Origin of the sequence: Ferruginivarius sediminum, assembly GCF_003344765.1 — a bacterium.
Taxonomy (GTDB): domain Bacteria; phylum Pseudomonadota; class Alphaproteobacteria; order Kiloniellales; family Rhodovibrionaceae; genus Ferruginivarius; species Ferruginivarius sediminum.
In genome coordinates this window covers 224,882-405,662 of the sequence record NZ_QPMH01000001.1, presented here as the reverse complement: position 1 = coordinate 405,662, position 180,781 = coordinate 224,882, and the positions used below count along the sequence as shown (strand labels likewise).

The window sequence follows — 180,781 nt, the reverse complement described above, 5'->3', positions numbered from 1 at the left end:
CCTTCTCCCGAGCCTCCTTCGACAGCTTCGCCCTGGCAATCCGATCCTCAAGCTCCTGAAGCTCGTCCTGGCCCTCCTCGCCCTCGCCAAGCTCCTTCCGGATCGCCTTCAACTGCTCGTTCAGGTAGTACTCGCGCTGCGTCTTCTCCATCTGCTTCTTGACGCGGTTGCGGATCCGCTTCTCGACCTGGAGTACGCCAATCTCGCTTTCCATTACGGCGTAAATCTTCTCAAGCCGGCGGCCAATGGCGGCGGTTTCGAGGATGTCCTGACGCTCAGCGATCCCCAGGGATAGATGCGAGGCAATCGTGTCGGCAAGCTTGCCGGGCTCCTCGATCTGGTTCAGGGAAACCACGACCTCGGAAGGCGTGTTCTTGTCCAGCTTGATATACCGCTCGAACTGGCGGAGCGTCGTGCGGGCCAGCGCATCGACATCCGAGTCCGCCTCCCGGATTTCCTCGATGCGGCTGGCACTGGCCTGAAAGCATGGGCCACCATCGACGAACTCCTCCAGAGCCATGCGCTCGCCGCCCTCCACCAGCACTTTCACTGTCCGATCAGGAAGGTTCAGCACTTGCAGCACCGTGCCAAGAACGCCGACCCGATATATATCCTCGGGTGTTGGATCGTCCTGCGACGCATTCTTCTGGGTGACGAGCAGGATCTGCTTTTCGTAATGCATCGCCTCGTCGAGGGCCTTCACCGAGCGCTCGCGGCCCACGAACAGCGGCACGATCATGTGGGGAAAGACCACGATGTCGCGCAGCGGCAATACCGGGTACTGCTTGGCGGCCTGAGTATCCTGCATCTGACCTCGGCGGGTTACGGAGTGACCAGACCGACATGGGTAAGCGCGGGCCGCCCCGCCCGACCACGCGGTGTCGCCACCACTGCTTGACGATGGAAGCCGGTCCGGGGAGGCCGCCCGTCGCCGGTCACGCGCTGCTACCCAGGTCCTCGCGCCGATCGGCGTAGATGTAGAGCGGGCGCGAACGGCCTTCGACCACCTCGCGGTTGATCACCATCTCCTCGACGGAGTCGAGACCGGGGAGGTCGAACATCGGCTCCAGCAGGATGCTTTCCATGATGGAGCGGAGGCCACGGGCCCCTGTTTTCCGCGCGATGGCCTTCTCCGCGATGGCCTTCAGCGCGTCCTCCGTGAACTCCAGGTTCACGTTCTCCATCTCGAACAGCCGCTGATACTGCTTGACCAACGCATTGCGCGGCTTTGTCAGGATATCGATCAGCGCGTCCTCGTCCAGGTCGTTCAGCGTGGCGATCACGGGCACGCGGCCGACGAACTCGGGGATCAGGCCGAACTTGAGCAGGTCCTCCGGCTCGACGTCCTTGAAGATCTCGCCGGTTGCCCGCTCCTCGGGCGCGCGCACATCCGCGCCGAAACCGATGGACGACCCCTGATGGCGCTGCGAGATGATCTTCTCCAGCCCGGCAAAGGCACCGCCGCAGATGAACAGGATGTTCGTCGTATCGACCTGCAGGAATTCCTGCTGCGGATGCTTGCGCCCGCCCTGCGGGGGAACCGAGGCAACCGTGCCCTCCATGATCTTGAGGAGCGCCTGCTGCACACCCTCGCCCGACACATCGCGGGTGATGGAGGGGTTGTCCGACTTGCGGGAAACCTTGTCGATCTCGTCGATGTAGACGATGCCGCGCTGGGCCCTTTCAACGTTGTAGTCGGCCGCCTGCAGCAGCTTCAGGATAATGTTCTCGACATCCTCGCCGACATAGCCGGCCTCGGTCAGGGTCGTGGCGTCAGCCATCGTAAAGGGCACGTCGAGAATCCGCGCCAGCGTCTGCGCAAGCAGCGTCTTGCCACAGCCAGTGGGGCCGATCAGCAGGATATTGGACTTGGAAAGCTCGACGTCGTTGTTCTTCGACGCATGCGCAAGACGCTTGTAGTGGTTGTGCACCGCGACCGAGAGAACCCGCTTCGCATGTCCCTGGCCGATCACGTAGTCCTGCAGGATCTTGGAGATGTCCTGGGGTGTCGGCACGCCGTCGCGGGACTTCACCAGCGTGGTCTTGTGCTCTTCCTTGATGATGTCCATGCACAGTTCAACGCATTCATCGCAGATGAACACCGTCGGTCCGGCAATGAGTTTCCGGACTTCGTGCTGGCTTTTCCCGCAGAAGGAGCAGTAGAGGGTATTTTTCGAGTCGCTGCCGGTGGACTTGCTCATAGCGCCGTCGTCAAACCTGCTCTGTTGCGATTATGTTAGCCACGGCAAGCCCCGCGGCACAACGCAAAATTCCGGCGGCAGCGAAACGCAAGGGCTTCCGCGCCTCCGCGCAGTTCGCCGCCCCGTTTCCCTGCCGCCGGAAATTGTCGCCGTACTCGGTTGAATAGTATCTTAAAGTCCTCGCCAAACGGCTGTGTCGGGCTCAGTCCTTATCGCTCGCCGTCGTCGGCCGCTGCTGAACCACCGCGTCGATAAGACCGAATTCCTTGCTGTCCTCGGCGGACATGAACTTGTCGCGCTCCATCGCCTCCTCGACCGTCTTCAACGGCTGGCCGGTGTGATGGGCGTAGATCTCGTTCAGCCGCTGACGGGTAGCCAGGATCTCGCGGGCATGGATCTCGATATCCGTCGCCTGACCCTGGAAGCCGCCGGAGGGCTGATGGATCATGATCTTGGAATTCGGCAGGGAATAGCGTTTGCCCTTCGCGCCCGCCATCAGCAACAGTGAGCCCGCCGAAGCCGCCTGCCCGACGCAGACCGTCGAGACGTCGGGTCGGATATACTGCATGGTATCGTACATCGCGAGGCCGGCGGACACCACGCCACCCGGCGAGTTGATGTAGAAGGAGATGTCCTTGTTCGGATTCTCCGACTCCAGATAGAGGAGCTGCGCGCAAATCAGGCTGGCGACCCCATCATGGATCGGGCCGGTCAGGAAGACGATGCGCTCCTTCAACAGCCTGGAATAGATGTCGTAGGCGCGCTCTCCACGGTTGGTCTGCTCGACCACCATGGGGACAAGCGTGTTCATGTAAGTTTCGGTCGGATCGCTCATCGTCGATTCGGTCCCATGCCGTCCCGGGTTCGCGGCTTCGTCTTCCTTCAGGATTCGCCGCTGGTATCGCTGTCGGCGCCCTTGTCGGAAGCCCCGTCAGACTCCGCCTTCGCGGTTTTCGCCTTGGCCTTCGAGCCGCCGCCGCTCTTCTTCGCGGTGGACTTGCCGGACGCCTTCTTCGCGCCGGACTTCTTCTTCGCGGCCTTATTCTCGCCCGCACCCTCGGCCTCGTCGCCGTCACCGCTTGCGCCGGCTTCCTCTTCGATCATCTTGCGAAGCTCGTCGGTCGTCACCTCGCGCTCGGTGACATTGGCGAGTTCGAGGATGTAGTCGACGGCCTTGTCCTCGTAGAGCGGGGCACGAAGCTGGCTCAGCGCCTCGGGATTGTTCTGGTAGAACTCGAAGACCTCACGCTCGTGACCCGGATGGCGCTGTACCTCCTGGATCAGCGCCTGGTTCATCTCCTCCTGCGAGATCTCGAGGTTGGCGCGGCGGCCGATCTCCGAGAGCAGCAGGCCGAGGCGCACCCGGCGCACCGCGATGTCGCGGTAATCCTGCTTGAGCTGCTCCTCGTCCTTGTCCGCGTCCTCGGCATCGAGCTGGCCCTGCTCGCGGTCGTGCTGGATCTGGTGCCAGATCTGCTGGAACTCCTGCTCCACCATCGACGGCGGCACGTCGAAGTCGTGACTCTCAGACAACTTGTCGAGTAGTTCGCGCTTCACCCGCTGACGGGCGAGGCCGGCGTAATCGTTCTCGATCTGCTCGCGCACGCGCTGCTTGAGCGCCTCCAGATCCTCCTCGCCGAACTTCTTGGCGAACTCGTCGTCGATGGTTACCGGCTGGGTTTCCCGGATCTCCTTCACGGTGACCTCGAAGTCCGCGTCCTTCCCGGCAAGCTTCTCGTTCTGATAGGTACCGGGGAAGGTGACACGGATATGCCGGGTCTCACCCTGCTCGGCACCGACGAGCTGCTCCTCGAAGCCCTCGACGAAGCGGTTCGAGCCAAGCTCCAGATGGTGGTCCTCGCCGGACATGCCCGGCAGTTCCTCGCCATCGACGGACCCCTTGAAGTCGACGACCAGAACGTCGCCCTTCTCGGCCGGGCGCGCTTCCTCCAGAGGCTGCGTGTCCTTGTGATGGGAGGCCAGACGCTCCAGCGCCTCGTCGACCTCCGAATCGGGGACCTGAACCTTCAGGCGCTCCAGCGAAAGCTCGGAGAATTCCACCGGCTCGATGTCGGGCAGGATCTCCATCGACATCTTGTATTCGAGGTCCTGGTCCTCATCGAAGGATTCCACCTCGATCTGCGGCTGCTGGATCGGCCGGAGCCCGCGCTCCTCCATTGCCTGCTGCGAGCTGTCGTTGACCGCCCGCTCGAGAACCTCTCCCAGCACGGCCTTGCCGAAGCGCTGGCGCAGGATACTCATCGGCGCCTTGCCCGGGCGAAACCCGGGAATGCGTGCCTGCTGCCCAACCTCTTTCAGCCGGTCCTGGACCTTCTGATCGATCTCGTCCTTCTCGACGCGGACCTTGTACTCGCGCTTCAGGCCCTCGGCGTTTGTTTCAGTCACCTGCATGGACCGCTCGGCCCCTTCTCTTCGCGTCTAGTTTTCCGGATCGGCGGCGTCCGCGCGAAACGTCTTTGCAGCGCCGCGCCCGCGTTGGTGCGGGCGGAGGGACTTGAACCCCCACGGGTTACCCCACTGGTACCTAAAACCAGCGCGTCTACCAATTCCGCCACGCCCGCAGACGCCGGTGCGGAGGCCTCGTGTATCCCATCGCACAGGGCAACGCAACAGCCGGGCGGCGAGATAAGTGATCCAATCGCGTCCTCATGGCTCACTCAGCGCGCCAACCCACACCGTCGGGCCACCAGGGCAGCGGCACAGGCATCGAGGATCGCCTCCTCGTCAATGCGATAGTGACGATGAAGATCGCTCAGAGCCCCGGACTGGCCGAAATGCTCCACGCCAAGCCCCTCCACGCGGTGCCCGCGCACCGAGCCGAGCCACGACAGCGTCGCCGGGTGGCCGTCCAACACGGTCACGAGCGAGGCGTCGGCCGCGAGCGGTGCCAGCAGTTCCTCGACGGCCGAGGGCGCCGTCCCCGCCCCGGTCTGGCGCGCCTTCTCCGCGGCGCCCCATCCCGCGTTCAGCCGGTCAGCCGAGGTGATGGCCAGCAAGCCCGCGCCCGGCACTTCCTCCAGCAGCGATTCGTAGGCCGCGATGGCCTGCGGCGCCACCGCGCCGGTATAGACGATGGCCAGTTCCGCCCCAGGCGCCGGCTCGCGCAGCCAGTAGCCACCGGAAATTACGGCGGATTTCAACTCGGCCGTCATCTCGCGACGGGGCTGCTCGACCGGCCGGGTCGACAGTCGTAGATAGACTGAGCCGCCCTCGACGTCACGCAGCCAGTCGCTGCCTGGGTCGCCGGAGCCGTCGCGCTGCAGGTAGTCGAAGCCCCATCCCATGATGGCCGCGAGTTCGTCGACGAACGCCGGCTCGAAGGCGGCGAGGCCGTCCTGACTCATGCCGATGAGCGGCGTGCCGACGGACTGGTGCGCCCCGCCCTCCGGCGCCAGCGAGATACCGGACGGCGTCGCCACCAGCATGAAGCGGGCGTTCTGGTAACAGGCGTAGTTCAAGGCATCCAGCCCGCGGAGGATGAAGGGATCGTAGAGCGTCGCCACCGGCAGCAGACGCTCGCCGAACAGTTCGTGCGACAGCCCCGCCGCGGCCAGCAGGGTGAAGAGGTTGTTCTCGGCGATGCCAAGCTCCAGATGCTGGCCGTCGGGCGACATCCCCCACTGATGGGCGGAGACGACTTTCTCGTCCCGGAACGTATCGGCCCGGCGATGCCGGCTCCAGATTCCCCGCCGGTTCACCCAGCCCGCCAGATTGGTGGACACGGTGACATCGGGGGAGGTCGTGACGATGCGCCGGGCCAGATCGTCGTCCGCCCGCGCCAGTTCCGCCAGGATTTTGCCGAAGCCTTCCTGCGTCGACATCCGCTCGCCCGAGGGACAGGGCAGACTCTGCGGCACCGCCACACGCTCGGCCTTGAAGCGGCGGCGGCCACGCGCGGCGAATGGAACGTCGGACAGCAGCGCCTGAATATCCTCCGCCGGCGCCTCCAGCCCCGCAAATCGGTCCCACTCCGCGCCCTCGGGCACCCGGTGACGGCGCCGGAACTCGGCCATCTGCTCGTCATTCATGATGCCGGCGTGATTGTCCTTGTGGCCGGCGAACGGCAGACCGTGACCCTTGATGGTATAGGCGATGATGCACTTCGGCCGGTCGCCTTCAAGACCGTGCAACGTCTCCAGCACCACCTCCATGTCGTGCCCGGCCAGGTTCGTCATCAAATCGTGAAGCTGGGCATCGTCATACCGGGCCAGCAGATCGCGCACGCCCGGGACGTCGAGAAGATCGGCTTCCAGGTGCGAGCGCCATGCCGCGCCGCCCTTGAACACCAGGGCGGAATAGAGCGAGTTCGGGCAGGCGTCGATCCACTCGCGCAGCGCTTCGCCGCCGGGCTTCTCGAAGGCAGCCTGCAGCTTCTTGCCGTACTTTAGCGTGACGACGTCCCAGCCCATCGTGTCGAACAGGCGATCGATCTGGCCGAACAGACGGTCCGTCACCACGCTGTCCAGGCTCTGGCGGTTGTAGTCGATGATCCACCAGACATTGCGGACGTCGTGCTTCCAGCCCTCCAGCAAGCACTCGTAGATGTTGCCTTCGTCCAGTTCGGCGTCGCCCACCAGCGCCACCATCCGGCCCGCCGGACGCTCGCCCAGCCAGCCCTTGAGCTGCACGTAGTCCTGCACGAGGCTGGCAAACGAGGTCACCGCCACGCCAAGGCCCACCGAGCCGGTGGAGAAGTCGACGTCGTCGGTGTCCTTGGTCCGGGACGGATAGGACTGCGCGCCGCCGTAACCGCGGAAAGCCTTCAGCTTCTCCACGTCCTGCTGGCCCAGCAGGTACTGAATCGCATGGAATACCGGGCTTGCGTGAGGCTTGACGGCAACTCGGTCCTCGGGCCGAAGCACATCGAAATAAAGCGCGGTCATCAGGGTATTGAGCGAGGCGCAGGAAGCCTGGTGCCCGCCAACCTTGATGCCGTCCGGGTTCTCGCGGATGTTGTTTGCGTTGTGGACTGTCCAGGACGAGAGCCAGAGAACCTTCTTCTCAAGCTCCCGAAGGAGGCCTATCCGATCCGCCACCCGCGCAGGCGCCCCACCCGCCGCGCTTTCCTGCCGCTTCGCACCGTCTGCCATGCCCGCACGCCGCTCCTAGTCCGGTCCGCTTCGTGAACCGCCATACCTTCCTCACCCGGCAGCGGCTTTGCAAGGGGTGTCGGCATGGTAACAGAAGCGATTAAACCGCATTCGACGCGAATACGGTGCGATGCATGGTGCATGTGGATGCGGACAAGAGTGTTGTTCACCCGCGTGGCTGGGCGGCCCGGCAAATCGCCGGCCTGCGCGAAGAATTCAGCCGTCGACCCGCTCGCGGTAACGCTCGGCAAAGCATTCCTGGCTGAGAATGCGCTCCTCGTCGACGTAGGCGATCTCCGCGCGGCGGATACTGACGCGGAAGCGCACGTGTGGAATACCCTGGATGTCTTCTCCGATGGACAGGACACGGGCGGTCTCAACGGTGTTGTCCGCGCCCAACCGGCGATAGACGGCCCCTGCGGCGACCGGCTGGCGTCGATAGCGGCGGCCGAAAATATCGAGCCTTTCTGCCAACATGACGCGTTTGCCTCTCTCGCTACATGAAGACGTGAGCCCAGTGACTTCACGCCAAGTTCACACAAAGAATGAAGGCAGCGTATTAAAGGCGGGTTAAAACTGCATGCAGGGCGGTTACGACTGTACCTCAATTTGGCGAAGCGCCGTGGGCAGGCGATCCGGCAAGTCCTCGGCAATCAAGCCCGGCCCGAAACCCTGCGCCGACTGGCCGTGAAGCCATGCCGCCGCGCAGGCCGCGTCGAACGGCGCCATTCCCTGCGCCAGACAACCCAGCAGGATACCGGCCAGCACGTCGCCCGCCCCGGCTGTCGCAAGCTCCGCCGGCGCGTTGGTGTTGATGGCGGCGCGGCCGTCGGGCGCGGCGATGACCGTATCGTATCCCTTCAGAAGCACGACGGCCCCGGTCGCGTAAGCGGCCTTGCGCGCACGAGTCAGCTTGTCGCCCCGCAGGTCGGGGAAAATCCGGCGGAACTCCCCTTCGTGGGGAGTAAGAACCGTCGGCCCCCGGATCGCCGCCGCAAGGGCCGCCGGCTCGTCACGAAATACGGTGAGCGCGTCAGCGTCGAGCACCACGGCGCGCCCCGTATCCAACAGCGATTCGGCCCGCCAGCGGGTCGTCGCGGTGACCCCGGCTCCTGGTCCGATCAGGAAGGCGTTCTTGCGGGTGTCGGAGATCAACTCGCCGAACGCTTCCTCGCCGTCCAGCGCCATCGTGATCAAGCTCGGCATGCCCGTCGCGTAGACAGGCAACACCGCGGACGGCACCGCGACACTCACCAAGCCGGCGCCGCCACGCAGGGCGGCCCGGCAGGCCAGCCGGCCGGCCCCGGTCGCTTCCACACCGCCGAACACCACGGCATGGCCGTAGTCGTACTTGTGCGTGTCTGGCCGCCGCCAGGGCCAGCGTGCCCGCCACAATGCCGCGACGTTCTCAAAGGTGGCGGGGACGATGTCGTGCAGGACATTCTGCGGGATGCCGATGTCGGCCAGGATGACCTCGCCACAAAGCTTCCGGCCCGGCATCAGAAGGTGACCGGGCTTCTTGCGAAAGAAAGTGACGGTCGCGCGCGCCTCCACGGCGACATCGCCCAGGGTCTGCCCGTCGTCGCCCTTGACGCCGCTGGGGACATCGACGGCGAAGACCGGAACACGCCGCCTCCTGACGGCCTGCACGACATCTCGAACGGCACCGTGCAGCCCACGGCTGAGGCCAGCGCCGAACAGCGCATCGATTACCGCGTCGGCGCCGTCGAGCGCGGCAGGCGAGAGTTCCTCCACCGTTCCATGCCACTGCCGGGCATGGTGCGCCGCGTCGCCCTTCAGTTTCTCCCGATCCACCATGGACGCGAGCCGGACCTGCCAGCCCTTCCGCTGCAGGTGCCGTGCCGCGACCCAGCCGTCGCCGCCGTTGTTGCCCGGCCCACAGAGCACCGCGACGCAGCCGCGTTCCATGCGTTTGTCGAGTGCCTCCGCGACCGCGCGGCCGGCATTCTCCATAAGCTGGAAGCCCTGCACACCCGCCTGTATCGCTGCCTGATCGGCGCGGTATGTTTCCTCGACGGTCAGGACCTCCACGGGACCGGACATCCCCGCGCCTCAGTCGCCGTGCCCATGGCCGCCGGTCAGGCGGCGAAATGCAGCGGTTCTCTCCTCGGCGGCCGTACGCAGGAGGGCGACATCGGAGTCTGGAATCACGAGATCGTAGCCGGCCTTGACCAGCGCCGCCACGTCACGGCCAGGCGTGCTGATTCCGCCAAGCAGCTTACCAGCCCCCTTCGCGGCGCGTTCGGCCCGCTCGATTGCGGCGGCGACCGCCGGATGGTCGGGCTGCCCCAGGTAGCCGAGATTAGCCGAGAGATCGAATGGGCCGACGAACAGCATATCGACACCCTCGACCGCGGCGATGGCCTCCACGGCCTCCAGCCCCCGTGGCGTCTCAATCTGGCAGATGCGCAGCAGGCGAGCGTCGATTTCGGCGACATAGCTCTGCCAGTGCGCGCCATAGCCGGTCGCACGCGCCACGGACGCCGCCATCCCGCGCACGCCAGCGGGCGGGTAGCGACATGCCGCGACAGCGGCCTCGGCCTCCTCGACCGATGAAACCTGAGGGATCATCACGCCCGTAATGCCGGTATCGAGCGCACGCTTCAGGTAGACGGGATCATTGGCTGGAACGCGCATGAAAGCGTCCGCACCCTGCCCCGTGACGGCGCGGACGAGTTCCGTTGCCTCGGAAAAGCCAGCGGGCCCATGCTCCAGATCGATCATCACGGCGTCGTAGCCGGCGGCGGCCAGGATCTCCGCCGCTCCCTGCGAGGGCAGCATGGCCCAGGCCGAAATCGCCGGGCGTCCCGCCAGCAAGCGTTCCTTCAGGTGTTCCAATCCGTCGTGCCTCCCTGCCCATAACCGTCCGCGCTTACGATAGCGGCGGCAAATCTACATGACGAGAGGGTCAGTAGCGGAATCCGTGGTAACGCCGCCGCGGCGTGTGGCTGACCTCGTCATAGTCGTCCGGCAGGAAGTCGTCCGGCAGGTCCGGTCCCTCGTCGCGCGGTACGGCCATCTCCTGCAGCTTGCGCACACGCTCCTCGGTCTTGGGATGGGTGCGCAGGATCGACGGCTGGTTCAGTACGCCCTGGCGGCCGAACACGTTTTCCCAATAGCGCTGCTGCTGCGCATCCATTTTTTGCAGCGCGGTCGCGATCCCCTCGGGGTCGCCGGTGAGCAGCGCCGCTCCGGCATCGGCGTCGTATTCGCGCGAGCGCGACAGGCCGAGCTGCAGCAACAGACTGAGAATTGGCGCGAATGCAAGAAGCGCAATCGGCGGCCAGGGGATGGCAACCTCGCCTTCCGCGATGTAGGGCAGATTGATGAGAATGAGCAGCATGGCGATGAAAGCCAGCGTGCGCGTCACCTTGGTGATGAAATCGGCCAGCGCCATCAGCTTCAGGTCGCCGTGCGCCACATGGCTCAATTCGTGCGCCATCACACCGGCGATCTCGCGGCCGGTCAGGCGGCGCAGCAACCCGTCGCTCAACGCCAGGCTGACCTCGTTGCGCCCGCCCACGGTGAAGGCCAGCATCAAGCGGCTTGGGATGTAAAACAAGCTGACCTTCGCGGTGATGCCGGAGCGTTCGCACAGGTCGTTGACGACGTCATAGAGCATCGGCACCTGACGCCGGTCCAGGGGCGTGGCGGAATAGATCTGCAGCATCAGCCGCTGCGAAACCTGCGGACCGAAATAAAGGACCAATACGGCGAAGGTCGCGATCCAGACCAGGCCGACGACGCCGGCGATAAACCACCCCACCGCGGCAAGCAACGCGGCGAGCGCACCGATCAGGATGCCGGCATGGACAAGGTTTCGGCGGCGGTTGGCGGCGATGCGGTCGGGATCGACGGTGTAGCGCAGCATCATGCCACTTCAATTGGGGCCGGCGGACGCCGACGCAAGACGCTAGAATATCGGCCGGAAGGTCAGTTGCCCCCAGCCATGACTTTGCAGAAGGCCGACGGCTCCCTGGCACGCAGGGTCTGGCAGGCTCGCCCTGCCGCCTCGGGGTGCGGGTATCCAACCGCCAGCACACGGTAGAAGGTGCCGTTGTCGCCCAGGTCGACCTCGGAGTAGCTGGGCGAGGCGCCGCGCAAGGCTTCCGGGAAACGCCGCAGCATGTCGCGCCAGTGCTGTCGCGCCTTGGCCCTGGTCCTGAGGGAGCCGAGCCAAATGCGAGCGGCGTCGGCGCGGACGCCCTGGCCGCTGCCTGTCGTTCCGGATCCCGCCGGACTGCTTCGTTCCGCCGAGCGCACGGAGCCGTCAGGCGAGGCGCGGCCGACGGCCTGCTGCTTCGGAACGACGGGCGATGCCTCCACCTTCGCATCACCGGTGGCCGGCACATCCAGCTTTGCAGCCTCCCATCCGTCGTCTGCAAGGGCTTGCGCCAAGCTTTCGGCCTTCCCGTGCCCCTGCGCGGCAGCCCGGCGATACCACGCCAAAGCCTTCGCATTGTCCTGCGCGACCACGACGCCGAGGCGATACATCTGTCCCATTGCATACTGGCCGTCCGGCAGGCCACTCCGGGCGGCCCGGCGGAACCAGCGCAGCGCCGTTTTGTTGTCGCGCTCAAGTCCCTCGCCCCGATAGTACGCGAGACCGAGGTTGTATTGCGCCATAAGATGCCCGGCCTCGGCCGCCGACTGCCACAGTTTGGTCGCTCGTACCGGGGCTCGCTGCACCCCGCGGCCCTGCGCGAACATCAGACCGAGGTTGTTCTGTGCAGAGGGATGACCCTGGCCCACGGCACGCGCGTACCAATGCGCCGCCCGACCCAGGTCGGCGGCGATGGCGCCGGCCCCGCGTTCGTACATTACACCCAGGCCGTATTGCGCCTGTGCATCGCCGGCATCGGCAAGCGGCCGCCAAATACCCCTGGCCTGCGCATAATTGCCGGCCTGAAACGCCTTGAAGCCAGCTTCGTAGTCCTGCGCTGACGCCCCGCCAAGGCACGCGAGCAACACCCATACCGCAGGCAGAATCCGAAAGACACATTGCATGACGGCAGTCAGCATCGCCGGTTCTCCCGCCTCGTGCAAGCGTTGAGACGTGCACACGTAATAAGGGATTTATCAGTACAATCAGTTTCTTAAGGGTTGGACTGTCCTTTGGACTCCCTTGAATGCGCTCCCGCCCCCAACCATGTCCTTCCAGGGCGCAGGGAAAGACTGCCGGGTGTCATCGAATACCATTCAGGAGGGGAGATCGCATCATGGCCGATCAGGACTACGAGACCCTGCGCAGCGAGGTGCAGCAGCTCCGCGCCGACATTGGCAACATCACCGAGACGTTGAAGGGCCTGGCCTCCAGCCAGGGTGAACAGGCCTATGAGCGGCTGCGCGCAGGCGTCGGCTCCGCCCGGCAGCGGGCGACCCAAGCCGGCCACGCAGTCGAGCATCAGGTGGAGGAGCACCCCTTGGCCAGCCTCCTCGTCGTGTTCGTTGGCGGGCTTCTGACCGGCTTGTTGCTGCAGTCCCGCCGCCGCTGACCCCAGGCAACGGGCACGCGACATGCGAGAGCGTCTTGCGCAAGTCCTAACCGGGCTTGCCGTGGTCTGCCTGGCGTTGACGGTGTTCCTGGGTGGCCTCGGCTTTCTCATCGCGGCCGGCTACTTGGCCCTGGCCGAGGTCCTGCCGCCCGCCGCCGCCGCCGCGTTGACCGGACTGGGCGCGCTTCTACTCGCTGTCCTGCTACTCGTCGTCGCCCGCGCCGTGATGCTGCCACGCCGACACCGCGCATCTCCGACAGAGGCGGAGACGGGCGAAGCAAAAACCGGGCGCGCAAGCAGCGGCCTTGGCGCCGCACTTGTCCCGCTGCTGCGCGAGAACCTAGCCCTCACTATCGGGAGCGTTTTCGCCGCCGGTGTCATTCTGGGTGTCAGTCCCCGCGCCCGCCGGACGCTCTGGAACATCATTGAACGACAGCTATAACGCACGGGCTTACCGCGCCCTCAAGTGATCGTGACTTAACCCTGGTATCCTGCCGGCCTAGCTCTCCGGATATTCACACCATTCGGAGTCGACCCTTGGAGATGATCGCGAATCCGCTGGCACTGGCCGATTGGCGGCGCCAGGTGGCCGAGCTTTACGGCGAGGTCCGGCGTTACGAGGATCCGGCGGCCGGCTGGCAGCATTGGCGAGCGGCACGCGACCGGCTGATCCGACACCATCCACAGTCGCCGCTATCCACCGCGCAGAGGCCGCGTTTCAAGGGCCTCCCGTTCTTCGAGTACGATCCGCGCTATCGCTTCCAGGTTTCCCTGGACCAGCCAGAGACGGCGGAAACGCAGGCCTGGCACCTCGGCGCCGACGGCACCATCATGCTCCAGCCCATCGCCCGCACATTTGGACTTGCCGAGGTGCTGGGCGGCGAGCTGACAGTATTCTGGATCGGCGGATACGGTGGCGGCGTATTCCTGCCCTTCGCCGACGCGCACGAAGCGACCTACGCCGGCGGACGCTACCTTCTGGATGGTATCAAGGGCGCCGATCTCGGCTCGGCGGGCGGCGGCAAGCTGATCTGCGATTTCAACTTCGCCTACAACCCGTCCTGCGCCTACGCGGACACCTGGACCTGCCCCCTGGCGCCGCCGGAGAACCGCTTACCCGGCCCCGTTCCGGCCGGCGAGCGGGCGGAGCCGATCCTGGCCTCGGCCTGAGCGGACCGACGAAACCCGGTCACGAAATTGTTGCTCGTCACCTATGTGCTTTCCCGGCAGAGTAGGTCGCCATGAAACGGATACTCATCGCGACTGCCGCGACTCTCGCTCTGGCCGCCGGCACCGCGGCGGCGGGCGAAGCCGATGTCCTCGACGTGAAGGCCGAGAAGACGGGTGAGCGGACCTGGCGGTTCGAGGTGACGGTCGAGCACGCCGACGAGGGCTGGGAGCACTACGCCGACCAGTGGCAGGTGCTGGCCCCGGACGGCGGCGTCCTCGGCACGCGGACGCTATATCATCCGCACGTCAACGAGCAGCCCTTCACCCGTTCGCTCGGCGGCGTCCGCGTTCCCGCGGACGTGACTTCGGTAACGGTCCGCGCCCGCGACAAGGTTCACGGCCACGGCGGCAAGGCCGTGACCGTGGAATTGCCGCGATAGCCTAGTCGCTGGTTGCAGCCAAGGCCTTCATATAGGCGATGATGTCGCAGTCCTTGGCCGCATCGGTAAGGCCATGCGTTTCGAGGAAGGTGCACAGGTTCGCCTCGGGCGCCGCATCCTCCCCGTAGACGGTCGTTACGAGGTCGCTCGCCTTGTGGCAGCCCGCGCAATGCCGGGCGAAGAGGTCACGGCCCTGCCGGGGGCTGCCGTAGCGTCCGCCGCCGATGGACAGCTTTTCCGGCAGTTTCGGAGCGGCCTCGCGGCCCTCGTCCTTGGCGGCGCGGCGAAGCTGAGCCGGCTCGTACTTCTTGTACAGGGAGAAGGCGCCGCGCAGGTCGCCGGTCTGAAAGCCTGTCGCCCGGTCATTGGGATAGTGCTTCTCGATCGCCGCCTCGACGTCCTGCGGGATGTCCTCCCCATGGCAAACAAGGCATGGCTCGAAGGTCGGAATGGCGCGCATGTAATGAACGTAGCGCCTACCGTCGCGCTCGATCAGGCGAACGCTGTCCATCGCCTCCATGCTCTGCCCCGCCATCGCGCGGGTTTCGAAGCTTAGAAGAACGCCGCGCTCGGCCTCGGTGGGCGCGTTTTCCGGATTGCGCACGCGAAGTGCGGTGCGGCGGATCTCCCACCCGGTGTCGGCTTCGATACGGTTGGAGATTTCCGGCGCCAGATGCCGACAGACGCGCGTCGCCTCGGCCGGTCCCTTGTCCTTCATCTCGGTTTGCAGATGCTGCATCATCTCGCCGCGCAGCTCGCGGATCGCTTCCTGTGCGTCCCGCTCGTACGCGTCCAGCGGTTGGGCGGATGCGCCAAATGCGGTGAACACACCGGCGCATATCAGGCTCAAGAGTCCAATTTGTCTGACCATGGCGTTCGCTCCTGCCTGTAGTCCGGCAAGCCGTCCGACTGGAGAGCCGACCTATTCCTCGTCCTCGCCGTATTCACCTTCGCTGTGTGCCGGTGGCCAGGTGACGAGCTGGCTATAGGCGACGAACTCATAAGCCAGCACGGCGACCACCAGCGCCACGGCCACGGCCCGCCAGGGCCGCACCGGCGGCGTTTCCCGGCTTGCCTCGGCGTCCGGTAGCTCCTTCCATCCCGTGACCATGGCCCGCGTGAGGTTTTCCCCAGTCAGTAGCCAGTCCGCCAGGACGCCTGCTACATGAATGGCGGCCAGAATGATGACAAGGTTCCCAAGCGTTTCGTGCAGATCGCTCTCGCCTCCGCCACTGGCAAGACCGGTCCATACGGTCCCGATCAGGACAGCCAGAAGCGCGAAGATCATGATCGCGCCAAGCGGGTTGTGACCGACATGATGCGGCGGATCGAGTCGCAGCAAGCCGCGAACATAGTCCCGCACCATCGACCAGCCATAGATGAAATCCGCAAAGCGCGCGTGGCGGCTGCCGACGAATCCCCACAGGACGCGGAACGCCAGGAGCAGGGCGACGCCATAGCCGCAGAGCACGTGAACCTGATAAGCCAGCCCATCGTCCTCGGCCGTCACATAGGCCAGTGCCACCAACGCGACGAGCGCCCAGTGGAAGACACGTGTCGGCAGATCCCAAACGACGACGCGGCGCATTCCAAGCCTCCAACGGTTATTCCCGCCAGAGGCGATAGCGCACGAAGCACTATCCGGCCTTGATCCAGCGCATGGCTACATGGAAGAAGGGCCGCACTCACTGGGCGCGGCCCCTCCACTCAGGCCGAAAGCTATGTTTTCAGCCAGTCCCAGCCCCTAGACCGAGTAGTACATGTGGAACTCGATCGGGTGCGGCGCGGTCTCGAAAGTCATGACCTCGTCCCACTTGAGTTCCAGGTAGCTTTCGATCTGGTCCTTGGTGAAGACATCGCCGGCCTGCAGGAACTCGTTGTCCTCGGACAGCGCCGTCAGCGCTTGACGCAGCGAGCCGGACACGGTCGGCACGCCCTCCAGTTCTTCCGGCGGCAGGTCGTAAAGGTTCTTGTCCATCGCCTCGCCCGGATGGATCTTGTTGCGGATGCCGTCCAAGCCCGCCATCAGCAGCGCGGAGAACGCCAGGTAAGGGTTCGCTGCCGGATCGGGGAACCGCACCTCCACGCGCTTCGACTTCGGGCTGGTGCCGTGGGGGATGCGGCACGACGCCGAGCGGTTGCGCGAGGAATAGGCCAGCAGCACCGGCGCCTCGAAGCCCGGAACCAGCCGCTTGTAGCTGTTCGTGCTGGGATTCGTGAAAGCGTTCAGGGCACGGGCGTGCTTGATGACACCGCCGATGTAGTAGAGCGCCGTCTCGCTGAGACCGGCATAGCCGTCGCCGGCGAAGGTGGGCTTGCCCTCCTTCCAGATCGACTGATGGACATGCATGCCCGAGCCGTTGTCGCCGAACACGGGCTTCGGCATGAATGTCGCCGTCTTGCCGTAGGCGTGCGCGACGTTGTGGACCACGTACTTGTAGGTCTGCATCTCATCGGCGGACTTGACCAGCGTGTTGAAGGCGACGCCAAGCTCGTGCTGCGAGGGGGCGACCTCGTGGTGATGCTTCTCCACGCGGACGCCCATCTCCTCCATGACGGTGACCATCTCCGCGCGCATGTCGGTACCGCTGTCCACCGGCGGGACCGGGAAGTAGCCGCCCTTGATGCGCGGGCGGTGGCCCAGGTTGCCGCCCTCGAAGTCGGCGCCCGACATGTACGGGCCTTCCTCGGATTCGAACTTGTAGAAACAGTGGTTCATCTCCGTGCCGAAGCGGATGTCGTCGAACACGAAGAACTCCGCCTCGGGGCCGAAGTAGGCGGTGTCGCCAATCCCCGACTGCTCCATGAAGGCCTGCGCGCGCTTCGCGGTGGAGCGCGGGTCGCGGTCATACGGCTGGCCGGTCGAGGGCTCGACCACGTCGCAGCACAGGATCATCTGCGGCTGCGCGGCGAAGGGATCCATCACGGCGGTGGAGAGGTCCGGCAGCAGGGTCATATCCGACTCCTGGATGCCCTTCCACCCCTCGATGGACGAGCCGTCGAACATGATGCCCTCTTCCAGAAGGTCCTCGTCCACGGTGCTGGTGTGCTGGGCCAGGTGCTGCCACTTGCCCTTCGGGTCGGTGAAGCGGAAGTCCACGTACTTCACCTCGTTGTCCTTGATCATCTGCAGGACTTTGTCGGAATCGCTCATAGCTCCAATCCCCGTGTTCATCGCTTCGAGGGTGTCTCTTGCGGGCGCGTTCCGCGCATGCGGGCTTCGTCAGACTTGACGCCGGGCGATGCGAAACGGTTCCCGGCGCGGAGGTCTATACGGCGTCCGCGCCGCGCTCGCCGGTGCGAATGCGGATCGCTTCGTCGATGCTGGAGACGAAGATCTTGCCGTCGCCGATGCGTCCGGTGTGCGCGGCTTGCTGGATGGCTTCAACCGCCCGCTCGACCAGGTTGTCGTCCAGCACGACCTCGACCTTCACCTTCGGCAGGAAGTCGACGACGTACTCGGCCCCGCGGTAAAGCTCGGTATGGCCCTTCTGCCGGCCGAAGCCCTTGGCCTCGGTCACGGTGATGCCCTTGATCCCGACTTCGTGCAGCGCTTCCTTCACCTCGTCGAGTTTGAAGGGTTTGATAATCGCCTCGATCTTCTTCATGGCCTCTGGTTCGCTGTTCGCATTCGTTGTCACGCCGGACGATCGCGGGCGGGCCGACGCGCCCCAACCTCTTCCCAAGCATATCCCGTGCCAAGACGCCCGAGGTGCTGAAGCAACCGATATTCCGCTGCCTCGGAGCCCTTATGTCCGCTGCGCAAGCGGTAGACCTGCTCAATTATTAGGCAACCTGCCGCCATTAAAGGCAACCGGCTGCCTCGTCCAGCCTCACGCGGCCTGCTGCGCGGCCAGCCAGTCGCGGATCCGTGCCGCCGCATCCAGGCAGTTCTCCTTGGAGTTGGCGTAGGAAAGGCGCAGGTAGCCCTCGCCCTCCCTGCCAAACGACGTGCCCGCAACGGTGGCAACGCCCGCTTCCTCCAGCAGTCGGCCCTCCAGTTCCTTCGCCGAAAACCCGGTGCCGGTGATGTTCGGGAACACATAGAAGGCGCCCCCTGGCTCCACGCAGGAGATGCCGGGGATGGCATTCAACGCGTCGACCAGTGCGCGGCGGCGGTCGTCGAATGCGCGCACCATCTCCTCCACCGAATCCTGCGGCCCCTGCAGAGCGGCGATGCCCGCCCACTGGGTGGCGGCGTTGACGCAGCTATGGTCGTTGATGGCAAGCCGCGTGGCATGCTCGACAAGCTGCCGCGGCCAGACGGCATACCCCAGGCGCCAGCCGGTCATGGCGTAGGTCTTGCTCCACCCGTCCAGCATGATGACCCGGTCGCGAAGCTCGGGGTAGGCCAGCATGGTGGCGTGCTCGCGGCCGTCATAGATGATTCGGCTGTAAATCTCGTCGGAGAGCAGGGCCACATTCGGATAGTTCGCAAGCCCGGCCGCAAGCTTGTCCATCTCTGCCTTCGAGGTCACACCCCCGGTGGGATTCGCCGGCGAATTCAGGATGATCAGCCGCGTCCGATCAGTGATACGCGAAAGCAGGTCGTCCGCCGAGAAGGCGAAGCCGTTCTCCTCGCGAAGCGGCAGGGATACCGGCGTGGCGCCCGAGAATCGGATGACGGACTCGTAGATCGGGAAACCGGGATTGGGATAAATGATCTCAGCCCCCGGCTCGCCGAACATCAGCACGGCGAAGAACATCGTCACCTTGCCGCCGGGGACCACGACCACGCAATCCGGATCGACGTCCACGCCGTGGCGCGCGTTCAGATCGTCGGCGACGGCGCGGCGCAGCTCCGGAATGCCGTTGGCGGGCGTATAGCCGTGGTGCCCGTCGCGCAGCGCCTTCACGCCCGCCTCGACGACATGGTCGGGGGTCTTAAAGTCGGGCTGCCCGATCCCCAGGTTGATGATCGAGTGTCCGGAGGCCTCCAGCGCCTTGGCGCGGGCAAGAACCTCGAATGCACTTTCGGTGCCAAGGCGATCCATTCCGGCGGCGAGGGTAAGCATGGCGGCGGTTCCCGTCAGACGTGTTGAAGCAGTGCTGCGGCGGAGCGTAGACGCAGCGCTGCCAGGCGGGCAAGAGCGCACATGCACCGCGCTTGACGGGGGCCGGACGGCGGGTTAATTACGGCACCACCGGCAGCGAACGATGCTTGGCCGGATCCGCCTTGTGGTGGGCATAGCTCAGTTGGTTAGAGCGCATGGTTGTGGTCCATGAGGTCGCCGGTTCAAATCCGGCTGTCCACCCCACTTTCCTCCATACTTATCTACCGTAAGTTATCCGGCCGGGCGTCCAAGCTCTCGCACCGGAAACGCGTCATCAGCCCGAGCGCAGAAACCGCACCGCCTGATCGCGCTCGAAAAGATACAGAAGGACGCGCAGCGCCCGCCCCCGCTCGCCCTGTAATTCGGGGTCGCGCTCAAGCACCAGCTTTGCGTCGTCCCGCGCGGCGGCCAGCAGCTCGCCGTGAACGGCAAGATCGGCCAGGCGGAATTCCGGAAAACCGCTCTGGCGCGTCCCCAGCAGCTCGCCAGCGCCGCGCAGGCGCATGTCTTCCTCGGCAATGCGGAAACCGTCGTCGGTCTCGCGCATGATGCGCAGGCGCGCCCGTGCGGTCTCGCCCAGCGGTCCCTGGTAGAGCAGCAGGCAGGACGAGCGCTCGCTGCCGCGCCCGATACGGCCGCGAAGCTGATGGAGCTGGGCCAAGCCGAAGCGTTCGGCATGCTCGATCACCATAACCGTGGCCGACGGGACATCGACGCCGACCTCGATGACCGTCGTGGCGACCAGTAGATCAATGTCGCCCTCCTTGAAATCGGCCATCGCCCGGTCCTTCTCGGCGGCCTTCATGCGGCCGTGAACCAGGCCGACCCGCGCGCCGAAGCGGGTCTTGAGCGCGGCAAAGCGCTCCTCCGCGGCGGCGAGGTCGCTCTTGTCGGATTCCTCGACCAGGGGACAGACCCAATAGACCTTCCGCCCCTGCTCGATCGCCCGTGCGACGCCGTCCACCACGTCGCCCAACCGGTCCAGCGAGATCGAGCGCGTATCCACCGGCTGCCGCCCCGCCGGCTTCTCGGTCAGACGCGAGGCTTCCATGTCACCGTAGGACGTCAGCATCAGCGTGCGCGGGATCGGTGTCGCCGTCATCACCAGGACATCCACGCCCCTGCCCTTCGACTGCAGCGACATTCGCTGATGCACGCCGAAGCGATGCTGCTCGTCGATGACGGCGAGGCCGAGATCCTGGAACTCCACATCCTGTTGGAACAGCGCATGCGTGCCAATGGCCAGCTTGACCTCGCCGGCCTTCAGCCGTTCCAGCGCCCGCGCGCGGCCCTTGCCCTTGTCGCGCCCGGTCAGCAGCAGCACCTCCACCCCGGCGGCCTCGGCCAGCGGGCGGATGGTGGCGTCATGCTGGCGCGCCAGGATCTCCGTCGGCGCCATCAGCGCGGCCTGACAGCCGGCCTCCACCGCCGCCAGCATGGACAGGAGCGCCACCACGGTCTTGCCGCTGCCGACATCGCCCTGCAACAACCGCAGCATGCGGTGGGGCGCGGCCATGTCGTCCAGGATCTCCGACAGCGCCTTGCGCTGAGAGCCGGTGAGCGCGAATGGCAGCGCGGCAATCGCCTGGTCGCGAAGGTGCCCGTCACCCTCGACGGCGCGGCCCTTCATTCGAGTCTGCGAGCGGCGGACCAGCGCCAGAGCAAGCTGGTTCGCCAGAAGTTCGTCATAGGCCAGTCGCTGGCGTGGTGTGGCCAGGGCCGAGAGATCGTCCTCTCCCTGCGGCGCGTGCGCGGCCAGCAAAGCCTCCCGCCACGCCGTCCAGCCCTGTTGCCGCCAAAAACCGAAATCCTGCCACTCCGGCAGTTCCGGCGCCTGCGCCAGGGCCGCCCGCACGGCCTTGCCGACGACCTTGAGGGTCAATCCGGCCGTCAGGGGGTAAACCGGCTCCACGCCCTGGATCGTGTCCTGCTCCTCGACGGAGGCAATATGGTCGGGATGGCTGATCTGCGGCCAGCCGTGGAAGTATTCGATCTTGCCGCTGACGACGCGGGTCTCGCCGATGGGCAGGATGCGGTGCAGGTAGTCCGGCCGGGCATGAAAGAACACGAGGTCGAGCGTCCCCGAATCGTCATGGCAGCGCACGCGGTAAGGTTGGCGCCGGCTGCGCGGCTGCTGATGCTCGCCCACCGTGACCGTTAGCGTGGCGACGCGGCCCGGCTGCGCCTCCATCACCTTCGGGGCATAGCTGCGGTCGATGATGCCGCTTGGCAGGTGCCAGCACAGGTCGACCACATGCGGGCCGGCCAGCGTCTGGAACGCCTTCACCGTTCGCGGCCCGATGCCGGGCAGCGATTCCACCGGCGCGAACAGGGAATAGAGGACTTCCGGTCGCAGGGCTGCCAAACCTCCGGTCGATACGCGGCGAAAGCCGCTGGCCGCTCAATAGCAGGGTGCGGCGCGCGCGGCCAGAGTCCAGCCCTCGACACGGAAAAAGCAGAAGCCGCCCGCACGGATGCGGACGGCTTCCGGGCTTCCGTCAGTAAGTAGGCTTACTTGGCGGCGTCCATAAAGCCGACGACCGACCACAGGAAGTCGAGCTGCAGGTTGCCGTCGAAGACCGAGTCATCCCGCGCCAGATAGAAGTCCGATGCATAGGGAGCTTCGCGCGGTCCGCCGCCATCGGAATAATCGGCGGTCGGATCGTACATCGCCAGGCTGTGACAGGTCATGCAGTTGGACTGCACGCCATAGCGCGTCGCGACGGGACCGGCGTTGGTCTGCACCGTGCGCTTCTCCTGGAACACCGCCGGGTCGAAGCCGGCCTCCAGGTAGGGATTGAAGACGGTCACAAGCTCGCCGACGTTGACGCCGCCGTTGACCGGCTGCGCCGGGCTCAGCATCTGGTAGCCGATGGACATGGCGTAGTGCGCGGGCGCGCCCGATAGCGCGTCCGGCATGTCGGATGCCACCGCATTGGAACTGGGCAGCGGCGGGTTCGACGGGTCGGGCGTCCACCAGAAGGTCTGCCAGGTCCAGCGCTCGATCTCCCGGCTGGTGACGTGCATGCCGACCAGGATGATATAGTCGCCCTTGTGAAGCTGCTGCTCGCCGGTGACGTCCTTCAGGACCGCCAGGTCCGGCTGCGTCACCTTGATATTGATGAAATCATCGACGTTGTAGGTCGTATCCGACGTCGCGCCCGAACAGTCCGCGTCCACGCTGCCGTCGCCTTTGCCGGCATTGTTGACGTCGACATAAACGCAGTTGCCCCACTCGGGTCCCTCGGGAAACACCTTCGCCGGATGCGGGGTACCGGGCCAGGTGTACATCGCGTAGGGTTTGTCATTCTGCGGTCGGATGACCTTGTAGACTGGCTTCACGACCACCGAGTAGGTCGGGAACGTCGGGATCTGGTCGTAGCCGAAGTTGGCATAGGCGCGCAGGGTGCTCTGCAGGAACAGCTTGTTGCCATAGGCGTGCTCCGCAGCGCCGGGGCTGTAGCTGACCGCCACCTTGATGCACTCGTTCGGCGAGGTCGTGAAGTCGCACCCCTGCGCTGCTTTCGCGGCCTTCGCCCCCAATGCATGGAACTGGCCCGGCGTCTGCAGGACCAGCGCCCGCCGCGCGCTCTTCAACATCGCCGATTCGGGGGCCTCGATGGCCTGGACGATGCTGTCCGGCGTCAGCCAGGTCTGGTAGACACGCGCATCCGCGATGCCGCCCACCGTCTGGCCGGTCGGCTGCGTCAGCGCGGCCCACAGGCCCCAGCCGTGCCGGTTGATAAGCGTCTCGTCGGCATCCGTCGCGCCGCGGATCCACTTGTTGAGAGTCGTTTCCGGCTCGGGAAAATGGTAGCCCTCGATACCGGGATCGGGCATCTCGGCCCCGAAGTCCACGGCCCCGGCGGGACCGGCAGTCAAGCCGGCACTCAGCACGCCGGCCATGAACGCGAGTCCCGCGCGGACACGGATCAGTGGTCGATTCATGCAATTCCCCTCTACACAAAGTTGCATCTTCGAGTGGAAATAACTTATTAGTTGCTTCAATTGCAAGATGTGCCACCGCTACATGTTGAAGCCGAGCAGTATCGGGCCGCGGGCGAGCTGTCGAGACCCGGAATTTGTACAAAATAACAATGACTTCCATCCATTGCCGACGATCTCGCCTGACAGCGCGGCCAATACGCCCTATATCCGCTGGGCACACCGCCGGGAGACACAGATGGCCGAAGCCGACCTTCAGACCCGCCGCAAACGCGCCTACTTCATGAGCTGGCATCGCGGCACGCGCGAGATGGACCTTCTGATCGGCGGCTTCGCCGACAAGCACCTTGCCGGCTTGACCGAGGCGCAGTTGGAGCGCTACGAGACGCTGCTTCAGGTGAGCGACACCGACCTGTACAACTGGATAACCGGCCGCGCGGTGCCGCCGGACGAACTCGACAGCGATATACTAAGGCTGCTGTGCAACTTCCGAATAGACCCAGTCAACGGCTAGGCGCGCTGGAGCGCGCATTCGCCCAAGCGGGGCGCAGCCTCGTCTCGCGCGCGCCCGAAGGTTACGACGCCTGGCTGCTGGCCGAGGCCGCCGCCGCGCGCGCGGGTGCGCCGATCCTTCATGTGGCGCGCGACGACGCGCGGATGACGCGGACGGCGGAGGCGCTGGCCTTCTTCGCGCCCGAGTGCCGCGTCCTCACCTTCCCCGCCTGGGACTGCCTGCCTTACGACCGGGTCAGTCCACACCGCGACATCGTGGCGGAGCGCGTGGATACGCTGACCCGCCTGATGACGGAGCCGGCACACCCCGGCGGGCTTGTCGTGCTGACCACGGTGAACGCGCTGCTGCAGCGGCTGCCGCCGGCGGAAGCACTGCGCCCGCGCATGCTGACCGCAAAGGCCGGGGAGCAAATCGCGCCGGAGAAGCTGACCGCCTTCTTCGCCGAGAACGGCTATGTGCGCAGCGACACCGTGGGCGAGGCCGGCGAATACGCCATTCGCGGCGGCATCGTCGACGTGTTCCCGCCGGGCGAGCCGGAGCCGTTGCGCCTGGACTTCTTCGGCGACGAATTGGAGACGGTGCGCACCTTCGACCCGCTGTCCCAGCGCACCACCGGGAAGCACGAAGGCCTGACGCTGAAGCCGGTGAACGAGGTGATCCTGCAAGAGGACACCATCCACCGCTTCCGCACGCGCTATCGCGAGACCTTCGGCACGCCGCCCAAGGACGATCCGCTCTACGCGGCCGTCAGCGAGGGCCGGCCACACCCCGGCATGGAGCACTGGCTGCCGCTGTTCTACGAGCGGCTGGAGACGCTGCTCGACTATCTGCCCGCCGACGCGCCGGTGACGCTGGACCGCCAGGCGGAAGAAGCGCGCGACCAGCGCCTGGAAACCATCCGCGACTTCTTTGAGGCGCGGCAGACCGTGCAGCACGGCAACGAGTTGGACACCTGGTCGTACAAACCGCTGCAGCCTGAACTCCTCTATCAGACCGCCGCCGATTGGGATGCAGCGCTCGATCCGCGCCCCGTCGCGTCCTTCTCGCCCTTCGCCGCGCCGGGCGATGCCGGCTATGTCGTGGACGCGGGGGGACGGCCCGGGCACGACTTCGCCGCCGCCCGCAAGAAAGGCGACGAGGGCGAGCCCTACATGTCGCTGCGCACCACCATCCGCGAGGAGCAGGAGGCCGGGCGGCGCGTCGCCATCGCGGGCTACACCCAGGGCTCGCGGGAACGGCTGAAGTCCGTGCTCGCCGACCACGGCCTCGAACGCCTTGCCCTGGCCGATAGCTGGGCCGAGGCGCAGGCACTGGAACCGAAATCGGTCGCGCTGGTGACGCTGGCGCTGGAGCACGGCTTCACCTCGGAATCCGCGGCGATCATCTCCGAGCAGGACATCCTGGGTGAGCGCATCGCCCGGCCGGCCCGCCGCAAGCGCCGGGCCGAGAACTTCCTGACCGAGGTGTCCAGCCTCTACGAGGGCGACTTGGTCGTCCACGTTGAACACGGCGTTGGGCGCTACGAGGGGCTGGAGACGCTGGATGTCGGCGGCGCCGCCCACGACATGCTGCGCGTCACCTATGCCGGCAACGACCGGCTGTTCGTACCCGTCGAGAACCTGGAAGTGCTATCCCGCTTCGGTTCCGAGGAAGCGGGCGTACATCTGGACCGCCTGGGGCAGGGCAATTGGCAGGCACGCAAGGCCAAGGTCAAGGAACGGGTCAAGGAGATTGCCGACCGGCTTATCCGCGTCGCCGCCCAGCGGCAGGTGAAGACGCTGGACCCAATGGAGGTGCCCGCCGGTTCCTTCGAGGAATTCTGCGCCCGCTTTCCTTATCCCGAGACCGACGACCAGCTTCGCGCCATCGAGGATACACTGGCCGACATGGCGTCGGGCAAGCCGATGGACCGGCTGATCTGCGGCGACGTCGGCTTCGGCAAGACGGAGGTGGCGCTGCGCGCGGCCTTCGTCGCGGCGATGAGCGGCAAACAGGTCGCCGTGATCGTCCCCACGACCCTGTTGGCGCGCCAGCACTACCAGACGCTCGTGCAGCGCTTTTCCGGCTATCCCGTGGTGATCCGGCAGCTTTCGCGGCTTGTTGGCACGAAGGACACGGCGGACATCAAGCGCGACCTGAAGGACGGCAAGGTCGACATCGTCGTCGGCACCCATACGCTGCTGGGCCAGAACGTCGAGTTCCGCGAGCTTGGCCTCATCATCGTGGACGAGGAGCAGCACTTCGGCGTCAAACAGAAGGAAAAGCTGAAGGCGCTGCGCGGTGATCTGCACGTCCTCACGCTGACGGCGACACCGATTCCGCGCACGCTGCAACTTGCCCTGTCCGGCGTGCGGGAGATGAGCATCATCTCCACGCCACCGGTGGACCGGCTGGCGGTGCGCACCTTTGTCCTGCCCTTCGATCCCGTCGTCGTGCGCGAGGCCGTGCTGCGCGAACACTGGCGCGGCGGGCAGACCTTCTACGTCTGCCCACGCATCGAGGACCTGAACGAGGTCGAGGAACGGCTGACGAAGCTGGTGCCCGAAGTGAAGCTGGCGGTCGCGCACGGACGCGTCGGCGCGCGCGAGCTTGAAAACGTCATGACCGATTTCTACGAGGGCAAGTACGACGTACTGCTCTCGACCCATATCGTCGAAAGCGGTCTCGACATTCCCACCGCCAACACGCTCATTATCCACCGCGCCGACATGTTCGGGCTGGCCCAGCTCTATCAGCTTCGCGGCCGCATTGGCCGGTCGAAGGTACGCGGCTATGCCTATCTGACCCTGCGCGCGGGACAGCGCCTGACCGACGCGGCGGAGAAGCGCCTGCACGTGATGCAGACGCTGGACCACCTGGGCGCGGGATTCAGCCTGGCCAGCCACGACCTCGACATCCGCGGCGCCGGCAACCTGGTCGGCGAGGAGCAGTCCGGCCACATCCGCGAGGTCGGTATCGAGCTTTATCAGCAGATGCTGGAGGAAGCCGTGGCCGAGGCGCGCGGCGGCGGCCCGGAAGAGAAGGAGGCAGCCGAGGCGTTCACCCCGCAGATCAACATCGGCACCTCCGTCCTGATCCCGGAGCGCTATGTCGCCGACCTGAACGTCCGCCTGGGCCTGTACCGCCGCATCGCGCATCTGGTGGACCGGCAGGAGATCGAGGGCTTCGCCGCCGAGCTGATCGACCGCTTCGGCCCCCTGCCGCAGGAAGTCGAGAACCTGTTGCAGACGGTCGCCATCAAACAGCTTTGCCGCGATGCCAACGTGGAAAAGGTGGAGGCCGGCCCGAAGGGTGCCGTGCTGCAGTTCCACAACGACACCTTCCCGGATCCGCAGGGCCTTGTCCGCTTTATCGGTCAGCAGGTCGGGAAAGTGCAGCTTCGCCCGGACCACAAGCTCGTCTACCGTCGCCGCTGGGACGAGCCGCAAGACCGTGTGCAGGGCATCCGCGGTCTGCTAGACAAGCTCTCAAAGGTAGCGCGGGGTGCCGAGGCTGCTTAGGCCTCGGCGCTCGCCCGCACGTCCCGCAGGAAACTGTCGACCTCGGCTCGAAGAAGCTCGGCGTCCTGGGACAGCGAGCCGGAGGATGTCTGCACCTGCTGTGCCGCCGAACTGGTCTCGGCCGCGCCAGCATTCAGTTGCTCGATGGTGCGAGCCACCTCGTTACTGCGGCCGGCCGAATCCTGGACATTGCCGGAGATATCGCCGGCTGTCGCTTCCTGCTGCTGAACGGCGGAGGCGATGGTGCCGGCGACCGAGTTCACGTCGTCGATGGTCGCGATGATGGCGTCGATGGCCGACACGGCCGTCCGGGTTTCGCCCTGAATCGAGGACACCTGACCCTGGATCTCCTCGATGGCGCTGGAGGTCTGGTTGGCCAGGCTTTTGACCTCATTCGCCACGACCGCGAAACCCTTGCCCGCCTCGCCCGCACGCGCCGCCTCGATAGTCGCGTTGAGCGCCAGCAGGTTGGTCTGCTCGGCGATGTTCGTGACAAGCGTTATCACCTCGCCGATCCGCTCGGCCGACTGCGACAGCTTGCGCATCGCCTCGCCCGTGTCCCTGGCGCTGCTCGCGGCCTTCCGGGTGATATCGTTCGAGTGCTCGGCCTGGCTGGCGATCTCGCGCATGGACGAGGTCAACTCCTCGGTCGCGCCGGCGATTGTCTGCACGTTGCTGGACACGTCCGACGATGCGACGGACACCGTCCGTGAATGATCGTTCGTCTGCGCGGCCGTGGCGGTGAGGCTTTCCGCGCTTGAATGCAACTCCGTCGCGGCCGAGCCAAGGCGCGAGACCACGCCGTCGCATGTGTTCTGGAAGCCCTTGACCGCCGCCTCCAGGGCCGCCAGCCGCCGCTCACCACGCTCGCGCTCGCGTTCCTGCTGCTCTTCGAGGGCAAAGCGCTGGATGGCATTGTCCTTGAACACCTGAACCGCGCCGGCCATATCGCCAAGCTCGTCCTTGCGCCCCTTGGCGGGAACATCGATCTCGACATCGTTGTCGGCGAGGCGGCGCATCGCTGTCGTCATCGATGCCAGCGGCCGCACGATCGACCGGCCGATCAGCCAGGCAATCATTCCCCCCAGCGCGACGGCGGCAAGTGCGCCGAGGATAAGGATCAGGCTGGCGGTGCTGCGGGTCTCCTCGGCCCAGGCGATAACAGTATCGGCAGCCTCGCTCAGGGCTGCATCCGCCTCGGACCGGGCAGCCGCCATGCTGCGGACGGCCTGCTTCTCGCCAGCCACGGCCGCCACAAGGCCGTCGAGTTCCTCACTAAAAGCAGCGAAGGCCGGTTCCAGCTTGTCGCCGATTTCTCCGGCCGCGGCCGGATCCTCCTGTTTCAGCGCTGCCAGGAAACCGTCCTTTGCCCGGATCGCGCCCGCCAGCGCTGCATCGGCGCTTTCGCGTGCCCCACTGTCGCGACGTTGGACAAATTCGGCTATTTCCGCATTCAGGCTGGCAACGCCACGGGACAGGGTGTTCGCTGCCAGGACCGTGTCCTCGGCCCTAATCACAGAATCGTCGACCTCGCGTTCCACCTCCAGGGAAGCCTCGAATGCTTGCGCCGCCGTCCCGCGGGAATCGCCGGCAAGCGCGATGAGCTTCGCCGATGCTTTGGCGAGCTTGCGGTCCGCCTCGTCTACCGCTGCGAGCGCCGCCCGCTGGCGTGCTTCCAACTCGATTACGCGCTCGAACGACTTGCGATAGGTCTGGACGGCTTTCAACAATCGTCTCGTCATCGCCTGACTGGCGCCGTCGTCGAAGGATCGCCGCAGACTCAGCACCTGCCGGAACACAGCCTTGACGTGCTTGGCGACAGCCTGGGCGTCCTTCGGATCGGAAAGGCGCAGGTATCTCTGCTCGGCGACGCGTGCTTTCGCCTGGCGCCCCGCGATGTCCGTCAGTGCCACGATGGTACCGGCCCGCTCGGCAACGGCCTCCGCCCCGGCGTCATTGGCCTTGGCAGCCTTCAAACGGGCTTGCTGGAAACCGTTCAGGCGTCCGCCCGCTTCCTGCAGTGTCGTGGATGCGGCATCCATCCGGGCAAGCGTGTCCCGCCGTTCCGCAGCCACTGCCGCGATCTCGTCCTGGGACTCCGTCAGATTGGCGAAAGCAGCGCGGAACGACTGCATCGTCTTCGCAAGCCCGGTGGCATCGATCCCACTATCCTCGTCGGCCACCTTGCGCAGCTTGATCACCGAGATGAACAGACGCTTCAAGGCGCTTTCGGCTTCTTCCCGCTCGGCGGCCGCGGCGCTGCGCTGGTAGCGGGCAATCCGGGCGAGCGCTGCCTTCGAGTCGGACTCGATGGCATTCGCGCGGTCCGCGATAAGCCGCGCCTGCGCCCTGGCCTTCGACAGATGGTCAAGCTCCTCACGCGCGTCCTCCAGGGCCGCCGCCCGCGAGGCCAGCACATTGTCGACCAGCGCGCGTGTTTCCGCACCCGCCGTTTCCATCGCTTCGAGTGAGCGCCGAAGCGCTTGCCGGCGATCCTGCTCAAGCGCAAGACCGTAGCGGTAGGCCTCGATTGCCGACCGCGTCCGCCCGACGTGGTCGGCGTCCTCGCCGCCTCGCGCGGACCGGGAGGCGCTTTCGACGACACTCGTCAGATGTTCGCGCGCGTCGGAAAGCAGGGCCGCATCGCCCTCGATGCGGAACGCCAGTTCCTTTCGTGCGGCAATCGCCATATCGGCCATTGCACCGCGCATCAGGCGCTCGCGCTCGGTGCTTTCGCGCGTCCGGTCGAGGGCGAACCACCCCACCGCGCTGACAGCCATTGTCAGAACGAGAACGACTGAAAAGCCGAGAACGAGCCGAAGCGATGTCCTCACGACGGTCCCCTGTCAGATCCTGGAAAATCAGTCAGTTATGCGGAATATCGATGACGCGTTCAGAACAGTTCCTCGACGTTGACGCCGAGTGTGATCGCGCCGATCGCCTCGCCGGACGAAGGATCCTCGATCGGCAGGCTGACCTGCGACAGGAACGCCTCCGCACTATCGTCGAACTCGACCTCGCCGATGTGCATGCGCCCGGTCCCGTACGATTCCTGCCATTTCGCTTCGTCGCCCTGATAATAGTCGGAGGTTAGATTCGAGGCGCCGACATTGAGGCCTTTATTGTCCATCACGAAGACTTCCGACACGCGCCCGCCGAGTTCCGATTTTTTCGTGGAGAGAAAATCGGACAGGGCATTGTCCATCACCTTGTCGACCAGCGGCCCCTCCCCCTCATCAACCTCGGCCCCCCACTGCTCGTCCAGCTCCTCGATCTGCTCTGGATCAAGGGACGCATGCCGCTTGTTCTGCGCCGCAATGGCATCCACCACAGCCGCGTCATTCAACCATGGACGGACTTCGTCCTCGATCAGGGACCTGATCTGCGGCTCGAATTCATTGGCGGTTGCCGTGAACGGAAGAACCAGGGTTGCCGCCGCGAGAAGAACAGGCAGAAAGCGCGCCATCGTGCTGCACCATTTGATTGCATTTAAGAGTTCTAATGCGCGCTTGCTAACATCGAGATATAAGCATTCGCCAGTCACAATCTTGTGAACAAAAATCTTTAGGTTAATATTTTATTTATTAAACCTTCAGAATAGTAATACTGTTAGTATTTCGACTTATTATGCGCTTCGCGCCAAACATACAAAGACCAACGATATGTCATCCTTTTGTTCGCATCGGAGATATACATTAGCCTTATTTCCATATATCCCCAGAATTTATTTAGAAATTACGGCGTAAAATCACTGCCGACATTCGGTCAATATGCTATCACAGGTTGTGTATCGGCACCCAGGGAGGCGCCGGGCAAATAATCTGCGGAATGACGGACCACGCGCTCAGCCGGCCAGCCTATCCAGCGCGTGGGCCAACTTGTCGCGCGCCGCCGCCGCGTCGGCCCGGCGCTGACGCTGTTCCTCGACGACCTCGGCCGGTGCCTTGTTCAGGAACTGCTCGTTGGACAGCTTCTTGTCGTATTTCGACAGATCGCTTTCCAGCTTCTCGATTTCCTTCTGAAGGCGCTGCTGCTCCTGGTCGATGTCGATAATTCCCTGCAGCGGCAGGATTGCCGTGGCTTCGTCGAGCAGGAACTGCGCGGCGCCATGCGGCACTGCCGCGTCGGTCAGATCAACGGACTCCAGCCGCGCCAGACGCTTGATAAGCGGCGCATGGGCGTCCAGACGGCGCCGCGTCTCGGCGTTTGCGCCTTTCAGCAGCAGTGGCGCCTCGGCGTTGCTGGGGACGTTCATTTCGCCCCGGACGGTGCGTATCTCGCCGACAACGCGGGAAACCCAGTCGATCTCCGCCTCCGCTGCCTCATCCAGAAGGTCGTCGCCAAAAGCAGGCCAGGTACCGGTGATGAGGCGATCCCCCTCGCCGCCGCCGAACTGCTCCCAGAGTTCCTCCGTCACGAACGGCATGAAGGGATGCAGCAGATGCAACAGGCGCTGCATGACCCAGGCGATGGTGGCCCGCGTCTCGGCGCGCGATTCGTCGTCGCCGCTTTGCAGGATCGGCTTGGCGAACTCGACGTACCAATCGCAGAATTGATGCCAAGTGAACTGATAAAGCGCGCCCGCCGCATCGTTGAAACGATAGGCCTCCAGCGCGGCATCGACGGCCAGCCCGGCGCGCACGGTCTTCGCGATAGCCCAGCGGTTGAGCGTCTGCTTCACGGCGCGCGGATCGAAGGCCGGATCCGGCGCGACCTCGTTCATCAGGCAGAAGCGCGCGGCGTTCCACAGCTTCGTCGCAAAGTTGCGGTAACCCTCCACCCGCTGCTCCGACATCTTGATGTCGCGGCCCTGGGCCGACAGCGCGACCAGGGTGAAGCGAAGCGCATCGGCGCCGAACCGTTCGATCAGGTCGAGCGGATCGATCACGTTGCCCTTCGACTTCGACATCTTCTGGCCCTTGGCGTCACGGACCAACGCATGGATGTAGACGGTATGGAACGGCACTTCGTCCATGAAGTGCAGGCCCATCATCATCATCCGGGCAACCCAGAAAAAGATGATGTCGAAGCCTGTTACCAGGACATCCGTGGGATAGTACCGCCGCAGTTCCGGCGTTTCGTCGGGCCATCCAAGCGTCGAGAACGGCCACAGGCCGGATGAGAACCAGGTGTCCAGCACGTCCTCGTCGCGGCGCAGCAGGACCAGCTTCCCCTCGGCGACGCGGGCGGCCTGATCCGCGCTGGCTTCCTCCTCGGCTCCCAGCGTCTCGACCGCCACGCCGTAGTGCGCCTCGGCCTCGGTGCGCGCCGCCTCTTCCGTCGTCTCGACGAAGATATCGCCATCGCGGCCGTACCAGGCCGGGATCTGATGTCCCCACCAGATCTGGCGCGAAATGCACCACGGCTGGATGTTGCGCATCCACTCGAAGTAGACGTTTTCCCACTGCTGCGGGACAAAGCGGGTGCGGCCCTGCTCCACCGCCTCGATGGCGGGCTTCGCCAGGGTCTTGGCATCGACGTACCACTGGTCCGTCAGCCACGGCTCGATCGCCACGCCGGAGCGGTCGCCGTGCGGGACCATGTGGACGTGGTCCTCGATCTCGGCCACAAGGCCCTGCGCTTCGAGATCGGCGACAACCCGCTTGCGGGCCTCGTAACGGTCGAGACCGCGGTAGGCTTCCGGCACGTTGTCGTTCAGGCGGGCGTTGCGGTCCAGGATGTTGACTGTCTCCAGGCCCCGCCGCCGGCCCACCTCGAAATCGTTGAAGTCATGCGCGGGCGTGATCTTCACGGCGCCGCTGCCGGTTTCGGGATCGGCCCACTCGTCCGCCACGATGGGAATGCGCCGGCCCACCAGCGGCAGAATGACGTGCTTGCCGACCAGATGCGTGTAGCGTTCGTCCTCGGGGTGCACGGCCACGCCGGTATCGCCCAGCATGGTTTCCGGCCGCGTCGTGGCGACGGTGATGAAGACACCGTTCTCACCCTCGACGGGGTACTTGAAGTGCCAAAGCTTGCCGTTCACCTCGACCTGCTCGACCTCCAGGTCGGAGATCGCGGTGTGCAGCTTCGGATCCCAGTTCACCAAACGCTGGTCGCGGTAGATCAGCCCCTGCCGGTAAAGGTCCACGAAGGTCTTGCGCACCGCCTTGGACAGGCCGTCGTCCATGGTGAAGCGCTCGCGCGCCCAATCCGGCGAAGCGCCCAGATTGGTGAGCTGACGCGAGATCGCACCGCCGGATTCCGCCTTCCACTGCCAGACCTTCTCCAGGAAACCCGGTCGCCCCAGGTCGTAACGGCTGATTCCCTCGGCGGCGAGGTTGCGTTCCACGACCATCTGGGTGGCAATGCCCGCGTGGTCCATGCCCGGCTGCCACAGCGCATCGCGTCCCTGCATGCGCTTGTAGCGAATCAGCACGTCCTGCAGCGTGAACGTCAGCGCGTGGCCCATGTGCAGGCTGCCGGTCACGTTCGGTGGCGGCATCATGATGGTATAGGGCCGGGCCGCGCTGTCGGGATGGCAGGCGAACGCGCCGTCTTGACGCCATATATCGTAGAATTTCGCTTCGACCTCGGCCGGGCGATAGGTCTTGTCCAGCATGGACGGTCGCACCCTCTTTACGTCCTTCGCGAGGGCGCAAACTAGCCAATTCACCGGATGAAGCAAGGGGCGAGCCGGTGCATGGCCGTCATGCGCGGCGCGGCCGCTTACGCGGAACGGCACATACGACGTGGGATCCGCCAGCGCGGCGGATCCCACGATCGGGTTCAATCGGGTTTAAAGGTAGATGAGCTGCCGCCTGGCCGTGTCGTCCGGCGTAGGCGCAAAGGCCCGATACCTAGTCGTCGCTCTCACTTTCCGCCGTGGCCTCGGCCCGCTGGCTGATCCGGCGGATCTCCTGGCGCACCACCTTCTCGACGAGTCCCGGCAGGTTCTCGTCCAGCCAGGCCTTGAGCTGCGGGCGAAGCGCCTCGCGGACAAGCTGCTCAAGAATTCGGTCCGCGTCGGATTTCGGCTTGTCGTCGCCGTAGTCGCGGGCGTTCGCGGCACGCGCAAGCTCGGTGAGCGCCGCGGTGGCCGTCGTGGAAGTCTCTTCGGAGATCACGGAGTCGCGCGTCCCAGCATCGATGCCGCCGGTGTCAGGCGTCATGGCTGACGTTTCCTTCTGTTCGGGTGGCTCGACCGCAGCGGCCCCCGCCTCCGCTGCGCTGGCGTCCTCGGCGTCCGGCCTGTCGGCCGGTCCCGGCAGGGTTTCCTCCCCACCGGCGTCCGTTTCGCCCGTGTGCGCGATCGGTTCAGCTTCTTGCGACGCCGTCTCGGCCCGCGCCGGCACAGCCTCATCGTCCACAGTCTCTTCTTCCGCGGGCGCGGCCTCTTCCGCCGGCATGGCCTCGTCCTCCACCTCGACCTCTTCGGTCAGGTCCAGGACCTCTTCCTCGGCTTCCGACTCATCGGCTGTGTCGGCGGCGGTGTGCTCTTCCGTAGCGGAGTCGCCCTCCGACGCCTTGCTATCCGCCGACGATTCGGACGGCCGCGAAGATTGTGACGGCTGCGGCGACTCGTCGCCTTCCTCGGAAATAATCTTCCGGATGGAGGCGAGTATCTCCTCCATCGACGGATCGCCGCCGTCGCGATGCTGCTGATCACTCATGGTTCACCCGGTCCCGCACCGTCGCGAAACGCAGCCTGCACTCTGCACCCCGAAGGTAAAGAAACAGAAAACGCGCAACTCAGGTGCAATTATTCATTTCCGTCGTCGCCCTCGCTCGGAATTCCCCACCCCCATATCTTATCCCGAACAGCGTTGTACCCTCTTTCGACGTCATAGTACTCGACCGGAAGGCCAAGGGCACGAGCACGGAGCTTGCCAATAGCGGAAAGAAGTTGGTGACTGGCGAAAATCTCGTCGCGTTGGGCGCGAACGAGACTGACCTGGCCGTCGAGCAACTCCTGTTCCGCGTCTAGGACGTCGAGCACTGTACGTGCACCGACCTGGTTCTCCTGGCGCACGCCCTCCAGGGCGATATCGGCTGCGCGCACCTGCTCGCGGAACGACTCGATCTGGGCGCGGGCGGCCTGCAGGTCCTCCCAGGCGCTGACCGCCTGCTGCTCGGCGGTGCGCTCGGCGCTGCGCACCTCCAGCCGGCGCTGGTTGGCGGTCTGCTTCGCCTCGCGCACCCGGCTGAAGACAGCGCCCTGCTGATACAGCGGGATCGTCACCTGCGCCAGGATCTCGGCGGACTGCGTGGAGGAGTCCTCGGTCGTGGTGTTTTCCCGCTGGCTCAGCCGTCCGACCAACTCGGCCTCGGGCAGGAGCTCGCCGGCAACCTCCCGCACCTGACGGCGGGCCGCACCCTCGTTGAAGCGGTTGGCGACGACGTCGGGATTGTTGCCGATCGCCAGTTCCTTTGCGCCTTCAATTGTACCAGGCAGAATGTCCGGCACCGGCGGCTGCTCCAGATCCTCCGGCGGATGCCCGATGACCTCTACATAGTTGGCGCGGCTCGATTCAAGCTGGCCGCGCGCCGCCTCCCTGTCGGCGATCGCCCGAGACAGGCGCGATTCCGCCTGGGCAACGTCGGTTCGCGTGACCTCGCCGACCGTAAAACGATCCTGCGTTGCCTCGAGCTGGCGGCGCAGCACCTTCACGTTGTTGTCGTTCAATCCCAGTACCGCTTGGTCCCGCCAAACGTCGACGTAGGCCTGAACGCCGCGCAGCAGCACGTCCTGCTCGGTCCCGGCCAGACGCGCGCGCTCCGCCCGCACCTCGTTCTCGGCCCGCTCCGTGCCGGCGACCGTGCGGCCGCCGCGATAGAGCGGCTGACTTACCTCGAACTGGGCGGTGAGCGGCGACGTCGTGGTATCGGTGTTGGTGAACTCGCCTTCCTGGTCCAGCTTCTGCCGGCCGGCGGAACCACTTATGCTGACCTCCGGCCGCCAGTTCGACAGCGCCTGCGGCACCCGTTCGTTGGTAGCGCCCAACTGCCGGCGGGCGGCTTTCAAGTTCGGATTGGTGGCGTAGGCGTCGGCCAGGGCCTCTTTCAGCGTTTCGGCATCAGCGGCCGACGGCAGCGCGACGGCGAGCGAAAGCCCGGCAAGAGCAGTAGCGGCGAGTAGTCGCGGTCGCAGGCGGCGCTTGCAATTCATCATGACGCAGTAAGCCTCGCTTTCGATGGCGCGCAGGTCAATCGCCCCGTTGCGTTTGTATGATGGAAGGATACGGCCTGACTAGAACACGAACCCTTTCTCGCGAGTAAAGCCCGGAAGGACGGGTGTCGCCGCATCGAATAGCGTGCGCCGGCCGACGGCGTCGCCGATGCGCTCCATCAGCACCGCCTTGCCCATGCCCGGGCCGTTCTTGACGACCGTCAGCAGCCGCCCCCCGTCGGCGAGCTGATCGGTGATCCGCTCGGGAACGTCCTCGACCGCGCCGTTGATTAGAATCACGTTGTAGGGCGCTTGCTTGGGATAACCCTTGGCGAGGTCGCCTTTGACGATGACGGCGTTGTCGGTGACCTGATCGCTCAGCATCGCCTCCGCCTGCTTCGCCAGGTCCTTGTCGCTTTCCAGCCCGACGACGGTGGCGGCAATCCGCGCCGTCAGCGCGCAGGCATAGCCCGTGGCCGCGCCCACGATCAGAACCACGTCCGAAGCATCGATCCGCGCGGCGTCCAGCAGTCGCGCCAGGACCATCGGCTCCATCAGATAGCGCCCATCCGCGATCTTCAGGTCTTCGTCGACATAGGCGATGGAGCGTAGATGCTCCGGCACGAAGCGCTCGCGCGGCACGGTCTCGAACGCGCCGAGAACGCGCGGGTCGGTCACGCGATTCGTGCGCAACTGGCTATCGACCATGTTCATGCGGGCGGCGGTGAAATCGACCATCAATCCCCCCAGGACGGTACCTCGGCGCGCACAAGCAGCGCGGCCACGGCACGGGCAACGCGGCATTTCCCGCTTTATATGCGGGATGCCCGCGCGAGACAACGCCGCAACATGGCAACAAAAGGGTGCGCCAACAAGAGAACGTGGTAACAAGCCGAGCCGCTTGACCACCCCCGCATGGCTCTTTATATCTCGCGCGCCGTCGCTTACCTATCCCGTCCAGGCGGCCGGCGGCCCGGTGGCAGAGTGGTCATGCAGGGGACTGCAAATCCCCGTACGTCGGTTCGATTCCGGCCCGGGCCTCCAAGGACTTGGCTGGCGCGCCTCTCCCCTTTTCCCGTGACAATACCGGGCCCGCGTTGCCGGTCGCGGACGCCGATGGTATGTTTTCTTGCAGACAGTCTATTGCAGGCGAGGCGCGGTATGTCCGCGGAAGTTGCGTTTCAGCGCCTTTATGACCGGATCGAGTTGATCACCGGCGTTGGGGACGCCCGGCTTGGCAAACTCTGCATCATGTCCTTCGTTTCGCTGCTGGCCGGCGAAAACTTTGGCGACCGACCAAAATCGGCCTCGCAGGTGATTCGCAAGTTCGCGATTCCGGTGAACGACCGCATGGGTTCGCCGGAGCGGCAGCGGCTGAAGCCGTTCGCACCGCGCATTGTCGGCACCAACGACGGCCGCGACCGGGAGCGGGCCGTACTCCTCTACCGCGCCATTGTGGAGGAGGTGTTGCCGGTGCTGCCGCTTACGGGGGTCAACCTCAACGACCAGGCGGCCGTGGAGGCGGCGATCGGCTATCGCGCGGGACAGAACCTCAAGTATATCCGCCATGCCTGGGAAGAAGCGCGATACGACGTCCTCGCCAAGGAATGCGGCCACCTGATCGCCGCGCTTTCCGAACGCGCGGGCGATTCCCGGCGGCAGGCGTGGTTCTGGGACAAGGCAATCGACCTGCTGGATCGCCTTTGCGACATCGGGGCGGAGGAGCGTCGCCGCGCCAGCAATCGCTGCGCCAGTACCCGCTCCGCCTGACTGCAACATTCCCCAAGCCGGCCGCGGCGAGCCGGCAGCATTGAAGCGCGCGGTCGAAACTTGTAGGCTTTCGCGTCATAAGTCTGGCGAGGCTGAAACGTTGCTGGGAGACGGCGAGAATCGCGGCCCGCCGGGCGATAACCGGGAGGGCGCATGACGCCTGATCTGACGATCTGTTTACCGGACCGCCTGCATCCGGTCAGTCGAATGTTTCTTGAGGCGTGGCTTGCGGGCGATATGTCCACGTCCTCGTTCCTGCGGTGGTTTCATATGCCGAATTCCGACTACCTGGAGGTTGGGCAATGTCTTCTGACCGTGGTCGCGGGCGGTTGACGCCGGCCAGTGTGACGACGACATCAAAATCCGGTTGTAAAGGGGTTTGCAGCGGGCAAATGGCTTTGCTATAACCTCGCTCGCCGACGGCGACGCAGGGTTGCGGCGCCGTTTCTGATCCCCGGTAGCTCAGTTGGTAGAGCAAGCGGCTGTTAACCGCTGGGTCGCTGGTTCGAGTCCGGCCCGGGGAGCCAACAAAGACAGGGGCTTGGGTCCAGGGGACTCAAGCCCCTTTCCTTTTCATGCGCACGGCGGTCGCAAGTTCATGCGCACGTTGGTCGCAAGCCCAACCCGGCAAGGCGGCTGGACTACTGGATCCCGGCGCGCGCGAGGCCGGCGAGATACAGGTCGCGTTGCTCGCGCTTCTTCACATAGAACAGTCGTTCCTCAACAAATGCCCGACTGAAATCCGGCCGCGCGTGTAGCAACTCGGCACGTTCCCGGCGCGCCTGTTCCTTATCGCCCAGATGGCCCAGAGCTGCGACCAGATGGGCTCGCGCCCAGTAATGCGCGTTCGGCACCTCCGTCGCGCGTCGCGCCCAATGCGCCGCAGCGGCGAAATCGGTCGCGAAGAGATGCGCCAGCGACCGGTAGGCGTAGAACGCCCAGCGGAAGGGGTCGTGCGGACTCAGTTCCACCGCGGCGTCGAAATGCCTGATCGCCTCGTCGATCCGGTCCTCGCAGGCGAAGCTCTCGCCCAGCCCGCAGTGCGTGAGCGCGAGACAGGGGTTCAGCTCCAGACCATGTTCGAGTGCAGCGATCGCCCGATCGTATTCGCATCGGGCCAGATGCACGCGGCCAAGAACGAAATACGAGTTGGCGTCCTGATCATCGAGGGCGACAGCGTGGCGCGCCACACGGAGGGCTTCATCGAAGCGGCTCTGATCCAGTCCGCCATCGAAATAGACCATCTCAAGGATAATCGCATAGGCGAGGCGCGAATGTGCGGCGGCGAAGTCGGGGTCCTGCGCAATCGCCTCGCGAAGCAGTGCTTGGCAGCGCCGGTTGCCATCGTCCGTGAAACGGTAGAATTCCGCTGAACCGAGTTGGTAGCGTTCCCACGCCCCGACATCTTCGCCGGATTGCGCCTGGGCGCGGCGCTGCTCGGCGACGCCGAGCTCCGTCGCCAAGCGCCCCGAGATCAAGGAAGAGACCTTTTCCTCGAGCGCGAAAATATCGGCAAGCTCGCGGGTCAGCCGCTCCGACCAAAGGCAGTGACCGCTTTGCGCGTCAGCAAGCTGAACGGCGATGCGCACGTGGCAATCGGCGCGACGCACGCTGCCAGTGACCAGATAGCGCGCGCCGAGCTGCTCGCCGATTTCGGTAAACCCGAGATCCGCGTCGCGGAAGCTGAAGGCCGGATTTCGTGCTATCACCGCCAGCCAGCGGGTCTTGGCGAGCGATGTGATGATGTCCTCGCTCAAGCAATCGGCAAAGAAATCCCTGTCTTCCGACTGGCCAAGATCCGCGAAGGGAAGGACCGCGACGACCGGGCGGCCGCGCGCGAGGCGTTCGGGCCCCGATCGGAAGTGCGCGGGCGGCGCCGCGGCGCCGCGGCACGTAACCTCTCGAACGAAGCGAAAGCCGCGCGCATGTACCGTGGCGATTGTATGCTGCGCCGCGCCATGGTCGCCGACCGCGCGCCGGGCCGCCTTGACCTGGCTGCTAAGGGCGGCGTCCGAGACGATTCGCTCACCCCAGAGCGCCGTGAAAACCTCGTGGCGGCTGACGGTGCGATAGGCGTTGCGCGCAAGCAGCGCAAGCAGGTCGAACGTCATCGGCTCGACCGGCACCCGGCTCCCCTCATGGCGCAGCTCGAAGAGCTGGGTATCCAGCTCGTAAGCGCCGAAGCACAGGATCTCACCGCCGCCGTCGAGGCGATTCGGCTCGTCGGCTCGGAAAACCTCCACCGGCCGTGCGCCAACCCGAGGGGTGAGCGTGCCCACAGGCCGCATGATCCGGGACAGCGCCCCCGCCATAGCGGCAAGGGCTGTACCCGAAGCCACGATGCCACCACCATGCGCGAAATTTGCCAGTCGCCTGGCGATACTCGCAGCCTCGTCCACGCTGCCGAAATCCCGTCCGGTGGCGGGCTTGACGTCATGCAGGCCGATGGCGGGGGCCGGCCCGTTTGGCATTTGCTCCAGGACGTGGCTGGCGATATCCGAGGCGAAGCCGAAAGCAGTATCAGGCGCATCAAACCCGCAGACCCATGCTTCTCTGTCCTCGGCGTACGCCCGTCCGCCATATCGCGTCACCGCGTCGCGCGCGAACGTGTCCGGCATCTCCAGCCAGTCCTGCACTCCGCCGGGTGCCGAGCGCAGCACCGCCACCATTACCGCGTTCTGGGCCGCAACACCGCGATCCCCATCCAAGGGCCTCTCCGAAACCTGGACCCGGGACATGGGGCCTGAAATTGCCCGCTCCCCTTCCAAAGATCCGGAAGGGAGCCTGAACTACCGTGCCCGGGCCGTTCTTTGGCAGCTGACAACGCCGGGCCTCTCCAGTCGAAGATAAGATGTGCTGCGCGGCGTATCAGCGCCGTCATGCGACAAAATGTAGCACAGCCGTCAGTGGTGGAAAATATGGCACCGGTTCTTGCCCGAGTCGCCGACGGTCCTCCGCCCGATCAGCCCGCCGGATTGCGTGCGCTGATAACCCACGAGGAGCTGTCCATGACGATGCCGTCTGTCTGCGTTGTCTGACGCCGAATGGCCTCGGCAAGCGCGCCCTCGATTTCGCCTCGCTTCTTCTCCGCTTCCTCGCCGGCCTCCCTGTAGACCTCGCCGGCGGGGCCGAGGGCGAGCTGGAACTCGATCGCGTCCTGGACATCATGGCCGATCAGCACGGGCGCATCGACGCGGCGAAACTCGATCTGCTCGTAGCCCGCAATTTCCATCATCTTGCGTACCGTCGGCTCGTCGGCCATCGAGAACGGGCCGGGACCGCATGTGCGCGCGTCCTCGCCAGGCGCCGGCAGAAACTGCAGGACGATGTCCTTGGCCATCGACAGCCAAGGGTTGTCTTTGGGATCGCGCCAGACGATGTGGGCCATTCGCCCGCCGGGGCGCAGCGCGCGCCGCATATTCCGCAGGCCCGCCGTCGGATTGGCGAAGAACATCGTGCCGAAGCGAGCGAAGACGAAATCGAACTCCCCTTCAGGCAGCGCAACCTCCGCGTCGCCCCGCATGAAGCGCACGTTCTTCAGCCCGGTTTCGGCGATCTCGGCTTGGGCGATGTCGAGAAAGGCATCGCAGCAGTCGATGCCGACGACCTCACCCTCCGGTCCAACCATCTCGGCGAACCTTGCGGCCGTATCGCCGAAGCCGCAGCCGACATCGAGTACCCGGTCACCGTGATAGACAGGCAATTGGGGGAAGACGGCCTCGCTGTGATGAGTCAGCCCGCCGACCAGGATGTGCCGGAACCGGATGAACTTCGGCGCCAGAACCTCGTTCCAGAACTGCACGAACTCGGTGTCCTGGTTCTCTGACCGGGTCGTTTCGTCAGCCTGTGCCATGCTCGAATCTCCAAAATTGGCGCCCGCGGCGCATCGAAGTGCATAAACCAGTCTAACGAAATCCGGGCGCCGCACTTGGATAGATCGCAGAGAGAATCTGAGGATTTCATGATGTCGGGTGCCCGCAGGTGAACACAATTGACCGTCTGCGTGACCTTGGTCGTCAGAAAATCTCCAGATGCGGGCGGGGATATCCTCAAGCAGTAGGGAACGACCCAGTCTAATCTATTGCTATCCGCGTAGTCGAGACATCCCACCGGCGCAATACGAACGATCGCCATCACATCGACTGCCACTGCAAGAGGAGCTTCGCATGGCCGAAACACAAGAACTCGTTGTCGTAATGACACATGGGCCTGAAGACGAGCAAACCTCGGTCGCCTTCACCGTCGCCAACGGCGCCATGACAGCCGACCTGTCCGTCTCCGTCTTCCTGACTGGTTCGGCCGTCGACATCGTTCGCCGCGGCGCCGCAGACCATGCACACTTTCAGCCGCTTGAGCCCTTGAACTCGCTGGTCAACGATTTCCTCGCACGCGGTGGCACGCTTTGGGCATGCACTCCCTGCGTCAAAGCCCGCGGCTATGGCGAGAGCGACTTGCTCGCAGGCGTGATTGTCACGGGGGCGAGCGCGATGCACGAGCGCATCAAGGCCGGTGCCGCGACGCTGAGCTTCTGACCCGGGGCACCGACAACCTCTGCCGGTGTCGAACCTGCGAACCGCAGCACGCGCGGTCAGCACTCGCTGCCGTCGAGAAGGCCACGCGCGATGCCACGCTTCCAGAGATTCGGGCGGATAGCCGTCGTAACTGCCACCGCCCGCCGGCCTTCGGCCGATCGAACAGTAGCAGCGCTGATATGCCACCGGCGCGCGTGGCATCACCCGGCGGCCGGCGCTCACACCCGCCAGCCAAGCACCTGATAGCCAAACACAGCCAGCACAATGGCGATGCCGGCAACGACGAGACCCACGCCCTGCCGGCGCCGTGTGGTCTTCGCGGCGGCGTAGCGGGAATCGAATTCAGCATCGTGAAACTCCGGATCCTGGCGGAAGCTCTCGACCGCGCCGAGTCGGTCCGCCTTCTGCATGATCCAGGGCAGTGCCTCCCAGCGCTGCGGATGAGTCCGGCGCAGCCAGAAAGCCAGATCGCGGATCCTGCGGTCTTCGTTGAACTTGAGCACGGTGACATAGCCGGCCGCGAATACCGCGATCAGCACCAAGCCTTGCAGCATCACGCCGCCATTCACACCCGGTCCTCCCCTATCGTTACGCGACACCGTCGCTATACTGCGCAGCATGTCCAAGGTCCTCGCGGTCGGCAACCTGAAGGGTGGAACCGGCAAGACCACGCTGGCCGTCAATCTTGCCTGCGCCTACGCGCGCCGGCGGCGCGTGGCGCTCGTCGACTCCGACAGCCAGGGCGCGGCGGCCGCTTGGACCGGTACGGGCAAGTCGCCGCTGGCCGCGCGGCACCTTCCGCTTGACGCCAAGCACGGCGGCGTCACGGATACGGAGGACCGCCGCCGCGACTGGGTGGCGGAGATGCTGTCCCTGCGGACGGGCCACGATCTCGTCGTCCTCGACCTGCCGCCGCAGTTCGAGGACAGTGTCGCAGGCGCCCTTGCGCTGGCCGACCTGCTGGTTGTGCCGGTGACGCCCGGCGGGGCCGAACTGGCGGCCACGCGGCGGGCAAGGCAAGTCCTGGAACGCGCCCGCGCCGCGCGGCCGTCACGCGCGCTCGACTGCGTTCTCGTGCCGAATCGGGTCGACCGGCGCACCGCCATCGGCCGGGCCCTGACCCACACCCTCGGCGACCTTGGCGAAAGCGTCGGCCCGGCCCTGCGCCAGCGCGCTGATCAGATGAGCGCCTATACCTCGGGCACCTGGGTGGGCGGACATGCGCCCGATTCGGAGGCTCACAAGGAGATCGAGGCGCTGGCGAGGTTCCTCGCCGAACGCCTCTGGTCTCCGTCGTCCTCGTAAGTGGCTCACCCTGGCAAGTCGCGACAAGTTACTCCGCGGCCGGCGAGCCTTCCGCCTCTTTCTTCGCGCCGGCCTTTTCCGCCGCCTGCTTGTTGGCGTCGGTCATGACGATAACCGGCTCCATCTGCTTCAACTCGTCGAGCGGGATATGACAGGCGACCTGATGGCCCGGCGTCGGCTCCACCACCGGCGGCGCTTCGGTTTCGCACACCCTGCCGATCTTGCGCGGGCAGCGCGTGTGGAACACGCAACCCTTCGGCGGGTTCATCACGCTGGGCAGATTCCCTTCCAGGATGATCCGCTTCTTTTCGATCGAGGTGTCCGCAATCGGCACGGCGGATAGCAGCGCCTCGGTATACGGGTGGTACGGCGGCGCGAAGACCTCGTCCGTCGTACCCTGCTCCACGATATGGCCCAGGTACATCACCACCACGCGGTCCGCCAGATAACGCACCAGGCTGAGGTCATGGCTGATAAACAGGAGTGTCGTGCGGTAGGTGCGCTGGATCTCCATCAAGAGCCCGGTCACCGCCGCCGCCACCGAGACGTCGAGAGCCGACACCGGCTCGTCCGCAACGACCATCGAGGGGCGCCCTGCGAACGCGCGGGCGATGCCGATGCGCTGCTTCTGACCGCCGGAGAGCTGACGCGGCCGACGGTGGGCAAAATCACGTGGCAGCTTCACCAGGTCCAGAAGCTCCAGCACCCGCTGCTCGACCTTCGACTTGTCCTTCTCCACGCCGAACTTGCGGATCACGCGGGCGATCTGACCACCCACGGAGTGGCTGGGGTTCAGCGTGTCGAAGGGGTTCTGGAAAATCATCTGCAGCGAGCCGAGCTGCTTCGGGCTGCGGTCGTGTACTGACTTCTCGGCCAGTTCGTCGCCGTTGAAGTTGACCGTGCCGTCGGTCGCGGTCTCCAGGCCCATCAGCACCTTGGCGAAGGTCGACTTGCCGCAGCCCGACTCCCCGACGATGGCGACGGTCTGGGCCTCGCGCGCATCCATGTTGATGCGCTCGTTCGCCTTCACGTACTTGACGCGATTGCCCTTGATCATGGCGGCGATGGAGTTGTCGGTGAGTTCGTAGTACTTCCGCATTCCATCGACGTGCAGGACCCTGTCGCCGAACTCGCTCTGTTCGGTGGAGACACCTTCCGGACGATACGACGCCCAGTCGATCTCGTTCCAGCGAAGGCAGCGCACCTTGTGGCCCTGCTCGCCCGCCACGTTGTGCATGGCGATGGTGTCGGCATCGCAGCGTCCGGCCTGGAAGAAGTCGCAACGCGGCCCGAAGTTGCAGCCCCTGGGTCGCTCGTGCGGCAGCGGCAATTGCCCGCGGATCGGCACCAGCGGCCGCTCGTTCTTGTCGGCGCCGGGCAGCGGGATGCACCCGAACAACCCCTTCGTGTAGGGGTGACGCATCCGGTCGAACACCTCCTTCACCGTGCCGGTCTCCACGGCCTCGCCCGAGTACATCACGTTCACCCGGTCGCAGGTTTCGAGGATCAGGCCCAGGTTGTGGGAGATGTAGACCATCGAGGTGTCGTACTTCTCGGCAATCTGGCCGATCAGTTCGACGATGCCGGCCTCCACCGTGACGTCCAGCGCCGTCGTCGGCTCGTCCAGCAGCAGCAGGGTGGGATTGGACAACAGCGCCATCGCGATGACCACGCGCTGCTGCTGGCCGCCGGAGATCTGATGCGGATAGGAGGCCATGACGCGTTCCGGGTCGGGCAGATTGACGTCCGCCAGGATCTGTACCGCCCGGTCGTAGGCCTCTTTCTCACTGATCCGCTCGTGGCAGATCGGTACTTCCACAAGCTGCCGGCCCAGCGTCAGGCTCGGGTTCAGCGAGGCCATCGGCTCCTGATAGACCATCGCGATCTCGGAGCCGCGGAGCTGCCGGAGCTCTTCCTCCGACATCTCCGCCATGTCCCGGCCCTTGTAGAGGATCTGACCACCGACAATGGCCCCGTTGGAGCCGAGGTAACGCATGATCGCCATCGCCACCGTCGACTTGCCGCAGCCGGATTCCCCCACGAGACCGATGCTGCCCCCGCGGTGGAGCGTCATGTTGAAGTCCACCACCGCGGGAATCTCGCCGGCCCGCGTGAAGTAGGAGAGGCAAAGGTCCTTGCACTCCAAGATGGGCGTTTCGCCGCCCGAACCATTGGTCGTCATCGCGACCTCCTAGTCACGCAGGGATATCTCGCGCAGTCCATCCGCTACCAAGTTGAACCCAAGCACCAGCGAGGAGATCGCAATGCAGGGGAACACCGCCATGTGCGGGAAGGTCATGGCAAGCTGACGGGTCTCGTTGATCATCCCGCCCCAGTCCGGGTCCGGGGGCGGCAGTCCCAGGCCAAGGAAGCCGAGAACGCCGATGGTGATGATCACGTAACCCAACCTGAGGCAGGCGTCGACGATGATCGGCCCGCGCGCGTTCGGCAGAATCTCGATGAACATGATGTAGAGCCCGCTTTCCCCGCGCGTCTGCGCGGCGGCCACGTACTCACGGTTACGCAGGTCCAGCACCAGCCCCCGGACGATACGCATGATGCCCGGCGCGCTGGCGAAGGTGATGGCGATCAGGATGTTCACCGCCGAGGCGCCGATCGTGGCGATGATGATCACGTAAAGCACCAGCACCGGGAAGCTTAGGATGACGTTGGCGATGAACGACAGCACGTCGTCCCAGCGACCGCGCAGGTAACCGGCGGCCAGCCCCATGGGAATGCCGACGATGTAGGCGCAGAGCGTGGCCAGCGGCGCCAGGATCAACACCCGCCGTGAGCCGTGGATGATCCGCGAGAGGATGTCCCGGCCCAGGTGATCCGTCCCCAGCAGGAACATATTGCCGCTTGCGTCCGTGTCGCCCGGGAACATCATGGGCGAGATCGTCGCGTTCGGCGGGTACGGGGCAAGCACGTCCGCGAAAAGTGCCAGCACCGCCCAGAACACGATGATCGCAACCCCCACGATCCCGACCGGGCTTTCGCGCAACAATCCGATGGATCGGAACATGCGCCACGCCTTCGAGGGCGGCTTCGGCATGCTGACTGTTTGTTCTGCCATGACGAATGCCCTCTAGCTGAAGCGGATCCGCGGGTTCAGGTAGGTGTAGCCGACGTCGGCCGCGAACTGCGTGCCGACGGCCACGAACACGGCAACCATGGCGCATGCCTCGATCAGGAAGATGTCCTGGTTCAGCGAAGCCTCCAGCAGCAGTGCCCCGAAGCCCTTGTATGCAAAGAAGAACTCCACAACGATCACGCCCGAGAGCAGCCAGTTGATCTGCAGCATGATCACTGTGAACGGCGCGATGAGCGCGTTACGCAGCGCATGCTTCAGGATCACCGAACGATACGGCAAGCCCTTTAAAACGGCCGTGCGGATATAATTGGTGAGCATCACCTCGGCCATTGAGGCGCGTGTCATTCGCGCCACGTAGCCGAAGTCGTAAAGCACCAACACCATGACCGGCAGCACGAGTTGCGCGAGGTCGAAGCCACTCGCCATCCCGCTCGTGCCCGGCAACAGACCCAGGTAGAAGACGAAGATCGCCGACAACAGCACGGCGCTGGCGAACTCGGGAATCGAGGTGAAGACGATGGAGCCAACCGAGATCGAGCGGTCCAGCTTCGAGCCTTCCTTCATTCCCGCCAGCACACCCAGCGTCAACGACAGCGGCACTACGACGACCATAACGGCAAACCCCAGGATTGCCGTGTTCCACAGCCGCGGCCACAGAACGTCGCCGACCGGCACCTTGAAGCGGGTCGATTCCCCGAAATTGCCGATGATGAAATCGCCAAGCCACCGGAAATAGCGGATGTGGATGGGATCGAAGTAGCCGTGCGCCTCAAGCCAGAGGCGGCGCTGCTCTTCCGAGGAATAGGGCCCCAGCACCTTGGTCGCGACGTTGCCGGGTGTGAGTTCCAAAAGGATGAACAGTAGGATCGAAACCACGATCATGGTCAGCGCCATGGTCCCGACCCGTCGCGTTACGAATAAAAGCATGACCTAGCGTATCTCCCATCCCGCCCAGGGACTGGCTAGCGGGCCGGCCGCGGGGCGATGAAAATACCCCGCGGCCGCCGTCGGCATTACTTGTCCAGCCAGACGTTCTGGAACTGATGGTACTGGGTTGGGTGGGTAGCGAAACCCTTCACGTAATCGCGGGTCGCGACGTACTGGCTGCGCCAGAACGGCTGCGAGATCACGTGATCGCCCTGCAGGATGGCCTCGACTTCTTCCATCTTCTTGCGGCGCTCGTTCGGATCGAGGATGCCGTTTGCTTCGTCCAGGGCCTTGTCGAACTCCGGATTGGCATAGTTGCTCTCATTCCACGCCTGGCCAGAGCGATAGGCTAGGTTCAGCACCATCACGCCCAGCGGCCTGTGCGTCCAGGACGTCAGGCCGAACGGCGTGGTCGTCCAAATCTCCCAGTATTGTGCGGCCGGCATGGTGTTGATCTTCAGGTTGATGCCCGACGGCGCGAGCTGCTCCTTCATGGCCTGCACGGTGGCAAGCTCCCACGGACCCTGGGTCTGGCCAACGTCGATCTGGATGTCGATGCCGTCGGGATAGCCAGCCTCCTTGAGAAGCTGCTTCGCCTTCTCGTGGTCCTGTTTGCGCCAGGGAATCTCGGCGTATTCAGGATGCATCGGGCCGACGTGATGGTTCTCTGCGGTGACGCCGCGGCCGCGATAGCCGAGTTCCAGCAGCTTCTGGTGGTCGAGCGATACCGTCACCGCCTCGCGAACACGCGGATCGTCGAACGGCTTCTTGTCCACCTGCATGCGGCAGATGCCCGTGCGCGCGGTATTCACGGAATGGATAGTAACACCCGGCATCCGCTCGACCACATCGAGTTGTGTGACATCGACCTCGAAGATGCCATCCACCTGATCAGAGGCGATAGCCGCCATCATCGCCGAGCGGTCCGAGCCGGTATCGATGTAGTGGATACCATCCAGGTAGGGTTCGTCACCCCAGTAGCCGTGCGGATCGGTACGGCGCACCAGCTTCGCTTCCTCGCCGACAGAGAAGGCCGCAAGCTCATACGGTCCGGTGCCGATCGGGTTCTTGGACAGGTCGCCGCCCATCTCGTCAAACTTCCGATGCACGATTCCGGTCGGGTAGTTGTACAGGTTCTCCGGAATCGACAAATTCGGTGTGCTGAGGTGGAGACGCACCGTATGGCTGTCCACCTTCTCGACCGCGCCCTCGCGCATGCGCTGCTGCTTGACGGTCTCGCCCGCGTCGTTCGTCGTCTCAACCGTCTCCGTCAGGCCGGAGAACAGGCTGAGGTTGGACGAGCCGATCTTCGGGTCCAGCCAGCGCTTGAAGTTGTAGACGACATCGTCGGCGTTGAAGTCATCGCCGTTCGACCACTTCACGCCCTTGCGCAGCTTGAACGTCCAGGTCTTGAGATCATCGGACGCCTCCCAGCTTTCCGCCAGATAGGGCACGGTGACGTTGTCGGGCTTGGTGCGGGTCAGGTACTCGACCATCCAGCGCGAGACATTGGACTTCTGCGTCCAGTCATAGGTCGCCGGGTCGGTGATCTCCTGCACCTCCATCGCGAAGCGCAGGATACCGCCCTTCTTTGGCGTCTCCGCCGCGGCTTCCGGGATCAGGCTCTGGCCCGTCGCCCGGCCGGCGAAGGCGTAGGCCGCCGACGCCGAGACGCCCAGAAGCGTCGCGGTGCGCAGGAATTCGCGGCGATCCACTTCGCCCTTGACGAACTTGTCGGCAAGTTCCGGCACATAGCTGTGCGCGTGCTTTCCATCCGGTTTCTTGAGGATGGCCTCGAGATCTTTTTTCATTCTACGGCTCCCTGACACAATTCGGACCGGTGAAGCGGCCTTTTGGCCGTTATTTGGAGAAAACGACGAGACACGGACTGTCGTCGTCACAGCCGCCGAATAGGCGACAGCACCGAAGTTCGCACATTACGACCGAATTCGCCGATGCCACGCGCAGACGCCAGAAGCTGCCTGTCCTGTCGCCAGTCGTCTAGGTATTGCACGGCATTTCCGATGGACGTCTTGTCCGACGCCTCGCACTCTCCCGCTTTCCCCGTGACCCCGCTTCAGCGGGGATATTGATGCCTGCCCTGTTGCAGTTCGTTGATAGCAACTTTGCTTTATTTTTGATGTTATCAGACTTTGACTCGGAGCGTCACCAGCAAGTTTCCCGCGTCCGACCGCCACTGTCCCACGTGCGACGCGCACTTGCATGAAACCCACGTATACAGTCCATTGAAATTCGCGTCAGTGGCTATCGGGTTCGGTGTGAATCCGAACCTCGCTGGTCAAGGTGCGGTGAACGGGGCATTTGTCGGCGATCTCGAGAAGGCGTTTGCGTTGCGTCTCGTCGAGTGCGCCATCGAAGGCGATTCGGCGATGGATGACGTCGACCTTGCCCTCCCGCGTCTCGCAATCGGCGCAATCGTCGGCATGGATCTTGTCGTGGGTCAGGCGCACGGTGACGCGCTCGACCGGCCAACCCTTCCGCTCGGCGTAAAGACGCACGGTCATCGCGCTGCACGCGCCCAGCCCCGCAAGTAGATAGTCATAGGGCGACGGGCCCGTATCGGTGCCGCCGACCTCCACCGGCTCGTCGGCGCGCAGGCGGTGCCGGCCGGCGACAACGGCATTGGTGAAGCGCCCCTCCCCGGTTTCCTGCACGACGACGCCGCCTTCCATCGCCGGCGGCACCTCCGTCCGGCGTTCCGCCGGCGGCACCTCGATGTAGCGTGCGGCCCAGGCACCCAGCACCTGCGCGACATAGCTCGCATCGGCCTTGCGGCTCAACAGGTGGTCGGCATCGTCCAGGGACACAAAGCTCTTCGGGTGCTTCGCCGCCGTGAAGATGTGCGTGGCGTTGTCGATGCCGACGATAGCGTCGCGCGGCCCGTGGAACACCATCAGCGCCTTGCGAAGGCCGCCCAGGGCATCGTCGAGCGACTGCACCTGGATATCGTCGAGGAACTGTTTGCGTATCCTGAACTTGCGGCCGGCCAGATCGACCTCGGCCTCCCCCTCGCTCTCGATCGCGGCACGCTCGGCGGTGAACAGCTTGCCCACGTGCTCGGGGTCAGCCGGAGCCGCGATGGTCGCCACGGCCCTGGCTTCCGGCATCTTGGGCGCCGCTGCAATCACGGCCGCGCCGCCCAGGCTGTGGCCGATCAGAAGCTGCGGCGCCGCATATTCCCGGCGCAGATGGTCCGCCGCCGCGACAAGATCGGCCACGTTGGAGGAGAAGTTCGTGTTCGCGAACTCACCGTCACTGTGGCCCAGGCCGGTGAAATCGAACCGCAGGACGGCGATGCCTCGCTCGGCAAGGGTTGTGGCGATGCGCTGGGCGGCGAAGACGTCCTTGCCGCAGGTGAAGCAATGCGCGAACAGGGCATAGGCTGCCGGCTCCACCTCGGGGCGATCGAGACGCGCGGCCAGGCCATGGCCCTGGCTCCCTGGAAAAGTCAGCTTCTCGGATTTGACGGTCATGGCGGCGGTTCTCCTTGGCGCGGCCCGTCGAGGCGACGATGGCAGTGAAACGCTCCAACATCGTATGTACAACAACGCGCGTGCCAATGATGTTGTTCAGCCCCGCCCCGCCCTGCGGCGGGGCGGTATCAGGCCCGGAGGCCCAAAATGCCGAGAAGCGGTCCGCTGAAAAACCAAGACGTACCTGAAGACGTGGAGATCATCGAATCCGATACCCCTTTCCAGGGTTATTTCCGCATCGACCGCTATCGCCTTCGCCATCGCCGGCATGACGGCGGCTGGACGGGCGAGATAGGCCGCGAGATCTTCGAGCGCGGCGACGCGGTGGCGGTCGTCCCCTACGACCCGGTTCGCGACGAGGTCGTGCTGCTGGAGCAGTTCCGTATCGGCGCCCTGGCCGCCGGTAAGGCGCCGTGGCAGATCGAAATCGTTGCCGGCATCGTCGAGGCCGGCGAGGCGCCGGAAGATGTGGCAACGCGGGAGACGCACGAAGAATCGGGCCACGAGTTGCAAGAGCTGATCGAGCTTTATCACTATCTCGTGAGTCCCGGCGGGACGAGCGAAACGGTGCGCGTCTATTGCGGGATCGTCGACAGCTCCGAGGCAGGCGGCACCCACGGCCTCGACGAAGAGGAAGAGGACATCCGCGTTTTCGCGGTTTCCTTCGATGAAGCATGGCAGATGGTCGAGGATGGCCGTATCGACAACGCCCCCAGCCTGATCGGATTGCAGTGGCTGGCGCTCAATCGAGAGCGTTTGCGCGCGCGTTTCGCCACGGTCTGAACGCGGGGGAAACGCTGCACGCGAGACTGACCGCCGGATGCTTGTGTGGCGCGCAGCGGGCGTCTAGTCTCACGGCCAACCTGTCTGTGATAACCAGTATAACCAGCGAAGAATCCCATGGAGTTCCGCGACGGCTTTGTCGGTACGATCGGTCGTACCCCCCTTATCCGCCTGAACCGCGCCTCGGAGGAGACCGGGTGCGAGATCTACGGCAAGGCGGAGTTTCTCAACCCCGGTGGCTCGGTGAAAGACCGCGCGGCCTGGGCCATCGTGAAGGATGCCGAGGAGCGCGGCGCGCTTCGCAAGGACGGTGTCATCGTCGAGGGAACGGCCGGTAACACCGGTATCGGCCTCGCCCTCGTCGGCAATGCGCGCGGGTATCGCACGGTCATCGTGATCCCCGAGACGCAGAGCCAGGAAAAGAAGGATATGCTGCGGATCTGCGGCGCCGAGCTGCGCGAGGTACCGGCGGTGCCGTATAAGGATCCGAACAACTATGTCCACGTTTCCGGACGGCTGGCCGAAGAACTCGCCGCAAGCGACCCGAACGGCGCCATCTGGGCCCAGCAATTCGATAATCAGGCCAACCGCCGGGGCCACTTCGAAACCACCGGTCCGGAGATCTGGGAGCAGACCGACGGCAAGGTCGATGGCTTCATCTGCGCGGTTGGTACCGGCGGAACGCTGGCTGGCGTGGCAATGGCCCTTCGCGAGCGCAATCCCGGCATCAAGATCGGCCTCGCAGATCCACCGGGCGCCGGACTCTACAACTACTACAAGTACGGTGAGCTGAAGGGCGAAGGCAGCTCGATCACCGAGGGCATCGGACAGAACCGGATCACGGGCAATCTGGAAGGCCTTTCGGTCGATTTCCCGTATCAGGTCCGCGACGAGGAGAGCCTGCCCGTCGTCTTCGACATGCTACAGCATGAAGGCCTGCTTCTGGGCGCGTCGAGCGGTGTCAACGTCGCCGGAGCGATCCGTATGGCCAGGGACCTGGGCCCCGGGCACACCATCGTTACCATCTTGTGCGACTGGGGTACGCGCTATACAAGTCGGCTTTACAATCCTGCATTCCTGCACGAGAAAGGCCTGCCTGCCCCGCAGTGGCTGGAAGCGGCCGAGTAGACGAGCAAGGGGGGTCCGGCCAATGGAGCTGGTGTTTCGCGACGATCCCTACGCCGAGAGCTGCGAGGCGGAGGTCGTCGATGCAAGTCCCGACGGCATCCGCCTGACGCGCACAGTGTTCTATCCGATGGGCGGCGGGCAGCCGGGTGACACCGGCCGGCTGATCTGGGACGGCGGCAGCGTCGAGATCGGCGATGCCCGCAAGGGCGACAGCCATGACGAGGTATTGCACATCCCGGCGGAGGGTGTGGATCTTCCCGCCCCCGGCACCCGGGTGACCGCGCGGATCGACTGGGAACGCAGGCACCGCTTGATGCGCATGCACACGACGATGCACTTGCTGTGCAGCCTGCTTGAAGGCGACGTGACCGGCGGGCAGGTCGGCGAAAGCAAAAGCCGGCTGGATTTCAACGTCGCCGGCGATCAGATCGACAAGGAAGTCCTGACGCAGCGTCTGAACGAGCTTGTTCGGCAGGATCGCGCCGTCCGCAGCCGATGGGTGGACGACGCCGAGTTGGACACCAATCCGGGCCTTGTGCGGACGATGTCGGTGAAGCCGCCGAGGGGAAGCGGCAAGGTCCGCCTGATCGAGATCGACGGCGTGGACCTGCAACCCTGCGGCGGCACGCACGTCCGCTCGACCGGCGAGATCGGCCCCGTGCGCATTGGCAAGGTCGAGAACAAGGGGCGGCAGAACCGCCGCATCAACATCCATCTGTCCGAATAGTTTCAACGGTAACCGGTCCGCTCAGATGCCTCGATACAACACGGATGCCCTCGTCAGCACCGAATGGCTTGCCGACCACCTGCGCTCGCCCGACGTGCGGATCGTGGATGCAACCTACTACCTGCCCCACGAGGGTAAGAACGGCCGCGAGGAGTTCGAGCGCGCGCACATTCCGGGTGCGGTATTCTTCGACATCGACGATATCGCGGACACCGGCAGCGAGCTGCCGCACATGGTGCCCTCGGCGGAGAAATTCTCGTCCAAGGTCCGGAAGCTGGGCCTGGGCGACGGCAGCCGCATCGTGGTGTACGACCAGAAGGGGATCGCTTCGTCACCGCGGGCATGGTGGATGTTCCGCCTGTTCGGGCACCAGGACGTGACGGTGCTTGACGGCGGCCTGCCCAAATGGCTTGCCGAAAACCGCCCGACCGAGGAGGGTCCCGTGCAGGTCAGGGACGAACGCCACTTCACTGCACGCTTCAACCACACCATGCTGCGCGACGTCGATCAGATGCGGCGCAACCTTTCCAGTGGCCGCGATCAGGTGCTGGACGCCCGTTCGCCCAGCCGTTTCGAGGGATCCGAGGAACTCTGGCCCGGTCGTCGACTGGGCCATATTCCCGGAAGCCTCAACCTTCCCTTCAATGCACTTATCGATCCCGACACGCAGACGCTGAAGGCGCCGGAAGAGCTGGAGCGGCTATTCGATGAGGCCGGGGTACAGCCACGCAAGCCCGTCGTGACCACTTGCGGTTCCGGCTTGACGGCTGCGATCCTCGCGCTTGGCCTGCATGTGACCGGGCATCGCGATGTCGCGGTCTATGACGGCTCCTGGGCCGAATGGGGGCTGCCGGGCGATACGCCCGTCGAGACCGGGTCGCCAGGACGGTCGAGCGACTGACGTCAGGATGGGAGAGCGGCTTTGACAGCATCCGAGCCCACCGTGGATCTGACGATCCGCCCGGCCCGTGCCGAAGACGCCGAAACCCTGATCGACCTCTGGAACATCTGCGCGCTGACGCGGTGGTGGAACGACCCGCGCCAGGATTTCCAAAGGTTCACTGACTCCGCGAATGCCGATATCCTTGTCGGAGAAGACGACGGTCAGGTGGTCGCCGGCGTCTGCGTCGGCCATGATGGTCATCGCGGCTGGTACTACTACTTGGCAGTCCACCCAGGGTGCCGGAATCGTGGCTATGGCCGCCAGATCGTGCGCGCCGCCGAGTTGTGGCTGTCGGAGCGGGAGATTCCGAAAGCCCAGGCGATGATCCGCCAACAGAATCAGGAAGCCGCCGGCTTCTACGAAGCACTGGGTTACGGGCATGACGCGGTCGGCGTTGTCAGCCGCTGGCTCCGCGATCCGGGTCTGCCCCCGGACAGCAGCGTCTCCCCGGATTCCGAAGGCAACCTCGACGTCACGATCACCTATCTCGAGATGACCTCGCCGCCGCAGGACGCCCCGCCGCACCCGCCGGCGGGGCAGCGTGTCGCCTTGATGCGGGCGGAACGGCCACCAGTGTCGTTCTATCGGTTCCTTTACAACACTATCGGTGCGGCCTGGCTGTGGTGGGAGCGCCGGGCGCTCGATGACGAGGCGCTGGCCCGGGTGATCCAGGACGATCGGGTGGAGATCTACGTTCTCTATGTCGATGGCGTGCCGGCGGGCTACGCGGAACTTGATCGGCGCGCCGAGCCCGAGATCGATCTCGCCTACTTCGGTGTCATGCCCGAGTACATCGGACGCGGGTTCGGACGCTATCTGCTGGGCTCGGCGATCCACATGGCGTGGTCCTATGCACCGGAAAGGTTGACCGTCAACACCAATACGCTGGACCACCCCCGCGCCCTATCCCTTTACCAGAAGGCCGGCTTCACGCCTGTCGGACAGGAAAGCCGCACGATCATCGACCCCAGACTGACCGGGCTGATCCCGACGCGTTGATGGGCTGGCCCGGTGCGGACAGCCGCAGACCCTGCCGCGCCGCCTAGTGCTTCAGGATCTGGCTGAGGAACATCTTCGTGCGCTCGGACTGCGGGTTGTGGAAGAACTCTTCGGGCTCGTTCTGCTCGATGATCTCGCCGCCATCCATGAAGATAACCCGGTCCGCCACGGTTCGCGCGAAGCCCATCTCGTGAGTGACGACAAGCATCGTCATGCCGGTTTCAGCAAGCTCGATCATCACGTCGAGAACTTCCTTGATCATTTCAGGATCGAGGGCCGAGGTTGGCTCATCGAACAGCATGACCTTGGGGTTCATGCACAACGACCGGGCGATGGCTACGCGCTGCTGCTGGCCGCCGGAAAGCTGGCCGGGATACTTGTCCGCCTGCTCCGGAATCTTCACGCGCTCCAAGTAGTTCATGGCCGTCTCCTCGGCCTCCGCCTTGGGCGTCTTTTTTACCCAGATCGGACCGAGAGTCAGGTTCTCCAGCACGGTGAGGTGCGGGAACAGATTGAAGTGCTGGAAGACCATGCCGACTTCGCGGCGGATCGTTTCGATCTTCTTGATGTCGTTCGTGAGTTCGACGCCATCGACGATAATCTGCCCGCGCTGGTGTTCCTCCAGGCGGTTGATGCAACGGATCAAGGTGGACTTGCCGGAGCCCGAAGGACCGCAAATGACGATTCGTTCCTTCTGGTTCACCGAGAGATTGATGTCGCGCAGCACATGGAACTGGCCGAACCACTTGTGGACATCGATCATTTCGATGATCGCATTGGCATCCGGTGCAGGCATCCGCCGGGCCGCTTCCCTCGACTTGGATTCGGCGCTGACACCTTCGGTTTGGCTCATCCGATTGGCTCCTTCTCGCGGCGGCCTAGCGTTTGTGGCCCGTATCCAGGACGCGTTCGAGGTGCTGGCTGTACTTCGACATGAAGAAGCAGAAGCACCAGTAGATGATGGCGATGAAGACGTAGCCCTCCACGAAGAAGGACCGCCATTCCGGATCGGCGAATGCCTGCCGGGTCGCCAGCAACAGGTCGGTGAGGCTGACGATGGCGACCAGCGAGGTGTCCTTGAACATGCCGAGGTAGGTATTGACGATCGGCGGAATGGATATCTTCAAGGCCTGCGGCAGGATGATCTTGCGCTGCGTCTGCCAGTAGGTCAGCCCCAGCGATTCAGCGCCCTCGTACTGCCCTTTCGGCAGCGCCTGCAGGCCGCCGCGGATCACCTCGGCCAAGTAAGACGACACAAAGATGATGATCGCGACCTGCGCGCGTAGCAGGGCGTCGATACTTACTCCTGTCGGCATGAAGAGCGGGAGCATGAACGACGCCATGAACAGCAACGTAATCAGCGGCACGCCGCGCACCAGCTCGATATACCCGATGCAGATCGACTTCACGATCGGCATATTCGAGCGTCGGCCGAGCGCCAACAGAATCGATAGCGGGAAAGCGACGACGATGCCGACGACCGCCAGCAGCAGGGTCAGCGGCAGGCCGCCCCACAGTTCCGTGCGAACCGGCGTCAGGCCAAGCACTCCGCCGCCCAGCAACATCAGATAGATCAGCAGCGTGGCCAGCCAGACCGCGCCCAGCCAGGGATGCCAGAAACGCCGGTTGCAGCTGAAGCCCACCACCGTCAGCAGAAGCAGCACGCCGACAAGCGGCCGCCATTGCTCGTTGAAGGGGTAGGTCCCGAACAGGATCAGGCGGTACTTCTCCCGGATGAATGTCCAGCAGGCGCCTTCCGCCTGTTTGCACACCTCGGGATCGACCATCCCCCAGACGGCGTCGAGGAACAGCCAGTCAATCAGGGGCGGCACGGTCGAGATCAGGATGTAGCCAGCGATCAGCGTCAACAGTGTATTGAACCAACCGTTGAACAGGTTCGCGCGGAGCCAGCCAATCACGCCGACCTGGGTCTTCGGCGGGGGCAGCTCGGTCTTTTCGCCGCTGTTTGGTACCGACACGTCCCTAGCGCTCCACCAACGCGATGTGCTTGTTGTACCAGTTCATGAAGAAGCTGATCGAAAGGCTGATGGTCAGGTAGCAGGCCATCATGATGGAGATGCACTCGATCGCCTGTCCGGTCTGGTTCAACGTGGTATTGCCGACGGACACGAGGTCCGGGTAGCCGATCGCCACGGCAAGCGAAGAGTTCTTCGTCAGGTTCAGGTACTGGCTCGTCGTCGGCGGCACAATGATGCGCAACGCTTGCGGCAGAAGGACGAGGCGCAGCACCAGCGTGCGCGACAGGCCGATGGCCGACGCGGCTTCCGTCTGCCCCCAGGCCACCGCGACGATGCCGCTTCGCACAATCTCCGCGATAAAGCCGGCCGTATAGAATGTCAGACCCAGCAACAGCGCCAGGAACTCCGGCGTCACACTGGTGCCGCCGACATAGCGGAAGGTCGCCAGTTCGGGCACGTCCATCTGGGTCGGGGCACCGCCCGCGAGCCAAACGAGCGCCGGCAGACCGATCAGCATCCCCAAACTGGGCAGCAGCAGGTTGGGCTCGCGACCCGTCTCCGCCTGATGGCGCTTGGCCCATTTATAATAGACGACGCACGCGGCGATAGCGGCCAGGAAGGCCAGCCCCATCCACGGATGGATCGGATGGCTGACCGGCACGGCGTATTGCAGCCCACTCTTGCTGAGGAACACCCCCGGTATGACCGTTATGGCATCGCGCACGGAAGGCAGCAGGAAGCTGATGGCGCCGTACCAGAAGAAAAGTTGCAGTAACAACGGGATGTTCCGCATGACCTCGACATACACCGAAGCCAGCTTGGCGATCAGCCAGTTGCTGGACAGCCGCGCGATGCCGACGATCGCTCCGATGATGGTCGACAGCACGATACCCAGCAACGCAACGCGCAAAGTGTTCAGCAGGCCGACGACGAATGCCTGGCCATAGCTGTCCGACGCCTCGTAGGCGACGAAGGTGGTTTCGCCAATGTAGAAGCCAGCTTCGTTGCTGAGGAATCCGAAGCCCGTGCGGATCGACCGTTCCTCCAGATTGTCCATCGTGTTCGACACGAGATAGGCAACAAGAAGGATGACGCCGCCAAGCACCAGGATCTGATACAGAACTGCCCGGACGCGAGGATCGCGGAGGAAGGCGCCTGCCTCCCGACGCGGCGGTGCCGCGGAATCCCCGGCCTTTCGCGCGACTTGCTCTGCCATCGCACGTGCCCTTGCTTTAGAGATAGGACCGCTGCCGCCCCGCTCTCGTGCATGAGAGCGGGGCGGCAGGTTCAGGCAAGGTCCGTTATTAGCGGATCGGCGGGGCGTACATCAGGCCGCCGTCGGTCCACTGGGCGTTGAGGCCACGGTCCAGCCCCAGCGGCGATTCCATGCCGACATTACGATCGTACATCTCGCCGTAGTTGCCCATCTGCTTGATGGCGCGATAGGCCCACTCGGGATCGAGGCCGAGCTTCTCGCCCATGTCGCCGGAGGCGCCGAGCACCCGCTTGACCATCGGGTTGTCGGAATTCGCCTTCATGTCGTCGATGTTATCCGACGTGATGCCCGACTCCTCGGCCTGGACCAGCGCGATCAGGACCCACTTCGCAATGGCGAACCACGCGTCGTCGCCACGGCGCACCGACGGGCCCAGCGGCTCTTTCGAAATGGTTTCGGGCAGGATCTTGTAGTCGTCCGGGTTCGGGGCATCGACGGACTTGATCGCCGCAAGGCCGGACTTGTCCGTCGTATAGACCTGGCAGCGGCCTGCGAAGAACGCACTCAGCGATTCCTCGAAGCCCTCGAACACCACCGGCTTGAACGACATGTTCTGTGCCCGGAAATAGTCGGCGAGGTTCAACTCGGTTGTGGTGCCGGTCTGCACGCATACTTCTGCGCCGTCGAGCTGCTTGGCGCTGTCAACGCCAAGATCGGCGGGGACCATGAAACCCTGGCCGTCGTAGAAGTTGATGCCGGCAAAATGGATGCCGAGCGACACGTCGCGTGTCAGGGTCCAGGTGGTATTACGCGACAGCACGTCGACCTCGCCCGACTGAAGCGCGGTGAAACGCTGCTGCGCGGAGAGCGGAACGAACTCCACCTTGTCCGAGTCGCCGACCACGGCCGCCGCAACCGCGCGGCAGTAATCGACGTCGAGGCCGGTCCAGTTGCCCTGGTCGTCGGCAATGGAGAAGCCAGCCAAGCCAGTGTTCACGCCACAGCGAACGGTTCCCCGTTCCATGACGGAATCGAACGTGTCACCCGCCTGGGCTACACCGGCTGCACCGACAAACGCCGCCACCGTCGCGGCGGCAAACCATTTCGTTCGCCTCATGGAAGCCTTCCCTGTCTTCTGTTCAGTTCGAATCTGCGTTCTTATGTCGCTTCGCTCGGTTCCGCAGCAGGTTTTGGAGCAGCCAGGGAGTTGCCTGGCCCTCGGCCACCTTCGTGCGAACCGATAGGCGAACGATGTCGCATTAGAGGGACAAACGCAACAATTCCGACATGCGAACACCAACTATCGCACCGCGTCATAACATGGACATGCGCGCTGAAGTGGCGGAATCAAGCAAATTTGCCCGGGTATAGCGCGAAGGATATAACGCGTTGCCACATGCGTTGTCGCGCACCAGAACCGAGATGAATCGGGGCAAGAGAGGGGACGGATGGCAAGGGATCGACGCAAACCAACCACGCGGCTCACCCACCTGGGGCGCGATCCGAAGCGATTCGCCGGGGCGGTTAACCCACCAGTCTTCCACGCATCGACCATCCTGTCACCGGACCTCGCCGGCTATCAGGCGGGAGGGCAGCGCCGATTCGAGAAGGGCGCCACGGTCTACGGACGCTTCGGCACGCCGACGCAGCACGCCTTGCAGGACGCCCTGACGGATCTTGAAGGCGGCGCGGATACGCTGCTCTTTCCATCCGGGCTGGCCGCCATCACGACGGCATTGATGACCGTGCTCGCAAGCGGCGATCACGTTCTGGTGGCGGATAGCGCTTATCGTCCGACGCGCTCCCTGTGCGACGGGCTGCTGCGCCGGTTCGGCGTCGAGACCACCTATTTCGATCCGACCCTGGATGGGGACGCCCTCATGGGCCTGATCCGGCCGGAGACGAAAGCGATCCTGCTGGAATCGCCAGGGTCCATGACATTCGAGGTCCAGGATGTCCCGGCCCTCGCCGCCGCGGCGAAAAGCAAGGGGCTCGCGGTGCTGATGGACAACACCTGGGCCACGCCGTTGTTCTTCCGCCCCCTGGAGCATGGTGTCGACCTCTCGATCCAGGCGGCGACGAAGTACATCGTCGGCCACGCCGACGCCATGCTGGGCGCCGTGACGGCCAACGACGAGTGGGCGAGTGCCCTGCGCAAGACCACGTTCGAACTGGGCATGGCCGCGGCGCCCGACGACGCTTACCTCGGCATGCGTGGCCTGCGGACGCTCGACGTGCGTTTACGGCGTCATTGGCAAAACGCGCTGGAACTGGCGGCGTGGCTGCAGGCACGGGACGAGGTCGCCAGCGTGCTCTACCCGCCGCTTGAACAGCATCCGCAGCACGGTTTGTGGAAGCGCGACTTCGATGGTGCCAGCGGACTTTTCGGCGTCGTCCTTTCACACCCCTATTCCGACGCCGCCGTTGCCTCGATGTGCGACGGCTACGAGCTGTTCGGAATCGGCGCAAGCTGGGGCGGCTTCGAAAGCCTCGTCATCGCCGGCCGGCCCCACCGCACCGCCACGGCATGGAAGGCCGCCGCCCCTGTTCTGAGGTTCCACGCCGGGCTGGAGGACGCCGGCGACCTGATCGCGGACCTGGAGGCGGGCTTCCAGCGGCTCAATGCCGCCACGGACGAGTAGGAGCCTCACCATGGCTGCCCCGCGACTGCGTGTCCTGCTTGGAGAGGCCGTGGCGATCGGGCCGGGCAAGGCCGATCTGCTGGAGGCGATCGGGCGCGAAGGCTCGATCTCGGCGGCGGCGCGCAGCATGGGGATGTCGTACCGCCGCGCCTGGCTTCTGGTGGATACGATGAATCGCAGCTTCAAGGCCCCGCTGGTGGAGTCGGCGGCCGGCGGGCGGGGCGGCGGCGGCGCGGCGTTGAGCGCGATGGGCCAGCAGGTGTTGTCCCGCTATCGCGCCATGGAGGCCAAGGCTGAGCGCTTGCTGGCCGACGACCTTGCCTGCTTCCACGACCTTATGTCGGGCGTTGACGGTGGCGAGTCCCCATCCGGTTGACCCAGAACACCCGTCACTGTCTCTCCCTCTTGCAAGTAGCGCTATATTTCGCCAAACATAACGCATGCTGACCGAGTGGGAGTCCACGCAATGTTCCGGCACGCCGTTGCAGCCGCTTTCGCGCTATTGTGCGTTCAAGCCGACGTAGCCGAGGCGGAGGAGCCTGTGACGGTATTCGCCGCCGCCAGCACGACGGACGCCATGTCCGCGGTTATCGAGGCGTACGAGGCCGAGGGAATCGGCCCGGTCCGCGCATCGTTCGCGGCATCCTCCACCCTGGCGAAGCAACTGGCCGCCGGCGCGCCGGGGGAGATTTACCTTTCCGCCAACACGGCCTGGATGGATTGGCTGGAGGACCGCGGCGGAATCGCCGCCGAAAGCCGGATGATACTTTTGAGTAACGAATTGGTTCTGGTGATTCCTTCGGATGCTCCGGCGCCGAAATCGCTGACCGACCTGCCGGCCTATCTGGGGGACCGGCGGCTTGCGATGGGAGATCCCACGCATGTCCCGGCCGGTCGCTATGCCAAGGCGGCGCTGGAACATCTTGGGTTATGGAGCGATCTTCGGGACAAGACGGCGTTCGGCAGCGATGTTCGCGTGGCGCTGGCCCTTGTCGCGCGTGGGGAAGCGGCCGCCGGCGTCGTCTACTCGACTGACGCCCGAGTGAGCGACGCCGTGCGTATCGCCGAGCGGTTCCCGAGCGACAGCCATCCACCCATAAGCTACCCGCTGGCCCTCGTCGACGGTCGGGACAGGTCGGCGGCTCGCGCTTTCTACAAGTTCCTGCGGAGCCCTAAAGCGGCCGAGATATTCCGTTCGCACGGCTTCCGCACGGATCGGCCCGAACCCGCATCCTGAAGCCGGCATGTTCGCACTCTCCGACCTCGAAGCCGAAGCCCTGACCCTCAGCCTCCAGGTTTCGATCTGGGCGGTCGGGATCGGATTGCCGGCGGCGCTCTTCGTCGCGTGGCTTCTGGCGCGGCGCGAGTTTCCCGGCAAGACCCTGCTGAACGGCTTGGTCCACCTTCCGCTGGTGTTGCCGCCGGTCGTGGTCGGCTATGCACTGCTGCTGCTTTTCGGGCGCAACGGCCCAATCGGCGCTTGGCTCGACAGCGCGTTCGGCCTGACGGTCGCCTTCACCTGGCAAGGCGCGGCGCTTGCGGCGGCGGTGATGGCTTTCCCGCTCATGGTCCGCGCCATACGGCTGTCCATCGAAGCTGTCGACACGCGACTGGAATCGGCGGCCCGGACGCTCGGTGCCGGGCGGGCGGAAGTATTCTTCACGGTGACCCTTCCGCTCACGGCCCCGGGCATCCTCGTTGGTGCGATTCTCGGATTCGCCCGCAGCCTGGGCGAGTTCGGCGCCACCATCACCTTCGTTTCCAACATTCCTGGCGAGACTCGCACCCTGCCGCTCGCGCTCTACAGCCTTGTGCAGACACCCGAGGGGGAGGCCGGCGCGTTGAGGCTTGCGGCGATTTCCGTAATCCTGGCGCTCGCCGCCCTGGCCGGCTCGGAACTACTGGCCCGGCAGCTCAAGGCCAGGGTCGGCGGCTGAGACCATGCTTGAAGTCTCGATCGTAAAACGCCTCGGCGACTTCGACCTGGACGCCGAGTTCGCCTGCGAGACGCATGGTGTCGTCGCCCTTTTCGGCCGCTCGGGCGTGGGCAAGACCACGGTGGTCAATGCGCTGGCGGGCCTCGTGCGACCGGACAGCGGACGGATCGCCATCAACGGTACGACGCTGTTCGATTCCAGCCAGGGCATCGATGTCCCGCCGGAGCGGCGACGCATCGGCTACGTCTTTCAGGAAGCGCGCCTGTTTCCGCATTACTCCGTGCGGGGCAACCTGCGTTATGGCCTGCGCAGGGCGCCGCGTGGCGAGGGGGCCATCGACTTCAGTCATGTGGTCGAGCTGCTGGGACTGGAGGGTCTGCTCCATCGCCGTCCGCGCGACCTTTCCGGGGGCGAGCGGCAGCGGGTCGCTCTTGGCCGCGCCCTGCTGGCCAATCCCCGCGTGCTGCTTATGGACGAGCCGCTGGCCTCGCTGGATCAGCCACGCAAGGACGAGATCCTGCCGTTTATCGAGCGGCTACGTGACGACCTGCAAGTTCCCATCGTCTACGTCAGCCACGCGATGGACGAGATCATCCGCCTCGCCGACACGCTCGTGCTGATGAACGCGGGGCACGTGGCCGCCGCTGGCCCGGTGGAGGACTTGACCGGCCGGCTGGACCTGCGCCCACTTACCGGCCGCTACGAAGCCGGCGCCGCATTGCCCGCCGCGGTGGTCGGTCACGAGCGCGAATACGGTCTGACGCAACTTGGTTTTGCCGGGGGCGTGCTTCGGGTACCCGCCCTCGACCTTCCGATCGGCGCGCAACTGCGGGTGCGGATCCGTGCCCGCGACGTTGCCCTTGCTCTTCGGCCGCCCGAAGAATGCAGTATTCTCAATGTATTCCAGGGCACGGTTGCGGAGGTCGGCGAGGACGGCGGCGCGCTGGTCGACCTGCGGCTGGATGTGGGAGACGCACCACTGTGGGCACGGATCACCGCCAAGTCGCTGGCGGAACTCGGGCTGTGTCCGGGCCGAAAGGTTTTTGCGATGGTGAAGGCCGTCGCTGTCGACCGGCACAGCCTTGGCAGGCGCGCGGCCAATGCCCGCTTCGTGCCCGCCGGGGCCTCGCTGCCACCCGATGCGGGGTCGGGGGACTGACATCGCCGCCAACGCCACGCCCTACCATTCCAGCGCGTAGGAAAGGCGAAGCCGCGTTTCCTCTTCGCTGACGTGCCGGCCGTTGGCCAGCACGCGGCCCACCGGCAGCGGCAGGCTGTAAGAACCGGACAACGTCGGCGCAAAATCTCCGGTCTCGGCGACGTCCTGATCAAGCCCGAAGGAGAATTTATCGCCCGCAAACATCGGTTCCCGGATGCTTGCGGCAAGGCCGAGGGATCGGCTGGGCAACGGCCCTGCCCTCTCGACCCGAGTTCGACCCTCGTGCCAACCCATCGACACATCTAGGCGCCGGATGGGCGCGACACCGATCATCATGCCCGCGAAGGCGGTTTTCGCGGTCCCTTCCGCGCGACCGTCGAGTGCGCTGTCGTCCTCGCGAAGAACGCCGCCTTGCATGACAATTCGCAGACGATCGACATCGACCGCCGCCTCGCCGGCCGCGATTCCGCCGTCCCTGCCCTGAAGGAACGTTGCAGCCAGTGCCGCGCTCCCGAAATCGTGGCGCAGGAAGAACCCGTCGCCACGCCCGGCAAGGCCAATGTAGGGAGAGCGCCGAAGGCTGCCCCGCCCTACCCCGCCGAATCGGCCTGAAGCTTGGTCGCCGGCAAAACCCACCGCATCCAATGGGCCCAGACGAACCACCAATCGTGCCCTTTCGGGGCTTGGCAGTGAAAGCTCCGTCGGTTGAAAGCCAAGCTCGGCCTCGACGCTTGCTGTCTGGAAACGCACACCGTCGCCAGTCGGCCGCAAGTTCTCAACCAATGCCTCGGCCATCCCGCCAATCGCCGGACCAGTCACCGCCAGCAGCAGCACCACAGCCGCCATCAGGGAGCGCACCTCGCCCCTCCGCTCGCCAAAACCCCGGAGCGGAAACTACTGACTGAAGGTAAATAAAGGCTTTCGGCGCAGGGAAGAAGCCGCAAGCATAGCCAGATACAAAATGGGGTGTTCGCGTTTTAATCGATATCCTTAGCCCGTTTTGCGAGCATTCTATTGGGATATTACAACTTTTTGGCGCGCACGTCCGTGTTGGAATTTCAATCTAACTTTTAACTAAAATTGATTTTATTGATTCTCGTATTTCTTGAAATAGCCTGCCTTGCAATGAGCCACAGATAGAAATCAAAAAACCAGGGCAAGGGTGAGATGCGCCGGATACTTCTTGTAGAAGACAACCACACCATACGGCATCTGCTAAGCGAAGCTTTGAGAGAAGGTGGCTGCGATGTCGTGACCGTTGCGGGCGGGCTTGAGGGTCTGCGCGCCCTGCAAGCAAAGAGGTTCGATGCACTGGTTAGCGACATTGTGATGCCGGACATGGACGGCCTCGAACTCATTCGATTTGCCCGTCGCAGCTTTCCGCGTCTTCATATCGTCGCAATCACGGCTGGCACGTACACGCTCAATTCCGACCTGCTCCTTCGTGCGGCAGCGGCCGCTGGCGCCGATGCTACCTTACGGAAGCCCTTCGAGATGGAAGAACTGATCGCTGCTGTTGCCGGCGAGAGCGCGACCATTGCCAGCGAAAACGACGAATCGAGTGGGTCCTGAAACCGGGAAAAGCGTGGCGCGCCCGGCAGGGCTTGAACCTGCAACCACCGGCTTAGAAGGCCGGTGCTCTATCCAATTGAGCTACGGGCGCCCACAGGCGCCGCGGCGTCCTAGTGGGTCCAGATGCCGAGGCGCTTGTACTTGAAGTTGTCGGCGTAGGATTTCGGCCTGACATTGCGGGTGCGCGGATCCTCGACCGTGTACATATAGCCCTCGCGCTCGCAGTGGCGGATGGCGTCTTCCTTGCTGTCGAACCAGATCCGAACCTGCGTCTGGGTGTCCGAGCTGGACGTCCAGCCCATCAGCGGCTCGACCTCGCGCTTGTTGGCCGCCTCGAACTCCAGCACCCACCGGCCGGTGTTCGCCCGGCCCGACTGCATGGCCGTCTTCGGCATCTGGTAGATCCGCGCTTGCATCGAGTCCTCGCCGGTTTCCCTTTATCCGTCGCACCTGGTCGGGGCGGCAGGATTCGAACCTGCGGCCTCCTGCTCCCAAAGCAGGCGCTCTGCCAGGCTGAGCTACGCCCCGACACGGCCAATGGTGCAGACGGGTGGAATATACGAACATCCACGCAGACCGCAACCATAGGCGCTTGAGCAGGCTTTCCCGCAGGGCCTATCATGCGCTGCCCGCCAAGCGCGCGGAACCCCGCCCGCACCGGAAGGAGCCAAGCCGCGATGACGCGCCGCACCCTGAATCTCGACGAGCGCCTGCATCGGTACCTGCAGGAGATGTCGCTGCGCGAGCCCCAGGTTCTCGCCCGGCTGCGCCAGGAAACCGCGCGACTCGACGACCCGGACATGCAGATCGGCCCCGAACAGGGGCAGTTCATGCACCTTCTGGTCCAGCTAACAGGTGCGCGGCGGCTGATCGAGATCGGCACCTTCACCGGCTATTCCAGCACCTGGATGGCCCTTGCAATGCCCGAAGGCGGCCGCATCGTCACCTGCGACGTCAGCGAGGACTACACCCGAATCGCCCGCCGCTATTGGGCCGAGGCGGGCGTGACGAACAAGATCGACCTGCGGCTCGCACCAGCCCTGCAGACGCTTGACGGCCTGATCGCTGAAGGCGGGCGCGAACGCTACGACTTCGCCTTCATAGACGCCGACAAGGAGAACTACGACGGCTATTACGAGCGCTGCCTGACGCTCATTCGCCCGGGCGGCCTCGTCGCCGTGGACAACGTCCTGTGGGGCGGCTCGGTGGTCGACCCGGACCGGCACGAGGAGTCTGTCGAGGCCATCCGCGCCTTCAACGCCAAGCTGCGCGACGACGAGCGCATCACGCTGTCCATGCTCCCCATCGGCGACGGCCTTACGCTGGCTCGGAAGCGGTAGGCAGCCGGCTACTCAGCGTTCTCGAATACGCGGTGACGCACCTCGTCGCCGTCGGAGAGTCCGAGTCGGTCGGCGCTGCCGCCGCGCAGCTCCAGTACGGCCAGCACCGGCTTACCGGAAGAGATAGTCTGAAGCGATTCGGGTACGGTGCGCTCTGCTATCCGCACCACACGGCCGTCTTCGTCGATGAACAGCATGTCGAGCGGGATGAAGGTGTTCTTCATCCACATGGAGACATCCCTGGGTCGGCGATAGACGAACAGCATGCCACGATCCGCCGCCAGGTCCCGGCGGTACATCAATCCCTGCGCCCGCTGCCGGGGCGTCGTCGCCAGCTCGACGGTGAAGCCGTGCCGGGCGCCGTCCGCGGTAACGATCGTCAGGCTGTCCGTCTCGAACTTCTGCATGATCTGCGCGGCCCCGGAAAACGGCGCCGCCACGGCCATCAGAACCAACAGAGCCGTACCCAGGACCAGCTTGAACGCCATGCGCACACCGAACTCCCTCTCCGGTTTCAAGGCGCCAGGACGGAGGCGACGGCATTGCGGACCTCCGACCGGACGGGGCCGTGCCGCGGTGCGTCCGCCAGCGTCGTGAACCAATGCTCCGGCGGGTTTCGCCCCCGGCTATGCCGCCAGGACAGACCGCGCAATACCCGTTCCGCGGCGTCAGGCAGCCGGTCCGGAACCGTCAGGCCGTTCAGCGTCGCCCAGACTCCGGCCCAGCAACGTCCCACGGACCAGGGATTATACCCGCCGCCACCCAGGCACAACACCCGCGGCGCCAACCTCGCCGTATTGGCGACAACGTGCCAGAGGGCGCCATTGGACAGCTCCAACCGGCTCAGCGGGTCCTCGCTCAGGGCATCGCTGCCACACTGGATCACTATCGCGTCCGGCTCAAAAGCCTCGCCCAGCGGCAGCAAGGCCGCCTCCAGCACGTAATCCATCTCACTGTCGTTGAAGCCGGGAGGCACCGGGATATTCCGGGCCATGCCACCGGCGCGGTCGCTGGCGGCCCCCCTCCCGCCACCCGTCATCGGCCAACGGCCGGATTCGTGCACCGACATGGTGAGGACGCGCGAATCGTCGTGAAAGGCGTCCTGCACGCCGTCGCCATGGTGCGCATCGACGTCGACGTAAAGTACGCGGCCAATTCCGCCGTCCAGCAGCGTCAGGATGGCAAGAACGGGATCGTTGAAGTAGCAGAAGCCGCTGGCCCGGTCCGGGCGCCCGTGATGCGTTCCGCCCGCCGGATTGTAGACCGTTCCGGCACCGCCGAGCAGCAGCCGTGCCGCCAGGATGGAGCCGCCCGACGCGGTGGCCGGCCGGCGGAAGACTTCCGGGAACACCGGATTCCCGTTCGCGCCAAGGCCGTGGCGCGCTCTCACCTCGTCTGATACCGCCTGTTCGCGCTCGGCCGCCTGCACCGCCGCGACATAAGCGGAGTCATGGAAGTGGGCAAGTTGCGCCGGCGTGGCGCGCGGGCTGTCTTGATAAACTTCGTCCGGCAGCCAGCCCATGGCCCGGCACAGGTCGATGCAGGTGGAGACGCGGGGAATCGCCAGCGGATGCTTCCGGCCATAGCTGGAATGCCGGTAGATCTCGCTGCCGATGAACCGCGGCCGCATCGCCGCATCCGGAAAGGCGGCTTGCGTCGTCTCGGGCATCGCGGCTCGGTCGGGGTCACAAAGCGTCATGCCAGGGATGGTAACGCCCCCGCACTGCCCGGCAAGGGCAGGAACGGCGGTCGCCCCTTGGCGCGGTGGGCGAAGCGTGCCATCGTCCCGGCCACTCACCGGGGGAGCCGAACTGACGGCTGAGAGGTCTCGGACTTGTGGGACGACCCCTTGAACCTGCACCGGCTGATACCGGCGAAGGAAGCGTGACGAAGTGGAACATTACGGCAAAGCCCCGGCAGTGCGCATCCAGGGCGCGCGTCTGGCGTACGGCGGGCATCTTCTCTTCGACAAGCTGAACCTCGAAATTCCGGCCGCCAGGACGACCTGCCTTCTCGGCCCCAGCGGAGTGGGCAAGACGAGCCTGCTGCGCCTCGTGGCGGGACTCGCCGCAGACTCTGAGGGCACGGTTGCCGATGCCGCCGGCAGACCGCTCGACGGGCGGATCGCCTACATGGCGCAGCAGGACCTCTTGCTGCCGTGGCTGAGCGCGCTCGACAACGTCCTGATCGGATCGCGCCTGCGCGGCGAGACGGTGGGAGAGGCGGAGCGGCGGCGCGCTCATGATCTGCTGGTCCGTGTCGGGCTTGGGGGCCGGACAGACGCACGGCCCGCCGCACTTTCCGGCGGCATGCGCCAGCGCGTGGCCTTGGCACGAACGTTGATGGAGGATCGGCCGGTTGTGCTGATGGACGAGCCCTTCTCCGGCCTCGACGCCATCACCCGTTACGAGTTGCAGGCGCTGGCGGCCGAGGTGCTAACCGGGCGCACGGTCCTCGTGGTGACGCACGATCCGCTGGAGGCGTTGCGCCTGGGCCACCGGCTCCTCGTTCTCGCCGGGCGGCCCGCCGTGCTCGACGACAGCGTGCAGCCGCCGGACGACGCACCGCCGCGCGATGCGGCGCGGCAGGATGTGCTGGCGCTCCAGGCGCGGCTGCTCGACCGCCTCTCCCTCGCGCTGGAGGCGACACGATGAGTGCGCTGCGCCCCCTCGTCATCCTGGCCGGCCTGCTGGCACTCTGGCAGGCAGTCGTCTGGTCCAGCGGCGTCGCACCCTACATCCTGCCGGGACCCGCAAGCGTGGCCGAGGTGCTGGCGCAGCGTTGGACATCCCTGCTGCGCCATGCCGGCGTGACGGTTGCCGAAGTCGTGCTGGGCCTTGGTTTCGGAACCATCCTGGGCGTAGCCAGCGCGACCCTGATCGCCTCGTTCCGGCCGATGCGGCGCTGGCTGCTGCCGGTGCTGGTGGTGAGCCAGGCGATCCCGGTGTTCGCACTGGCGCCGATCCTGACGCTCTGGCTTGGCTACGGCATCGCTTCAAAAGTCGCGATGGCGACGTTGATCATCTATTTCCCCGTGACCTCGGCGTTCTTCGACGGCCTGCGCCGGACCGAGCCCGGCTGGATCGACCTTGCGCGGACGATGAATGGCGGACGGCTGCGAACGCTGCTTCGTCTGCGGGTTCCCGCAGCCTTGCCGGCCCTGGCGTCCGGCCTGCGGGTCGCGACGGCGGTGGCCCCCATCGGGGCCGTAGTCGGCGAATGGGTCGGGGCCAGCGCGGGGCTGGGTTATCTGATGCTGCACGCCAACGCCCGCATGCAGGTGGACGTGATGTTCGCGGCCCTGTTTGTCCTCGGCCTATTCGCCGTCGGCCTCTACTTCGCCGTGGATCGCACGCTGCGCTGGGCAATTCCCTGGCAGCCGGAGGAGCACGCTTGAAAGTTACATGAGCTCACGTGCTTATTGTTTTGTTTTTGAACGATTTTCGCCACCATTGACGGGCTCGTTACCTGCCGACAGGTAATGCGTTTCCGGGTCGTAGTGCCCCTTAAGTTCGTCGATCCAGGTGCCACGCCACGGCGGCACCCCGCAGATATAAGCCGCGCGGCCCAGCAGGTGCGCGGCCACCGGCGTGGTCGCGATCAGGAAGACGACCGCCGCCAGCGCCCGCATGATGATATCCACCTCGCCCGACTGGATCGCCACACCGATCAGCATCAGTCCCGAGCCAAGGGTTCCCGATTTCGTTGCCGCGTGCATGCGCACATAGACGTCGGGCATCCGCACCACGCCAACCGCGGCGACCAGGACGAAGAACGCGCCAATCAGAACGGCGACGCCGGCGAGGATGTCGAAGAATGTCGCGACCATCTAGCGCTTCTCCCTGCCGCCCGGCGCGGCGCCGTCGTCGTCCGGCACGTCATAGCCGTGATCCAGTTCCCCCGCCCGGGTTTCGATCAGCCGGGCGAAGAAGACCGTGGCAAGAAACGAGACAAGCCCAAGGGCTATCGCGATTTCCAGGAACAAGGCCTGGCCTGTCGCGATGACGCGCAGCGCGATGAAGCCCATGGCCAGCACCGTCAGCATGTCCAGCGCGACCACCCGGTCGGCCAGGCTGGGCCCGCGCAGCAAACGAATGAACGTCATAAGCAGCGCAATTCCCAGCATAACGAAGGCAATCGTCACCGCTACGCCCAGAAATCCGCCGACCTCGAACATTGGGGTCATTCCAGCGCCTCCGCGATGTTCTCCTCGAAGGCTTCCTTCATGCTCTTCTTATCGGCTTCGGGATCTTCCGTCGCCATCGCGTGCACATAGAGGGTTCTGCGATCCGCCGACACATCGATGCTCAGCGTGCCGGGCGTCAGCGAAATCAGGTTGGCGAACAGCGTGATCTCAAAATCGTTCCGGGCGTCGAGGGGGATGGCGATAATGCCCGAGCGAAAATTCAGGCCCGGTGTCATAACCATCCTGGCGACCGTGAAACCGGATATGGCCAGTTCATAAAAGAAGATGCCAATGAGGCGCAGAATCAGCCACAGCCGGCGGAAGTACTTAACGTCGCCCCACAGCCGGCTCGGCAGCCACAGCGCGATGTAAGCCAGGACGAAGCCCGCCAGAAGATTGACGAATGCGAAACTGCCGGTGACAAAGCCCCAGGCTATCGTCAACAGGACATGGAAGACGAAGAGGTTGATCCAATTGGCCTCGGCCTGCCGCGTTTCCGCGGCGCACGGGTTTCCGCCCTGCTGCTGATCCTTTGCCTGGCGCGCCATCGCCTAGCCCTCCTCATCCAGGACCGTGGTGATGTAGGCATCCGGAGCCATCAGGGCGACGGCAGCGCGCTCTGATATCGAGAGCAGCGGCTGGGCGAACAACCCGATCGCCAGGGTGAGCACCGCCAGCAAGGCCACCGGCGTCAATAGCACCGCCTTGCGACCGGCGCCCAATGGGCCGGGGTCCAGAATGCCGGGCGCGGCCTGCGGCGCGACCTCCGGCTTGGCGCGCCAGAACGCCAGCGACCAGATCTTCGACATCGAGTAGAGGGTCAGCAACCCGGTCACCAACGCCGCCGCGGCCACGATGTAAGCCTCCGCCTCAAGGCTGGCCTGCACCAGGATGACCTTCGGCCAGAAGCCGGAGAGCGGTGGGACGCCGGCGAGCGACATCGCCACGATGAAGAACAGCACGGCGACCAGCGGTTGCGAGCGGTAAAGGCCGCCCAGTGCGTCCAGGCCCTGCGCGTGCGCCACCCGCTGCGCCACGCCCGCCACCAGGAACAACCCGGACATCACGACGATATGATGCACCGTGTAGTAGATCGCCCCGGCCAACCCCAGGACAGTGCCGAGGCCCAGCCCGATCAGGATGAAGCCGATCCCGCTGACGAGGTTGAACGACAGCACGCGCCGGACATCGTTCTGCGCGATCGCGCCCAGCACACCAATCAGCATCGTCAGAACGCCGACGGCGAGGATGGCGCTGTAGGTGTAGGCCTGCCCCACGGTGAAGATCAGCGTGAAGGTGCGGATCATGGCGTAGACGCCCACCTTGGTGAGCAAGGCGGCAAAGATGGCGGAGACCGCCGCAGGCGGCGTGTGATAGCTGGCCGGCAGCCAGAAATAGAGCGGGAACACGGCCGCCTTCATGCCGAAGGCAAGCAGGAACAGCGCGGCGATCACGATCAGCCGCCCCTGCTCGGCGTGCTGCGGCACCACCTGGGCCAGATCGGCCATGTTCAGTGTGCCGGTGACGCCGTAGAGCAGGCCGATGGCCACCAGTAACACCGTCGTGGCGATCAGGTTCAAGATGACGTACTTCACGCCGCCGTCGATCTGCGCGCGCTCGCAACCCAGCGCCATCAGTCCGAACGAGGCGATCACCATCACCTCGAACCAGACATAGAGATTGAAGATGTCGCCGGTCATGAAGGCGCCGCCAACGCCGGTGAGAAGCGCGTGGAACAGCGGGTGGAAGCCGGTCGTCTCCCGCTCCACCCCGATATCGCCGAGGGCGAACACCGCCACGCCCAGGCCGATCAACGCGGTGAGGACGACAAGCGTCGCGCTCAACGTATCGGCGACGATGGTGATGCCGTAGGGCGCCGGCCACTCGCCCATCTGGACGGACTGGACGCCGCCTTCCCAGACGCCGGCGAAGAGGTAAAGGTCGCCGATCAGCAGGACGAACGTGCCGAGGAACGACAGCGTGCGCTGCAACCCTGGCGCGTTCCAGGCGAGCAGGCAAAGGGCGGCCGTGAGAACGGGTATCAGGATAGGCCAGACGAGCAACCAGTTCACTGCGCCGCCTCCCGCGTCGGGGTGCCGGCAGCGCCGCGGCGCCGGAGGGGGGTCTGTCGGCCGTCCTCTCCCGTGGGCGGCGATTGGTCCGGGTATGGCGGTTCGGCCTCGCGCATCGCATCGACGTCGACGGTCCGCATCGCGACGTAGGCGCGATAGGACAGCACCAGCGCAAATGCCAGCAGCCCGAAGCCGATGACGATGGCCGTGAGGATCAGCGCCTGCGGCAGCGGATTCGCATACGCGCCGGCGGGCACCTCCAGATCGCCGGGCACCAATGGCGGCGCGTCTCGTGTCACTCGGCCCGCCGTGAAGATCAATAGGTTCGCGGCGTTCGACAGGATGGCGATTCCCAGCAAGATCCGGATCAGATCGCGGCTGAGGATCAGGAAGGTCGCGCAGGCGACGAGAATGCCGACGACGATGGCGAGGACGTTCTCCATCTCAGTCCTCCGCCTCTTCCATTTCCAGGGCGATGGTGACGATGGCCCCGATCACCACGAGGTAGACGCCAATATCGAACAGCAGCGGCGTCGACAGCGCCAGATGAACCTCGATATTCAGATGCGGGATCCACCACAGACCCGTGAGGAACGGCGAACCGGCAAACGCCGAGAACACCCCGGAGATCGCTGCAAAGAACAGGCCACAGCCCGCAATCGACATGCTGGGCACCCTGAGAGCCTGCCGTGCCCAAGTGGCGCCGAAGGCCGCCGAGTAAAGCACGATGGCGCTGGCCGCGATCAGCCCGCCGATGAAGCCGCCGCCCGGTTCGTTGTGGCCCCGGAACATGATGTAGACGGAGAACATCAGGATCAGGCTCATCAACAGCCGCGTGGCGGTGTGCAGAATGACGGAGTTCATGCGCCGCCTCCCTCGCCGGCCCCGCCCTTGCGCTTGAAAAGCGCGAGACGTACCAGCGCGAAAGTGGACAGGCCGGCCACCGTGACGACAAAAATCTCGCCAAGCGTATCCAGCGCCCGGAAGTCAACCAGGATGACGTTCACGATGTTATGGCCGTGCGCGACTGGCACCGACGTCTCGGCGAAATACTCGCTCAGCCTCAGGTCCAGGTCGCCCTGCACGACGCCCATGAGGACAAGCGTGAACACGACCCCGACCGCAATCGAGATCACGGCGTCCCGGATACGTGCCCCCAAACCGCGAAAGGCCCGCACTTCCAGCGGCACGCGCATCAGGACGAGCACCAGGATGACGACCGTCAGCGTCTCCACCATGAACTGCGTGAAGGCGAGATCGGGCGCCGAGAACATCACGAAGATCAACGCGACGGCGTAGCCGACGACACCGATTGCGGCGATTGCGGCAATGCGGCTGTAGACGAGCGTCGCCGCGCCGGCGCCCATGACCATCAGGCCTAGCGCCACCCACTCCGTAAGACGCACCGCCGGCATCTCGAAGGCCGAGGGTCCGCCGCCGACCGTCATCAGAGTCCACACGACGAAGGCCGCGAAGACGGTGAAGGTGACGATGAGATAGTGCCGCAGATAGCCGGTCTGCTGAACCCGTACCTGCCGGAACGACAGCCATTCCACACCCGCAATGACCTGGTCGTAACCAAGGTCCGGCCCCCAGCCGATAGCCCGGAGGGTCGCTGCCAGCGATTCGCGGATGCGGTCCCAATAAACATAACCGGCAATCCCAAGCCCCAATGTCAGCAGGCTGAGGAACAGCGGCAGCTTCAGCCCGTGCCAGAGGTAGAGTTCGGCGGCGCGATGGTCGGGCATCGTACCGGCCATGCTGCCCATCATCGGCGCCGTCAGCGAGTCCTGAGTCAGCGGATACGCGATGCCCGCGAGCAGACCGAGGCCGGCCAGCACGCAGGGCCCCAGATACAGCTCGACCGGCGCTTCGTGCGGATGCTTGGGCGTCTTCCGGCGCTCACCGAAGAAAGGCCGCAGGACGACGACACCGGCGGCCACGATTGTCAGCGCATTGCCGGCGATGGTGGCAATCGTCAGGACCACACCGCCCACGGGGCCGAGGTGCAGCGTGGCCTCATACATGACTTCCTTGCCGATGAAGCCGATGAAGGGAACGATGCCCGACATCGACAGTCCGGCCAGCGCCGCCGCGGCGAAGGTGATGGGCATTGCCCCACGCAACCCGCCAAGCTCCAACGGATTGCGCGTCCCGGTCTCGTGATCCACCGCGCCCGCGCTCATGAACAGGCAGCCCTTATAAAGCGCGTGAGTGATCAGGAAAACGGCCGCCGCCTTGTAGCCCAGCGGAGCGCTTAGCCCGATCAGCATCACCAGCGTGCCCAGCCCCGCCACCGTCGTATAGGCCAGAACCAGCTTCAGGTCGGTCTGCCGCAGCGCCAGGAGCGCGCCGGTGAGCATGGTAACCGCGCCGAAGATGACGAGCGCATAGAACCACAACTCGCTGCCGCCGAGGCCCGGCGACATCCGGGCCACCAGATAGACGCCCGCCTTCACCATCGTGGAACTGTGCAGATAGGCGCTCACCGGGGTGGGCGCCTCCATCGCGTTCGGCAGCCAGAAGTGCAGCGGGAACTGCGCCGACTTCGAGAAAGCGCCCGCCAGCACCAGGATGACCATCGCCGTGTAGAGCGGGCTGCCGTGCAGCACCTCGGGCTGGGTCATCAGCTCCGAGATCTCCAGGGTGCCGCCGACCGCGCCCATCAGGAGCAGGCCCGCAAGGAGCGCCAGGCCACCGCCGCCCGTCACGATCAACGCCTGCACCGCCGCGCGGCGCGAGCGGCTCTCTTCGTGGTTGAAGCCGATCAGCAGGAAGGAGGTGAGCGATGTCAGCTCCCAGAACACGAACAGCGTGATCGCGTTGTCGGCCAGCACAACGCCAAGCATCGAGGCCATGAAGCTGAGCAGATAGACGTAGAACCGGCCGATCTGCTCATGCCCGTGCAGGTAGCCGCCCGTATAGATCACGATGAAGGTGCCGATGCCGCTGATCAGCAGCGCGAACAGCAAAGCCAGGCCGTCGACGTAGAACGACAGCGTGACGCCGAGGCCCGGCACCCATTCGGTCGCGAATCGATAGACCTGCCCCTCCGCGACGCCCGGAAGAAAGCCGGCGAAGTAGACGAACAACACGGCCGGTAGCACCGCCAGCAGCCAGTGGGCGCGCGCGCCGACGGCGCGTACGACCCACGGCGCCACAGCACCCAGCGCGAATCCCGAAATGACGGCCGGTAACATCATGGTTGGCGACACGCGGCCCTGTTCGTTGGTGTAACCCCCTGCTCACCGCGAGCACCGCAGCCTAATGAGCGCTGAACGCCCGACGCAAGCAATTCCGCTTCCCGCAGCACGGCGAATCCCGATTTCCCTCCGCAATACCACGCAACCGCACGGCATGTGGATCGGTTTACCAACTCTCATCGTTTAAAATCTGTCAAAGCGCATCATCGACTCGCGCATTACACTGACGTTTACGCCTTGGAGGTCCGGAAGCCATCGCCGCCGAACCCCGTGGCGCGATCGCAGCGACCTTTCATTGGAGACGGCACGTGGCGACAACGACAAAGCAGCGGAACTTGCACGTCGTCGTGACATCGGAACTGCCCTGGTACACTTCGGGCGCCAAACGCTTCTTCGAGGCCGTCGCCCCTGGCCACCAGATCCGCGCCGCCAGCGAGCCGGACGAGCTGGGCCGCCAGATCCAGGACGGCTGGGCCGATGTGGTCGTTGTTGCCGCGCCCACCACGAACCCCCGGCACGAGCGGCTTCTCGCCCGGATCCGGCGGCGCTGGCCGAAGACACCCCTGATCCTCATGACCTCGGAGCGCCATCCCGACATGGCCCAGCGCGCCCAGGCAATCGGGGCCAATGGGTACCTACATTCAGAGAGTACGCCCGGCGAGGTGGATCAGGCATTGCGCGCCGCGGTGGAGGGCGAATCCCACTTCCCACCCGACCTGATGGCCCCGGAGCTGAGCGACACCGGCGCCCGTCCCTTCCCGCCGGATATCCAGCAGCGGCTGTCGCGGCTGACCCGCCGGGAGCGGCAGGTCATGGAGATGCTGGGGCGTGGACACTCCAATCGCGAGATCGCCGATGCGCTGGGGCTGCGCGAGGGCACCGTGCGAATCTACGTTCACCGCGTGATTCGCCAACTCGGACTGCGCAATCGCGTCGATGTCGCCCTTTGCGCCAGCCGTCTGGCCAGCCAGAGCGGCCAGGGTTGAGCCGCACGTCACTGTCGCACTTGTTTCCCCGCGCTACTGCCGATAACGTTCTCACAATCAAGAAGGGCCGGTCCGGATGGCGGAACCGGTTCCCAGGACCCGCCGCCGGCCAGTGGCGGCAGGCTCACAAAAGACGGGGAGGCGACTGACCCATGAAATCCATCAAAAATCTTGGCTTGTGCCTGACCAGTGCCGCGGCACTCGGTATGGCCGCCTCGGCAGCCTCGGCCGCCGAGTTCGACGGCACCATCACCCTTGGCGCGGCGGTTTCACTGACCGGTAAGTACTCGACGAACGGCGGGCACACGAAGAATGGCTACGACCTCGCTGTCGAGCGGGTGAACTCGATGGGCGGCGTCGAGGTCGGCGACAAGACCTACCGCATCGAGGTCAAGTACTACGACGACGAATCGACCCCGGCGCGTGGCGCCCAGCTTGCCGAACGCCTGATCAAGCAGGACGGCGTGAAGTACGTCCTCGGCCCCTACTCCTCGGGCATGACCAAGGCGATGGCGCCGGTCACCGAGAAGTACGAGGTGCCGATGGTCGAGGCGAACGGCGCATCGCGTTCGTTGTTCACCCAGGGCTATGAGTACCTCTTCGCCGTGCTATCGACCTCCGAGCAGTATCTCGCCAGTGCCGTCGACCTGCGCGCCGAGCTGGCCGAGAAGGAAGGCGAGAAGCCGAGCGACATGACGGTCGGCGGTGCCTTCGAGAACGATCCCTTCAGCCAGGATATCCGTGCCGGCGTGCTGGCCGACGCCGAGGGTTACGGCATGGAGATGGTGATCGACGACAAGCTGCCGCCCGAGATCAACGACATGTCGTCGACCCTCATCAAGGCGAAGGCGAAGAATCCGGACCTGTTCGTGGTTTCCGGCCACTCCAAGGGTGCGGCACTGGCGATTCGGCAGATGGCCGATATGCAGGTGAACGTGCCGATGCTGGCGATGACGCACTGCGATGCGGCGCAGATTATCCAGAAGTTCGGGTCGGACGCCGAATACACGCTGTGCGCCTCGCAGTGGGCACCGAGCCTCAGCTATTCGGACGACTACCTGGGCAAGGCGAGTGAGTTCGCCGCCGACTTCGAGGCCGAGTACGACTACGCCCCGCCCTATCAGGCCGCCGAGTCGGCCGCGGCGGTACTGGTCTATGTCGACGCCTTCGAGCGCGCCGGCAGCCTGGAGCCGAAGGCGGTGCGCGACGCTCTGGCGGAAACCGACCTGATGACCTTCTATGGTCCGGTACGCTTCGACGAGACCGGCAAGAACGTCGCCAAGCCGATGGTTCTCTATCAGGTGCAGGACGGCGAGTACGTCGTGGTCGCGCCGACCAAGTGGGCGGCAGCGGACGTGCGCTATCCGATCCCGCCGTGGTCGGAGCGTAAGTAAGCTCTAAGAGCCGGCAATGCCCGCTTCCAGCTACGTCTGTCGGCTGGAAGCGGGTGCCTTTTTGCCTTGCGTCGGAACGCGCGAGGCGACACGTCAACCGCACGGCAAGCGGTCGCGTTCATGGAAAACCTACTGTTAATCTTCGAAGCGCCCGCGCTCGGCGTGCAGCTCGTGGTCGAGGGCATCCTGCTCGGCGCGATCTTCGCCCTGGCAGCCTACGGCATGGCTCTCGTGTGGGGCGTGATGAACATCATCAACATCGTCCAGGGCGAATGGGTCATCCTGGGCGGCTTCGTGGCACTGGGCGTCTCTCAAGCGGGCGCGCCCGAGCTGCTCGGCATTCCCGCCGCGGCCGTGGTGCTATTTGCGATCGGCTGGCTGTGCTACCGGCTGGTGATATTCCGCATCGTCGATCGCGACCTCTTCACCTCGATCCTGGCGACCTTCGGGTTGTCCATCCTGCTGCAGCAGTTGATGAACGAACTGTTCGGCTCCGACGTGCGCACCCTGGATCCGGGGCTTGGCACCTGGTTCATGATGGGCGGCATGGTATCGATCTCGCAGGTCAAGGTGCTGGGGTTCGTGCTCGCCGGTGTGATCGCGGTGGCACTGACGCTGTTCATGCGTAACTCCCGCATGGGTCAGGCGATCCGGGCGACCGCGCAGGACGCGCGGGCGGCGCGTATCCTCGGCATCGACACCGATCGTGTGTATGCCTTCACCTACGGTTTGAACGCGGCGATCTGCGGGGCGGCCGGTGCGCTGGTGGTGATGGCGTTTACCATCCATCCCTACCAGGGTCTGATCTATACCGTGCGGTCATTCACGATCGTCGTGGTGGCGGGCCTGGGCAACCTGCCGGGGGTCATCGCCTCGGCCTTTGGCCTGGGCGTGGCCGAGCAGTTCGCCGGCTTCACGCTGGGGGCGGAATATCAGAACGCCTTCGTGTTCCTGCTTCTGGTCGCCATCCTGATCAGCCGCAACATGCTCCTGCAGCGCCAGCGGAAGTACCTGAAATGAGCGAGGCGACGCAAACGACCGGCGCGGCCGTAAAGACCCGGAAATCAATGGGCTACCTAGCGATCCTGATTGTCTCGGTGATCGCGCCGCTGCTGTTCCCGGCCTATCAAACCCAGATGGCCTTCCTCTGGATCATGGTCGTGCTGGCGCTAACCTGGGACATCCTGGGTGGCCAGATGGGCTACAATTCCTTCGGCAACATCCTGTTCTTCGGCGTCGGCATGTATGTGACGGCCGTGCTGCAGGTTGGGCTGTTCACCGATGTTACAGCCTACAATGCCGCGAAGGGCGGCGAGGTTCTGGACCCAACGCTGGGCGAATACCTGCTGGGCCTGGGCGTCGGCCTGGGTATCGCGGCAATCGCGGCAACCGCCTGCGCGGCGGTGTTCGGTTTCGGCATGTTGGGCTTGCGCGGGCACTATTTCGCCATTGGAACACTGGGCCTCGGGATCGCGGCGGGCGAGATCGCCGCCGGCTGGGACTACATCGGCGCCGGCAGCGGCATGGTGCCACCGCGCTTCCCGGGGGAGACGGGCGCGCGGGAGGAGTTCTTCTATTACCTCAGCTTCGCCCTGGCCATCGTCACCTTCTTCGCCCTTAAGCGCATCTACGCCGGACGCTTCGGGCTTGCGATCAACGCGATCCGCGACGACGAGGACAAGGCGGAGGCGATGGGCATCCACACGACGCGCTACAAGGCGGTCGGCTGGTGCATCGCCGCGTTCTTCCTGGGTATCGCGGGGGGCATCGTCGGCAATATCGTCGGCTTCATCGCCCCGCGCGACGTCGCGTTCGCCGGCGTCACCTACGGTGTCTGGATGGTCCTGATGGCCATTCTCGGCGGCAAGGGAACGCTCTGGGGGCCAGTGATCGGCGCGGCCGTGTTCCACATCACGCAGGAGCTGTTCTGGACTTATCTGCTCGGCTGGCAGCGCGTGGCGCTGGGTCTCTTGATCGTGGTGATCGTCGTGTTCTTCCCGCAAGGCATCCTCGGCTTCCTGCGCGAGAAGTTTCCCGAGCGCTTCGGCTACAAGGTACAGCCCAAGGAGGCCGGCGGCAGTGCCGACCCGGCGGAGGGAGGTGCGCGATGACCCCGATCCTCCAGGTTGAGAAGGTTTCCAAGAGCTTTGGCGGCATCGTCGCCAACTCCGACATCTCGCTGCGCGTGAACGAAGGCGAGATCGTCGGCGTCATCGGGCCAAACGGCTCGGGCAAGACGACGCTGTTCAACTCCATCGTCGGCAGCCATCCGGTCGATTCCGGCTCGGTACGCTTCGAGGGTGCGGAAATCTCCAGGCTGCGGGTGCCGCAGATCGCCCGGCTGGGCATGCTGCGTACGTTCCAGCAGACCCGGATCTATGGCGAGATGACCTGCATGGACAACATGCTGATCTCGGTGCCACATCGCCATGAAAGCCTGTTCAGCATACTGGCCGGCTTCCCGCGCGAAACCCACGACGAAGCGGAGGAACTACTCGACTTCGTCGGCCTCTACGCCAAGCGCCACCTGCGGGCCGGCGAGTTGTCGTTCGGCCAGCAGAAGCTGCTGGAGTTCGCCATGGCGCTGATGAACCGGCCGAAGATGCTGCTCCTCGACGAGCCGACGGCGGGTATCAACCCCACGCTCATCAACGGACTCCTGGACCGCCTGAACCGTGCCAACAAGCAGCTAGGCATCACCCTCCTCGTGATCGAGCACAACATGCGCGTCATCATGAACCTCGCGGAACGGATATACTGCCTCGCCCACGGCCAGCTCCTGGCGGAAGGCGATCCGGAGGCCGTGCGCAACGACCAACGCGTCATCGACGCTTACCTGGGAGGCCAGTAATGGCCGAGGACCGCCGCAAGGGCCGGGCGACCAGCGGCTATGGATTCGGCGACGTCGACACGGTGCTCTCCGTCGACGATGTCGCCCGCCAAGCCCAGGAAATCGCCGCCGAGGGACCGGGCCGGGAGACACTGGAGGAACTCTGCAACGGCGACCCGCTGTTGCGGATCGACGGGCTGCGCGCCGGCTATGGCAAGATGGAGATCCTGCACGAGATCGACCTGCTGTGCGGCGCGGGACAATCGATCTGCCTGATCGGCCCGAACGGCGCGGGCAAGTCGACCGTGCTGCATTCGGTGTTCGGCTTCACCAACATCTTCGACGGCCGGATCTCGGTGAACGGCACCGAGGTCACGCACCTCTCGCCGAAAGATAAGCTTAAGCGCGCCGGCATCGCCTACATTCTGCAGGACAACTCGGTTTTCCCGGACCTGACGGTGGAGGAGAACCTGCTGATGGGCGGCTACCTCCTCGACAGCCGCAAGGACGCCAGGGACGCCGCCCAGCGCGTGTTCGACAAGTACAGCCGCCTGGCCGAACGCCGGCATCAGCGCGCCGGCGTCCTCTCCGGCGGCGAGCGGCGGCTGCTGGAAATCTCCCGCGCGCTGGTGATGGACCCGAAAATCCTGCTGGTCGACGAGCCCTCCATCGGACTGGAGCCCCGCTTCATCGACATGGTGTTCGAGATCCTCGACGACCTGCAGCACGCCGAGCGCAAGACCATCCTGATGGTGGAGCAGAACGCCAAGAAGGGACTGGAGTTCGCCGACATCGGCTATGTCCTGGTCTCCGGCCAGATCGCGATGGCTGGCCGCGGCGACGATCTCTTGCGGGACGAGAACGTCGGGCGTCTGTTCCTGGGCGGCTGATGCGGTCATACGTGCGTACGCGACGGTTGCGCGCACGGCGGGAATGGCGTTTTAAGGAACGCGGACGTCGACGTCAGCCAACTTAAAGGAGACATTCGCCATGGAAATGTCCGGCGAACAGCAGATCGCCGCGCCCCGCCAGACGGTGTGGGAGGCGCTGAATGATCCGGAAATCCTCAAGCAGTGCATTCCCGGCTGCCAGCATATCGAGAAGTCGGGCGACAATGCTTTCAATGCCAAGGTGAAGGCGAAGGTCGGACCGGTTAACGCCACCTTCTCGGGACGGGTGACGCTTTCCGACCTGAACCCGCCCGAGAGCTACACGATCTCTGGCGAGGGCACGGGCGGGGCCGCCGGCTTTGCCAAGGGCGGCGCCCACGTCAAGCTGGAGGACCAGGGCGACTCGACGCTGCTGAAGTACGACGTGGATGCGCAGGTGGGCGGCAAGCTGGCGCAGCTCGGCCAGCGGCTGATCAAATCCACGGCCAACAAGTACGCCAGACAGTTCTTCGAGAAGTTCACCGAGGTGGTCGGCAAGCCGGAGGCGGCAAAAGCGCCTGCGGAGGCCGAGGCGAAACCAGAGGCGGCCGAAGCCACGCCGGAGCCGGCAGTCGCCGAATCGGCCACGCCCCCGAACGAGGCCGCGGCACCGGCCGAGCCGTCGAGGCCGGCGGAGAAGCCCGCCGAGCCGGCCGAGGCGTCCAGGCCCGCACCGGCGGAAGCTGAGAGCCGCGGATTAAGCCCGGCCGTCTGGGTCGGCGGCCTGATCGTGGTTGTCCTTGTCCTGCTTGCCATCTTCGCTTTTTGATTGCGCTTACGAAATGACACCCAGGCGGCCCGCATACCGGCCTGTGCGGCGGAAAATGGCGGCCGGCGCGCTTGACCAAACCGGGGCCGCCCCACACACTCGCATTTGACCGACAACCCGTTTCGTATTCGGGTCCAACATGCTTGGCGTACGTCCGGACGGACCGGACGGCCATGCCGGCCAACGGGGAGGAGAGAGATGCCCACCGTGACGATGACGGTGAACGGGCAGCAAGTGTCGCGGGACGTCGAGCCGCGCACCCTGCTCGTTCAGTTTCTGCGCGAAGAGTTGGGACTGACCGGCACGCATGTCGGCTGCGACACCAGCCAGTGCGGTGCCTGTGTGGTGCACGTCGACGGCACTTCTGTGAAGGCCTGCACGGCACTGGCGATGCAGGCGGACGGTTCCGAGGTGACGACCATCGAGGGGCTGGCCAATAATGGCGAGCTGCACCCGATGCAGGCCGCTTTCAAGGAGCATCACGGCCTGCAGTGCGGCTTCTGCACGCCCGGCATGGTGATGAGCGCCGTCGATCTGCTGAAGCGCAACCCTGATCCGGACGAGGACACGATCCGCCACTGGCTGGAAGGCAACATCTGCCGTTGCACCGGCTACCACAACATCGTCAAGGCGATTCAACACGCCGCCAAGGAGATGAGGGGGTGAGGCTATGCCGGACTCTGGCGTATCGCGCGTTCTGCGCAAGGAAGATCAGCGCTTCCTGACCGGTCGCGGTCACTACACCGACGACCTCAACCGGCCCGGACAGCTTCATGCCGTCTTCGTCCGTTCAGAGATGGCGCATGCCACCGTCAAGTCGGTGAGCACCGACGCGGCGAAGCAGGCGCCCGGCGTTGTCGCCGTCTTTACCGGCCAGGACATGGCCGATGACGGCGTTGGCTCCCTGCCCTGCGGCTGGGTCGTCACCGACAAGCACGGCGAGGCGCACAAGGCGCCGCCGCATTTCCCGCTGGTTCGCGACAAGGTGCGCTATGTCGGCGACCACGTCGCGGTGGTTATCGCCGAGACTCGCGCCCAGGCGGCCGATGCGGCAGAACTGGTTGAGGTCGACTACGAGGGGCTGGACGCCAATGCCGACCCCGCGAAGGCCCTCGAAGGCGCGCCGCAGATCCACGACGAGGCTCCGGGCAACCTGTGCTTCGACTGGGAACTGGGCGACAAGGCTGCAGTCGACGAGGCGTTCTCCAAGGCCCACCATGTCTCCAGGCTGGAGCTGCGGAACAACCGCCTGATCCCGAACGCGCTGGAGCCACGCGCGGCGATCGGCGAGTACGATCCCGGGACTGACGAGTACACGCTGTATTCGACCAGCCAGAACCCGCACCTGCTGCGGCTGATCCTGTGCGCCTTCGTGCTCAACCTGCCGGAGCACAAGGTCCGCATCGTCGCGCCGGACGTGGGTGGCGGCTTCGGCTCCAAGATCTACTGCTATGCCGAGGAGACCGTCTGCACCTGGGCGTCGAAGAAGCTGAACGGCAAGCCGGTGAAGTGGACTGCGGAGCGCAGCGAAAGCTTCTCCTCAGACGCCCACGGCCGCGACCACGTCACCCATGCCGAGCTGGCGCTGGACGAGAACGGCAAGTTCCTGGCGTTGAAGGTGGACACGATTGCCAACCTCGGCGCCTATCTGTCCAGCTTCGCGACGGCCGTGCCGACCTATCTCTACGGCACGTTGCTGGCCGGGCAGTACAAGACGCCGGCGGTCCATTGCAACGTCCGCGCCGTGTTCACCAATACCGCACCCGTCGACGCCTATCGCGGCGCCGGCCGGCCGGAAGCGACCTACGTTGTCGAGCGCATGGTGGAGCGCGCCGCGCGCGATATGAACATGGACCCGGCGGAGATCCGGCGGCGCAACTTCGTCCAGCCCGACGAGTTCCCGTACCAGACGCCGGTCGCACTGACCTACGACAGCGGCCAGTACGAGAAGGCGCTGGACGAGGCGCTGGCGATGATCGACTACAAGAACTTCGGCCAGCGCCGTCAGGAATCGGAGCGTAACGGCAAGCTGCGCGGCATCGGCCTGTCGGCCTATATCGAGGCCTGCGGCATCGCACCCTCGCAGGTGGTCGGCGCACTGGGGGCCGGCGTCGGCCTGTGGGAATCCGCCCAGGTCCGCTTCAACGCCACCGGCAGCATCTCGGTCTTCACCGGCTCGCACAGCCACGGCCAGGGGCACGAGACCACCTTCGCCCAGCTCGTGGCCGACCGCTTTGGCGTGCCGGTCGAGAACGTGGACGTGGTGCACGGCGATACCGGCCGCATCCCGATGGGCATGGGCACCTACGGCTCGCGCTCGCTAGCTGTCGGCGGCTCGGCCATCGTCCGCGCCTGCGACAAGGTGATCGAGAAGGGAAAGAAAATCGCCGCCCATCTGCTGGAGGCCTCGGTCGACGACATCGAGTTCGACAGCGGCAATTTCCGCGTCGCAGGCACCGACAAGCAGAAGTCGATCGGTGAGATCGCCTTCACCGCCTATGTCCCGCACAATTACCCGGAGGGCGTGGAGCCTGGCCTGGACGAGACGGCATTCTACGACCCGGCGAACTTCACCTATCCCGCCGGCGTACATATCGCGGAAGTCGAGATCGATCCGGAGACCGGCACGACCCGCATCGCCGACTGGGTCGCGGTGGACGACTTCGGCAAGGTCATCAACCCGATGATCGTCGAGGGCCAGGTGCATGGCGGCATCGCCCAGGGCATCGGCCAGGCGCTACTGGAGGAAGGTGTCTACGACGAGGCCGGTCAGCTCGTCACGGGCTCGTACCAGGACTACTGCATGCCGCGGGCGGACGACCTGCCATCCTACCGCGTCGGTATGATCGAGACGCCCTGCCCGCACAATCCGGTCGGTGCGAAGGGTTGCGGCGAGGCTGGCGCGATTGCCGCCCCGCCCGCGTTGATGAACGCGATCACCGACGCGCTGGGTACGGAGGAGATCTCCATGCCCGCGACCCGCGAGAAGGTCTGGCGAATCGCCCGGGGCCGACTGGCCCAGGCCGCCGAATAACGGAGGCGATCCGATGTACGGATTCGAATACCACAAGCCAAGCAGTCTGGACGAAGCGGCGAAGCTGCTGGCCGACAACGAGGAGGCGTCGCTGATCGCCGGCGGCCACACCCTGCTGCCGACCATGAAGCAGCGCCTCGCCGCGCCGTCCGCCATTGTCGACCTCGGCGGCATCGCCGACCTGAAGGGCATCCGCGAGGAGGGCGGCAACATCGTCGTGGGCGCCATCACCACGCACGATGCGGTTGCCGGCAGCGATGTCGTGCAGGCCAAGATCCCCGCCATGGCAAGGCTGGCCGGCGGCATCGGCGACCCGCAGGTGCGCAACCGGGGCACCATCGGCGGCTCGATCGCCAACAACGACCCGGCGGCCGACTATCCGGCGGGCCTCGTCGGTTTGGGCGCCATCGTGCGCACCAACAAGCGGGAAATCCCGGCCGACGACTTCTTCGTGGCGCTGTTCGAGACGGCGCTGGAGGAAGGCGAGATCGTCAAGGAGGTAAGCTTCCCCGTCCCCGAGAAGGCGGGATACGCGAAGTTCCACAACCCGGCCTCGCGCTATGCCATCGTCGGCGTCTTCGTCAGCCGGGGACCGCAGGGTGTCCGTGTGGCCGTGACCGGGGCCGGGCCCTGCGTCTTCCGGGTGAAGGAGATGGAGGACGCACTGTCCGGCAACTGGTCGGCGGACGCGCTGAAGGGCATCACCGTGCCGGAGGACGAACTGAACGCAGACCTGCACGCAAGTGCGGAGTATCGTGCCCACCTCGTCGGTGTCATGGCGAGGCGGGCCGTCCAGGCCGCAACCGCCTAGCGGCCGGGATCGGCGCTGTTCCGCAGTGCCCAACAAGACCAATAACGAGAGCGTCCAAACAAGCCAGCGGTCGGGTCGCCCATGCGGCCCGGCCGTTTGCGTTCGAGAAGCGGCGACGCCAAGCTACTCAGGTGATGAGAACGCCCGAAGGTTCCGGATAACCGGCCATGCGCGTGCTGCTGTGGAGCTTGCTGATCGCTGTCGTCCTCGTCGCCGCGCTCGCGACTGGCGGCATCCTCTGGCGCACCGAGCTTGCCGAGGCGGCCGCGCGCCGCTGGCTGGCACACCAGGGGTTCGGGCAAGCGCGCCTGGAAGTGACGGCCCTGACGCTGGAACGCGTGGAGGTGCGTGGCCTCGATCTCGGCGACGATGGTCCCTCGGCCAGATCCCTCACGGTCATGTACCAGCCGAGTCAGGTTCTGGCTGGGCGAGTCGAACGCATCGACCTTGACGGCCTTCGCCTCAAACTCGACCTCGGTTCGGACAGGCCGCTCGGGCGGCTTCAAGACCTGCTTGCCGGGGACACCGGGCAGGCAGAAGCAGCAGCCTCGCCGAGCCTTCCCGAGGTCTACCTGCAGGACGCCGTCGTCACGGCGGCAAGTCCGCATGGCACGGTGGACGTTGCATTCGACGGGCGTCTGCACGAAGCCGAGGATGGCCTGCGCGCAACGCTTCGCGGCAAGGCCGACACGCCATATACCGCCATCGAGATTAGCCTGGAAGCAACAGGCCTTCCGCAAGACCCGACGATACGACTGGACGCGCGGGGCTGGAGCGACGTTGCCAAAGTGCCCTGGCCCGCGTCCTGGCCAGCAACACCGAAATCAGGGCGCGCCGAGTTCCACCTGACCTACGACGGCACGCTGCCGACAACGCTGCCCGAAGGCCCGCAAGCCGCCTTGCGCCAATCGGCGGCGGCCGAGATTTCCCTGTCATTACAGGGCGCCGATGTGACGCCTTACGCCCGCGGCGTCGATGCGGGGATCGAGGCCACTCTCGATGTGCGGCAAGGCGAGATCCTGCTGCGCCTGCGCGAGCCCGCCACGGCGGCGGCAACCGAGGTCAACGCGGAGGCCCTTTCGGAATTCGGCCTCGGCCAGGACTTTGCCTCCATGCTCGCCCGCCTCGAGCAGGTCACCCTGTCTCCCTGGACCGAAGCGGGTGAGCTTCTGCAAGCAGCCTATCGGGACGGCGAATGGCGTTGGGATGGCCGTGCCAGCCTGCGCGCAACGCTCGGCAAGGGTTACGCCAGCGCGCAGTTCGCCGCCGACGGCACGCACGCGGCCGATTTCGCCATGTCCGGAATCACGCTCGCACCGCTGAAGCTTGAGGCAGAGAAACTGCGCTATGGCGATGTCGAATTGGGCCGCCTCGCCTTCGATGGGAACGCCAGCTTGGATCCCGGCGCCATGACGGCGGAGGGGCAGCTTGAGGTGCAACTGGCGCGGCTGCGCGCGGGCCCCCAAGTGCTGGAAAATGTCGGATTCGACGGCCCGGTCGTCATTGAGCGTGAAGGAACGGAAACCGCGGTTCGCCTATCGAAGGCGGGACGCCTGCGCCTGCCGGAGCCTCCCAGGACGGGCGTGGTCGACGTTGAAGGTCCGATCGAAGTGACGATCCGTTCCGGCATGGCAATAATGCAGGATGGAACCCTCTCGGCCGAGCTAGTAGCCGATCCCGGCACGCTTAGCGGTACCATACGCCGGGTGGATGCACCGGACGTCACCGCGAGTACCGCGCCAGGGCCGATAGACCTCAAGATCCGCCAGGACGATTCGCTCGTTGCCGCCGCAGCAATGAAAGGTGCTCGAATCCGCGTGCCCGACATGAAGCTGAGCGCCAGCGAACTCGACGCGGACATCACCTACGGCACGCCAGACGCGCCACTAGCGAGGCTCTCTCTGGGAAATCTGGTGCATGAAGCGCAGCCGGCCGCTTTCGCCCCGCTGTCCGTCGACCTCACTGTTCGACGGGACGGACAGCGCCTGACGGCGACAGGCGCCGCCGGCGTGCGTGGCACCGACATCTCAGTCCCCCTCGACCTACACCACAACCTGGCAACCCAAAGTGGGGACATGATGTTCGGCCCTTCTACGGCCCGGTTCAGTCCCGGCGGCTTGCAGCCGCGAGCGCTCAGTCCGTTGCTGCGCGACATCGAGAGCGCCGAGGGCAGCGTTGAAGTCGGCGGCGATCTCACCTGGCAGCCCGGCGGCTTCAACAGCGGGGGCGTCGCCCGCATCGATGCCTTGAGCTTCGAGACACCGCAAGCGCGCGTCGAGGAGTTATCTGGCACTGTGACCGCCTCGCGCCTGATCCCGACCACGACACCGCCCGGTCAGGAACTGACGGCCAAAAGCGTTGTGGCGGGCGTGCCATTGACGGACGTCCGCCTTCGGTTCCAGCTTGTTCCGGACGACGAGGCCAGGCCGGTCCTTCGTGTCGCGCGCATCGAGGGCACGCTTTCCGACGGCCTTCTGTATGCAGAGGATCTGGCCCTAAAAGGGCTCGACACGGAAACCGACGCCACAGTCCACGTGCGCGGCCTGTCCTTGCGAAAGCTGTTCGAGGAACTGGACGTCGAGGGGTTGAGCGCGGAAGGCGTCCTTTCGGGACAGATTCCCCTGCGCTTCGGCGGTAACGGCTTCGTCGTCGACCAGGGGCAGATCTCGGCCGAATCAGACGGCGTGATCCGGGTCCAGATCCAAAGCGCCAAACAGGCCCTGGCCGGCAGGGGCGAACAGGTGCAATTGATGATGCGTGCACTGGAGAACTTCCAGTACAAGGAGCTGAAAGCGACCCTGAATCGCCCGTCAGATGGCGATTTGGAACTTGGTATCGTCATGGAAGGACGGAACCCGGACGTGCTGGATGGCTATCCGTTCCGCTTCAACATCAACCTTACCGGCGATATCGAGCCGTTGCTGGCTGCGCTGCAGGAAGGGCGCCGCCTGACGACCGAATTGCTGGAACGCGCGGTCGAGCTGGAATAGGCCGCCGGCCCATGTCCGCCGCACGAAGGCCTTGTTCTCGCCGCACGCATGACGCAGCATGCGCTTCGATCAGGAGGTCACCGTGCGCCTGCAGATTCGTTTTCCCGCCGCCGCCGTCCTCGTACTTGGGGTCGTTGCCTGCCAGCCCACCGTCAAGGTCGAGGCGCCGGACAAGCCGATCACCATCAACCTTAACGTCAAGCTGGATGCGGAAGTCCGCGTGAAGCTGGAAAAGCAGGCCGAGGAAGACATCCAGCAAAACCCCGACATCTTCTAGCGCGGAGCGCGAGCCATGCCGATACTGCGTCGATTCCTGTTCCCGATATTGGCCGCCCTCGCCCTTCTGGCCGTCCTGCCCGGCCCGGCGCTGGCGAAGTCGCTCGATGAATACCGCGCCGAAGGCGTCATCGCCGAACGCTTCGACGGATTCGTTGAGGTACGCGAGCAGAACGCGCCCGCCGAAGCCAAGCAGATCGTCTCGGAAGTCAACGCCAAGCGCCGCCAGTTGTACGAGCAGCGCGCAAAGGAGCAGAACATCTCCGCCGACGCCGTCGGGAAGGTCTATGCCCAGCAAATCCTGGAAAGCGCGCCCAAGGGGACATATTTCAAGCAGCCAAGCGGCGCCTACACGCGTAAATAAGTGAGAGCGCCTTGTCTGCGCCTGTCGCGGTCTGCTAGCAAGCAACGCGATCAGCTTGGGAGACCGCGCGTATGGCCAAATTGCCGCAATCCGTCGACGAAACGCAGGCGCTGCTGTCCGACGGCAAGTACGTATCCGACCGCAGCCTTGCGACCGTCCTCTATCTCTCGCTGAGCCTGGGGCGACCGCTGTTCCTTGAGGGCGAGGCCGGAACCGGCAAGACCGAGATCGCCAAGGTCCTGGCGGAGACCCTGAACCGCAGCCTGCTGCGCCTGCAATGCTACGAGGGGCTGGACGTCGCCTCGGCGGTGTACGAGTGGAACTATGCCCGGCAGATGGTGGAGATTCGCCTGTCCGAGGCCACCGGCGACCGCGACAGGGAGCAACTCGCCTCGGACATCTTCTCCGAGCAGTTCCTGATTGAGCGGCCGATCCTGAAGGCGCTGCGCCCCGACGTGCTGGGCCCGCCGGTGCTGCTGATCGACGAGCTGGACCGCACGGACGAGCCGTTCGAGGCCTTCCTGCTGGAAGTGCTGGCGGACTATCAGGTCACGATTCCCGAGCTTGGCACCATCAAGGCGCCACAGCCGCCCATCGTCATCATCACCTCGAATCGCACCCGCGAGATTCACGACGCGCTGAAGCGGCGCTGCTATTACCACTGGGTCGACTACCCCACGGCCGAGCGCGAGTTGCAAATCCTCAAGGTGAAAGCACCCAAGGCGTCAGAGGAACTGTCGCACCAGGTCGTCGCCTTCGTGCAGAAGCTGCGAGGCATGGACCTGTTCAAGCTGCCGGGCGTAGCCGAGACGATCGACTGGGCCGACGCGCTGACCCAGCTCGACAAGGTGGCGCTGACCCCCGACGCCATCGACGATACTTTGGGCATCCTGCTGAAATACCAGGACGATATCGCCAAGGTCGAAGGCAGCGAGGCGCGGCGCATCCTGGATCAGGTGAAACAGGAAATGGCCACCGAGGCGGCGCGCCAATCGATCTGAACGCCTGGAAGGCGTAACCCATGACGGATGAAACCCAGGGCCGCGAAAGCGACGGGGACGGCAAGCTCGCCATGGCCGAGGGCCGGCTGGTCGAGAACCTGATGCTGTTCGCCCGCACGCTGCGCGCGGCCGGCATGCCGGTCGGGCCGGGGCGCGTGCTGGAGGCGATCCGAGCCATGCAGGCCGTGGGGCTGGAGCGGCGAGACGACCTCTATTGGGCGCTGCACGCTGTGTTCGTAAATCGCAAGGACCAGCAGCCCTTGTTCGATCAGGCCTTTCATGTGTTCTGGCGCAATCCGCGCATCCTGGAACGCCTGACGCAAATGCTCCTGCCCGAGGTGCGCGCCGAACTTGACCGCACCAAGCAGGAAGAGATGTCGCGCCGCCTGGCCGAGGCGATGCAGCAGGAGTTCCCCGGCGAGCAACAGGAGGAGGAGGCGCCGGAGGAGGAGTACGAGTTCGACGCGGCGCTGACATGGTCGAACAAGGATGTGCTCCAGACCATGGACTTCGAAAAGATGTCGCGCGCGGAAATGGAAGAAGCCAAGCGCGCCATCGAGCGGCTTCGCCTGCCCGTGAACCAGATCCGCACGCGCCGCTTCCGCCCGCACCACGCGCCCGGCCGCGCCGACATGCGCCGCAGCTTGCGAGAGGCCCTGCGCGCCGGGCGCGACAGCATCCCCATCAAGTGGCGGCGGCAGCGGCGGCGCCCGCCGCCGCTGGTCATCATCTGCGACGTCTCGGGCTCGATGGCGCAGTATTCGCGGATGGTGCTGCACTTCATGCACGCGGTCACGAACGACCGCGACCGCGTGCACGCTTTCGTCTTCGGCACGCGGCTGACCAACATCACCCGCTATCTGCGCACCAAGGACGTGGACGAGGCGTTGGAGAAGGTCGGTCAGGCGGTCACCGACTGGCAGGGCGGCACCCGCATCGGCCAGTGCCTGCATTTTTTCAACCGCGACTGGTCGCGGCGGGTGCTGGGCCAGGGCGCGGTGGTGCTGCTCATCACAGACGGCCTCGACCGCGACAACGCCGAGGGCCTGCAACGCGAGATGGAACGCCTGCACAAGTCTTGCCGGCGACTGATCTGGCTGAACCCACTCTTGCGGTACGAGGGCTATGCGCCAAAATCTCAAGGAGCGCAGGCGATGATGCCGCATGTGGACGAGTTCCGCTCGGTGCATAACCTGGAAAGCCTCCGCGAACTCGCCGATGCGCTGAGCCGCCCGATTTCGCGCCGCCAGGAAGGGGTAAGCGAATGGCTACAGATGATCGAGTGACGGCCGGTGAAAGCGCCAGCACCGTCGCGCCGGCGGACGAGTTGGCGGCGGCGATGGACTGGCTGAAGGCGGGCCACAAGGTCGCCCGCGCCACGGTGGTGTCCACCTGGGGCTCCTCGCCCCGCCCGGTCGGCAGCCAGCTTGTCGTGGACGAGAACGCCAATATGGTGGGTTCCGTCTCCGGCGGCTGCATCGAGGGCGCGGTGGTCCACGAGGCCAAGCAAGTGATGGAAAACGGCGCGCCGAAGCTGCTGGAATTCGGCGTCAGCGACGAGCAGGCCTGGGAAGTCGGCCTCGCCTGCGGCGGCACCGTGCAAGTCTACGTCGAGAAGATGGAATGAAGCGCGCAACGCTGGAGCGCCTGCAGGACGCCCGCGCGCACAAGCGGGCCGTGGCGCTCGTCACCGACCTGGAAAACGGCAGCGAGGCCCTGATCGACGAGGGCGAGGCGGTCGCTGGCGCGCTTGTCCTCTCCGCCCCCGCTCTCCACGGCATCGAGGACGCCATCCGCCACGACAAGAGCGGCCGTCTGCCGGAACCGAACGGGCATCTGTTCGTGCAGGTGTTCAACCCGCCGCTGCGGCTCGTCCTTGTCGGCGCGGTGCACATCGCCCAGGCCCTGGCGCCAATGGCCGAGATCGCGGGCTACGACGTCACCATCATCGACCCGCGCCGCGCCTTTGGCAGCGATCAGCGCTTCCCGAACGTCACCCTGTTGAGCGACTGGCCGGACGATGCGATGCGCGCGTTGCAGCTCGACCATCGCACGGCCGTCGTGACGCTGACGCACGACCCGAAGCTGGATGACCCCGCGCTGCAGGTCGCGCTCGACAGCGATGCCTTCTACATCGGCGCCCTGGGCTCGACCCGCACCCACGCCAAGCGGCTGGAGCGGCTTGCCGAGGCCGGCATTCCCGACGACAAGCTGTCACGCATCCACGGGCCGCTGGGTCTGCCGCTGGGCGGACGCTCGCCGGCGGAGATCGCCATCGCCACGCTGGCGCAGATGACCCAGGTCCTGCACGGCGCGCCGCCGCTGGAAAAGCGTCCGCCGGAGCAGAAGGCCGCGGCGGTCTAGGCGGCGGGGCACATGTTCTTCGGCACGGTGCCGGTGGGCGAAGCGGCCGGCGCGATTCTCGCGCACAGCCAGGAAGCAGGCGGCAAGACCTACAAGAAGGGGACTCGTCTGGGTGAGGCCGACGTCGCGGCGCTGACCGCCGCCGGCGTGGAAACCGTGATCGTCGCGCGGCTTGAGCCGGGCGACCTGGGCGAGGACGAAGCCGCCCGGCGCTTGGCAGCCGCCTGCACCGGCGCGCACGTCGAGGCCGGTACGGCCGCGACCGGGCGCGTCAATCTTTTCGCTCGCGCCGATGGCCTGTTGCTGTTCGATCAAGAGCGCCTGAACGCCGTCAATTCCGTCGACGAATCGGTGACGGTGGCGACGCTGGAACCCTACGCCCGCGTCGAGGAAGGCCAGCTTGTCGCCACCATCAAGATCATCCCGCTGGGCGTGGCCGAAACCACCGTCGAGAGCGCAGCCGCACGCGCGAAAGAGGCCGGTTCCGCCCTGGTCTCCGTCGCGCCGTTCCGGCCCCGCAAGGTCGGGCTGCTGCAAACCGTGCTGCCTGGAACGCGGGACAAGGTGCTGGCAAAAACGGTGGAAACTGTTTCCGCCCGCCTGCGAACACTTGGCAGCGAGCTGCTGCGGGAAACCCGCGTCGAGCACACCGAAGCGGCGGTTCATCGCGGCCTGACCGAGTTGCGGGACGGCGGCTGTGACCTGATCCTGATTGTCGGCGCCTCGGCGACGACCGACCGGCGGGACTGCATCCCGGCCGGGCTGGCGGCCGCGGGGGGCACGGTCGAGCACTACGGCATGCCAGTAGATCCAGGAAATCTGCTGGTCACCGGGCACCTCGGCGACGTTCCGGTGCTCGCGCTGCCGGGCTCCGCCCGCTCGCCCAAGGTGGGCGGCAACGATTGGGTGCTGTGGCGCATCTGCGCCGGTCTGCCTGTGACGTCGGAGGACATCATGCGCATGGGCGCCGGCGGCCTGTTGAAGGAGATCCCCGCCCGCCCCCTGCCCCGCGCCGAAGCCGCGCCGCAGCATCCACCGGCGGCGGCCGGACATCGGCGCATCGCCGCGCTGGTTTTGGCGGCGGGACAGTCACGGCGCATGGGCGGGCGGAACAAGCTGCTGGAGGAAGTCGGCGGCCGGCCGATGCTGCTGCATGCCCTAGACGCGGCGGAAAAGTCGAAGGCCGCACCGGTCATCGTCGTCACCGGGCATCAACGCGAGCAGGTCGAAAGCCTGCTGGGCGGGCGCAGGGTGAAGACGGTGCATAACCCGGACTTCGCTGATGGGCTGTCCACGTCGCTGCGCACAGGTGTCAAGGCGCTGCCGGCGGACATCGACGGCGTGGTGGTCCTGCTGGGCGACATGCCGGGCATCCATTCGACAGTGATCGACCGCCTGATCGACGCCTTCGATCCGGCTGGCGGACACACGATCTGCGTGCCGACATGGAATGGCAAGCGGGGCAACCCTGTACTGCTAGCCCGGCGCTTCTTCCCGGAGATGCAGGAGATCGCCGGCGACGTCGGCGCCAAGCCGCTGCTCAGCGAATACAGCGATCAGGTCATGGCTGTGGAGATGCCGGACGATACCATCCTGGTCGATCTGGATACGCCGGAAAAGCTTGCCGACTATCGCAACGGCAACCGCGGCTAAGCCGGCTCCGCCACCCTCCCCGGCTGCTTGGCCAGGTGCTCTTCAAGGAAACCGATCACGGTGGCGCCCGCGCCCCGGTCCCACAGGTCGAGATGATCCGCTTCTTCGAAGAAGGCCCATCTCTTGGGATCCGGTGCCGCGGCGTAAAGGCGCTCGCCGAAGCGCGGCGGAATCGTCCGGTCCTGTCCGCCGTGGAGGATCAAAAGCGGCGCCTGGATTCGCTCTATTCGCATCAGCGAGTCGAAGCGGTCGCGCACCAGCCATTTCGCCGGGACGTACCAGTATTGCGCCTGCGCAATATCGGCGATGGAGGTGAATGGCGCCTCCAGCACCGTGGCGCGGACCTGCCGTTCGCCCGCCATGGCAACAGCAACGCCGGTTCCCAGCGACTCGCCATAGACCGCAATGCGGGCATCCGGCACATCCTGGGCATTGAGCCAGTCCAGAACCGCCCTGGCGTCCGCCAACAGGCCCTGCTCGCTGGGCTTTCCCGGATTGCCGCCGAAGCCCCGATACTCGGCAAGCAGCAGGCCGAAGCCCGCCGCCGCCAGCGGTGCATACTTCCCGGCGCGCCCACCGATGTCGCCGGCATTGCCGTGAAAAACTGCCACAACCGGCGCGCCCGGCGGGCCAGGAATGTACCAGTGGCGCAGCACCAGCCCATCCGAGGTTTTCGTCTCGATGACCCGCAGGCCATCCAGACCGGCCTTTGCCGGATCGGGCGCCGGGCCACCGCCCCGATAGAGCAGCCGCCGCTGTCCGGCGTAAAGCCCGCCGGTCAACGCCAGGTAACCGCCCGCGAGAATACCTACGAATGCACTGAAACCAGCCATGGCGGCGCAGAATAACGAACCGTTCGCGTTTCGCCAGGGTCAAAACTGGCAATATCCGGGCTAAATGGTCTAATGTCGCGTCCATGACGGATACGCGAAGCGTTGGAGACCTCGATAAGCGGGCACTCAAGGCGCTGGCGCGACGTTCCGACCTCAAGGGCCTGCTGCAACTCGCCCAGCACGCCACGGCGCTCGGCGCAACCGGGGTGTTGATCTGGATGGCGCGCGGCACGGTCTACCTGCCGGCCGCGTGGCTGGCGCACGGCCTTTTGCTGATCTTCCTTTTCGCCCCGCTGCATGAGTGCATCCACCGGACAGCGTTCCGGACGCGATGGCTTAACGACGCCGTCGCCTGGCTGTGCGCCGCGCCCTTGCTGTTACCGCCCGCCTATTTCCGCGCCTTCCACTTGGCGCACCACCGCTGGACGCAAGACAGCGCGCGCGACCCCGAGCTGATCAGCGGTAAGCCGCACACGCGCGCACAGTACGCGTGGCACCTGACCGGCCTGCCCTACTGGTGGGAGCGGATCGAAACGACGGCCCGACAGGCGATGGGGCGGGCCTCATCGCCGTTCCTGTCCCCGCGCGACAAGCCCATGGTGATCCGTGAGGCCAGAGTGCTGATTGCCGTCATCGCGCTGGCGGTCGGCGGCAGCGTGTGGCTCGCAAGCGACGCCGTGTTTGTCTACGTCGCGATTCCCGCCCTGCTGGGACAGCCGTTCCTGCGTGCCTACCTGCTGGCGGAGCATACCGGCTGCCCCTTTGTCCCGCAGATGCTGCGCAACAGCCGGACCACGCACACCAGCGCCCTCGTCAGGCGGCTGGCGTGGAACATGCCCTATCACTCCGAGCACCACGCCTATCCGGCAATCCCGTTCCACGCCCTGCCGGACGCACACCGACTGTTGCGGGAACGGATAGAAACGCAGGCGGACGGCTACGTCGCCGTCCACCACAATATCATTTCAGACCTGAAATAATCTGAAAGCCGTATCCAGCGATTAACAGGTCCGTTTAGGGCGCCTTTCCGGACTCATCGCTTTCGGCAAGTTCCGGCACGGCTTCTCGCAAGCGCTCCCCGACCGACCTGTGGGCAGCGCTGCCCTTATCTTCGGCCACCTTATCGGTAGACGCCTTATCAGTGGATGCCTTCCCGGTAGCGGCCTTGCCCTGACCGGCCTTGCCCTGATCAGCCTTGTCGTTTGTCACCGACGATTTCGTCTCGGCGGCGGCCTTCGCCGTCTCCGCCGGGACCTGCTGCTCCAGAAGCTGGATATCGCCGGTGATCTGCCCACCGGCGGCGATCTCCAACTCGGCATAGCGGATCGTGCCCTTGACCCGGCCGGTGGCCGCGATGGTCAGGCGCTGGCGTACCGTCAAGTTGCCGTCGAAGTTCCCGGCAATCACCGCCTCGTCGACCTCGGCCGTGCCCTGATAGTCACCGCCCTCGGCGACCTGGATGGCGCGAGCCGGAAGCGAGGCCTCGACCTGGCCATACACGATCAGGGTGTCGCACGCCGTTATTTCGCCTTTGAAACGAATCCCCTTGCCGACGACGAGCTGTCCCTCGTTCGAGAGGGGATCGGAAACCTCGGACTCGCGCGGCGGAGTAACCGTCTTGTCCTGGCGCTTCACCACGCCGCTGGGATCCACCACGCGCGAGGGGATGCCGGGCACCAGCGGACGCGTCATGCGCGGTCCGGGTGTGCCCCCGCCACCATGATCGGCGGCCCATGCACGTCGAGCGGCTTGCGTCTTCCAATCCACGGCGACCTCCTTCCCGTTGCGAACCGACCGCGACTCGGCGCCACCTTCCGCGGTTCGGCAGCGACGGTAGTCATGACCACAGGGTCCGGGTACGGCAATGCTGTGGCGAATATATGGCGCAAGGCCACACCAGCCACCCCAATATCCTATACGGTCCCGGCCTCCGGCGCCGTCTCGCCATGCCATCGCTCCGCGAGCCGCTCCACAGCCGGGCCAAGCGGCTGCGGATCGATTACCGGCGGTACCTCGGCGCGTATCTCCGCAAGGAGTTCGTCGAGCGCCGGCGCCGGCCCATGGCCATTTGCACGGAAGGCCTGGCTGCAAACCACCGCAAGCGTCGCCACGGCCGATTCCAGTGCCGTCGCCGCCTCCCGATGGCGACGCCAGGCGTGCATCACGGGCACCGCCACATCGTTCTGGCCGAAGCCGCCGCCCTCGCTTCCCGGCAGCAATGTCGTCCGCGCGGCCTGCCGCGCCTGCTCCGCCCAGCCGGCGGCCGCGAAGCCCAGCGTGCCGAGATAGGCTTCCCCCACTTGAAGCTGGTGCGGCAGCAACGAGGTTTTGCCGTCCAGCAGTTTGGTAACATGCCGGTCCGCCAGAAGCGCAAGGTCGGCATAGACCGCCGTCAGTGCGTCGAGTGCCGGATAGGCGCGGGCGTTATGATAGCCGCCGTTGGAGATCACCCTCCCCAGTGGGTGCCCATCGTCCGGCGGCAGGTAGATCGGATTGTCGGTGACAGCGCCCAGACTGGCCTCGGCTACCTCTTCCGCCTGCCGCAGCGCGCGGCGCGCCTGACCCAGCACGCGAGGCAGGATGCGCCAGCTTACGGGTGCCTGATAGGGACGCCGTCCGCCCGGCGCACTCTCCAGCCAGCCGGCCAGCGAGCGAAGCGCCGCCGCCTCGTCAGGATCGTTCCAGAGGACCGTCAGCGCCGAATCATAGGCCTCGAGCGGGGCCTGCAGCGCCTCTATCGACAGCGCGAAAACCCCCTCCAGAAGTGTCTGCCGATGGCGCGCGCCAAGCACGGCGTCGGCCACTAGCGCGGCCGCCGTCGGGCTGCCGTTGATAAGCGCCAGCGCCTCCTTCTCCGCCAGCGGGAACCCCGAGGCGAGCGGCGCGAAAAGGTGCGACAGCGGCTGGATCTCACCAGCGCAGCCGGTGCCGTCCATCGGCACCACCGGCAGCTTCCCGCTGTCGAGCATCGCCGCGACCGCGCGGCCAAGCTCCGGTGTGACGGCGGCGTGTCCCTCGACGAAATTGGCCAAGCGTGCCAGCACGATACCGCGTACGACGCGCCCCGGCAGCGGTCGGCCGAAGCTGGTCATTGGCGCGATCGACGGCTTGCGTGCGTGCGCCCTGCGTTCCTCAAGGGTGAAGCGTTGGTATGCATTCTGGCCATAGCCCGAGGTCACACCGTAGACGACGATATCCGGATCGCTGTCGAGCAAGGCCAGAAAACTCTCGCGCGCCCGGCTCATCCTGCTCTCGGCGTTTTCGTCCAGGCAAATTCCCTCGCCGCGGCGCGTCACGCGCTCGAAGGCGTCGAGGTCTATGTCGCTGCGTCCATGCAGCCTCACGGTCATTCTGGTCCCCCCGATTATCGCAGGCTCGTCCCCGCGGCAGCGCGCTTACGCTTAGAATCCCATCGGCAGCGGCACATGCATTACTTTCGTGTAGTTTTGCATACAACTAATGACAAGCCTCTACTTCCTTCTTGTGAATCCATGACTAGCGTTTTATCGCAGCATTGAGGTTGTGACACTTTTCATCCCGTTCGAATTCTCGCGACTGTCACGACAAAACGGCTTGCGGCAGCGATTTACCTGAGCCACGCTAGAGTTGCCGCGAGGCCTTGGCGACAGCCGCCGCATCGTGGCGTGTAAAGCGCGGACGAGGCATTGCGGCCCAGCCCCAATGGAGTCCACGGCCAGAGTGTTCCCGACGATGCAGAACCAGCAAGTCCCGGCCGCTTCGATGACCGGCACCATCAAGTGGTTCAACACCGAGAAGGGATATGGCTTCGTACGTCCCGACGACGGGTCCTCGGACATCTTCCTTCATATCACGGCGCTGAAGCGTGCCAACCTCGACAATGTGCCAGAAGGTGCGGCGATCACCTTCGAAATGGTTGAGGCACAGAAGGGACGGCAGGTGTCGAAGGTCGTGACCGTCGACCCCAGCACCGCGCCCGCCAAGACGCCGCAAGGCGCGCCTCGCGGCCGTCCGAACGGCGGGTGAAGCATCCCGCCGGCGAACGCCCGGGCCCGGATTCGCGAGACCCTCCGGGCCATTGTCGTGCGGCTGCGGAATGCGCCATCGATAGTGCGCGCGTCTGCGCCGCGAAAACGCCCCCTTTTGCCCTGATTCCGGTGACAAACCCATGCGTTGATTGAGCCAACGGTTTACAGCCACTGGCCCAACTGTTTAGGGGTGCAAGTTCGTCCACGATCGCTCTACCTACGTGCTTAAAGGAGCAGCCATATGATCGATCGAATTAGACGGGTCACCGGCGCTGTCGCGGCGGCGGCGGTGCTTACCTTTACCGCCGTGGGCATCCCCTCGGCCGCGCACGCCCAGCAATCCGAGGGCTCCACCTCGGCACAGGCCGGCGCCCAGGAGTTTAGTGACGCGAAGCTGGACGCCTACGTCGACGCCGTCGTTCAGGTTTCCCAGCTTGTCCAGAAGTGGCAGCCGAAGATTCAGACGGCTCAGCAGCAGCAAGACAAGGAAAAGGCTCGAAGCCTTCAGAAGGAGGCGAATGCGGAGTTGGTCAAGGCGATCCAGGACGCCAAGGGCATTTCCCTGAAAGAGTATAAGGAAATCTCGCTGGCGGCCCGGCAAGACAAGGAACTCTACAACCAACTCAACACGATGGTTCAAGAACGCCGCAACGGCGAATAAGCCGCCCGCGCTCGACAGCGGCCACTTGACCCCGAGGACAAATATCGCTTGCAACGGCGGTCGGATGCCAGCGGATAGCGAACTCCGCCGGTACCGATCGTGCGTTGCATGCGACCGCCACCGTTCCGTCCGCCGAGCCGGCGAGGTGCGCACCGATACTGCCAACAGGCACTGCGCGATTGCAGATACTCCTGCCGGGAACTCACCTGACGCAAGTCCTCGCGCAATCTTGCCGTGATGCCGATCGGCGTTTTCTCGATTGCCGGCGGAACTCGCCATCGTGCCCGCTCCAGGTCGATCAGCACGAGAAAAACTGCGAATCTTTTTAGGCCTATATGACAACTTGAACGTTATTCCATGAGACCGGCCTCTCGCAAGGCAACATAATTTTAACGTTTTTTTACCTCATTGCGCGCAATCTAGGATGTAGCGGCCGGGCATGGAGCCGCGGCCGAAGGGCTTGGATATGCGGCGATATATTGAGACGATAAGGAACGGCATACGTCACACGCGCGCCTGCAGCCTGCGTCTTATCGCAGGCTTTGTGGTGCTGTACGGTCTTGCCGCGAATGCGGCGGCGGACGGCGCACCGTCTCCGGGATCGGTCATCCGTCTTTCCACGCTGAACTGGCCGCCCTACACCAACCGCGATCTGCCGGAGGGCGGCGCGAGCAGCGCCATCGTCAGGGCCATCTTCGCAAAGGCGGGATACCCGGTCGAAATCCGCTTCTGGCCCTGGAACCGTGCGATTGCCAAGGCCAAGTCGGGCGCGCAGGACGTCGTGGCGTACTTTCCCGGTTATCATTGCCATCACGACCCGAATTCAGACTTCATCGCATCCGATCCGATGGGCACCGCGCCGCTTGGGTTTGCCGAGCATGTCATGGCCACCCATGCCTGGGGCGACCTTGACGACCTTGCCCGACTGCGCATCGGCACCGTGGTCGGTTACGCCAACACCAAGAAATTCGATGCCCGTGCGCGAAACGGCGACCTGCGTATCATCAAGTCCCACAACGATAAGGTGAATCTATTAAAGTTATTGCAACGACAGATTGATTATGCCGTAATCGACAAGTACGTGATGCAATACCTGCTGAAGACCGATGCCACGCTGCGCCAGCACCGGGATTCGCTTCGGTTTGATAAGAAAGAACTGGAGTTGAAAGATTTGTACCTCTGCTTCCGCAACGACGAAAAGGGCCGCGCGCTTCGTCGTACTTTCAATCGTGGATTGAAAACTATCGAGGCGGAGGACATGCTGCAAACTTATGTCGAGAAACTGGTGCAGGAATGAGTGGGCGCTTGCAATGCCCGCTAGATAACAAGCTTGCAGCGCGTGCCAGAACGCGGCGCCGTGCATGCGGAGCCGGATTCGGGCGTCGGCCCGAATTGTCGAAGGCCAATTGCTAGGGACTTCCGCGATGCGCTTGCGCCCGCCCAGGATGCGATCGGTCCGCGCCAGTTTCCTGGCGATCAACGTCCCCCTCGTCTTGATGGCGATGATGGCCCTGTTCGGCGTGTTCGAGTACACGGCACACAAGCAGGCCATGGAAGACCTGCACCTGAAACTGCGGCGCATCGCCAGCAATCAGTCGGCGGTGCTTGCCGAATCGGTGTGGAACCTCGACCACGAGCGCGTGAAACTCATCCTGGCCGCGACGGCCGACGATCCCGACATCCGTGGCATCGCCGTCTATGACGACATGGGCAACCTGATCGGCGCGGTCGGCACCTTCGACAAGTCGCGCATGCCCGGCCTTATCGCCGAGCGCGATATCGTCTTCTCCACGCGGGAGCAGGTTGAAGTAATCGGGCGTCTCATTGTCGCATTGACGGATGCACGCGTGACCGCAGGTACCCATCACCGCGTCCTCCTCGCCGGGGCGCTGGCTGTGTTGCTTCTCATGTCGGTCGTCGTCAGTGCCCTGATTGCCAATCGCTGGACCATTGGCATTCCCCTGCAGCGGCTTCTCGATTCCATCGACCGGACCGAAAGCGGCGGCGTGCGCCATCCGGTACAGTGGGACAGCCACGACGAGATCGGCGCCGTGGCCCGGGCGTTCAACCGCATGCAAGCCCGCCAGCAGCGATATGAGACCGAGCTGCGCCAGGCGCGGGACAATCTTGAGCGCCGCGTGGCCGAGCGAACGGCGGAACTGGCGCGGGCGCGCGACGCCGCCGAGGCCGCCAACAAGGCGAAGACCGGCTTCCTGGCGAATATGAGCCATGAGCTTCGAACCCCGCTGAACGCCGTCATCGGCTTCGCCGAGGTACTGGAAGGCGAGGTGCTCGGCCCGATGGCCCAGCCGCGCTACAAGGACTATGCCAAGGACATCGCCGAGAGCGGCCGCCACCTTCTGTCGCTCATCAACGATTTGCTGGACCTCTCGAAAGCGGAGGCCGGCAAGCTGGAGCTCGACGAAGGCGAAGTGGATCTGGCCGAAGCCGTCGAACAAAGTCTTGCGATGGTGCAGCCTCGCGCCGAGGCGGCGGGTGTCAGCCTTCACCGCGGCGTTCCGGAGGAACTGCCCGGCCTTTACGCGGACGAGCGGAAGATCAAGCAGGTCCTGCTGAACCTGCTGACGAACGCGATCAAGTTCACCCCCGCCGGCGGTGAGGTCGGCGCCTTGATCGAGTGGGATGGCACGCATCTCAGGTTTTCCGTGACCGATACAGGCATTGGCATCGCGCGCGAGGACCTGGAAAAGGTCATGCAGCCTTTCGCGCAGGTCGACAGCTCGCTCAACCGGAAATACGAGGGCACCGGCCTCGGGCTGCCGCTGGTGAAATCACTCGTCGAATTGCACGGCGGCGAATTGAACATCCATAGCGAACCGGGACGTGGCACGCGCGTGGTGGTTCAGCTTCCCTTCGAACGCGTGCGACGCCCCGCGACCGCCGCCCGCCAAGCGTCCTGACGTCCCCCGGCCCTGAATTCGTAACGGCCATGTGCTAGGCTCCAAATCATGTTACGCGCATCGATCGTTTTGGGCCTTTGCCTGCTTGCGGCGCCGGCGGCGGCAGCGGAGACGCCGCCTCCCCTCTTCACGCATACGGACGACGGCCCAGTCCGTGTGATGCACGGCGATAGCAAAGAGAAACTGCCGCTGGAGTCCGCATCGCCCGCCGTCCGGGATTTCGTCGGCCGCGCCAACTCGCTTCTGAACAAGGAGGGCATGGCCGAAAGCGCGGCACTGTTATCCGCCATCGAGGAGGGCCGCAGGCTGCAGGAGGAGCTGGACACGAAGCTCGTCGGCACGCTCTACCTGGAAGAAGCCGTCCGCCGGCTGAAACAATCGCGCCTGGGACAGGTCCCCGTGAGCAGCACGAACGTTGTTGCCGCCGCCCGGGAACAGTATCCGGATCGCCTGGACAAATCGCTCTACGTGCGCCAGGGCGTCGACGATCTCGGTGTCGATTACGCGACCTTCGCCGCCTGCCTGGAACTGGCGGAGTTCCCCTCCGACTCGGGCCCGCGCGAGGTTCACGTCGAGGCGGGCGGCGCCATCTGGACCCGCACGAACGGCCAGCCGCTTGCTTTCGACATCGTCACCTACGGGGAGAACAGGCTGCTTGTCCGGTCGGTGGTGATCGGAGCGACGCGCAGCCTCGGCTTCAAGGACAAGCTGAAGATTGCCCGTCTCGTCCTCGATTTCTGCATCTAGGCTGGCGCGGAACTTGAGAAGTCGATCAAGCGCGTTGCCGCCCCTCATGCTGGCGAGTCCATCCGAGGGCTGCTAAACCCCGTCCGTCATGGACATCACGCTTGCAATGGATGGGACCGGCCTGCTGCTCCTCGCAGCGGCCATGCTGGCGGCCGGCTTACTGGCGGGTTTCGTTGCCGGCCTGCTTGGTGTCGGCGGCGGTATCGTCGTCGTGCCCGTGCTGTTCCAGGCCTTTACCATGCTGGACGTCGACCCGGCGGTGCGGATGCATCTGGCCGTGGGTACATCGCTTGCCACCATTATTCCGACCGGGCTGCGTTCGGCCCGCGCGCATCAAAGGCGCGGCGCCGTCGACATGGAGCTTTTGCGCGCCTGGGGCGTGCCCGTCCTCCTCGGTGTCCTCCTGGGCAGCGCACTTTCCAGTGTGGTGGGCGGCGACGTTCTCAGCGGCGTCTTCGCGGTGGTCGCCCTCGTCGTTGCCGTACAGATGGCGGTGTTCGGTCCGCAGGCCAAGCTGGCCGACCAGCTCCCGGGGCAGCCGGCGAAGTCGCTGATGGCCGGCGTCATCGGCACGATCTCGGCCATGATGGGGATTGGTGGCGGCACGCTCTCCGTACCAATCCTCAGCCTCTTCAACTACCCGATCCGTTATGCGGTGGGCACGGCCTCCGCCATCGGCCTGATCATCGCGGTGCCGGGGACCGCCGGGTTCGTGATCGCCGGCTGGGGCGCGGCGGGTCTGCCGCCACTCTCGGTCGGGTACGTCAACCTGCTGGCATTTGCCGTCATCGTGCCGACGACCATCCTGACCGCGCCATTGGGCGCGAAGGCGGCGCACACCATCCCGCAGCGCGCCCTGCGCCTGTCCTTCGCGGCATTCCTTTTCATCACCTCGCTCCGGATGTTCTACGGCATCGCCGCGTCCTGACCCGGAGACTGCTGCCTGCCCCTTCCATGGCTCCGTCACGCGTCTGCCTGGAATGAAGCGCTGCTCTACGCTTATAAGGCTTGGTGTAATTGCACATGCATGTTTGATGGTGCGTAAATTACAACGCTTCATTTCTTATTGAACTATGAGCAGACATAACTCACCGTACTGGGAACGCGAGAGCGACAACCCGTACGAGCCAGGATGGACAACTTCGGCGCCGCCTTCGAAACAGCCTTCGCGCTGATCCTCCAACTCGATTCCGAGTTGGTGGAGATCGTTGCGTTGTCTCTGCAGGTCAGCCTGCTGGCGGTGGCGTGCTCGGCGTTGATCGGGCTTCCGGCTGGTGCCGTGCTGGCGGTCGTCCGCTTTCCCGGCCGGCAGGGCGTGATCGTGCTTCTGAATGCACTGATGGGCCTGCCGCCGGTGGTGGCGGGGCTCGTCATCTATCTGCTGCTTTCGCGGGCCGGGCCGCTTGGCGAGTACGGGCTTCTGTTCACGCCGACCGCGATGGTGATCGCGCAGACCGTCCTGGTCACGCCCATCGTCGCCGCCCTGACGCGGCAGACCATCGAGGACCTGCACAGCGAGTACGACGAGCAGCTTCGCTCCCTGGGCGTGCGGCGGACACAGTCGATCTGGACGCTGCTGTGGGACGGCCGCTACAGCCTGTTCACCGGGCTGCTCGCCGGTTTCGGGCGGGCCATCGCGGAGGTCGGCGCCGTCATCATTGTCGGCGGCAACATCAACCATGTCACGCGGGTGATGACGACCACCATCGCGCTGGAGACCTCCAAGGGCAACCTGGAGCTGGCCTTGGCGCTGGGCATCATCCTGATTTCGCTGGCCATCCTGGTGAATGCCGCCGTGATGAGCCTGCGCGGCGTCACCGCGCGGGCGAACTGGTGAGGGTGCCGGCCATGCCGTTCGACGCGAGCCCGAGGACGCGCCTCACCGACCGCCCCTCCGTCCTGCCCCTGCGGCTCGACGCGGTGGCTTTGGAGGCCGGCAGGCACACCCTGATCGATAGCCTGAACCTGGAACTGGATCGCGGCCCCCGGACGATCATCATCGGTCCCAACGGTGCGGGCAAAAGCCTGACACTTCGCCTGATGCACGGCCTCATCAAGCCCACGCGGGGAGCGGTCACCTGGGCGGGCGCCGCACCGGGCCGGCGCAGGCGCATGCGTCAGGCGATGGTATTCCAGCAGCCGGTGCTTCTGCGCCGGTCGGTTGCCGCCAACGTGCGCTACGTCCTGCGCGTGCATGGCGTGGCGAGGGCCGAGCGCGCCGCCCGCGTGGCCGATGCCTTGGAGCGGGCGGGCCTCGCCCATCTGGCAAGACGTTCGGCGCGCGTGCTTTCCGGGGGAGAGCAGCAACGCCTCGCCATCGCGCGTGCCCACGCAATCCAGCCCGAGGTGCTGTTTCTCGACGAGCCGACATCCAACCTGGACCCGGCGGCGGCCCTGGCCGTCGAGCGGATGATCGACGAGATCCACGCCGCCGGAACAAAGATCGTCATGACGACGCACGACATGGGCCAGGCCCGCAGGCTGGCCGACGAGATCGTTTTCATGCACCGCGGCCGCCTGATCGAGCGCACGCCGGCAGCGGCGTTCTTCGCCGATCCGCAAACCCAGGCCGCCCGGGACTTCGTGGCCGGGCAACTGCTGGTCTGAAGGAATCGAAGAGGAGGGTTCTCCCGATGGCTTCGAGGCTTTTCCGTCGCCTGACCTTCATTGCCGCGCTTGCGTTCGCGGCGCTCGGCGCCATCGCCGCCGGACCGGCACAGGCGCAGGACGGGAACTTCATCATCGTCCAGTCGACGACCTCGACAGAAGCCTCCGGCCTGTTCGAGCACCTGCTTCCGAAGTTCGAGAACATGACGGACATCGACGTCCGCGTCGTCGCGGTCGGCACCGGCCAGGCGATTCGTAATGCCCGCAACGGCGACGGCGACGTGCTGTTCGTCCACCACACGCCGTCGGAGTTCCAGTTCGTGGCCGAGGGCTTCGGCGTGCGGCGCTTCGACGTGATGTACAACGACTTCATCATCGTCGGCCCGAAGGACGATCCGGCCAGTATCTCGGGGATGGAGGATGTCACGGCGGCGCTCACCAGGATCGGCGAAAGCGAGGCGGCTTTTGCCTCTCGCGGCGACGACAGCGGCACCAACAAGAAGGAACTGGGCCTCTGGGCGAAGACCGACGTGAACCCGCGGGCCGCCAGCGGTAGCTGGTATCGCGAGACGGGCGCCGGCATGGGCGCGACACTGAACACCGCTGTCTCGATGGGCGCATACACCATGAGCGACCGGGCCACCTGGCTGAACTTCCAGAACAAGGGCGACTTCGAGATTCTGGTTGAGGGCGACCGCCGGTTGTTCAACCAGTATGGCGTCATCCTGGTGAACCCTGAGAAGTACCCGCATGTGAAGAAGCAGAAGGGCCAGGCCTTCATCGACTGGCTGGTCTCCGCCGCCGGTCAGGCCGCCATCGCCGACTACCGGATCAAGGGGCAGCAAGCTTTCTTCCCAAATGCGCGGTAAGTCCGCCAGGCCCCCTCGCCTGCAATGATACGGTGAAGAGCTGGGCGAGCACGCCAACCGCCTATCGGCCGAGCGTGAGGCCCGGCACCGCCGTGCGCCGCTCGACGATGTGAAGGATCTGGGCGACCGTCGCCGTCAGCACGAAATAGACGGCGGCGACGATCAGGAAAATCTCGAAGAAGCGGAAGGTCTTGAAGCCGATGGTCTCGGCTCGGGCCGTAATCTCGGTGACGCCGATGGCGAAGGCGATGGAGGTGAATTTAAGTTCCAGGATCGCCTCGTTCGACCACTGCGGGATCACGCGGCGAAGCGCCTGCGGCAGCACGATGAAGATCAGCCCTTGCAGGTCGCTCATCCCCATGGCACGCGCGGCAGTCATCTGCCCCTGCGGGATGGACTGGATGGCGCCGCGGAAATACTCGGCCTGATAGGCGGAGGTGTTGAGGCCGATGGCGATCACTGCCGCCGTGAAGGGATCGAACGTCAGCCCCACCTCCGGCAGCCCCAGGTAGATGAACAGCATCTGCACCAGCATGGGCGTGCCGCGAAAGATCTCGATATACCCGGTCGACGCCCAATACGCCGGCTTCTTGCCGTAGATCCGGCACCACGCCAGCACCAGGCCGAAGAAGAAGCCGAAGGTGATCGCCAGTATCCACAGTGCCAGCGTCGTCGGGACGCCCGCCAGGATGTAGGGCAGATGCTCCGCGGCGAAATCCAGGAAGTCGCTCACGCCCCCTCCCCGGCGGCCGCGGCGTCGCCCACCTGATCCCCGATCATGCGCAGGAAGCGGCGCGTGCGCTCGTGCTGCGGCGCGTCGAAAAGCTGCGCCGGCGGCCCCTGCTCAAGGATGTGGCCGCCGTCCATGAACACGATCTCGTCGGCGGCCGAACGGGCGAAGCCGATCTCGTGGCTGACCACCAGCATGGTCATGCCCTCCGAGGCCAGCCGCTTCATGACGTTCACCACCTCCCCCGTCAGTTCGGGGTCCAGGGCGGAGGTCGGCTCGTCGAACAGGATAACCTTGGGCTCCATCGCCAGCGCGCGGGCGATGGAAACGCGCTGCTGCTGGCCGCCGGAGAGTTCGGCCGGATAAGCGCGCACCTTGTCGGCCAGTCCCACCCGCTCCAGCTCGCGCATGGCGCGGTCCCTGGCCTCGGTCTTCGACAGCCCCAGGATGCGGCGCGGCCCGATGGTGATGTTGTCGATGACGCGCAGATGCGTGAACAGGTTGAAGTCCTGGAACACGAAGGCAACCTGCTGGCGGATCCGATTGAGGTTGCGCGGCACCACCTCTTCGCCGTCAAGGCGAACCGTCCCGGCATCCGGCGGCGTCAGGTAGTTGATGCAGCGCAGCAGCGTCGACTTGCCAGTGCCGGACGGGCCCATCACCACCTTCGCCTGCCCGCGCTCAAGCTGCAGCGAGACGCCTTTCAGCACCTCGAACTGGCCGTATTTCTTGCGGATGCCCTCGACTTCCAAGAGCGCGCTCAAGCGGCCCTCCTTTCGAATCCGGGCACGGTGATCCGGCCCTCGAACTTGTAGAGCGCCCAGTTCCCCAGGCGGTTCACCACGAAATACATCAGCGCCACCACGCCGAAGACGATCAGCACGTTACCCTGCGTACTTGAGACGATGTACTTGCCCTGCCGCGTCAGTTCGACCACGCCGATGACATAGGCCAGCGACGTCGCCTTCAATTCAGAGGAGAACTCGTTCGTCCAGGGTCCGATGGCATGGCGCAGCGCCTGCGGCAGGATGATCCAGCCGACCGCGCGCGCCCTGCCCATCCCCATCGCCTGCGCGGCCATCATCTGGCCCTGCGGCACCGACTGGATGGCGCCACGGAAGATCTGCGACTGATAGGCGGTGGAGCGCAGGCCCAGCGCCAGCACCGCGGCCATGAAGGACGACATCTCGATGAAGTCGGTGACGCCGTAATAGAACAACAGCAGCAGCACGACCGCCGGCACGCCGCGAAAGACGCGCTCGAACAGGATGCCCGTCCAGCGCAGCGTCCAGTGGCCGTAGATCTCGATAAGCGCGAGTGCCAGGCCCAGCACCAGGCCGAGCGACAGCAGCGCCGCGAGAAGCTGCAGGGCGATCCAGAGGCCGTGCAGCAGGTACGGCATCTGATTCCAGATAATCTCCCAGATCATCGGCGGAAATCACCCCGCAGCTTGCAATTGCGCGTTTCGCGGCAGCCTTATTCCGAGTAGCCCGGAATCGGCTTCTTATAGGAATCGACGTAGTCCGGCATCGTCGTTGGAATAATCCGGATCGACGCCTGCGGCTGGTACTTGTGGACGATCTGCTCCCACTGGCCGGACTTGTAGATGTTCATGATGCCAGCGTTCAGCTTGCCCAGCAGTTCGTTCGGATCGCCCTCCTGGACGGCCAGCGCCTGCGGCTGGTTCTGCTGGATGGTGCCGACGATCTTCACCGGCTGGCCCTTGGAGATCAGTGTCTCGGCCGTGTCGGTGCTGGTGACGACGGAATCGATGCGGCCGGTGTTCATGTCCTCCACCGCCGTCACGTAATCTTCATAGCCGCGCAGCTCGACGCCGGTGTCGGCCTCGACCAGGTTCGCCTCGATCCAGCCGAACTGAGTGGAGCCGCCCTGCGCGCCCACCGTGGCGCCGCAGCACAGCGCGGTGACGACATTGAGGTCGGAATCCGCGCTGACCAGTACCTCGTCGTCGTTTTCCCACCAGGGGATAGAGAAATCCAGGACCTCCGCGCGCTCCTTCGTCACGTTGAGGCCGGTCACCAGCAAATCGATCTTGCCCTTGGCCAGCGCCGGGATCAGCGACGGCCACGGCAGATCCTTGAATTCGACGTCCAGGCCCTGGTCCTCGGCGATGGCGCGCATCGCGTCGATGGCGATGCCCTTGTACTCACCCTCCTCGACGTAGGCCCAAGGCGGGAAGGCCGCCTCAACCCCGGCGGTGAGCGTCTCGGCCGACGCGCTCGACGCGCCCAGCATTCCGGCGGCACATACCGCCCCCATGACAAATTTCCGCATGCGACGAACCCCCTGTTCTGAATGGGTCGAATACTGCCGGTTTGTATTGGCAGTCGGACGAGCCTAACGACCGGTCGCCACATCAGGCAACAGTGTTGCTTCGATTCGCGCAAGGGGTGCATTCATCTTTCCGGGAAGGTCCGCTATACGCAAATTGCAGACAGTTCGACTGTCACGCGGCGCAAGCGCCGCGCTATTCTCGGCTTGATAGCAGTTGGTACGGCAGGAGAACCGCTTCAGCGCACCACCATACAGTGGCAGGGTGCGGCGTGGCTGACCTTGTAGGAGACGCTACCGACGACGAGGCGCTCGACCTGGCTGAGGCCACGTGTGCCCATGGCGATCAGGTCGACGTTGCGGTCCTTCGCCAGTTCCAGGATTGCCTTGCTGGCGTTGCCGTCGACGATCTCGGTCTGAACGTCCTGGGCGCCTTCCGCCTCTGCCTTTTCCTTGGCGCGTTCCAGGATCTGCTCGCCCACCTCGCGCAGCGCGTCGTCGGACAGGCTGGAGGACAGCATGTCGGTCAGCGCCATCCGCCGCTCGCCCAGGTGCAGCGCGGCGCGGGTGCTTTCGCTCAGTTTGTCGGGATCGACACTCTCGCGCAGCTTGTCCAGGTTGGCGTGGCGCAGCAGAGAGTGCACCAGCGTCATCTTGGCGCCGAACTTGGCCGCGATGTCTCCTGCGAAGGTCACGGCCTTCTCCGCGTGGTCCGAGCCGTCGGTGGGAACCAGGATATGGCTCACGCCCTCGAACCCCGGCCGGTCCTCGCTCTGATGCACGGTGATGGCGGTACACGGCGCATAGTGGACGACGGCGTGGGAGGCGCTGCCCAGCACGAAGTTCGCCCATTCCCCGTGCCCGCGTGAGCCCATGACGATCAGGTCGGCGGACAGCCGGCGCGCGTGCTGCAGGATGCGCTCGCTGCTGGCGCCGAAGTCGTTGATAGTCTCCACCCGGCTCGCACCCTGCTCCTCGGCCCGGGCCTTCGCCTCGTCCAGTAGCATACGGCCGGCAAATTCCTCGATCTGATGCTCGGGCGCCCACTCCGGATGATCGCTGGTCCAGTCACCCGACTTCCCGGCCGCCTCGAACCCTTGCTTTGCCCGGCCGAACAGGTCCCCCGGCAAGTCGCTGCCGAAGACGACGTGCAGCAACACCAGCCGCGCATCGTACTTCCCGGCGACAGCTGCTCCCAGATCCACGGCCGCCCGCGCGTGCGCCGAACCGTCCGTGGCAACCAGAACCGTCCCAATCATGCCGAAGCCTCCCAGGGCCGTTGATCATGCCGTTATGGCGTTTCCAACAGTCCTATCGGAGGTCGCGCGCGGGTTCGTTGATTGAGGTCAAGGGGTGGGACAGTAATGGGACAAGGCGTGTGGATCAGCGTTCAAAAGAGGCGGTGCTATTCGAGGCTGCCTCTCACTGGCACGGCGCGATTTAGGCGCTGTCATGGGAATCGTTGCCGGCCGATGTGGTGCGGGGTAGCGTCGAGCATGACCAGCCCGTTTCGCTACTTCAAAACCTCGCCGGAGGTGATCCGCTCTGCGGTGCTGATGTACGTCCGCTATCCGCTTTCCCTACGCAGCGTCGAGGACCTGCTGTTCGAGCGCGGCATCGACGTGACCTACGAGACGGTGCGGCAGTGGTGGAACCGCTTCGGGCTGATCTTCGCCGTCGAGATCCGCCGCCGACGGGCAGCCAGCCACCGCACCTACATCCAATGGCGCTGGCACCTGGACGAGGTGTTCGTGCGGATCAACGGCGAGACGTGCTTTCTCTGGCGGGCGGTCGACCACGAGGGCGAGATGCTGGAGGTCTTTGTGACTAAGCGCCGGGACCGCAAGGCGGCCAAGGCGTTCCTGAAACGCGCCATGAAGCGCTATGGCCGGCCGCGGACGATCGTCACGGATCGCCTGCGCCCGTATCGCGCGGGGATGCGCGAGATCGGCAACGCCAGCCGCCAGGACTGCGGGCGCTGGCGCAACAACCGCGCCGAAAACGCCCACCAGCCGCTGCGAAGACGCGAACATGCGATGATCCGGTTTCGAAGGCCGGCCACCCTCCAGAAATTCGCCGCCGTTCACGCCGCCGTCCACAACCATTTCAACCACGACCGCTACCTGACCAGCCGGACGATTTTCAAGGAAAGCCGCTCAGCTGCCCTCGCTGAATGGCAGCAGCTTGCCGCCTGAAGCCGGGCGCGAACCTGCCATTCACGGAGCCGTTCGCATCGCCCTGACAGCACCGGTCGACACGGTGCTCGCGACCGCAGTGCCCCATAATGACCGCGCGGCGATCGCCGCCAGTGTCGCCTTTGTCGGCATGCTTGGAAGGACAACGGCCTCCGACGACGGGAAGGTTCATAATCTCACGATGCGGGCACAAAGACGGTTCATGGCACGGCCATAATACCGAGCGAATGGTGTCGGAGGGCGCTTGCGGACGACACCGGAAAATCAGCGCTGCCTTCATCAGGGGAAGACAGGCTATGGATCGGCGCGTTGTCACGGCGCCGATGGGCTCGCCATCCCTTTGAGTTGAAGAAGTTATCATCGCCTTGATCCTGGCGCTGCGCCGCTTCTGCCATTGACCCAGTTCTCAAACGGACTCTAAGGCCCCAGGGTGCACTGGTAGACGACAGATCATCGGCGCAGGGAGAAATTGCGTTCGAGAATATCCTGACCTCTCATCCAGCCGGCCACAAAGGGAAGAAACCAAGGACGACCAAAATACAGAGGACTTGTGGGCATGCTCAGTTGCTGAAACACGCTCTCCTCTTCATGGCCCGTGAGGGAGCGTGCCAGACGGTGTCCAAGGTAACTGTTCATCGCGACGCCGCTTCCGTTGCAGCCGACAGCGAAAGAGATTCGTCCCTGTTGACCGACGTGGGGAAAGCGATCGAACGTCATGCCGGTCTTGCAGGTCCATGCATGCGCCAGACGGACATTCGCCAGTTCTGGCCAGATACGGGCCATGAGGGTCCGGAGTCGCCGGGCAGCCCGTGCGACCGGAACATCCCAGGGGAACGGTCTTGCGCCGAACAGCACGCGCTCACCGTCTGGGGACAATCGGAAATAGTAGGTATCGCGCTTCGTATCCGAGAACATCCTGTTTTTCGGACTGAGCCGGGACGTCAAATCGGGGGAAAGGCGTTCGGTCGCCACCATGTAGCTTGCGACCGGAATGACGCCGTTGCGCAGGCTGCGCATCATCGCGCCGCCGTAACCGTTGGTCGCGACCACGACCCTGTCAGCCCGTACACCCCCGGAAGAGGTGTGAACCAGAACACCATTGCTTTGGTCTTCGAGACGATCGACCCGTACCCCGCTGTACAATGCCGCCCCGGCGCGCACCGCACGCGATCGCAGGCCTTTATGATACTTGGCGGGATGTAGACTTGCGTAATCCTCGATAAGCAGACCGGCCGGATAATACTGGCTGCCGATCTCCGTGTGCAGGTCATCCCCTTCTATCACGCGAGCGGACATCCCGGTCGCCTCCGGAAAGAGGCCGGCCCACTTCTCCAGCTTGCTCTTATGCTGGGCCGCGTCCGCGAGGATGACCCGGCCCGAACGCGCATAATCGCAATCAATGCCCTCCTCGTCGATCAGCGTCTTCACATGGTCGAACGAACAACGGGATTCCGTCAGGACACGCTGGGCCATCTCGCGGGGGAACCTGTCCAGAGCGCCACTGACCAGGAACTTATGACCCGCAGTCACCATCCCGGCGTTCCGCGTACTTGCCCATTCCCCAAGCCGTTGGGCTTCGAGGACGGCGACGCTGGCGCCGGCGCGTGCCAGTTCGATCGCCGCGTTGAGGCCGCAATAACCGGACCCAACCACGACAAAGTCGACATGATCGGGAAGCGGGCGATCCGAGCTTGCACCAGGGGGCGCTGCCTCCCACCAATAAGGTGACAACTTGATTTGGCTGTCGGCTTGGGGCGCCATCGTGACTTTCTCCTGCTGCTGCTTGTATCCCGTAAATGGCCGAAAAGAGATAGGCGCCCGGCACCTGGGTACCAGCAATTTGCAGGGGCCGGATCTATTGGTTTACAAAGTCTCGATTAATATTCGCAACTGGCCCGCTTTCACTGCCGCCGGTGGAGGGACAGTAGCCGAAGTGTCTCAGACGCGCCCTGTCAACGATGGAAATCGCTCGCGCACGCCGCTTTGCGACAGTCTTGTCCCGCGGTCGATGCCCGTATGCAGGACCAGGTATCGTCGGGCAGCAATCCCTTTGAAATCATTTCCTGCCTTGCGTCCTCGATAGCCCGCTTCCAGGGGCCGATTGCCACCTGCAGGTACGTGGCGAAGTGCTCTTCGATGTTCCGGGGCATATTCTCGCGCTCTTCGTCCTCGACAATTCGCGAGAAAATGGGGCCGGTCGCCTCGCTGGCAGCCAGCAGAGCCGACTGCACGCCTGGTGGCAGGGCCTGGAACTTGCGTTTGTTCATCGCCACCCCGACGACCGGGGACGTGCTGCCAAGACGAGTGACGTACGGCGCGTGCCGGCAGAATCCCATCGGATAGAGGTGCGATCGATATGTCGACACGGCATCAACCTTGCCGTCGCGCAGCGCACCGGCCACCTCGGCCCAGGGAAGGGCAACCGGTTCGGCGCCCAGAAGGCGCCAGAACTGATCAAGAACTTCGAGCTCCTGCACGCGCACCCGCATGCCTGTAACGTCTTCCGGCCGTCTGACGGGTGTCTTGGCACAGACCACCCATTCCAATCCGCGTATCCAGTTCCACTGGGTGTTCAGAAAAAGGATGCCGCGGTCCTCAACACGGCGTTTGACAGCCTCCTCGAAATGCACGCTACGCAGAAACCGCTGCTGGTGGGCATCGTCATCAAAGGTGTAAGGCAGGGCAAGGTGCAGCAGGCCGGGCGCGACCGAGCCGAACACCATGATATCCTCGATCAGGATATCGATGAGCCCGTCGCCCAGTTGGACCGCGTGCTCGCTCGCCAGCCCGAGCTGGGACGGGCGCAATGGCAGCAAGGACATGCGTTGCCCGGTCCGGTCCGCCGTTTCCTCGACGAACGCTTTCACGCCGCGGCTTTCCGGCCCCTCAACCTCGTTGCTCGTGCCGACAACGCCCAGGGTTTTCGGCATTTCGTCATCGCTCTGAAACAGATAGCTCAACGGCCGGTCCAGGATGTCGCAAAGATACGAGAGCGTGCGGATCGATAAAGTCGCCTTGCCTGTCTCGATCTTCGAAAGCTGTCCCTGGGAGATGTTCGCGCGCCGGGCAAGGTCCGCCACGCGGAGTTGCTGAGCCTGCCGCAATTCACGCAGCCTCATGCCCACACGGCGTTGAATTTCGTCCTCGCTCGGCGCGCTATATTCTTCCTGCAACGTCTCGTTCCACCGCCTGATTACTTTTCTGCCGATCGGTTCTTCGGGGCATCCGCAACTCCCGGCCCGCGACCGCTGTCTGGACCGCCACGATTCGCACCTGCGCGACGGTGCAAAGCATTGTAGGTCACGTCTCAACCCGCCGTTTTCCGAATACGCGGGTCGAGCGCATCGCGCAATCCATCGCCGAAAAGGTTGATGGCGAGAATCGTTATCATAATGGCGAGCCCTGGTAACGTCACAAGCCACCACGCCTGGCTGATATAAGCCCGTCCTTCGGCGAGCATCCGTCCCCATGTCGGATCCGGCGGCGGAACGCCCATGCCCAGGAATGACAGACCGCTTTCCCAGATGATGATGTTCGCGATCCGCACCGTGGCCAGCACAAGAACCGGTGACAGGATGTTCGGCAGGATATGACGGAATATCAGCCGCCGATGTCGCGCCCCCAACGCACGGCTGGCCTCCACAAACTCCCGCTGCTTGAGCGACAGGACCGAACCACGCACCGTCCGAGCATAGACAACCCAGTCCGCCAGACCGAGCACGATTACTAGATTGATCAAGGAGCCACCCAGCACTGCTATTACGGAAATCGTCAAAAGCATGAACGGGTAGGCCAGAAAGACATCCGCGACGCGCATGACGACATTGTCGAGACGCCCCCCGAAATACCCGGCGACCAGACCCAGGAGCGTTCCCGCGCTGACGGCAACCGCGACCGCCGCCGTGGCAATCGATAACGAAACTCGGCTTCCGTATAGGATTCGCGCGAGAACATCGCGTCCCAGATTGTCGGTTCCGAGCGGATACGCCCAGCTTCCCCCCTCCTGCCAAACCGGCGGGGTCAGTCGGCTCAGCAGATCCTGCTCCAGAGGGTCGACCTGATAGAAAAGCGGAAAAAAAATGGCGGTGAGGGCAATCAGGACGACCAACGTTCCGCCGATAACGGCACTGGTATGTCCGCCCAGACTCCGGCCCGTCGCAATCGCCAGACGGATACCGGGCGGCAGTGACGTTCTCGCCCGCGATGTATCCGAGATGCTCACTTCATTTCTCCTTCGTCGAACACCCGAATTTGCGGATCCAGGCACCCATAGATCAGATCGACCGCAAGGTTCACCAGCACGAAGATCATTGCGAGCACGAGAACGGAGGCCTGTACGAGCGGGTAGTCCCGATTGAATATGGCTTCGACGACGAGCCGCCCGAGCCCCGGCCAGCCGAAGACCGTCTCGATGACGACGGTCCCGCCCAGCAGAAACCCGAACTCCATTCCCGCCACAGTGACGATTGGAATCAATGCATTCTTGAAGGCGTGCTGACCGATGACCAACGCTTCGCTTAGCCCCTTCGCGCGCGCCGTGCGCACGTAATCCAGACTCAACACCTCCAGCATGACCGAGCGGGTCAGCCTGGCGAACATGGCCATCAGGCTGACGCCCAGCGCCGTGGCAGGCATCACGAGATGGGCAAGCGTCCCCCGTCCCGATGTCGGCAGCCAGCCAAGGGTGACCGAGAAAAGGAGCATCATCATGATGCCCAGCCAGAAATGCGGCATCGAAAGGCCGAAAAGCGCACCCAACATGCTGCCGAAATCGATGAGCGATCCGCGCTTGACCGCGGAAAGCACGCCGACCGGGATTGCCACCAGGAGGGCCACCGCCATCGCCGCAAGGGCGAGTTCGAGACTGGCCGGAAGACGGTCGAGCACCAGTTCCATCACCGGTACGTGGTAGTACAGCGAATTCCCGAGATCGCCCGTCAGCACACCCCCAAGAAAGCGCAGGTACTGAACATGAAGGGGGTCGTCGAAGCCGAGCCGCTCGCGCATCGCCTCAATTTGCTCGGCCGATGCATCCGCGGGAAGCATCAGCATCACCGGGTCGCCGGACAGATGAATGAAAAAGAACGAGATGAGGCTGATCGCGAAAAGCACGAACACCGTGTGCCGCAGACGCCTCAGGAAAAATCGTGCCATGGTGCCCTGGAAAGATTCGTGTGACGTCAGCCGCGCGCCGGGACGGGCGCCCTGCCCGCCCCGGCCGCCGCGTCAGTTGCTGCTGGGCTTGGCGGAGCGCATGTCGAGAAAGCCGTCCCGGCGGCCTTCGTAATCGACATCGTTGGCCACGCCGAACACATCGGGGATGATGTATAGGAAGGCCCAGGGCGCATCCTCGTAAAGGACGTGATCCACCTCGTGATACACCTTCGCCCGCGCCTCACGGTCCAGCGTCCGCCGGCCCTTGTCGAGCAGTTTATCCACCTCCGGGTTCTTGTAGTAGTAGTCCCGGCTTTCCGAATGCAGAAGCGGATAGACGTAACGGTCCGGCTCCGGCGCGTCGTCCCACCAGTAGATGTACATCTGGTGCTTCTGCGCCTTGTAGCGGTCCCACATCACGGCACGCTCGAACGGCTCAAGCTTGACGTCGATGCCGACCTTGGCGAGCTGCGCCTGGATAATCTCCGCCTGCTGCTGGATCTGCGTCATATACGTCGGATACGCGAGCCTGGCCTGGAGCCCGTCGCCATGGCCGGCCTCCTTCAAGAGCTGCTTCGCCTTGTCCGGATCGTAGGGATAGGGCTCAAGGTCGGGCGCGGCACCGAATGTCCGCGGACTGATGACGCCCTCGGCCAGGATCGCCTCACCGTCGAACAGCGCGTCCACGATCAATTTCCGGTTGATCGCATAGTTGACGGCCTGGCGGACACGTTTGTCGTCGAACGGCGCCTCATAGGTATTCAGGCCGAGATAGGGCATCACCCCCATCTGATCGGTGAGATGGGCATTGTCGGATTTGCGGATCCGTTCGCGCTGGTGATAGGCGATGCCGCTGATCACGTCGACCTCCCCGGTCAACAGGGCGGCAACGCGCGCTTCCGGCTCCGGGATCGAGCGGAAGGTGACCGTGTCGTACGCAGGCTTCGGCCCATAGTAATCGTCGTACGCCTTCAGGACGACTTCCTGCCCCTTCTTCCATTCTTCGAGCCGGTAAGGGCCCGAGCCGACAGGATCGACGTTGTATTGTTCGTCGCCCATTTCCTTGACCGCGTGCGGCGGCACGATGGGCAGATAATAAGCGAGCATGTACAGCCCCGGCGCATAGGGCTCCTTCGTCGAGATCCTGACCGTGCGATCGTCCACGACCTCAACCTTGTCGAACGCGGAGAGCTTTCCCCGGTTCGGCGAGTTCAATGCGTCGCTCATGATGCGGTTGAACGAGAACTTGACGGCCTCGGCTGTCACCGGCGTGCCGTCGTGGAACGTCGCGTCCTCGCGCAGCGTCACGCGCCACGTGCGGTCGTCGAGCTGCTTCCATGTCTTGGCGAGCGCCGGCCTTATGCTGGCGTCGCCTTGCGGTCGGAACAGCGTGTCATGGATATTGTAGCTGACACTCATCGTCGTCTGGATGGAACTGCGCATCAGGTCGAGGCCGACGGGTTCCGCCTCCTGTGCCACGACCAGCGTGTTGTCCGCCAAGGCGGACGGTGACCACGCTGCGATCCCCATGAGCGCGGCAAGCGCCACGCCCGCTAATTTCATTCTCATGGGTTACCTCCCTTTCGAATTCCCGCCCCGGGATTGCTTTGGGGCGAATTTTTCCCGACGCTTGCGGGAAACTCTTTCGATGACGTGCTTTTGGCGATCTCCGCGTCATGGAGGTGGCACGCAACGTGCCGCTGATCGGCGACCTCGCGCATCGGCGGGCGCTGCTCACTGCAAATCGGCATCGCGTAGGGGCACCGCGGATGAAAGCGGCATCCGGCCGGCGGGTTCAGGGGCGAGGCAACTTCGCCGCGAAGTCCCTCCCGGCGATGGCGCAGGCGGGGATGCGTGACCGGCACGGCTGAAACCAGGCCTTCCGTGTAGGGATGCAACGGGGACCGGATCAGGTCGTCGACCGGCGCCGTTTCGACGATCTCCCCGAGATACATGACCGCGACGCGGTGACAGATGTAGCGTACGACACCCAGGTCGTGGGCGATCAGCAGATAAGCGAGGCCGAACCTCTCCTGAAGATCCCCCATGAGGTTGAGCACCTGCGCCTGGACAGAGACATCCAGCGCGGACACGGGTTCGTCGGCGACAAGGAGACGCGGATTGAGCATCAGCGCTCTGGCGATGCCAATACGCTGGCGCTGTCCGCCGGAAAATTCGTGTGGAAAGCGGTCGAGGTGCTCGGGGCGTAGTCCGACGGTCGCCAGCATCTCGCCGGCGCGTTCCCGCCGCTCGCTGCCCGTCATCCTTTCATGGATGACGAGAGGCTCCTCCACGATCTGCGCGACCGTCAGCCGTGGATTCAGCGACCCGAAGGGGTCCTGGAAGACCATCTGGGCTTCCCGCCGCATCGCTCTGAGGTTTTCCGAGTCGAATTTCAGAACGTCGCGACCATTGAAACTGATTTCCCCGGAGGTTGGCTCGATCAGGCGTAGAACGGACCGCCCGGCCGTCGACTTGCCGCAGCCCGATTCGCCGACGAGCCCGAGCGTCTCCCGTTCCCGCAAATCGAACGAGATTCCGTCCACGGCATGAACGGTCTGCGTCGTCGGGCGGAGGAGACCCAGCTTCTTCCAATAATACTTCCGGAGATCCCGGACCTGGAGAAGTTCAGGCATCGCCTGCTCGCCAGCATGCTGCCATGTGGGCGCCTTCGTAAGTTTCCAGGGGCGGCTCCTTTTTCCGGCAATAGGCGACTGCAAGGGGACAGCGGGGCTCGAACCGGCAGCCCTCGGGCAGATCTGTCAGATTGGGGACGACGCCCCCGATCTCCGTCAGTCGTGACTGCGCCCGGTCGCCGGCCATGGATGGAACGGCATGCATCAGGCCCCGGGTGTAGGGGTGAAGGGTCCGATCGAACAGCGCCTCGACCTCGGCCGATTCCGCCACGCGACCCGCGTACATCACGCTCACCCGGTCGGCCATCTCGGCAACCACGCCAAGATCGTGCGTGATCAGAATGATGGCCGTCCCCAGACTCTCCCGAAGGTCACGCATCAGATCGAGGATCTGGGCTTGTATGGTGACGTCCAGCGCGGTCGTCGGTTCGTCGGCGATCAACAGCTTGGGGCGGCACGCCAGGGCCATGGCGATCATCACCCTTTGGCGCATCCCGCCGGACAACTGGAACGGATATTCCCGCAGCCGTGCTTCGGGCGCCGGCACGCCGACCAGGGTCAGCATTTCAACGGCCTGACGCCGGGCCGAGCGAGCATCGACTCCCCGGTGCACGCGGTAGACCTCGGTCAGCTGATGGCCGATGGTAAACACGGGGTTCAGGGCCGACATCGGCTCCTGGAAGATCATCGAGATCTCGTTGCCGCGGATGTGCCTGATCTCCGACTGCGACACCTTGAGCAGATCGCGTCCACCGAAACGGATCTCGCCACCCGCGTGGAACGCCGGCGGCTGGGGAAGCAGCCGCAGAATCGAGAGGGAAAGAACGCTCTTCCCACACCCCGATTCGCCCACAATAGCGCGGATCTCGCCCTCTTCGACATCGAGACTGACGTCGTCGACGGCCTTCGCCAGGCCGGCAGGCGTACGAAAATATGTCCTTAGCCCGTCCACTTCCAGGAGAGGCAACTGTCAGGCCCCCTGCTCGTTGAAGGTCCCCTTTGGGGTCCAACTTATGTTCTCGTTGGAAATCTAGGCCGCGTTTTTGAAAGCCTACGGGCCTAATAATATTCTTGTCAAGCAACTCTCGCATGATAGCATCCCCGCAAGAGTGATCGACGTTTTCGGGCAGCGCATTCATGCGCGGGCGCAGGGGGCCTTCCATGACAGGGGATCCAGGACACGTAACGGTCATCGGCTCTGGGATCGTCGGCGTGTCATGCGCATTATTCCTGCAGCGCGAGGGGCATAGCGTAACCATCGTCGATCCCGCGCCGGCGGGCTCGGGTGCATCCTTCGGCAATGCCGGGGCGGTGGCGCGAGGAGCTGTCACGCCCACGAGCACGCCGGGCCTGTGGAAGGACGTGCCGGGCATGCTTCTCGATCCCCTCGGCCCCCTACAGATTCGCTGGGCCTATCTGCCGCGTATCCTTCCCTGGCTGATCCGATTCCTTCGGGCTGGAAGGCCGGCGCGCGTCGAGGAGATTTCCCGTTCCCTGCTCTCGCTTCTGACCATCGTTGATGAAGCCTACGACGAACTTCTAAAGGGAGCGGGCCTTCAAGACATGTTGATCCCGAATGGCTGGCTGAAGGTCTACGAAAGCGAGCACAGCTTCCGCGCGGCCAGTTTTGAACGAGATCTTATGGAGCGCCGGGGCGTTCCCTTTGATGTTTTGGACGCCGCGGCTTTGCGGCAGTTGGAGCCGACGCTGTCGAAGCGGTTCAAGTACGGCGTCTATCAGACCCAAAGCCGGTTCGCCGTGGACCCGGGCGGCATGGTAAAGGGGTTGGCCCGGGATTTCGAGCAACGGGGCGGAACACTGCTGCCGGAGAAAGTCACCGGGATCAGACTAACGGGACGTACAGGCCGAACACTCGTCACGGATGCCGGCGAGCGGGAACTCGATAGACTTGTCATCGCTGCCGGCGCCTGGTCTCGTCCATTGGTTCGCCAGCTTGGCGAAGAAGTCCCGCTCGATACGGAACGAGGTTACCACCTGTCTTTGACGGCTGAAGACCAGCCGCCGCTGCGCCACCCGACATTCGTCGGCGACCACAGATTCGTACTCTCCCCGACGCGGAGCGGGCTTCGCCTTACAAGCGGGGTCGAGTTCGCCGGCCTGCACGCCCGACCGGATTACAGTCGGGTGGAGCGACTTTTGCCCATCGCACAGGAAGTCCTGCCAGGACTAAAGCCGGAGATAACCAGCCGATGGCTTGGTTTCCGGCCGTCGACGCCCGACTCGCTTCCAGTCATATCGAGGTCCCCGAAGCACCCGTGGGCATATTATGCGTTCGGGCACGGCCACCTCGGCATCACACTGGGCCCTGCCACGGGCTATTGCATCTCGCGAATGATTTCCGGTGCAGATCAGGCCGTCGATATGCGCCCCTTCGGGATAGAGCGGTTTCGCAGGTGACCTAAGCTCCCGAGTTATAACCAGCAGGTGACAACCAGGCTGGAACTCTCATTATCTGTTGGGCGGTCAACCGTGAACTGGTCATTCGGGTCTCCCATGCGGCCGCCGACCAGAACGATGTCGATGGGAGAGCTTGACAAACGAGACTGTTCCACATTCATGTTGCACCTCGCCAATCGACATGTCATGAAAGGTAGCGAAAGCAATGGCTTAGGGGTTCGGTCGACTTGGCCGAGAATCCTGGTCCCCCAGCCAACCTTTTCTGTAATTCCCTGAAAACGCTGGTTTCTCGGCTGGCCTGCCCCCGATGACCGTACCACAAGGGTGATCTACGTGGCGGCGAGGCGTGCGATCCGCAGCCGGCGAAGGGCCTGATTTTCCGGGAAAAACGAAAATTGGCGTCCCCAACGGGATTCGAACCCGTGTTGCCGCCTTGAAAGAGGCGTAACTGGACTATTAACGAACACCGACGAACATACGTCTTCCCCGAAAATCCTTGCATTCTGCCGTTCTCGCGTTCACGGTTGTTCGCGATTAATCAAGACCGTCTGTGCAGTAAGTTTGCAGTAAGTTCGATGGGGGCCGAAACATGGCGCGCAGCGTCCGCAACCCGAAACTGGACACCCGCACTGCGCGGGCCAAGCTGACGGCCCGGACAGCGCCGTACTGGGTGACACTCGCGCCCGGCGCGCAACTCGGTTATCTGAAGGGCAAGCGGCTCGGCACCTGGACGGCGAAGTACCGCGACCCGGAGACGGGCGCCCGTCATCAGCGCCGGCTCGGCAGCGCCGACGATTACGTCGAGGCGGACGGTGGCCAGGTGCTGACGTTCTTCCAGGCGCAAGACGCCGCGCGGGCGTTCTTCGCCGAATGCGCCCGTCCGTCCGGTTCGGAAGCCAGCCACACAGGCCCTTATACTATCGCCGACGCGATACAGGACTACCTGACCGACTTCGAGCATCGTGGCGGCAAATCGGTTGACGATGCGCGCACCCGCGCCAACGCCCTTATCCTCCCCCAGCTCGGCGAGATCGAGGTCGTGAAATTGACGCCGAAGCGATTGAAGGACTGGCATCGTGACCTCGCCAAAGAGCCCCCGCGCCTGCGTACCCGGAAGGGAAAGAAACAGCAGTATCGGGACACCAGCGACGATCCGGAGGCGCAGCGGCGCCGGCGAGCCACGGCAAACCGCGTGCTGACGACGCTCAAGGCCGCGCTGAACCATGCCTGGCGGGAGGGCAAGGTTACCAGCGACGACGCCTGGCGCCGTGTGACGCCTTTTCGCGAAGCGGACGCGGCCAGGGTCCGATATCTATCCAATGATGAAATCACGCGGCTGGTGAATGCCTGCGAGGGCGCGTTCCGGCGGCTCGTCCAGGGCGCGCTTTACACGGGCGCCCGGTATGGCGAGTTGATCCGGCTGCAGGTGGCGGACTTCAACCCGGATGCCGGCACCGTAGCAGTGCGGGCCTCGAAAACGGGGAAGCCTCGCCACGTGATCCTGACCGATGAGGGCCGCGTGTTCTTCGAGAACATCACGGCGGGACAGCCCGGCGACGCGCTGATCTTCAAGCGGCCGACCGGCGGGGCCTGGGGGAGGTCGCACCAACAGCGCCCGCTGGGGGAAGCCTGTGCGCGAGCCAAGATCGCGCCGGCCGTGAGCTTCCATATTCTACGACACACCTACGCCTCGCATCTCGCCATGCGCGGCGTGCCGTTGCAGGTGATTGCGACGAACCTGGGCCACACCGACACGCGGATGGTCGAGCGCCATTACGGCCACCTGTCGCCATCGTACGTGGCCGATGCGATACGCGGCGCCGGGCTTGGATTCAAGGTGCCGGGGGAGGAAACGAACGTCGAGCGGTTGCGGCCGGAGAGGGCGTAGCTGCAATATCCAATAGGGCGCGGCTAGGTTTGGCCGCCGAACACCGGGACCCGCACCCGGCCGCCGCGCCCTTTCCTTCATGCGGGCGCACATGCGGGGTGCGGGATGGCAAGCCAGCCTTGGCACGAGGCGGGACCGCCTTACGAGATCGAGCCGCGCGGCGAAGAAAGCCGTCTTGACGAGGCGGTGGAAGTCCTCGGCATCGCGGACCCGACGAAGCGCGCCGAGATCCGCGACCAGCTCCGGCAAGCGGCGGCGGAATTTAATCATCTCGTCGCGACGGACGCGTCTGGACCGCGGCCGAAGCAGATCAACGAGCGCCTGAGCCGCATCGAAGAACTGGCTGGCGAGTTGGCGCGAGCGCTGGAAGGGCTGGATCAGTATTCAGCGGAAGCACTGGCGTTTCCGGGTGGAGTGCCGAGCGAGGCGCCAACACCAGACCTTGCGCACATGCTGCACAACCTGTCCCTGGCGGCGCACCGTGCGGCCGGCGAATACCCGGACCGGGGCGGCCATGCCCGACCGTTCCGCTGGCGGTGGAGCCACCCGAAGGCGCAGTTTGTCGCGATCTGCGGGTGGGTCTTCTACGACTGGAGGCCTAACGATATTTCCGGAACCGCTGATGGCGATTTCGGCCAGCTCGTTCGTACGGTTTACGAGTTTGCGACCGGCAGCGGTGCGGATGACAAGGGCGTGGGGCTTGGCGAGTACATCAAGCGGGCCGGCGCGATCTTCGCGATGCTACGTGATGTTGACGCAGAACTCGATTATTGGCGCGGCCGCCTGGCGATCCGGGTGAATAGCGACCGCCTTGGGCTTGGCCACGATACGGGGATATCCGAGACGCGTGAAGAATTGCAGCGCAAGATCGGCAATCTGCTCGATAGACGGAGCGAGATCGAACGCCAGATCGCGCCGATTTTCGGCCGCCCAGAGTGGGTCGATATTGACCCGTAATTCTCGCATGTGAGTTGGGAAAAGTACCTCGCCTGAATCGGTCCGGGTACTTCGCCTGACTTTTTTATTATGGCCGCAGATGGTCGTTCGCGTGCTTTAAAACGGAGGACGCGATGACCTCGAAAGATCGCTTGGCTTACACAATCCCCGAGTTGGTCGAGGCTTCCGGCCTGGGCCGCACGACGATTTACGGCGAAATTCGCGACGGCCGGCTGCGGGTGATCAAGGTTCGACGCCGGACCTTGGTGCGCGCGGAAGATGCGCGCGCCTGGCTCGCCGCGCTTACGCGCGAGACCGGCGAGGCCGCGTGATCGATGGCGGAGCGAAATAGAAACGCCCGCGACGGCCAGGACGCGGGCGCTTCCGAAGCTGTCCAGCTTGAGCAGGCGGACAGCGGCGAAGTTACCTCAAGCCGTTACCTCAGTCCAGCGGACCCACCGTTGCTGTTTGTACCGGGCGATGGTGACGCCGCGAACATCAACAGCGCCGCCGACGTCGAGGACGCGGCGTGCAGCGCCAACACGGCGCTTACGCGCGCGTGGAGCGCGCTACATTTGGGCCGGGTTCAAGTTGCGTACGCGGAAATCGACCGCTGCGCAGACTTGATAGCGGACATTCATGCGGCGGCTCGATCTCAACAAGAAGACCAACTCCGCACGGCAGCTCGCATGCGAGCTCGGAACGCAATTCCGCCATGGCGGGTTAACGCGGCCGCGGCGAAGCACCTTGACGCCATACTCGCAAGATGGCTGCCCGACGGCGCACGGGTAGGGGCTGATTGGCATGCCCGCACGCCGCAGGGGTGCACCGTTGCCGCATCCTTGATGACGGGCGCGTGGACCTGCCCGGACCCGCATGCAGGCGGTGAGGACATCATCAGCCTGGCCGGCTGGCTTTACGAGATTCCCCGTGCCGAAGCCCTGGACCGTGTGGCCCGGATGCTCGGATTGCGAGGCGATCGATGATGACCGACCGCGAACAACCCGAGCCCACCGCCGGCCCGCTGCCCGAAGAGGCAAGCGAAGATCCCTTCAAGCCTATCGCCAGCGCCGAGACAGCCAAGGTGAACGGCAGTACGCAACCGGGCAAATCGCCCGGACGTCGCCCGTCCCACTTTGAGCCGCTGTCCGATGACACGCTCGCAACCACGTTCACCGAGCGCTACGGCGATGATCTCCGCTACGTCGCGACCTGGGGCCGCTGGCTGGAGTGGGACGGGCGCCGCTGGCAGTTCGATAACACTTATCGGGTCTTCGACCTTGCCCGCGCCGTCTGCCGATCCGCGCGCGAGCTGGCGACCACGCCTAACGAGACGAAAACCGTCACCAGCGCCAAAACCGTCGCCGCGGTCGAACGCCTGGCCCGCGCCGACCGTAAGCACGCGGCCACGGTCGACGTTTGGGACTCGGACCCCTGGCTCTTAAACACACCCGGCGGCGTCGTGGATCTGCGGACCGGCGAGATGCGCGACCACCGCCGCGACGACCACATGACCAAGATGGCGGCCGTCACGCCCGGCGGTGACTGCCCGACGTGGCGCAAGTTCCTCAACACGGTCACGGCCGGCGACAGCCAGCTGCAGGACTACCTGCGTCGCGTGGTCGGGTACAGCCTGACCGGCTCGACGCGCGAGCATGCGCTGTTCTTCAAGCACGGCCGCGGCGCCAACGGCAAATCGGTGTTTCTCAGCACGGTCTCGGGCATAGTCGGCGACTACCACGTTACCGCGCCCATGGAGACGTTCACAGCCTCGCACAACGAGCGCCACCCCACCGAGCTGGCCGCGCTGCGTGGGGCCCGTATGGTGACGGCCGTCGAGACCGAAGAAGGCCGCCGCTGGGCTGAATCCCGCATCAAGGCCCTGACAGGTGGGGACGCCATCAGCGCGCGCTTCATGCGGCAGGACTTCTTCACCTTCCTGCCGCAGTTCAAGCTGCTGATCGCAGGCAACCACAAGCCCCAGCTTCGCAACGTCGACGACGCCATGCGCCGCCGGTTCCACCTGGTGCCGTTCACGGTCACGATCCCGCCCGACGAACGCGACGACCAGCTCACGGACAAGCTGAAACGCGAATGGCCGGGCATCCTGGCGTGGGCGATCGAAGGCGCCGTGGAGTGGGGGATGATGGGCCTCCAACCGCCAGAGGCCGTCCGCGCCGCCACAGACGACTACATGGAGGCCGAAGACGCCCTGGCGCAGTGGCTGGAAGATCGCTGCCACATCGCGCCTGACGCGTCGGCCCTGTCGAGCGCGCTCTACGCCGACTGGAAACAGTGGGCGGAAGCGGCCGGCGAATACCCCGGCAGCGCGAAGCGGTTCGCGCAACGCCTCTTGGATCGCGGCTTCGAGCGCAAGCATACCCGCGCTGGCAAGATGTTCTACGGGTTGCGGCCCGAACCTCGCGACACCTCCGAGGGTATGCTGTGATGGCCCGCCCGTCGAAAAGTTGGGAACTTGTTCCCAACTCGGAGGGCTTCAAAGAGAGTGTGACGGGTTGTGACGCTTTGTCTGGTTCCAGCGTACGCGCGCGCGGGCGCGCGAAACGTACTGAATGGGAAAACGGGTCACATCAGTCACATCCGTCACACGGCTGCCAATGGCTCCACGGAGACGGCCCGTTCACGGACGCCGACAAGTGCGGCCGCCCCACTCTCCCGCGCTCCCCCTGGTGCGCAGAACATCACGCCCGCGCCTACCTCCGCCGGGACGGCGACGATGGCTAGCGCCGCCGCCGAACGCATGGCCCGCAAGCGCCAGCGCGAGCGTGCCGGCCTCGTCGTCATCCGGCCGATGGCCGTGCCGCGCGACCTCCAGCACAAACTGGTCATGCTGGATCTGATCGAGCCTCAGGAAATCGCCGACGCCGAAGCCCTGCGCCTCGCCATGGAACGCCTGGCCCACGCCATCGCCGACGAAGACGCGGAGATCGTCTGGCATGTGTGACGCCGTAACGGCCCGCCGAATCGAGGCTGCTACCGTCTCAGAAGCTGGCCGGGCCGGCGAGCGCGAGAGACGCGCTCCGGGCATCTCCCCCGGGCGGAGGCGCCGGCCCGGCCGGTAACGAAACAACGGAGGCGAAGATGACCGAGCAAACGTCAACCGCACGCGGCCGCCCCGCCGCACCGACGGCACCGATCGCTGACGATCCGCACAACTGGAATGCCGCGTTCGCTGCCGCCGCCGCCGAAACCGCCCAGCACCGCAACGACGACCAGCAGGCCCAGCCGACGCACGACGCAGAATGGGCCGATGCCTTCGCCAAGGTTGGAAACTGATGCCATGGCAGACCACGACGCCATAGAGCAGGCCCTCAGCCGCTACCACGCGCTGAAAGACGCGGCGGCCGACACGCACGCAATCACCGTGCGCCTGATGGACGAAGTCCGCGACCTGCGGCAGCAGGTGCAGCGCCTTGTCCGCCAGCTTGACGAGGCCAAACGCGCCCGGCGCCGCGACCGCGCCATGGAACGGCGGCTCGAGTCCGAGATCACGTCGGCCCGCAATGAACTTAAACGCAAAGAAGCCCGCCGCGACGCGAAGGCCGAAGAACAACAGGAGCTCCTGCGCTTGGTCGAACGCTGCCAGGAATTTCTGACCAGCGGCGGCGCCTCGATCAAGGAGATCGAAGCCGGTATCGCCCTGCCGAACGGAAGGTTTTAACCATGGCGAAGGTCAAGCCAGACCACCAGCGCCTCGACGAGATCCGGGGCCGCATCGCCGAGCTAGAGGCGCAGCGCGCGGATATCGAAGCCCAGCCGGTTAGCCGCGACGAAGCCCTGGCCGCGCTGGACCGCTGGATTCACGCCGAGGCGGCCAAGTTCGCCAACGACCTATCAATCGGCAGCCTCCTGAACGGCGACCCCCGCGCCCGCCTTTACGCCATCGGCTGGGGTAGCCAGCACATTGACTGGACACCGACCCTGTGCGCCCTGATGCCGGATACCGTCCGCGCCTATTACGTCGACCAGATCGACGCCGAGCTTGCGGAACGCGAGCCCCTGTCAGCGGAACAGCGACAGCAACGCCGCGCCGAGATCGACGGCGAGCTGTTCAGGCTGGCGCAGGAGGAAGAACGAATCATCACCGCGATGCAGGCCCGCGGCGAGGCCGTCCAGCGTCGCGGCGACGCCGATCCGCGCGCCGTTCTGGGATTGACCGAAGCCCCCGCCCGGCCCGCGCCGCCGACCGAAGCGCCGTCGCGCGGACGCGTGTGGACAAAAGATCCGGGCCAGCGCCAGTGGGAAGACCGTCAGTGATGGCCGCGCCAACGAACACGCCATAGGAGACAAGAGACATGCCTACCACCCTGACCGAAGGCAAACATCGCGGCGAACATCTGGTCAGCGAGGCCAGCGGCCACCGCTCGCGCGCCCTAATCACCATCGCCAACGGCGAGGATCTCAAGGCCGGCCACGTCATCGGCCGGACCGTCGACGGCGCAAGCATCACCACCCAAGCCGATGCCGGCAACACCGGCGACGGCGCTATCACAATGGAGGCCACCGCCGTCGGCGCTGGCGTCGTGTCAGGCGATTACGTTGCCTCCTGCATCGAGCCAGCCACGGATGGCGGGATCTTCGCGGTCCAGGGTCCGGATGGCATCAACGTCGGAACCGCTGTCGTCGGAAGCACCTTCGACGGCCCGGTACGTTTCACGATCAACGATGGCGCGACCGACTTCGCGGCCGGCGACCGCTTCACCATCACCGTGCCCGACGGCGACTGGGCCGAATACGATCCGACTAACACCGACGGCAGCGATACGCCGCGCGGCATCCTCTACGACAACGTCGACGCGACCGGCGGCGCCGAAGAGGCCGTCGCGCACGTACGCGACGCCGAGGTGAACAAGGCCGAACTCGCCTGGTTCGACGGCGCTACCGACGACCAGAAATCCACCGCTCTAAAAGAGTTGGCGAAGCTCGGGATAATCGGGCGATGACCCCACACCACGCCGGCTCGCATGACGGGGCCCCTGGGGCCTGCGGAACAATACGGGTAAGGCGGCAGCCCGATGTTTCTGTGATTTTATTCCCCTAAAAATGGGGTAACTCGATACCGCGAGGTAACGCCATGGCAACGCGTAGGACGCAGCTAGATATCCGCACCAAGGGCGGCGATGCAACCAAGCGAGACTTGCGCGGCATCGGCGACAGCGGCAAGCGTGCGTTTGATCGTATCCGGAAGTCGAGCGAGCCTGTAAATCGCGGCCTGCAGATCCTCAGCCGCACCAGCCAGTCCCTGCAGCGGCGGTTCCGCGAGCTGGCCGGCCCGCGTGGCCTGGCGGCCTTGACGGCCGCCGGCACCGGCTTCGGTTTGATGGCGCAGCGCGCGCTGGCGACGGCGGAGTCGATTTCCGACGTCAGCGACCGTACGGGCGTCGGCATCGAGCGCCTGCAGGAGCTGCGGTTTGCCTCCGACCAGAACGGCGTCAGCTTCGATAATCTCGACGCCGGCCTGCGCCGGTTCCGGCGCCGGCTCGACCTTGCGCGCGACGGCACGGGCGCGGCCGCCGACACTTTGGAGAAGATGGGCGTCAGCCTGGAGCAGGACACCGGCGCGGCGCTGGACGAGGTAATTCGCAAGCTGGGCGAGATGGCCCGGCAGGAGGATATCACCGGCGAGGCCAGCCAGCTTTTCGGTGAGGACGCCGGCCCGGCGATGGCCGTCCTGATCCGGCAGGGCGAGCGGGGCATCGACCGTTATGCCGAGCGCCTGCGCGAGCTCGGCGGCATCATGTCCGACGACATGGTCCGCTCCGCCGCCGAGGCCAGCGCCGAGCTCCGAACTCTGCGACGCGTCACAGGCACCGCATTCCAGTCTGGCCTGATCGAAGGGTTCGTCGGCGAGTTCGACACCTTCGCTGATGCCGTCGGCAGCCAGGAATTTCAGCAGGGCGTCAGGTCGTTCGGCCAAATGCTCGGCGAGACGGCGTCGTTCGTCACCCGCCATGGCGACGACGTTATCCGGGTCATGGGGGCCATTGCGGGTGCGCGCCTGGGCGGCGGCGCCGGCTCGATGATCGGCGGCGCATTCGGCCGCCCCGGCGTCGGGCGCTTCCTGGGCGGCGCCGTGTCCGGCGCCGGCGGCACGCTGGATCCTGAGGCCGTCTGATGTCGATATTCAACGCACTCGTAGCGCCGCACCGCGCCGTGGTCGCCGCCGACACATCGGTGGCGAACTGGCGCGAGGACGGCACTTTCGGCCACATCGGCCACGCGCAGAAATTCTATTCAGTCGCCACCATGCAGGCCGTATTCGTCGGCCGGGGACGCTTGGATTTCGTGGAAGCCGCGAGTTTTCAGCTCGCCATGTCGGGTTACGAGGACATCGCCAAGGTGGCGGCGCCGTTCGCCGAGTTCCTTGAACAGTACATCGAAAACGACAAAGCCACGCGCGACAGCGGCGACGGCGACCTGCCATTCGGCGCGGACCCCGCGGTCTTGAAGTTCAGCGGCGCGCTGGTGGGCTTTAGCCCGTCCCGCGGCGCGTGTGTGGGTGTGAGCTTGATCGAGCCATCCGGCGCGAACTGGGGCAAGATCTACGAGCGCGGGCCCTTCATGGGGGCGGTCGATCAGATCGCCGATTGGGACCGCCTCAAGCGTCTGGCGACCGGAAATCCCTCGCTGGAAGCGGCGCGCGAGCTCGCGCGCATGCAGTTTGACCAGTTGACCCCGGCGCAACAGCAACTCGGGTTCGGCGGGCACCTGACGACGGCCGTAATCGACGAGGGCGGAATCCGCCTCGGCATCGATCGTGATTTCTTCGACGCGGCATCAGCGGGGGCGGCCGCACTGCCTCGTGCCGAACGGCGCCGTCGGGAGCGTGAAGCCAGGAAAGCGGGGCGCGCATGAACATCATCGAGCCCAACGCCGACGGCGTGCAAGTTATCGCCGCCCCGCACCCGCTCCGCGTGGACCGCACGGAAATCCAGATGCGCGCCGGGGATACCCTGGCGGAGATGCTGGAGCGTGCACAGCCGGACCCGGTCCTGCGGCAGCATGCCCGGATCCTGATCGGCGATTGGGAGGTCACGCGGGAACACTGGCACCGCGTCCGCCCCAAGCCCGGCACGACCGTCACCATCCGCGTGGTCCCGCACGGCGGAAGCGGCGGCAAGAACCCGCTCAGAACGGTCTTGCAGATCGCCGTCATTGCGGCGGCTGCGGCGGTGTCGGCAGGTGCACTAGGGCCGGGCGGTGCGTTGCTTGGGGCGTCAGGCATTGCCGGCCTTGGCGCCGGCTCGGTCGGCGCTGCCCTGGCCGGCACCGCCATCGCCGTCGCCGGCCCGCTCATAACCGACGGCCTCACACAACCGGAGACCCCGGCATGACGCTGATCAACACAACACTGAGGCCACGGCGCGGCGCGCTGAGTGCTGATTCGCAGTGGTATATCACCCAATCCCAGCCAGCGCGGTCGACCGGCGACGCGGCGGCGGACACGCGAGCGGCACTGACCGGCGACGGCACGCCGGGCACGGCCATCCCGTACGCGCAGGCGCCGAAACTCCTGGCGCTGCCGACGCACCGGGTGGTGATCGGCTTCGGCGGCGGCATGGCAACGTCGGAGATCCTGCGGGCATCCCTTGAGGCGGCGCCGGCCGGGTTTGACGAGCTTCGAAGATCGCTGCCGGAACACATGCGCCGGGCCTGCACCGAGGCGGCGGCGCGCGCTGGGGTGATGGTCGCCATGCTCGGTTGGTCGATGCGCGACGGTCGCGTGCGCGGCCTGGTCGTCACCGATGAGGGTAAGGTCGCCGAACTGCCGGACGGCCCGGCCTGTCATCCACCCTTGGACCCGGACGTGCCGTGTTCCGCCGCCGGCTGGCTGGGGGACGATCCGGCGACGCTGCGGTTGTCGCACCTGCGGTTTGCGGAGCACCAATGGCGGACGTGGCAGGAAGGTCGGTATGCGGCGGGCTTTGCTCTAGGCGGCACGTTGCAGCTCGCGACAGTGGACGAGCACGGCGCCGAGGTCCGCGATATCGGCCATCTGGACGCCCTCGCCGCAGCGGCCGAAGCGGCCTAATGGAAAGCAATCGAACACGCGTGGCCGGCGGGCGGAGGGTATGTCGTCCCTTCGCGAGATGGCCGGGATTAGTCGGGCCGTGCCCGGGTGGCATCCCAAAAACCCCGACAGCGGCGGGCGGCGCCTACCCCGCCGCCGCGGCCGCACCTTCCTTTTCCTCTGACCGGAGATCAAGATGAGCCAAAACGACCTTTCCATAGCCAATGCCGGCGGGGCAACGGTCCGCGCCGATATCAACTCGGCCTTGCAGGCGCTGGCCACGCTGTCCAGCGGCAGCACCGCGCCGGGGACAACCTACGCAGGCCAATTGTGGTGGGACACCGGCAATAATCTCATCAAACAGCGCAATAGCGCAAACGCGGCCTGGGTGACTGTCGCGTCGTTCGACGGGACAATGTACATACCCTATCGTGACGGGACGGCTCTCGGCACCGCCGCGACGAAGGACACCGGCTCCGGCAGCAGCGACATCCCGACGAACGACGGCATATGGACTTTGCTGTCCTCGCAATCCGCGTCCGGCACCGAGGTGGATTTTACCGGCATTCCATCATGGGCGAAGCGAATCTCCGTCTCATTCATCAATCTCTCGCTCGACGGACCAGATTCCATCGAAGTGCAGATCGGCGACTCAGGCGGGTTTGAGACGAGCGGCTACAACGGTGCCTATTCGGCTATCGGCGGCTCGCCGGGCGCCTTCTCCAGTGCGTTTCAGATCACCGGCACGTTCGGGGCGTCTTCTGTGGCGCAGGGCGGCGTGGATATCAGCCTGATCGTTAACCAGTCCTGGCGGGTCGAGAGCTCGATCGCGAACAGCGCCTCCCCCGCCATTGTTGTTGGCGCCGGGACCAAAACCCTGTCCGGGTCCCTGGACCGGGTCCGGGTGAAAACTTCTGGCGGTGTGGTCGCGTTCGACGCCGGCACCATCAGCGTCCATTATCAATAAGGGATACAAATGGTCTACGTCCCGCCGTCTAACCCGCTGCGAACGTGGGATTTTCGCGTGACCAGCGTGCCAATTGTTGGCGCTGGCGCGTTCTCGCCGGTCAGCATCATATCTCTCACGATACCGGGCCTCGCAACGACCGAGAGATTGGCCGTTGGCTGGCAGGCCAGCGTCACCAACCAGTATTCCTACAACGTCGGCGTGGGGCGCTACCTGACCTTTGCCTCACAGCCGCAGTACACGGCTGCCGGAGCGTCCAGTTTCTGGGTCACACCTGCGGCGATGGAGAACGTCACGCCGGATCGTCACCACGGCCTCGTCGCCGGATCGACCAGCATCACCGCCGGGGATTTCATTTCCTACGACGGCGACTGGTGCCTGAATCTCTGCATCTACGCTCGCGCGACCGGGCAGGGCGGCAGCGACAGTCTGATTATCGACGGGAATGGCTGGATGACAGTGCATAGATTTTGAGCCGGGCGTCCAGCGCCTGCTGCGCGGCTAGCGGCGCCCGCTTCGGATCTCCCGTGCAGCCCGGCTCGCGCGGAACGCCCGTAGACTTGCGTCGGCTGCGCCCGGTGCCGGGGTCCGTCCAGACGACGTACCACTTCGCCCGGCCTGTGACGATGTCGAGCTTGGGTTCGATCCGGTCGAGGGGTTTGCGGGGCATAGGTAGCGGCTCACATAGTCGTCGAGGCTCTGACGCGGGATCAGCCAAGGAGACCCCGGCCGCTTGATGGCTGTCAACTCGCCATCGTTGACGCGGTTGTAGACCGTCCGGGTCGAGCAGCGCAGCTCGGCAGCGACCTCGGCGACGGTGAGCAGGTTCATTCCGGGCACCTGGCGTCGCATGGCCCCGGCGTCGCGTCCGTCGTCATTCATGGTCGGCATCTCCCATTGGCGTTACCGTTACGTCCGCAGGCGGCGCCTACCTGGCGCCTGATAGGGTCAGGCGGCCTCGGCGCGGCGCGCTTGGCGCGACATTTCCTCGTGCGCATCCTCGGCTATTTGCCGCTGCTCTTTCAGTCTTATCCAGACAAGGTCCAGCGTATCGAAGTGCGCGCCCCGGTCGGCGTCGTCGGGAATCTGCGCCCGCAAAACCCTCAAGCCGAGTTCCATCTCATTCAAAGCGCCTTCGAGGCGATCGATGGCGGCGATTTCCCGCTTCATGATTACGCCTCCCCCGTGCCGCTGGAGGCCTCATGCAGCTCGTTGAATTTCGACCTGAGTACGGCTGTCGTTTCCTCGATATCATTGAGTAGGTACTGAACCGCCTCCGCGTGGCGGCTGCGCGGCTCGCGCTGATAGACCTCCATCAGCGCCGCCACGGCACCGTCGAGCGTGACGAGGGGTTCCTCGAATTCACACACGTGCCTGTAAAGCGGGTTGCGCTGGTCGGCGGCGGCGTTCGGGCGATTGGATTGTTCAGACATCATTGCCCCCAAGTTTTGAGATAGACCGCCCTGGGGTCAACGCGCACGACGAATCGTGATAGGTAATCGGTAGCCATCGTTCGCTCCCCCAATGAGCGGCGGTGGTAAGAGCCGGCGGCGGTGTTCCCGCACCCCGCCGGTTCGCTCATTCGACACCCGCCGGGGCGCACCTGTCAATTAACAAGCGCTTACAACCTTTCTCCAGTAGAACGCGTGGCCGCGATTCTACTGGCGCAACATCCGCGCCAGTTCGCGCGTGTCCGTCCGCGTTTTGCAGTAACTGTGCAGTAAGTTTGTGAGGGGAGCCGCCAAGCCCTTGAAATAATTGGCGTCCCCAACGGGATTCGAACCCGTGTTGCCGCCTTGAAAGAGCGGAGTCCTAGGCCTCTAGACGATGGGGACGCGTGCCTTTGCGGCGCGGGCATGACATAGCCAAGATGGACGGCGAACGCAAGGGGGACGTCAGGGATTCCCTGCGGCCTGGGCGCTTCCTTCCACGTTTTCCTGCGTCTTCGGCGGTTCGCGGCTAGCGACGGGGGCGCCGGCGATTTCCTGGATCAGCTTGCGGCGGATGGCGGTGGCGAAGTCGTCGTAGTTGGTCGCGGTCATAAGGAAGGCGCCGGGGCCGCCGATGACGTTGTCCAGGTAATAGCGGTCCAGGCCCGGCTCCTCGTTCAGGATGGCAAGTCCGTTAATAGTGATTCCCGCCGCGGCGGCGCCCTGGCTGGCGATTTCCGGGCGCAGGCCGACGTTGGCGCGCCCGTCGCCGGAGATGTCGATGGCGCGCCGCCGGCCCTCGAAGCCATTCCCCTCGAACGCCGCCAGCGCGGCCTCCAGCGCCTGCCCGATGGCCGTGCCGCCCGTCAGGACATAGCGGGGCGCGACCCCGACCGCGTCGCCAAAGCTGCCCGCCGTATCCGGGTCGTGGACCCGCGTCCAGGGCACGGCGAGCTTTTGCTGGTCGGTGCCCGACCATTGCAGGAGTGTGACGGCGATGCCGTTACCGCCCACCGCCTCGATGGCGTTCAAGACCGAGGGATGGCCGAACGCCCGGGCGATGCCGGTCACCTGCAAATCGAACTCGGCGCGATTCACGCTGGAGGACGCGTCCACCGCCAGCACCAGTTCGAGCTCCACCGCTTCGGCACGCGCGTCGGCAGGCGCGGCCAGGCTCGCAAACGCGAGGACCCACGCCACTCGCAAAGCCGGACAGGGCGAAAAGCGGCGCATAATAGCGAACAGTCTAACGTCCAGCCGCCGCCGCGTCCTCAATGATTAATTGCACATTGTCGCGGCCGGCCCATTGATCGAGGCGCAGCTTGCCCGCCACATGCAGCGGAACGCCCCGATTCTCCAGGAGCGCGCGGCCCAGCGGCCGGTCCACGGAACGGAATGCAATCGCCTTCAGCCGGCCGCCGTCCGGGCCGGTCAGGTAACAGCGGACGTGCTTCTCTCCCACCACCTCTGGCTTGACGATCTGCGCCTGCGGCACGGCGAAGCGCGGCTCGGCGTTGCCGGTGCCGTAAGGACCCAGCCGCTCCAGCGTGCGCACAAGCTCGGCCGTCGCGCCACGCGGGTTCACCGCGCCGTCGAGCCCCAGCGAGGGAACGTAACCGCTGGTCGTCAGCGCCCTGGTCAGCCGCTCACGCAGGAAGTCCCGCGCCTCGGCCATCGCATCCGCCGCCACGGTCAGGCCCGCCGCCATCGTGTGGCCGCCGCCGTCAATCAGCAGGCCGGCCTGCCGCGCGGCGATCACCGCGCCACCCAAATCGACGCCGCGCACCGAACGGCCAGAGCCCTTGCCCTGACCGTTCCCGTCCAGCGCGACGACGAGGGCCGGCAGGTCGTAACGCTCCATCAGGCGGCTGGCGACGATGCCGATGACGCCCGGATGCCAGCCTTCGCCGGCGGCGAACACCATGCCTTCGGGCGTGCCCTCCGCCTCCACCTGCGCGAGCGCCGCCTCCAGCACCTGAGCCTCAAGCTCCTTTCGCTCGGTGTTGAGGCGGTCCAGCTCCTCGGCGATCCGCGCCGCCTCTCCGGGCATATCGGTCGACAGCAGCCGCGCGCCCAGGTCAGCGCGCCCGACACGGCCGCCCGCGTTGACGCGCGGCCCCAGCAGGAAGCCCAGATGAAAGGGCGTCGGCTTCTCGTCGAGCCGTGCCACGTCGCACAGCGCCGCGATGCCGGCGTTCCGCCGCTGTGCCAGCACGTCAAGGCCGCGCGCCACCAGCGCCCGGTTCACCCCGGTCAGCGGCACCACGTCGCAAACGGTGCCCAGCGCGACGAGATCCAGCCAGCGCCGCAGGTCCGGCTCGGCCCGCTCCCCACCATAGGCGCCGGCCGCGCGCAAGGCCCGGTTCACGGCGACCACCAGCAGGAAGGTCACGCCGACGGCCGCCATCTGCCCGTGCGCGCCGCTCTCGTCCAGGCGGTTCGGGTTCACCAGCGCCAGGGCCGGCGGCAGCTTCGGCTCCGCCTCGTGATGGTCGGCGACAACGACCTCCAGCCCCATGGACGCGGCGGCCTCCAGCGGTTCATGGGCGGTCGTCCCGCAGTCCAGGCAGACGATCAGCTTGTACCCTTCGTCCCGCAGCCGTTGCAGCGCCGGAACGTTCGGCCCATAGCCCTCGTTCAGCCGGTCCGGCACATAGATGCGCGGCTCGGCGCCAACCGCTGTCAGAAAACGGCCCAGCAGCGCCGCCGAGGTGCCGCCGTCGACGTCGTAGTCCGCGAACAGCGCCATTGGCTCGCCCGCCATGACGGCGCGGGCCAGCCGCTCGGCCGCGGCGTCCATGTCCTTGAAGCCGGAGGGATCGGGAAGATCGGTCTTGAGCGAGGGGTTCAGATAGCCCTCCGCATGCTCCAGATCGACGCCGCGCCCGGCCATGACGCGGCCCACGACCTCAGGCAGCCCCAGACGCTGAGCCAGGGCGCGGGCCATGCGTTCGTCGCCGTTGCGCGCCTCCCAGCGTTTGCCGCCGAGCGACTGCTCGACGTCGAGGAAGCACGCGCGCGTCCGGGCGGCTTGGGTCGGCATCGCCGGCCTACTGGCCCGCGATCTCCGCCCAGGTCTTGCGCTGGAAGTTGTGATCGGCCTCGATGAAGCGGACGGTGCCGGTCTTGGAGCGCATCACCATCGAGTGCGTCTTGGCCCCGCCGGTAAAGCGGCGGACGCCGCGCAGCATCGCCCCGTCGGTCACGCCGGTCGCGGCGAACATGACGTCGCCCCCGGCCAGTTCCTCCAGGCCGTACTTGCGGTCATAGTCGGTGATGCCCCAGCGCTGCGCTCGGCCCCGCTCGTCGTCGTTGCGGAAGACAAGCCGACCCTCCATCTGCCCGCCGATGCAGCGCAGCGCGGCGGCCGCCAGCACGCCCTCGGGCGCACCACCGATGCCCATATACATGTCGACGCCGGCGTTGTAGCGGCTGGTCGCGATCACGCCCGAGACGTCGCCGTCGCTGATCAGCATGATCCGCGCGCCGGCCTCGCGCACCTTGGCGATCAGGTCGCTGTGGCGCGGCCGGTCCAGGATGCAGACGACGAGGTCCCCGACATCCCTGCCCTTTGCCTTCGCCAATTCCTTCAGGTTGTCCTTCGGCTCGGCGTCCAGGTCGACGACATGGTCCGGCAGTCCGCCACCGACGGCGATCTTGTTCATGTAGACATCGGGCGCGTTGAGGAAGCCGCCGGATTCCGCCATCGCGATCACGGCCAGCGCGTTCGCCCCGCCCTTGGCGGTGATGGTCGTGCCCTCCAGCGGGTCTAGTGCGATATCGACCGGCGGCCCGCCGGCACCGACTTCCTCGCCGATATACAGCATCGGCGCCTCGTCGCGCTCGCCCTCGCCGATGACGACCGTGCCCTTGATCGGCAGCCCGTTGAGGGCCGTGCGCATCGCGTTCACCGCCGCCTGATCGGCCGCCTTCTCGTCGCCGCGGCCCATCAGGCGCGAGGCGGCCAGCGCGGTCAATTCGGTCACGCGAACGCCTTCCAGCGCCAAGTTGCGGTCGAGCGAAATGCCTTTGGACATGCCTATCCTTCCCCAGTCGATTGAGGTCGCGCAGCCCCTATCATCGAAGGCCGGCGCCGCTTGGTTCCTTCCTGCCGGATTCGCCGCCGTGCGGCAAGCGTTCAGCCCTACCTACAACGGCTCAATACGAATGAGCCTCGGCGACTCCAGCACCGTATCGAGAGCCGCGATCCTGTCCAGCGCGCGGGTCATGCCGGCTTCCGTCGTTTCGTGCGTGGTGATGACGATCGGCACGGCCTCGCCGGCCGGCCCGCGCCCGCGCTGCACCATCGATTCCACCGAGATGTCCTCGTCGCGCAGCACCGCCGTGATGTCGGCGATTACGCCCGACTGGTCGACGCACATCAGGCGCAGGTAGTAGCCGCCCCAGTGCTCGGCCATCGCGCGCGAGGGCCGGCGGTCCAGCACGCTCGCCGGCACCGCGAAGGTCGGCAGGCGCACGCCGCGAGCTATGTCGATCAGGTCGGCCACCACCGCCGAGGCCGTGGGCCCGGCGCCGGCACCCTCACCCTCCGTCAGCAGCGAGCCGACGAAGTCGCCGTCGGCCACGACAGCGTTGTAGACGCCCTCGACGTTGGCTATCGGCGCGTCCTTACGGACCATACAGGGGTGGACGCGCTGCTCCACCCCGCCATTGGTAAGCCGCGCGATGCCCAACAACTTGATACGGTAGCCAAGCTCGTCGGCGAAAGCGATGTCGAGCGATGTAACGTCGCGGATACCCTCGACGTGCACGCCGTCGAAATCGACCTCGCAGTTATAGGCCAGTGCGGTCAGGATCGCCAGCTTGTGCGCCGCGTCGACGCCGTCGATGTCGAAGCCGGGGTCCGCCTCGGCGTAACCCAGCTTCTGCGCCTCGGCCAGCACCTCGCCGAACTCGCGTCCGGTGTCGCGCATGCTGGAAAGGATGAAGTTGGATGTGCCGTTGAGGATGCCGTAGATGCCGTTGATGGCGTTCCCAGCCAACCCCTCTCGCAAGGTCTTTATGATCGGGATGCCGCCGCACACCGCCGCCTCGCACGCCAGGGCCACACCCGCCTGCTCGGCGCGCTGGGCCAGTTCCGTGCCATGGTGGGCGATCATCGCCTTGTTCGCGGTGATGACGTGCTTGCCGTTCGACAGCGCCGCCTCGACGATCTCCTTTGCCGGGCCGTCCGCGCCGCCGATCAGTTCGATCACGACGTCGATATCCGGGTCGGCCGCCATCGCCGTGGCGTCCTCGAACCAGCGCACGGCGGAGAGGTCGAGGCCCCGGTCCTTGCGCCGGTCGCGCGCGGAAACGGCGGTGACCAGGACCGGCCGGCCGCAGCGCTGGGCGATCAGTTCATAGTGCTTCTCGATCAATTGCAGCGTGCCGACTCCGACCGTGCCGAGGCCCGCGACGCCAATTTTCAGCGTTTCGCTCAAAACGCCACCTTCTGTGCCTGTGAATTCTCTTCCGAAATGCAGGCCTTGCGCATGAAAGCCTTGATGTTGCGGACGGCCTGCCGCGTCCGGTGCTGGTTCTCTACCAGAGCGAGGCGGACATAGGAATCGCCGTATTCGCCAAAACCGACGCCCGGGCTGACGGCGACCTCCGCCTCCTCCAGCAGCAGCTTGGAGAACGCCAGCGACCCCATCTCGCGGAACGCCTCGGGAATCGGCGCCCATACGAACATCGTCGACGAGGGCGCGGCCACCGGCCACCCCGCCGCGTTCAGCCCGCGCACCAGCACGTCGCGACGCTCGCGATAGCGCGCGCGCATCTCATCCACACATTCTTGCGGCCCGTTGAGAGCCGCCGTCGCGGCCACCTGGATCGGGGTGAAGGCGCCGTAGTCGACGTAGGACTTCACCCGCGCCAGCGCGGCGATCAGCTTCTCGTTGCCCGCGCAGAAGCCGACGCGCCAGCCCGGCATGGAATAGGTCTTGGACAGCGAGGTGAATTCCACAGCCACCTCGCGCGCGCCCGGAACCTGAAGGATCGACGGCGGCGGGTTGCCGTCGAAGTAGACCTCGGAATAGGCGATGTCGGAAATCGCGTAGATGCCGTGATGCCGGCAGAACTCCACCACCTCGCCATAGAAGTCCAGGTCCACCGTGCGCGTCGTCGGATTGGCCGGGAAGTTCAGGACGACCGCCAGCGGCTTCGGCACCGAGTGGCGCAGCGCGCGCTCCATCTGGTGCATGAACGCGCGCCGGAAATCCACGCTGTCATCGTCGAAGTCCGCCAGCGGCAGCGCGCGCAGCGCGGCGCCGGCGATAATAAAGCCGAAGGCGTGAATCGGATAGCTGGGGTTCGGCACCAGGAAGATGTCGCCGGGACTGGTGATCGCCTGCGCCAGGTTGGCCAACCCCTCCTTGGAGCCGAGTGTCACGATGGCCTCGCGCTCGGGGTCCAGCTCCACGCCGAAGCGGCGCGCGTAGTAGCCCGCCAAGGCCTTGCGCAGACCCGGAATCCCGCGCGAATTGGAGTATCGATGGGCGCGCGGGTTTTGCACCGCCTCGCTCAGCTTGTCGATCACGTGCTGCGGCGGCGGCATGTCCGGATTGCCCATGCCGAAGTCGATGATGTCCTCGCCGCGCGCCCGCGCCTCGGCCTTCAGCTTGTTGACCTCGGCGAAGACGTAGGGCGGGAGCCGCTTGATACGGTGGAATTCCTGTTCCATGTCCCGCGCCGATGTTGACGGATGAATACGTTTGCAGACGTCCGCACGCGTCTTCACGCAGTATCGCGGCCACTACCCCCGGGCGATAGCCACGTGGACCCCTTATTACGACGGCTTAACGCTCCAGGTAAACCTCGGCGCGGCGGTTTCCGGCTTCGCCCGTCGGCATGAACTCGTGATAGACCGGATCGCGGTTGGCCCGCGCCTCCACACGGATGTCCTGCCGCGGCACATTCATACCGATCAGCGCATCGGCCACGGTCTCCGCGCGCTTCAGCGAAACGTCAAGGTTGGCCACCCGGTGGGCGATTGGATCCAGCGTCGCGGTGCGGCTGCTGGCGTGGCCCACGATACGCAGGTGCCCGCCCTGCTCGCGGTAGAGTGCCGCGACCTTGCGCAAAACCTGCCGGTCGATCGATCCCAGCCGGTGCGAACCATGCCGGAAGTAGACGACGGCAATACGCTCCCCACCCCCGGAGATCATCCGCGAGCTAGCCCGCCGGGCGTCCTTCATGCCCGTGCCGACGGTCGTTGTCGCCTGCGCCGACTGCGGTGCGCCGCCGGCCCGGCTCCGCTCCGCGGACGGTGCGACGACTTCGACAGGTTGGCCGTCGCGGCTTGGCGCAAGCTGAGGGATGTCCCTGCGTTCAACCGACGCCGGGCTGGTTTCCATATCGCCGCCGGCAGCTTCCTCGCCGGGCAATTCCGTTGCGGACATGCCGCTATCGCCCGTTCCCGCCGAACTCGGCGCGGCGCTTGCTGTTTGAGTCCGCTGGGCGCGAGCGGATCCCGTCTCTTCCACCTTCACTGCCTTGGGCGGCTCCGGTTCCCCGCCTTCCGAACTCTCCCTGCCTTCCGAGGACGCGACATCGGGCGCTGGCGGCGGTTCGGCGCGCAGGTCGTCGCCGGAGTAGCGCGCGTTCGCCCGGTCGCTGGCCAGTTGCGCCTGCAGCTCCCGCCGCGAATCGCTGCGCGAGGGACGGCGCGGCGGTTCTTCCTCGACGCTGGAAATGCTTGGATAGGCCGAAGCCTCGCTGTCCGGTGCCTCGACCACCTGCGTATCGGAGATCGAATCGTCCCCGCCCAACAGGCCGGTGGGGTCCACGTCCTGCACCGTTTCGCAAGCGCCGAGCGCGAATACAACCGCCAGCGCAAGAAAACTTCGCCCAAGCCCGTTTAACGATACATATTCGTTGCTGCTGCCCGCGTCGCCCTTTGGTATCATTCCGCCCGCCAGTGCTGAGTGTATTGCGTCCAGATTACCGGGGGTTACGTTACTGTTACGTCAACCCTGCTATTCGTTTCGATGGTTGCAACGTGATGGCTATCGGCTATTGTGTGCAGCGCAATATAAGACCGCGGCACGGCGCGGATGCCCCCCCGAGCAACAACCGCGCAACGGTCGCAACGCCCCAAAGTGCCAAGATCATAAGGAAGCGATCATGGCTGAGCAACAGCGTCAGCAACAGCAGGCCGGAGGACAGCAGGATGTCAAGCTGCCCGATCCGGTCGAGCTTTCGCAGACGATGACGAGTATCGCCGAGAAGAGCCAGAAGCTGGTCGCGGATTTTCTTGAACGTCAGCATCTGCAGAAACCCGACGCGCAGATGGATCCCTTCAACATCGGCAGCGCGTTCATGGAGATGACGACGCGCATGATGGCCGATCCGGCCAAGCTGGTTCAGGCGCAGATGAACCTGTGGCAGGACTACCTGCGGCTGTGGCAGTCGACCACCAGCCGGCTCATGGGCGAGCACGCCGAGCCCGTCGCGCATCCCGAGCGCGGCGACCGCCGCTTCAAGGACCCGGCCTGGCAGGAGAACCAGCTTTTCGACTTCATCAAGCAGTCCTACCTGCTGAGTGCACGCTGGATGCAGTCGACCGTGAACGAGGTCGAGGGCCTGGACGAGCACACCGCCAAGAAGGTCGACTTCTATACGCGCCAGTTCGTCGACGCGATGGCCCCCTCCAACTTCGTGATGACCAATCCGGAGGTGCTGCGCACGACACTGGAGACCGGCGGCGAGAACCTGCTGCGCGGGCTTGAGAACCTGCTGGACGACATGGAGAAGGGGAAGATCAGCCAGACCGACGTCGACGCTTTCGAGGTCGGCAAGAACCTGGCGGTGACCCCGGGCAAGGTCGTCTACCAGAACGACTTGATGCAGTTGATCCAGTACACCCCGACCACGGAGGAAACCTACAAGGTTCCGCTGCTGATCATCCCGCCGTGGATCAACAAGTTCTACATCCTGGACCTGCGGCAGAAGAACTCCTTCGTGAAGTGGGCCGTGGACCAGGGTTTCACGGTCTTCGTCGTCTCGTGGGTCAACCCGAACGAGCGTCTTGCCCAGAAGTCCTTCGAGGACTACATGACCGACGGTCCGCTGGCCGCGCTGGACGTGATCGAAAAGATCACCGGCGAAAAGCAAGCGAACGTCATCGGCTACTGCCTGGGCGGCACGCTGCTGACCTGCACGCTGGCCTATCTCGACCAGACTGGAAAGGCGGACCGGATCAAGTCGGCCACGTTCTTCACGACCATGGTCGATTTCTCCCAGGCGGGCGAACTGGAGGTCTTCATCGACGAGGAACAGCTCACCGCGCTTGAAGAGAAGATGCGCGAGAAGGGCTTCCTCGAAGGCAAGTCGATGGCGACGACCTTCAACATGCTGCGCGCCAACGACCTGATCTGGTCGTTCGTGGTGAACAACTACCTGCTGGGCAAGGAGCCGTTCCCCTTCGACCTGCTCTACTGGAACTCGGATTCCACGCGCATGCCGGCGGCGATGCACAGCTTCTACCTGCGCAAGATGTATCAGGAGAACAAGCTGATCGAGCCCGGCGGGATCGAGTTGAAGGGTGTGCCGATCGACCTGTCGAAGGTGAAGCAGCCGGCCTTCGTCCTGGCGACGAAGGAAGACCACATTGCCCCGTGGAAGTCGGGCTACGCGCTGACCAGCAAAATCAGTGGCCCGGTCAAGTTCGTGCTCGCCGCCTCCGGCCATATCGCCGGCGTGGTCAATCCGCCGGCAGCGAACAAGTACAACTACTGGCTCAACTCCCGGAACCCGAAGAATCCCGACAAGTGGTTCGAGAACGCCAAGGCGGTTGAGGGCTCCTGGTGGCCGGAATGGCAGAAGTGGATCGAGCAGAAATCCGGCACCGCGAAGGTCCCGGCCCGCGAGCCGGGCGGCGGCGTCATCGAGCCGATCGAGGACGCGCCGGGCTCCTACGTCAAGGTGAAGGCGCAGGATTAAACGCTAACGGAATCATGATCGTCGATCAGCCGCAAGGCGGCTTGGTGGGGGCGGCACTTCGGACGGTGCCGCCCCCGTTTCGCGTCTTATGCGGATAGTGCGAAGGCGCTTTCCGGCACGTCCATGAGGGCGTCCTTGCCGCTCATGATCTGGGAGACCAGTGCACCCGTCTGCGGCAGCAGCTTCTGCATGAAGAAGCGGGCCGTCGCCAGCTTCGCCGCGTAGAAGCCGTCGCCATCGTCGCCTGTGTGAGCCAGTGCCACTTGTGCCGTACGCGCCCACATGTAGCCCAACGCCACAAGGCCGATCAGCCGCAGGTAGTCGGTGGCTGCCGCGCCGGCTTCCTCGGGGTCCGACAGGCCCTTCTGCGCCAGCCAGCCCGTCACGGTCTGCAAGCGGCCGAAGCCTTTCGACAACGGTTGAACGAAGGGGGCCAACTCCTTGTTGTCCTGGTGTTCTGCCAGGAAATTCGCGACCGGATGGAAGAACCGGCGAAGGCTGCGGCCCGTGTGCGCCGGCATCTTGCGGCCGACGAGGTCGAGGCCCTGGATGCCGTTGGCGCCCTCGTAGATCTGTGCGATACGGCAGTCGCGGACGAACTGCTCCATGCCGGTCTCGCGGACATATCCGCTGCCGCCATGGATCTGCACGCCCAGGTTCGTCACGTCGTAGCCCAGGTCGGTGAAGAGCGCCTTCACCACCGGCGTCATCAGCGCGACGAGATCGTCGCCCTGCTGCCGCCGGTCCGCGTCGGGATGCGCGTCGGCGATATCCGCCTCCCTGGCAACCCAGGCGCCCAGCGCGCGCATCCCCTCGGTATAGGCGCGCATGGTAAGAAGCATGCGCCGCACGTCGGGGTGCACAACGATGGGATCGGCCTTCCGGTCCGGGTATCTCGGTCCGTTGAGTCCCCTGCCCTGCTTGCGGTCGTGGGCGTACTGGACGGCGCCCTGATAGCTGGCCTCGCTGAGACCGATACCCTGGATGCCGACGGCCAGGCGGGCGAGGTTCATCATCGTGAACATCTGCCGCATGCCCTTGTTGGACTCTCCAACCAGCCAGCCGGTCGCGCCCTCGAAATTCATGACGCAGGTGGCCGAGGCGTTCAGCCCCATCTTGTGCTCGATACCGCCGCAGCTCACGCCATTGCGCACGCCCGGCGTGCCATCCTCGTTGGGCAGGAACTTCGGCACGACGAACAGGCTGATGCCCTTGGTGCCGGCCGGCGCGCCCGGCAGGCGCGCCAGGACGAGATGGACAATGTTCTCGGCCAGGTCGTGCTCGCCGCAGGAGATGTAGATCTTCGTGCCGGAGATCGCGTAGCTACCGTCGTCGTTCGTCTCCGCCTTGGTCCGCACAAGGCCCAGGTCGGTGCCGCAGTGCGGCTCGGTCAGGCACATCGTCCCCGTCCAGGTGCCCTCGGCCAACTTCGGCAGGTAGCGGTCCTTCAACTCCTGGCTGGCATGCGCGTGGAGCGCCCGGTAGGCGCCGTGGGTCAGCCCCGGATAGGTCCCGAACGACAGGTTGGCCGAGCAGATCAACTCCTCGACCAGCGTGTTCAGCAGGTGCGGCAGACCCTGCCCGCCATAGTCCGGGTCGGCGGCCAGCGACGGCCAGCCGCCCTCGACAAAGGCCGCATAGGCCTCCTTGAAGCCCGCCGGCGTGCGGACGACACCGTTCTCGTAGGTGCAGCCCTCTTCGTCGCCGCCGCGGTTCAGCGGCTGCAGCACGTCACGGCAAAGCTTACCTGCTTCTTCCAGCACCGCGTCCACGGTGTCGGGCGTGGCCTCGGCATAGGCGGGGAGTTCCTGCAGGGAGTCGCCGTCGATCAGCTCGTGATAGACGAAGCGCATGTCGCGCAGGGGTGCGGTGTAACTCGGCATGGCTTGTATCCTCGTCTGGCGGGGCTGATTGCGCCCCCGCCTCCCTGATTTCCTAGTTCCGCAAAGGCTTGCCGGTTTCCAGCATGTGCTCGATGCGCTGCAGCGTCGGCTCGGTCTTCACCAGTTCCATGAAAGCCTTTCGTTCCAGGGCCAGCAGGAAGTCCTCGCCCTTGGGCTCGGTCATGTCGGCATCGCCGCCGGAAAGCACCTCGCCCAGCTTGTCGGCCACGGTGAGGTCGTGCAGCGTCGTCTTGCCCTGCTGGCGGAAGCTGTCGACCGCCAAATCCAGCGCAACCTTGCCCGAAGGCCCGGGCAGGACGTACTCCGGCTTCTCCGGCGGTTGGTAGCCCTCGGCCAGTTCCAGCGCCAGCGCCTTGGCGTCGGCCAGAACGCGATCGCGGTTCATGGTGATGCGGTCGCTCTCGCGCAGGAAGCCGTGCTGCTTCGCCTCCTCCGCCGACTTGGCCACCGTGGCCACGCTGATGGTCTCGAACGCCTTGCCGGTGGGCGGCATCGGGCCCTTCGGCAGCTTCGGGTTGGCGGCATAGCGGGCCAGCATCTCGGTGCAGCCGCCCCAGGCCGGCACCACGCCCACGCCCGGCTCGACGAGGCCCATGTAGGTTTCCATGTGCGCCTGCACTGCGTCGCAATGCAGCAGCACCTCGCAGCCGCCACCCAGCGCCATGCCCGACGGCGCGCCGATCACTGGGAACGGCGCGTACTTCAAGGCCCGGTAGGCGGTCTGCCCGCCCTCGACCATCTGCTCGATCTGGTCCCAGGCGGCGATATTGGCGGCGAACATGGCGAGGCCCAGGTTGGCGCCGGCGGAAAAGTTGCTGCCCTCGTTGTGGATGACCAGCGCCTTGAAGCTCTTCGGCACCGTGGCGATCGCCGTGTGGATCATTTCCATGATCTTGTTGTCGATCGCGTTCATCTTGGTGTGGAACTCCAGGCAGGCGATGCCGTCGCCCAGGTCCCACAGGCTGGCCGAGCCGTTCTTCACGACCGGCTTGCCGCGGCGCTTGACGTCCGCCAGACGCAGCACGCCGTCGGCCCGCCGGACGGTGTGATACTGGCCGTCGGCGCGGAACACCTGCAGTTCGCCATCCACCGTACGGTAGAAGCTGCCGTCGCCGATCTGTTGCAGGAACGCCGGCACCGGCTGCTCCTCGGCCTTGAGCGCCTGCGCCAGGTTCGCCGCGCCGATGGCGTCGATCAGCTCGAACGGTCCCTGCTTCCAGTTGTAGCCAAGGCGGATCGCCTCATCGATGGCGGCGGGATCGTCATGGACCTCCGGCACCAGGTAGGCGGCATAGGCAAGGGTCGCGCCCATCACCTTGCGCGCATAGGCCGCGACCTTGTCCGGCGACTGCAGCAGCGCGGCGACGCCGCCATGTCGGGCGGCCTCCAGGCAGTCGGGTTTCGGCCGGGTGACGGGGCTGTAGGTGAAGTCATCGAGGCTGACGACCTCCTTCGCCTTGCCGCCGCCTTCGCGATTGATGCGATAGAAGCCGCCCTTGCCCTTGCGGCCGGTATAGCCCGCCTCGATCATCTGGCGAACGACCGGCAACTCGCGGTCGATGGCGTGGAAGGGATCGTGCTTGGGCAGGGCCTCGCGCATGCTGCCCATGACGTGCGGCATCAGGTCCAGGCCGACGAGGTCCATCAGCCCGAATACGCCAGTCTTGGGGATGCCGAACGGCCGGCCGATCACCGCATCCGCTTCCTCGATGCCGACGCCCATCTCCTGCGCGTGGACGATGCTGGCCGTCAGCCAGTAGATGCCGATGCGGTTGGCGATGAAGCCCGGCGTGTCATTGCAGTGGACCACGCTTTTGCCAAGGCCGCGGTCCCCGAAAGCCTCGATCGCCGCGACGGCGTCCGGTCGGGTGTCGGGGCCAGCAACGAGTTCCAGCAGCCGCATGTAGCGCGGCGGATTGAAGAAGTGGGTGATCAGGAAATCGCGCCGGAAGGTGTCCGGCATGCCGTCCGTCAGCGCGGCCAGCGGGATCGTCGAGGTGTTGGAGGACACCACGCTACCCGGCTTGCGCTTCTCGTCCAGTCGGCGGTAGAGGGCCTGTTTGATGTCCAGGCGCTCGATCACCGCCTCGACGATCCAGTCGCAACTGGCCAGGCGGTCCAGGTGATCCTCGATGTTGCCGGGCTGCACGCGCTTGGCGTTGCGCTTGTGCGTGAAGGGCGCGGGATCCTGCTTCAGCAGTTTCTGGATCGCCGTCTTCGCGACGGTGTCGCGATCCTTCGCGCCCTCGGGCACGATGTCCAGGAGGTGAACCGTGACGCCGGCATTGGCGAGGTGCGCGGCAATCGCCGCCCCCATCACCCCGGCGCCCAGAACGGCGGCCTCCTTCACCGGGCTATCGGTCGCTTCCGCCATCACAGCGCCTCCAGGATCGTCGCGATGCCCTGGCCGCCGCCGATGCACTGCGTAGCAAGCCCGTATTTCCGGGCCTCGCGCTTCATCAGGCTTGCGACCTTGCCGGTGATGCGCGCGCCCGTCGCGCCCAACGGATGGCCCAGCGCGATGGCCCCGCCATCGAGGTTCACCTGCTCGCGGTCGAGGTGCAGCTCGTCCATGCAGGCCAGCGCCTGCGAGGCGAAGGCCTCGTTCAACTCGACGACGCCGATGTCCTCGGCGGTCAGCCCGGCCCGCTCCAGCGCTTTGCGGCTGGCATGCACCGGACCCATGCCCATGATCTCCGGCGCGCAGCCGGCCTTGGCGACAGCCTTCACCCGCGCAAGCGGCGTCAGGCCGTGCTTTTCGGCGAAGTCCTCGCTGCACACAAGGCAGGCGGCCGCGCCGTCGGTCAGCGGCGAGGACGTGCCCGCCGTCACCGTGCCCTCGGCGTCGAACGCGGGCTTCAGTCCGGCCAGGCCCTCGGCCGTGGTGTCCGGACGGATGGTGCCGTCACTGGTCACGTCGTGGCCATTCACCTTGATCGGGATCAACTCGTCCGTGTACTTGCCGCCCTGCGCCGCGGCGGTCGCCTTGCGCTGGCTCTCCACGGCCAGTTCCTCCTGGCGCTCGCGCGGGATCCCATAGCGCTTGGCGACGTTTTCCGCCGTGATGCCCATCGAGACGTAGGCCTGCGGAAAGCTTTTGTAGAGATCGGGATTCGGCAGCGGATTGAAGCCCATCATCGGGACGCGGGTCATCGACTCCAGGCCGGCGCAGATGAAGGCCTCGCCCGCCCCCATGCTGATGCCCCCGGCGGCCATGTGGACCGCCTCCATTGATGAGCCACAGAAGCGGTTCACCGTGGCCCCGGGCACCGACAGCGGCAGGTCGGACAGAAAACCGATCAGCCGGGCCACGTTCAGGCCCTGCTCGCCCTCGGGGAAGGCGCAGCCACAGATCAGGTCCTCGATATCCTCGGGGTTGACGCCGGTCCTGTCGATCAGGCCGCGCACGACCTGAGCCGCCAGATCGTCGGGGCGTACCTTGGCAAGCTGTCCCTTGCCGGCGAAGTGGAAGGGGGACCGGACATAGCCGGCGATAACTGCGTGGCTCATGGTTGTCTCTCCATGCCTTGTCGGTCGCGCGCGGTCACAAGGCTGCACGAACGCGCCGGCATGCGGCACGCCCGCCCACCCTGACCGGGTCCGCGGAGGTCGGTTGTTGGTGCTGTACGCCGGCTCAGGCGGCGTCGCTGTCCGCCTTGCCGTCTCCGGACTGCTTGCCGGCGACGGGCGTCCGCTCGGCCATGGCTCGCTCCACTTGGTCGCGGACGTCGTGAAGCTCGCTCAGCGTCTGTTGCAGGTCGCGCTGCTGGGCTTCCAGCAATTCGATACGCTCGGTGACCTTTTCCTGAAGGAGCTGCAACTGGCTGGTCTGCGTGCGGTCGACCTCGTACAGGTCGAGATACTCGCCGATCTCCGTCAGCGAAAAGCCCAGGCGCTTGCCGCGCAGGATAAGCTGAAGCCTCGCCTTGTCGCGGTGCGTGTAGACACGCGTCTTGCCGGCACGCCGCGGATTGATAAGGCCCTTCTGCTCGTAGAAGCGGATGGCGCGCGGCGTGATGTCGAGCAATCCCGCCAGTTCCGTCACCGTGAAAAGCTGAGTCATGCTGCCGTCCATCCGCTCTCTGCCTCATGCCGGTACAGGGATTATACGACAGCAACATGACGCTTACGTCAAGTGAGTGCCGCGGGAAATCGACGTTGCCGGAACGGTCGGTCATCGCTGCGTTCTCGCGTGCGGGTTCAGGCGCTGGCTTCGGCGGCGTCCGCGTCCGGGCCGCCCCCGCTTTGCCGGGCGACCTCTTCGTCCTGCAACGCCTTCTTGGAGAGCTTGCCGACCTGGGTCTTCGGGAGTTCCGACCGGAACTCGAAGGCCCGCGGAAGCTCGATCTTCGACAGCTTATCCGACAGGAAGTCACTCAACTCCTGCTCGTCAAGGCTGGCGCCTTCGCGAAGCCGCACGAAGGCCTTGGGGCTTTGCCCGCGATAATGGTCATCAATCGCGATCACCGCGACCTCGGCCACCGCCGGGTGCAGGTAGATCGCCTCCTCGATCACGCGGGGGTAGACGTTGTAGCCACCACACAGGATCACGTCCTTGATGCGGTCAACGAGATAACTGTAGCCCTGCTCATCCAGGTAGCCGACGTCGCCCGTTCGCAGCCAGCCGTCGACGAAGACGTTCGCGGTCTCCTCCTCGCGCTGCCAGTAGCCCGCCATGACCTGCGGGCCGCGCACACAGACCTCACCGCGTTCGCCAATGGCCACAGGCTGTCTCGGGTCCTCCAGCGAGCGCATCTCGATATGCGTGCCCGGCAGCGGCAGGCCGATGGAGGCTTCCTTGCGCTCGGACCCGCTCAGCGGGTTGCAGGTCACCACCGGCGACGCCTCGGTCAGGCCATAACCCTCCACCAGCACGCATCCGGTGACGCCCTCGAATTCCTTCTTCACCTCCACCGGCAGCGGCGCGCCACCGGAGATGCAGTACTTGATCGACGACAGGTCGAAGCGGTTCAGGTTCGCGGCGCCGTTGATGGCCGTGTAGATCGTCGGCACGCCGGGGAACAGGGTCGGCCGCTTGCGATGGATGGCCTTGAGTGTATCCGCGAGATCGAAGCGCGGCATCAGGATGAGCTGCGCGCCGATCGCGATGCCCATGTTCATCACCACGGTCATCGCGAAGACGTGGAAAAACGGCAGCACGGCCAGGATGCGCTCCTGCCCGAACTCCAGGTCCGGCATCCAGGAACTCACCTGCTGCGTATTCGCCGCCACGTTCTCGTGGGTCAGCATGGCGCCCTTGGGGCTGCCCGTGGTGCCGCCGGTGTATTGCAATACCGCGAGGTCGCGCTGCGGCACCACCGGAGCCGGAGTTTGCATCCGGCCGTGGGAAATGAGGCTGGCGAAGGTAACGTGCCGCTCGTCGCCGGCGATGCTGGCAAGCTGGCTGCGCTTCAGGACACCGAATAGCGCCCCCTTCATCCGGGGCAGGCAGTCGCGCATGCTACAGACCACCAAGTGGTGCAACACGCCTTCGTCCAGCACCTCGCGCACCTTGGAATAGATCGCGTCTAGATCCAGAGTCACCATGATCCCGGTCTGGGAGTCGCGGCTTTGCGAGGCGATCTCCCGCGCGGTGTAGAGCGGGTTGAAGTTGACCACGATCCCGCCCGCCTTCAGCACGGCGAAGTACATGACGACGTGGTACGGGCAGTTGGGCAGGCAAAGGCCGACGCGCGTACCTTCCTTCACCCCCAGCTCGCGCAGGCCCTGCGCCGCGCGGTCGACGAGATCGCCCAGTTCGGCATAGCTGTAGCGCCGGCCCAGGAAATCCATGGACGGACGCTCCGGCCAGCGCTGCACCGCCTCGTCCAGGAAGGCGTACACCGGCTTGGCGTCCAGCGGCCGGGACCAGGACACCTCGGGCGGATAGATGGACCGCCAGTCAAGTTCGGTCGAAGGCGCGGAAGCATACATGGCCTGCGGCTCCACGCATCACGTCCAAGGATAGCACATCGAAGGCGACGCCGGGGACAAAGCCGTAACGCCTGGGCCCGGTTGCTTCGTGGTGGAGCGGCGACCTCGATCTGCTGCCTTCACGACGGTTTTCCCCATTCGTTTGTCAGCCACTGTCCGGCGATCGCCGGCAACGGTCTGGTGTTATTCGTTACACTTCCTATCCTATAAGAAAGTGAAATCTCATCAAGGGAAATTTGTTGACGTTAACGTCACTTTCACCTGTCCGGGCTACTGCTTCACCGTCTGTCTCGCGGTCAAGACCTTGATTTGTCCGGGGTTTCGGGCGTCGCCACCACGCTTGGTTTTCCTGGACGTGTCATCGGCGCCGTGGCGGCGATGCGGAACGAGGCATAGGATGAACGTAGCTCGACAGCTACGAGCCAGGGAGGCCCCATGCGACCCCGCGAACCGCGCACGACGTTGGAAACGCACGAAGTCACCAATCAGCCGCCGCCATTCGAGGAGGTCAATCTCTACGCCAGCGACCTCGGGCTGCGCGAGGCCATTGAGCGGGCCGGCGCCGGCGGAGCGGAGAATCGACTCCAGGTATTCGGGAGCCGGGTGGGCAGCGCGGAGGTCGCCGAGTGGGCAATCCAGGCCAACCGTAATCCGCCGGAGCTGCGAAACTTCGACCGCTATGGCCATCGCATCGACGAGGTCAGTTACCACCCCGCCTATCACAACCTGATGGAGCTTGGCCTGACGAACGGGATCGCCTGCGCCGCCTGGACCGGCGAGAGCGCCGGCCACACGGTGCATGCGGCCCTGCTCTTCCTGATGACCCAGGCAGAGCCAAGCGTCTGCTGCCCGATGTCGATGACCTATGCCGGCGTCGCGGCACTTCAGAGCCGCCCCGACCCGGCCGCGACGTGGGTACAGAGCCTGACCCGCCCCGCCTATGACCCTGCGTCCCGCCCGATGGCGGAAAAGAGCGCGGCGACGCTTGGCATGGCGATGACCGAAAAGCAGGGCGGTTCCGACGTCCGGGCGAACACGACCGCGGCGCATTCGCTTGGCGACGGCACCTACGAGCTGGTCGGGCACAAATGGTTCTGCTCCGCGCCGATGTCCGACGGCTTCCTGACGCTGGCCCAGGCGGAAGGCGGGCTGACCTGCTTCCTGGTGCCCCGCTGGCGGCCCGACGGCACACGCAACCCCATCCACATCATGCGCCTGAAGGACAAGCTGGGCGACCGGGCCAACGCCTCCTCCGAGATCGAGTACCACGGCGCCATGGCGTGGCGGGTCGGCGAAGAGGGCCGCGGCGTGCGCACGATTATCGAGATGGTCCAGCACACCCGCCTCGACTGCACGGTGGCGCCGGCCGCGCAGATGCGTCAGGCCGTGGCGAACGCCTGCTGGCACGCCGCCCACCGTACCGCGTTCCAGCGCCGGCTTCTGGACCAGCCATTGATGCGCCAGGTGCTGGCGGACCTGATCCTGGAATCGGAAGCGGCGACGGCACTGGCATTCCGTATCGCGCAAAGCTTCGACGCACGGACGACCGACGCGCAGGCCGCCGCCTTTGCACGTGTCGCGACGCCCGTCGGCAAATACTGGCTGAACAAGCGCCTGCCCAACCTGGTCTACGAGGCCATGGAAGCCCACGGCGGGGCCGGCTATGTCGAGGAATCGGTCATGCCCCGGATCTATCGCCAGGCGCCGCTCAACAGCATCTGGGAAGGCTCCGGCAACGTCATCTGCCTGGATGTGCTGCGGGCGTTGCAACGCGCACCCGAGGCCGGCGAGGCGATTCTGGCGGAAGTGGCCGCCACGCGAGGACACAACGCCCACCTGGACGCCTTCGTCGACGCGCTCAAGGACCGCTTCAAGTCGAACGCACTGGCAGAGGCCGACGGGCGCAGGCTCACCGAGGACCTTGCCCTTGCGCTCCAGGGTTCATTGCTGATCCGGCATGCGCCAGCCGCCGTCGCGGACGCTTTCTGCGTGGCCCGCCTGAGTGCAGAAGGCGGTTACTCGTACGGCACATCCGTCAGGGATGCCGACGTCGACTCCATCATCGCGCGCGGGATGCCTCAGCTTTAGGGAGCCGGCCTCACAAGTCACCGACAAGGACGGAACACGGCAATATCTCGAAAAGCCGCTTCACGGGAAGCGAACCCGACGGCCCAGGCACCAAACGCCTGCCGGTAAGAACATCGTATAGAGGCGTTCGCGCTTCGACGTGTACGGCGGTCGTTCCCCAATGGCAGCGCCCGTCCCTGTCGTAGAGCGGCGCAAGCAGCCGGCCGACCACAACAATGAGCTGACGATCCGCTATTCCTCGCCGAAAGACGATGACGCGTCCCGCTTCCGGACCCGCTGCATCCAAGGGTTCGTAACCGCTGTCCCCGAAGAGCGCGGGCCAATCGCGCCGCAGGTGCAGCAGCCGTTGCAGCACATGCATCTTGATCCGCCCGTCCGGCCAGGCCGCAAGCAGCTCCGCGACCGTGTCCAGGTCCGGCGTTCCGTCGCCGCGCAACTCCGACAGGAACGCGGCTCTCCGGTCGAAATCCACCGGACGGCGGTTATCCGGATCGACCAGCGCAAAATCCCAGAGTTCCGCCCCCTGATAGATGTCCGGCATCCCGGGGCTCGTCAGCTTCAAAACCGTCTGTCCCAGGCTGTTCAGGGCGCCGAGCCACCCCACCCGGCGCGAAAACTCCTGAAGTTCGGTCAGGAACCCAAGGCTCTCCGCGGGATCGAGAAGCCGCGCCACGAAATCCGACACGGCGGCTTCGTACGCGGCGTTCGGTGAGAGCCAGCTACTGCGCAGCTTCGCCTCGCGCACGGCCTTCACCATGTAAGCCTGGATACGCTCGGCGAAAGTGGCAAGCTCCTGCGTCGCGGAGGCGAGATCGCAGTCGAGCAAAGCTGTCGGCCATGCGCCGACGAGGGTTTGATAAAGCAGATAACTGTCCAGGGGCGACGGTGCAGGACCGTCTGGTAGGGTGGCCGTGTGGCCGGCATTCTGGTGCGCCCAGCGAACGACCTCCTCCTCCCACGCCTCGGCAAGCTCGGAGAGGGCCGCAAGGCGCATCCGCACGTCCTCGCCCCGCTTATTGTCGTGCGTGGCCGTGGCAAGCATGGTGTGGGGCCACCTCTTGGCACGGTGCGCGTTGGCGGCGTGAAACGCTTCCGGCGTCAGGCCGAATTGGCCGGGATCGCCGCCCACCTCGTTCAACGCCGCCAAACGGACATGGCGGTAGAATGCCGTGTCCTCGAGGCTCTTTGCCATGACTGGGCCGGTGAACTGCTGAAAGCGCCGGGCGAATTCCAGGACCGCTTTGCCGTCGTAGCTGACGTCCTTCGCGAGGTCCCCGGCCAGTGCCGCCTGCACGAAGTCGAACACCGGCCGCGCCGAGGCTGTCGAGTTGCTGTAGGCTTCGGCGCAACCGCGCGTGATGACGTCGCGGTCCGCCTGTGAACACCCATGCTCTGGGGAAACATAGGTGCGGTAGACGGGAAACCGCGCCGCGACCTCCGCCAAGGCCGTCCGCAGGATGGGCCGGGTGAAATCGCGAGTCTGCCATCCCTGCTCCGACAAACGCAGTAAGACGACAAGGCTCTCCAGCTCGCCGGCGAAAAGTTCGCGGATGACCTGCCTCTTCGCCCGGTAGAGCACCGCCGGGAAATCGTTGTCGCCGCCGAAGCGCGCATGTGTACGGTCAAGCACCTCCTGCCCGGCCGGATCCACGAACAGCCCAAGCACCTGGTTCATGAACTCGTAGCCCGTCGTGCCCTCGACCGGCCAGTTCTCCGGCAGGCGTTCGCCGGGTTCGAGGATCTTTTCCACCACCGTGTAGGGCGTGGGCGCCGCCGTCCCTGCCCCGCGCATCCGGCGCAGAAGCTGGCGGAGGCGGGACAGGTAGCACGCCGGATCGGACAGGCCGTCGATATGGTCGATGCGCAGGCCGTGCAGGCGACCCTCGGCGACCAGGCGCGCGACCAGTTTGTGCACTTCGTCGAAGACGGCATCGTCTTCGACGCGGATTCCGGCAAGCTCGTTGATGTCGAAGAAACGGCGGTAGTTGATCTCGCTGGCTGCCGCCCGCCAGAAGGCCAGCCGATAGGCCTGCCGTTCCAGCAGATCGTGCAGCGCCCGAAAGCTGTCGGCGTCGTCAGGCGTGCCTTCGAGCACTCCGGCCGCACGGTGCATGATGCTGGCGGCGTCCGGTTCTTCCCGAACCAGATGCCGCAGCGCCTCGCGGCAGGCTTCGCCGTATCGGCGGGTGGCCGGATCGTCGCTCGCCATCCTGCGCAGTTGCCGGAACCCCTCTGCCAGCGCACGGACCGGCGTCGCGGCGTTCGCTGGATCAACATCAGCGAGACAGGCGTCGATCAGCTCCGCATAGTCGCCGGGTGCGACCGGAAAACAGTGCTCGTGGTACCAGACGTCGAAGCTGCCTTCCCCGGCATCGAAACGCGGCACGAGTTCGCCAGCCACCAGCACGTCGCCATAGTCGTCGCCCAGAAACGGAAGAACGACGCGTCCCTGCAACTCCGGCGCCTCGGGCTGCCAGTCGATGTCGAAGAAGCACGCATAAGTCGATGCCCGCCCCCATCGCAGGACATCCAGCCAGGCGGGGTTGTTGGCCTGGGCTATCCCCATGTGGTTCGGGACGAAGTCGAGGACCTGCCCCATCCCCCGGCAAGCCAGCGCCGAGACGAAGCGGTACAGCCCGGCCTCGCCGCCGATTTCGGGGTTGAGCGTGCCGTGGTCGACGATGTCGTAACCGTGCGGACTTCCCGAACGCGCGCGAAGGTAGGGCGAGGCGTAGACGTGGCTCACGCCCAGATCGTGCAGATACTCCACCAGCCGCGCCGCCGCGTCGAAACTGAAGCCGGCATGGAATTGCAGGCGATAGGTCGCGTACGGCGTCCAGACCTCGTCAGGCAAGGCAACTTCCGGCGGTGCCCCGCGTTCGCGCCGCAGCTCCGCCGCGAGAGCGTGCAAATCCGGCAAGGCCGCCAGATCATCCAGGTTCAGGCGCAGCTTGCGACGCCAGTTCGGATACTCGCTGCCCGTGCCGGGCACGTTGAGCGGCGCGGTTTGCCCCAGCAGGTCCTCGATCTGTACCTGCAGGATCAAGCTGGGGGTACGCGCCAGATAGGCGTAGCAGGCGGCGACAGGCACGGCCGTATCGTTGTCCGTCGCAAGGCCCTGACGGCGCAGGGATGTCTCCAGGCGGGCAAGGTCTGCTTTCCGTTCCTCCAGATCCGTCCGGTAGGTGGCGGCGTCGGGGTAAAGGCCCAGGCGTTTTCGCAACGCCAGATCAGCCACCGTACAATAAGCCGGCAGGGTCGGCAGGTCATGCGTCGTCGCCGCGACGAGGGCGTGGCGGGGAAACGCGTCCGGGGCCGGGAAATCGCCCTGTTCGTCCCGCTCGAAGTACAGCAGGCGATAGGAAAGGACGTCGGCGGCACGCAGCCGCTCGCGCAGACCGTCGGGCACCGTACCAAGATCCTCGCCGATGACGAGGCAGCGCTGGCGTTCGCTTTCCAGGGCCAGGATGCCCAGCATCTCCTCGAAGGGAAAGCGCACGTAAAGGCCGTCGTCGGCCGGAAACCCCGCCGGAATCCAATACTGCCGCATCAGGCCCGGCACGTGATCGATACGGATGGCCCCGGCATGGCGCATGTTCGCGCGCAGCACTTCGATAAATGCATCGTAGCCGCGCTCGCGCAGGGCGACTGGGTTCATGGGCGGCAAGCCCCAATCCTGGCCGAGCAGGTTCAACGTGTCCGGCGGCGCGCCCAAACTGGCCCCGGTGACGAAAAGGTCCCGGTCGCCCCAGGTCTCCGCGCCGATCGTGTCCGAGCCGAGGGCGAGATCGCTGATCAGGCCGACAGGCATATCCGCGCATGCGTCCCGGATGCGGTCGAGTTGCGCCAGCGACTGCCATTGCAGATACGCGTGAAAATCCACCGCCTCGACATTCTGCGCGGCGAACTCCACAACCGCTTCGGAGGAAGGGTCCCGATAGTCCGGTGGCCAGCATCGCCAGTCCCGCAGATTGGCATCCCCGGCCGAAAGCCTTTCCTGGAGCGCATGGAAAACGCAGTATCGCCAGAGGCCCCGCCCCCCGGTATCCTGAAACGCACGGAAAGCAGCGCCCCTTTCGGTAAGGCCGCCATCCAGGTGGCTGGCCCGGAAATGCCGGTACAGCACTTCCAGCACCGGCCGCTTGACGGCAGCGACCCCGCGATAGTCCACCCAGTCCGTGGCGCGCAGCCGTGCAAGCTCGGCCTGGAAAGCGGCGTCCGCCATTCTCAGCCGCGCGTCGCGGCACTCGGCGAAGTCGGGAATCGCCTCGACATCCAGATAGAGCGGATTGAAATGGCGGCGGCTGCTTGGCGAGTACGGACTGGCGTGCTCGGGGTCGTCCAGGAAGTTCGCATGCAGCGGGTTCACGGCGATTGCCCCGGCCCCGAGGCTTCGCGCCAGTCCGGCTAGTTCTCCCAGGTCCGTGAAATCGCCAATGCCCCAGTTCCGGGCCGAGCGCAAGGTGTACACGTGCAGCCCGAAGCCCCAGGTGCGACCGTCTTTGCGCAACGCGGGAGGCGTGTAGCAGCAGGCCGGTGCGGCAATAACCCTCTGCCGCTCGCGGCTCTCGCCGAGCACGACATCGAGTGTGTGATAGCCGGCGACGAGTCTCGGCAGGGCAAGGCGGCGGCTTCCGTCATCCGCCAGGGACATGGCCGCCAAGGTGACACTGCCTTCAAATACCTCTCCGCCCTCGGTCTCAAGCCGCCATCGCAGGTCGCCGCGCGCACAGGAAGGCGCGGCTATGGCAACCTCGGGCCGCTTTGCACCGGCGCGGACCAGTGCCACCGGTTCCAGAAACCGGCCCTTCTGGCGTTTCTTGAGCTTGGTCAGGGCCTTACGGATGGCCGCATCGGTCGCCACCGGGAACCCCAGCGCCGATAAGGCGGCGGCAACGCTGGCGCGCGAGGCCTTACGGGGTTTGCCGAAGGCGTCCGTGTAACCCGGTTCCAGGCCCGCCCGGTGCGCCAGCTCGTAGAGCGGGTCGCTCATGGCACGTTCAGGCTCCAGATCACGGTCCAGGGCGCTAGAAATGGCGGGTGGACCTTGTCCGGGCCGGCGTAGATGACCTTTCCCGGCAGTACGGCAGCATCCGCTTCCACGCGCGTCGCCGTGGCGGAGAGATTCGCAAGCAGCGTGTAGCGGCCGCCTTCGTCGAAATCCCAGTCCACGCGGAGTAGACCACCTCCCATCGTCCTGAAGCTGCCCGCGTGTCCGGCGAAACGATCCAGCCGAGGAGCCAGCAATTCCCGGCGCACAGCCAGAAGATGGCGTGTGAAGGCCAGCCATTCGGCATGTCGGGATGCTTCGAGAGCGGACCAGTCCAGAATGGCGCGCTCGAATGTCTCGGGAGCGTTCGGGTCCGGGATTTCCGACCTTGCCGCCGCGGCCTCGAAACCGGGGAAAGCCGCGAACTCCTGACGGCGTCCCTCGAGAACCGCGTCCGCCAAATCGGGGCCGAAGTCGCAGAAGAAGGGGAAAGGCTGCCGGGCCGCCCACTCCTCGCCCATGAACAACAGCGGCGGCTGCGGGCTCAAGAGCACGATGGCGGTGGCGGCGGGGATCGCCTCTCGCGGCGCCTGCTCCGTGATCCGCTCGCTCAAAGGCCGGTTCCCGACCTGATCGTGATTTTGCAGGAACCCCACAAACGCCGTTGTGGGCAAAGCCGCCGAGGGCTCGCCGCGCGCCCGGTCACGGAAGGCGGAGTGCTCGCCTTGATAGGCAAAGCCCTCCACAAGACAGCGGCCGAGAGCACCGACGGGATCGCCCGCATAGTCCTGATAGTAGCCCTCCGTCTCACCTGTGATCGTCACGTGCAGGGCATGGTGTAGATCGTCATTCCACTGTGCGTCGTATGCGTCGAGCAGACGCGCTTCGTTGGCGTCGTTCTCAAGCACGAGGTGGACCTGCCGCGTGTCGGCGAAGCGCTGGTGAACGGCCCCGGCGAGTTCCCTTAGAAACTCGGTCCGCACATTGTCCTGTATGGCGTGGACCGCATCCAGGCGCAGGCCGTCGATGCCGTATTCCGTCAGCCAGTAGAGAGCGTTATGGATGAAAAAGTCGCGGACGGTCCGCGCATGCGGCCCGTCGAAGGCAATCGCCTCACCCCACGGCGTATGATGCGCCGAGGTGAAGAACTGCGGCGCGTAGAGGGGCAGGTAGTTCCCCTCCGGCCCGAAGTGGTTATAGACGACATCGAGGAACACCATCAGGCCGAGGCCATGCGCCCGGTCCACGAAAGCCTTCAGGTCCTCCGGCCGGCCATAGGCGCGATTGGGCGCGAAAAGCTGGACACCGTCATAGCCCCAGGTTCTGCGTCCCGCCGCCTGGGCCACGGGCATCAGTTCGACGGCGGTGACGCCGAGGTCGCGGAGGTAGGTCAGCTTTTCGGTGGCGGCGGCATAATTGCCCTCGGACGTGAAGGCGCCGATATGAAGCTCGTAAAGCACGGCCTCGTGCCAGGGCCGGCCCGGCCACGAAGGATTTGTCCAGGAATAGGCGTGCGGGTCGACGACCTCGCTTGGTCCATGCACGCCTTCGGGCTGGAAGCGCGAGGCCGGGTCGGGAACCTGCTGTCCGCCATCGATGCGGAAGCGGTAGCGGCTTCCTGGGGATACCTGCGCCGTGGCGGCGAACCAGCCATCCGCAAGCTGGTTCAACGGCAACGCGGCTGAGTCGCCGTCGACAACCAGTTCCACCTTGCTTGCGGCGGGCGCCCAGATTTGAAATCGGACCGTCCCGTCCGGGTTCACCCGGGCGCCGAAGGGCATCTCGTGGCCTGCCCGGCTCATTGTTGGCTATCCCACCGCTTCCGCAACGAAAAGGGCAATCGAGTAAGGCTTTAACGGATAGGCCGTGAAGGCTTCGAAATTCTCCTCCGTTTCCGGTGGGTCCAACGATGTGTCGAGCAGCCGCCGCCATTGCCCGTCGTCGGGCGCCGCCACAAGCGTGAAGTCTATTGCCTTGCGATGCGCGTTCATCAACACGAGGAACGGCGTATCCGGCTCCTGGGAGCCGGCCGGCGTCAGGAAGTAGTCGCCCGCCTCTCCTGCCAGGACGAAGCCAAGGCAGCGCGCCTCGGGGAAGTCCCAGTCGGCTTCCGTCGGCTCGCGCCCCTCGGGTGTCAACCAGGTGACGTCCTTTAGCCGCCCGCCCCTGGTGATATCGCCGGTGAAGAACTGCCGGCGGCGTAGCGCCGGATGTCGGCGCCGCAGCGCGGTGAGGCGGCGCACGAACCCGGTCAATTGCTCGTCGGCCTCGGGCCAGTTCAGCCAGCCGATCGCATTGTCCTGGCAATAGGCGTTGTTGTTTCCCGACTGGCCGTTCCCGAACTCGTCGCCGGCAAGCAGCATCGGCACGCCCTGCGAGAGCATAAGCGTCGCCAGGAAATTGCGCTGCTGCTGCCGGCGCAGGCGGCGGACATCGGGGTCGTCGCTGGCTCCCTCGACGCCGCAGTTCCAGCTCAGGTTGTCGTCGTGGCCGTCCTCGTTGTCCTCGCCATTGGCCTCGTTGTGCTTCTCCTCGTAGCTGACGAGATCGTTGAGCGTGAAGCCGTCGTGGGCGGTCACGAAGTTGATGCTGGCCCATGGCCGGCGGCCGCGATGGTCGAAGATATCCGCCGATCCGGTGAGGCGGGTCGCCAGTTCGCCAATAACGCCCTCCTCGCCGCGCCAGAACCTGCGCACGGTATCACGATAGCGATCGTTCCATTCGCTCCAGCCCGGCGGGAAATGGCCGAGCTGGTGTCCATCGTGTCCGACATCCCACGGCTCGGCGATCAGCTTGACGCGGGAAAGGACCGGATCCTGCCGCACCGCGTCCAAAAAGTTGGCGTGGGAATCGAAGTCGTTATATTCCCGCGCCAACGTCGGCGCGAGATCGAAGCGGAAGCCGTCCACCCCCATCTCCTGCACCCAGTAGCGCAGGGAATCAGTGATGAGTTGCAGCACGCGCGGGTGGTGGACGTTCAGCATGTTGCCGCAGCCGGTCGTGTCGGCATAAAGGCGTGGCTCGTCCGGGTTCAGCCGGTAATAGCTCTTGTTGTCGATGCCCCGGAACGACAGCGTCGGGCCAAGCTCGTTCCCCTCGGCCGTGTGGTTGTAGACGACGTCCAGGATGATCTCGATCCCGGCGTCGTGGAGCCGGCGCACCAGCGTCTTGAACTCACCCACCTCCCCACTCGCCAGATAGGCGGGATGCGGGGCGAAGAAGCTAATGGTGTTGTAGCCCCAGTAGTTGGTCAGCCCCTGCTGGACCAGGTGACGGTCCTCGACGAAGGCCTGGACGGGCAGAAGCTCCACCGCCGTGATGCCGAGGTCCGCCAGATAGCCGACGATTGCCGGCTCCGAGAGGCCCGCGAATGTGCCGCGCAGTTTGTCCGGCAGATCCTCCCGCTGCATCGTGAAACCGCGCGGATGCATCTCGTAGATGATGGTCTCCGACCACGGCCGTCGGGGCGCCACCTCGGAATTCCAGGTGAAGGCCGGATCGACCACGACGCACTTCGGCATGCCAGAGGCATTGTCGCGCCTGTCGAACGACAGGTCACCGCGCGAACTGCCGACGCGATAGCCGAAGTGCGCATCGCTCCATCGCAGTCGCCCGCGGATCGCCTTGGCATAAGGGTCGAGCAGCAGCTTATTCGGGTTGAAGCGATGACCCTCCTGCGGTGCGTAGGGGCCGTGGACACGGTAGCCATAGAGCATGCCGGGGCGCGCATCCGGCAGGTAGCCGTGCCAGACCTCGTGCGTGTATTCCGGCAAGACGATCCGCTCGACCTCGCGCTGCCCGCGGCGGTCGAAGATGCACAGCTCCACCTTCTCGGCATGCGCCGAGAACAAGGCGAAATTCGCCCCCTTGCCGTCCCAGGTGGCGCCCAGCGGATAGGCGCTGCCGGGCAACACCCGAGGTTGCGATACGGCGCCGCTCGCGGGGATCACGGTTGACGCTCGAGCAGCAGTGTCGCCAGCGGCGGCAGCGTCAGGGCGAGCGAATGGGGGCGGCCGTGCGCCGGCACCCGCTCGGCCATGACCCCGCCGAGATTCCCCATGTTGCTGCCACCATAACGCTCGGCGTCCGTATTCAGGAGTTCCTTGTAGAACCCTGCTTCCGGCACGCCGACACGATAGGCATGCTGTGGGACTTGCGTAAAATTGCAGACCGCGACGACGATATGATCGGGGTCATGTCCGCGCCGCAGGAACGCAATCACGGCGTTCCGCCAGTCGTGCGATTCGATCCACTCGAACCCCTCGGGCACGCAGTCCAGCTCGTGCAAGGCGGGCAGCCGCCTGTAGATCGCATTCAAATCGCCGACCAGCGTCTGAACGCCCTTGTGGCGCGGATCGTCCAACAGATCCCAGTGCAGGCCGCGGTCGTGGTTCCACTCGGCCTCCTGCGCGAACTCGCCGCCCATGAACAGCAGCTTCTTGCCGGGATGGGCGAACATGTAGCCGTAGTAGGCGCGCAGATTGGCAAAGCGCTGCTTGTCGTCGCCCGGCATCTTGCGGATGAGCGAGCCCTTGCCGTGCACGACCTCGTCGTGGCTGAGCGGCAGGAGGTAGTTCTCGCTGAAGGCATACTCCATCGAGAAAACAAGCTGGCCGTGGCGGTGGCAGCGCTCGGCGGGCGGGCAGCGCATGTAGCTCAGGGTGTCGTGCATCCAGCCCATGTTCCACTTGTAGCCGAAGCCAAGTCCGTCGGCGAAGGTCGGCTGCGTCACGCCGGGCCAGGCCGTCGATTCCTCCGCGAGCGTTGCGGCATCGGGATAGCGACCGTACACCGCCTCGTTCATCCGTTGCAGAAAAGCGATGGCTTCCAGGTTCTCGTTGCCGCCGTGGATATTGGGCGCCCACTGTCCCGGCCCCCGGCTGTAGTCGAGATAGAGCATCGAGGCGACGGCATCCACGCGCAAGCCGTCGATATGGAACGTCTCCAGCCAGTAAAGCGCGTTCGAAACCAGGAAGTTGCGCACCGGCGGGCGCCCGAAATCGTAGATCAGGGTATCCCAGTCGGGATGATAGCCGCGCCGAGGATCGCCGTGCTCGTAGAGCGGCGTGCCGTCGAAACCGGCAAGGCCATGCGGGTCGCGCGGGAAATGGGCGGGAACCCAGTCCAGGATCACGCCGATCCCGGCTTGGTGGCAGGCATCGACGAAGCCGGCGAACGTCGCCGGCGGGCCGAAGCGGCTTGTCGGCGCATAAAGGCCCACCGGCTGGTAGCCCCAGGAGCCGTCGAAGGGGTGCTCGCTGACCGGCAGCAACTCCAAATGCGTGAACCCCATCGCCCGAACATAGGGGATGAGCCGCTCGGCCAATTCGGCGTAACTCAGATAACGCCCCTCCACCGTGCGCATCCACGAGCCCAGATGGCACTCGTAGATCGACACCGGTGCCTCGCGGGCCTGACGGCGATGCCGGTCCGCCATCCAGGTCGCGTCGTTCCAGGATCGCTCCAGGATGCCGTGAACGCGCGACGACGTAGCCGGGGATGCCTGGCAATGGAACGCCACCGGGTCCGCTTTCAACGGCAGAAGCTCACCGTTCGGCGCCTTGATCTCGTACTTGTAGAGCGCGTCCAGGGCCACGTCGGGAATGAACAGTTCCCAGATACCGGCCTCATGGCGCTTGCGCATGACGTGCCGCCGGCCGTCCCACTGATTGAAGTCACCGACGACGGACACGCGGCGCGCGTTCGGCGCCCAGACGGCGAATACCACCCCCGCGACCCCCTCCAGCTCGGTCGGATGCGCGCCCAGGCAGCGCCAGACCGCCGGGTGGGTTCCCTCGGCGATCTGAACGGTTTCCGAAGTGTCCATAACCGGCGGAAAGCGATACGGATCCTCGATCCGCCGCTGCTCGCCCCCGATGTCAAGCTGCAGCCGGTACGCGAAGTTGTTCCGCCCGTCTGCTTCCCCGGCAAACAAACCGGCCGGATGGACACGGTCCAGGGCCATGACGATCTTGCCGTCCCCGCTGTCCACCACGTCAACACCGGCCGCATCGGGCTGGAAGGTGCGCACCGCGATCGCGTCGCCGGTCGTGTGCATCCCCAGTACGGCAAAGGGGTCGGCGTGATCGCCCCTTGCAATCGCATCGTATTCGGCGTCCAGACTGTCGACGGTCGCAGCCATGGCTTCTATCCCGGCCCTTCGTGCCCGCCGGCGGTCTCAAGCAAATCCAGCAGACCGTTGACGGGAATCGCCAGCCAGTCCGGCCGGTTCGCGGACTCATAGCGGACTTCGTAAAAGGCCTTTTCAAGAAGGAACAGGTGCAGTAGCCGGTCGGCCTCCGTGGGCGCGGCGGGCGTCGCCGATGTCCCGGCCACTGCGGCGTCGTAGGCGGCCTTGAAGCGTGCGGAGACCGCGTCGCGCCAGTTCATCGCCCGGAACAATAGCTCGCCGTGCGGGACGGTCGAGTGCTCGCCCGCCTTGCGCACCGCCGCCCAGGCCGCGTAATCGAACGAGCGCAGCATCCCGGCGACATCGCGCAAGGGGGAACTCTTCCGGCGGCGCTCTTCCAAGGGGCGGGCCGGCTCTCCCTCGAAGTCCAGGATGTAGATGTCGTCCTGGGCGACCAGCGTCTGCCCCAAGTGATAATCGCCGTGCGTGCGCGTCTTCTGCGCGGCCACCGGTGTATCGGTCAGCCGCTCGACAAGCTCCGTCGCCTCCAATCGGCGGGCCAGAAGCCCATTGACGCGTTCCCGGAGGTCGGCGGACAGACTGGCATGGGCCTGCTCGACGGCAGCGAAGGCGCTCTCGGCCTGCGAGATGGTGGCTGCTCGCCAGGTTGCCAGGTCAGCGTCCGTTATCGCTTCGGGCGCGAAGGCCGGGTCGTCGCTGCCAACGCTGCGTAGGGCGCCGTGAAGCTCCCCGGTGCGGCGGCCAAGAGCCTCCGCGTAGGGCATGTAAAGGCCGAAAGGTGTCGGCTTTTCTTCCGTGTCACCGCCCGCTGCCCGCGGATCATCGTCTTCCTCCAGCCAGCGCGTCAGGTAATCCAGCGTGAACGACCAGCCGTCGCCCTGGTTGGCCACGAAGCCGTGGAGAACGCCAAGCGCGCTCGGCGTACCCTCGGCGTCGACAAGCTCCGCCGTCCCCAATAGCGGCGGGGTGTTCGCGAAGCCGGCAACATCGGTAAGGAAGCGGCCAAGCTCCACCTCGGGGTGCACGCCCGGAACGGGCCGGCGATAGATTTTCAGTACGGCTTCCTCGCCCAGCCGTGTCGAGGAGTTGCTCTGCTCGACGTTGAGGCGTCGCACCTCGCCTTCAATGTCGGGCGGCGCCGCCCTGAAGCGCCCGGTCGGCGTGAAGACGATCTGCCCGTTCCCGGTACCGAGGCGCCGCCCGGTGAACATCGCGACCACCATCTCTCGCGTGAAGCCGGGCTCGGCCACGGCATCGTACACGGCACCGACAACCGAACTCCGGCGGACCTGCGCCAGCACGAAGGGCCGAAGTGGGCTGTTGGCTTCGGCGGTCCCCGGTTCGAAGCTCATCGCCAGCGGCAGGAAGTAGCCTTGCTGGCCACCGTGGCGAAGCTCTATGTCAATCCGGGCCAGCAGGTAGCCGCGCTCGTCCTCACTACCCAGGGTCACCCAGGAGGCCAGCGACACCCGCTCGATGCGGTCGTCCTTGGCGGTGAACCAGCGCTGATTCGGCAGGTATGCCGGCAGCACGTCACGCTCAAGCTGTGCGGCATTCCGGGATCCGAGAAGATCCTTCCAACCGCTCCGAGTGACGAGGGTGACGTACTCGGGCAGTGGCGCGGGCGTTTCGGCGTGCCAGTGCGGTATCTGAGCTTCGCGCGCAAGCACGAACCAGTAGAAGCCATACCCCGTCACTGTCAGCAGATAAGGCAGCTCGCCGATCGGCGGGAACGCGGCACCGCCCAGCATCTCCACCGGCACACGGCCGGCGAAGGCCGAAAGGTCCAGTTCCGCCGCCTGTGCCGAACGCGACAGGTTGACGACGCACAGCAAGGCCTCATCACCGCTCTCGCGCAGGTAGGCCAGAATCTTGCGGTTGCCGGGAAAGAGGAAGCGCAGCGTTCCCCGCCCGAAGGCGGGATGGCTCTGGCGGACGGCGATGACCCTGCGCGTCCAGTTCAACAGCGAGGCGCTGTCGCGTTGTTGCGCCTCAACGTTGACCGCCTCGAAGCCATAGACCGGGTCCATGATCGCCGGCAGGAAAAGCTTCTGCGGATCGCAGCGGGAAAAGCCGCCGTTGCGGTCGGGCGACCACTGCATCGGTGTGCGCACCCCGTCGCGGTCGCCGACGTAGATGTTATCGCCCATGCCGATCTCGTCGCCGTAATAGAGGATCGGCGTGCCGGGCATCGACAGCAGCATGCTGGTCATCGCCTCGACCTTGCGCCGGTCGCGGTCCATCAGCGGCATCAGGCGCCGCCGGATGCCCAGGTTCAACCGCATACGCCGGTCGGCGGCGTAGAAGTTCCAGAGATAGTCGCGCTCCCTGTCGGTCACCATTTCCAGCGTCAGCTCGTCGTGGTTCCGCAGGAAGATGGCCCACTGGCAGCCGTCGGGAATCTCCGGGGTCTGGCGCATGATGTCGGTGATCGGGTGCCGGTCCTCCTGCGCCAACGCCATGTACATCCGCGGCATCAGCGGGAAGTGGAAGGACATATGGCACTCATCGCCGTCGCCGAAATACTCCTGCGCGTCCTCGGGCCACTGATTCGCCTCGGCCAGCAGCATGCGGTCCGGGTAGTTCCGGTCGACCTCGGCCCGGATACGCTTCAGGACGTCGTGGGTTTCCGGCAGGTTCTCGTTGTTGGTGCCCTCCCGCTCGCGCAGGTAGGGCACGGCGTCCAGGCGCAGCCCGTCGACGCCCATATCCAGCCAATAGCGCAGGACATTCAGTATCTCCCTAAGGACACGCGGGTTCTCGAAGTTCAGGTCGGGCTGGTGCGAATAGAAGCGATGCCAGTAATACGCCTGGGCAACCGGGTCCCAGGCCCAGTTGGACGATTCGGTATCCAGGAAGATGACCCGCGTTCCCTGGTACTTCCGGTCCGTATCGCTCCAGACGTAGAAGTCGCGGTAGCTGCTGCCCGGTTTCGCCCGCCTGGCCCGCTGGAACCAGGGATGCTGGTCGGAGGTGTGATTGACGACAAGCTCGGTCACCACGCGCAGGTCGCGCCGGTGCGCCTCGCGGACGAACTGCTTGAAGCCGCGCAACGTCCCGTAGCTGGGATTGACGTTGCGATAGTCGGCGATGTCGTAGCCATCGTCGCGTAGCGGGGACGGATAGAACGGCAGCAGCCAGACCGCGGTGACGCCCAGCGACTTGATATAGTCCAGCTTCCGGACCAGCCCGTCGAAGTCACCGATGCCGTCGTCGTTCGCATCGAAGAACGACTTCACGTGAAGCTGATAGATGACAGCGTCCTTGTACCAGTCCGGTGTGCCGCGATCGATCATGACGGACCGCTCGCCTCGCCAAATCCCGGCGGTATCAGACGCCAGACGGCGCAGGGGTTCACCTGCGGGTCCAGCCAGACGTGCTGCACCTTGCCGTGGAACCGGAAGCGCTGCCCCGTCAGCAGGTCTTCCGCGGCGATACTGGCGTGGTCCGGCAGGTCGAACTCCCACAGCGGCACCTCGAAATGGGCGCCATGGGCGGCGTGCGGGTCCAGGTTGACGGCGACCAGGACCGCGTTGTCCCGCCCTTCCGTGATCCGGCCGTAGACAAGGATGTGATCGTCCCACGCGTTGAAGAAGCGCAGGGTCAGATGGTCGTGGAAGGCCGGGTTCTCGCGGCGGATACGGTTCAGGCGCGCGATGAAATCACGGATATTGCCGGGATGGTCCCAGTCCCAGGCCTTGATCTCGTACTTCTCCGCGTTGAGGTATTCCTCCCGCCCCGGTATCGGCGTCGCCTCGCAAAGCTCGAAGCCGCTGTAAATGCCGTAGGATGAAACCAGCGTCGCCGCCAGCGTGGCCCGGATGACGAAGCCGGGCCGGCCGCTCGATTGCAGGAAGCGCGGGTTGATGTCGGGGGTGTTGGTGAAGAAGTTCGGCCGAAAGTACTCCCGCGGTTCCTGCTGCGTCAGCTCCGTCAGGTAGTCGATCAGCTCCTGCTTCTCGTTGCGCCAGGTGAAGTAGGTGTACGACTGGGTGAAGCCCAGTTTCGCCAACTTGTACATCACCTTGGGCCGCGTGAACGCCTCGGACAGGAACACGGCTTCGGGGTCTCGGTCCTGGACCTCCCGGATCACCCATTCCCAGAAGGGGAACGGCTTGGTGTGTGGGTTGTCCACGCGGAAGATCTTGACGCCCTGATCCACCCAGAACAGCAGCACGTCACGAAGCTCGTACCATAGCGAGGGCTTGGCCTTGCGATAGAAATGGACGTTGACGATGTCCTCGTACTTCTTCGGCGGGTTCTCGGCGAACTTGATGCTGCCGTCCGGGCGCCAGTCGAACCATTCCGGGTGTTCCTTCAGCCAAGGATGGTCCGGCGAACACTGGATGGCGAAGTCCAGCGCGACTTCCAGGCCGTGGTCGTGCGCCGCATCGACCAGTCCGCGGAAATCGTCGAGGGTGCCGAGGGCGGGATGGATGGCGTCGTGCCCCCCTTCGTGCGAACCGATGGCATAGGGACTGCCCGGATCGTCCGGCCCGGCGACAAGGGCATTGTTGCGACCTTTCCGGTTGGTCCCGCCGACGGGATGGATAGGCGGGAAGTAAAGGACGTCGAAGCCCATGTCCCGCACATAGGGAAGCTTCGCGACAACGTCGTCGAAGGTGCCGTGGCGGCGCGGGTCGTCGCTCATCGACCGGGGGAACAGCTCGTACCACGCGCCGAAGCGCGCGATACGGCGATCCGCGACGACTTCCAACTCCCTGTCGTAGCGCGAGACATTCGTGCGCGGGGCCGCCTCGCGCATGGCCCGGCGCAGCTCGGACGAGAGGAGTTCGGCGATCCACGCCCCCTGATCGTCGCCGGCCGTATCCAGGCGCTTCAGGACCGCGTCCAGGGCCTTCCTTTGTTGGCCCTTGCCGGCAGCGGCGGCGGCATTCTCCACCAGATGCCGGCCTTCGGTGAGTTCGAGGGAGATCGGCTGGCCAGCGTCGTGCTTCTTGCCGAATTCGGCGCGCCAGCTTTCGAACGGATCGCGCCACGCCTCGATCGTGAACAGGTAGCGCGTGTTGCGGGTAAGCGGCACCTCGCCCGCCCAGCGGTCGTTATCGACGAAATGCATCGGCACCTCGCGCCAGCCCCGATCCTCCCGCGCCTTGTAGCGAATACAGGCGGCGATCTTGTCATGGCCGTCGCCGAAGATATCCGCCGTCACCCGCATCACGTCGCCGACCACGCGCTTCACGGGATGGCGGCCGCCGTCGATCTCGGGATGGACGTGTTCGATGACAACGCGCTGTTCCGCGAGGGCGCCCAGGCGGCGTTCGCTCTCCCGCTTCGATGGCGCGGGGTGCGGGTGCTTGCGCGCCTCCCCGATAAGCAGCCGCACCGTCAGTGGCGGCAGCGTGAGCGTTCCGGCCGGGTCAACCGCCTTACCCCCGGCGCCGGGGGTCACATCGGCAAGGCTCTCGATACGTCCACCGAGTTCGGCCAGCAAGTGCCCGACGCGGATACCGGCCGCGGCCTCGCGCGCCATGTTTACCAGCACGGCTCCGGCGGCCTCGTTGCGCGCCGGCGTCGGCCCGCCGTGGCGCACCAGGGCGACCAGCGGAGAGTCCGGGTCGGTGACGCGGTAAACCGGGCCTTCGACGTTCAGGACCCCGTTGGCCCGCTTGGTCGCGTTGATGTCCGCGATAAAAGCGGTGAGATCGAAGGGCGGATTGCCGGCTTGCCAAGTCCAGTCGCCGGGACGGGCCGCGACGGCATCCAAGGGTTCGGCGAAGCCGTACTCGAAGCCCATCGGCACCATGACCCCGCTGCTGAACGCGGCGGCAAGCAGATAGTGCTGGCGATACCGCTTCTCCCGCTCCTGCGCTTCGGCCTCCGGGTATCGCTGGGCCAGCCGTCCGGTGGCGTGGCTTTCGGGAAATCCGATGGTGGGGGCTATCCCGCGCAGCCGTGCATGCTCTTCCAATAGCCAGCGGTCGCGGAAGTTCCACCAGGCAAGGCTGTTGAAGACGTAATCGAAGCCCGCGCCTTCAAGCGTCAGCGCGTCCTCGATTGCCGCGCCCAAGGTGTCGGCGGCGAAAACCGCGTCGGGCAGGCCGCCCTTTCCATGAGCGATGATTTCCTTCCAGACCGCAACAGGGACACGATGCGCCGCCTGACAGCGGAATCCGCTTATCCCGGCCTCTAGATAGGTGGCCACGAAGTCCGCCCAGAATCGGATCTGCTCCGCCCGCTGGCGCTCGTGGCCATAATCGATCTCGGCCAAGTCTCCCCAGGCGGGGCCGCCGCGCGGGTCCAGCGGGTCGCCCTGCCGCGGCGGGCGCAGCGCGCCATCGGGTTCCCGTACGAACCAATCCGGATGCGCCCCGGCCAGCACGCTGTCGCGGGCGACGCTGTCCGCGACAAGGTCCAGCATGACCTTCAGGCCGTGTGCCTTCGCCTCGCGGCAGAAACCCGCAAGCGCCTCCGCCGGGTCGCGGTCGGGACGATCGCCGGCAACGATGGGATGCAGGCGTTCATGATCCTTGGTGGCGTAGATGCTGCCCGAAAAGCCTGGATAGAAGACCGGGTTCAGCAGAATCCAATCGAATCCCATGCCGGCGATGCGCGGCAAATGCTCGGGCCAGCCGTCCACCGCGCCGGCAAGCAGCGGAAAGAGGTTGTAGATACGCGGTCCTTCAGCCAAAGCGACGCCACCTCACAGCGCGGAACGTCCCATTCCACCCTGTTTAACGTCCCACCCCGGCTTGGCGTGGCCTTGCTCTGCATGAAGGAGGCCGCACTGCCCCTCTTCGTCGCCGCCGACGGACCCGGATTGTTCGCCAATGCGTTGAACCGGCAGCGTCGCATTGCCTGTCACCAAGCTGTCAGCGAGCTTCTGACAGTCTTCCACGGAAAGCCTGCCGACCAGTTCGAAGCCAACGGCGACGCTCCAATCCACGCACCGGCTTCCTCGGAGGCTGTGGGGTTTGGACGGTCAGGCCGCCATGGCGGCCTGACCGTCCAGCGCAAAAAAGTTGATCTCCGCTTCGGCCGGCGAGATGTTCCCGAGCGGTTCGAGCAGGCGCCGGTGGTTGAACCAGTCGACCCAGTCGAGAGTGGCCAGTTCCACCGCTTCGAGATTGCGCCACGGCCCGCGCCGCCGGGTCACCTCCGTCTCGGACAGCCCGATCACGGTCTCCGCCAGGGCGTTGTCGTCGCTGTCGGCGACGCTGCCCCCGGACGGCTCTATGCCGGCCTCAGCGAGCCGCTCGGTGTACTCAATCGAGACGTACTGGACGCCGCGGTCGCTGTGGTGAACCAGCTACCCGCCTGAAACCGGTTGGCGGGCGTGCAGCGCCTGCTGCACGAAGCCCGTCTGCGCCCTGTGCGACGCCCGCCAGCCCACGATCCGCCGGGCGTAGGCGTCGACCGCGAAGGCCACGTGGGCGAAGCTGTTCCAGGTTGCCACATAGGTGAAATCGGACACCCACAACACGTTCGGCCGCGCCGGCTGGAAGTCCCGGTTCACGCGGTCGAGCGGGCACGGCGTGACCTTGTCGCTGAGCGCGGTGCGCTTGACCTTGCCGCGCACCGCGCTCAGCAGGTCCATCTTCCGCATCAGCCGCGCCACCGTGCAGCGGGCGACCTCGCCCCCCCCCCCCCTCGCGCAGCAGCTGCCGCCAGACCTTGCGCACGCCGTAGACCTGGAAGTTCTCGTCCCAGACCCGCCGGATCTCCGTGCGCAGCTCCGCGTCACGGTCGACACCTACGCTGAGTTCGATTCCCACCAAGCGGTGGAGATGTACGACAAGCAGATCCTGGCTAAGGCAGGTGCCCGCAAAAGCCTACGGCCCGACTACTGGCCGGCGGCGGACCGGCTAGGCGTGGGCGGTGGCCCGTACCCCCGGGCGACATCTTCGAGCCCGGCAACGCCGCCGCCGACTGGCGGCCGCAGACCGTCGCCAACTTCGAGAACGACTACGGTTTGTGGCTGGGCTGGCTCGCCACCAGCGGCTGGCTCGCGCCCGACAGCCGACCAGGCGAGCGCGTCACCGAGGGCGCGGTCGGCGCCTACATCGCCGACCTCCAGCCCATGCCGGCCCCGGCATCCCTGGCCAACCGAGTGCGGCGGCTGTACACGGCGATGCGGCTCTTCGAACCCGACCGGGACTGGGGATGGCTGGCCCAGCTGAAGGCGCGCCTGCGGCGGGCGGAGAAGGCCACCAAGAGCAAGCCCGAGGCCCTCACCTCGCCCGGCCAGCTGTACAAGCTCGGCCTGGATCTCAGCGATCCCAAGATGACCGAGGACCACTACAACCAGGCCCAGCGGTACAAGGCGCTGCAGTGCCTCGCGCGGCCCCTCGAGGCGCTGCGCCGGCAGGATGGTGGAGGACAGGACGAAGGTTGATGCGATACAGGGGGAATGACTCTCTCACGAAAGCTGTCGTAGTCTGCCTTAGCGAGGACATATCCTTTACCGGAGCCTCGTCGCCTGGATTTGGCCGGGCGAGCCAATCCCGAACTGAATCGGGAAACTGACGAAGTGAAACCGGGTCGTCACGTTATCGTCATGCACGGCGAACCCGAAGGTATAGGTTCGCCCTTCCCGAAGGATCTTGTCGTCGCCGGAATGCCCGGTATCCAGTTTCCGTGTCCATTCCACGGTCCAGACGCCGTCGTCCCATTCACCGTGCACCCGTGAATTGTCGCTCGCGGAGCCCGTCGCGTCCACGCGGCTCAAGAGCCGGCCGGGCAGGACGTCACCTTCCTCCCAGTCCGCGTCGGCGTCGTAGGGGACCGCGTTTTCCTCCCGGATGAGCGCGTAGGGCTTGGCGGGATCGCCGATATCATCAACGGTGAGCACTTTCATCCCCACCTTGTCCGGATCGAACATGTATTTCGGGGTCATCGTTTCGCGGTCGACGTTCCAGCCGTATGGCCCCTTGCCCTCGTCCGACAGCCTGTATTCCAGGACGTACCCATCGTCCGCCATCTCGATCGGATTGCTGCGGTGCGCGCGCCACTGCATCAGATCGACGAAACCGCCGGCGCCCTTGATGTCGGCGATGGCCTGGGCGGATTTGGTCTTGTCCCAGCTCGCCGCCGCGTCGGTGCGCGAGTCCGGCAGGTACTTGCGCACGTCCGAACGCCCCAGGCCCGTCTCGCCAATCAGCGGGTGGGCCTTGACCTCCGCCTTCGTTGCCTCGCCGGGCATGTCGCGCATGCCGCGATGACAGGTGAGCCAGCAACCCTGCGTCCTGAAGCCGGGCACCGAGCCGTCGTCGATCATGATGGCGAGCCGGTCCTCGTACAGTGGCGGCTCTTCGCCACTGGCGACGCTTTCCGACGAACGCGGGCCGCCGTAGAAGGCCCATTTCTCACCGTCGAAGCGCATATAGTTGTGCATGCGCCCGGGGCGATCCAGGTTGGTTCGCCACTGGAAGCGCAGGTAAAGGTTTTCCGCGTCGTAAGCCGCCTGGACGGACAGGTTCAGAACCCCGTTCTTGCCCGGAATCGGCGTGGGCTCGAGGGGGCCACCGTCAACGATGTCGCGGCCCATTTTTGCCGCCGTGGGTGGCCGCCATCGCATGCCCTGCCGCATGCCGCGCCTCATCCCACCGTCCATGTGACGGCCCCTGCCCCGTTCCGTGCCGCTATGGCAGTTGAGACAGGCGGCCCCGTTCCAGACCATCCTGGCGCCGGGATGCGCCCGGCTGCGCAGCCACTGGTAGCTGCTTTGCCCGGGATAAAAGAGAGTCACGGTGCGCGCTGGAATCTGCGTCCAATCGGCTGGTGACGCGGCCATCGCCGGGCCGGCGACAACGCCCGAGGCGAAAAAGCCGACCCCCATCGAGCCGAGCAAAAGCGTCTGCACAATCCGGTTCCGTTTCAAGCCGTATTCCTCTTCTGACACTTTGCTCCGTCAGGAAAGCCTGACTCAAGCCAGAGCGACGAACAAGCCGCAGCAGAGAGCTGGTAAGCATGATCGACATGGATCCTCGCACCGATCGCGATCGGAAATCTTTGAGGGGAATCATTCTGGAAAGGACATGCCCTTCCCGAGACATAGGTAACAGTTCATTCCGGACACATGGGTTACACAATTGGGCATTTTCGGGGGAGATCCGGAGATGCCATGGAAGGAGTGTAGCCCGATGGGTGAGCGCGTTCGTTTCGTGGCGAGGTTGCTGGACGGGGAGCAGATGGCGCCGTTGTGCAGGTCTTTCGGGATATCCCGAAAGACCGGCTACAAGATTTTCGAGCGCTACAAGCTGATGGGCCTGGCGGGCCTGAGCGATCGCTCGCGCCGGCCCTACCGGCAGGCGAACAAGCTGCCGTTCCAGATCGAAAGCCTGATTGTCGCGCAGAAGAAGGAGCAGCCCAGCTGGGCAGCGCCCAAGATCCGCGAGAAGCTGATCCGGCTTTATCCCGACCTCCAGGCGCCGGCGATCAGCACCGTGCATGCCGTGCTCGACCGCCACCGCCTGGTCGAGCGCCGCAAGGGGCGGCGGCGTCGGGCGCAGGGCACGGCGCTGGCCGCATCCCGGCAGCCGAACGATCTCTGGTGTGCGGACTACAAGGGCGAGTTCATGCTCGCCGACCGGCGCTATTGCTATCCGCTGACCATCACCGATCAGGAGAGCCGGTTCCTCATCGCTTGCGAGGCGCTGGGCTCGACGAAGGAAGCCCTGGCCTTCCCCGTCTTCGAGCGCGCCTTCCGGGAGTTCGGCCTGCCGCGCGCCATCCGCACCGACAATGGGGTGCCCTTTGCCAGCCCCAATGCCCTCTACAACCTCTCCCGGCTCTCGGTGTGGTGGCTGCGCCTCGGCATCGGGATCGAGCGCATCCGTCCTGGCCATCCCCAGCAGAACGGCCGCCACGAACGCATGCACCTGACCCTCAAGAGGGAAACCACCAAACCGGCGGGCGAGAACCTCCTGCAGCAGCAGGAGCGCTTCGACAAATTCGTGCGCTACTTCAATGCGGACAGACCCCACCAGGCCCTGGGCATGGCCCTGCCGGCCGAGTGCTATCGCTCAAGCCCGCGGGAATATCGCGGCCTGCCGGAAATCGAGTACGCCCTTCACGACAAAACCGTTACCGTCACCGAGTGCGGACGGATTTGCCTCAGGCGCAAGAAGGTGAACCTCTCTACCGTTTTTGCCGGCCAGAAGGTCGGCATCAAACAGGTCGACGACCGGCTCTGGCTCGCCAGCTTCATGACTTACGATCTGGGATATTTCGACGAGGAGAGCTGCCGGCTGGAGCCAATAGACAACCCATTCGGCCCGAGCCTGTTACCCATGTCTCGGGAATAATCCGTAACCCATGTGTCCGGAAAGGACCTGAAAAATTTGGTCGGAGCGGCAGGATTCGAACCTGCGACCTCTCGGCCCCCAGCCGAGTGCGCTACCAGCCTGCGCCACGCTCCGACCGGTCGGGGAAATGCCGTGCGACACGACACGCCCTATATACAAACCCGTCCTCGGCGGCGCAATGGCTGTGGCAACAGTTCGCCGCCGCAGAGG

157 protein-coding genes, 8 tRNA genes, 1 pseudogene and 1 riboswitch are annotated in these 180,781 nt (G+C 65.2%); of the genes and pseudogenes, 77 read left to right on the top strand and 89 right to left on the bottom strand.

Going from position 1 to position 180,781, the window contains the following annotated elements:
• The 11 genes from DRB17_RS01900 to DRB17_RS01850 all read right to left on the bottom strand — a co-directional run.
• Window positions 1-808: LON peptidase substrate-binding domain-containing protein (locus DRB17_RS01900; RefSeq protein ID WP_193725716.1), on the bottom strand; the 808-nt coding region annotated here is incomplete at its 3' end.
• 127 nt (window positions 809-935) lie between these two features.
• Window positions 936-2,201 (bottom strand): ATP-dependent Clp protease ATP-binding subunit ClpX, encoded by a 1,266-nt coding sequence (gene clpX / locus DRB17_RS01895; protein WP_114580441.1) that lies wholly within the window; start codon window positions 2,199-2,201, stop codon window positions 936-938.
• Between the two features lie 202 nt (window positions 2,202-2,403).
• The gene (clpP, locus tag DRB17_RS01890; RefSeq protein WP_114580440.1) at window positions 2,404-3,036 is read right to left on the bottom strand and encodes an ATP-dependent Clp endopeptidase proteolytic subunit ClpP; all 633 of its coding nucleotides are present in this window, start codon (window positions 3,034-3,036) and stop codon (window positions 2,404-2,406) included.
• Between the two features lie 47 nt (window positions 3,037-3,083).
• Window positions 3,084-4,613, bottom strand: coding sequence for a trigger factor (tig, locus tag DRB17_RS01885; RefSeq protein ID WP_114580439.1), 1,530 nt, complete (start codon window positions 4,611-4,613; stop codon window positions 3,084-3,086).
• An 85-nt stretch (window positions 4,614-4,698) separates the two neighbouring features.
• Window positions 4,699-4,783, bottom strand: a tRNA-Leu gene (locus tag DRB17_RS01880).
• A 96-nt stretch (window positions 4,784-4,879) separates the two neighbouring features.
• Window positions 4,880-7,312 carry a transketolase gene (locus tag DRB17_RS01875; RefSeq protein WP_114580438.1) on the bottom strand — a complete coding sequence of 811 codons (2,433 nt, stop codon included), beginning with the start codon at window positions 7,310-7,312 and terminating at the stop codon, window positions 4,880-4,882.
• A gap of 216 nt (window positions 7,313-7,528) precedes the next feature.
• The gene (locus DRB17_RS01870) at window positions 7,529-7,789 is read right to left on the bottom strand and encodes a hypothetical protein (protein WP_114580437.1); all 261 of its coding nucleotides are present in this window, start codon (window positions 7,787-7,789) and stop codon (window positions 7,529-7,531) included.
• A 114-nt stretch (window positions 7,790-7,903) separates the two neighbouring features.
• Window positions 7,904-9,376, bottom strand: coding sequence for an NAD(P)H-hydrate dehydratase (locus tag DRB17_RS01865; protein WP_114580436.1), 1,473 nt, complete (start codon window positions 9,374-9,376; stop codon window positions 7,904-7,906).
• Window positions 9,377-9,385: 9 nt separating this feature from the next.
• Window positions 9,386-10,171: an HpcH/HpaI aldolase family protein gene (locus DRB17_RS01860; RefSeq protein ID WP_114580435.1), complete on the bottom strand. Its 786-nt coding sequence runs from the start codon at window positions 10,169-10,171 to the stop codon at window positions 9,386-9,388.
• 70 nt (window positions 10,172-10,241) lie between these two features.
• Window positions 10,242-11,204: a zinc metalloprotease HtpX gene (locus DRB17_RS01855; RefSeq protein WP_161958667.1), complete on the bottom strand. Its 963-nt coding sequence runs from the start codon at window positions 11,202-11,204 to the stop codon at window positions 10,242-10,244.
• Window positions 11,205-11,266: 62 nt separating this feature from the next.
• Complete coding sequence (locus DRB17_RS01850; RefSeq protein WP_114580433.1) at window positions 11,267-12,355, bottom strand: tetratricopeptide repeat protein; 1,089 nt, start codon at window positions 12,353-12,355, stop codon at window positions 11,267-11,269.
• 197 nt (window positions 12,356-12,552) lie between these two features.
• Here DRB17_RS01850 and DRB17_RS01845 point away from each other — a divergent pair, with 197 nt between their 5' ends.
• From DRB17_RS01845 to DRB17_RS01830, 4 genes are all read left to right on the top strand, one after another.
• Entirely contained in the window at window positions 12,553-12,828 is a 276-nt protein-coding gene (locus tag DRB17_RS01845) for a hypothetical protein (RefSeq protein ID WP_114580432.1), read from the top strand.
• Between the two features lie 22 nt (window positions 12,829-12,850).
• A complete protein-coding gene (locus tag DRB17_RS20450) occupies window positions 12,851-13,270 on the top strand; it encodes a hypothetical protein (RefSeq protein WP_193725715.1) in 420 nt (139 codons plus the stop codon).
• Window positions 13,271-13,371: 101 nt separating this feature from the next.
• Window positions 13,372-13,998, top strand: coding sequence for a DUF1684 domain-containing protein (locus DRB17_RS01835; RefSeq protein ID WP_114580431.1), 627 nt, complete (start codon window positions 13,372-13,374; stop codon window positions 13,996-13,998).
• Between the two features lie 71 nt (window positions 13,999-14,069).
• Complete coding sequence (locus tag DRB17_RS01830; protein ID WP_114580430.1) at window positions 14,070-14,438, top strand: hypothetical protein; 369 nt, start codon at window positions 14,070-14,072, stop codon at window positions 14,436-14,438.
• Window position 14,439: 1 nt separating this feature from the next.
• Here the strand turns inward: DRB17_RS01830 and DRB17_RS01825 are convergent, their stop codons facing one another.
• From DRB17_RS01825 to DRB17_RS01805, 5 genes are all read right to left on the bottom strand, one after another.
• Window positions 14,440-15,309 carry a Tll0287-like domain-containing protein gene (locus DRB17_RS01825; RefSeq protein ID WP_114580429.1) on the bottom strand — a complete coding sequence of 290 codons (870 nt, stop codon included), beginning with the start codon at window positions 15,307-15,309 and terminating at the stop codon, window positions 14,440-14,442.
• Window positions 15,310-15,360: 51 nt separating this feature from the next.
• Window positions 15,361-16,026 carry a cytochrome b/b6 domain-containing protein gene (locus DRB17_RS01820; protein ID WP_114580428.1) on the bottom strand — a complete coding sequence of 222 codons (666 nt, stop codon included), beginning with the start codon at window positions 16,024-16,026 and terminating at the stop codon, window positions 15,361-15,363.
• Window positions 16,027-16,182: 156 nt separating this feature from the next.
• Window positions 16,183-17,592, bottom strand: a complete 1,410-nt coding sequence (gene glnA, locus DRB17_RS01815; RefSeq protein ID WP_114580427.1) for a type I glutamate--ammonia ligase — start codon at window positions 17,590-17,592, stop codon at window positions 16,183-16,185.
• Window positions 17,593-17,707: 115 nt separating this feature from the next.
• Window positions 17,708-18,046: a P-II family nitrogen regulator gene (locus DRB17_RS01810; protein ID WP_114580426.1), complete on the bottom strand. Its 339-nt coding sequence runs from the start codon at window positions 18,044-18,046 to the stop codon at window positions 17,708-17,710.
• A gap of 225 nt (window positions 18,047-18,271) precedes the next feature.
• Window positions 18,272-19,453: a pyridoxal phosphate-dependent aminotransferase gene (locus DRB17_RS01805; RefSeq protein ID WP_206607749.1), complete on the bottom strand. Its 1,182-nt coding sequence runs from the start codon at window positions 19,451-19,453 to the stop codon at window positions 18,272-18,274.
• A gap of 166 nt (window positions 19,454-19,619) precedes the next feature.
• Here DRB17_RS01805 and DRB17_RS01800 point away from each other — a divergent pair.
• Window positions 19,620-19,696: transfer RNA gene (locus tag DRB17_RS01800), tRNA-His, on the top strand.
• A gap of 70 nt (window positions 19,697-19,766) precedes the next feature.
• On the opposite strand, the gene recG is transcribed toward DRB17_RS01800, so the two are convergent.
• Both recG and DRB17_RS01790 read right to left on the bottom strand, forming a co-directional pair.
• A complete protein-coding gene (gene recG / locus DRB17_RS01795; RefSeq protein WP_114580483.1) occupies window positions 19,767-21,848 on the bottom strand; it encodes an ATP-dependent DNA helicase RecG in 2,082 nt (693 codons plus the stop codon).
• Between the two features lie 155 nt (window positions 21,849-22,003).
• Complete coding sequence (locus DRB17_RS01790) at window positions 22,004-23,440, bottom strand: hypothetical protein (RefSeq protein ID WP_114580425.1); 1,437 nt, start codon at window positions 23,438-23,440, stop codon at window positions 22,004-22,006.
• Between the two features lie 235 nt (window positions 23,441-23,675).
• On the opposite strand from DRB17_RS01790, the gene DRB17_RS01785 reads away from it, so the two are divergent.
• On the top strand, window positions 23,676-23,951 hold the full coding sequence (locus DRB17_RS01785) for an FAD assembly factor SdhE (RefSeq protein WP_114580482.1): 276 nt from the start codon (window positions 23,676-23,678) through the stop codon (window positions 23,949-23,951).
• Between the two features lie 143 nt (window positions 23,952-24,094).
• On the top strand, window positions 24,095-27,451 hold the full coding sequence (gene mfd, locus DRB17_RS01780; RefSeq protein WP_114580481.1) for a transcription-repair coupling factor: 3,357 nt from the start codon (window positions 24,095-24,097) through the stop codon (window positions 27,449-27,451).
• Here mfd and DRB17_RS01775 read toward each other — a convergent pair.
• From DRB17_RS01775 to DRB17_RS01750, 6 genes are all read right to left on the bottom strand, one after another.
• Entirely contained in the window at window positions 27,448-30,285 is a 2,838-nt protein-coding gene (locus DRB17_RS01775; RefSeq protein ID WP_147274774.1) for a methyl-accepting chemotaxis protein, read from the bottom strand. The genes mfd and DRB17_RS01775 overlap by 4 nt on opposite strands.
• A gap of 59 nt (window positions 30,286-30,344) precedes the next feature.
• Window positions 30,345-30,917, bottom strand: a complete 573-nt coding sequence (locus DRB17_RS01770; protein WP_114580423.1) for a hypothetical protein — start codon at window positions 30,915-30,917, stop codon at window positions 30,345-30,347.
• 378 nt (window positions 30,918-31,295) lie between these two features.
• Complete coding sequence (locus tag DRB17_RS01765; RefSeq protein ID WP_114580422.1) at window positions 31,296-34,013, bottom strand: valine--tRNA ligase; 2,718 nt, start codon at window positions 34,011-34,013, stop codon at window positions 31,296-31,298.
• 238 nt (window positions 34,014-34,251) lie between these two features.
• Complete coding sequence (locus tag DRB17_RS01760) at window positions 34,252-35,064, bottom strand: DUF2497 domain-containing protein (RefSeq protein WP_114580421.1); 813 nt, start codon at window positions 35,062-35,064, stop codon at window positions 34,252-34,254.
• Window positions 35,065-35,153: 89 nt separating this feature from the next.
• Window positions 35,154-36,563, bottom strand: coding sequence for a TolC family outer membrane protein (locus DRB17_RS01755; RefSeq protein WP_241503712.1), 1,410 nt, complete (start codon window positions 36,561-36,563; stop codon window positions 35,154-35,156).
• 78 nt (window positions 36,564-36,641) lie between these two features.
• Window positions 36,642-37,298, bottom strand: a complete 657-nt coding sequence (locus DRB17_RS01750; RefSeq protein ID WP_114580420.1) for a protein-L-isoaspartate O-methyltransferase family protein — start codon at window positions 37,296-37,298, stop codon at window positions 36,642-36,644.
• A 232-nt stretch (window positions 37,299-37,530) separates the two neighbouring features.
• On the opposite strand from DRB17_RS01750, the gene DRB17_RS01745 reads away from it, so the two are divergent.
• The 4 genes from DRB17_RS01745 (at window position 37,531) to DRB17_RS01735 (ending at window position 38,857) form a co-directional block, all read left to right on the top strand.
• Window positions 37,531-37,604, top strand: a tRNA-Cys gene (locus tag DRB17_RS01745).
• A gap of 117 nt (window positions 37,605-37,721) precedes the next feature.
• Window positions 37,722-38,330, top strand: a complete 609-nt coding sequence (locus DRB17_RS01740) for a hypothetical protein (protein WP_114580419.1) — start codon at window positions 37,722-37,724, stop codon at window positions 38,328-38,330.
• Between the two features lie 153 nt (window positions 38,331-38,483).
• On the top strand, window positions 38,484-38,663 hold the full coding sequence (locus DRB17_RS19830; RefSeq protein WP_147274773.1) for a hypothetical protein: 180 nt from the start codon (window positions 38,484-38,486) through the stop codon (window positions 38,661-38,663).
• Window positions 38,664-38,781: 118 nt separating this feature from the next.
• Window positions 38,782-38,857, top strand: a tRNA-Asn gene (locus DRB17_RS01735).
• Between the two features lie 114 nt (window positions 38,858-38,971).
• On the opposite strand, the gene DRB17_RS01730 is transcribed toward DRB17_RS01735, so the two are convergent.
• A complete protein-coding gene (locus DRB17_RS01730; RefSeq protein WP_161958666.1) occupies window positions 38,972-41,038 on the bottom strand; it encodes a winged helix-turn-helix domain-containing tetratricopeptide repeat protein in 2,067 nt (688 codons plus the stop codon).
• Between the two features lie 254 nt (window positions 41,039-41,292).
• On the bottom strand, window positions 41,293-42,183 hold the full coding sequence (locus DRB17_RS01725; protein WP_114580417.1) for a class I SAM-dependent methyltransferase: 891 nt from the start codon (window positions 42,181-42,183) through the stop codon (window positions 41,293-41,295).
• 313 nt (window positions 42,184-42,496) lie between these two features.
• On the opposite strand from DRB17_RS01725, the gene DRB17_RS01720 reads away from it, so the two are divergent.
• Window positions 42,497-42,862 carry a DsrE family protein gene (locus DRB17_RS01720; protein ID WP_114580416.1) on the top strand — a complete coding sequence of 122 codons (366 nt, stop codon included), beginning with the start codon at window positions 42,497-42,499 and terminating at the stop codon, window positions 42,860-42,862.
• 218 nt (window positions 42,863-43,080) lie between these two features.
• On the opposite strand, the gene DRB17_RS01715 is transcribed toward DRB17_RS01720, so the two are convergent.
• The gene (locus tag DRB17_RS01715; RefSeq protein ID WP_114580415.1) at window positions 43,081-43,431 is read right to left on the bottom strand and encodes a hypothetical protein; all 351 of its coding nucleotides are present in this window, start codon (window positions 43,429-43,431) and stop codon (window positions 43,081-43,083) included.
• 49 nt (window positions 43,432-43,480) lie between these two features.
• Between DRB17_RS01715 and DRB17_RS01710 the strand changes: the two genes are divergently transcribed.
• Window positions 43,481-44,167 (top strand): ParA family protein, encoded by a 687-nt coding sequence (locus DRB17_RS01710; protein ID WP_114580414.1) that lies wholly within the window; start codon window positions 43,481-43,483, stop codon window positions 44,165-44,167.
• 28 nt (window positions 44,168-44,195) lie between these two features.
• On the opposite strand, the gene DRB17_RS01705 is transcribed toward DRB17_RS01710, so the two are convergent.
• The 5 genes from DRB17_RS01705 to DRB17_RS01685 form a co-directional block, all read right to left on the bottom strand.
• The gene (locus tag DRB17_RS01705; protein ID WP_114580413.1) at window positions 44,196-46,349 is read right to left on the bottom strand and encodes a dipeptide ABC transporter ATP-binding protein; all 2,154 of its coding nucleotides are present in this window, start codon (window positions 46,347-46,349) and stop codon (window positions 44,196-44,198) included.
• Window positions 46,350-46,358: 9 nt separating this feature from the next.
• Entirely contained in the window at window positions 46,359-47,243 is an 885-nt protein-coding gene (locus tag DRB17_RS01700) for an ABC transporter permease (protein WP_241503711.1), read from the bottom strand.
• A 12-nt stretch (window positions 47,244-47,255) separates the two neighbouring features.
• Window positions 47,256-48,188: an ABC transporter permease gene (locus tag DRB17_RS01695; protein ID WP_114580412.1), complete on the bottom strand. Its 933-nt coding sequence runs from the start codon at window positions 48,186-48,188 to the stop codon at window positions 47,256-47,258.
• 86 nt (window positions 48,189-48,274) lie between these two features.
• Window positions 48,275-49,999 (bottom strand): ABC transporter substrate-binding protein, encoded by a 1,725-nt coding sequence (locus DRB17_RS01690; RefSeq protein WP_206607748.1) that lies wholly within the window; start codon window positions 49,997-49,999, stop codon window positions 48,275-48,277.
• A gap of 447 nt (window positions 50,000-50,446) precedes the next feature.
• On the bottom strand, window positions 50,447-51,682 hold the full coding sequence (locus DRB17_RS01685; RefSeq protein WP_114580411.1) for a bifunctional alpha/beta hydrolase/OsmC family protein: 1,236 nt from the start codon (window positions 51,680-51,682) through the stop codon (window positions 50,447-50,449).
• A 147-nt stretch (window positions 51,683-51,829) separates the two neighbouring features.
• Between DRB17_RS01685 and DRB17_RS01680 the strand changes: the two genes are divergently transcribed.
• The 5 genes from DRB17_RS01680 (at window position 51,830) to DRB17_RS01660 (ending at window position 56,262) form a co-directional block, all read left to right on the top strand.
• Window positions 51,830-52,465: an NUDIX domain-containing protein gene (locus tag DRB17_RS01680; protein WP_114580410.1), complete on the top strand. Its 636-nt coding sequence runs from the start codon at window positions 51,830-51,832 to the stop codon at window positions 52,463-52,465.
• A 117-nt stretch (window positions 52,466-52,582) separates the two neighbouring features.
• Window positions 52,583-53,593, top strand: coding sequence for a cysteine synthase A (locus DRB17_RS01675; protein WP_114580409.1), 1,011 nt, complete (start codon window positions 52,583-52,585; stop codon window positions 53,591-53,593).
• 22 nt (window positions 53,594-53,615) lie between these two features.
• The gene (locus tag DRB17_RS01670; RefSeq protein WP_114580408.1) at window positions 53,616-54,320 is read left to right on the top strand and encodes an alanyl-tRNA editing protein; all 705 of its coding nucleotides are present in this window, start codon (window positions 53,616-53,618) and stop codon (window positions 54,318-54,320) included.
• A 25-nt stretch (window positions 54,321-54,345) separates the two neighbouring features.
• A complete protein-coding gene (gene sseA, locus DRB17_RS01665; RefSeq protein WP_114580407.1) occupies window positions 54,346-55,221 on the top strand; it encodes a 3-mercaptopyruvate sulfurtransferase in 876 nt (291 codons plus the stop codon).
• Window positions 55,222-55,242: 21 nt separating this feature from the next.
• Window positions 55,243-56,262 carry a GNAT family acetyltransferase gene (locus DRB17_RS01660; RefSeq protein WP_241503710.1) on the top strand — a complete coding sequence of 340 codons (1,020 nt, stop codon included), beginning with the start codon at window positions 55,243-55,245 and terminating at the stop codon, window positions 56,260-56,262.
• A 43-nt stretch (window positions 56,263-56,305) separates the two neighbouring features.
• Here DRB17_RS01660 and DRB17_RS01655 read toward each other — a convergent pair whose 3' ends face one another.
• The 4 genes from DRB17_RS01655 to DRB17_RS01640 form a co-directional block, all read right to left on the bottom strand.
• Window positions 56,306-57,058 carry an amino acid ABC transporter ATP-binding protein gene (locus DRB17_RS01655; protein WP_114580476.1) on the bottom strand — a complete coding sequence of 251 codons (753 nt, stop codon included), beginning with the start codon at window positions 57,056-57,058 and terminating at the stop codon, window positions 56,306-56,308.
• 82 nt (window positions 57,059-57,140) lie between these two features.
• A complete protein-coding gene (locus DRB17_RS01650; protein WP_114580406.1) occupies window positions 57,141-58,241 on the bottom strand; it encodes an amino acid ABC transporter permease in 1,101 nt (366 codons plus the stop codon).
• Window positions 58,242-58,245: 4 nt separating this feature from the next.
• Window positions 58,246-59,457, bottom strand: a complete 1,212-nt coding sequence (locus tag DRB17_RS01645; protein ID WP_114580405.1) for an amino acid ABC transporter permease — start codon at window positions 59,455-59,457, stop codon at window positions 58,246-58,248.
• 88 nt (window positions 59,458-59,545) lie between these two features.
• On the bottom strand, window positions 59,546-60,574 hold the full coding sequence (locus DRB17_RS01640) for an amino acid ABC transporter substrate-binding protein (RefSeq protein ID WP_114580404.1): 1,029 nt from the start codon (window positions 60,572-60,574) through the stop codon (window positions 59,546-59,548).
• Window positions 60,575-60,905: 331 nt separating this feature from the next.
• Between DRB17_RS01640 and metC the strand changes: the two genes are divergently transcribed.
• The 5 genes from metC (at window position 60,906) to modC (ending at window position 65,195) form a co-directional block, all read left to right on the top strand.
• Window positions 60,906-62,099 carry a cystathionine beta-lyase gene (gene metC / locus DRB17_RS01635; protein WP_114580403.1) on the top strand — a complete coding sequence of 398 codons (1,194 nt, stop codon included), beginning with the start codon at window positions 60,906-60,908 and terminating at the stop codon, window positions 62,097-62,099.
• A 10-nt stretch (window positions 62,100-62,109) separates the two neighbouring features.
• Window positions 62,110-62,475: a winged helix-turn-helix domain-containing protein gene (locus tag DRB17_RS01630; RefSeq protein WP_114580402.1), complete on the top strand. Its 366-nt coding sequence runs from the start codon at window positions 62,110-62,112 to the stop codon at window positions 62,473-62,475.
• A gap of 90 nt (window positions 62,476-62,565) precedes the next feature.
• The gene (gene modA, locus DRB17_RS01625) at window positions 62,566-63,336 is read left to right on the top strand and encodes a molybdate ABC transporter substrate-binding protein (protein ID WP_114580401.1); all 771 of its coding nucleotides are present in this window, start codon (window positions 62,566-62,568) and stop codon (window positions 63,334-63,336) included.
• 7 nt (window positions 63,337-63,343) lie between these two features.
• Entirely contained in the window at window positions 63,344-64,036 is a 693-nt protein-coding gene (modB, locus tag DRB17_RS01620; RefSeq protein WP_114580400.1) for a molybdate ABC transporter permease subunit, read from the top strand.
• 4 nt (window positions 64,037-64,040) lie between these two features.
• Complete coding sequence (gene modC, locus DRB17_RS01615; protein ID WP_114580399.1) at window positions 64,041-65,195, top strand: molybdenum ABC transporter ATP-binding protein; 1,155 nt, start codon at window positions 64,041-64,043, stop codon at window positions 65,193-65,195.
• 21 nt (window positions 65,196-65,216) lie between these two features.
• Here modC and DRB17_RS01610 read toward each other — a convergent pair whose 3' ends face one another.
• Entirely contained in the window at window positions 65,217-66,041 is an 825-nt protein-coding gene (locus DRB17_RS01610; protein ID WP_114580398.1) for a hypothetical protein, read from the bottom strand.
• Between the two features lie 321 nt (window positions 66,042-66,362).
• On the opposite strand from DRB17_RS01610, the gene DRB17_RS01605 reads away from it, so the two are divergent.
• Entirely contained in the window at window positions 66,363-66,767 is a 405-nt protein-coding gene (locus DRB17_RS01605) for a response regulator (protein ID WP_114580397.1), read from the top strand.
• Between the two features lie 14 nt (window positions 66,768-66,781).
• Here DRB17_RS01605 and DRB17_RS01600 read toward each other — a convergent pair.
• The 3 genes from DRB17_RS01600 to DRB17_RS01590 form a co-directional block, all read right to left on the bottom strand.
• A tRNA-Arg gene (locus DRB17_RS01600) sits at window positions 66,782-66,858 on the bottom strand.
• 19 nt (window positions 66,859-66,877) lie between these two features.
• On the bottom strand, window positions 66,878-67,183 hold the full coding sequence (locus DRB17_RS01595) for an ETC complex I subunit (RefSeq protein WP_114580396.1): 306 nt from the start codon (window positions 67,181-67,183) through the stop codon (window positions 66,878-66,880).
• Window positions 67,184-67,218: 35 nt separating this feature from the next.
• Window positions 67,219-67,295: transfer RNA gene (locus DRB17_RS01590), tRNA-Pro, on the bottom strand.
• 149 nt (window positions 67,296-67,444) lie between these two features.
• On the opposite strand from DRB17_RS01590, the gene DRB17_RS01585 reads away from it, so the two are divergent.
• Window positions 67,445-68,107 (top strand): O-methyltransferase, encoded by a 663-nt coding sequence (locus DRB17_RS01585; RefSeq protein ID WP_114580395.1) that lies wholly within the window; start codon window positions 67,445-67,447, stop codon window positions 68,105-68,107.
• 8 nt (window positions 68,108-68,115) lie between these two features.
• On the opposite strand, the gene DRB17_RS01580 is transcribed toward DRB17_RS01585, so the two are convergent.
• Complete coding sequence (locus tag DRB17_RS01580) at window positions 68,116-68,595, bottom strand: DUF192 domain-containing protein (RefSeq protein WP_114580394.1); 480 nt, start codon at window positions 68,593-68,595, stop codon at window positions 68,116-68,118.
• A 26-nt stretch (window positions 68,596-68,621) separates the two neighbouring features.
• Window positions 68,622-69,776, bottom strand: a complete 1,155-nt coding sequence (locus DRB17_RS01575; RefSeq protein WP_241503709.1) for an acetoin utilization protein AcuC — start codon at window positions 69,774-69,776, stop codon at window positions 68,622-68,624.
• A gap of 120 nt (window positions 69,777-69,896) precedes the next feature.
• Window positions 69,897-70,007: riboswitch (TPP riboswitch) on the top strand.
• Between DRB17_RS01575 and DRB17_RS01570 the strand changes: the two genes are divergently transcribed.
• Window positions 70,000-70,761, top strand: coding sequence for an ABC transporter ATP-binding protein (locus DRB17_RS01570; RefSeq protein WP_114580393.1), 762 nt, complete (start codon window positions 70,000-70,002; stop codon window positions 70,759-70,761). It overlaps the preceding riboswitch by 8 nt.
• Entirely contained in the window at window positions 70,758-71,504 is a 747-nt protein-coding gene (locus tag DRB17_RS01565) for an ABC transporter permease (RefSeq protein ID WP_114580392.1), read from the top strand. Before DRB17_RS01570 ends, DRB17_RS01565 begins: the two co-directional genes overlap by 4 nt.
• A gap of 21 nt (window positions 71,505-71,525) precedes the next feature.
• Here the strand turns inward: DRB17_RS01565 and mnhG are convergent, their stop codons facing one another.
• Genes mnhG through DRB17_RS01530 form a run of 7 tightly spaced genes read right to left on the bottom strand, consistent with a single transcriptional unit; the run spans window position 71,526 to window position 77,568 of the window.
• Entirely contained in the window at window positions 71,526-71,936 is a 411-nt protein-coding gene (gene mnhG, locus DRB17_RS01560; protein WP_114580391.1) for a monovalent cation/H(+) antiporter subunit G, read from the bottom strand.
• Window positions 71,937-72,293, bottom strand: coding sequence for a cation:proton antiporter (locus DRB17_RS01555; RefSeq protein WP_114580390.1), 357 nt, complete (start codon window positions 72,291-72,293; stop codon window positions 71,937-71,939). It lies immediately after the preceding gene.
• Window positions 72,290-72,841 carry a Na+/H+ antiporter subunit E gene (locus DRB17_RS01550; RefSeq protein WP_206607747.1) on the bottom strand — a complete coding sequence of 184 codons (552 nt, stop codon included), beginning with the start codon at window positions 72,839-72,841 and terminating at the stop codon, window positions 72,290-72,292. The genes DRB17_RS01555 and DRB17_RS01550 overlap by 4 nt, the downstream gene beginning before the upstream one ends.
• Window positions 72,842-72,844: 3 nt before the next feature.
• Window positions 72,845-74,365 (bottom strand): Na+/H+ antiporter subunit D, encoded by a 1,521-nt coding sequence (locus tag DRB17_RS01545; RefSeq protein WP_114580389.1) that lies wholly within the window; start codon window positions 74,363-74,365, stop codon window positions 72,845-72,847.
• A complete protein-coding gene (locus tag DRB17_RS01540; protein WP_114580388.1) occupies window positions 74,362-74,808 on the bottom strand; it encodes a Na+/H+ antiporter subunit C in 447 nt (148 codons plus the stop codon). The genes DRB17_RS01545 and DRB17_RS01540 overlap by 4 nt, the downstream gene beginning before the upstream one ends.
• Before the next feature lies 1 nt (window position 74,809).
• The gene (locus DRB17_RS01535; RefSeq protein WP_114580387.1) at window positions 74,810-75,229 is read right to left on the bottom strand and encodes a Na+/H+ antiporter subunit B; all 420 of its coding nucleotides are present in this window, start codon (window positions 75,227-75,229) and stop codon (window positions 74,810-74,812) included.
• Entirely contained in the window at window positions 75,226-77,568 is a 2,343-nt protein-coding gene (locus DRB17_RS01530) for a putative monovalent cation/H+ antiporter subunit A (protein ID WP_206607746.1), read from the bottom strand. The genes DRB17_RS01535 and DRB17_RS01530 overlap by 4 nt, the downstream gene beginning before the upstream one ends.
• A gap of 308 nt (window positions 77,569-77,876) precedes the next feature.
• On the opposite strand from DRB17_RS01530, the gene DRB17_RS01525 reads away from it, so the two are divergent.
• From DRB17_RS01525 to DRB17_RS01440, 18 genes are all read left to right on the top strand, one after another.
• Window positions 77,877-78,554, top strand: a complete 678-nt coding sequence (locus DRB17_RS01525) for a response regulator transcription factor (protein WP_114580386.1) — start codon at window positions 77,877-77,879, stop codon at window positions 78,552-78,554.
• Window positions 78,555-78,706: 152 nt separating this feature from the next.
• The gene (locus DRB17_RS01520) at window positions 78,707-79,948 is read left to right on the top strand and encodes an amino acid ABC transporter substrate-binding protein (RefSeq protein WP_114580385.1); all 1,242 of its coding nucleotides are present in this window, start codon (window positions 78,707-78,709) and stop codon (window positions 79,946-79,948) included.
• 120 nt (window positions 79,949-80,068) lie between these two features.
• The gene (locus DRB17_RS01515; RefSeq protein WP_114580384.1) at window positions 80,069-80,968 is read left to right on the top strand and encodes a branched-chain amino acid ABC transporter permease; all 900 of its coding nucleotides are present in this window, start codon (window positions 80,069-80,071) and stop codon (window positions 80,966-80,968) included.
• Window positions 80,965-82,059 (top strand): branched-chain amino acid ABC transporter permease, encoded by a 1,095-nt coding sequence (locus tag DRB17_RS01510; RefSeq protein WP_206607745.1) that lies wholly within the window; start codon window positions 80,965-80,967, stop codon window positions 82,057-82,059. Before DRB17_RS01515 ends, DRB17_RS01510 begins: the two co-directional genes overlap by 4 nt.
• On the top strand, window positions 82,056-82,799 hold the full coding sequence (locus tag DRB17_RS01505; RefSeq protein ID WP_114580383.1) for an ABC transporter ATP-binding protein: 744 nt from the start codon (window positions 82,056-82,058) through the stop codon (window positions 82,797-82,799). Before DRB17_RS01510 ends, DRB17_RS01505 begins: the two co-directional genes overlap by 4 nt.
• Window positions 82,799-83,668, top strand: a complete 870-nt coding sequence (locus DRB17_RS01500; RefSeq protein WP_114580382.1) for an ABC transporter ATP-binding protein — start codon at window positions 82,799-82,801, stop codon at window positions 83,666-83,668. The genes DRB17_RS01505 and DRB17_RS01500 overlap by 1 nt, the downstream gene beginning before the upstream one ends.
• Before the next feature lie 100 nt (window positions 83,669-83,768).
• Window positions 83,769-84,476, top strand: a complete 708-nt coding sequence (locus DRB17_RS01495; RefSeq protein WP_114580381.1) for an SRPBCC family protein — start codon at window positions 83,769-83,771, stop codon at window positions 84,474-84,476.
• A 198-nt stretch (window positions 84,477-84,674) separates the two neighbouring features.
• Entirely contained in the window at window positions 84,675-85,142 is a 468-nt protein-coding gene (locus DRB17_RS01490) for a (2Fe-2S)-binding protein (RefSeq protein ID WP_114580380.1), read from the top strand.
• Between the two features lie 4 nt (window positions 85,143-85,146).
• Window positions 85,147-87,510 (top strand): xanthine dehydrogenase family protein molybdopterin-binding subunit, encoded by a 2,364-nt coding sequence (locus tag DRB17_RS01485; RefSeq protein WP_114580379.1) that lies wholly within the window; start codon window positions 85,147-85,149, stop codon window positions 87,508-87,510.
• A 13-nt stretch (window positions 87,511-87,523) separates the two neighbouring features.
• A complete protein-coding gene (locus tag DRB17_RS01480; protein ID WP_114580378.1) occupies window positions 87,524-88,321 on the top strand; it encodes an FAD binding domain-containing protein in 798 nt (265 codons plus the stop codon).
• Window positions 88,322-88,488: 167 nt separating this feature from the next.
• Entirely contained in the window at window positions 88,489-91,311 is a 2,823-nt protein-coding gene (locus DRB17_RS01475) for an intermembrane phospholipid transport YdbH family protein (RefSeq protein WP_114580377.1), read from the top strand.
• Window positions 91,312-91,369: 58 nt separating this feature from the next.
• Window positions 91,370-91,588 (top strand): YnbE family lipoprotein, encoded by a 219-nt coding sequence (locus tag DRB17_RS01470; RefSeq protein ID WP_114580376.1) that lies wholly within the window; start codon window positions 91,370-91,372, stop codon window positions 91,586-91,588.
• Between the two features lie 15 nt (window positions 91,589-91,603).
• The gene (locus DRB17_RS01465) at window positions 91,604-91,951 is read left to right on the top strand and encodes a YdbL family probable chaperone protein (protein WP_114580375.1); all 348 of its coding nucleotides are present in this window, start codon (window positions 91,604-91,606) and stop codon (window positions 91,949-91,951) included.
• Window positions 91,952-92,022: 71 nt separating this feature from the next.
• Entirely contained in the window at window positions 92,023-92,952 is a 930-nt protein-coding gene (locus tag DRB17_RS01460; protein ID WP_114580374.1) for an AAA family ATPase, read from the top strand.
• Between the two features lie 20 nt (window positions 92,953-92,972).
• A complete protein-coding gene (locus DRB17_RS01455) occupies window positions 92,973-94,238 on the top strand; it encodes a vWA domain-containing protein (protein ID WP_241503708.1) in 1,266 nt (421 codons plus the stop codon).
• Entirely contained in the window at window positions 94,217-94,579 is a 363-nt protein-coding gene (locus tag DRB17_RS01450) for an XdhC family protein (protein WP_114580373.1), read from the top strand. The genes DRB17_RS01455 and DRB17_RS01450 overlap by 22 nt, the downstream gene beginning before the upstream one ends.
• The gene (locus tag DRB17_RS01445) at window positions 94,576-95,316 is read left to right on the top strand and encodes an XdhC family protein (RefSeq protein WP_114580372.1); all 741 of its coding nucleotides are present in this window, start codon (window positions 94,576-94,578) and stop codon (window positions 95,314-95,316) included. The genes DRB17_RS01450 and DRB17_RS01445 overlap by 4 nt, the downstream gene beginning before the upstream one ends.
• A gap of 12 nt (window positions 95,317-95,328) precedes the next feature.
• Entirely contained in the window at window positions 95,329-96,969 is a 1,641-nt protein-coding gene (locus tag DRB17_RS01440) for an NTP transferase domain-containing protein (RefSeq protein WP_114580371.1), read from the top strand.
• Here DRB17_RS01440 and DRB17_RS01435 read toward each other — a convergent pair.
• Window positions 96,966-97,802 carry an alpha/beta hydrolase gene (locus DRB17_RS01435; protein WP_114580370.1) on the bottom strand — a complete coding sequence of 279 codons (837 nt, stop codon included), beginning with the start codon at window positions 97,800-97,802 and terminating at the stop codon, window positions 96,966-96,968. The two genes, DRB17_RS01440 and DRB17_RS01435, sit on opposite strands and share 4 nt — an antisense overlap.
• Window positions 97,803-97,885: 83 nt before the next feature.
• On the opposite strand from DRB17_RS01435, the gene DRB17_RS01430 reads away from it, so the two are divergent.
• Window positions 97,886-98,782, top strand: a complete 897-nt coding sequence (locus DRB17_RS01430; RefSeq protein WP_114580369.1) for a fatty acid desaturase — start codon at window positions 97,886-97,888, stop codon at window positions 98,780-98,782.
• Between the two features lie 34 nt (window positions 98,783-98,816).
• Here DRB17_RS01430 and DRB17_RS01425 read toward each other — a convergent pair whose 3' ends face one another.
• Both DRB17_RS01425 and DRB17_RS01420 read right to left on the bottom strand, forming a co-directional pair.
• Window positions 98,817-99,494: a bactofilin family protein gene (locus DRB17_RS01425; RefSeq protein ID WP_161958665.1), complete on the bottom strand. Its 678-nt coding sequence runs from the start codon at window positions 99,492-99,494 to the stop codon at window positions 98,817-98,819.
• A 221-nt stretch (window positions 99,495-99,715) separates the two neighbouring features.
• A complete protein-coding gene (locus tag DRB17_RS01420) occupies window positions 99,716-101,152 on the bottom strand; it encodes an aromatic amino acid lyase (protein WP_114580367.1) in 1,437 nt (478 codons plus the stop codon).
• 361 nt (window positions 101,153-101,513) lie between these two features.
• Between DRB17_RS01420 and DRB17_RS01415 the strand changes: the two genes are divergently transcribed.
• From DRB17_RS01415 to DRB17_RS01375, 9 genes are all read left to right on the top strand, one after another.
• Complete coding sequence (locus DRB17_RS01415; RefSeq protein WP_161958664.1) at window positions 101,514-101,807, top strand: cold-shock protein; 294 nt, start codon at window positions 101,514-101,516, stop codon at window positions 101,805-101,807.
• Window positions 101,808-102,050: 243 nt separating this feature from the next.
• Window positions 102,051-102,470: a DUF4168 domain-containing protein gene (locus DRB17_RS01410; RefSeq protein WP_114580365.1), complete on the top strand. Its 420-nt coding sequence runs from the start codon at window positions 102,051-102,053 to the stop codon at window positions 102,468-102,470.
• A 439-nt stretch (window positions 102,471-102,909) separates the two neighbouring features.
• Window positions 102,910-103,767, top strand: a complete 858-nt coding sequence (locus tag DRB17_RS01405) for a substrate-binding periplasmic protein (protein ID WP_114580364.1) — start codon at window positions 102,910-102,912, stop codon at window positions 103,765-103,767.
• A 148-nt stretch (window positions 103,768-103,915) separates the two neighbouring features.
• A complete protein-coding gene (locus DRB17_RS01400; protein WP_161958663.1) occupies window positions 103,916-105,391 on the top strand; it encodes a sensor histidine kinase in 1,476 nt (491 codons plus the stop codon).
• Window positions 105,392-105,439: 48 nt separating this feature from the next.
• Window positions 105,440-106,138, top strand: coding sequence for a hypothetical protein (locus DRB17_RS01395; RefSeq protein WP_114580362.1), 699 nt, complete (start codon window positions 105,440-105,442; stop codon window positions 106,136-106,138).
• A 106-nt stretch (window positions 106,139-106,244) separates the two neighbouring features.
• Entirely contained in the window at window positions 106,245-107,066 is an 822-nt protein-coding gene (locus DRB17_RS01390; protein WP_241503707.1) for a sulfite exporter TauE/SafE family protein, read from the top strand.
• Window positions 107,067-107,270: 204 nt separating this feature from the next.
• Window positions 107,271-107,975: an ABC transporter permease gene (locus DRB17_RS01385; protein WP_114580360.1), complete on the top strand. Its 705-nt coding sequence runs from the start codon at window positions 107,271-107,273 to the stop codon at window positions 107,973-107,975.
• 11 nt (window positions 107,976-107,986) lie between these two features.
• Window positions 107,987-108,745, top strand: a complete 759-nt coding sequence (locus tag DRB17_RS01380; RefSeq protein WP_114580470.1) for an ATP-binding cassette domain-containing protein — start codon at window positions 107,987-107,989, stop codon at window positions 108,743-108,745.
• A gap of 26 nt (window positions 108,746-108,771) precedes the next feature.
• Window positions 108,772-109,614 (top strand): ABC transporter substrate-binding protein, encoded by an 843-nt coding sequence (locus DRB17_RS01375; RefSeq protein ID WP_114580359.1) that lies wholly within the window; start codon window positions 108,772-108,774, stop codon window positions 109,612-109,614.
• Window positions 109,615-109,675: 61 nt separating this feature from the next.
• On the opposite strand, the gene DRB17_RS01370 is transcribed toward DRB17_RS01375, so the two are convergent.
• The 5 genes from DRB17_RS01370 to DRB17_RS01350 form a co-directional block, all read right to left on the bottom strand.
• A complete protein-coding gene (locus tag DRB17_RS01370; protein WP_114580358.1) occupies window positions 109,676-110,347 on the bottom strand; it encodes an amino acid ABC transporter permease in 672 nt (223 codons plus the stop codon).
• Window positions 110,344-111,108, bottom strand: a complete 765-nt coding sequence (locus DRB17_RS01365; RefSeq protein ID WP_114580357.1) for an amino acid ABC transporter ATP-binding protein — start codon at window positions 111,106-111,108, stop codon at window positions 110,344-110,346. The genes DRB17_RS01370 and DRB17_RS01365 overlap by 4 nt, the downstream gene beginning before the upstream one ends.
• Window positions 111,105-111,773 (bottom strand): amino acid ABC transporter permease, encoded by a 669-nt coding sequence (locus DRB17_RS01360; protein ID WP_114580356.1) that lies wholly within the window; start codon window positions 111,771-111,773, stop codon window positions 111,105-111,107. The genes DRB17_RS01365 and DRB17_RS01360 overlap by 4 nt, the downstream gene beginning before the upstream one ends.
• Window positions 111,774-111,820: 47 nt before the next feature.
• On the bottom strand, window positions 111,821-112,639 hold the full coding sequence (locus DRB17_RS01355) for an ABC transporter substrate-binding protein (RefSeq protein WP_114580355.1): 819 nt from the start codon (window positions 112,637-112,639) through the stop codon (window positions 111,821-111,823).
• A gap of 236 nt (window positions 112,640-112,875) precedes the next feature.
• Entirely contained in the window at window positions 112,876-113,895 is a 1,020-nt protein-coding gene (locus tag DRB17_RS01350) for a universal stress protein (RefSeq protein WP_114580354.1), read from the bottom strand.
• A gap of 237 nt (window positions 113,896-114,132) precedes the next feature.
• On the opposite strand from DRB17_RS01350, the gene DRB17_RS01345 reads away from it, so the two are divergent.
• Window positions 114,133-114,831: an IS6 family transposase gene (locus tag DRB17_RS01345; RefSeq protein WP_114580353.1), complete on the top strand. Its 699-nt coding sequence runs from the start codon at window positions 114,133-114,135 to the stop codon at window positions 114,829-114,831.
• A gap of 450 nt (window positions 114,832-115,281) precedes the next feature.
• On the opposite strand, the gene DRB17_RS01340 is transcribed toward DRB17_RS01345, so the two are convergent.
• The 7 genes from DRB17_RS01340 to DRB17_RS01310 all read right to left on the bottom strand — a co-directional run bounded on the left by DRB17_RS01340 (window position 115,282) and on the right by DRB17_RS01310 (window position 123,588).
• Window positions 115,282-116,592, bottom strand: a complete 1,311-nt coding sequence (locus DRB17_RS01340; RefSeq protein ID WP_114580352.1) for an NAD(P)/FAD-dependent oxidoreductase — start codon at window positions 116,590-116,592, stop codon at window positions 115,282-115,284.
• Window positions 116,593-116,783: 191 nt separating this feature from the next.
• A complete protein-coding gene (gene dctP, locus DRB17_RS01335) occupies window positions 116,784-118,004 on the bottom strand; it encodes a TRAP transporter substrate-binding protein DctP (protein ID WP_114580351.1) in 1,221 nt (406 codons plus the stop codon).
• 134 nt (window positions 118,005-118,138) lie between these two features.
• Window positions 118,139-119,053: an ABC transporter permease gene (locus DRB17_RS01330; RefSeq protein WP_241503706.1), complete on the bottom strand. Its 915-nt coding sequence runs from the start codon at window positions 119,051-119,053 to the stop codon at window positions 118,139-118,141.
• Window positions 119,050-119,985, bottom strand: a complete 936-nt coding sequence (nikB, locus tag DRB17_RS01325) for a nickel ABC transporter permease (RefSeq protein ID WP_114580350.1) — start codon at window positions 119,983-119,985, stop codon at window positions 119,050-119,052. The genes DRB17_RS01330 and nikB overlap by 4 nt, the downstream gene beginning before the upstream one ends.
• Window positions 119,986-120,057: 72 nt before the next feature.
• Window positions 120,058-121,554 carry an ABC transporter substrate-binding protein gene (locus DRB17_RS01320; RefSeq protein ID WP_114580349.1) on the bottom strand — a complete coding sequence of 499 codons (1,497 nt, stop codon included), beginning with the start codon at window positions 121,552-121,554 and terminating at the stop codon, window positions 120,058-120,060.
• On the bottom strand, window positions 121,551-122,621 hold the full coding sequence (locus DRB17_RS01315; protein WP_114580348.1) for an ABC transporter ATP-binding protein: 1,071 nt from the start codon (window positions 122,619-122,621) through the stop codon (window positions 121,551-121,553). Before DRB17_RS01315 ends, DRB17_RS01320 begins: the two co-directional genes overlap by 4 nt.
• Window positions 122,614-123,588, bottom strand: a complete 975-nt coding sequence (locus tag DRB17_RS01310) for an ABC transporter ATP-binding protein (protein WP_114580347.1) — start codon at window positions 123,586-123,588, stop codon at window positions 122,614-122,616. The genes DRB17_RS01315 and DRB17_RS01310 overlap by 8 nt, the downstream gene beginning before the upstream one ends.
• Before the next feature lie 194 nt (window positions 123,589-123,782).
• Between DRB17_RS01310 and DRB17_RS01305 the strand changes: the two genes are divergently transcribed.
• The 17 genes from DRB17_RS01305 (at window position 123,783) to DRB17_RS01225 (ending at window position 137,336) form a co-directional block, all read left to right on the top strand.
• Window positions 123,783-125,039 (top strand): NAD(P)/FAD-dependent oxidoreductase, encoded by a 1,257-nt coding sequence (locus DRB17_RS01305; RefSeq protein WP_114580346.1) that lies wholly within the window; start codon window positions 123,783-123,785, stop codon window positions 125,037-125,039.
• Window positions 125,040-125,628: 589 nt separating this feature from the next.
• Complete coding sequence (locus DRB17_RS01300; protein ID WP_114580345.1) at window positions 125,629-126,927, top strand: tyrosine-type recombinase/integrase; 1,299 nt, start codon at window positions 125,629-125,631, stop codon at window positions 126,925-126,927.
• A gap of 186 nt (window positions 126,928-127,113) precedes the next feature.
• Window positions 127,114-127,884, top strand: a complete 771-nt coding sequence (locus DRB17_RS01295) for a hypothetical protein (RefSeq protein WP_161958662.1) — start codon at window positions 127,114-127,116, stop codon at window positions 127,882-127,884.
• A 113-nt stretch (window positions 127,885-127,997) separates the two neighbouring features.
• The gene (locus tag DRB17_RS01290) at window positions 127,998-128,195 is read left to right on the top strand and encodes a helix-turn-helix transcriptional regulator (protein ID WP_114580343.1); all 198 of its coding nucleotides are present in this window, start codon (window positions 127,998-128,000) and stop codon (window positions 128,193-128,195) included.
• Between the two features lie 3 nt (window positions 128,196-128,198).
• The gene (locus DRB17_RS01285; RefSeq protein WP_114580342.1) at window positions 128,199-128,849 is read left to right on the top strand and encodes a hypothetical protein; all 651 of its coding nucleotides are present in this window, start codon (window positions 128,199-128,201) and stop codon (window positions 128,847-128,849) included.
• The gene (locus DRB17_RS01280; RefSeq protein WP_114580341.1) at window positions 128,846-130,312 is read left to right on the top strand and encodes a phage/plasmid primase, P4 family; all 1,467 of its coding nucleotides are present in this window, start codon (window positions 128,846-128,848) and stop codon (window positions 130,310-130,312) included. Before DRB17_RS01285 ends, DRB17_RS01280 begins: the two co-directional genes overlap by 4 nt.
• 288 nt (window positions 130,313-130,600) lie before the next feature.
• Window positions 130,601-130,828, top strand: coding sequence for a hypothetical protein (locus DRB17_RS01275; protein WP_114580340.1), 228 nt, complete (start codon window positions 130,601-130,603; stop codon window positions 130,826-130,828).
• 137 nt (window positions 130,829-130,965) lie between these two features.
• On the top strand, window positions 130,966-131,160 hold the full coding sequence (locus tag DRB17_RS01270; RefSeq protein ID WP_114580339.1) for a hypothetical protein: 195 nt from the start codon (window positions 130,966-130,968) through the stop codon (window positions 131,158-131,160).
• 4 nt (window positions 131,161-131,164) lie between these two features.
• Window positions 131,165-131,545 carry a hypothetical protein gene (locus DRB17_RS01265; RefSeq protein WP_114580338.1) on the top strand — a complete coding sequence of 127 codons (381 nt, stop codon included), beginning with the start codon at window positions 131,165-131,167 and terminating at the stop codon, window positions 131,543-131,545.
• Window positions 131,546-131,547: 2 nt separating this feature from the next.
• On the top strand, window positions 131,548-132,141 hold the full coding sequence (locus DRB17_RS01260) for a hypothetical protein (protein ID WP_114580337.1): 594 nt from the start codon (window positions 131,548-131,550) through the stop codon (window positions 132,139-132,141).
• A 38-nt stretch (window positions 132,142-132,179) separates the two neighbouring features.
• Window positions 132,180-132,827, top strand: a complete 648-nt coding sequence (locus DRB17_RS01255) for a head decoration protein (RefSeq protein ID WP_114580336.1) — start codon at window positions 132,180-132,182, stop codon at window positions 132,825-132,827.
• A 131-nt stretch (window positions 132,828-132,958) separates the two neighbouring features.
• Window positions 132,959-133,999 carry a hypothetical protein gene (locus tag DRB17_RS01250; RefSeq protein ID WP_114580335.1) on the top strand — a complete coding sequence of 347 codons (1,041 nt, stop codon included), beginning with the start codon at window positions 132,959-132,961 and terminating at the stop codon, window positions 133,997-133,999.
• On the top strand, window positions 133,999-134,739 hold the full coding sequence (locus DRB17_RS01245) for a hypothetical protein (RefSeq protein WP_114580334.1): 741 nt from the start codon (window positions 133,999-134,001) through the stop codon (window positions 134,737-134,739). Before DRB17_RS01250 ends, DRB17_RS01245 begins: the two co-directional genes overlap by 1 nt.
• A complete protein-coding gene (locus DRB17_RS01240; RefSeq protein WP_114580333.1) occupies window positions 134,736-135,218 on the top strand; it encodes a hypothetical protein in 483 nt (160 codons plus the stop codon). Before DRB17_RS01245 ends, DRB17_RS01240 begins: the two co-directional genes overlap by 4 nt.
• The gene (locus DRB17_RS01235; RefSeq protein WP_114580332.1) at window positions 135,215-135,916 is read left to right on the top strand and encodes a hypothetical protein; all 702 of its coding nucleotides are present in this window, start codon (window positions 135,215-135,217) and stop codon (window positions 135,914-135,916) included. Before DRB17_RS01240 ends, DRB17_RS01235 begins: the two co-directional genes overlap by 4 nt.
• Before the next feature lie 175 nt (window positions 135,917-136,091).
• Window positions 136,092-136,862, top strand: coding sequence for a hypothetical protein (locus DRB17_RS01230; RefSeq protein ID WP_114580331.1), 771 nt, complete (start codon window positions 136,092-136,094; stop codon window positions 136,860-136,862).
• A 57-nt stretch (window positions 136,863-136,919) separates the two neighbouring features.
• Window positions 136,920-137,336, top strand: a complete 417-nt coding sequence (locus DRB17_RS01225; RefSeq protein WP_147274772.1) for a hypothetical protein — start codon at window positions 136,920-136,922, stop codon at window positions 137,334-137,336.
• 27 nt (window positions 137,337-137,363) lie between these two features.
• Here DRB17_RS01225 and DRB17_RS01220 read toward each other — a convergent pair whose 3' ends face one another.
• From DRB17_RS01220 to DRB17_RS01175, 10 genes are all read right to left on the bottom strand, one after another.
• A complete protein-coding gene (locus DRB17_RS01220) occupies window positions 137,364-137,744 on the bottom strand; it encodes a helix-turn-helix domain-containing protein (protein ID WP_206607744.1) in 381 nt (126 codons plus the stop codon).
• A 66-nt stretch (window positions 137,745-137,810) separates the two neighbouring features.
• Window positions 137,811-138,032: a hypothetical protein gene (locus tag DRB17_RS01215; RefSeq protein WP_114580329.1), complete on the bottom strand. Its 222-nt coding sequence runs from the start codon at window positions 138,030-138,032 to the stop codon at window positions 137,811-137,813.
• Window positions 138,033-138,034: 2 nt separating this feature from the next.
• Window positions 138,035-138,295 (bottom strand): hypothetical protein, encoded by a 261-nt coding sequence (locus DRB17_RS01210; protein ID WP_147274771.1) that lies wholly within the window; start codon window positions 138,293-138,295, stop codon window positions 138,035-138,037.
• Between the two features lie 326 nt (window positions 138,296-138,621).
• A tRNA-Glu gene (locus tag DRB17_RS01205) sits at window positions 138,622-138,697 on the bottom strand.
• A 60-nt stretch (window positions 138,698-138,757) separates the two neighbouring features.
• A complete protein-coding gene (locus DRB17_RS01200; RefSeq protein WP_161958661.1) occupies window positions 138,758-139,492 on the bottom strand; it encodes a DUF1194 domain-containing protein in 735 nt (244 codons plus the stop codon).
• Between the two features lie 46 nt (window positions 139,493-139,538).
• Window positions 139,539-141,335, bottom strand: a complete 1,797-nt coding sequence (gene recJ / locus DRB17_RS01195; protein ID WP_114580326.1) for a single-stranded-DNA-specific exonuclease RecJ — start codon at window positions 141,333-141,335, stop codon at window positions 139,539-139,541.
• Between the two features lie 7 nt (window positions 141,336-141,342).
• Window positions 141,343-142,329, bottom strand: coding sequence for a class II fructose-bisphosphatase (gene glpX / locus DRB17_RS01190; RefSeq protein ID WP_114580325.1), 987 nt, complete (start codon window positions 142,327-142,329; stop codon window positions 141,343-141,345).
• A 111-nt stretch (window positions 142,330-142,440) separates the two neighbouring features.
• A complete protein-coding gene (locus tag DRB17_RS01185) occupies window positions 142,441-143,736 on the bottom strand; it encodes a homoserine dehydrogenase (protein WP_114580324.1) in 1,296 nt (431 codons plus the stop codon).
• Window positions 143,733-144,977 (bottom strand): LL-diaminopimelate aminotransferase, encoded by a 1,245-nt coding sequence (locus DRB17_RS01180; protein ID WP_114580323.1) that lies wholly within the window; start codon window positions 144,975-144,977, stop codon window positions 143,733-143,735. The genes DRB17_RS01185 and DRB17_RS01180 overlap by 4 nt, the downstream gene beginning before the upstream one ends.
• Window positions 144,978-145,092: 115 nt before the next feature.
• Entirely contained in the window at window positions 145,093-146,091 is a 999-nt protein-coding gene (locus DRB17_RS01175) for an OmpA family protein (protein WP_161958660.1), read from the bottom strand.
• Window positions 146,092-146,419: 328 nt separating this feature from the next.
• Here DRB17_RS01175 and DRB17_RS01170 point away from each other — a divergent pair, with 328 nt between their 5' ends.
• A complete protein-coding gene (locus DRB17_RS01170; protein ID WP_241503705.1) occupies window positions 146,420-148,237 on the top strand; it encodes a PHA/PHB synthase family protein in 1,818 nt (605 codons plus the stop codon).
• An 86-nt stretch (window positions 148,238-148,323) separates the two neighbouring features.
• Here the strand turns inward: DRB17_RS01170 and DRB17_RS01165 are convergent, their stop codons facing one another.
• The 5 genes from DRB17_RS01165 to DRB17_RS01145 all read right to left on the bottom strand — a co-directional run bounded on the left by DRB17_RS01165 (window position 148,324) and on the right by DRB17_RS01145 (window position 156,075).
• Window positions 148,324-150,120, bottom strand: a complete 1,797-nt coding sequence (locus DRB17_RS01165; protein ID WP_114580321.1) for an acyl-CoA dehydrogenase C-terminal domain-containing protein — start codon at window positions 150,118-150,120, stop codon at window positions 148,324-148,326.
• 52 nt (window positions 150,121-150,172) lie between these two features.
• A complete protein-coding gene (locus tag DRB17_RS01160) occupies window positions 150,173-152,515 on the bottom strand; it encodes a 3-hydroxyacyl-CoA dehydrogenase/enoyl-CoA hydratase family protein (RefSeq protein WP_114580320.1) in 2,343 nt (780 codons plus the stop codon).
• Complete coding sequence (locus DRB17_RS01155) at window positions 152,515-153,651, bottom strand: thiolase family protein (RefSeq protein WP_114580319.1); 1,137 nt, start codon at window positions 153,649-153,651, stop codon at window positions 152,515-152,517. The genes DRB17_RS01160 and DRB17_RS01155 overlap by 1 nt, the downstream gene beginning before the upstream one ends.
• A 124-nt stretch (window positions 153,652-153,775) precedes the next feature.
• A complete protein-coding gene (locus DRB17_RS01150) occupies window positions 153,776-154,204 on the bottom strand; it encodes a MerR family transcriptional regulator (protein WP_114580466.1) in 429 nt (142 codons plus the stop codon).
• Between the two features lie 137 nt (window positions 154,205-154,341).
• Entirely contained in the window at window positions 154,342-156,075 is a 1,734-nt protein-coding gene (locus DRB17_RS01145; protein ID WP_114580318.1) for a long-chain-fatty-acid--CoA ligase, read from the bottom strand.
• 435 nt (window positions 156,076-156,510) lie between these two features.
• Here DRB17_RS01145 and DRB17_RS01140 point away from each other — a divergent pair, with 435 nt between their 5' ends.
• Window positions 156,511-158,163: an acyl-CoA dehydrogenase family protein gene (locus tag DRB17_RS01140; RefSeq protein ID WP_114580317.1), complete on the top strand. Its 1,653-nt coding sequence runs from the start codon at window positions 156,511-156,513 to the stop codon at window positions 158,161-158,163.
• A gap of 10 nt (window positions 158,164-158,173) precedes the next feature.
• On the opposite strand, the gene treY is transcribed toward DRB17_RS01140, so the two are convergent.
• From treY to DRB17_RS01100, 8 genes and pseudogenes are all read right to left on the bottom strand, one after another.
• Window positions 158,174-163,156 (bottom strand): malto-oligosyltrehalose synthase, encoded by a 4,983-nt coding sequence (treY, locus tag DRB17_RS01135; protein WP_114580316.1) that lies wholly within the window; start codon window positions 163,154-163,156, stop codon window positions 158,174-158,176.
• Complete coding sequence (gene treZ, locus DRB17_RS01130) at window positions 163,153-164,955, bottom strand: malto-oligosyltrehalose trehalohydrolase (protein ID WP_114580315.1); 1,803 nt, start codon at window positions 164,953-164,955, stop codon at window positions 163,153-163,155. The genes treY and treZ overlap by 4 nt, the downstream gene beginning before the upstream one ends.
• Before the next feature lie 6 nt (window positions 164,956-164,961).
• A complete protein-coding gene (gene glgX, locus DRB17_RS01125; protein WP_241503704.1) occupies window positions 164,962-167,103 on the bottom strand; it encodes a glycogen debranching protein GlgX in 2,142 nt (713 codons plus the stop codon).
• Window positions 167,100-169,295, bottom strand: a complete 2,196-nt coding sequence (gene glgB / locus DRB17_RS01120; protein WP_114580314.1) for a 1,4-alpha-glucan branching protein GlgB — start codon at window positions 169,293-169,295, stop codon at window positions 167,100-167,102. The genes glgX and glgB overlap by 4 nt, the downstream gene beginning before the upstream one ends.
• Before the next feature lie 5 nt (window positions 169,296-169,300).
• The gene (gene treS, locus DRB17_RS01115) at window positions 169,301-172,600 is read right to left on the bottom strand and encodes a maltose alpha-D-glucosyltransferase (protein ID WP_114580313.1); all 3,300 of its coding nucleotides are present in this window, start codon (window positions 172,598-172,600) and stop codon (window positions 169,301-169,303) included.
• Window positions 172,597-175,956 carry a maltotransferase domain-containing protein gene (locus DRB17_RS01110; RefSeq protein WP_241503703.1) on the bottom strand — a complete coding sequence of 1,120 codons (3,360 nt, stop codon included), beginning with the start codon at window positions 175,954-175,956 and terminating at the stop codon, window positions 172,597-172,599. The genes treS and DRB17_RS01110 overlap by 4 nt, the downstream gene beginning before the upstream one ends.
• 12 nt (window positions 175,957-175,968) lie before the next feature.
• A complete protein-coding gene (locus tag DRB17_RS01105) occupies window positions 175,969-176,211 on the bottom strand; it encodes a hypothetical protein (RefSeq protein ID WP_114580312.1) in 243 nt (80 codons plus the stop codon).
• 36 nt (window positions 176,212-176,247) lie between these two features.
• Window positions 176,248-177,016 (bottom strand): annotated as a pseudogene (locus DRB17_RS01100) (IS3 family transposase); the annotation flags it as partial.
• 221 nt (window positions 177,017-177,237) lie between these two features.
• On the opposite strand from DRB17_RS01100, the gene DRB17_RS01095 reads away from it, so the two are divergent.
• Window positions 177,238-177,660, top strand: a complete 423-nt coding sequence (locus DRB17_RS01095) for a hypothetical protein (protein WP_114580311.1) — start codon at window positions 177,238-177,240, stop codon at window positions 177,658-177,660.
• 66 nt (window positions 177,661-177,726) lie between these two features.
• On the opposite strand, the gene DRB17_RS01090 is transcribed toward DRB17_RS01095, so the two are convergent.
• Complete coding sequence (locus tag DRB17_RS01090; protein WP_206607743.1) at window positions 177,727-179,145, bottom strand: ethylbenzene dehydrogenase-related protein; 1,419 nt, start codon at window positions 179,143-179,145, stop codon at window positions 177,727-177,729.
• A gap of 238 nt (window positions 179,146-179,383) precedes the next feature.
• On the opposite strand from DRB17_RS01090, the gene DRB17_RS01085 reads away from it, so the two are divergent.
• The gene (locus tag DRB17_RS01085) at window positions 179,384-180,571 is read left to right on the top strand and encodes an integrase core domain-containing protein (RefSeq protein ID WP_161958659.1); all 1,188 of its coding nucleotides are present in this window, start codon (window positions 179,384-179,386) and stop codon (window positions 180,569-180,571) included.
• A 37-nt stretch (window positions 180,572-180,608) separates the two neighbouring features.
• Here DRB17_RS01085 and DRB17_RS01080 read toward each other — a convergent pair.
• Window positions 180,609-180,685, bottom strand: a tRNA-Pro gene (locus tag DRB17_RS01080).
• Between the last annotated feature and the right edge of the window lie 96 nt (window positions 180,686-180,781).

Excerpts from the sequence above, each read along its gene's own strand:
- clpX (WP_114580441.1), bottom strand. The coding sequence starts at position 2,201 with ATGAGCAAGTCCACCGGCAGCGACTCGAAAAATACCCTCTACTGCTCC.
- clpP (WP_114580440.1), bottom strand. The coding sequence starts at position 3,036 with ATGAGCGATCCGACCGAAACTTACATGAACACGCTTGTCCCCATGGTG.
- tig (WP_114580439.1), bottom strand. The coding sequence starts at position 4,613 with ATGCAGGTGACTGAAACAAACGCCGAGGGCCTGAAGCGCGAGTACAAG.
- DRB17_RS01875 (WP_114580438.1), bottom strand. The coding sequence starts at position 7,312 with ATGGCAGACGGTGCGAAGCGGCAGGAAAGCGCGGCGGGTGGGGCGCCT.
- DRB17_RS01870 (WP_114580437.1), bottom strand. The coding sequence starts at position 7,789 with ATGTTGGCAGAAAGGCTCGATATTTTCGGCCGCCGCTATCGACGCCAG.
- DRB17_RS01865 (WP_114580436.1), bottom strand. The coding sequence starts at position 9,376 with ATGTCCGGTCCCGTGGAGGTCCTGACCGTCGAGGAAACATACCGCGCC.
- DRB17_RS01855 (WP_161958667.1), bottom strand. The coding sequence starts at position 11,204 with ATGCTGCGCTACACCGTCGATCCCGACCGCATCGCCGCCAACCGCCGC.
- DRB17_RS01850 (WP_114580433.1), bottom strand. The coding sequence starts at position 12,355 with ATGCTGACTGCCGTCATGCAATGTGTCTTTCGGATTCTGCCTGCGGTA.
- DRB17_RS01845 (WP_114580432.1), top strand. The coding sequence starts at position 12,553 with ATGGCCGATCAGGACTACGAGACCCTGCGCAGCGAGGTGCAGCAGCTC.
- DRB17_RS20450 (WP_193725715.1), top strand. The coding sequence starts at position 12,851 with ATGCGAGAGCGTCTTGCGCAAGTCCTAACCGGGCTTGCCGTGGTCTGC.
- DRB17_RS01835 (WP_114580431.1), top strand. The coding sequence starts at position 13,372 with ATGATCGCGAATCCGCTGGCACTGGCCGATTGGCGGCGCCAGGTGGCC.
- DRB17_RS01830 (WP_114580430.1), top strand. The coding sequence starts at position 14,070 with ATGAAACGGATACTCATCGCGACTGCCGCGACTCTCGCTCTGGCCGCC.
- DRB17_RS01825 (WP_114580429.1), bottom strand. The coding sequence starts at position 15,309 with ATGGTCAGACAAATTGGACTCTTGAGCCTGATATGCGCCGGTGTGTTC.
- DRB17_RS01820 (WP_114580428.1), bottom strand. The coding sequence starts at position 16,026 with ATGCGCCGCGTCGTCGTTTGGGATCTGCCGACACGTGTCTTCCACTGG.
- glnA (WP_114580427.1), bottom strand. The coding sequence starts at position 17,592 with ATGAGCGATTCCGACAAAGTCCTGCAGATGATCAAGGACAACGAGGTG.
- DRB17_RS01810 (WP_114580426.1), bottom strand. The coding sequence starts at position 18,046 with ATGAAGAAGATCGAGGCGATTATCAAACCCTTCAAACTCGACGAGGTG.
- DRB17_RS01805 (WP_206607749.1), bottom strand. The coding sequence starts at position 19,453 with ATGCTTACCCTCGCCGCCGGAATGGATCGCCTTGGCACCGAAAGTGCA.
- DRB17_RS01790 (WP_114580425.1), bottom strand. The coding sequence starts at position 23,440 with ATGAATCGACCACTGATCCGTGTCCGCGCGGGACTCGCGTTCATGGCC.
- DRB17_RS01785 (WP_114580482.1), top strand. The coding sequence starts at position 23,676 with ATGGCCGAAGCCGACCTTCAGACCCGCCGCAAACGCGCCTACTTCATG.
- mfd (WP_114580481.1), top strand. The coding sequence starts at position 24,095 with ATGACGCGGACGGCGGAGGCGCTGGCCTTCTTCGCGCCCGAGTGCCGC.
- DRB17_RS01770 (WP_114580423.1), bottom strand. The coding sequence starts at position 30,917 with ATGGCGCGCTTTCTGCCTGTTCTTCTCGCGGCGGCAACCCTGGTTCTT.
- DRB17_RS01765 (WP_114580422.1), bottom strand. The coding sequence starts at position 34,013 with ATGCTGGACAAGACCTATCGCCCGGCCGAGGTCGAAGCGAAATTCTAC.
- DRB17_RS01760 (WP_114580421.1), bottom strand. The coding sequence starts at position 35,064 with ATGAGTGATCAGCAGCATCGCGACGGCGGCGATCCGTCGATGGAGGAG.
- DRB17_RS01755 (WP_241503712.1), bottom strand. The coding sequence starts at position 36,563 with ATGATGAATTGCAAGCGCCGCCTGCGACCGCGACTACTCGCCGCTACT.
- DRB17_RS01750 (WP_114580420.1), bottom strand. The coding sequence starts at position 37,298 with ATGGTCGATTTCACCGCCGCCCGCATGAACATGGTCGATAGCCAGTTG.
- DRB17_RS01740 (WP_114580419.1), top strand. The coding sequence starts at position 37,722 with ATGTCCGCGGAAGTTGCGTTTCAGCGCCTTTATGACCGGATCGAGTTG.
- DRB17_RS19830 (WP_147274773.1), top strand. The coding sequence starts at position 38,484 with ATGACGCCTGATCTGACGATCTGTTTACCGGACCGCCTGCATCCGGTC.
- DRB17_RS01725 (WP_114580417.1), bottom strand. The coding sequence starts at position 42,183 with ATGGCACAGGCTGACGAAACGACCCGGTCAGAGAACCAGGACACCGAG.
- DRB17_RS01720 (WP_114580416.1), top strand. The coding sequence starts at position 42,497 with ATGGCCGAAACACAAGAACTCGTTGTCGTAATGACACATGGGCCTGAA.
- DRB17_RS01710 (WP_114580414.1), top strand. The coding sequence starts at position 43,481 with ATGTCCAAGGTCCTCGCGGTCGGCAACCTGAAGGGTGGAACCGGCAAG.
- DRB17_RS01705 (WP_114580413.1), bottom strand. The coding sequence starts at position 46,349 with ATGACGACCAATGGTTCGGGCGGCGAAACGCCCATCTTGGAGTGCAAG.
- DRB17_RS01700 (WP_241503711.1), bottom strand. The coding sequence starts at position 47,243 with ATGGCAGAACAAACAGTCAGCATGCCGAAGCCGCCCTCGAAGGCGTGG.
- DRB17_RS01695 (WP_114580412.1), bottom strand. The coding sequence starts at position 48,188 with ATGCTTTTATTCGTAACGCGACGGGTCGGGACCATGGCGCTGACCATG.
- DRB17_RS01690 (WP_206607748.1), bottom strand. The coding sequence starts at position 49,999 with ATGAAAAAAGATCTCGAGGCCATCCTCAAGAAACCGGATGGAAAGCAC.
- DRB17_RS01685 (WP_114580411.1), bottom strand. The coding sequence starts at position 51,682 with ATGACCGTCAAATCCGAGAAGCTGACTTTTCCAGGGAGCCAGGGCCAT.
- DRB17_RS01680 (WP_114580410.1), top strand. The coding sequence starts at position 51,830 with ATGCCGAGAAGCGGTCCGCTGAAAAACCAAGACGTACCTGAAGACGTG.
- DRB17_RS01675 (WP_114580409.1), top strand. The coding sequence starts at position 52,583 with ATGGAGTTCCGCGACGGCTTTGTCGGTACGATCGGTCGTACCCCCCTT.
- DRB17_RS01670 (WP_114580408.1), top strand. The coding sequence starts at position 53,616 with ATGGAGCTGGTGTTTCGCGACGATCCCTACGCCGAGAGCTGCGAGGCG.
- sseA (WP_114580407.1), top strand. The coding sequence starts at position 54,346 with ATGCCTCGATACAACACGGATGCCCTCGTCAGCACCGAATGGCTTGCC.
- DRB17_RS01655 (WP_114580476.1), bottom strand. The coding sequence starts at position 57,058 with ATGCCTGCACCGGATGCCAATGCGATCATCGAAATGATCGATGTCCAC.
- DRB17_RS01645 (WP_114580405.1), bottom strand. The coding sequence starts at position 59,457 with ATGGCAGAGCAAGTCGCGCGAAAGGCCGGGGATTCCGCGGCACCGCCG.
- DRB17_RS01640 (WP_114580404.1), bottom strand. The coding sequence starts at position 60,574 with ATGAGGCGAACGAAATGGTTTGCCGCCGCGACGGTGGCGGCGTTTGTC.
- metC (WP_114580403.1), top strand. The coding sequence starts at position 60,906 with ATGGCAAGGGATCGACGCAAACCAACCACGCGGCTCACCCACCTGGGG.
- DRB17_RS01630 (WP_114580402.1), top strand. The coding sequence starts at position 62,110 with ATGGCTGCCCCGCGACTGCGTGTCCTGCTTGGAGAGGCCGTGGCGATC.
- modA (WP_114580401.1), top strand. The coding sequence starts at position 62,566 with ATGTTCCGGCACGCCGTTGCAGCCGCTTTCGCGCTATTGTGCGTTCAA.
- modB (WP_114580400.1), top strand. The coding sequence starts at position 63,344 with ATGTTCGCACTCTCCGACCTCGAAGCCGAAGCCCTGACCCTCAGCCTC.
- modC (WP_114580399.1), top strand. The coding sequence starts at position 64,041 with ATGCTTGAAGTCTCGATCGTAAAACGCCTCGGCGACTTCGACCTGGAC.
- DRB17_RS01610 (WP_114580398.1), bottom strand. The coding sequence starts at position 66,041 with ATGGCGGCTGTGGTGCTGCTGCTGGCGGTGACTGGTCCGGCGATTGGC.
- DRB17_RS01605 (WP_114580397.1), top strand. The coding sequence starts at position 66,363 with ATGCGCCGGATACTTCTTGTAGAAGACAACCACACCATACGGCATCTG.
- DRB17_RS01595 (WP_114580396.1), bottom strand. The coding sequence starts at position 67,183 with ATGCAAGCGCGGATCTACCAGATGCCGAAGACGGCCATGCAGTCGGGC.
- DRB17_RS01585 (WP_114580395.1), top strand. The coding sequence starts at position 67,445 with ATGACGCGCCGCACCCTGAATCTCGACGAGCGCCTGCATCGGTACCTG.
- DRB17_RS01580 (WP_114580394.1), bottom strand. The coding sequence starts at position 68,595 with ATGGCGTTCAAGCTGGTCCTGGGTACGGCTCTGTTGGTTCTGATGGCC.
- DRB17_RS01575 (WP_241503709.1), bottom strand. The coding sequence starts at position 69,776 with ATGCCCGAGACGACGCAAGCCGCCTTTCCGGATGCGGCGATGCGGCCG.
- DRB17_RS01565 (WP_114580392.1), top strand. The coding sequence starts at position 70,758 with ATGAGTGCGCTGCGCCCCCTCGTCATCCTGGCCGGCCTGCTGGCACTC.
- mnhG (WP_114580391.1), bottom strand. The coding sequence starts at position 71,936 with ATGGTCGCGACATTCTTCGACATCCTCGCCGGCGTCGCCGTTCTGATT.
- DRB17_RS01555 (WP_114580390.1), bottom strand. The coding sequence starts at position 72,293 with ATGACCCCAATGTTCGAGGTCGGCGGATTTCTGGGCGTAGCGGTGACG.
- DRB17_RS01550 (WP_206607747.1), bottom strand. The coding sequence starts at position 72,841 with ATGGCGCGCCAGGCAAAGGATCAGCAGCAGGGCGGAAACCCGTGCGCC.
- DRB17_RS01540 (WP_114580388.1), bottom strand. The coding sequence starts at position 74,808 with ATGGAGAACGTCCTCGCCATCGTCGTCGGCATTCTCGTCGCCTGCGCG.
- DRB17_RS01535 (WP_114580387.1), bottom strand. The coding sequence starts at position 75,229 with ATGAACTCCGTCATTCTGCACACCGCCACGCGGCTGTTGATGAGCCTG.
- DRB17_RS01530 (WP_206607746.1), bottom strand. The coding sequence starts at position 77,568 with ATGATGTTACCGGCCGTCATTTCGGGATTCGCGCTGGGTGCTGTGGCG.
- DRB17_RS01520 (WP_114580385.1), top strand. The coding sequence starts at position 78,707 with ATGAAATCCATCAAAAATCTTGGCTTGTGCCTGACCAGTGCCGCGGCA.
- DRB17_RS01515 (WP_114580384.1), top strand. The coding sequence starts at position 80,069 with ATGGAAAACCTACTGTTAATCTTCGAAGCGCCCGCGCTCGGCGTGCAG.
- DRB17_RS01510 (WP_206607745.1), top strand. The coding sequence starts at position 80,965 with ATGAGCGAGGCGACGCAAACGACCGGCGCGGCCGTAAAGACCCGGAAA.
- DRB17_RS01505 (WP_114580383.1), top strand. The coding sequence starts at position 82,056 with ATGACCCCGATCCTCCAGGTTGAGAAGGTTTCCAAGAGCTTTGGCGGC.
- DRB17_RS01500 (WP_114580382.1), top strand. The coding sequence starts at position 82,799 with ATGGCCGAGGACCGCCGCAAGGGCCGGGCGACCAGCGGCTATGGATTC.
- DRB17_RS01495 (WP_114580381.1), top strand. The coding sequence starts at position 83,769 with ATGGAAATGTCCGGCGAACAGCAGATCGCCGCGCCCCGCCAGACGGTG.
- DRB17_RS01490 (WP_114580380.1), top strand. The coding sequence starts at position 84,675 with ATGCCCACCGTGACGATGACGGTGAACGGGCAGCAAGTGTCGCGGGAC.
- DRB17_RS01485 (WP_114580379.1), top strand. The coding sequence starts at position 85,147 with ATGCCGGACTCTGGCGTATCGCGCGTTCTGCGCAAGGAAGATCAGCGC.
- DRB17_RS01480 (WP_114580378.1), top strand. The coding sequence starts at position 87,524 with ATGTACGGATTCGAATACCACAAGCCAAGCAGTCTGGACGAAGCGGCG.
- DRB17_RS01475 (WP_114580377.1), top strand. The coding sequence starts at position 88,489 with ATGCGCGTGCTGCTGTGGAGCTTGCTGATCGCTGTCGTCCTCGTCGCC.
- DRB17_RS01470 (WP_114580376.1), top strand. The coding sequence starts at position 91,370 with ATGCGCTTCGATCAGGAGGTCACCGTGCGCCTGCAGATTCGTTTTCCC.
- DRB17_RS01465 (WP_114580375.1), top strand. The coding sequence starts at position 91,604 with ATGCCGATACTGCGTCGATTCCTGTTCCCGATATTGGCCGCCCTCGCC.
- DRB17_RS01460 (WP_114580374.1), top strand. The coding sequence starts at position 92,023 with ATGGCCAAATTGCCGCAATCCGTCGACGAAACGCAGGCGCTGCTGTCC.
- DRB17_RS01455 (WP_241503708.1), top strand. The coding sequence starts at position 92,973 with ATGACGGATGAAACCCAGGGCCGCGAAAGCGACGGGGACGGCAAGCTC.
- DRB17_RS01450 (WP_114580373.1), top strand. The coding sequence starts at position 94,217 with ATGGCTACAGATGATCGAGTGACGGCCGGTGAAAGCGCCAGCACCGTC.
- DRB17_RS01445 (WP_114580372.1), top strand. The coding sequence starts at position 94,576 with ATGAAGCGCGCAACGCTGGAGCGCCTGCAGGACGCCCGCGCGCACAAG.
- DRB17_RS01440 (WP_114580371.1), top strand. The coding sequence starts at position 95,329 with ATGTTCTTCGGCACGGTGCCGGTGGGCGAAGCGGCCGGCGCGATTCTC.
- DRB17_RS01435 (WP_114580370.1), bottom strand. The coding sequence starts at position 97,802 with ATGGCTGGTTTCAGTGCATTCGTAGGTATTCTCGCGGGCGGTTACCTG.
- DRB17_RS01430 (WP_114580369.1), top strand. The coding sequence starts at position 97,886 with ATGACGGATACGCGAAGCGTTGGAGACCTCGATAAGCGGGCACTCAAG.
- DRB17_RS01425 (WP_161958665.1), bottom strand. The coding sequence starts at position 99,494 with ATGACGCGTCCGCTGGTGCCCGGCATCCCCTCGCGCGTGGTGGATCCC.
- DRB17_RS01420 (WP_114580367.1), bottom strand. The coding sequence starts at position 101,152 with ATGACCGTGAGGCTGCATGGACGCAGCGACATAGACCTCGACGCCTTC.
- DRB17_RS01415 (WP_161958664.1), top strand. The coding sequence starts at position 101,514 with ATGCAGAACCAGCAAGTCCCGGCCGCTTCGATGACCGGCACCATCAAG.
- DRB17_RS01410 (WP_114580365.1), top strand. The coding sequence starts at position 102,051 with ATGATCGATCGAATTAGACGGGTCACCGGCGCTGTCGCGGCGGCGGCG.
- DRB17_RS01405 (WP_114580364.1), top strand. The coding sequence starts at position 102,910 with ATGGAGCCGCGGCCGAAGGGCTTGGATATGCGGCGATATATTGAGACG.
- DRB17_RS01400 (WP_161958663.1), top strand. The coding sequence starts at position 103,916 with ATGCGATCGGTCCGCGCCAGTTTCCTGGCGATCAACGTCCCCCTCGTC.
- DRB17_RS01395 (WP_114580362.1), top strand. The coding sequence starts at position 105,440 with ATGTTACGCGCATCGATCGTTTTGGGCCTTTGCCTGCTTGCGGCGCCG.
- DRB17_RS01390 (WP_241503707.1), top strand. The coding sequence starts at position 106,245 with ATGGATGGGACCGGCCTGCTGCTCCTCGCAGCGGCCATGCTGGCGGCC.
- DRB17_RS01385 (WP_114580360.1), top strand. The coding sequence starts at position 107,271 with ATGGACAACTTCGGCGCCGCCTTCGAAACAGCCTTCGCGCTGATCCTC.
- DRB17_RS01380 (WP_114580470.1), top strand. The coding sequence starts at position 107,987 with ATGCCGTTCGACGCGAGCCCGAGGACGCGCCTCACCGACCGCCCCTCC.
- DRB17_RS01375 (WP_114580359.1), top strand. The coding sequence starts at position 108,772 with ATGGCTTCGAGGCTTTTCCGTCGCCTGACCTTCATTGCCGCGCTTGCG.
- DRB17_RS01360 (WP_114580356.1), bottom strand. The coding sequence starts at position 111,773 with ATGATCTGGGAGATTATCTGGAATCAGATGCCGTACCTGCTGCACGGC.
- DRB17_RS01355 (WP_114580355.1), bottom strand. The coding sequence starts at position 112,639 with ATGCGGAAATTTGTCATGGGGGCGGTATGTGCCGCCGGAATGCTGGGC.
- DRB17_RS01350 (WP_114580354.1), bottom strand. The coding sequence starts at position 113,895 with ATGATTGGGACGGTTCTGGTTGCCACGGACGGTTCGGCGCACGCGCGG.
- DRB17_RS01345 (WP_114580353.1), top strand. The coding sequence starts at position 114,133 with ATGACCAGCCCGTTTCGCTACTTCAAAACCTCGCCGGAGGTGATCCGC.
- DRB17_RS01340 (WP_114580352.1), bottom strand. The coding sequence starts at position 116,592 with ATGGCGCCCCAAGCCGACAGCCAAATCAAGTTGTCACCTTATTGGTGG.
- nikB (WP_114580350.1), bottom strand. The coding sequence starts at position 119,985 with ATGGCACGATTTTTCCTGAGGCGTCTGCGGCACACGGTGTTCGTGCTT.
- DRB17_RS01320 (WP_114580349.1), bottom strand. The coding sequence starts at position 121,554 with ATGAGAATGAAATTAGCGGGCGTGGCGCTTGCCGCGCTCATGGGGATC.
- DRB17_RS01315 (WP_114580348.1), bottom strand. The coding sequence starts at position 122,621 with ATGCCTGAACTTCTCCAGGTCCGGGATCTCCGGAAGTATTATTGGAAG.
- DRB17_RS01305 (WP_114580346.1), top strand. The coding sequence starts at position 123,783 with ATGACAGGGGATCCAGGACACGTAACGGTCATCGGCTCTGGGATCGTC.
- DRB17_RS01300 (WP_114580345.1), top strand. The coding sequence starts at position 125,629 with ATGGCGCGCAGCGTCCGCAACCCGAAACTGGACACCCGCACTGCGCGG.
- DRB17_RS01290 (WP_114580343.1), top strand. The coding sequence starts at position 127,998 with ATGACCTCGAAAGATCGCTTGGCTTACACAATCCCCGAGTTGGTCGAG.
- DRB17_RS01285 (WP_114580342.1), top strand. The coding sequence starts at position 128,199 with ATGGCGGAGCGAAATAGAAACGCCCGCGACGGCCAGGACGCGGGCGCT.
- DRB17_RS01280 (WP_114580341.1), top strand. The coding sequence starts at position 128,846 with ATGATGACCGACCGCGAACAACCCGAGCCCACCGCCGGCCCGCTGCCC.
- DRB17_RS01275 (WP_114580340.1), top strand. The coding sequence starts at position 130,601 with ATGGCTAGCGCCGCCGCCGAACGCATGGCCCGCAAGCGCCAGCGCGAG.
- DRB17_RS01270 (WP_114580339.1), top strand. The coding sequence starts at position 130,966 with ATGACCGAGCAAACGTCAACCGCACGCGGCCGCCCCGCCGCACCGACG.
- DRB17_RS01265 (WP_114580338.1), top strand. The coding sequence starts at position 131,165 with ATGGCAGACCACGACGCCATAGAGCAGGCCCTCAGCCGCTACCACGCG.
- DRB17_RS01260 (WP_114580337.1), top strand. The coding sequence starts at position 131,548 with ATGGCGAAGGTCAAGCCAGACCACCAGCGCCTCGACGAGATCCGGGGC.
- DRB17_RS01255 (WP_114580336.1), top strand. The coding sequence starts at position 132,180 with ATGCCTACCACCCTGACCGAAGGCAAACATCGCGGCGAACATCTGGTC.
- DRB17_RS01250 (WP_114580335.1), top strand. The coding sequence starts at position 132,959 with ATGGCAACGCGTAGGACGCAGCTAGATATCCGCACCAAGGGCGGCGAT.
- DRB17_RS01245 (WP_114580334.1), top strand. The coding sequence starts at position 133,999 with ATGTCGATATTCAACGCACTCGTAGCGCCGCACCGCGCCGTGGTCGCC.
- DRB17_RS01240 (WP_114580333.1), top strand. The coding sequence starts at position 134,736 with ATGAACATCATCGAGCCCAACGCCGACGGCGTGCAAGTTATCGCCGCC.
- DRB17_RS01235 (WP_114580332.1), top strand. The coding sequence starts at position 135,215 with ATGACGCTGATCAACACAACACTGAGGCCACGGCGCGGCGCGCTGAGT.
- DRB17_RS01230 (WP_114580331.1), top strand. The coding sequence starts at position 136,092 with ATGAGCCAAAACGACCTTTCCATAGCCAATGCCGGCGGGGCAACGGTC.
- DRB17_RS01220 (WP_206607744.1), bottom strand. The coding sequence starts at position 137,744 with ATGAATGACGACGGACGCGACGCCGGGGCCATGCGACGCCAGGTGCCC.
- DRB17_RS01215 (WP_114580329.1), bottom strand. The coding sequence starts at position 138,032 with ATGAAGCGGGAAATCGCCGCCATCGATCGCCTCGAAGGCGCTTTGAAT.
- DRB17_RS01210 (WP_147274771.1), bottom strand. The coding sequence starts at position 138,295 with ATGTCTGAACAATCCAATCGCCCGAACGCCGCCGCCGACCAGCGCAAC.
- recJ (WP_114580326.1), bottom strand. The coding sequence starts at position 141,335 with ATGCCGACCCAAGCCGCCCGGACGCGCGCGTGCTTCCTCGACGTCGAG.
- glpX (WP_114580325.1), bottom strand. The coding sequence starts at position 142,329 with ATGTCCAAAGGCATTTCGCTCGACCGCAACTTGGCGCTGGAAGGCGTT.
- DRB17_RS01180 (WP_114580323.1), bottom strand. The coding sequence starts at position 144,977 with ATGGAACAGGAATTCCACCGTATCAAGCGGCTCCCGCCCTACGTCTTC.
- DRB17_RS01170 (WP_241503705.1), top strand. The coding sequence starts at position 146,420 with ATGGCTGAGCAACAGCGTCAGCAACAGCAGGCCGGAGGACAGCAGGAT.
- DRB17_RS01165 (WP_114580321.1), bottom strand. The coding sequence starts at position 150,120 with ATGCCGAGTTACACCGCACCCCTGCGCGACATGCGCTTCGTCTATCAC.
- DRB17_RS01160 (WP_114580320.1), bottom strand. The coding sequence starts at position 152,515 with ATGGCGGAAGCGACCGATAGCCCGGTGAAGGAGGCCGCCGTTCTGGGC.
- DRB17_RS01155 (WP_114580319.1), bottom strand. The coding sequence starts at position 153,651 with ATGAGCCACGCAGTTATCGCCGGCTATGTCCGGTCCCCCTTCCACTTC.
- DRB17_RS01150 (WP_114580466.1), bottom strand. The coding sequence starts at position 154,204 with ATGACTCAGCTTTTCACGGTGACGGAACTGGCGGGATTGCTCGACATC.
- DRB17_RS01145 (WP_114580318.1), bottom strand. The coding sequence starts at position 156,075 with ATGTATGCTTCCGCGCCTTCGACCGAACTTGACTGGCGGTCCATCTAT.
- DRB17_RS01140 (WP_114580317.1), top strand. The coding sequence starts at position 156,511 with ATGCGACCCCGCGAACCGCGCACGACGTTGGAAACGCACGAAGTCACC.
- treY (WP_114580316.1), bottom strand. The coding sequence starts at position 163,156 with ATGAGCGACCCGCTCTACGAGCTGGCGCACCGGGCGGGCCTGGAACCG.
- treZ (WP_114580315.1), bottom strand. The coding sequence starts at position 164,955 with ATGAGCCGGGCAGGCCACGAGATGCCCTTCGGCGCCCGGGTGAACCCG.
- glgB (WP_114580314.1), bottom strand. The coding sequence starts at position 169,295 with ATGGCTGCGACCGTCGACAGTCTGGACGCCGAATACGATGCGATTGCA.
- treS (WP_114580313.1), bottom strand. The coding sequence starts at position 172,600 with ATGATCGATCGCGGCACACCGGACTGGTACAAGGACGCTGTCATCTAT.
- DRB17_RS01085 (WP_161958659.1), top strand. The coding sequence starts at position 179,384 with ATGCCATGGAAGGAGTGTAGCCCGATGGGTGAGCGCGTTCGTTTCGTG.